209 protein-coding genes, 1 tRNA gene, 1 other RNA gene, 7 pseudogenes and 1 riboswitch (2 of these 219 cut by a window edge) are annotated in these 226615 nt (G+C 67.9%); of the genes and pseudogenes, 111 read left to right on the top strand and 107 right to left on the bottom strand.

Annotated features, from left to right (window positions below):
* From D3874_RS27350 to D3874_RS27300, 10 genes and pseudogenes are all read left to right on the top strand, one after another.
* Positions 1-1869, top strand: partial view of a toxin TcdB middle/N-terminal domain-containing protein gene (locus tag D3874_RS27350; protein ID WP_158596251.1) — the 3' portion only. The gene continues 4419 nt to the left of window position 1, outside the view; only the last 1869 of its 6288 coding nucleotides appear in the window; its start codon lies off the left edge, out of view; its stop codon occupies positions 1867-1869.
* A complete protein-coding gene (locus tag D3874_RS27345; protein ID WP_119782894.1) occupies positions 1869-2486 on the top strand; it encodes a T6SS immunity protein Tdi1 domain-containing protein in 618 nt (205 codons plus the stop codon). Before D3874_RS27350 ends, D3874_RS27345 begins: the two co-directional genes overlap by 1 nt.
* 454 nt (positions 2487-2940) lie before the next feature.
* On the top strand, positions 2941-3864 hold the full coding sequence (locus tag D3874_RS27340) for a PilN domain-containing protein (protein WP_119782853.1): 924 nt from the start codon (positions 2941-2943) through the stop codon (positions 3862-3864).
* Positions 3861-4433: a type II secretion system protein GspM gene (gspM, locus tag D3874_RS27335; RefSeq protein ID WP_119782852.1), complete on the top strand. Its 573-nt coding sequence runs from the start codon at positions 3861-3863 to the stop codon at positions 4431-4433. Before D3874_RS27340 ends, gspM begins: the two co-directional genes overlap by 4 nt.
* A 2-nt stretch (positions 4434-4435) precedes the next feature.
* Positions 4436-4945 (top strand): hypothetical protein, encoded by a 510-nt coding sequence (locus D3874_RS27330; protein WP_119782851.1) that lies wholly within the window; start codon positions 4436-4438, stop codon positions 4943-4945.
* A 96-nt stretch (positions 4946-5041) separates the two neighbouring features.
* Positions 5042-7134, top strand: a pseudogene (gspD, locus tag D3874_RS27325) (type II secretion system secretin GspD).
* Positions 7135-7496: 362 nt separating this feature from the next.
* Entirely contained in the window at positions 7497-8750 is a 1254-nt protein-coding gene (locus D3874_RS27315) for a metallophosphoesterase family protein (RefSeq protein WP_119782848.1), read from the top strand.
* A complete protein-coding gene (locus D3874_RS27310; protein WP_119782847.1) occupies positions 8750-12166 on the top strand; it encodes an ATP-binding protein in 3417 nt (1138 codons plus the stop codon). The genes D3874_RS27315 and D3874_RS27310 overlap by 1 nt, the downstream gene beginning before the upstream one ends.
* Positions 12167-12177: 11 nt before the next feature.
* On the top strand, positions 12178-18063 hold the full coding sequence (locus D3874_RS27305; RefSeq protein ID WP_199699385.1) for a DUF3320 domain-containing protein: 5886 nt from the start codon (positions 12178-12180) through the stop codon (positions 18061-18063).
* 239 nt (positions 18064-18302) lie between these two features.
* Positions 18303-18494, top strand: a complete 192-nt coding sequence (locus tag D3874_RS27300) for a hypothetical protein (protein ID WP_233560408.1) — start codon at positions 18303-18305, stop codon at positions 18492-18494.
* A 310-nt stretch (positions 18495-18804) separates the two neighbouring features.
* Here the strand turns inward: D3874_RS27300 and D3874_RS27295 are convergent, their stop codons facing one another.
* From D3874_RS27295 to D3874_RS27275, 5 genes are read right to left on the bottom strand one after another with little or no spacing between them, the layout of a single operon-like run.
* Positions 18805-19572, bottom strand: coding sequence for an SDR family NAD(P)-dependent oxidoreductase (locus D3874_RS27295; RefSeq protein ID WP_158596250.1), 768 nt, complete (start codon positions 19570-19572; stop codon positions 18805-18807).
* 48 nt (positions 19573-19620) lie between these two features.
* Positions 19621-20469 (bottom strand): CPBP family intramembrane glutamic endopeptidase, encoded by an 849-nt coding sequence (locus D3874_RS27290; RefSeq protein ID WP_119782845.1) that lies wholly within the window; start codon positions 20467-20469, stop codon positions 19621-19623.
* The gene (locus tag D3874_RS27285; RefSeq protein WP_119782844.1) at positions 20466-20846 is read right to left on the bottom strand and encodes a hypothetical protein; all 381 of its coding nucleotides are present in this window, start codon (positions 20844-20846) and stop codon (positions 20466-20468) included. The genes D3874_RS27290 and D3874_RS27285 overlap by 4 nt, the downstream gene beginning before the upstream one ends.
* On the bottom strand, positions 20843-21751 hold the full coding sequence (locus tag D3874_RS27280; RefSeq protein WP_158596249.1) for an alpha/beta hydrolase: 909 nt from the start codon (positions 21749-21751) through the stop codon (positions 20843-20845). Before D3874_RS27280 ends, D3874_RS27285 begins: the two co-directional genes overlap by 4 nt.
* A 1-nt stretch (position 21752) precedes the next feature.
* On the bottom strand, positions 21753-22817 hold the full coding sequence (locus D3874_RS27275; RefSeq protein WP_158596248.1) for a ketopantoate reductase family protein: 1065 nt from the start codon (positions 22815-22817) through the stop codon (positions 21753-21755).
* Between D3874_RS27275 and D3874_RS27270 the strand changes: the two genes are divergently transcribed.
* Positions 22816-23853 carry an AraC family transcriptional regulator gene (locus D3874_RS27270; protein WP_119782841.1) on the top strand — a complete coding sequence of 346 codons (1038 nt, stop codon included), beginning with the start codon at positions 22816-22818 and terminating at the stop codon, positions 23851-23853. The two genes, D3874_RS27275 and D3874_RS27270, sit on opposite strands and share 2 nt — an antisense overlap.
* A 117-nt stretch (positions 23854-23970) precedes the next feature.
* Here the strand turns inward: D3874_RS27270 and D3874_RS27265 are convergent, their stop codons facing one another.
* Complete coding sequence (locus D3874_RS27265) at positions 23971-24630, bottom strand: glutathione S-transferase family protein (protein ID WP_119782840.1); 660 nt, start codon at positions 24628-24630, stop codon at positions 23971-23973.
* A gap of 74 nt (positions 24631-24704) precedes the next feature.
* Positions 24705-25586 carry an amino acid ABC transporter substrate-binding protein gene (locus D3874_RS27260; protein ID WP_158596247.1) on the bottom strand — a complete coding sequence of 294 codons (882 nt, stop codon included), beginning with the start codon at positions 25584-25586 and terminating at the stop codon, positions 24705-24707.
* A gap of 186 nt (positions 25587-25772) precedes the next feature.
* Between D3874_RS27260 and D3874_RS27255 the strand changes: the two genes are divergently transcribed.
* The 3 genes from D3874_RS27255 to D3874_RS27245 are packed head-to-tail and all read left to right on the top strand — an operon-like array spanning position 25773 to position 30375.
* Entirely contained in the window at positions 25773-27302 is a 1530-nt protein-coding gene (locus tag D3874_RS27255) for a transporter substrate-binding domain-containing protein (RefSeq protein ID WP_147385885.1), read from the top strand.
* Positions 27299-28453, top strand: coding sequence for an ATP-binding protein (locus D3874_RS27250; RefSeq protein WP_119782837.1), 1155 nt, complete (start codon positions 27299-27301; stop codon positions 28451-28453). The genes D3874_RS27255 and D3874_RS27250 overlap by 4 nt, the downstream gene beginning before the upstream one ends.
* Entirely contained in the window at positions 28450-30375 is a 1926-nt protein-coding gene (locus D3874_RS27245; protein WP_119782836.1) for a PP2C family protein-serine/threonine phosphatase, read from the top strand. The genes D3874_RS27250 and D3874_RS27245 overlap by 4 nt, the downstream gene beginning before the upstream one ends.
* On the opposite strand, the gene D3874_RS27240 is transcribed toward D3874_RS27245, so the two are convergent.
* The gene (locus tag D3874_RS27240; RefSeq protein WP_119782835.1) at positions 30376-30708 is read right to left on the bottom strand and encodes an STAS domain-containing protein; all 333 of its coding nucleotides are present in this window, start codon (positions 30706-30708) and stop codon (positions 30376-30378) included.
* Between the two features lie 208 nt (positions 30709-30916).
* Here D3874_RS27240 and D3874_RS27235 point away from each other — a divergent pair, with 208 nt between their 5' ends.
* The 9 genes from D3874_RS27235 to D3874_RS27195 all read left to right on the top strand — a co-directional run bounded on the left by D3874_RS27235 (position 30917) and on the right by D3874_RS27195 (position 42433).
* Positions 30917-32671, top strand: coding sequence for a uracil-xanthine permease family protein (locus D3874_RS27235; RefSeq protein WP_119782834.1), 1755 nt, complete (start codon positions 30917-30919; stop codon positions 32669-32671).
* Between the two features lie 17 nt (positions 32672-32688).
* The gene (locus D3874_RS27230; RefSeq protein ID WP_233560406.1) at positions 32689-33378 is read left to right on the top strand and encodes a carbonic anhydrase; all 690 of its coding nucleotides are present in this window, start codon (positions 32689-32691) and stop codon (positions 33376-33378) included.
* Positions 33379-33415: 37 nt separating this feature from the next.
* Entirely contained in the window at positions 33416-35128 is a 1713-nt protein-coding gene (locus D3874_RS27225; RefSeq protein WP_119782833.1) for a solute carrier family 23 protein, read from the top strand.
* Between the two features lie 10 nt (positions 35129-35138).
* A complete protein-coding gene (locus D3874_RS27220; protein ID WP_119782832.1) occupies positions 35139-35999 on the top strand; it encodes a class I SAM-dependent methyltransferase in 861 nt (286 codons plus the stop codon).
* Between the two features lie 88 nt (positions 36000-36087).
* Positions 36088-38694 (top strand): ABC transporter transmembrane domain-containing protein, encoded by a 2607-nt coding sequence (locus tag D3874_RS27215; RefSeq protein WP_119782831.1) that lies wholly within the window; start codon positions 36088-36090, stop codon positions 38692-38694.
* 68 nt (positions 38695-38762) lie between these two features.
* Positions 38763-39191 carry a cyclic nucleotide-binding domain-containing protein gene (locus tag D3874_RS27210; RefSeq protein ID WP_119782830.1) on the top strand — a complete coding sequence of 143 codons (429 nt, stop codon included), beginning with the start codon at positions 38763-38765 and terminating at the stop codon, positions 39189-39191.
* A gap of 24 nt (positions 39192-39215) precedes the next feature.
* Positions 39216-40886 (top strand): adenylate/guanylate cyclase domain-containing protein, encoded by a 1671-nt coding sequence (locus D3874_RS27205; RefSeq protein ID WP_119782829.1) that lies wholly within the window; start codon positions 39216-39218, stop codon positions 40884-40886.
* Between the two features lie 238 nt (positions 40887-41124).
* Positions 41125-41535 carry a helix-turn-helix domain-containing protein gene (locus tag D3874_RS27200; protein WP_119775657.1) on the top strand — a complete coding sequence of 137 codons (411 nt, stop codon included), beginning with the start codon at positions 41125-41127 and terminating at the stop codon, positions 41533-41535.
* 25 nt (positions 41536-41560) lie between these two features.
* A complete protein-coding gene (locus D3874_RS27195) occupies positions 41561-42433 on the top strand; it encodes an IS3 family transposase (RefSeq protein ID WP_119775655.1) in 873 nt (290 codons plus the stop codon).
* A 36-nt stretch (positions 42434-42469) separates the two neighbouring features.
* Here D3874_RS27195 and D3874_RS27190 read toward each other — a convergent pair whose 3' ends face one another.
* Positions 42470-43309 carry a glutathione S-transferase family protein gene (locus tag D3874_RS27190; protein ID WP_119782828.1) on the bottom strand — a complete coding sequence of 280 codons (840 nt, stop codon included), beginning with the start codon at positions 43307-43309 and terminating at the stop codon, positions 42470-42472.
* Between the two features lie 281 nt (positions 43310-43590).
* Here D3874_RS27190 and D3874_RS27185 point away from each other — a divergent pair, with 281 nt between their 5' ends.
* Both D3874_RS27185 and D3874_RS28235 read left to right on the top strand, forming a co-directional pair.
* Positions 43591-44091, top strand: coding sequence for an SRPBCC family protein (locus D3874_RS27185; RefSeq protein ID WP_119782827.1), 501 nt, complete (start codon positions 43591-43593; stop codon positions 44089-44091).
* Positions 44092-44550: 459 nt separating this feature from the next.
* The gene (locus tag D3874_RS28235) at positions 44551-45357 is read left to right on the top strand and encodes an SEL1-like repeat protein (protein WP_147385884.1); all 807 of its coding nucleotides are present in this window, start codon (positions 44551-44553) and stop codon (positions 45355-45357) included.
* A 204-nt stretch (positions 45358-45561) separates the two neighbouring features.
* Here D3874_RS28235 and D3874_RS27175 read toward each other — a convergent pair whose 3' ends face one another.
* Complete coding sequence (locus D3874_RS27175) at positions 45562-46152, bottom strand: histidine phosphatase family protein (RefSeq protein WP_158596246.1); 591 nt, start codon at positions 46150-46152, stop codon at positions 45562-45564.
* Here D3874_RS27175 and D3874_RS27170 point away from each other — a divergent pair.
* Complete coding sequence (locus D3874_RS27170; RefSeq protein ID WP_233560403.1) at positions 46151-46684, top strand: class I SAM-dependent methyltransferase; 534 nt, start codon at positions 46151-46153, stop codon at positions 46682-46684. The genes D3874_RS27175 and D3874_RS27170 overlap by 2 nt on opposite strands.
* On the opposite strand, the gene D3874_RS27165 is transcribed toward D3874_RS27170, so the two are convergent.
* From D3874_RS27165 to D3874_RS27135, 9 genes are all read right to left on the bottom strand, one after another.
* A complete protein-coding gene (locus tag D3874_RS27165; protein ID WP_119782823.1) occupies positions 46681-47835 on the bottom strand; it encodes an ABC transporter permease in 1155 nt (384 codons plus the stop codon). The genes D3874_RS27170 and D3874_RS27165 overlap by 4 nt on opposite strands.
* Before the next feature lie 3 nt (positions 47836-47838).
* Positions 47839-48858: an ABC transporter permease gene (locus D3874_RS27160; protein ID WP_119782822.1), complete on the bottom strand. Its 1020-nt coding sequence runs from the start codon at positions 48856-48858 to the stop codon at positions 47839-47841.
* A gap of 9 nt (positions 48859-48867) precedes the next feature.
* Complete coding sequence (locus D3874_RS28875; protein WP_158596245.1) at positions 48868-52662, bottom strand: dipeptide ABC transporter ATP-binding protein; 3795 nt, start codon at positions 52660-52662, stop codon at positions 48868-48870.
* Between the two features lie 36 nt (positions 52663-52698).
* A complete protein-coding gene (locus tag D3874_RS27150; protein WP_199699384.1) occupies positions 52699-54447 on the bottom strand; it encodes a glycosyltransferase in 1749 nt (582 codons plus the stop codon).
* A 154-nt stretch (positions 54448-54601) separates the two neighbouring features.
* Positions 54602-55519, bottom strand: coding sequence for a glycosyltransferase family 4 protein (locus D3874_RS27145; protein ID WP_199699383.1), 918 nt, complete (start codon positions 55517-55519; stop codon positions 54602-54604).
* On the bottom strand, positions 55426-55725 hold the full coding sequence (locus D3874_RS29725; protein ID WP_199699382.1) for a hypothetical protein: 300 nt from the start codon (positions 55723-55725) through the stop codon (positions 55426-55428). Before D3874_RS29725 ends, D3874_RS27145 begins: the two co-directional genes overlap by 94 nt.
* Positions 55722-56261, bottom strand: a complete 540-nt coding sequence (locus D3874_RS30950; protein WP_233560401.1) for a glycosyltransferase family 4 protein — start codon at positions 56259-56261, stop codon at positions 55722-55724. Before D3874_RS30950 ends, D3874_RS29725 begins: the two co-directional genes overlap by 4 nt.
* Complete coding sequence (locus D3874_RS30945; protein WP_233560400.1) at positions 56258-56941, bottom strand: glycosyltransferase family protein; 684 nt, start codon at positions 56939-56941, stop codon at positions 56258-56260. The genes D3874_RS30950 and D3874_RS30945 overlap by 4 nt, the downstream gene beginning before the upstream one ends.
* A complete protein-coding gene (locus tag D3874_RS27135) occupies positions 56938-58221 on the bottom strand; it encodes a glycosyltransferase family protein (protein ID WP_119782821.1) in 1284 nt (427 codons plus the stop codon). Before D3874_RS27135 ends, D3874_RS30945 begins: the two co-directional genes overlap by 4 nt.
* A gap of 375 nt (positions 58222-58596) precedes the next feature.
* On the opposite strand from D3874_RS27135, the gene D3874_RS27130 reads away from it, so the two are divergent.
* A complete protein-coding gene (locus D3874_RS27130; protein ID WP_119782820.1) occupies positions 58597-59346 on the top strand; it encodes an SDR family oxidoreductase in 750 nt (249 codons plus the stop codon).
* Between the two features lie 52 nt (positions 59347-59398).
* Positions 59399-60019: a class I SAM-dependent methyltransferase gene (locus D3874_RS27125; protein WP_119782819.1), complete on the top strand. Its 621-nt coding sequence runs from the start codon at positions 59399-59401 to the stop codon at positions 60017-60019.
* On the opposite strand, the gene D3874_RS27120 is transcribed toward D3874_RS27125, so the two are convergent.
* Positions 59992-61041, bottom strand: coding sequence for an LLM class flavin-dependent oxidoreductase (locus D3874_RS27120; protein WP_119782818.1), 1050 nt, complete (start codon positions 61039-61041; stop codon positions 59992-59994). The genes D3874_RS27125 and D3874_RS27120 overlap by 28 nt on opposite strands.
* A gap of 184 nt (positions 61042-61225) precedes the next feature.
* Between D3874_RS27120 and D3874_RS27115 the strand changes: the two genes are divergently transcribed.
* Positions 61226-61762: a hypothetical protein gene (locus tag D3874_RS27115; RefSeq protein ID WP_119782817.1), complete on the top strand. Its 537-nt coding sequence runs from the start codon at positions 61226-61228 to the stop codon at positions 61760-61762.
* Positions 61763-61773: 11 nt separating this feature from the next.
* Complete coding sequence (zapA, locus tag D3874_RS27110; protein WP_119782816.1) at positions 61774-62148, top strand: cell division protein ZapA; 375 nt, start codon at positions 61774-61776, stop codon at positions 62146-62148.
* On the opposite strand, the gene D3874_RS27105 is transcribed toward zapA, so the two are convergent.
* Positions 62149-62709, bottom strand: coding sequence for a cytochrome b (locus D3874_RS27105; protein ID WP_119782815.1), 561 nt, complete (start codon positions 62707-62709; stop codon positions 62149-62151).
* Positions 62684-63298, bottom strand: a complete 615-nt coding sequence (locus tag D3874_RS27100; RefSeq protein ID WP_119782814.1) for a YceI family protein — start codon at positions 63296-63298, stop codon at positions 62684-62686. Before D3874_RS27100 ends, D3874_RS27105 begins: the two co-directional genes overlap by 26 nt.
* Positions 63299-63389: 91 nt before the next feature.
* On the opposite strand from D3874_RS27100, the gene D3874_RS27095 reads away from it, so the two are divergent.
* The 20 genes and pseudogenes from D3874_RS27095 to thiD all read left to right on the top strand — a co-directional run bounded on the left by D3874_RS27095 (position 63390) and on the right by thiD (position 81518).
* A complete protein-coding gene (locus D3874_RS27095; RefSeq protein ID WP_147385883.1) occupies positions 63390-63731 on the top strand; it encodes a hypothetical protein in 342 nt (113 codons plus the stop codon).
* Positions 63732-63752: 21 nt separating this feature from the next.
* A non-coding RNA gene (ssrS, locus tag D3874_RS27090) (6S RNA) lies at positions 63753-63910 on the top strand.
* 50 nt (positions 63911-63960) lie between these two features.
* A complete protein-coding gene (locus D3874_RS27085) occupies positions 63961-64536 on the top strand; it encodes a 5-formyltetrahydrofolate cyclo-ligase (protein WP_119782812.1) in 576 nt (191 codons plus the stop codon).
* Positions 64533-65347 (top strand): annotated as a pseudogene (locus D3874_RS27080) (TIGR00282 family metallophosphoesterase). Before D3874_RS27085 ends, D3874_RS27080 begins: the two are co-directional and overlap by 4 nt.
* Positions 65348-65502: 155 nt before the next feature.
* Positions 65503-66249, top strand: a complete 747-nt coding sequence (locus D3874_RS27075; protein WP_119782811.1) for a YebC/PmpR family DNA-binding transcriptional regulator — start codon at positions 65503-65505, stop codon at positions 66247-66249.
* A 150-nt stretch (positions 66250-66399) separates the two neighbouring features.
* Positions 66400-66912 carry a crossover junction endodeoxyribonuclease RuvC gene (gene ruvC, locus D3874_RS27070; protein WP_119782810.1) on the top strand — a complete coding sequence of 171 codons (513 nt, stop codon included), beginning with the start codon at positions 66400-66402 and terminating at the stop codon, positions 66910-66912.
* Positions 66909-67526 (top strand): Holliday junction branch migration protein RuvA, encoded by a 618-nt coding sequence (gene ruvA, locus D3874_RS27065; protein WP_119782809.1) that lies wholly within the window; start codon positions 66909-66911, stop codon positions 67524-67526. The genes ruvC and ruvA overlap by 4 nt, the downstream gene beginning before the upstream one ends.
* The gene (gene ruvB / locus D3874_RS27060; RefSeq protein WP_119782808.1) at positions 67523-68581 is read left to right on the top strand and encodes a Holliday junction branch migration DNA helicase RuvB; all 1059 of its coding nucleotides are present in this window, start codon (positions 67523-67525) and stop codon (positions 68579-68581) included. The genes ruvA and ruvB overlap by 4 nt, the downstream gene beginning before the upstream one ends.
* Positions 68574-69059: a tol-pal system-associated acyl-CoA thioesterase gene (gene ybgC / locus D3874_RS27055; protein ID WP_119782807.1), complete on the top strand. Its 486-nt coding sequence runs from the start codon at positions 68574-68576 to the stop codon at positions 69057-69059. Before ruvB ends, ybgC begins: the two co-directional genes overlap by 8 nt.
* Positions 69056-69817 carry a protein TolQ gene (gene tolQ / locus D3874_RS27050; protein WP_119782806.1) on the top strand — a complete coding sequence of 254 codons (762 nt, stop codon included), beginning with the start codon at positions 69056-69058 and terminating at the stop codon, positions 69815-69817. Before ybgC ends, tolQ begins: the two co-directional genes overlap by 4 nt.
* A gap of 3 nt (positions 69818-69820) precedes the next feature.
* Positions 69821-70255, top strand: a complete 435-nt coding sequence (gene tolR, locus D3874_RS27045; protein ID WP_119782805.1) for a protein TolR — start codon at positions 69821-69823, stop codon at positions 70253-70255.
* Between the two features lie 37 nt (positions 70256-70292).
* Positions 70293-71267, top strand: a complete 975-nt coding sequence (locus D3874_RS27040) for a hypothetical protein (protein ID WP_119782804.1) — start codon at positions 70293-70295, stop codon at positions 71265-71267.
* Positions 71268-71540: 273 nt separating this feature from the next.
* Positions 71541-72878 (top strand): Tol-Pal system beta propeller repeat protein TolB, encoded by a 1338-nt coding sequence (gene tolB / locus D3874_RS27035; protein ID WP_119782803.1) that lies wholly within the window; start codon positions 71541-71543, stop codon positions 72876-72878.
* Positions 72879-73066: 188 nt separating this feature from the next.
* Positions 73067-73552 carry a peptidoglycan-associated lipoprotein Pal gene (pal, locus tag D3874_RS27030; protein WP_119782802.1) on the top strand — a complete coding sequence of 162 codons (486 nt, stop codon included), beginning with the start codon at positions 73067-73069 and terminating at the stop codon, positions 73550-73552.
* A 172-nt stretch (positions 73553-73724) separates the two neighbouring features.
* A complete protein-coding gene (gene ybgF, locus D3874_RS27025; RefSeq protein ID WP_147385882.1) occupies positions 73725-74621 on the top strand; it encodes a tol-pal system protein YbgF in 897 nt (298 codons plus the stop codon).
* A gap of 197 nt (positions 74622-74818) precedes the next feature.
* A complete protein-coding gene (gene tilS / locus D3874_RS27020; protein ID WP_119782800.1) occupies positions 74819-76078 on the top strand; it encodes a tRNA lysidine(34) synthetase TilS in 1260 nt (419 codons plus the stop codon).
* Positions 76079-76189: 111 nt separating this feature from the next.
* Positions 76190-78121: an ATP-dependent zinc metalloprotease FtsH gene (ftsH, locus tag D3874_RS27015; protein WP_119782799.1), complete on the top strand. Its 1932-nt coding sequence runs from the start codon at positions 76190-76192 to the stop codon at positions 78119-78121.
* A gap of 118 nt (positions 78122-78239) precedes the next feature.
* Positions 78240-79256: a dihydropteroate synthase gene (gene folP, locus D3874_RS27010; protein WP_119782798.1), complete on the top strand. Its 1017-nt coding sequence runs from the start codon at positions 78240-78242 to the stop codon at positions 79254-79256.
* Between the two features lie 103 nt (positions 79257-79359).
* Positions 79360-80709 (top strand): phosphoglucosamine mutase, encoded by a 1350-nt coding sequence (gene glmM / locus D3874_RS27005; protein ID WP_119782797.1) that lies wholly within the window; start codon positions 79360-79362, stop codon positions 80707-80709.
* Positions 80706-81518, top strand: coding sequence for a bifunctional hydroxymethylpyrimidine kinase/phosphomethylpyrimidine kinase (thiD, locus tag D3874_RS27000; protein WP_119782796.1), 813 nt, complete (start codon positions 80706-80708; stop codon positions 81516-81518). The genes glmM and thiD overlap by 4 nt, the downstream gene beginning before the upstream one ends.
* A gap of 170 nt (positions 81519-81688) precedes the next feature.
* Here thiD and D3874_RS26995 read toward each other — a convergent pair whose 3' ends face one another.
* Positions 81689-81940, bottom strand: coding sequence for a hypothetical protein (locus D3874_RS26995; protein WP_119782795.1), 252 nt, complete (start codon positions 81938-81940; stop codon positions 81689-81691).
* Positions 81941-82175: 235 nt separating this feature from the next.
* On the opposite strand from D3874_RS26995, the gene D3874_RS26990 reads away from it, so the two are divergent.
* Positions 82176-83339 (top strand): MFS transporter, encoded by a 1164-nt coding sequence (locus D3874_RS26990; RefSeq protein ID WP_119782794.1) that lies wholly within the window; start codon positions 82176-82178, stop codon positions 83337-83339.
* Positions 83340-83474: 135 nt separating this feature from the next.
* Here the strand turns inward: D3874_RS26990 and D3874_RS26985 are convergent, their stop codons facing one another.
* The 3 genes from D3874_RS26985 to D3874_RS26975 all read right to left on the bottom strand — a co-directional run bounded on the left by D3874_RS26985 (position 83475) and on the right by D3874_RS26975 (position 87480).
* Positions 83475-84716, bottom strand: coding sequence for an NAD(P)/FAD-dependent oxidoreductase (locus D3874_RS26985; protein WP_119782793.1), 1242 nt, complete (start codon positions 84714-84716; stop codon positions 83475-83477).
* A gap of 101 nt (positions 84717-84817) precedes the next feature.
* Entirely contained in the window at positions 84818-86758 is a 1941-nt protein-coding gene (locus tag D3874_RS26980; protein ID WP_119782792.1) for a DUF2207 domain-containing protein, read from the bottom strand.
* A 158-nt stretch (positions 86759-86916) separates the two neighbouring features.
* Positions 86917-87480, bottom strand: coding sequence for a LemA family protein (locus D3874_RS26975; protein ID WP_119782791.1), 564 nt, complete (start codon positions 87478-87480; stop codon positions 86917-86919).
* A 178-nt stretch (positions 87481-87658) separates the two neighbouring features.
* Here D3874_RS26975 and D3874_RS26970 point away from each other — a divergent pair, with 178 nt between their 5' ends.
* The gene (locus tag D3874_RS26970) at positions 87659-88039 is read left to right on the top strand and encodes a DoxX family protein (protein WP_119782790.1); all 381 of its coding nucleotides are present in this window, start codon (positions 87659-87661) and stop codon (positions 88037-88039) included.
* 145 nt (positions 88040-88184) lie between these two features.
* Here the strand turns inward: D3874_RS26970 and D3874_RS26965 are convergent, their stop codons facing one another.
* Together D3874_RS26965 and D3874_RS26960 are read right to left on the bottom strand one after the other, a co-directional pair.
* Entirely contained in the window at positions 88185-89009 is an 825-nt protein-coding gene (locus tag D3874_RS26965) for an alpha/beta fold hydrolase (protein ID WP_199699381.1), read from the bottom strand.
* A gap of 80 nt (positions 89010-89089) precedes the next feature.
* On the bottom strand, positions 89090-90352 hold the full coding sequence (locus D3874_RS26960) for a PAS domain-containing sensor histidine kinase (protein ID WP_119782788.1): 1263 nt from the start codon (positions 90350-90352) through the stop codon (positions 89090-89092).
* 97 nt (positions 90353-90449) lie between these two features.
* On the opposite strand from D3874_RS26960, the gene D3874_RS26955 reads away from it, so the two are divergent.
* Together D3874_RS26955 and D3874_RS26950 are read left to right on the top strand one after the other, a co-directional pair.
* Complete coding sequence (locus D3874_RS26955; RefSeq protein ID WP_119782787.1) at positions 90450-91106, top strand: response regulator transcription factor; 657 nt, start codon at positions 90450-90452, stop codon at positions 91104-91106.
* A 100-nt stretch (positions 91107-91206) separates the two neighbouring features.
* Complete coding sequence (locus D3874_RS26950; protein ID WP_119782786.1) at positions 91207-91572, top strand: response regulator transcription factor; 366 nt, start codon at positions 91207-91209, stop codon at positions 91570-91572.
* Between the two features lie 141 nt (positions 91573-91713).
* On the opposite strand, the gene D3874_RS26945 is transcribed toward D3874_RS26950, so the two are convergent.
* Positions 91714-95190, bottom strand: a complete 3477-nt coding sequence (locus D3874_RS26945) for an LAGLIDADG family homing endonuclease (RefSeq protein WP_119782785.1) — start codon at positions 95188-95190, stop codon at positions 91714-91716.
* 319 nt (positions 95191-95509) lie between these two features.
* Here D3874_RS26945 and D3874_RS26940 point away from each other — a divergent pair, with 319 nt between their 5' ends.
* The 3 genes from D3874_RS26940 to D3874_RS26935 all read left to right on the top strand — a co-directional run bounded on the left by D3874_RS26940 (position 95510) and on the right by D3874_RS26935 (position 97226).
* Positions 95510-96448 carry an IS1595 family transposase gene (locus D3874_RS26940; RefSeq protein WP_119782784.1) on the top strand — a complete coding sequence of 313 codons (939 nt, stop codon included), beginning with the start codon at positions 95510-95512 and terminating at the stop codon, positions 96446-96448.
* A gap of 5 nt (positions 96449-96453) precedes the next feature.
* On the top strand, positions 96454-96627 hold the full coding sequence (locus D3874_RS28870; protein ID WP_158596244.1) for a hypothetical protein: 174 nt from the start codon (positions 96454-96456) through the stop codon (positions 96625-96627).
* Positions 96628-96842: 215 nt separating this feature from the next.
* On the top strand, positions 96843-97226 hold the full coding sequence (locus D3874_RS26935) for a hypothetical protein (RefSeq protein WP_119782783.1): 384 nt from the start codon (positions 96843-96845) through the stop codon (positions 97224-97226).
* Positions 97227-97245: 19 nt separating this feature from the next.
* On the opposite strand, the gene D3874_RS26930 is transcribed toward D3874_RS26935, so the two are convergent.
* From D3874_RS26930 to ftsE, 7 genes are all read right to left on the bottom strand, one after another.
* Positions 97246-98088, bottom strand: a complete 843-nt coding sequence (locus D3874_RS26930; protein ID WP_119782782.1) for a DUF3800 domain-containing protein — start codon at positions 98086-98088, stop codon at positions 97246-97248.
* Between the two features lie 176 nt (positions 98089-98264).
* Entirely contained in the window at positions 98265-99302 is a 1038-nt protein-coding gene (locus D3874_RS26925) for a glycerophosphodiester phosphodiesterase (RefSeq protein ID WP_119782781.1), read from the bottom strand.
* A 112-nt stretch (positions 99303-99414) separates the two neighbouring features.
* On the bottom strand, positions 99415-100137 hold the full coding sequence (locus D3874_RS26920; RefSeq protein WP_119782780.1) for a lysophospholipid acyltransferase family protein: 723 nt from the start codon (positions 100135-100137) through the stop codon (positions 99415-99417).
* On the bottom strand, positions 100134-100772 hold the full coding sequence (locus tag D3874_RS26915; RefSeq protein ID WP_119782779.1) for a YdcF family protein: 639 nt from the start codon (positions 100770-100772) through the stop codon (positions 100134-100136). Before D3874_RS26915 ends, D3874_RS26920 begins: the two co-directional genes overlap by 4 nt.
* Positions 100772-101341 carry a D-glycero-alpha-D-manno-heptose-1,7-bisphosphate 7-phosphatase gene (locus tag D3874_RS26910; protein WP_119782778.1) on the bottom strand — a complete coding sequence of 190 codons (570 nt, stop codon included), beginning with the start codon at positions 101339-101341 and terminating at the stop codon, positions 100772-100774. Before D3874_RS26910 ends, D3874_RS26915 begins: the two co-directional genes overlap by 1 nt.
* Entirely contained in the window at positions 101341-102222 is an 882-nt protein-coding gene (locus tag D3874_RS26905) for a cell division protein FtsX (protein WP_119782777.1), read from the bottom strand. Before D3874_RS26905 ends, D3874_RS26910 begins: the two co-directional genes overlap by 1 nt.
* 18 nt (positions 102223-102240) lie before the next feature.
* Positions 102241-102915 (bottom strand): cell division ATP-binding protein FtsE, encoded by a 675-nt coding sequence (ftsE, locus tag D3874_RS26900; RefSeq protein ID WP_119782776.1) that lies wholly within the window; start codon positions 102913-102915, stop codon positions 102241-102243.
* 366 nt (positions 102916-103281) lie between these two features.
* Here ftsE and D3874_RS26895 point away from each other — a divergent pair, with 366 nt between their 5' ends.
* The 3 genes from D3874_RS26895 to D3874_RS26885 are packed head-to-tail and all read left to right on the top strand — an operon-like array spanning position 103282 to position 104861.
* Positions 103282-103947, top strand: a complete 666-nt coding sequence (locus D3874_RS26895; RefSeq protein ID WP_119782775.1) for a DUF3426 domain-containing protein — start codon at positions 103282-103284, stop codon at positions 103945-103947.
* Positions 103944-104486: a hypoxanthine phosphoribosyltransferase gene (hpt, locus tag D3874_RS26890; protein ID WP_119782774.1), complete on the top strand. Its 543-nt coding sequence runs from the start codon at positions 103944-103946 to the stop codon at positions 104484-104486. Before D3874_RS26895 ends, hpt begins: the two co-directional genes overlap by 4 nt.
* A gap of 24 nt (positions 104487-104510) precedes the next feature.
* Entirely contained in the window at positions 104511-104861 is a 351-nt protein-coding gene (locus D3874_RS26885; RefSeq protein ID WP_199699380.1) for a response regulator, read from the top strand.
* Between the two features lie 5 nt (positions 104862-104866).
* Here the strand turns inward: D3874_RS26885 and D3874_RS26880 are convergent, their stop codons facing one another.
* Together D3874_RS26880 and D3874_RS26875 are read right to left on the bottom strand one after the other, a co-directional pair.
* Complete coding sequence (locus D3874_RS26880) at positions 104867-105304, bottom strand: hypothetical protein (RefSeq protein ID WP_119782772.1); 438 nt, start codon at positions 105302-105304, stop codon at positions 104867-104869.
* A complete protein-coding gene (locus tag D3874_RS26875) occupies positions 105301-105564 on the bottom strand; it encodes a type II toxin-antitoxin system prevent-host-death family antitoxin (RefSeq protein WP_119782771.1) in 264 nt (87 codons plus the stop codon). Before D3874_RS26875 ends, D3874_RS26880 begins: the two co-directional genes overlap by 4 nt.
* Positions 105565-105762: 198 nt before the next feature.
* On the opposite strand from D3874_RS26875, the gene D3874_RS26870 reads away from it, so the two are divergent.
* Positions 105763-106122 carry a response regulator gene (locus D3874_RS26870; protein WP_119782770.1) on the top strand — a complete coding sequence of 120 codons (360 nt, stop codon included), beginning with the start codon at positions 105763-105765 and terminating at the stop codon, positions 106120-106122.
* Between the two features lie 10 nt (positions 106123-106132).
* On the opposite strand, the gene D3874_RS26865 is transcribed toward D3874_RS26870, so the two are convergent.
* Positions 106133-106759: a glutathione S-transferase family protein gene (locus tag D3874_RS26865; protein ID WP_119782769.1), complete on the bottom strand. Its 627-nt coding sequence runs from the start codon at positions 106757-106759 to the stop codon at positions 106133-106135.
* Positions 106760-107101: 342 nt separating this feature from the next.
* Here D3874_RS26865 and D3874_RS26860 point away from each other — a divergent pair, with 342 nt between their 5' ends.
* On the top strand, positions 107102-107914 hold the full coding sequence (locus tag D3874_RS26860) for a type IV toxin-antitoxin system AbiEi family antitoxin domain-containing protein (RefSeq protein WP_119782768.1): 813 nt from the start codon (positions 107102-107104) through the stop codon (positions 107912-107914).
* Positions 107911-109362 carry a nucleotidyl transferase AbiEii/AbiGii toxin family protein gene (locus D3874_RS26855; protein ID WP_119782767.1) on the top strand — a complete coding sequence of 484 codons (1452 nt, stop codon included), beginning with the start codon at positions 107911-107913 and terminating at the stop codon, positions 109360-109362. Before D3874_RS26860 ends, D3874_RS26855 begins: the two co-directional genes overlap by 4 nt.
* Before the next feature lie 88 nt (positions 109363-109450).
* Here the strand turns inward: D3874_RS26855 and D3874_RS31420 are convergent.
* The 5 genes and pseudogenes from D3874_RS31420 to argH form a co-directional block, all read right to left on the bottom strand.
* Positions 109451-109612, bottom strand: a pseudogene (locus tag D3874_RS31420) (DUF4175 family protein); the annotation flags it as partial.
* An 11-nt stretch (positions 109613-109623) separates the two neighbouring features.
* Positions 109624-111954 carry a TIGR02302 family protein gene (locus D3874_RS26845; protein WP_119782766.1) on the bottom strand — a complete coding sequence of 777 codons (2331 nt, stop codon included), beginning with the start codon at positions 111952-111954 and terminating at the stop codon, positions 109624-109626.
* Positions 111955-111958: 4 nt separating this feature from the next.
* Positions 111959-113245: a diaminopimelate decarboxylase gene (gene lysA, locus D3874_RS26840; protein ID WP_119782765.1), complete on the bottom strand. Its 1287-nt coding sequence runs from the start codon at positions 113243-113245 to the stop codon at positions 111959-111961.
* 14 nt (positions 113246-113259) lie between these two features.
* Entirely contained in the window at positions 113260-113457 is a 198-nt protein-coding gene (locus D3874_RS26835; RefSeq protein WP_119782764.1) for a hypothetical protein, read from the bottom strand.
* An 18-nt stretch (positions 113458-113475) separates the two neighbouring features.
* The gene (gene argH / locus D3874_RS26830) at positions 113476-114891 is read right to left on the bottom strand and encodes an argininosuccinate lyase (protein ID WP_119782763.1); all 1416 of its coding nucleotides are present in this window, start codon (positions 114889-114891) and stop codon (positions 113476-113478) included.
* Positions 114892-114945: 54 nt separating this feature from the next.
* Here argH and D3874_RS26825 point away from each other — a divergent pair, with 54 nt between their 5' ends.
* On the top strand, positions 114946-115512 hold the full coding sequence (locus tag D3874_RS26825; protein ID WP_119782762.1) for a TlpA disulfide reductase family protein: 567 nt from the start codon (positions 114946-114948) through the stop codon (positions 115510-115512).
* 148 nt (positions 115513-115660) lie between these two features.
* Here D3874_RS26825 and D3874_RS26820 read toward each other — a convergent pair whose 3' ends face one another.
* The 13 genes and pseudogenes from D3874_RS26820 to D3874_RS26760 all read right to left on the bottom strand — a co-directional run bounded on the left by D3874_RS26820 (position 115661) and on the right by D3874_RS26760 (position 135706).
* Positions 115661-116251 carry an HPP family protein gene (locus tag D3874_RS26820; RefSeq protein ID WP_119782761.1) on the bottom strand — a complete coding sequence of 197 codons (591 nt, stop codon included), beginning with the start codon at positions 116249-116251 and terminating at the stop codon, positions 115661-115663.
* Positions 116252-116303: 52 nt separating this feature from the next.
* Positions 116304-117884 carry an alkaline phosphatase D family protein gene (locus D3874_RS26815; RefSeq protein ID WP_119782760.1) on the bottom strand — a complete coding sequence of 527 codons (1581 nt, stop codon included), beginning with the start codon at positions 117882-117884 and terminating at the stop codon, positions 116304-116306.
* 138 nt (positions 117885-118022) lie between these two features.
* Positions 118023-121775 (bottom strand): beta strand repeat-containing protein, encoded by a 3753-nt coding sequence (locus D3874_RS26810; protein ID WP_119782759.1) that lies wholly within the window; start codon positions 121773-121775, stop codon positions 118023-118025.
* A 90-nt stretch (positions 121776-121865) separates the two neighbouring features.
* Positions 121866-122192: pseudogene (locus tag D3874_RS32315) on the bottom strand (calcium-binding protein); the annotation flags it as partial.
* Between the two features lie 26 nt (positions 122193-122218).
* Complete coding sequence (locus D3874_RS26800; RefSeq protein WP_119782758.1) at positions 122219-124651, bottom strand: beta strand repeat-containing protein; 2433 nt, start codon at positions 124649-124651, stop codon at positions 122219-122221.
* 36 nt (positions 124652-124687) lie between these two features.
* A pseudogene (locus D3874_RS32310) lies at positions 124688-124822 on the bottom strand (hypothetical protein); the annotation flags it as partial.
* Positions 124823-124827: 5 nt separating this feature from the next.
* Entirely contained in the window at positions 124828-126477 is a 1650-nt protein-coding gene (locus D3874_RS26790) for a beta strand repeat-containing protein (RefSeq protein ID WP_274380660.1), read from the bottom strand.
* Between the two features lie 79 nt (positions 126478-126556).
* Positions 126557-126748 carry a hypothetical protein gene (locus tag D3874_RS32305; RefSeq protein WP_408900003.1) on the bottom strand — a complete coding sequence of 64 codons (192 nt, stop codon included), beginning with the start codon at positions 126746-126748 and terminating at the stop codon, positions 126557-126559.
* 159 nt (positions 126749-126907) lie between these two features.
* Positions 126908-127096: pseudogene (locus tag D3874_RS32300) on the bottom strand (calcium-binding protein); the annotation flags it as partial.
* Positions 127097-127461: 365 nt separating this feature from the next.
* Positions 127462-132687 (bottom strand): beta strand repeat-containing protein, encoded by a 5226-nt coding sequence (locus D3874_RS26775; protein ID WP_158596242.1) that lies wholly within the window; start codon positions 132685-132687, stop codon positions 127462-127464.
* A gap of 401 nt (positions 132688-133088) precedes the next feature.
* Positions 133089-133964: a 3-hydroxybutyryl-CoA dehydrogenase gene (locus tag D3874_RS26770; RefSeq protein WP_119782754.1), complete on the bottom strand. Its 876-nt coding sequence runs from the start codon at positions 133962-133964 to the stop codon at positions 133089-133091.
* Between the two features lie 54 nt (positions 133965-134018).
* Positions 134019-134954, bottom strand: coding sequence for an electron transfer flavoprotein subunit alpha/FixB family protein (locus tag D3874_RS26765; RefSeq protein WP_119782753.1), 936 nt, complete (start codon positions 134952-134954; stop codon positions 134019-134021).
* A gap of 2 nt (positions 134955-134956) precedes the next feature.
* Entirely contained in the window at positions 134957-135706 is a 750-nt protein-coding gene (locus D3874_RS26760) for an electron transfer flavoprotein subunit beta/FixA family protein (protein WP_119782752.1), read from the bottom strand.
* A 289-nt stretch (positions 135707-135995) separates the two neighbouring features.
* Here D3874_RS26760 and D3874_RS26755 point away from each other — a divergent pair, with 289 nt between their 5' ends.
* Positions 135996-137006, top strand: a complete 1011-nt coding sequence (locus D3874_RS26755; RefSeq protein WP_199699379.1) for an alpha/beta hydrolase — start codon at positions 135996-135998, stop codon at positions 137004-137006.
* A 9-nt stretch (positions 137007-137015) separates the two neighbouring features.
* Here the strand turns inward: D3874_RS26755 and D3874_RS26750 are convergent, their stop codons facing one another.
* Positions 137016-137198 carry an ATP:cob(I)alamin adenosyltransferase gene (locus D3874_RS26750; RefSeq protein WP_119782751.1) on the bottom strand — a complete coding sequence of 61 codons (183 nt, stop codon included), beginning with the start codon at positions 137196-137198 and terminating at the stop codon, positions 137016-137018.
* Positions 137199-137216: 18 nt separating this feature from the next.
* Between D3874_RS26750 and D3874_RS26745 the strand changes: the two genes are divergently transcribed.
* The gene (locus D3874_RS26745; RefSeq protein WP_119782750.1) at positions 137217-138134 is read left to right on the top strand and encodes a tetratricopeptide repeat protein; all 918 of its coding nucleotides are present in this window, start codon (positions 137217-137219) and stop codon (positions 138132-138134) included.
* Positions 138135-138187: 53 nt separating this feature from the next.
* Here the strand turns inward: D3874_RS26745 and D3874_RS26740 are convergent, their stop codons facing one another.
* The 12 genes from D3874_RS26740 to D3874_RS26690 all read right to left on the bottom strand — a co-directional run bounded on the left by D3874_RS26740 (position 138188) and on the right by D3874_RS26690 (position 147992).
* Positions 138188-138748: a cob(I)yrinic acid a,c-diamide adenosyltransferase gene (locus D3874_RS26740; protein ID WP_119782749.1), complete on the bottom strand. Its 561-nt coding sequence runs from the start codon at positions 138746-138748 to the stop codon at positions 138188-138190.
* Entirely contained in the window at positions 138748-138942 is a 195-nt protein-coding gene (locus D3874_RS26735) for a twin transmembrane helix small protein (protein WP_119782748.1), read from the bottom strand. Before D3874_RS26735 ends, D3874_RS26740 begins: the two co-directional genes overlap by 1 nt.
* Positions 138943-138987: 45 nt before the next feature.
* The gene (locus D3874_RS26730) at positions 138988-139419 is read right to left on the bottom strand and encodes a type II toxin-antitoxin system PemK/MazF family toxin (protein ID WP_119782747.1); all 432 of its coding nucleotides are present in this window, start codon (positions 139417-139419) and stop codon (positions 138988-138990) included.
* A 15-nt stretch (positions 139420-139434) separates the two neighbouring features.
* The gene (locus tag D3874_RS26725; protein ID WP_119782746.1) at positions 139435-139701 is read right to left on the bottom strand and encodes a type II toxin-antitoxin system Phd/YefM family antitoxin; all 267 of its coding nucleotides are present in this window, start codon (positions 139699-139701) and stop codon (positions 139435-139437) included.
* Positions 139617-140084 (bottom strand): YnfA family protein, encoded by a 468-nt coding sequence (locus tag D3874_RS26720; RefSeq protein WP_119782745.1) that lies wholly within the window; start codon positions 140082-140084, stop codon positions 139617-139619. Before D3874_RS26720 ends, D3874_RS26725 begins: the two co-directional genes overlap by 85 nt.
* 8 nt (positions 140085-140092) lie before the next feature.
* The gene (locus D3874_RS26715; RefSeq protein ID WP_199699378.1) at positions 140093-141115 is read right to left on the bottom strand and encodes an NAD(P)/FAD-dependent oxidoreductase; all 1023 of its coding nucleotides are present in this window, start codon (positions 141113-141115) and stop codon (positions 140093-140095) included.
* Between the two features lie 256 nt (positions 141116-141371).
* Complete coding sequence (locus tag D3874_RS26710; RefSeq protein ID WP_119782890.1) at positions 141372-142241, bottom strand: type 1 glutamine amidotransferase; 870 nt, start codon at positions 142239-142241, stop codon at positions 141372-141374.
* A gap of 4 nt (positions 142242-142245) precedes the next feature.
* Entirely contained in the window at positions 142246-143427 is a 1182-nt protein-coding gene (locus D3874_RS26705) for an iron-containing alcohol dehydrogenase (protein WP_119782743.1), read from the bottom strand.
* Between the two features lie 202 nt (positions 143428-143629).
* Complete coding sequence (locus tag D3874_RS31415; protein WP_274380652.1) at positions 143630-143971, bottom strand: aldehyde dehydrogenase family protein; 342 nt, start codon at positions 143969-143971, stop codon at positions 143630-143632.
* Positions 143965-145020: an aldehyde dehydrogenase family protein gene (locus tag D3874_RS26700; RefSeq protein ID WP_274380651.1), complete on the bottom strand. Its 1056-nt coding sequence runs from the start codon at positions 145018-145020 to the stop codon at positions 143965-143967. The genes D3874_RS31415 and D3874_RS26700 overlap by 7 nt, the downstream gene beginning before the upstream one ends.
* Positions 145020-146387 (bottom strand): glutamine synthetase family protein, encoded by a 1368-nt coding sequence (locus tag D3874_RS26695; RefSeq protein ID WP_119782742.1) that lies wholly within the window; start codon positions 146385-146387, stop codon positions 145020-145022. The genes D3874_RS26700 and D3874_RS26695 overlap by 1 nt, the downstream gene beginning before the upstream one ends.
* A gap of 75 nt (positions 146388-146462) precedes the next feature.
* Positions 146463-147992, bottom strand: coding sequence for an amino acid permease (locus tag D3874_RS26690; protein ID WP_119782889.1), 1530 nt, complete (start codon positions 147990-147992; stop codon positions 146463-146465).
* Between the two features lie 160 nt (positions 147993-148152).
* Here D3874_RS26690 and D3874_RS26685 point away from each other — a divergent pair, with 160 nt between their 5' ends.
* Positions 148153-149034 (top strand): MurR/RpiR family transcriptional regulator, encoded by an 882-nt coding sequence (locus tag D3874_RS26685; protein WP_158596241.1) that lies wholly within the window; start codon positions 148153-148155, stop codon positions 149032-149034.
* Positions 149035-149181: 147 nt separating this feature from the next.
* The gene (locus tag D3874_RS26680; RefSeq protein WP_199699377.1) at positions 149182-150093 is read left to right on the top strand and encodes a 5'-methylthioadenosine/S-adenosylhomocysteine nucleosidase; all 912 of its coding nucleotides are present in this window, start codon (positions 149182-149184) and stop codon (positions 150091-150093) included.
* Between the two features lie 4 nt (positions 150094-150097).
* On the opposite strand, the gene D3874_RS26675 is transcribed toward D3874_RS26680, so the two are convergent.
* Positions 150098-151000 carry a LysR family transcriptional regulator gene (locus D3874_RS26675; RefSeq protein ID WP_119782739.1) on the bottom strand — a complete coding sequence of 301 codons (903 nt, stop codon included), beginning with the start codon at positions 150998-151000 and terminating at the stop codon, positions 150098-150100.
* 117 nt (positions 151001-151117) lie between these two features.
* Between D3874_RS26675 and D3874_RS26670 the strand changes: the two genes are divergently transcribed.
* The 10 genes from D3874_RS26670 to msrB all read left to right on the top strand — a co-directional run bounded on the left by D3874_RS26670 (position 151118) and on the right by msrB (position 161841).
* Positions 151118-152212 carry an ABC transporter substrate-binding protein gene (locus tag D3874_RS26670; protein WP_119782738.1) on the top strand — a complete coding sequence of 365 codons (1095 nt, stop codon included), beginning with the start codon at positions 151118-151120 and terminating at the stop codon, positions 152210-152212.
* 191 nt (positions 152213-152403) lie between these two features.
* Entirely contained in the window at positions 152404-153459 is a 1056-nt protein-coding gene (locus D3874_RS26665) for an ABC transporter ATP-binding protein (RefSeq protein ID WP_119782737.1), read from the top strand.
* Positions 153456-154310, top strand: coding sequence for an ABC transporter permease (locus D3874_RS26660; protein WP_119782736.1), 855 nt, complete (start codon positions 153456-153458; stop codon positions 154308-154310). Before D3874_RS26665 ends, D3874_RS26660 begins: the two co-directional genes overlap by 4 nt.
* Positions 154307-155107, top strand: coding sequence for an ABC transporter permease (locus D3874_RS26655; RefSeq protein ID WP_119782735.1), 801 nt, complete (start codon positions 154307-154309; stop codon positions 155105-155107). The genes D3874_RS26660 and D3874_RS26655 overlap by 4 nt, the downstream gene beginning before the upstream one ends.
* A gap of 15 nt (positions 155108-155122) precedes the next feature.
* Entirely contained in the window at positions 155123-156175 is a 1053-nt protein-coding gene (speB, locus tag D3874_RS26650) for an agmatinase (RefSeq protein WP_119782734.1), read from the top strand.
* A 4-nt stretch (positions 156176-156179) separates the two neighbouring features.
* On the top strand, positions 156180-157208 hold the full coding sequence (locus D3874_RS26645; protein ID WP_119782888.1) for an alcohol dehydrogenase catalytic domain-containing protein: 1029 nt from the start codon (positions 156180-156182) through the stop codon (positions 157206-157208).
* A 10-nt stretch (positions 157209-157218) separates the two neighbouring features.
* Positions 157219-158025, top strand: a complete 807-nt coding sequence (locus D3874_RS26640; RefSeq protein ID WP_119782733.1) for a carbon-nitrogen hydrolase family protein — start codon at positions 157219-157221, stop codon at positions 158023-158025.
* A 246-nt stretch (positions 158026-158271) separates the two neighbouring features.
* Positions 158272-159708 carry a flavin monoamine oxidase family protein gene (locus D3874_RS26635; protein ID WP_338016780.1) on the top strand — a complete coding sequence of 479 codons (1437 nt, stop codon included), beginning with the start codon at positions 158272-158274 and terminating at the stop codon, positions 159706-159708.
* A gap of 126 nt (positions 159709-159834) precedes the next feature.
* Positions 159835-161406: a 5-guanidino-2-oxopentanoate decarboxylase gene (locus D3874_RS26630; RefSeq protein ID WP_199699376.1), complete on the top strand. Its 1572-nt coding sequence runs from the start codon at positions 159835-159837 to the stop codon at positions 161404-161406.
* 36 nt (positions 161407-161442) lie between these two features.
* The gene (msrB, locus tag D3874_RS26625) at positions 161443-161841 is read left to right on the top strand and encodes a peptide-methionine (R)-S-oxide reductase MsrB (protein WP_119782732.1); all 399 of its coding nucleotides are present in this window, start codon (positions 161443-161445) and stop codon (positions 161839-161841) included.
* Between the two features lie 163 nt (positions 161842-162004).
* Here msrB and D3874_RS26620 read toward each other — a convergent pair whose 3' ends face one another.
* From D3874_RS26620 to D3874_RS26610, 3 genes are all read right to left on the bottom strand, one after another.
* Positions 162005-163651, bottom strand: coding sequence for a calcium-binding protein (locus D3874_RS26620; RefSeq protein ID WP_119782731.1), 1647 nt, complete (start codon positions 163649-163651; stop codon positions 162005-162007).
* 93 nt (positions 163652-163744) lie between these two features.
* Entirely contained in the window at positions 163745-163963 is a 219-nt protein-coding gene (locus D3874_RS26615) for a hypothetical protein (protein WP_119782730.1), read from the bottom strand.
* Positions 163893-165125 carry an FAD/NAD(P)-binding protein gene (locus tag D3874_RS26610; protein WP_119782729.1) on the bottom strand — a complete coding sequence of 411 codons (1233 nt, stop codon included), beginning with the start codon at positions 165123-165125 and terminating at the stop codon, positions 163893-163895. Before D3874_RS26610 ends, D3874_RS26615 begins: the two co-directional genes overlap by 71 nt.
* Before the next feature lie 259 nt (positions 165126-165384).
* Between D3874_RS26610 and D3874_RS26605 the strand changes: the two genes are divergently transcribed.
* A complete protein-coding gene (locus D3874_RS26605) occupies positions 165385-166446 on the top strand; it encodes a hypothetical protein (RefSeq protein ID WP_119782728.1) in 1062 nt (353 codons plus the stop codon).
* Between the two features lie 39 nt (positions 166447-166485).
* Here D3874_RS26605 and D3874_RS26600 read toward each other — a convergent pair whose 3' ends face one another.
* From D3874_RS26600 to D3874_RS26590, 3 genes are all read right to left on the bottom strand, one after another.
* Complete coding sequence (locus tag D3874_RS26600; protein WP_119782727.1) at positions 166486-167571, bottom strand: fatty acid desaturase family protein; 1086 nt, start codon at positions 167569-167571, stop codon at positions 166486-166488.
* A 272-nt stretch (positions 167572-167843) separates the two neighbouring features.
* Complete coding sequence (locus D3874_RS26595; protein WP_147385881.1) at positions 167844-168185, bottom strand: hypothetical protein; 342 nt, start codon at positions 168183-168185, stop codon at positions 167844-167846.
* A 151-nt stretch (positions 168186-168336) separates the two neighbouring features.
* A complete protein-coding gene (locus tag D3874_RS26590) occupies positions 168337-169083 on the bottom strand; it encodes an SDR family oxidoreductase (protein ID WP_119782725.1) in 747 nt (248 codons plus the stop codon).
* Positions 169084-169224: 141 nt separating this feature from the next.
* Between D3874_RS26590 and D3874_RS26585 the strand changes: the two genes are divergently transcribed.
* From D3874_RS26585 to D3874_RS26575, 3 genes are all read left to right on the top strand, one after another.
* On the top strand, positions 169225-169470 hold the full coding sequence (locus tag D3874_RS26585) for a hypothetical protein (protein WP_147385880.1): 246 nt from the start codon (positions 169225-169227) through the stop codon (positions 169468-169470).
* Positions 169471-169635: 165 nt separating this feature from the next.
* Positions 169636-169779 carry an entericidin A/B family lipoprotein gene (locus D3874_RS26580; protein WP_119782723.1) on the top strand — a complete coding sequence of 48 codons (144 nt, stop codon included), beginning with the start codon at positions 169636-169638 and terminating at the stop codon, positions 169777-169779.
* 16 nt (positions 169780-169795) lie between these two features.
* Positions 169796-170473, top strand: coding sequence for an SOS response-associated peptidase (locus D3874_RS26575; RefSeq protein WP_119782722.1), 678 nt, complete (start codon positions 169796-169798; stop codon positions 170471-170473).
* 5 nt (positions 170474-170478) lie between these two features.
* Here D3874_RS26575 and D3874_RS28865 read toward each other — a convergent pair whose 3' ends face one another.
* Positions 170479-171087 (bottom strand): hypothetical protein, encoded by a 609-nt coding sequence (locus tag D3874_RS28865; RefSeq protein WP_158596240.1) that lies wholly within the window; start codon positions 171085-171087, stop codon positions 170479-170481.
* A 159-nt stretch (positions 171088-171246) separates the two neighbouring features.
* Here D3874_RS28865 and D3874_RS26570 point away from each other — a divergent pair, with 159 nt between their 5' ends.
* Together D3874_RS26570 and D3874_RS26565 are read left to right on the top strand one after the other, a co-directional pair.
* Complete coding sequence (locus D3874_RS26570) at positions 171247-172332, top strand: hypothetical protein (protein WP_119782721.1); 1086 nt, start codon at positions 171247-171249, stop codon at positions 172330-172332.
* 220 nt (positions 172333-172552) lie between these two features.
* On the top strand, positions 172553-172960 hold the full coding sequence (locus D3874_RS26565) for a hypothetical protein (protein WP_119782720.1): 408 nt from the start codon (positions 172553-172555) through the stop codon (positions 172958-172960).
* A 161-nt stretch (positions 172961-173121) separates the two neighbouring features.
* On the opposite strand, the gene D3874_RS31750 is transcribed toward D3874_RS26565, so the two are convergent.
* From D3874_RS31750 to tsaE, 14 genes are all read right to left on the bottom strand, one after another.
* Entirely contained in the window at positions 173122-174480 is a 1359-nt protein-coding gene (locus D3874_RS31750; RefSeq protein ID WP_338016776.1) for a GMC family oxidoreductase, read from the bottom strand.
* Positions 174477-174737, bottom strand: a complete 261-nt coding sequence (locus D3874_RS31745) for a hypothetical protein (RefSeq protein ID WP_338016775.1) — start codon at positions 174735-174737, stop codon at positions 174477-174479. Before D3874_RS31745 ends, D3874_RS31750 begins: the two co-directional genes overlap by 4 nt.
* Positions 174738-174807: 70 nt before the next feature.
* Complete coding sequence (locus D3874_RS26555; RefSeq protein WP_119782719.1) at positions 174808-175428, bottom strand: TetR/AcrR family transcriptional regulator; 621 nt, start codon at positions 175426-175428, stop codon at positions 174808-174810.
* Complete coding sequence (locus tag D3874_RS26550) at positions 175428-175850, bottom strand: nuclear transport factor 2 family protein (protein ID WP_119782718.1); 423 nt, start codon at positions 175848-175850, stop codon at positions 175428-175430. The genes D3874_RS26555 and D3874_RS26550 overlap by 1 nt, the downstream gene beginning before the upstream one ends.
* A gap of 144 nt (positions 175851-175994) precedes the next feature.
* Positions 175995-176069 (bottom strand) — tRNA-Gly (locus D3874_RS26545).
* Positions 176070-176406: 337 nt separating this feature from the next.
* Positions 176407-176727: a thioredoxin TrxA gene (gene trxA / locus D3874_RS26540; RefSeq protein ID WP_119782717.1), complete on the bottom strand. Its 321-nt coding sequence runs from the start codon at positions 176725-176727 to the stop codon at positions 176407-176409.
* A gap of 75 nt (positions 176728-176802) precedes the next feature.
* On the bottom strand, positions 176803-180237 hold the full coding sequence (gene addA / locus D3874_RS26535) for a double-strand break repair helicase AddA (protein ID WP_158596239.1): 3435 nt from the start codon (positions 180235-180237) through the stop codon (positions 176803-176805).
* Complete coding sequence (locus D3874_RS32570) at positions 180234-180650, bottom strand: RecB family exonuclease (RefSeq protein WP_456306457.1); 417 nt, start codon at positions 180648-180650, stop codon at positions 180234-180236. The genes addA and D3874_RS32570 overlap by 4 nt, the downstream gene beginning before the upstream one ends.
* Positions 180647-183214 carry a double-strand break repair protein AddB gene (addB, locus tag D3874_RS26530; RefSeq protein WP_274380650.1) on the bottom strand — a complete coding sequence of 856 codons (2568 nt, stop codon included), beginning with the start codon at positions 183212-183214 and terminating at the stop codon, positions 180647-180649. The genes D3874_RS32570 and addB overlap by 4 nt, the downstream gene beginning before the upstream one ends.
* On the bottom strand, positions 183198-183944 hold the full coding sequence (locus D3874_RS26525; RefSeq protein WP_119782715.1) for a nucleotidyltransferase family protein: 747 nt from the start codon (positions 183942-183944) through the stop codon (positions 183198-183200). The genes addB and D3874_RS26525 overlap by 17 nt, the downstream gene beginning before the upstream one ends.
* Positions 183941-184372 (bottom strand): hypothetical protein, encoded by a 432-nt coding sequence (locus D3874_RS30930; protein WP_233560396.1) that lies wholly within the window; start codon positions 184370-184372, stop codon positions 183941-183943. Before D3874_RS30930 ends, D3874_RS26525 begins: the two co-directional genes overlap by 4 nt.
* Complete coding sequence (locus D3874_RS31405) at positions 184279-184566, bottom strand: phosphotransferase (protein WP_274380649.1); 288 nt, start codon at positions 184564-184566, stop codon at positions 184279-184281. The genes D3874_RS30930 and D3874_RS31405 overlap by 94 nt, the downstream gene beginning before the upstream one ends.
* Positions 184563-185000: a phosphotransferase gene (locus D3874_RS31400; protein ID WP_119782714.1), complete on the bottom strand. Its 438-nt coding sequence runs from the start codon at positions 184998-185000 to the stop codon at positions 184563-184565. Before D3874_RS31400 ends, D3874_RS31405 begins: the two co-directional genes overlap by 4 nt.
* Positions 184997-185446: a tRNA (adenosine(37)-N6)-threonylcarbamoyltransferase complex ATPase subunit type 1 TsaE gene (gene tsaE, locus D3874_RS26510; protein WP_233560395.1), complete on the bottom strand. Its 450-nt coding sequence runs from the start codon at positions 185444-185446 to the stop codon at positions 184997-184999. The genes D3874_RS31400 and tsaE overlap by 4 nt, the downstream gene beginning before the upstream one ends.
* Before the next feature lie 367 nt (positions 185447-185813).
* Positions 185814-185927, top strand: a riboswitch (guanidine-I (ykkC/yxkD leader).
* A 95-nt stretch (positions 185928-186022) separates the two neighbouring features.
* Between tsaE and D3874_RS26505 the strand changes: the two genes are divergently transcribed.
* From D3874_RS26505 to D3874_RS30925, 7 genes and pseudogenes are all read left to right on the top strand, one after another.
* On the top strand, positions 186023-186844 hold the full coding sequence (locus D3874_RS26505; protein WP_119782712.1) for an ABC transporter permease: 822 nt from the start codon (positions 186023-186025) through the stop codon (positions 186842-186844).
* The gene (locus tag D3874_RS26500; protein WP_119782711.1) at positions 186841-187701 is read left to right on the top strand and encodes an ABC transporter ATP-binding protein; all 861 of its coding nucleotides are present in this window, start codon (positions 186841-186843) and stop codon (positions 187699-187701) included. The genes D3874_RS26505 and D3874_RS26500 overlap by 4 nt, the downstream gene beginning before the upstream one ends.
* Entirely contained in the window at positions 187698-188507 is an 810-nt protein-coding gene (locus tag D3874_RS26495; RefSeq protein WP_119782710.1) for an urea amidolyase associated protein UAAP1, read from the top strand. The genes D3874_RS26500 and D3874_RS26495 overlap by 4 nt, the downstream gene beginning before the upstream one ends.
* 10 nt (positions 188508-188517) lie before the next feature.
* Positions 188518-189171: an urea amidolyase associated protein UAAP2 gene (locus D3874_RS26490; protein ID WP_119782709.1), complete on the top strand. Its 654-nt coding sequence runs from the start codon at positions 188518-188520 to the stop codon at positions 189169-189171.
* Positions 189172-189178: 7 nt separating this feature from the next.
* Positions 189179-192699, top strand: a pseudogene (locus D3874_RS26485) (urea carboxylase).
* 1 nt (position 192700) lies between these two features.
* A complete protein-coding gene (atzF, locus tag D3874_RS26480) occupies positions 192701-194173 on the top strand; it encodes an allophanate hydrolase (protein WP_233560394.1) in 1473 nt (490 codons plus the stop codon).
* A complete protein-coding gene (locus D3874_RS30925) occupies positions 194122-194511 on the top strand; it encodes an allophanate hydrolase-related protein (protein WP_233560393.1) in 390 nt (129 codons plus the stop codon). The genes atzF and D3874_RS30925 overlap by 52 nt, the downstream gene beginning before the upstream one ends.
* On the opposite strand, the gene D3874_RS29715 is transcribed toward D3874_RS30925, so the two are convergent.
* Complete coding sequence (locus D3874_RS29715) at positions 194481-194909, bottom strand: PepSY-associated TM helix domain-containing protein (RefSeq protein ID WP_199699395.1); 429 nt, start codon at positions 194907-194909, stop codon at positions 194481-194483. The genes D3874_RS30925 and D3874_RS29715 overlap by 31 nt on opposite strands.
* Positions 194906-195664, bottom strand: coding sequence for a PepSY-associated TM helix domain-containing protein (locus D3874_RS28860; RefSeq protein WP_158596237.1), 759 nt, complete (start codon positions 195662-195664; stop codon positions 194906-194908). Before D3874_RS28860 ends, D3874_RS29715 begins: the two co-directional genes overlap by 4 nt.
* 283 nt (positions 195665-195947) lie before the next feature.
* On the opposite strand from D3874_RS28860, the gene D3874_RS26465 reads away from it, so the two are divergent.
* From D3874_RS26465 to D3874_RS26425, 9 genes are all read left to right on the top strand, one after another.
* Positions 195948-196907, top strand: a complete 960-nt coding sequence (locus D3874_RS26465; protein ID WP_147385879.1) for a TonB-dependent receptor — start codon at positions 195948-195950, stop codon at positions 196905-196907.
* Complete coding sequence (locus tag D3874_RS26460) at positions 196844-198388, top strand: TonB-dependent receptor (protein WP_158596236.1); 1545 nt, start codon at positions 196844-196846, stop codon at positions 198386-198388. The genes D3874_RS26465 and D3874_RS26460 overlap by 64 nt, the downstream gene beginning before the upstream one ends.
* Positions 198389-198461: 73 nt before the next feature.
* Positions 198462-199145 carry a Fe2+-dependent dioxygenase gene (locus D3874_RS26455; RefSeq protein ID WP_119782705.1) on the top strand — a complete coding sequence of 228 codons (684 nt, stop codon included), beginning with the start codon at positions 198462-198464 and terminating at the stop codon, positions 199143-199145.
* 125 nt (positions 199146-199270) lie between these two features.
* On the top strand, positions 199271-200074 hold the full coding sequence (locus D3874_RS26450; RefSeq protein ID WP_119782704.1) for a MotA/TolQ/ExbB proton channel family protein: 804 nt from the start codon (positions 199271-199273) through the stop codon (positions 200072-200074).
* A 3-nt stretch (positions 200075-200077) separates the two neighbouring features.
* Entirely contained in the window at positions 200078-200524 is a 447-nt protein-coding gene (locus tag D3874_RS26445; RefSeq protein ID WP_119782703.1) for an ExbD/TolR family protein, read from the top strand.
* A 12-nt stretch (positions 200525-200536) separates the two neighbouring features.
* Positions 200537-201319, top strand: a complete 783-nt coding sequence (locus D3874_RS26440; protein WP_119782702.1) for an energy transducer TonB — start codon at positions 200537-200539, stop codon at positions 201317-201319.
* A gap of 164 nt (positions 201320-201483) precedes the next feature.
* Entirely contained in the window at positions 201484-202743 is a 1260-nt protein-coding gene (locus tag D3874_RS26435; protein ID WP_119782701.1) for an efflux RND transporter periplasmic adaptor subunit, read from the top strand.
* A gap of 168 nt (positions 202744-202911) precedes the next feature.
* Positions 202912-204867 (top strand): MacB family efflux pump subunit, encoded by a 1956-nt coding sequence (locus D3874_RS26430; RefSeq protein ID WP_119782700.1) that lies wholly within the window; start codon positions 202912-202914, stop codon positions 204865-204867.
* A 20-nt stretch (positions 204868-204887) separates the two neighbouring features.
* The gene (locus D3874_RS26425; RefSeq protein WP_158596235.1) at positions 204888-206318 is read left to right on the top strand and encodes an efflux transporter outer membrane subunit; all 1431 of its coding nucleotides are present in this window, start codon (positions 204888-204890) and stop codon (positions 206316-206318) included.
* A 145-nt stretch (positions 206319-206463) separates the two neighbouring features.
* Here the strand turns inward: D3874_RS26425 and D3874_RS26420 are convergent, their stop codons facing one another.
* Positions 206464-206859 carry a TetR/AcrR family transcriptional regulator C-terminal domain-containing protein gene (locus D3874_RS26420; protein WP_147385878.1) on the bottom strand — a complete coding sequence of 132 codons (396 nt, stop codon included), beginning with the start codon at positions 206857-206859 and terminating at the stop codon, positions 206464-206466.
* Positions 206754-207119 carry a TetR/AcrR family transcriptional regulator gene (locus D3874_RS26415; protein WP_199699375.1) on the bottom strand — a complete coding sequence of 122 codons (366 nt, stop codon included), beginning with the start codon at positions 207117-207119 and terminating at the stop codon, positions 206754-206756. Before D3874_RS26415 ends, D3874_RS26420 begins: the two co-directional genes overlap by 106 nt.
* A gap of 169 nt (positions 207120-207288) precedes the next feature.
* Here D3874_RS26415 and D3874_RS26410 point away from each other — a divergent pair, with 169 nt between their 5' ends.
* Both D3874_RS26410 and D3874_RS26405 read left to right on the top strand, forming a co-directional pair.
* Positions 207289-208326: an efflux RND transporter periplasmic adaptor subunit gene (locus D3874_RS26410; RefSeq protein ID WP_158596234.1), complete on the top strand. Its 1038-nt coding sequence runs from the start codon at positions 207289-207291 to the stop codon at positions 208324-208326.
* Positions 208323-211448, top strand: coding sequence for an efflux RND transporter permease subunit (locus D3874_RS26405; RefSeq protein WP_119782696.1), 3126 nt, complete (start codon positions 208323-208325; stop codon positions 211446-211448). Before D3874_RS26410 ends, D3874_RS26405 begins: the two co-directional genes overlap by 4 nt.
* Here D3874_RS26405 and D3874_RS26400 read toward each other — a convergent pair.
* The 3 genes from D3874_RS26400 to D3874_RS26390 all read right to left on the bottom strand — a co-directional run bounded on the left by D3874_RS26400 (position 211429) and on the right by D3874_RS26390 (position 212588).
* Entirely contained in the window at positions 211429-211857 is a 429-nt protein-coding gene (locus D3874_RS26400; protein WP_158596233.1) for a TetR/AcrR family transcriptional regulator, read from the bottom strand. The genes D3874_RS26405 and D3874_RS26400 overlap by 20 nt on opposite strands.
* Positions 211776-212051 (bottom strand): TetR/AcrR family transcriptional regulator, encoded by a 276-nt coding sequence (locus D3874_RS26395; protein ID WP_119782694.1) that lies wholly within the window; start codon positions 212049-212051, stop codon positions 211776-211778. The genes D3874_RS26400 and D3874_RS26395 overlap by 82 nt, the downstream gene beginning before the upstream one ends.
* A gap of 72 nt (positions 212052-212123) precedes the next feature.
* On the bottom strand, positions 212124-212588 hold the full coding sequence (locus D3874_RS26390; RefSeq protein ID WP_119782693.1) for an NUDIX hydrolase: 465 nt from the start codon (positions 212586-212588) through the stop codon (positions 212124-212126).
* Positions 212589-212786: 198 nt separating this feature from the next.
* On the opposite strand from D3874_RS26390, the gene D3874_RS26385 reads away from it, so the two are divergent.
* A complete protein-coding gene (locus D3874_RS26385; protein ID WP_119782692.1) occupies positions 212787-213587 on the top strand; it encodes a DUF2066 domain-containing protein in 801 nt (266 codons plus the stop codon).
* Here the strand turns inward: D3874_RS26385 and D3874_RS26380 are convergent.
* Positions 213569-214294: an RluA family pseudouridine synthase gene (locus tag D3874_RS26380; RefSeq protein ID WP_233560392.1), complete on the bottom strand. Its 726-nt coding sequence runs from the start codon at positions 214292-214294 to the stop codon at positions 213569-213571. The two genes, D3874_RS26385 and D3874_RS26380, sit on opposite strands and share 19 nt — an antisense overlap.
* Positions 214295-214512: 218 nt before the next feature.
* On the opposite strand from D3874_RS26380, the gene D3874_RS26375 reads away from it, so the two are divergent.
* Positions 214513-215361 (top strand): toll/interleukin-1 receptor domain-containing protein, encoded by an 849-nt coding sequence (locus D3874_RS26375; RefSeq protein ID WP_158596232.1) that lies wholly within the window; start codon positions 214513-214515, stop codon positions 215359-215361.
* A 156-nt stretch (positions 215362-215517) separates the two neighbouring features.
* Here D3874_RS26375 and D3874_RS26370 read toward each other — a convergent pair whose 3' ends face one another.
* Positions 215518-216432, bottom strand: a complete 915-nt coding sequence (locus D3874_RS26370; protein ID WP_119782690.1) for a LysR family transcriptional regulator — start codon at positions 216430-216432, stop codon at positions 215518-215520.
* Between the two features lie 100 nt (positions 216433-216532).
* Here D3874_RS26370 and D3874_RS26365 point away from each other — a divergent pair, with 100 nt between their 5' ends.
* Both D3874_RS26365 and ygiD read left to right on the top strand, forming a co-directional pair.
* Complete coding sequence (locus D3874_RS26365) at positions 216533-216955, top strand: DoxX family protein (protein WP_119782689.1); 423 nt, start codon at positions 216533-216535, stop codon at positions 216953-216955.
* A 27-nt stretch (positions 216956-216982) separates the two neighbouring features.
* The gene (gene ygiD, locus D3874_RS26360; protein WP_119782688.1) at positions 216983-217762 is read left to right on the top strand and encodes a 4,5-DOPA-extradiol-dioxygenase; all 780 of its coding nucleotides are present in this window, start codon (positions 216983-216985) and stop codon (positions 217760-217762) included.
* A gap of 145 nt (positions 217763-217907) precedes the next feature.
* Here ygiD and D3874_RS26355 read toward each other — a convergent pair whose 3' ends face one another.
* Positions 217908-218879 (bottom strand): NAD-dependent epimerase/dehydratase family protein, encoded by a 972-nt coding sequence (locus tag D3874_RS26355; RefSeq protein WP_119782687.1) that lies wholly within the window; start codon positions 218877-218879, stop codon positions 217908-217910.
* Positions 218880-218897: 18 nt separating this feature from the next.
* Positions 218898-219500 (bottom strand): TetR/AcrR family transcriptional regulator, encoded by a 603-nt coding sequence (locus D3874_RS26350; RefSeq protein ID WP_119782686.1) that lies wholly within the window; start codon positions 219498-219500, stop codon positions 218898-218900.
* Between the two features lie 97 nt (positions 219501-219597).
* On the opposite strand from D3874_RS26350, the gene D3874_RS26345 reads away from it, so the two are divergent.
* From D3874_RS26345 to D3874_RS26335, 3 genes are all read left to right on the top strand, one after another.
* Positions 219598-220584, top strand: coding sequence for an aldo/keto reductase (locus tag D3874_RS26345; RefSeq protein ID WP_119782685.1), 987 nt, complete (start codon positions 219598-219600; stop codon positions 220582-220584).
* 46 nt (positions 220585-220630) lie between these two features.
* Positions 220631-222274 carry a peptide chain release factor 3 gene (locus tag D3874_RS26340; RefSeq protein WP_456306456.1) on the top strand — a complete coding sequence of 548 codons (1644 nt, stop codon included), beginning with the start codon at positions 220631-220633 and terminating at the stop codon, positions 222272-222274.
* 181 nt (positions 222275-222455) lie between these two features.
* Complete coding sequence (locus D3874_RS26335) at positions 222456-223385, top strand: alpha/beta fold hydrolase (protein ID WP_158596231.1); 930 nt, start codon at positions 222456-222458, stop codon at positions 223383-223385.
* On the opposite strand, the gene D3874_RS26330 is transcribed toward D3874_RS26335, so the two are convergent.
* Together D3874_RS26330 and D3874_RS26325 are read right to left on the bottom strand one after the other, a co-directional pair.
* The gene (locus tag D3874_RS26330; protein WP_233560390.1) at positions 223378-223881 is read right to left on the bottom strand and encodes a GNAT family N-acetyltransferase; all 504 of its coding nucleotides are present in this window, start codon (positions 223879-223881) and stop codon (positions 223378-223380) included. The two genes, D3874_RS26335 and D3874_RS26330, sit on opposite strands and share 8 nt — an antisense overlap.
* A complete protein-coding gene (locus D3874_RS26325; protein WP_147385877.1) occupies positions 223878-224159 on the bottom strand; it encodes a type II toxin-antitoxin system TacA family antitoxin in 282 nt (93 codons plus the stop codon). Before D3874_RS26325 ends, D3874_RS26330 begins: the two co-directional genes overlap by 4 nt.
* 273 nt (positions 224160-224432) lie before the next feature.
* On the opposite strand from D3874_RS26325, the gene D3874_RS26320 reads away from it, so the two are divergent.
* Positions 224433-225002 (top strand): hypothetical protein, encoded by a 570-nt coding sequence (locus tag D3874_RS26320; protein ID WP_147385876.1) that lies wholly within the window; start codon positions 224433-224435, stop codon positions 225000-225002.
* Positions 225003-225013: 11 nt separating this feature from the next.
* On the opposite strand, the gene hisN is transcribed toward D3874_RS26320, so the two are convergent.
* The gene (gene hisN / locus D3874_RS26315) at positions 225014-225814 is read right to left on the bottom strand and encodes a histidinol-phosphatase (RefSeq protein WP_119782680.1); all 801 of its coding nucleotides are present in this window, start codon (positions 225812-225814) and stop codon (positions 225014-225016) included.
* Between the two features lie 210 nt (positions 225815-226024).
* Between hisN and D3874_RS26310 the strand changes: the two genes are divergently transcribed.
* A complete protein-coding gene (locus tag D3874_RS26310; RefSeq protein WP_119782679.1) occupies positions 226025-226462 on the top strand; it encodes a hypothetical protein in 438 nt (145 codons plus the stop codon).
* Positions 226463-226532: 70 nt separating this feature from the next.
* Here D3874_RS26310 and D3874_RS26305 read toward each other — a convergent pair whose 3' ends face one another.
* A protein-coding gene (locus D3874_RS26305; RefSeq protein WP_119782678.1) for a hypothetical protein crosses the window boundary here: on the bottom strand, positions 226533-226615 show its final stretch. The gene runs 505 nt beyond the window's last position; the window shows 83 of its 588 coding nt (coding positions 506-588); its start codon lies beyond the right edge, outside the window; it ends in the stop codon at positions 226533-226535.

Here is a 226615-nt window from a genome sequence, read left to right as displayed (position 1 = left end):
ATGGCACGCGGTTCGCCCGACGGGGTCGTCATCGGCGGCTGGCTCTACGACGAGGCCGGCCGGTTGAAGACCATCCCCGGCTTCATCAACAGCCTGACCTACGACGCCGCAGGACGCACGGCGGTGGCGGCCTATGCCAACGGGGTCACTACCACCTTCACCTACAGTGCCAAGCGCGGCTGGCTGGACAAGGTGGTGACCGCCAAGGGCCCCGCCACCCTCTACGAGGCGACCTATACCCGCGACGCCGCGGGGCGGATTACCAAGATGGACACAACGGGCGGCGCCGATGATTGGACCTACACCTACGACGACCTCGACCGGCTGATCCTGGCCGACAATCCCACCGACACCTACGACCAGGCCTTCACCTACGACATCGGCGGCAACATCACCTCGGCCACCGGCGTGGGCAGCTATGCCTATCCCGCCGGCACCGCGCCCCGGCCCCATGCGCCGACTGCGATCAACGGGGTCGCCCTGACTCATGATGCCGCCGGCAACATGCTCACCGGGCGCGGCCGCGCCTTCACCTGGGACGGTGCCAACCGGCCGTCTTCGATCGCCATGGGCGGCGCGACGGTGAGCTTCGGCTATGGCCCCGACGGTGAGCGCGTGCGCAAGATCAGGACCGTCACCGACGCCGCCTGCGCCGGCAGCCAGGCGATGACCACCCTGACCCTGGGCAACGACGTGGAGGGGGTGGACAAGCCGGTGTGCATCGGCGGGACCTGGATCCGGGAACAGACCTGGACCGACTATGTCCATCCCGACGCCCGCCGGGTGACGAAGACCGTCGGGGCCACCACCACGACCGAGATCGTCTGGGCCCACCGCGACCACCTGGCCTCGATCCGCCTGGCCACCGATGCCGGCGGCGCCGTGGAGGAGCGGCCGATCTATGCGCCCTACGGCCAGCCCCGCGCCCCGCTGGGCGACGCCAAGGGCTTCATCGGCGAGCGCCACGACCCCGAGACCGGGCTGATCTACCTCCACGCCCGCTACTACGACCCGGTCATCGGCAGGTTCGTCTCGCCCGATACCCTCGACCCCACCATCCCCGGCGTCGGCACCAACCGCTACGCCTATGCCGACAACGACCCCGTCAACAAGTCGGACCCCAACGGGCATATTTTTAATTTCATAGCAGGTGGTATTGGGGCTGTTGGTGGCTTTGTCGTCGGGGCCGCTGTCGATATCGGAATTCAAGTGTGGAATGACGGCAGTGTAACAAGCTGGGGCCAGGTCGGTGCCGCGGGCGTTGGAGGAGCTGTCTCCGGCGGGATGGCCGGGCTTACCTTGGGAGGAAGTCTCGCTGTCCAAGCGGGTGTCGGAGCGGTGGCCGGCGGGGTCGCTGGCGGTGCGACTACCCGCGCATTGATGGGTGAAGAAATTACCATCGGCAACATGGCCCAGGATGCTGTGGTAGGGGCTGGATTGTTCGGGCTTTCACGAATTGCGGGGCCTGTTGTTAGAGGAGGGGAGGATGCGGCCAGTCAGGGGGCTCGCGCCGCAGAGCGAGAAGGCGTTGACCTCACACTCACCTACAAGCCAGGATGGTCAGCCGCTCAACGAGCGGAGGCTGACCTAAAAGTCCAGATATTAACGGAAGGCGATACGATAGTGAGCCAGGCAACGCGCTCAGGCACGTCCGCCGCCAGCAGGTATAGAAGTGCTGGAAATCAGATTCCTGCGGGCAACGATATCGATCACGCGATTGATTTGCAGCTCGGTGGTTTTGATACGCTATCGAATATGTGGCCCTTGAATTCCAGTGTGAACCGTAGTCTGGGCGCGCAAATACAACAGAGGATTAAGAATCTATTGCCGGGGACCGTCATTAACAAGGTTACAATTAGGAACCGATGATGTTCGAAATGTTCCAAAGAATCTTTGCCAAGGATGCGGCTCTCTCGGTCGGTCGGGGCGGAAATGCATCGCCCTCGTCGGTGGTGGGTTGGGGCAATCTGATCGATCAGCTGGGAGGTGGCTCCTTCGAGCGCGGGCTTTACCGGGTGATCCGGGCATCGGATGTGAACGCGTGGAATGCTCGAGTTGCGGTTGCCTTTCCCCACTTTGGGGGTCGGATCACCTGCTTCGGCTTTGACTGGCTAGGGCGAGTGTTCGCGGTCGATCCTGAGCGGTCTGAGGGCGGTCAACCCGGCGTTGTTATGTTGGAGCCTGGCACGGGAGAAGCATTGGAAATGCCATGCAACATCGCATCATTCCATGACGAAGAACTGATCGAATACAAAGACGCCGCGCTTGCTAGCGATTTCCATCAACGCTGGCTAGATAGCGGCGGGGTTGCTCCTCAATATGTACAATGTGTGGGGTACAAAAAGCCGTTGTTCCTTGGCGGGGCAGATGAATTAAACAACTTAGAGCTGTCTGGTATTGATGTTTATTGGCACCTTGTAGGTCAACTCATTGCGAAGTCGAAGGGGTTGCTGCCAGGCACGCCAATCAGCGTTAGCTTGTCATAGCCTGCTTGTGGATAGAATCTAACACTTGGTGCCCGCGCCTGACGGCAGCGATTATTTTGTTAGGGTCGGCGGTCCAGGTGAACGGTTTTGGGTTGTCGTTGGTCTCGGCCAGGAAGGGGAAAATAGGGGTGGAGTGACCCCCTTCATCGAGACACGAGAATAAGGGACAGTTCTCGGCGCGGAGAACGCATGACCCAAGAGACGAGGCAGCGGCTCAGCCGGGCCTTCAAGTCGACGACGCAGGCACGGGTAGAGATGGGCGATGAACGAATGCGGCCTGTCCCCCGTTTCGCTCTTGTTTCGCGCAGGCGCACGGGCGAGTTTCGCCGGGTCGCAATCGGTGTCTTGGCACCAGCAACGGCGGAATTTGTCTTGGCCCATGCGGTGACGCTTTGGCTTGCCAGCAACTGGCGGTAGTATAGTTCATATCGCATGTGTTGGGGGCACACCGCTTGTGATCCTGTTGGGGCGTCTTCTCGGATGGTTATCAGAGGCCCAGTTCACCCTGCTCCTCCTCTGGCGCTGGTGGCTTGGCGGGCTGGGTATTCATTCTCGCGATGCCCGCCGTCTCCCTGATGCCTCCGCCTGCGAAATCGACCCGGCGATGGTGTTCACGCGGCGCTTCGAACTGCCGGTCGCCGCATTCATTCGCCTGCGTAAAACCTCGGCCTTGCTCATCAACCGGCTGACGCCGTTTCGTGACGAGGACATTTATTGGGACGTCAGGGTGATCGGGCGATCACCCACATCGAGGCTGATCGAAGCGGAGCTGGCCGCCGTTCCCCGCGAGACCGTTGCCGCCCTCCTGGCATCGCGGGGCCGCCCAGCGACCTCGCTCGCGATCGCCGGTGACGCGCCGGTGGCTGGCGTGCGACGGTTCGAACTTCTGGAAGTTGCGCGGGTCAGGTCGTCGAGCGCGCTGAAGCATCGCATCGTCGCCGTCGGGCTGCTGATCGGGGCGCTTGGATGCGCGGATGCCGCATGGTCATATCGCCAGCGGCAAACGCTCCATCAACTGGAAGAGACCATCGCGGCCTTGAGGCCGCAAGCTGCCGAAGCGGCAGCGCGGCGGCGCGACCGGATGCTCGCGGATCGGCCTATGGAACTCCGGGCTGATGCGACCGCGCGCTCGAGCATCGGCCTGCTGCAGGCCCTGACCGTGACGTTGCCGGAAGATGCCCAGATCGTCGAGTTGCGCCGCAACGGTGCCGTCGTCGACCTCAGAGGCTTCACTGTCGACGCCCCGAAACTCCTGCAAGTCATAGAGCAGGCGCCCGCATTCGAGGGGGTGCGTTTCGTGGCGCCGGTGTCCCGGAATCAGGGAGACAGCCGCGACTATTTTAGCATGCAGCTCTCCTACCTCGGGGTGGCCCCATGACCAGGCCCGGGCAGGCCGCGGCAAAGCGCGTTGCGGCATTCGCCATACTGGCACTGCTGCTCCTGGTCACGACCAGCCTGGTTGCCGGTCATCTCGCCGGTCAGCAGAAAGTTTTTGCCGCGCGCGCGGCGGCCCTGGATCACGAACGCCGGATACTGGCGCGTCTGATCGCTGAAGGCGCCGGCGTCGCAGGTCCGGCAGGCAGTGAAGCAGGCGAGAACCTGCTCTACCAGGCGCCGCAGGCGGTTATTGCAGCGGCGCAAGCCCAAAGCAAGGTTACACAGGTGATCGCCGCCAGCGGCGGCACTATCGTCAGCAGCCAGCCGGCCAGCCCGTCTGAAGCCGACGGGCTGACCAGATTGCCGCTGCGGGTTACGTTCGAAGCAGATGTGGCAGCGCTGACCCGCATACTTGTCGCGGCGGAGTCCGCCCAGCCCCTGCTGGTGATCGAGCAGATGACCGTGATCGATCCGGACGGCACAGCGCCGGTCAGGACGACAGCAGCACGAGTGGAGCCCAACCGTCTGAGGGTCGAACTGGCAATCAGTGCCTACTGGCAGGCACCCTGACGATGAGGGTTACTCGTGACCGTCCGACACTCGCCATCACGGGCGCCATTCTCGTAAGCCTGGGGGCTTCGGTCGGTATCGCCCTTTGGCCTGCGCCTCCTGTTACGCCAGTCGGTCCGGGCGCTCGCACAGGAGATCGCCCGGGCATTGCCGATCAGCAGGCCGCCATCCTGGCGGTGGAAGCCTATGCGGCGGTGTTCGAGCGGCCGATCTTCAATCGCGGCCGCTTGCCCGACCCACCACCTCCGTCGCCCCCCTCGTCGGTGCCAACGTTGGCGCCGCTGCGTCCGTCCCCAGACAGCCTGCGTGATCTCCGGCTGGTCGGGATTGCCATCTCGAACGGCGACCGGCTGGCCCTGCTGCGACGGGAGAATGAAGACGTGGTGCTGCGCCTGCGTGCCGGAGACATGCTTGGGGAATGGCGTGTGGGCAGCGTGGACCAGGCCGCCGTGGTGTTTCAGGCTGATGATCAGGTTTTCCGAATAGAGTTTCCGAAGTTGCCGGCCCAGTAGCCTCGTCGAGGCCGTTGTTTGGTTGCCAGTGCGATCGGCATTCCAGTATAGATTGTTGAGGCTGGTCGTCGGCGAGGGGCTCGCCGCAGGTGGGGCATGGGCAAATTGCTTGATTTTGCGTCGCTTCGACAGGGCGTGACCTTTGTGCTGGTCCTGTCGCTGGGCGCCTGTGCCGACACGCCGCTCGTGCCGGCACCACCGCAGCCGGTCGTCATGCGGTCGCCGCAGCCTACGATCTCGCCCGTGCCGCTCCCGGTCGTGCCGCTCTCCGACACGAGCACGGCGGCACCTGCGGCACCGCGCACACGAATCTACCCCGGCGATGACGGCGCCGCGGTTCCACGCCCGGCGCGGATATCGGGCGGAACACGACCCGAGGGCGACGTCGTGCTCGACTTCGTCGATGTCGAGCTCAAAGACGTGGTGCGCGCGGTCCTCGGCGACATCCTCCATGTCTCCTTCGCGGTCGATCCATCGGTAACGGGCCGGGTCACGCTGCAGGTGACGCGGCCCATCGCGCGCGACGACGTCCTCCCGGCACTCGAAGCCGCGTTGAAGGTCAACGGCGTGGCGATCGTTCTCGCGGATGGGCTCTATTCGGTCGTGCCGCTGGGCGATGCGCAGCGCCGGGTCGAGGGGCTCAGCGATACCAGTGGCCCCGGCTATGGGGTGGAGATTGCCCCGCTGCGCTATATCGCGGCCCCGGAAATGCAGAAGCTGCTGGAGCCCTTTGCCCCCGCCGGCGGGATCCTGCGGGTGGACGCCGCCCGCAATATTTTGTTCCTGGTCGGCACGGCGCAGGATCGTCGTGCCATGCGCGATACGATCGCGACCTTCGATGTGGATTGGCTCGCGGGCATGTCTTATGCCCTGATCCGGCCCAAGAACATCGACGCGGTGTCACTCGCTACCGAGCTCAAGGGCATCTTTGCCGACGAGGGAAGTCCGATTACCGGCCTGGTACGTTTCATCCCCATCGCCCGGCTCAACACGCTGCTGGTCGCCAGCCCCAGACGGGCCTACCTCGATCAGGTCACCACCTGGGTGGATCGCCTCGATCTGCCGGTCATCGATCCCGGCCGGCAGATTCACTACTACCGTTTGCAGAATGCCAAGGCCGCAGACATCGCGGCAACATTAGGCGGATTGTTTAAAGTCGCCGGCAATGGCCCCGCGAGTGCGGCCGGCTCGGTTCTGCCCATGCCAGCCCCCTATGACAGCACCGATGCTGCAATGTCCGGCATGGCACCGTCGGCCCCAAGCATTGCCAGCCTGGGAACGCGCGACACGGCCGGAGGCAGCCAGATTGTGACGGACGACGCGAACAACGCCCTGATCATCAGGGCCGATGCGTCGGAATATCAGGCCATCGAGGCCATCATCCGGGAAATGGATGTCGAGCCCGACCAGGTGCTGATCCAGGTCACGATCGCGGAGGTCAGCCTGACAGGCGAGTTGCGCTATGGCGTTGAGTGGTTCTTCAGCAATGACCATGTTGCCGGCTCGCTGAGCCGCACGGCCGCCGTCGCACCGCAGTTTCCCGGCTTCAACTTTTCCTACCTGATCGACAGCACCAAGGTCGTCATCAGCGCGCTCGAAGTGGTGACGGATGTCAACGTCGTATCCTCACCAAAGCTCCTGACACTCGACAACAAGCCCGCGACCTTGCAGGTCGGCGACGAAGTCCCGGTTGTCACCCAAACGGCGGTCAGTGTCATCGATCCCGACGCACCCGTGGTCAACGCGGTGGAGATGCGCGATACCGGTATCTTGATGACCGTAACCCCAGGATTTCGAAGAGCGGGCTTGTCGTACTCGATATTGCCCAGGAGGTGAGTGATGCCGTCGAGACGACGACGTCGGGGATCGATTCACCGACCATTCAGCAGCGGCGCATCGAGACCACGGTAGGCGTTCACGATGGTGAAACAGTTGCCCTCGGCGGCTTGATGCGACGCGCCCAGACCGCGGGCAACCGGGGTATTCCCGTTGCCAAGGATATCCCTATCCTGGGCAACCTGTTTGGTACCACGACAGACGACACCAAGAAAACCGAGCTGCTGATATTCCTGACGCCCAGAGTGATCCGATCAGCCGCTGCGGCGCGTGAAGCAACCCTCGAACTGCGGCGCAGCCTTGACGGCCTGGAGCCGGCTATTCGGGAAGAGCTCGGGGATCGCCTGCCTTAATCCGAAGCTGGTGCGCCGGCCACAACCGAACCGGGCCTGCTCAGCGCGTATCCGATCGCAGCATCCCATCATGCCAAGTTGGGCTGATCATGCGGCATCCCGGTAGTGGGGCATTTTTGGGTGGGCGCTACATGGGGCAGAGGCGTTTGCTGACGGCGCATCACGGTGCGCCCTGGGATCTCTTTGCGCGGCGACGGCGACGGGACCCACCGTTCCGGCCTTCATCTGCTACGAGGAAACTCATGCACGCGTCATGATTGCGATCGATAAACCCGTAAAACTTTTGTTATGATTTTCCTGCGTCAACTGCTTCCTGTCTGGCAAGGTCAGGCATTGAAGCGGCACTGGTTGGGGAAGCGGCCGTGGCATTCCGGTTTGTACATACAGCAGATATCCACCTCGATTCCCCGCTAAAATCCCTGGCCCTCCGGGATCCATCCGTGTCTGACCTTGTCGGCATTGCCACCCGCCAGGCCTTTTCACGCACGATCGACCTTTGCATCGATGAAGATGCGAACGCTCTCCTGATCGTCGGCGACCTTTATGACGGGTCGCAGGTTTCAATGAAGACCGCGCGATTTCTGGCGCAGGAATTGCACCGGCTCGACGCCGCCGGCATCAGGACATTCATCGTCCGGGGCAACCACGACGCCAGTTCGCGGATTACCAGGGAACTCGATCTCCCGAAGTCCGTGACGGTCTTCGAGGGGCGTGCTTCAAGCCATGTGATCGAAACGGGCGGGCTTCCGGTGGTGATCCACGGCCTGAGCTTTGCCAAGCCCCACGTTCCGGAGAGTCTGCTGGACCGCTTTCCGGCGCCGCAGGGCGGGGCTGTGAACATCGGCATGCTGCACACCAGCCTGAACGGCAGCCCGGCGCACGATGTCTATTCGCCCTGCTCGGTCGCCGACCTGCAGGCGGCGGGGTACGACTACTGGGCCCTGGGCCACATTCATATCCGCGCCGTCCATCACGGGCGCGGCGTGGTGGTGATGCCGGGCATGCCGCAAGGCCGCAATATTGGCGAGGACGGGCCAAAAACCGTCACTCTGGTCGAGGTCGCCGATGACGGTGCCATCTCGCTCGTGGAACGCTCGGTCCGCACAGTCCGCTTCGAGCGCGCGGATGTCGACATCGAGGGGATCACCGACTGGTCCGACCTTGTCGCCGCGATCGGCCGTGCCCTCAGGTCCATCGAACGGGAGGATCCGGCAGAGCACCTGGTGCTGCGGCCCAGGCTCGTCGGTACGTCTCCCTTGGGCTGGCGCATCCTTCGCGACCTTGACCAGATCCACGCCGAGGCCACGCTGGTGGCCGAAGCCCTGGGCAGTGTCTGGATCGACAAGGTCGAGAATGCCATTGAGGCCGGCGAGCGTGCGGGTTCCGGCGGCCTGCCTGACGAATTGGCGTCTCTGATCAGGGACGAACTGGTGGATGATCCGGCCATTCGCGCGGAGGCGGACGAGGTTCTTGCCTCCTTGGTCAAGGCTTTGCCGAAGGATATCCGCGGCATGCTCGGCGATGACGAGAGCAGTGCCGCCAGGCAACGGGATGCCCTGATGAGCGAAGGGCTGCAGACGGTTCTTGCCAGGCTGGCTGGCCGGGAGAGCTCGTGATGCGGCTGTCGCGGCTGGATCTCACACGCTACGGCAAGTTCACCGATGCCTACCTGATCTTTCGGCCGCCCGCGCCGGGCGAGACGGACTTTCACATCGTCTATGGTCCGAACGAGGCCGGCAAATCCACGGCGTTTTCGGCCTGGCTCGACCTGCTGTTCGGTATTCCCCAGCGCAGCCGACACGATTTCCTGCATCCCGGGCCGACCATGCGCATCGGCGCCGCCGTCGAGTTCGGGGGGCGGACCCATGCACTGGTCCGGGTCAAGAAGAGCACAGGCTCCCTGCAGGATGAACATGGCGGTGCCCTTCCCGATGCCCTGCTGCAATCGGGCCTTGGGGGGCTCGGCCGCGAAGGCTATGAGGCCATGTTCTCGCTCGATGACGAGACCCTGGAGCGGGGCGGCGACAGCATCCTGGCGAGCAAGGGCGACCTCGGCGAAATGCTGTTCTCGGCAAGTGCCGGCCTTGCCAATCTAAGCCAACAACTGGACACCTTGCGCGTGGAGGCAGATGGCTTCCACCGGCCCGGCGGCCGGAAGGGGCCGATCACCGATGCCAAGGCGCGCCTCGATGATCTGGAGGCAAGGCGAAAGGACCTGGACGTCCAGGCGGGCGCTTATAACCGCTTGCAGGCCGAACAGCAGGCGGCGCATGACGCCTGGATGGAGGCGTCCCGCCGGCATGGCGAGAGGTCGCGGGAACTTGCGCTTGTCCGAAAGCTGCTGGCCCTGCTGCCCCTGCGTGCCCGTCTTCAGGCCCTGAAGGCCGAACTGGCGCCCCTCGCCGCGATCCCCAAGCCGCCAGCGGATGGGGAGGCAAGGTTTCAGCGGCTGCTGAAGACGCAGACCATTGCCCGCACCCGCAAGGAGGCATCGGAGGCGGCCCTTGCCCGTTTGGCCGGGACCATCGATGGCCTCGTGCCCGATCCGCAGGTTCTGGCCCTGGCGGATAGGATCGTGGCAGCGGATGCGCTGCGCTCCGCCCATGAGGAGGCGGAAAAGGATCTGCCGCGCGTGAAGGCCAAGGCCGAGGATGAACAACGCGGCATCCAGACAGCCCTTGCCCTGCTCGGCCGTTCGGGGACGAATCCCCGTGACCTGCTATTGGATTCGGCAACGGTCGCGGGGCTGCGCGACCTTATCGGCCGCCATTCCGGCATCACCGGGCAGCGTCATTCCGCGGAAGCAGAAGCGCGCAATGCGAAGGCCCTGCTGGCCCGGCGCGAGGCCCGTCTGGCCGAGGCATCGCCGGCTGGCGATACTTCGGCGCTGGTGCATCTCCTGAACCGGCTGCGCCAGCGCGACCCCGGAGAAGCCTTGCGCCGGGCCGAGCGAGAGATCCAGGCGGCGGATGACATTCTTGCCGAGAAGATGGCGACACTGCTTCCCTGGTCGGGGACCGCGGCGGAGGTGGAGCGATTGCCGGTTCCCGCCGGCTGGCAGATCGATGCCTGGACCAGCCGGCTGGAAACAGCCCGGGCCGGGCGCGTGGATGCGCGCCGTGCTGCCGACAGTCTGCGGGAGGGCATCGACCGGCAGGCCGCCTCCCTGCCGGAAGGCCCGATAGCCATGGCCATCAGCCTTGACGATGCCGCCGCCGCCCGCGCCGTCAGGGAGAGCCTGTGGTCTGCGCATCGCCGCGATCTCCGCCTTGAGACGGCCGATGCCTTCGAGACCGCGCTGCGCCGGGACGACCAGATCACCGGCCTGTTGGCACAAGCCCAGGCAGATGCGCGTCTCCAAGCGGCTGCCCGGGCCGCGCTTGACGCCCAGCGCCAGGATCTGGTTCAGGCCGAGGCGGCGTTCCGCAAAGCGGAGACGACGGAGGCAGCCGTGCTCACCGAGATCGACATGGCAACCAGCGCCTTGGGACTCTCCGGGCGAAGCCTGATCGAGCTTCGGGGCTGGCTTGAAGCCCGCCTTCTTGCCTTGGCGGCCCTTGGCGCGCTGCGCCAGGCTGCCAGGATGCGCGACACCGCTGCTCGCGACCTTGAGGAGGCGGTATCCGCGCTTCGCGCCGGCTTGGCAACGCCGGGCAATGGGCTGGACGGTCTTGGTTTCGACCTCCTGGCGGCTGAAGCCCAAGCCAGGATCGAGCGCGGCGCCACCCTGACCAGTCTTCGCGATGCCCTGCGCGAGGCTAGGGAGGCCGTGGACGACCGCCAGGAGGCACTGGACGAGGCCCGCAAGGCGGAGACCGTCTGGACCGCAGCCTGGGAAAGTCTCCTGGTGCGGACCTGGCTGGCGGCAGCGACGAGGGATGTCGCCGCGATGAACGGTCTGCTCGCCGGGCTCGACCAACTACGAACCGCCGTCACCAGCCATGACAGCCTGGCCGACCGCATCGGCAAGATGCGCGCCAACAGCGACGCCTTTCTGGGTGCGCTGGCGGCCATCGCGGCGGCTCTCGGAACCGAGGGGGCCCCGTCTTGGAAGGAGGTCGAAGGCCGGCTGCGCAGGGCAGAGAAGGTCAGGGACGGCCGCCAGAAGGCCGAGGATGACCAGGCCGAGGCGCGCCGTGCCCTTGCCGAAGCCCAGGCCGAGATTGAAGCGATCGACCGGGAGCTGGCGGCCATGGCCGGCCATTTCGGCCTGTCCGACCCCGCAGGGCTGTCCGAAACCCTGGCCATGGGCCGCGATGCGGCGCGCCTGCGCGCGGAGATTACAGCCTGCGAAAAGGATATCGCCGAGGCCGCGGCGAATGAGGATGTAACCCAAGCCATAGCGCTTGCGGAGGCTGACGGCCGTCCGGCGCTGGAGACCCGGGAGGAGCATCTCGTCATCGAGGTCGACCAGTCGAGCCAGGATTTGCAGAAGCGCTACGCGGCCGTGTCCGAATTCGATCGGCGGATCGTGGCCATCGGCGGTGACGATGCCGTGGCCCGCCTGGAGGCGGAGCGGAGCAACATCCTGCTCGCGCTGGAGGACGGGGCTCGCCAGTACCTTGCCCTGCGGCTGGGCATTCTGCTGGTCGACAAGGGACTCCGCCGCTATCGCGACAGCCACCGCAGCGAAATGCTGAACAGGGCCTCCAGGGCCTTCAGCATCTTGAGCCGGGGCGCCTATACCGGCCTTGCGGCGCAGCCCGACGACACGCGGGAAGTCCTGGTGGCGCTTGCCCGGGGTGGCGGGGCGAAGCTTGCCCCCGAATTGTCGAAGGGGACACGCTTTCAGCTTTATCTGGCGTTACGGATCGCCGGCTATCACGAATTGGCCCGCAGCCGCCCACCGGTTCCCTTTATCGCCGATGATATCATGGAAACCTTCGACGACGACCGTTCGGCCGAGGCCTTCACGCTGCTGGCCGAGATGAGTCGCACCGGCCAGGTCATCTACCTCACCCATCACCGTCACCTCTGCGGTATCGCCAGGGGCGTCTGTCCCGGTGTGCAGGTTCACGAACTCACCGTCTGATCGATACTGCAATGGACAATGAAGCCATGGACAGTGCCCCGCAAGAAGAGCAAATCGGCTCGACCACGAAACCTCGCCTGTCACTGACGGCGCAGATCAGCCAGCGGGTGAATTTCGCCTCGGCTCAAAACGGCGTCGCCATTCTGAAGGCGCTGGGCCTGCGGAACGAGGGCACGGAACAGCTGGAGAACATCTCGGTACAGCTTGCGTGTCAGCCCGCCATCCTGAAACCGAAGGAGTGGCGGATCGATCGGATCGCGGCCGGGCCGGAGGTGCCACTGCGCGACTTGGCGACACCGCTGGACATGGCGCTGCTCGATGGATTGAACGAGGCGGAGATCGCCACGCTCGAACTGGTCGTCCGGCACCGGGATGTCGAGTTGTTGCGCGAGGCGCACCGGATAGAGCTTCTGGCCCGCGATGAATGGGGCGGCCTGCCGGAGATGGATGAACTGCTCGCCGCCTTCATCTCGCCCAACGATCCCGTGGTCGCCGGCATTTTGAAGGAAGCCTCGCGCCTACTGGAGCGCGCCGGTTTGAGCGGGGCACTCGACGGCTACCAGTCGGGTGATCCCGGACGGATCTGGATGCTGGCCGGTGCGATATGGTCGGCCGTGACCGGCATGGGCCTGTCTTACGCCGTGCCACCGGCCTCGTTTGAAACCGTGGGGCAGAAAGTGCGCGATCCGGGCCGGATCGCCAGCGAAGGTCTGGGGACCTGCCTCGACATCTCCCTGCTTATGGCCGCCGCGCTCGAGGCCGCTGGCCTGAACGCCGCCGTCCTGTTTTCGCAGGGGCACGCCTGGGCCGGCGTCTGGCTGACCCGGTGTGATTTCGGCCGGATGGTCGAGCCTGACGTTGTTGCGGTGCGTAAAGCCGTGGTCGCCCGGGATTTCGTCCCGTTCGAGACCACGTTGCTGACCCGCCGGCCCGCCATCGGTTTCGACGAGGCTGTCGACGTTGGCAAGAGACATCTGGCCGAGGAGCGGGAGGCGGACTTCCTGAAGGCCGTCGACGTCAGCCGCGCCCGTGCCGCGCGCATCCGGCCCCTGGCCGCCCATCGCGTACAAAGGGTCGCCGATGCGGTCTCGCCTGAGGATCTCAAGACGCCGGCGGCGCTGCCAAGGCCCATCGACCTGGGCCTTTTGCCCGGCGACAGGATCGAGGCGGAGCCGACGACGCCGCTGGGCCGCGTCCAGCGCTGGCAACGCAAGCTGCTCGACCTTTCGCTGGGCAACCGGCTGTTGAATTTCCGGGAAACCAAGCAGACGGTGCCGCTGCTGTGTCCGGATCTGGGTGCGCTCGAGGACACTCTTGCCGACGGGCAGTCCTTCCGCCTTCTGGCCTTGGCGGACGAGGGAAGTTTCGCGAATCGGGACCTGCTGAGCGCGGAGGTGCGCGAGCACAGCATGTTGCTCGCGCACGATGCTCTGGCCAGGCACCAGATCGCCTGCCCCCTGACGGGAAAGGATATGAGCAACCGCCTGATCGAGTTGTACCGGAAGGCGAAAAGCGACACGCAGGAGGGTGGTACGAATACCTTGTTCCTGGCCGCCGGTTTCCTGCGCTGGAAACGCAGCGCGTCCGATCAGCGCGACTATCGTGCCCCTTTGCTGCTGATCCCGGTGAAGCTGGAGCGCAGTTCCGCCCGGTCGGACTTCCGGCTGCTTCATCACGAGGATGATGCCCGGGTGAATTCCACGCTGCTGGAATTTCTGAAACGGGACTTCGAACTGCGCATTCCCGAGCTTGAAGGCGAACTTCCGCGCGACCGGTCCGGCATCGACATGCCACGCATCTTTGAAACCGTCCGCCGCCACGTGCGTGATGCCGCCGGTTTCGAAGTCGTCGACAGTGCCGCGCTGTCGACCTTCTCCTTCGCCAAATACCTGATGTGGAAGGACCTCGTCGACCGAACCGACAGCCTGCGGCAAAGCCGGCTGGTCCGTCATCTGGTGGACAGCCCGACGGAGGCTTTTCCCGGGGCCGACACGCCCATGCCGTCGCCGGAGGACATCGACCGCCGCCTGGCGCCCGGCGATCTGCTGACTCCGCTTCCCGCCGACAGTTCGCAGCTGGCTGCCGTCGTTGCGGCTGGCAAGGGGCGCGACTTCGTCCTGATCGGCCCGCCTGGCACAGGCAAGAGCCAGACCATCGCCAATGTCATCGCCGATCAGTTGGGGCGCGGCAGGACCGTGCTTTTCGTGGCGGAAAAGGCGGCGGCCCTTGACGTCGTGCATCGCCGGCTCGAAGCCCATGGCCTTGGCGATGCCTGTCTCGAACTTCACTCCAGCAAGGCCGATCGTAAGGTGGTGCTGGCGCAGCTTGGCCGATCGTGGGACCGTGCCGCGAAGGGCAAGGCCGCCGAATGGGTCAAGATCGCCGACGACCTGCGCCTGACCCGGGACCAGCTCAATGCCTATGTCGAGGCCTTGCACCGCCCCGGCATCCAGGGCTTCAGCGTCTTCGACGCGATCGGGTGCGCTGTGGCCGCCGGCCCCCAGCCCTTCGCACTGCAATTCTCGAACAAGGATTGCCATGACGAATCCAGTTACCGGCGCCTGCACGACCTTGCGGGCGAGGCTGGCCGTCGCTTCGGCGTTGCTGGAATGCATGGGGATACAAGGGTCCTTGGCCTTGTCGGCGCCGAGGAATGGTCGTTCAGTTGGGAGGGCGGATTCCTGCGCGCCGCGGCGGCCCTGCATCACGATGTTGGCGCGGCAGCGGAGGCGGGCAACGCTGTCGGCAGGGCTTTGGGCCTTGCCCCCGGGGCGGCCGGGCAACCCGAGGTTCGTGCCGTTCTTGTCAGCCTCCTGGGACAAGTGCGTGATCAGGACGACCTTCATCCGGTGATCGGGAAGGATCTGGCCGCACTCAAGGCGGCGGTCGGCCCGTTCGAGGCCGCGGTTCGTGAGTATGAGGAGGCGGCACTCGCGCTCGGGGCCACTTACCCCGAACGGGACATCGCCTCGATCCCGCTCCAGCGGCTTGATCTGGAATGGCGGGAGGCACAAACCAAGATCTGGCCTTTGTCCACGCTGGCCCGGGGCCGGATCGGCAAAATGCTTCAGACCTATGCCAGCGGCGGCACAGCCGACCCCTCGACCGATATCGCCGCCCTGCAACGGATGCTCAAGGCCGAGCGGGAGGTTGCCGCATCACCCCTTGCCGTTCTCCCGCTTTTTGTGGGGAGGCAGACCGACCTGACAACGATCGGCCGCCTGCTGTCCCAGGCGATCCAATTTGCCGGAATCGAGAAGGCAGCCATTTTCGCCGGCATTCCCGAGGCGGCGTGGCGTGCGGTGTGCCCCGGCCTGATGACTGCCGGCGGTGGTCCGCTTGTCCCGGCGCTCATCCGCTATACGCAGGCCGAGGAGGCATTGGCATCGAGCCGGGCCGCCTTCCTCGCCGCCGGCGGGCGGATCGGCGAGGCATTGGACCGCGCTGGGTTGCGTCAGGCCCTTGCCGGCCTTCCCGCCGAGCGTGGCCGTTTCTCCGACTGGACCAAATGGCAGGAAAGCCGTAGCGCCGCAGATGCTTCCGGCCTTGCCCCGGTGATCGAGGTGCTGGAGGCCGGCGTGGCGATCGCCGATACGGCCAAGGCATTCGAGGCGGCTTATATGGCTTGGTGGCTGCCGCTGGCGATGGATGCGAGCCCGGAACTCCGCGGCTTCGCCCATTGGTCGCACGAGGATCTGATCGCGCGCTTCCGCCAGCTCGACGAGGCCGCGGCGTCGCTTGCGCCGCAGGAAGTGATGCGGCGGATCGCCCACAATCTGCCAGCGCGGGATGCCGTGCCCCGGAACTCCGAACTCGGCGCCTTGCGTCACCAACTGGGGCTGCAGCGGCCGTCGATGCCGATCCGGGCCCTGATCGGCCAGATGCCGAACAGCTTCAGTACGCTGGCGCCCTGTGTCTTGATGTCGCCTCTGTCGGTTGCTCAATACCTGCCGCCCGGACAGTCGCAATTCGATCTCGTGATCTTCGACGAGGCGTCCCAGATCACGACCTGGGATGCCATTGGCGCCATTGCACGAGGTCGTCAGGCCATCGTGGTCGGGGATCCGCGCCAGCTTCCACCCACCAATTTCTTCGGCCGGGTGGATGATGATGGCGATGACGTCGCGGAATACGAAAAGGACATGCCGTCGATCCTTGATGAGGTTGCCGCCGCCGGTGTGCCGACACGCCAGCTCAATTGGCACTACCGTAGCCGTGATGAAACCCTGATCGCCTTTTCGAACCATTTCTACTATGGAAATAATCTGGTTACATTTCCGGCCGCCGACGGGGCGGGAAGTGCCGTCAAGCTTCATCGTGTCGACGGGATCTATGCCCGCGGCAAGGGGCGTGTGAACGAGGTGGAGGCCAAGGCTTCGGTGGTGATGATCGTCGAAAGGCTGGCGGTCTGGCTTGCGCTGCCGGAGGCGAAGCGACCGACTCTCGGTGTCATTACTTTCAACGCGCAGCAGCAGAGCCTGATCCTGGATCTGCTGGACGAGGAACGCCGCAAGCGGCCAGAATTTGAATGGTTCTTCGCCGATGACCGGGAAGAACCGCTGATCGTGAAGAACCTCGAAAACATCCAGGGCGACGAGCGGGATGTGATGTTGTTCTCGATTACCTTCGGGCCGGATCTCGCCGGGAAGCTGCCCATGAACTTCGGCGCGATAAACGGGGACGGCGGCGAGAAGCGGCTAAACGTGGCGGTTACCCGTGCCCGCAGCGAACTGCACGTCTTCACCTCGATACGCGCCGATCAGATCGATCTTTCCCGGACTTCGGCGCGCGGGGTCGCAGACCTCAAAGCCTTCCTCGACTTCGCCGAACGTGGCCCCGTCGCGCTGCCGGCACGGGATCGGGGATCGCTCGGCCCGGTTGAAAGCCCCTTCGAGGAGGCGGTCGCCGCCGCCCTGCATGCCCGGGGCTGGGATGTTCGCTCGCAGATCGGTGTTTCGGGCTTCCGCATCGACCTGGGTATCGTCCATCCCGATTTCGCCGGCCGCTGGCTCGCCGGTATTGAATGCGATGGCGCTCAGTACCACCGCACGGCTACCGCCCGCGACCGAGACAAGCTCCGGCAAGCCGTTCTTGAACGCCTGGGCTGGACCATCCTGCGCATCTGGTCGACGGACTGGTTCCGCAGCGGTGGGATCGTGGCTGACCGGATCGACCTAGCCCTCCGCGATCTCTTGGCGAAGGATAGGGACGCGCGGGAATTGGCGATGGCCTGTACGCTGCAGGAAACGGCGGAAGTCCTCCCGGACGATAGGATCTCGGAGTCAGTCTCTGAGGAATTCGATGCGGCGCCTTCCACCGATGAAGCCACGGCAGCCGGCCATGAAGCTGCGCCGATCGCCATCGAAGACGGCTTAAGCGATGCGGGGCATGGCAACGATTTAGCGTCCGCACCTTTCGCCGGTTTGCAATTGGACCCGGATCGCTTCTATGACGAAAGCTACGATCTCATTCTGCGCCAAATGATCGTAGAGACCCTTGCAGGCTCGGGCCCGATGCCCCTGGCCGTGCTGGCCCGCCGGATCGCCCAGGCCCACGGCTGGCAGCGCACCGGGCAGCGGATTCAGGCTCGGGTGCTCGCCAACCTCGGCAACGTCGAACAGCACGACGAATTCGGCACGGCCTTCGCTTGGGTCTCTGGAAGTTACGCACGACGACTGCCCTTCAATGCTGGGACCGAACGTCTTCTGCGGGAGATTTCGCGCAGCGAAATCGCTGCCCTCTACGACCAGTATGCCGCGCGGATCGACGCCGCCGCCGACAGCACATTGGAGCTCGCGAGATTGGCCGGTGTCTTGAGGCTGAGCGCCGATGCGCGCGCTTATCTTGAACTGTGCATCGCTTGGCGGCAGGCAGACAGTCTATCGCCGAGACAATGACAGACCTCACATAGTCCCCTTAAGAAGGAAGGCAGATATGTGGCCATATCGGTCATCCGACGCAACCATGCACGGCCCTGCACACCTTTGGATCAGACGAACGCTGGGGCGACCCTGTCGAGTGCCGACAGGCTTATTAAACAGATAAAAAATGTTACAAAAAAATAAGCGCCATGCTGCGAGCGCAAAAAATATGGTTGCTTCGCCATAGACCCGAGTCGTTCCTGATTACAATGGCTATGAGAAGCCGTGCGACCAACAAACTGTTCGAACTGACCGGCACCCGTTCCATCCTGGCCGAACACAACCGGGACCGCCACTGGCGAAATGCCCGTACCCACACCCTGCACGACCCGGTACGCTGGAAATACGCGATCCTGGGCAGCTACTTCCTCAACGGCGTCACCCCGCCGTTCCATGCTTGGAGCTGACATCGTAAAATGGGCGGTTGCCTTCCCGCCAGAGAGGCAACCGCCAAATCATTCACCACGGTCAAGCTCGGACCCCCGGCGTGCCCGTGCCATCGCGACATCGATCGTGTCCGAGTCCTGATGCACTTTCTTGGCGCTTGTCAACCCGCGTGTCTGGCGCCTTCAATCGCCAGCGTCCGCGCCCCCCGACGCGCAAGGTGCTGCGGGACGATTGCAAGCACCTGTCCTCCGGATAGGCGACTTGCTCGAGCGGCAAGGCCCTGCATCGTCCGCCATGATCGCAGCGATTCGTAACCTGACGCATCTCTGATCAGCGCATGGCGGCTTTGGCGAACCGTTCGGCCGAACGGCGCTGCAGCCAGCGCGGCAAGTGCTGGCTCGCCAGGACCAGCGCGCGGGTGATGCCCCCGTTGATGTACACCGGCTTGCCGGCCATGCAGGCGGCATAGGCCTGCTGGGCGACCTTTGCCGGCGTCAAGTTCCTGACACCGGGGACCTTGAACGTCTTGGCCCCGTCCTGGGAGATCATGTCGGTTTCCGTGAAGCCCGGGCACAGGGCGGTGACCGATATCCCCTGGCCTTTCAGCTCGATGGACAGCGTTTCGGAGAACGAAAGCACATAGGCCTTGCTCGCCGCATAGGTGGCGACCCAGGGCAGCGGCTGGAACGCTGCACTGGACGCGAGGTTGAGAAGGCGGCCGCGGCCCTGCTCGATCATGGCTGGCAGAAACAGGTGCGTCAGCTCCGTCAGCACGGCGATGTTGAGTTGGAGCAAGGCCTGCTGCTCGGCCAAATCGGTTTCCCAGAAGGCGCCACGGCAAAGTAGGCCGGCATTGTTGATCAGGATGTCCACGGCCAGCCCGCGCCGGGCTACCTCCCGATGCAGCGTCGCGGCCGCCCCGGCCTGGCCCAGGTCCTGCGGGATCACCTCAACCGCGATACCGTGTTGCCGCCTCAGTTCCTGTGCCAGCGCTTCAAGCCTGTCGGCGCGCCGGGCGACCAGGATCAGGCTGTGCCCATGGCGGGCGAAGGTCCGGGCAAGCTCGGCGCCAATGCCGGCGGAGGCACCGGTGATCAAGACGGATCCGCGGTTCTGGGGACTGTCAGTGGAAATGTTCACGGCTCTTCACCATTGCTGCCAGATCACGAGGTCCATCCACACGTTGAGCAACCAGTGGACGATGACGATGGGCCAGATCGAGCGCGTCGTGAGCGCGACCGCGCTGGTGGCTGGCCCCCACACCAGTGTTCCCCACAGCTCCGGCAGCGGCTTGCCAAGGTGCCATGCCGAGTAGGCGAGCATTGGGACCAGGATCCGCCAGTCGAGGTTGGCAGGCAGCCCCGCCCTGCCCGCGCCGGCCTTGGGTGCCGGCAGCAGATACATGCCGAAGAGCAGGTAGCCGCGGAAGATGAACTCGATGGCCAGGAAGAACGGCAGGTATCCGATTTCGTAGACCACGAACTGGCCGATGCCGTCGAAATCGCGGAAAAACGGATAGGTCGCGGCCATGGCCGGGTCGTGACCGTACAGATAGAACGTGCCGAAGGAGACGGTGAGTAACCCGATCGCGCACAACAGCGCGAGCCGCCGCAGGCCGGGCGGCGGCAGGCCGAGGCCGAAGTCGCGCAGCCGGCGTTTGAACACGTAGCGGATCACGATCGCGGGGATGCCGACGACAAGCAGGGCACCCGCCCAGAAGCTGAGCCACTCCTGATCCCACGCAATCCCCGGGATGATCCTGGCGCGCGCCGCCGGGTCGCTGCCCGGCCCGGTCCATCCGTCCCACACGGCGCCCAGCAGTTCGAGCTTGCCGTGATAGCCCCAAAGCATGAGGGCGACGATGGCGCTGCCCAGCAGGATCCCCGTGGGATCTCGGAAGGGCGCAACGAAAGCGTCCCACAGCAAGCGGGCCAGGTCGTTGAGCTTGGGCGGGTCGACGCTGATCGGCCCGGGTTGTTTTCGGTCCTGGATCATGACGGTTTCAGAACGCCGACCAGCAGATTGGTCAGCACCGGATACAGGCCCCAGGCTACCCCAACGCCGACGGTCAAGGCCGCCCTGCCCTTCAGGAACCAGAGTTTGTTATTAGGAAAGTACCAGCCGTTGAGCCCGGCAAAATTCAGCGCCTCGTAGGCAATGCCGAGAAGCGCGCCGCACAGGAACTGGATCGGCAGGGAGATCCCGCTGGTCAGCCAGGCCGTCGTGCCGAACAGCAGTCCGACGGTGACGAGGACGTTGATCACCACCATGCGCCGCGGCGTGTAGATCCACAGGCGCAGCGCGCCGGCCTGTATCTCCGTGAGCACGCCCAGGAAAGCGGCGGCGGCGACAAATGTCAGCCAGGTCATCATGCGGGATTCCTCACCTGACAACCGTCCAGACGCTCGCGCAGAAACTGCCCCAGTTCTGTCAGGGACTCGTCTGCTTCCCTGAGCAAGCCGGTGTGTAGTTGGAAGTCGTGCCACAGGCCTTCGAATTCGCGTACCTGGATCTCCACACCCGCCGCGAAGGCGCGTTCGCGCAGCCGCAGGGAGTCGCTCAGAAGGATTTCCTCGCTGCCGACATGAACCAGTATCGGCGGCAATCCCCGCAGATCGGCATAGAGCGGAGAGCACAGCGGATGATCGAGCGGCAGGCCGTTGGCATAGCCCCGTGCCCATCTTGCAAGCCCGTCCGGCGACTGTGACGGATCTCGCTTCACATGGGTTTTCATGGTTTCCCCCCGGGTGGCGAGGTCCGTCCAGGGGGACATCAAGGCGAGAGCGGCCGGCCTCTGATCGCCGGCATCGCGCAGGGCAAGGGCGGTGGCGAGAACGAGCCCGCCGCCAGCCGAGTCGCCCGCCAGCGCGATATGGCGCACCCCCTGTTGCCGCAGCCAGCGGTAAGCGGAAAGGGCGTCTTCCAACGCTGCGGGATGGGGGTGCTCGGGTGCCAACCGGTAGTCCGGCGTATAGACGCAAACGCCGGCCGCCCGCGCGATGCGCCCCGTGACGACGCGGTAGCTGCGCGCCGAGCCGATGTTGTAACCGCCCCCGTGCAGATAAAGAATCGCGAGGTCCGCCGCGGGTTCGCCGAAAGTCAGGCATTCTGCCGGCAGGGCCCCCATAGGCTGCCGGTGGACTTTTGTTCCCCGCGGCGGCGGCAGCATGGCGGTCAGCCCGTTGACCCAGCGACGCTGGAAGGCAACCGAGAAGTTTGGGCGCAGGATCGGCTTGACCCCGACGCGCACGGCCCGCCCTAGGAAAGATTTCAACATGTCAGGTTCTGTTGCTCTGGGATGGCAGGGCCTGCAGCAGCTTCTGCAATGCCTGGGTTTCGAGGCCATGCTGCCGGCCGAGGCGGATATAGGTCTCCAACATCAGTCGCGTCTGCACGCCGACCTTGGAGAAGTGGTAGTGCAGGTAGGGTTCCAGCGGCAGCGGTAGCAGGCGCGCGGCGAGAGGCAGGAACAACCGCCACAGCCAGGGCACTAACAGAGGACGGAACTTGGCCGTCCGGGCGCCGGTAACTTGCCGCGCCACGGCCAGCGCTTCGCGTGCCGCATCCAGGCCGATGCGCAGCGGTGCGCTGCCTGGCACCGTGGATAGCTGCCAGTTATTGAGCTCGAGGGAGGCGATCAAGGGCTGCAAGAGCGCGGTTGCAGCCGCCGCCGCGGGCGCCACGTCCGCCACGGCACGCGCCGCCATGCCACCGGCGTTCAAGGCGTCGACCACCCCGCTCAACCGCGCTGGCGATCCGGAAAACGGTGCCGGTGTGAACGGCGGCAGGAAGTAGGCGATACCCGGCGGGTCATCCCTGCCCGGCAACGGCGACTGGTAGCTGATGAGGGTGATAAGGCCGTGGACCACCTGTTCCGGCGTCTCGACGCGGGCGCGCACATAGTCGGCATCCTCCAGGTCGGGCTGGAGACAGACGACCGTTGCCGCACCGACAGCGGCGAGCAGTTGTGCGGCGAGTTCGCCGCGCAGCGCATCCGAGGACAGCGTCAGCCACACCTGGTCCCAGCGCTCGGCCGCGACCGTGGCCAGATCGGCCACGCGCGGTGCGCTCCAATCCTCGCGCCGCGTGGCACGGTGCTCGAGGCGGTGCAACACAAGCCCCGCCGACACGGTGTCGCGGTACGCCGGCTTGACGAAGAAATGCACCTCGTGTCCCGCGCGATGCAGATGCCAGCCGTAGACCGCGCCGACCGCGCCGGCACCAACAATGAGAATTTTTTTCAACAGCGTCTCCTCCCGGGAGCACATCTGAAGGAAGCAATAGCTGGATTGCGCCCCTGCGGTATTGACGCCGGCAGACAATCTTTTGACACTGGATGACATGACTCTCTTCGTGCGCGCCAGCAGCGTAAGGGCATACGCGGCCGTCATGCGCGGCCTTGGTGCCGATCCCGCGCCGTTCCTGCGGCGATATCACATCGCGCCCAAGGCGTTTGAGGACGACGATGCCTTGGTGGACCTGCGCGCGGTGAACCTCCTGCTCGAAGCCAGCAGTGCGGAAACCGGGTGTGGAGACCTCGGCCTGCGCATTGCCGAGACCCTGGATTTCGGTTTCCTCGGCGCGCTCGGCGTCGTCATTCAGAATGCGGCAACGGCCGCGGAAGCCTTCCAGATCGCTTCGCAATATATGTTTGTTCATAGCCAGGGACTGAAACTGACGATGAACCCGCACAGCCCGCTGGTCGAAGGGGCGGTCGAAATGGTCTTCGACATTCTGCTTCCCGGGCATCCCCCGCAGCGGCAGAACATCGACATGTGCCTAGGCACTGCCCATTTCCTCGCCAAGGCCTTGCTGGGCGCGCCCTACGATCTGAAGCTCGTCACACTCCCGCACACGCCGATCGCGCCGTTGAGCCGTTATCGTCGGTTCTTCGGCGCCCCGGTCATCGCCAGCCAGGAGCGCGCATCCCTGCACGGTCCCGTCACCGCCTTCGGGGCCGAATTGCGAGGGGCAAATCCTGCGCTGCGACGGATCACGGAGGACTACCTCGCCCGGCATTTCCGCGTGCCGGGCGACGGCGTCAGCCCACGGGTGCGCCTCGCGCTGCGCCGGGTGCTCGGCACGCCACAGGCGAGCATGGAGGGCATCGCCGCCATGCTCGCCATCCATCCCCGGACCTTGCATCGCCGGCTGGAAGCGGAAGGCACCGGGTTCGAGGCCATCAAGGAAACGCTGCGCCAGGAGTTGGCGCTGCAATACCTGCGAGAGACGAACGTTCCGCTCGGCCAGATTTCAGGACTGCTCGGATTTCCCGAGCAGTCGGCTTTCTCACGATCGTGCCGACGTTGGTTCGATGAAACGCCGTCGGCCATACGCAAAAAAACCGGCAGGGCTCATCCGACAAGGGTTGAGGGATAGCCTCGGCCTGGGATGGGCAAGTGGATGCTGCGATCACGGTGAAGATCAGCGGTCGAATTGCAGCCGCCGCCTACCGGGAAACCGTGGAGGCTTGACCGAGCCCCAGGAGGCCGGGCGTCAATCCCGGTCCGGCGCGCCGAGCGGAAACAGCGGGCGAAACGGCCGCGCCTCCTCCACCGCCCGGGCGAAGGACGGGCGGGCGAGCAGCCGCGCACGGTAGGCGCGCAGCACCGGGTAGGCCTCGGCAATCGGGTGCGTCCAGTCGGCATAGAACAGCGAGGGCGCGGCCGCGCAGTCCGCCAGCGTGAAGTCCGCGCCGGCGGCCCAGGTCCTGCCGGCAAGCTGGCCTTCGGCCCAGGCATAGGCCCGCTCCAGCCTTTGCCCGGCCAGGGCCAGGCCCTCCTCACGGGTAGCCGGAATCCGCTTCAGCGCGCTGTCCACCGCGACCTGCATTGCCTCCATCACATGAAGGTCGAAGAAGCGGTCGAGGAAGCGCACCTCCAGCGCGGCCATCGGATCCTCGGGGAGCAGGCGCACCGGTCCGGGATGGGCAAGCCCCAGGTACTCGATGATGATGCTGGTCTCGGCGATGCTGCGCGCGCCGTCCACCAGCAGCGGGAACTTGGCGATCGGCCAGCGCCGCAGCCATTCGGCCGCGTGCTGCGGCGTCTCCGGCCCGATGCAGCGGAACTCGAAGGGCGTGCCGTTCTCGTAGAGCGCGATGAGCGCCTTCTGCGTGTAGGAGGAGAAAGGATGGCCATAGAGCGCGAGCGACATCGCGGGACCTCTCGATTAAACCACCGGAAGGTGACGGTAGCGGCAAACGGGCTGCCGGGCCAATCCCATCGGCGTCACTGGGCCCAGATGTTGGACTGGAGCAGGTAGTCGCGGGTCGAGCGGTCCAGCGGATAGACCATCACACCGTCGCGGCCGAACCACTTGTGGTGGATGTCCATGTAACGGCCGCGGTACTCGGCCAGGCCCTGGGTCAGGTCCATGATCGCGTGATTGACCAGGTCGCGCCAGGCGCTGTCGTCCTGCGGCAGGATGCAGGCCATGGCCTCGTTGCCCAGCGGGGCCGCGCGGGGCAGCAGGACCACGCTGCGGTTGGGCTCGAGCTTGCGCGACAGGCCGAGCAGGATCACGCCGATATTGGCAACGCCTTGCACCTCGCCCTTGATCAGGGCCGCGAAGGCATCGTCCATGGTGGGATAGTCCCGGGTCACGATGCCGGGCAGGGCATCCTCCAGGATGGTCGCGGTCGTCGTCCCCTCCGCCACCCCCACCACCATGTCCTTCAGGCTGGGCGTGGTCCGCAGCGTGTCGCGAAAGGCCAGGATGCGCGTGCCGTCCCGGAAGAAGGGCACGGAAAAGTCGATGGTCGCCTCCCGCGCCCAGGTCGGCGTGGCGATCTCGCACACCAGGTCCAGCTTGCCGTCGGCGACCAGGGGCAGGCGGTTCGCCGGGGTCACGACCGAAAGCTCCAGCTTCACCGGGCGGCCCAGCCGGGCCTCGACCGCGGCGCGGATCTCCTCCAGCAGATCGACGGAGAACCCGGCCAGTTGGCCCTGGTCGTTCAGGAAGGCAAAAGGCACGGCATCGGCCCGCGTGCCGGCCCGCAGCACCCCGCTCTGCGCGATCCGGTCGAGCGTCGCCGCCGACGCCGTCGCCGACAGCGCAAGGACAAGCGCCAGCGCCCCGGCCAAGACCCTCGACCACCCTTTGCTGTTCACGACGATCCCTTCCGCTGCGGCCATTCGCAAATTGCTACCACTTTGGATCGGATTTGTTCATAAAATAGGCGTACCGATCGGTTCTGCCCGATCCCCGGAACGGGCGTTCCGGCTGCCGGCCCCAGGTTGGAGGTTCCCTTTCCGTTGTCTTCGCCCGAGGTTCTCACGCAACGGATCGCGGCCCTTGTGCTTCTCGTCGTCCTGGGTGTCATGGCCAGCGGCCCGGCCAGGGCCGACCGGCTGGACGAGATCCGGCAGCGCGGCGAGTTGATCGCCGGCGTCAAGGTCGACTACGAACCCTTCGGGTACCGCGATGCCGCGGGCACCACCGTCGGCTTCGACGTGGACGTGGCCGCCGGCCTGGCGGAGACCCTGGGGGTGGCGCTGCACCTGGTGCCGGTGACCAGTTCCAACCGCTTGCAGAAGCTGACCGCCGGCGATGTCGACGTGCTGGTCGCCACCCTGGGCGACACGGTCGACCGCCGCCGCCTGGTCCGCATGATCGAGCCCGGCTACTACGGCGGCGGGGCCAGCGTGCTGGTCCCGGCCGGCAGCCCGATCCACGGCTGGATGGAGACGCGGGGGCAAACGCTCTGTGCCGTCCAGGGTGCCTTGTGGAACCGCCTGGCGGCGACCCGGCTGCTGGTCGATATCCGCGCCTTCGGCAACACCCGCGACGCCGAACTGGCGTTGCGCGATGGCCGCTGTGCCGGCTGGCTGTATGACGAGGCCGCCCTGCAGCATCAGATGGCCAGCGGGGCCTGGCCCGGCTACCGCCTGCTGCCGGCCGATTTCGTCGCGCCCTGGGCGGTCGCCGTCGCCGCCGACGACCGGCTGGCCGGCCTGTTCGATGAGGCCGTTGCCGGCTGGCTGCGCGACGGCCGGCTGCTGGCGCTGGAGGCGAAATGGCGACTGCCGCCGTCGGCCTACCTGGGTGAGGCGTCCGCCCGCTGGTCGGCGCGGGACGACGACGGGCAATGGCATTGCCGCCGCCAGGCCGACGGCAAATGGCCCACCGACTGCCGCGAACTGAACCTGATCCAGGCCCAGGAACTGAGCGGCCTGGTCGGCCTTGCGCTGGCCCTGCGCGATGATTTCGGCATCGACCTGACCGCCTTCTATGACGCCTATAATCGCGGGCAGTTCGCCTGGGGGCTGCTGGTGACCATCGGGCTGGCGCTGGCCGTGGTGATCGGCAGCGTGCTGGTCGGCATCGCCGGGGCGGGCCTGATCCGCCGGCGCCTGGCCGTGGTCACCCCGCTGGTGCACCTGGCCCTGGCGCTCATGCGCATGACACCGCCGCTGCTCCAGCTCTATCTGGTGTTCTTCGGAATCGGCGGTCTGCTGGCGGCGCAGGGCCTGTCGCTGAATGCCTTCCTCGCCGCCGCAGGCGTCCTCTCCTTCTACGCCGGGGCCGCCAATGCGGTCGCCCTGGCCGAGGCGGCCGACACCGTCGGGCCCGGGGCCGGACGCCTGCGGCGGGTTGCGCGCCTGGCGTTTCCCGCCGTGATGGGAAGCTGCGTCAACGTGGTCAAGGCCACCGCCATGGCCAGTGCCATCGCGGTGCCCGAACTGGTGCATGTCAGCACCTCGATCGTCGCCGACTATGGCAACGGCCCGGTGATGATGAACATCCTCCTGCTCGCCTATATCGCGATCGTGCTGGCGGTGGTGCATGGCTTCACCCTGGTCGAGCGGCGGCTCCAGCGGCGATGAAGTTCAGCGAGACCGCCGCCATGCTCTGGACCTGGACCCCGTACCTGGGGCAGGGCTTCCTGTGGAACATCCTGATCTCGGCCGTGACCATGGCGATCGGCACGCCGCTGGGGCTGGGCCTGGCGCGGCTGCGCCTGTCGGGCTCGCGCCTGGGCGCCGGCCTGACCGCCGCCGCGCGCCTGCCGCCCACCTTCGTGCTGATCTACTACCTCGCCTATGCGCTGCCGCCGCAGGTCGAGCTGGGCGATACCGTGGTGCCGCTGGACGGCTGGCTGAAGGCGTCGCTCGCCTTGTCGGTCGCGGTCGCCGGCTTCGTCTCCGACAATGCCCTGTCCGCCTTCCGCCACCACCGCCGCGGCGAGACGGTCGAGGCGCTCTACTTCATCCCGGCCTGGACCACCTATTTCCTGATCATCATGATGGCCTCGTCCACCGCCTCGGTGATCGGGGTGCCGGAAATCGTCCAGCGGGCCAATACGGTGATCGCCGCCGTGGGCGATCCCGGCGCGATCGTCTGGGTCTATCTCTATACCATGGCGTGGTTCCTGGCCTTCTGCTGGCCGCTGGCCCGGCTCATGAGCCATGCCAAGGCCAGGCTCAGCCGGCGCGCCGGCTCACGGGCCGGGGCCAGGGCAGCCCTGGCCGATCGCGGCGGCTTTGCCGAGTTCAACCTGATCATCCTGCCGGACGGGGATATGCCGATGGCCGCAGACACCATTCTCGAGCGCCGCTTCGACCTGCCCGTATCGCTCGATGCCATCGCCCCGATCCAGGCCGCGATCGAGAGTGCGGCCGACGACATTCTCGACGCCGGCGCCGTCTTCAAGCTGACCATGTCGGTCGAGGAACTGGTGACCAATGTGGTGATGCACGGCGCGGTGCCCAGCTCCACCCTGGGCGTGGCCATCCTGGTCGATCCGCGCTGCATCAGTGTCGAGCTCAGCGATGCCGGCCCCGCCTTCGATCCGTTCCGCGAGGCGCCGCCGCCGGCTCTGGACCAGCCGGTGGAAACCCGGGCGGTGGGCGGGCTCGGCGTCCATCTGGTGGGCAAGCTGGTCGACCGGGCCTATTACCACCGGGTCGGCGAGCGGAACCTGGTTCGGCTGGTCATGCTGCGCCCCGGCGCCGCCACCGATGGATATGCGCCGTGACCTTGACCCGCCGCCTTGTCCTGATGGTGGCCGGCTGCATCGCCCTGGCCGTGCTGATGATCAGCCTGGTGTTCGGCTGGCTCGGACGCCAGGCCCTGATCGCCCAGGCGGAAAACCAGGCCCACGGCGTTGCCCGCATCGTCGCCGAGAGTGCGCGCCTGACCGAGGTCTCGCTCGAGGAGATGCAGGACGTCCTGCTCGACGACCTGGCGACCCTGGCCCTTGCCGTCGCCCACCTGAGCGAACCCAGCCCGGCCGACCTCAGCGACCAGCTCGCCGAAATCGCGGCACGCAGCAATCTCGATTCGATCTGGCTGATCGATGCCGAGGGCAACGTGCTGGCCAATTCGGTGGGCAATTACGGCGCGGTCATCCGCGGCGAATCCCTGCCCGCGACCCTGTCCCGGGAGGCGCTGGACGCCCTGACCTCGGGCCGGAAATTCAGTGTCGATTTCGGCGCCCCGGTCGACGGCACCCGCTATGTCGGGGTTCGCGTGCCCGGCAACCGCGCCCTGATCGCCGGCCAGCCGGTCGCGGTCCTCGATGCGGTCCGGGCGGCGAACAGCCTGCCGGTCCTGCTCGAGGCGCTGCTCGATCGCGACGACATCCTGGCGATCCAGGTGCTCGACGATACCTTCCGCCTGCTGGCCCGGGTCGGGGAAGCGGTGCCGCCGGGTACGGTCGCCGACATGGCCGCGGCGGCGGTCTCCAACAGCCAGGCCGCCTCGACCCTGCGGGACGGCCGCCTGTGGGTGTCGGCCCCGATCAGGGATACCGCCGGGATTACCATCGGCGCGACGGTGCTGGAGATGTCCAACCGCCGCCTCGACCTGATGCTGCTCGACTACCTGCTCTACGGTGCCGCGGCGGCGGCGCTGGTCTTCGCGGTCGGGGTCAGCGTCGCCGCGGTCTTTGCCAGCCGGATCGCCCGGCCCGTCGTCGCCATGACCCGGGCGGCCGGTGAGATCGATCGCCGGGTGTTCCAGCCGCAGAGCATCGACCGGCTGGCCGCCGCCCCGGACGAATTGGGCACCCTGGCCCGGGTGTTCCAGCACATGGCGATCGAAGTGCAGACCCGCGAGCAGAACCTGGAGGCCCAGGTCCGCGCGCGCACGCTGGAACTCGAGCAGAAGAACGCGCTGCTGGAGGAATCGAAACGCCGGGTCGAGACCGAGCTGGATGCCGCGCGCAGCCTTCAGGCGGCGATCCTGCCGCAGGCGCTACCCGTCCATCCCTCCTACACCGGCAAGGCGACGATGGTGCCGGCGCGGGAGCTGGGCGGCGACTTCTATGATTTCTTCGCCCTCGACCAGCGTCACCTGGGCATCGTCATCGCCGACGTTTCGGGCAAGGGCGTGCCGGCGGCCTTCTTCATGGCGATTTCGCGCACCGTGCTGCAATCGAGCGCCAGGGAACACCGTGCGCCCGGGGCCTGCCTGGCCCGGGCCAACACGCTGCTGTGCGACCAGAACCCGATGGACCTGTTCGTCACCACCTTCTACGGCATCCTCGACACCCAAACCGGCGACCTCGCCTATGCCAACGGCGGCCACAACCCGCCGATGATGATCCGGCGGGGCGACGGCAGCGTGACCGACCTGCCGCGGACCGGCGGCATGGCCCTGGGGGTCATGCCGGGCATGGCCTATACCGAACGGACGACCCGGCTGGAGGCGGGCGACACGCTGTTCCTCTATACCGACGGCATCTCCGAGGCGATGGATGCCGGCGGCCAGGAATTCACCGAGGCCCGCCTGCGCACGGCACTGGGCACCGCCCATGCCCAGGCGGTGGATGTCGTCATCGAAAGTGTGACCCGGGCGGTCGACCGGTTCGTCGGCCAGGCCGAACAGTCCGACGATATCACCTGCCTGGTGATCCGTTATCTCGGCCCCCGGCCGGCGGTCGCGGCGGTTTCCTGATCAGAGGCGGGCCAGCGCCTCGGCGCGGCTGCCGGCAACGTCGAGAATGCTGAGGAAGCCGGCAATCTCGAACACATCCTTGATATGGGGTTGCAGGCCCGCGAGGATGAAGGTGCTCCCGGCCTGCTTCAGGCGCTTGGCGACCACCAGCACGACCCTGAGGCCGGCGCTGGAAATATAGTCGAGCCGCGAGAAATCCAGCACCAGGCCGGTCCCGCCGCCATTCATCCGGCCCAGCAGCTCCGCCTCCACCGCCGCCGAATTCGTGCTGTCCAGCCGCCCCTGCAGATTGGCGACAAGCGTGGCTTCGCCCGCTTCGAAGGTGATGCTCATCGTCTTGGATCCTCAAAAAAACACGCGATTGTGGTGCAGAGTGTCGCCGAAAAGGTAAAAATTAATACCATAATGGCAATAGATTTGGAGCGGCTGCATGATGAGACATCAGCCGAAGGCGACGGGCTGGACAGGAAGTACTCATGCAGGCAACGGCTTATCGGTATGCCGCCCCACGTAGTGATGACCGCCGGCCACGGGCTGGCCGATGAGTCGCTTCGGCCTGCCCCCATCGCGGCCCCGCCGCCGGCCCCAGGAACTGTCGCTGGCGGCGGACCAACGGCCATCCTCCTTCACCCTGCTGACCCTGGGGCTGCAGCATGCGGCCATGGCGCTCGGCCTCTCGGCCTATGTCCTGGCGGTCGCCAAGGGAGCCGGCCTCGGCCATGACGAGACCAGGGCCATGCTGGCCGCCACCATCATCACCATGGCCCTGGGCACCGCACTCCAGGCCTGGGGCGGAAAGCTGGGCGCGGGCGCGCTGATCGTCCAAATACCGTCGCCCTTCGTGTTGCCCCTGGCGATCCCCATCCTGGCGGTCACCGGGGCCGGCGGCATGGTGCTGATCAGCGTGGTCTCGGCCATCGTGGCATTGGCCGTCTCCCCCTTCGCGCCGCGCCTGCGCGGGCTGTTCCCGCCCATCGTCACCGGCCTCGTGGTCCTGATCGGCGGCCTTTCGCTGGTGCGCGTGGCCTTCTCCCATGCCCTGGGCCTGGGGCCGGACCAGGCAATGGACGGCGACAGCCTAGCGGTCTCGGGCGCCACCTTCGCGATCGTCGTGGCCCTGTCGATCTGGGGCGGCCGGCGCGTGAAACTGTTCGCGCTGCTGATCGGCATCGCCGCCGGCGTGGCCACGGCGCTGTTGATGGGCCGCCTCACAGGCGGCGACAGCCTGCTGGCGGTGCCGGCTTTCGCCCTGCCGATGCTCGCCACCCCGGTCTTCGACGTGCCCATCGGCGCGGTCATCGGCGTCGCCTTCATCGCCCTGCTGGGCCAGATCGATTCGATCGGCAGCTTCATCCTGATGGACAAGATGGACGATGCCGACTGGCGCCGGCCCGACCTGCGGCAGGCCGGCCGGGGCATGCAGGCGAACGGCCTGGGCGACCTGATCGGCAGCGCCCTGGGCGGCATGACCACCGCGACCTCGTCGGCCAATATCGGCCTGTGCCACGCCAGCCGTGCCACCACCCGCTATGCCGGGCTGGCCACCGCCGCCATCCTGGCCGTGATCGCCTTCCTGCCCCAGGTGACCATGGCCCTGACCCTGATCCCGACCCCGGTGATCGGCGCCATCGAATTCTATGCCGCGGCCTTCCTGATCGCCTCAGGGATGGACCTCGTCGCCTCGCGCCAGCTCGATACCCGCGGCGTCTTCATCATCGGCATTTCGCTGGTCTGCGGCGTCGGCATCCTGATGATGCCGGGGGTCGCGAGCCATGCGCCGGCCTCGCTGCACCCGCTTGTGGGCAGCGGCTTCATCGTCACCGGCCTGCTGGCGATCGTGCTCAACCAGATCTTCCGCTTAGGCATCCGCAAGACGCAGACCCAGGCGATCACCACGGCGCCGGCGCCCGAGATCCAGGTCACCGAGTTCATCGAGCGGATGGGCGGTGCCTGGGCGGCCCGGCGCGACGCCGTCAGCCGCGCCGCCCAGGCCGCGGTCGAGGCGGTCGAGGCGATCCGCGCCGCGGGCGGCGGGCGGATGGTCACGGCGATCACGGGCAGTTTCGACGAGTTGAGCCTCGACATCGAACTGCGCCATGCCGGCGCCCCGCTGCCCCTGGTGCCGGCGACGGCCCCCGACCTTGCCGCCCTGCTGGAGAGCGACGACGACACGGCCATCGATAGCGCCATGGCGAATGTCTCGGGCGTGCTGATCCAGCGGCTGGCGGATCGCCTGAAAGCGGGCACGGATCCGGCGACGAAAAGCGCGTTCCTGCGCCTGCATTTCAACCATTGAGCCATGGGGGACATATCTTGAGCGTCGATCGACCCGCCGGCTGCACCTGCCGCGACATCAGCCATCTGACCGAGGGCATCCGCGCCTTCAAGGCCCGGCATTACGGCGACAATCACCACCTGATGCGGTCCCTGGTCGAGGACGGCCAGGCCCCGGCGACCTTGATGATCTCCTGCTCGGACAGCCGGGTCGATCCGGCCATCCTGTCGGGCGCGGACCCCGGCGAATTGTTCACCGTGCGCAACGTCGCCAACCTGGTGCCGCCCTATCAGCCCGGCCCTTCCCTGCACGGCACGGGTGCCGCGATCGAATATGCCGTGCGCGACCTCAAGGTCGATCACATCGTGATCATGGGCCACGCCCACTGCGGCGGCATCAAGGCCCTGATCGGCAGCGCCGGCGGCCAGCGCCTGCCGCGCGACTTCATCAGCGACTGGGTCGAAATCGCCCTGGATGCCTGCAAGCTCCACGTCGACAACGGCGAGGGCGGGCGCCGGGAGATCGCCCTGGCCCAGCTCAAGGAAAATCCGTTCCTGGTCGAACGGGCGGCGATCGCCGGCTCGCTCGCCAACCTGCTGACCTATCCCTGGCTGAAGGCGCGGGTCGAGGCCGGCACCCTGCAACTGCACGGCTGGTGGTTCGATCTCGATACCGGCGACCTGTGGCAGACCCCGCCGGGCGAAACCACCCTGTTCCCCGTTATCTGACAGCGTTATCTGACAGCCCCTTTGTAACGAGTACCCGATGCGCAGACCCGACACGCTCCTCTACTGGCTCGAGGATATTCCGCCGGCCCGCTTCGCCTTCGGGCTGGCCTTGCAGCAGGTCGCCTTCCTGGGCGCCCTGCTGGCGGTGCCGGTGGTCTTCGCACGCAATGCCGGCATGGATCATGCGGCGTTCCTGAACCTGGCGGCGGCCTGCCTGATCTATTCGGCGGTCGCCCTGCTGCTGCAGGCCTGGGGCCGCTTCGGCATCGGCGCCGGCATCTTCCTGCCGGTCCAGGGCACCGCCTCGGTGCTGCCCGTCCTGGGGATCGGCCTCGCCACCTCGGGCCTCGACGGCGGCTTTGGCATGTTCGCGGTCTCGGGCCTGTCGATGATCGTGTTCAGCTTCGTCATCCAGCGCCTGAAGGCCATCTTCACGGTCGAAGTCGCGGGCCTGGCCATGCTGCTGATCGGGGCCGGCTTCGGCGTCATCGGCCTCAACCTGATCTTCTCGTCAGCGGGTGCTGCGGCGCCGTCGCCCGACAGGGTCGGCGTGGCCGCGGCGACGCTTGCCGTCATGATCGTCTGCAATGTCTGGGTGAAGAGCCGGCTTCGGCTGTTCGCCACGGTGACCGGCCTTGGTGTCGGCCTGGGACTCAGCATCGCCGCCGGGCTGCTGACCCCGGCCGATCTCGCCGCCTTCGACGGTGCCGCGCTGTTCCATGTGCCGATGCTCCAGCAATTCGGCTGGCGCTTCGAGATGGAGGCCCTGGTGCCGGCGATCATCACCGGCTTTTCCCTGTCGCTGACCTCGATGGGGGTGCAGACCGTGGCCCAGCGCTTCAACGACGCCGATTTCAAGCGGCCGGACCTGGCCGCGGTCGGCCGGGGCGTGCGGGCCGAGGGCATCGCCCAGATCTTCGCCTCGCTGATCAATGCCATGCCCATGGTTGCCAGCGGGGGTGCTGCCAGCCTGGCGCTGGCGTCCGGTTGCACCAGCCGGCACTTGGCGGTGTGGACGGCCGGCTTGCTGTTCGTCTTCGCCCTTTGCCCCAAGATCATCGTCGCTTGGATGATCGTGCCGCCCGAGGTGCTGGGCGCCCTGTTCCTGTTCCTGTCGTCCTTCGCCACCATCGGCGGGATCCAGATGATCGGCTCGCGCATGCTGGACAACCGCCGCACCTTGGCCATCGGCGTCGCCCTGCTGGTCGGCCTCACCTATGGCGATATTCACGAGCAGTTGAACCGCCTGCTGCCCAGCGCCCACTACGTCGCCTTCTCGCAATTCGCCCTGGCGCTGACCGTCGCCGTGATGCTGCAGGCCTTGTTCCGCCTGGGCATTCGCCGCAAGACGCGGCACAGCTTCCCGGTCGCCCAAACCCATTTCGAGGACATGATCGCCTTCATCGAGCAGCAGGGGCGGATCTGGGGCGCCCGCCACGAGGCGGTGAAGAAGGCGGAACTCGCTTCCTGGCAGGCCTTCGAGCTCCTGAAGGAAAGCGACCTCATTGCCGCCGACGGCGAGGCCATCGAGCTGGAAACCCAGCTCGACGAGTACAACCTGGCGATCATCATCCGCTACCGCGGCACCTTGCCGGTGCTGGCCAGCCGCCCGCCCAGCCACGAGGAAATGGTCGACGACGACCAGGCGCCCCAGCGCCTCGCCGGCTACCTGATCAATCGCCTGGCCGATTCGGTGCGTACCCGGACGGTGGGCCGCCAGGCCGAGTTGCGCCTGACCTTCAAGGATTGAGGGGGCCGCCATGTCCATCTCTTCGAGCGGTCGATCCCCTGCCGGTGTGGCGCCGCCCCCCGAGGCGGCGGGTGTTTGCGCGACACCCGTGCTGCCCGACATGGGCCGCAGCTACGACGCCTATTTTGCCTCGGGCCTCTACCTGTCCCGCTACCCGATGCCCAATCGCCGCACCCTGCGCCTGCTGCGCCAGACCCTGCCGACGGGTGGGCGATTGCTTGACTACGGCGCCGGCGAGGGGCGCTACTGCTTTGCCTTGGCGCGGGATCGCGGGGCGGAAGTGGTGGCCGCCGATATCAGCGCCGTGGCCCGCGATCATCTGGCCGGTGCCGCCCGGGGCCTGGGCCTGGCCGACAGGGTCCATGTCTGCGATCCGGGCGACGCGACCTACCGGCGGCAGGTTGGGGCGCTGGGCGGCTTCAACGTTGTCCTGCTGGGGTTCGGCGTGCTGGGCCACATCGCCGGCCATGCCGCGCGGATCGCCCTGCTGTCGGCCTTGCGCGCCAGCCTGGCGCCCGGCGGGCGGCTGGTCCTGGGCCTGCCCAACGCCGCCCGGCGGTTTCGCGCCGTGCAGGCCGCCTGCGCGCCCCTGATCGCCCGGGGCGAACTGGAGCCGGGCGACATCTGCTACGAGCGCCAGACCGGCGGCAGCGCCATCGCCCTCTATTACCATCTGTACCGGCGCGACGAGATCCGCCGCGACCTGGGCGAGGCCGGCTTCACGGTCGAGCGCCTGACGGTCGAGAGCATGCTGCCGGAATCGGCGGTCACCCATTCGGCGCTGCTCGGCCGGCTGGACGACCTGGCTTGCGGCCTGGTGCCGGTCGACTGGGGCTACGGCTACCTCGTCATGGCCCGGCCGGCCCCATAGGTGGGTTGACCGCGTCGCGGTTGTATCCCTGCGCGAGGCGGGCGACCATGCCGGCGCGGCGCAGGCCCAGCCGCCCCGGAGAGTCGATTTGGACCCAAGCCTGTTTCGATACGCGTGGCACCACAGCAAAGCGCAGCAGATCCTGCTTCTGGCCGTCATCCTCGTGTCGCTGCCCTTCTACTGGGTGTCGCTCGAGGTGCCCAAGCTGATCGTCAACAATGCGATCCAGGGAAATGCCTTCGCCGACGGTCAGGTCACCGCGGTCCTGTTCGACTGGCATGTCGAGCTGCCCGCCCTGCTGGGCGGCGGCAGCTTCAGCGTCAGCGACGGCTTGATTCTCGAGCGCCTGCCCTACCTGATCGTGCTCAGTTGCTGGTTCCTGGTCCTGGTCCTGATCAACGGTGCCTTCAAGTACTACATCAATGTCAAGAAGGGGGTGCTGGGCGAGGCCATGCTGCGCCGCATGCGCCACGACCTGTTCATCCTGCTGCTGCGCTTCCGGCCCGAGGATATCGCGGCGGTGAAGCCGGCCGAGGTCGCGAGCATGATCAAGGACGAGGTCGACCCGATCGGCGGCTTCGTGGGCGATGCCTTCATCCAGCCGGTGTTCCTGGGCACCCAGGCGGCGACGGCACTGATCTTCATCTTCTTCCAAAGCGTCTGGATGGGCCTGGCGACCTTCCTCATCGTCGCCGTCCAGGCCGTGGCGATTCCCATCCTGCGGCGCGAGCAGCTGCGCCTGGGGCGCCTGCGCCAGATCGAATCCCGGCGCCTGGCCGGGCGCATCGGCGAGGTGGTCGAATCCGCGCCGACGGTGCACACCTACGGCGCCTCGGCCTATGTCGATGCCGATATCGACCAGCGGCTGGGCACCTTGTTCGGCATCCGCACCCGGCTGTTCAAGCGCAAGTTCGCGGTCAAGTTCCTGAACAACCTGCTCTCCCAGGTCACGCCCTTCATCTTCTACGCGGCCGGCGGCTATTTCGCCCTGCGCGGCGAGATGGACATCGGCCAGCTGGTGGCGGTGATCGCCGCCTATCGCGACCTGCCGCCGCCCATCAAGGAGCTGATCGACTGGGATCAGCAGCGCCAGGATGTCGCCATCAAATACGAGCAGGTGATCAGCCAGTTCTCGCCGTCGTCGTTGCTGCCGCCCTTCGACAGCGGCGTCTCGCCGGCCTTTCCCGGGCCTGAGGCGCCGATCGAATTCCAGGCCGTCACCGTCGGCGATGGCCGCAGCGGCGCCCAGCTCGACCGGCTGTCGCTGACCTTGCCGCGGCCCGGCCATGCCGCCCTGCTGGGCAACCCGGGCAGCGCCCGCGACATCGTGGGTAAGCTGCTAGGGCGCCAGATCACCGCCTACGAGGGCCGGATCCTGGTGGGCGATGTCGATCTCGCCCATTTCTCCGAACCGGTGTTCACGCGGCATCTGATCTATTGCGGCGCAGGCCCCGACCTTCAGCCCGGGACCTTGCGCGACAACCTCCTGTTTGCCGCCCGCCGGTCGGGCGATCCAGCAGGCGACCTGGACTACGGCGCCCTGGGCATCCAAGGGCCGGACCAGGTGAACCAGTGCCTGGGCGAGGCGGTGAAGGCTGTCGGTGCCCTGGAGGAGGTCCGCCGCCTGGGCCTCAATCAGCGGCTGAAGCCGGCGATGATGCCGGACGTCGCCGACTGTTTCGTCGCCGCGCGCCGGCTGGTGCAGGAACGGATCATCGCCGCCAACCTGGGCAAGGTGGTCGAACGCTTCGACGCCGACCGCTACGGCGCCCATGCGACGATCAGCGAGAACCTGCTGTTCGGCATTCCCGTCGGGCCAAAGCTGTCCGCCGGCGGCCTGGCCAGGGACAGCTATACCCTGACCATCCTGGAAGCCGAGGGGCTGCTCCAGCCGCTGATCTCCTTCGGCCGCCAGATCGCAGAAATGGCGTTGGAGACCTTCGGCGGCCTGCCGCCGGATCACCCGGTGTTCGAACGCTATTCCTTCATCGCGCCGTCGCAGCTCGACGATCTGCGCGCGGTGATCGATGCCCTGGGCCAGGCCAGCCCCGGCCAGGGGGTTTCCGCGGCGATCCGCACCCAACTGATCGCGCTGGCCTTCGACTATGTCGAGCCGCGCCACCGCTTAGGCCTGATCACCCCGGAATTCGCTACCAGGCTGCTGCGCGCCCGGGCCAGCTTCAAACAGCACCTGCCGCAGGACTACAACGACGACATCGAATTCTACGACTACGATGCCTTCATGCGCGAGGCGCCGGTCATCGACAACTTGCTGTTCGGCCGGGTCGCCAGCGGTGTCATGGGCGCGCAGAAGAAGATTTCGCCGATCATCGCCGGCGTGATCAGCGAGATCGGCCTGGACGACGCGGTCTTCGGCCTGGGGCTGGACGTCGAGGTCGGCAAGGGCGGCCGCCTGCTGCAACCCTTGCCGCGGATCAAGTTCGGCGTCGCCCGGGCGCTCGTCGTGCGGCCCGATATCCTGGTGCTGGACGGCACCATCGGCAATCTCGCCCCGGCCGAGGCGCAGGCGCTGCTGGCGGGCGTGCGCCAGGCCATGGCGGGCAAGACCCTGGTGGTGACCACCAGCGAAGCCAAGATGGCCGAGGGTTTCGACAGCGTGTTCCAGTTCAAGGACGCCCGCCTGGTGTCCAACGGGGCCGCGGCCGAGCACAAATCGGCCGCTGCCGCCGGCTGAGTCTAGTGACAGGGCGGGCCGACAGCCTGTATTCAAGGTGATGACGACCGCGAGGGGCGGAGGATTCCATGGCGCTCGAATCCGAAATCTTGGCCTTGCAGCAAATCCCGATCTTTCAGGGCGCCGAGCCCGGCTCGATGCGGCTGATGGCCTGCCTGAGCGAGGAGGTCTTCATCGAGCAGGGGGAGTTTCTCTGTCACGGCGGCGATCCGTCGGACGCGGTCTTCGTGGTGCTGTCGGGCGAGGTCGAGTTTCTGATCGAGAACGAGAAGGGCAACCGTTCGCTGGGGCGCGAGGGGGCCGGCGCCGTGGTGGGCGAGGTCGGCATCCTGTGCGACAGCCCGCGGACGGTTTCGGTGCTGGCGCTGACCGACCTGGTGCTGCTGCGCCTCAGCCGGGAGAGCTTCTTCCGCCTGATGCAGGACAATGCCCGATTTTCCCTGGCCGTCGCGCGCGAACTGGCGCACCGGCTCCAGCGGACGGTGGCGAACAGTTGAACCTCTTTCACCCGCCGCCTCGCCATGTCTGACCTCGACGCGCCCCCGGATTCGGTGGCAAAGCCCAAGCGCTCCCTGCCCTGGGAGCGGGAATTGCGGCTGTGGTCGGGCCTCGTGCTGTTTGCCTTCGTCACCACCCACCTGATCAACCACGCGATCGGCATCGCCGGCCTGCAGTGGATGACCCTGGTGCAGGGCTGGCGGGTCGCGGTCTGGCAATCGCCGCCGGGGACGGTGCTGCTCTATGCCGCCTTTGCCTGCCACCTGGCCCTGGTGCTCAAGCGCCTGGCCCGCCGCCGCATCATCCTGATGCCGCTCGACGAGGCGGTGCAGATCGTCCTGGGCCTGGCGGTGCCCTACCTGCTGATCGGCCACGCGGTCAACACGCGCTTCGCCGCCGTCGGTTATGGCAGCGACATCTCCTACGCGGCGGTGCTGCCGCAGATCTGGAGCGGCAATGCGATCGCCCAGATCATCCTGCTGCTGTGTACCTGGACCCACGGCTGCATCGGCGTCTCCCATGTCCTGCGCACCCGGGCTTTCTATCCCCGCTGGCGCGCGGCCTGGATCGCCTTTGCCGCGCTGGTGCCGGCCCTTGCCATCGCCGGCTTCGTCGCTTCGGCGCGCGAGGCCCTCGCCCGCATAGCGCCAACCGTCGCCAACCCGTCGACCGAGGCGGCGCTCGATGGCATCGTTTTCGACGGGAGGCTGGTTTTCGCCGCGATCGTTGGGTTGGTTGTCCTGACCATGTTCGGCCGCGAAATCGCGCGCCGGCGCTCGGGCCGCATCACCATCCGCTATGTCGGCCACGGTGACGTCCGCGTCACCCGGGGCACCACCGTGCTGGAGGCCAGCCGCATCAAGGGCATCCCTCACCCCGCCATCTGCGGCGGCCGCGGCCGCTGCTCGACCTGCCGCATCGCCGTGACCGACGGGGCCGAGCATCTGCCTCCGCCCGAGGCGGTCGAACGCGCCATGCTGACCCAGCTCGCGGCGCCGGGTAATGTCCGCCTGGCCTGCCAGTTGCGGCCGGTGCAGGACATCGCGACCCAGATCCTGCTGCCGATCCCGCCGCGCAATGCCAAGCAGGAAAGCCTGGACGAGGCCTATCGCTGGGGCGCCCAGCGCGAGGTGACGGTGCTGTTCGTCGACATCCGCGCCTTCAACGGCCTGACCCGCCGGCTGCTGCCCTATGACATCACCCTGCTGATCAACGCCTTCCTGCGGGAAATGAGCCAGGCGGCCGAGGCCCACGGCGGTCGGGTCGACAGTTTCATGACCGACCGGCTGATGGCGGTGTTCGGCCTCTCGGACCGCTCGGGCGCCGGGGCCGCCCATGCCATCGCCGCCGCCCGGGCGATGCTGGCGGTCGCAACCGGGATGAACCAGCGCTTCGGCGCGGCGCTGCCCTTTCCCTTGCGCATCGGCATCGGCATCCACACCGGCCAGGCGGTGATCGCCGAGGTCGGCGACGTGGCGCGCGGGCTGCTGGTCACCGCCATGGGCGATACCGTCAGCATCGCCAGCCGGCTGGAGGCCGCGACCAAGGAACTGCTCGCCGACTGCCTGATCTCGGCGGCGACGGTCAAGGCCTCAGGCATCAGCCTCCCGCGTCACGAGGCCAAGGTCGTGCACATGCGCGACATGGACGAGGCGATCGGCATCCACCGCCTGGAGGACGCGGCGGCAGTTTAGCGTCGCCAAACATCGTCATCCCGGCCGGAGCGGAGCGCAGAGCCGGGATCTTTTGACCAGTGTTCCCGGCGCTCAAACGTCGCGAGATCCCGGCTCTTCGGCCGGGATGACGAGTTTTCACTTCATCTGAAAACCGAAATCGGGGACAGATCGTGATTGTCCCGGATTTGGCTGGGTTTGGAGTGAACCCCTAGATTGAGTCAGTTAAATTGGGGACAGTTCTCGCTGAGGAGAACGCATGACCCGAGAGACGAGGCGGCGGTTCAGCCGGGCCTTCAAGCTGGCGGTGGTTGAACGATTGGCGGCGGGCGAGAGCGGTTCGGCACTGGCCCGGGAGTTGTCGATCAAGCGAGGACTGCTGTACCGCTGGCGGGATCATTTCCGCGCGGGCGGTGAACTGGCGCTGCGCCCGGGACCGGGACGGCCGAAGCAGGCGGAGGCGCGGATCCTGGCGGCGGCGCGGGGGCCGGCGTCGAGCGCCAGCGACCTGGAGCAGGCGCGCCGGCAGATCGCCGCGCTCGAGCGCAAGGTCGGCCAGCAGCAGCTGGACCTGGATTTTTTCAAGCACGCCTTGCGGCATCTCGAGGCGTCACGGCAGGCGAGCGACGCGCCTGGCGCGACGGCGTCTTCGCCTATATCCAAGCGATGACGCGCCGGCAAGGCGAGGGGCCGGGGTGACGGCCACGGTCGAGCGGATGTGTGCCCTGGCCGATGTCAGCCGTGGCGCCTACTACCGGGGCTGGGCCGAGAACTGTCCCGGCCGTGAAGAAACGGCGCTGCGCGACGTGCTTCAGCACCTGGCGCTGACCCACCGTCACTACGGCTACCGGCGGCTCACGGCCCTGCTCCGACGTGAGGGCTGGGCGGTCAACCACAAGCGCGTGGTGCGCCTGATGCGCGAGGACAATCTGCTGTGCCTGCGCAAGGCAGCGTTCAAGCCGGCGACGACGGACTCCCGACACGACTGGCGGCTCTGGCCGAACCTGGCGCGCCGGCTGGTCCCGCTGGCGGTCAACCAGCTTTGGGTGGCCGACATCACCTATGTCCGGCTGGCCGAGGCCTTCGTCTACCTGGCGGTGGTGCTCGATGCCTTCAGCCGCAAGGTCGTGGGCTGGGCGATGGCCGACCACCTGCGGGCCGAACTGGCCCTGGCAGCCTTGCAGATGGCGCTCGACGGCCGAGAGGTGCTTCCCGGCGGGCTGGTGCACCATTCCGACCGGGGCGTCCAATATGCCTGCGGTGATTACATCGAGCGCCTGCAAGCCCACGGCATCCAGCCCAGCATGAGCCGGGCCGGCTGCCCTTACGACAATGCCATGGCCGAGAGTTTCATGAAGACGCTGAAGCAGGAAGAGGTCGACGGCGGCGACTACCGTGACCTCGGGCACGCCACGGCCGCTATCGGCGAATTCATCGAAGCGGTCTACAATCGGCAACGGCTCCACTCGGCGCTGGCCTATACCTCGCCGGTGGAGTTCGAAACCCGGTCAAGCCCTCAGGCTGCTGCGCAGCAGCCTGAGGGCTTGGTCACAACCAACTGTCCCTGATTTGACTGACTCACCGAGGGGGTGCAGTCCAGGGGTTTAGCGCCCTTGCCAGCGCTGCGAGCGTGGGCCGCTGCCGGCGAGTTCGCGGGTAAGCGCGTACAGGCGGAAGAAGATGCGGATCGACGTCGGTTCGAAGCCGACGACAGCCCGTTGAAAACTGGGGCGGCCCGCGACGGCCGCGAACCAGCGCCGCAGACCGTGCAAATCGTGCATCGGGAATCTCATCAGGTTGAAGCGATGCAGGTTCACGGACCAGGCGAGATCGGCCAGGGAAAAGGCGTCGCCGGCCAGCCACTCGCGTTCGCTCAATCGGCGGTTGAGGCGTGCGAGCGCGGCGGTCGCCTCGGCATGAGCGCCGCAAATCCGTTGCGGCGAGAGGCCTGCCGGCGAGGTGAACTCGCGCAGAAAGCCAATCAAGTGTTCGTTCTTATGAATGCGCTCGTAACGTGCGAGCTCTCGGCGGGCGTTGCCCTTCCGGACCTTGAAAAGGAACTCGTGCGACAGCGTCTTGAGGGCGGCCTGGATGGCATCCCACAACTCGATCCACGATTCCATGCGAGCGAGTTCGGCCGGATCGGAGGGCTTCAGGGGCGGCGTGGGGAAGGTCACGTCGAGGTAGTCAATGATGTCGCTCGACTCGACGACCACCTTGCCGTCATGCACCAGCGTGGGCACGACACCGTTCGGATTGATGCCAATGTATTCCGGTGTGACGTGTTCGTTCCGCGACAAGTCCAGGTGGTGGCTCGTCCACCGCTGTCCCTTCTCTTCCAGAGTCATGCGTGCCTTCTGGGAGCAGTTCGACAGTGCGTAGTGGTAGAGGTGCAAACCCCGCAGCGAGAGAACCTCGGTGTTGGTGGGCGTGACGATAGGCATTCGAAGTGGGGCCCTCCGGTCGTCAGGAACGAGGTCGCGAAGCGAGGTTCGAGAGATCGCCTCCACGCTTATATGATAATAGTATCATAGTTGAATATTTTATCAGAGTCACCTACCGGCAGACCGAAACGAACCCTTCGAAACGTCTCTCAGGCCTCGGTCAGCCTGGCCCCTAATTCCCGTCGATGGCCGCACCGGCGGCGAGGGTCGCCGCGTGATTTAGGTCAAGGCTCGAAAGGGCGCCATGAGTGAGCCTGCGGTGACAATTGCCGGAGACGCCCATGCCCTCGCCCGCCAGGAGACTCCGCCACCATCTTGCACGCACCGTTGCCGTCACCGCGCCTCCGGACGCGGTCTTCGCGCACCTGGACGACCAGACCCGGCTCGCCGAGCACATGCAGAAGCCATCCGCGATGATGGGGGGCGGTCAGATGACCTACGCGTTCGACGCCGGGCGCGGCCAAGCGGTCGGATCGCATATCCGCATGGGCGGCTCGGCCTTCGGCGTCTCGCTGTCCGTCGACGAGGTGGTGACCGAGCGCGTGCCGCCTTCGCGCAAGGCCTGGCAAACTGCGGGGCCGGTGCGCCTCCTCATCATCGGCGGCTACGCCATGGGCTTCGACATTGTCCCGTCCGGCCAAGGCTGTCGGCTCACGGTCTGGATCAACTATGACCTGCCGCCCGGCCCGTTAGGTTGGCTCGCCCTGCCGCTGGCGGCGCTCTATGGCCGATGGTGCATCGCCCGCATGGCGGGCGATGCCGTGAGCCATTTCGCGACATAACATAGCCCACGCGCTGTTACGAGAGTGGGGAATAGCGACAGACCACGATTTATCGCTGTGCGCCTGGCGCCCCTGATCAAGAGGAGATTGGCGGCGAAAAAACGTGGTCTTTCCCCAATTTAACTCCAATTTGACTGACTCACCGAAGGGGTGCAGTCCAGGAACGCTGAATTGAAAGTTGTTAGAATGCGCCGACCTCTCCCTTTCGTCGCACTCACCGCGACCATATTTTTTTTGCTTGCGTTCGTAATTTTTTCACATGCTATCGCAAGCCAGCGGACAGCATGCAAAGGGTGCGAGCGATACGGTTGCTCGTCCCTAGACTTAGCGCCAGGTTCGTTTCATATCTCTATAAGTCCTGTTCTGTACACAACCGACCTCTGGAGGAGGAATGGAAAAGATTGGGGCAAAGTAGAAGGTATACTTGATGAACGACAGGCATCCGGGGATGTAATAGCTATGTATGAATTGGGATTTAGGTTATATTATCTTCATCAAAATGCCTCTGATAAGCAGCAGGGTTTGCAGCTAGTGCATAGATCAGCTTGCAGAGGGTCTGCTGATGCAGCGGCTTTGCTAGGAAAAGTTTATTGGGAGGCTATAGCTCAGAAGGAAAGTTTACCTAGATCCTATTTTTGGTTTAATAAGGCGCACGAATGGTCAAGCGGGTTCCTTCGACACATGACTCCGCTGCGGCATATAGCTACATTTTATTTGGATGGTACCTATATCAAAAAGAATGACGAAAAATTTATCGAATTGAACATTCTTGCAGACTCAATAGAAGCCGAAGCGAGGAAAAACGACGCCGGCATGCGCCCTGTCGATTTACCTGTTCTGGCAGCGCAGCATCGAGCGGGGATAGCCTATATCTTAGGCAGCGCCTATCAGGCCGGCGGGCCTTTGGAAGCCGGTTCACCATCAGCCAGGGTGGTCTCCCTCAGGCAAGACAATACCGCTGCCTATAAGTGGCTTCAGATTAGCGCTCGCGCGGGACTCATTGATGGCATGCAAAAGCTGGCTCACCTCTTGGCCACGGACAACGGGTCACTTCGCGATCCAATTGCGGCGGCTGGGTGGGCCTATATTGCCCAAGCTAGGGCCATCAGCGGACGCGCAAAACACCTTGCTGCGATCGCTATGCAAGAGGCCGTTGAACCGCTCGACAGTCAGGACCGCGCTAAAGCATTAGCCCTGGCGGAAAGCTTCCAGCCCCAGCCGCCGAAAGCCTTTGATGTGGATCTCTCACTCGATCCGAGTCCGTAGTATTGGAGTTCGTCTGGTCCGACATCGCGAAAAAGCGGGGACCGAAAAAGCGGGGAAAGGCCACGATTTAGGGGTTCTTCGACAGGCTCAGGATGAGAATCTCTGTGGCAAAAGGACTTTCCTCATGGTGAGCCTGTCGAACCACGCAATCTGCTCGACCGGGTCACCTAACCGTAGACCGAAACGAACCCTTCGAAACGTCTCTCAAGCCTCGCCCAACTCCACCATGCCATGACGTCCGAGGTGCCAGACACTGTCCTGGGGTGCCGGCAGGGCCAGCGTCGCGGGCCGCGGCAGCCCCGCGTACAGGCCGCGGATCAGGCGGCCGGTGACGCTGTGAGAGACGGCGACGACCGGGCCGGTGAGGCCGTGCAGCCAGGCCTCGACCCGGGCCAGGGCGGCGTCATAGCCCTCGCCGCCGGGGGCGGCGAAATACCACTCGGCTTTGGGCACCCCGGCCAGCAGGGCCGGCCAGCCGGCCTTGATCTCGGCCCGGCGCAGGCCTTCCCATAGGCCCAGGTGAAGCTCGCGCAGGGCCGGCACGGGGGCAGGGGGCAGCCCGGCCAGGGTGCCGTGAATGATCGCCGCCGTCTCGACCGCCCGGGGCAGCGGGCTGGTCTGGAGGGCCGTGCGATGGCCGTCCCCCAATTCCCTGGCCAGGATCCGGGCCACAGTGCTCGCCTGGGCGCGCCCGGTAGCGGTCAAGGGCGAGTCGCGCATGCCCTGGAAGCGCTTTTCCAGGTTCCACTGGGTCTCGCCATGGCGCACAAGGTAGATGTCGGGAAAGGGTGCCATGACGGCCAAGCTAGCAGGCCGCGCCCGGCGCCGTAACCTCAAGGACTTTCCGATGAGCCGACTCGACAGCTTCATCCGGCGCATGATGGCGCAGCGCGATGTCATCGCCGCCGCCGCCTCGTTGATCGACGGCCTGCCCGGGCCGATCCTGGAACTGGGCCTGGGCAACGGCCGCACCTATCACCACCTGCGCGAGACCTTTCCCGATCGGCGCATCATCGCCTTCGACCGGGCGCTCGCCGCCCATTCCGCGTCGATCCCGCCGCCAGGCGATCTGGTCCTGGGCGAGATCGATGAAACCGCCCGGGCCTTCGCCGGCATCGGCGCCGCGCTGGTTCATGCCGATATCGCCACCGGCACCGTGGAAGGCGACCGCCGGCTGGCCGGCTGGCTGCCGGCGCTGATCCGGGACCTGCTGGCGCCGGGCGGCATTGCCGCCAGCGGCAGTCCGCTGGAGCTTCCCGACCTGCGCCCGCTGACCCTGCCGGCCGGCGTGCCCGAGGGGCGCTATTTCCTGTACCGGCGCGCCTAGTGATAGGGGTCGGCGGCGTCGCGCATGCCGTCGCCCATGAAGTTGAAGGCCAGCACCACCAGCATGACCGGAATCATCGGCACCATCAGCCAGGGATAGAGGGTGACGGCCGCCAGGTTCTGCGCCTCGTTCAGCAGCACGCCCCAACTGGTGACCGGCGGGCGCAGGCCCAGGCCCAGGAACGACAGTGCCGTCTCGCCCAGGATCATGGCCGGGATCGACAGGGTGGCGCTGGCGATCAGATGGCTCATGAAATTGGGGATCAGGTGGCGACCGATGATGCGGCTGCGCGAGGCGCCCATGACCTCGGCCGCGCGGACGTAATCCTCGGCCCGCAGGGACAGGAGCTTGGCGCGCACGGCAATCGCCAAGCCCGGCCAGTCCAGCAGGCCCAGAATGATGGTGATGCCGAAGAAGATCAGGATCGGGCTCCAGTGCGGCGGCAGCGCCGCCGACAGGGCCAGCCACAGCGGCAGTTCCGGCAGCGAGCGCAGGACCTCGATCGTGCGCTGCACGGCATAGTCGACCCAGCCGCCGAGATAGCCGGCCAGCCCGCCCAGGATCAGGCCGATGGCGAAGGAGATGGCGATGCCGACCAGGCCGACGGTGAGCGAGATGCGCGCGCCATAGGTGATGCGCGACAGCATGTCCCGGCCCATGCGGTCGGTGCCCAGCAGGAAGGCGGTGCCGCCCTGGGGCGCACACATCAGGTGGAAGTCGGCATCGATCAGGCCGAACAGCCGATAGGGCTCGCCCCGGCAGAAGAAGCGCAAGGGCTGGGGCTGGGTGTAATCGTAGATGTAGCGGCGCTGGAACCGGTCGAGATCGAATTCGAAGCGATAGGGATAGACGAAGGGGCCGACGAAGCTTCCCTGGTGAAAGAAATGCACGCTCTGGGGCGGGGCATAGATGTGGTCGCCGTGGCGCTGGCTCAGGCCGTAAGGGGCGAAAACCTCGACGAAGGGCAGCGACAGGTAAAGTATGCCCAGGAAGATCAGCGAGACCAGCGCCACCCGGTGCGCCTTGAATTTCCACCAGATCAGCCGGAACGACGAGGCGCGGTAGTAACGCTCCTCGTTCGCGGTCAGGGCCTCGCCGTCGTGCGGGTTGAACGGCGCGGGGTTGACATAGTGCTCGATCTCGCCGGCCATGACTTAAGCCCTGCCGCCGAAGCGGATGCGCGGGTCGACCAGCGCCAGCACCAGGTCCGCGATCAGCATGCCGGCCACCGTCAGCACGGCGACGAACAACAGGATGAAGCCGGCCAGGTACTGGTCCTGCATGCGCAGGGCCTGGACCAGGATCGGGCCGACGGTGGGCAGGCTCAGGACCAGCGAGACCAGGACCGAGCCCGAGATCAGCCCGGGCAGCATATTGCCGATATCGGCGATGAAGGGATTGAGCGCCATGCGGAAGGGATATTTCAGCAGGGCCCGGGTCGGCGGCAGGCCCTTGGCCTTGGCGGTTACCGTGTACTGCTTGTGCAACTCGTCGAGCAGGTTGGCCTTCATCCGGCGGATCATCGCCGCCGTGCCGGCCAGGCCGATGACCACCACCGGCACCACCATATGGCCGGCGACCGAGCCCAGCTTGGCCAGCGACCAGGGCTCGCCCTCGAAGGCGGGATCCATCATGCCGCCGATCGACAGGCCGAACCATCGGTTGAGGTAGAACAGCAGCAGCAGGGCCAGCAGGAAGCTGGGGGTGGCCAGGCCCAGATAGCCGAGCAGGGTGACCAGATGGCTGGCCGCGGTGTTCTTGTGGGTCGCGGTATAGAGGGCGATGGGGATCGCCACCAGGTGGATGAACAGCAGGGCGGCGATGTTGACCACGATGGTCATGAACAGCGAGTCGCCGACCACCTCGATCACCGGGCGTTCGTATTCGAAGGACCAGCCCCAGTCGCCCTGCAGCAGGCCCGAGAAGCCGTGCGGCCCCTGCCACAGCCCGATCCAGGTCAGGTATTGCTGCCAGCCCGGCTTGTCGAGGCCGTATTCGGCGCGCAGGAAGTCCGCCTTGGCGGCGCTGGCGGCGTCGCCTTCCGCCATCAGCTCGTCGATCCGCAGGGTGAGGAAGTCGCCGGGCGGCAGCTTGATCACGATGAAGACCAGGGCGGAGATGATCAGCAGGGTGACCGCCATGGTGGCCAGCCGGCGCAGGAAATAGCGTGTCATGAGCCCCCCTTACGAGCCCCCTTGCGCGCCATCGGCGAAATAGAATTCGTCGATGCGATAGGCCCCCAGCAGGGCCGTCGGCTCCCACGAGAAGAACGCCCGGTCGGGAATGTTGCGCAGGCGGTTGTTGACCACGATGGGCTGCAGGTCGCCCGACACCGTGCCGATGACCCATTGATTGTCGGCGTGCAGGTTCAGCATCTCGGACCAGGCGCGGGCCTTTTCCGCCTCGCTCGAACTCATGCACCACTGCTCGTAGAGTTCCATCAGGCGCTTGGCCTTGGGCGTGTCGGGTGCCTCGCCCAGCTTGCCGTTGGTCTCGAAATACTGGCCCCATTTGGGCCAGGCGGCATTGGCCTGCTGGATCGGCGCCAGCTCGCGCGGCGACATCAGGGGCGTTACCAGGGCGTTGTCGAAGCCGGTGCCGGCCACCATCACGGTCTGCCCGGCATAGGAACGCTGCCGGATATTGCCGATGTCGCCCGGCTTGATGAACAGGCGCACGCCCACATCGGCCCAGAATTCCTCGGTGATCTCGAGCGCGTCGATCAGCACGCCGGCGTTGCCGTCGACCTCGACGATGACGCGCAGCGGCCGCCCGTCGGGCAGCAGTCGCGTGCCGGCGCTGTCGCGCTGATCCAGGCCCATCTCGTCCAGCAGGCGGTTGGCCTCGGCGGGGTCGTAGTGCGCCCACTTGGTCCGGTTGTCGTCGGCGTAGAGCGCGGAATCGGGCATCAGGCCGTTGTTGCCCTCGATCCCTAAGCCGAACCACAGGGCGTTGTTCAGGGTGTGGCGATCGATGGCCAGGGACAGGGCGCGCCGGAAGCGCACGTCCCGCACCACCTTGCGCCAGACCGGGTCGCTGGTGGTCAGGTTGGGGTAGAGGGCGAAGGCCGAGCCCTGCGCCATCGGCCACAGCAGGGTGCGGTAGCCGTGCATCGCCTCGCCTTCCTTCAGGACGGGTACGTCGCTCATGGCCAGGCCCCGGGTCTGCAGGTCGACGTCGCCGGCATTGGCGCGGGCGGCGAACAGGCTGGGGGCGGTGATCGAGACGATGACGCGGTCGATATAGGGCAACTGCCGCCCGGCCGGATCGACCCGGTGGAAATAGGGGTTGCGCTCGAACACGAAACGCGACGCCGGCGGTGCCGTCTTGACCACCCAGGGGTCCAGCGTGGGCATGTCGACATTGCTGGCGTCATAGGGCTCGTTCAGCTTGTTGTGCAGGGCGGCCCAGGAACTCAGGCTGCGGCGTGACGCCTCGGCCGCCAGCGCATCCTTGTCGCCGTAGCGGGCATGGAACTGGTGCAGGTAATGCGCCGGGGCATAGATGAAGATCGGCCGCGGCAGGGCCAGGGACGGCAGGAAGCCGGGGTTCGGCTTGTCCCAGCTATAGCGGATCTGGTAGGGCCCCAGGATGTCGACCCTGGGCAATTGGCCGTCGGCGCGGAACAGCTCCGGCGGCCCGGCCTTGGACAGTTGCTTGTTGTTGGCGATGTCTTCCCAGTAATAGCGGAAATCCTCGGTGGTGAAGGGGCGCCGTCGGACCAGCGGTGGCCTTCGCGCAGGGTGAAGGTGAAGACCCGGTCGCCCTCGTTGTCGACCCGCTCCAGGATATCGGGTTTCAGGGCCAGGTTCTGGTCGTAGACCATCAGCCGGGCATAGCCGTTGACCGAGACATAGCGCAGGTCGCGTGCCTTGGCCGTCAGCATGCGGATCTCGCCGCCATAGCTGCCGAGCGTGCGGCCGAAGCTGGCGAAATCCGAGACCAGCGGCACCTTGGGCAGGCGCTCGCCGACCGGCGGCAGCTTGCCCGCGGCCACCAGCGGCGCCAGCATCGGCACCTCGGGCGGACCGTCCGCCAGGGCCGTGCCGCTCAGCGCGTGAGATACTAGAAGTAGCAGGGCGGCGAGGATGCGGCTCATGCCTCGAGCCCCCCATCGTCTCGTCGCCGATGCGCACGAAGTGCTCGGGCGCCACCTCGACCATCCGGCTTTGTGCCGGATCCCGGCCGATGCGGAACGGCGCCGGCCAGTCGGCGGGGCCGATACCGGCCTTGACGCCGGCGGAATCGAGCGGGTAGTCGATGTCGGGCTCGGGCACGGCGGCGATCAGGGCCTGAGTATAGGGATGCCGGGGCGCGCGGAACAGGCGTTCGCGCGGCGCCCGCTCCACCACCAGGCCGCGGCACAGCACGACGATGTCGTCGGCCATGTAGTCGACCACCGCCAGATTGTGGGAGACGAACAGATAGGACAGGCCGAGCTGGGCCTGCAGGTCGTGCAGCAGGTTCAGCACCTGGGCCTGGACCGAGACGTCGAGGGCCGAGGTCGGCTCGTCGCAGATGATCACCGAAGGCGACAGCGCCAGCGCCCGGGCCAGGCCGATGCGCTGGCGCTGGCCGCCCGAGAAGGAATGCGGGTAACGCTTCAGGTGGCGGCGGTGCAGGCCCACCAGTTCGACCAGGCCGGCTACCCGCTCCAGGCGCTCGGCCGGGGTGCCGATGCCGTGGATGCCCAGCGGCTCGGTCAGGATGTCCTGCACGGTCATGCGCGGGTTGAGGCTGGAATGGGGGTCCTGGAAGACGAACTGCACGGTGCGGCGGAAGGCCTTCAGGCGCGCCGCGTCCAGGGTGGCCAGGTCCAGCGGGCCGCTGCCGTCGTCGAAGCAGACGCGGCCGCTGTCGGGGTGCAGCGCGCGCATGATGATGCGGGCCAGCGTGGTCTTGCCCGAGCCGGACTCGCCCACCAGGCCCAGGGTGCAGCCGGCCTTCAGGGCGAAGCTGACATCGGTCAGGGCATGGATCGAGGTGACATAGCGCGACCACAGGCTGCCCCGGGGCATGAAGCTCTTCGAGACCCGCTCGACCGAGAGGACGTCGCGCGGGGCGGCGGACGGCCTGGCCACGGCGTTGAGTGCGTCCGCCGGCAGCTTGATTTCGCGCAACGGGATGAGGCGTTCGCCCTGTTCCATGTGGAAGCGGGGCACCGCGCGCATCAGGGCTTGCAGGTAGGGGTGGCGGGGCGCGCGGAAGATTTGTTCGCGGCTGCCGCTTTCCATCACCTCGCCGCGGTACATGACGGCTATCTCGTCGGCCATGCTGGCGACCACGCCCAGGTCATGGGTGATCAGCATCACCGCCATGCCCCGTTCCGCCTGGAGATCCTTGATCAGTTGCAGGATCTGCGCCTGGGTGGTGACGTCGAGCGCGGTCGTCGGCTCGTCGGCGATCAGCAGGGCGGGGTTGCAGATCAGGGCCATCGCGATCATTGCCCGCTGGCGCATGCCGCCCGACAGTTCGAACGGATAGGTGGTGAGCATGGCCTTGGGGTTGTGAAAACCCACCCGTTCGAACAGGGCCATGGCGGCGGCGGCGGCGTCTTTCGCCGAGACCTTGGTGTGAATGCGCAGGGCCTCGGTCACCTGGTTGCCGATGCTGTGCACCGGCGAGAAGGACGACATCGGCTCCTGGAAGATCATGGCGATGCGGTCGCCGCGGATCGCCCGCATCGCCGTCGATTCCCGCGGCAGGCGCGCCAGGTCGATCATGCCGTCGCCCGGCCCCTGTCGGAACAGCAGCGAGCCGCCGGTGATGCGGCCGTTGTGCGGCAGGATCCCCATGATCGCCTGGGCCGTCACCGACTTGCCCGAGCCGGACTCGCCGACCACGGCAAAGGTCTTGCCGGCGTGCAGGTCGAAACCGGCCCCGCGCACGGCATGGACCATGCCGGTCTCGCCCGTGAATTCGACGTTCAGGTTCTGGACGCGAAGCAGGTGGCGATCAGGTTCGAGGTGTTCAGCCATTCCGCGCCAGCGATCCCAATCGAGGTTACCCCGCCATTAAAGGTAATCAACGGCCGGGGGGCAATCTGGCTTGAACACTTGTTGCGCCGAAATGAAGCGGGTGCCGCGGCCAGATTGCACCAAAGCAACGAACCGCTCGATCCAGGCCCAGGTCCAGGCGTCCTGGACGAGATGGTGGGTCAGCAGGCCGATCGGTTCGGCCGGGGCGCTGCCGTCGACGATCGCCTCGATGTGCGCCGCCAGATCGGCGAACAAGGCCACGGGCGACACCAGGCCGCCGCCGCCCCGCCAATCGATCGGATCGACATGGCTATTGGCCTGGACCAGGCCCGGCACCGCCGCCGCCGGCTGCCGGCCATAGCTCGACAGGCCGGCGAACCCCGCCGCCGGCAGCAGCGGCACCAACTCAGGCTCGATGCGGTTCCAGGGCGGCACCAGGACGGGCAGCAGCCGATCCCCGAACAGATCCGCCAGATGCGCGCGCGCCACGGCAAGGTCTGCCGCCAGCGCGGCCGGCGGCAGATGGCCCAGTTCCTGTTTCTTGGTCCCGGGCGGGGCATTGTTGCGATGGGCGAGGCCATGGACCAGGACCGCCACCGGCAAATCGGCCAGGCGGCTGGCCAGCGCCGCCGTCGCCCCTTGCGGAATCACCGCCAGGGCCAGCGGCACGCCGTGGCGGCCGGCAAGGTCCAGCAGACGGTCCAGTTTCGGCCCGGGTTCGACCGCGTCGTCGTCCCGCCACCAGAACTCGATCACCTTGCCCGTGGCGGCGGCGCGCGCCAGGGCCCGGTCCAAGGCTGCCGCGCGGCCGGCATGATCCTCGATCACGCGGATGCTGCCCGCGATGCCGTCGAGGTTCAGCGGGCACCGTGCCGGTCGCGGCCTGGCCAGGGTCTCGGCGACCGCGCGGGCCAGGCTTTCGGGGGTGAGATCCTGTTCGGCCACGATGCCGACCAGGCCGCTGGCGGCGAAGCACTCTGCACGCAGGCGCTGTTCGGCCTCGTGGCCCTGTTCGAACGGCACGACCACCGCCGGCACCCGGGCGACGGCGATGTCGATCGCGGTGTTGTAGCCCGCCTGGCTGACCGAGAGAGCGGCGCCGGCCAGCAGGCGCGTGAAATCGGGCCGCGCCCGCTCGACCACCAGGCCCTCGCCCTGATGGGCGGCCAGGGCATCGAAATCGGCCTGGGGCACGCCCTGGCCCACCAGCAGGCGCCAGCGCTGCGGCCCCGGCCAGGTTGCCGCCGCCGCGACCGCGGCCCGGAACAGCGGCAGGCTGGCAGCACTGCCCCCGCCCGAAACCAGGATGTCATGGCCCGGCGCCGGGGCGGGGCCGTCACCCGGCGCCTGCTCGACGACATAGCCGGTGTAGTGCAGCATCCGCGCCAGGGCCGGATCGACCGGCCAGGAGGCATCCAGGGGGGCGACGGCCCGGTCGCCATGGACCAGGACGCCGTCGTAGTGGCGGCCCAGGCGTTCCTGCGCCTCGACGGCCTTGGCGGCGCTGGACGGCGGATTGAGGATATCCCGGATCGAGGCCAGGATCGCCGGCCGCCGGGGCCGGGCCTCGGCCGTCTCGAGCAGGGCCAGGAACTCCGCGGCCAGTTGCCGCCGGCCGAAGGGGAAGGTCTCCGTCACCACCACGTCGGGCGCGGCCTTCGCCAGCGCGCCCAGCATGGCCTCGATCCGGGCCGCCCGCACCCGATCGCCAATGGGCTGGCCGTCGTCGCCCAGCAGGGTGCGGAAGTCCACCCCCCGGCAGTGAACCGGGGGCAGTTGCACCACCTCGACCCCGCCAGCCGGATCAGAGTGCTGGGCCGCCCGCCGGTGACCAGGGTCACCCGGTGCCCGGCCGCGGCGAGGCCACGGCCGAGTGCGGCGGCCCGGGCCAGGTGGCCGACGCCCAGCAGATGGGTGACGGCGATCAGGACCGACAGGCTCATGCCCGGCCCTCCCATGCCGAGAGGGTCTCGGCGATGATGGCGGCAAGCCGTGCCGCCGCGACATCGAGCGTCCGCTCGCCAAGGACGAAGCGCCGGGCGGCGGCCGACAGCGGCGCCAGGCGCCCCGGTTGGGCGAGGTCGACCAGCGCGGCCGCCAGGGCCGAGGCGTCGCCCGGGGCAACGATCACCCCCGTCTCGCCCGGCCGGACAACGCCGCGCACGCCGCCGAAATCGCCCGCCAGGGCCGGACAGCCGTGCAGCGCCGCCTCGAGGAAGATCATGCCAAAGGCCTCGTTCACCGCCGGCCAGACCAGCAGGTCGGCACCGGCATAGTAACTGCCCAGCACCGCGCGGTCGGTCACCAGGCCGTGCCAGCGCACCCGGTCGCCGAGGCCTGAAAAGCGCGCCTCGACCGCGGCCCGGGCCGGGCCGTCGCCGACGATGTCCAGGGTCCAGGGCAGGTCGGCGGCCAGTTCCAGGGCCTGGGCCAGCAGATCGTAGGACGCGCGCTTGTCGCCCGCGCGCATCATGGCGACGGTCAGCAGGCGCAGCGGCCCCGCTGTCGCTTCCCGCGGGGCGGCGGGCCAGACGGCCGGATCGAGGAAGGGCGGGAACGGGACCAGGCGCTGGCTCGCCGGCTGCGCCGCCGCCAGGGCCGGGCGGTCGCGCTCGTTCAGCACCAGGATGACCCGGGCAGCATCGAGTGCTGCTTCCGCCTGGGCGTGGCCGCGCGCCCAGGGCCCCGCCGCCCGCTTGGGCGAGCGCGAGCCTTCGGCGACGAGATAGGGAATCCCCAGGCGCCGGGCGACGACGGGGCCGATCAGGTCGGGCGCCTTGTAATAGACATGATAGGTGAACCACAGGCGCGGGCGCTCGGCCGGCGGCCGGGCCAGATAGGCATCGGCCAGGGCCATCGCCGCCCCACCGCCGCGGCTTCCTGCGCCATGGCCAGGTCGGCATCGCCCCGGCCGTTGTAGAGCCGCAGCCGCGAGGCCAGCTCGGGGGCATAGCCGGCGCGGGCCAGCGCCGCAAACAGCAGGCGCGCCATCTCCCGGTCGCCCGACGGCACCGGGTCGTCCGGGCTTTTCAGCGGGGCGTAGAAGGCTATGGCGGCGGTCATGGGCGAAACTTCGCCAGCAGCGCCGCGATCCCGGCCTCGAAGGAGAAGGCGGCCCGGACCCGCGCCAGGGCACCGGCGCCCAGGCGCCGCCGTTGGGGGCCGTCCAGGATCAGGCTCTCGAGCGCCCGGGCGAGCGCGGGCGGATCGTTCGGCGGCACCAGCAGGCCCTCGATCCCCTCGCGGACGAATTCGGGCACACCGGCAAACCGGGTCGAGACGATGGGCAGGCCCTGGGTCGCCGCCTCCATGATGACATTGGGCAGGCCGTCGCGGTCGCCGTCGGCCCCCTCCTTGCACGGCAGAACGAAGATGTCGGCCTGGCGCAGGGCCGCGATCACCTCGGCCTGGGGCAGGGCGCCGGCCCAGGTCACCCGGTCGCCCAGGCCAAGCCGCACCGCCTGCTGTTCGAGGGCGGTGCGCAGGCTGCCCCCGCCGATGTGGACCAGGCGCCAGTTCAACGCGGCCGGCAACCGGCCGAGCGCCGCCAGCAGGTCGTCGAAGCCCTTCTTGGGCACGGCCCGGCCGACGGTGATCAAGTTGACGGGGTGTCCCGGCGGGGCGTCGGGCCGCTCGGGCGGCGGGGAAAGCGGCCCAGGTCCAGCCCGTGATAGACCAGCGAGACGCGCCCGGGCGGGGCCAGCGGCGCCAGGGCCTCGTGTCCCTGGCAGGTGCAGGTGACGCCCCAGGCGCTGTCGGCGATCTTCTCGCGCTTCTCCCAGGCCGGCGTGGTCCAGATATCCTTGGCATGGGCCGAGAAACTGTAGCGCCGGCCGGTGAGCAGGGCGGCATAGCGGGCGACGGAGGCCGGCGTGTGCAGGAAATGGACGTGGAGGTGCCCGACCGTCGCCGGCAGTTCGCGCGCCAGGACCAGGGCCTGGCCCAGGCGGCGCAGCCGGTTGGCCGTGGGATCGCGCCACAGGTCGCGCAGGAAGACCGCCATCAGCCGCGGCAAGCGCGCCCGGCCCAGGCCGGCGGCGAGGCCTTTGAGGACGCGTAGCGGCTCCTGGTACAGATATTCCGGCAGGTAGTGGGCCGGCGCCTGGATCTGGCGGTGGAGCTGGTGCACGTCGGGGTCGGTCGGCCGGCGCAGCGACCAGATCTCGAGGGCCAGCCCGGCCTGTTCCAGGGCCAGCAGTTCCTGGGCGATGAAGGTTTCCGACAGCCGGGGATAGCCCTTGACGATGATGGCCAGTCGCGACCCGGCCGCAGCCGTCATTCGGCCACACCGGTCCGGGCGACCCGCCGCCGGACCGTCATTTGGGGGCGGCCCAGCCAGGGCGCCGTCAGCGTGTCGATGCGGGGCAGGCCGTCCAGCATGTTGGGCAGGAAGGCGGACGAGGGCAGCGGCTGGTCGGGCAGGGCGCGAATGGCCTGGGCCATTTCCATCGGGTCGCGCACCGCGCCCGGGTGCAGGTTGGCGCCGTCGAGGTACTGGATCAGGCCCAGGCGACAGGCCTGTTCGGTGCGGATTGTCTGCTCCAGCCGGGGCGAGCGCCGGGGAATGATCAAGGCCCGCTTGTCCAGCGACAGGATCTCGCAAAAGGTGTTGTAGCCGCCCATGGAAATGACGCTGGCGGCAGCGTTCATCAGGTGCTCCATGCCTGAATCGAAGGTCAGGGCCTCCACATCCGGCAAGAGGGCGATGCGTTCGAGGAAGCGCGCCCGGCTTTCGCGGGCCAGGAACGGGCCGAAGACGATCAGGGCGGGGTTGGGCAGGTGCCGGTCGTGCTCGTAGGCCGACAGGACCCAGTCGATCATCTCGTGGCCGTCGCCGCCGCCGCCCGGCGTGACCAGGATGAAGGGCCGCCGGGTCAGCCGCGGATAGCGGGTCAGCGGCCGCCTGGTCGGCACCTCGCGGCGCAGATAGCCGGTATAGGAAATGCGCTGGCGGAAGGCCGGGGGCAGCGGCAGGGCGGCCAGCGGTTCATAGAAATCCTGCAGGCCGTAGACCCAGATGGCGTCGTAGAACTCGACCAGGGCACTGATCGCACCCTTGCGCTCCCATTCCGGGACCAGGGCTTCGGGCGCGTCCATCACGTCGCGCACGCCCAGGACGATGCGGGCGCCGTCGGCCTTCAGCTTGGCCAGGGCCGGCAGCAATTCGCCCCGGAAGCCCGTCGGCTCCTTGTCGACGATGACGAGATCCGGCGACAGGGTGCGGCAGCTTTCCAGGATGATGCCCTGGCGCATGGCCACCGCCTGGTCCAGGGCCATGTTCAGGCTGTGGGTGGTGTAGGAGCCATCCGGCAGCTTCACCACGCCGGGCACCCGGACATAGTCGACGCCATGGGCAAAGTCGAAGCTGCCGATCACCGGCGAGCCGGAAATGATCAGGATCGAGGCGTCGGGATGGCTCTGGATCAGGCGATTGGCAATGGCGCGGGAGCGGCGCAGGTGGCCCAGGCCGAAGGTGTCATGGCTGTAGATCAGGATGCGCGGGCCTCGGCCCGGCGGCGACACCAGCTCGATGTCGTGTGCTGACACAGGCGCTGACATGACTTCCTGCCCCTACTACGCTGCCCGATACGGGGTCGGCGCCTGAAAGCCATAGGCGACGAATCCCGGGCGACCGTCCGTTCCGGCAGCAGAGATCTGTGCCCAAGGGAACCTTAACATTCCGTGCCCGCCCACGCATCGCCCGGAAGCAGCCTACAGATCGGGCCGGCTTCATTCCAGACCTCGTTTTGCTCTGCGGCATCGACCGCAAAAGCCGGCCCGCCATACTGCTGAAACGGGCTTTGGGGTGGCCGAAACCATTTTCGATTGCAGGATTTTCGCTGTTCTCCCGCCGGGGGGAGCCGCATCATCGCCGGTGCTTGTCGGGGATCAGGCGGCCGGTGAAGTCTTCACGTTTGTATTGACGGAGGTTGCATGAGCGCCAAGGTCGTCGTCGTCACCGGGGCAGGCTCGGGCATCGGCCGGGCCACCGCGATCGCCTTTGCGGCCCAGGGCGACAGTGTCGTCCTGGCGGGACGGCGGGCGGACGCCCTTGCAGCGACGCAGGCCCTGTGCGCCGATCCGGCCAGGACGCTGGCGGTGCCGACCGACGTGACCGACGAGGGCGCCGTCGCGGCCCTGTTCGCGGCGGCCCTGGCGCGTTTCGGCCGCATCGACGTGCTGTTCAACAATGCCGGCAGCTTCGATGCCTCGGGCTCGGTCGAGGAGGTGCCGGCGGCGAAATGGCGGGCGCTGATCGAGGTCAACCTGACCGGCTGCTTCCTGTGCGCCCAGGCGGCGTTCAAGGCGATGAAGGCGCAGGTGCCGCAAGGCGGGCGGATCGTCAACAACGGCTCGATCTCGGCCCATGTGCCCAGGCCCCGCTCGGTCGCCTATACCGCGTCCAAGCACGCCATCACCGGCCTGACCCGGTCGATCTCGCTCGACGGCCGGCCGTTCAGCATCGCCTGCGGCCAGATCGACATCGGCAATGCCGCGACCGAGATGACCCAGGGGATGGCCACCGGCATGCTCCAGGCCGACGGGCGGATCGCGCCCGAGCCGCGGATGCAGGCGGCCAAGGCGGCCGAGGCGGTGGTGTTCATGGCCAACCTGCCGCTCGACACCAATGTCCAGTTCCTGACCATCGCCGCGACCAACATGCCCTTCATCGGGCGCGGTTGACGGCGGCGATCCGCCGCGTGCACCCTCTTGCCCAAATCCAGGGGGAAGTGTCATGGGCTTCTACGAGCGCCACGTGGTGCCGCACATCATCAATTGCGCCTGCGGCACCAAGCCGATCCGCTACCAGCGGCGCAAGGTGGTGCCCAGGGCCGAGGGGACGGTGCTGGAAATCGGCATCGGCACCGGCCTGAACCTGCCCTATTACGATGCCGCCAAGGTGACCAAAGTGATCGGCCTCGACCCGTCGGAACGCTCGTGGCGGATCGCTGGCAAGCGCGCGGCCCAGGTCGGCTTTCCGGTCGAGTTCATCGGCCTGCCGGGCGAGCGCATCCCGCTCGATGACGCCAGTGTCGATACCGTGCTGATCACCTACAGCCTGTGCACGATCCCCGATCCGGTGACGGCGCTGGAAGGCATGCGGCGGGTGCTGAAGCCCGGCGGCAAGCTCTTGTTCTGCGAGCACGGGGCGGCCCCCGACAAGGGCGTGGGGCAGTGGCAGGCCCGGGTCAACCCGGTGTGGAAAGTGCTGTTCGGCGGCTGTCACCTGACCCGTGACATCCCGGCAGTGATCCGCCAGGGCGGCTTCAGGATCGACGACCTGGAGACCATGTACCTGCCATCGACCCCGCGCATCGCCGGCTATAACTACTGGGGTACCGCCTCCGCCGCCTGACGGCCGCTGTCCGACAGCGTGTCGCTCTCGTCGGCCAGGCTTTCGGCCAATTCGGCCAGCAGGGCGTAGGAGTTCAACCGCGCCGCATGGTCGTAGATCGCCGAGGCGACCATCAATTCATCGGCGCCCGTGCGTTCGATGAAGCGGGCGAGATCGGCCCGCACAGTCTGCGGCCCGCCGACGAAGGAACAGGTCAGCATGCGCGAGGCCTGGATCCGCTCGACCGGCGACCAATAGGCCTCGATATCGTCGATGGGCGGTTGCAGCTTGCCGCGGGTGCCGCGGAACATGTTGGTGAACTGCTGCTGGACCGAGGTGAAGAGGCGCTTGGCCTCGCCGTCCGTATCGGCGGCGACGACATTCACCCCCAGCATGACATGGGGCCTGGTCAGTTGCGCCGACGGCTTGAACTCGCCGCGATAGATCTCGATCGCCTCGAGCAGGGCGTCGGGCGCGAAATGCGAGGCGAAGGCATAGGGCAGGCCCAGTTCGGCGGCCAGTTGCGCCCCGAACAGGCTGGAGCCCAGGATCCACAGGGGCACGTTGGTGCCGCCGCCGGGCACCGCCTGGACCGCCTGGCCCGGCTGCACCGGGCCCAGCAGGGCCTGGAGTTGCAGCACGTCCTGGGGGAAGCGGTCGCCGCTGGTCATCAGGTCGCGGCGCATGGCCCGTGCCGTCTGCTGGTCCGAGCCGGGCGCGCGGCCCAGGCCTAAATCGATGCGGCCGGGATAGAGCGATTCGAGGGTGCCGAACTGTTCGGCGATCACCAGGGGCGAATGGTTGGGCAGCATGATGCCGCCGGCGCCGACACGGATCGACCTGGTGCCGCCGGCGACATGGCCGATCACCACAGCGGTGGCGGCGCTGGCGATGCCGATCATGTTGTGGTGCTCGGCCAGCCAATAGCGGCGGTAACCCCAGTGTTCGACATGCTGGGCAAGGTCCAGCGTGTTGCGCAGGGCATCGGCAGGTGTGGTGCCTTCGACGACGGGGGCGAGATCGAGAACGGAAAACGAAACCATGCCGTAAACTCCAGACCTGGCCAGCGGACGGGCGTTGCGCTCACTTGGGCCGCCGCCGGCGGCATTTCAATGCACCGGCGCGGCAACCGTGCCATGCCGAGAATTGACCAGCGCCCCGCCGCGCCACATCCTATGGGGTGATTCGTGCGGCAGGGGCTGCACATATTGAGTTTAAGGGCCTGCCATGGACCGACTCGCCGCTGCCGAAGCGCGCCTTGCCGCCGTTCTCGATCGCTTCGACGCGATTGCCGATACCATTCAGCCGGCGGGCGGCACGGTCGACGGCGCCGTGCATGCCGCCCTGGTCGGCGAATACGACCGGCTGACGGCGGATCTCGACCAGCTCGCGGTGGCGCTGGAGGAGGCGCGCGGCGACAACCGGGCGCTGGAAGCGCGGCTGGGCGAATTGGCGGCGGAAAACGCCGATCTGCGGGCGTCGGCGCCGGTTGCCGCCGTGGACACCCGCCTCGCCGATGCGGAAGCCTTCGCCGAGGAAGCCCTGCGCGAATTGGACGAGGCGCGCGCGGAACTGGCCGAGGTGAAGACGGATGTCGAAGGCCTGGCGGCCGAGAATGCCGCGCTGAAGGCGTCGCTGGCCAAGGCCGAGGCCCAGGGTGCCCAGCGCCAGGCCGAGCTGTTCCGGCTCGAGAACGCCAATGAAGCCGCGGCCAAGCGCCTGGATCAGACCATCGCGCGGCTCGACCGCGCCATCGCCGAATAAGGCCGCGCCCCATGCGTCAGATCAGTGTCACGGTCAACGGCCGCGCCTACCGCGTCTCGTGCCAGCCGGGCGACGAAACCAAGATCAACGATCTCGCCGAATATCTGCAGTCGAAGGTCGAGATGCTGGGCCTGCCCGCCAACGCCCAGGTGGCCGAGGCGCAGGTTCTGCTGATGGCCGCGCTGCTGGCCGCCGACGACCTCTCGGACCGGCTGACCGAGATCGAAGCCCTGCAGAGCGAGAACGACCAGCTTCGCACCGAGGTGACGCGCCTGCACGGCGAACTCGCCGCCCGCGCCTCCAGCCTGGAAGCCCGGGCCGCCCAGGGCCTGGAAAAGGCCGCCGCCCGGGTCGAGCAACTGGTCGCCCGCTTCGAACCCGCCTGATCACCACCACATCCGGCGCAGTACGCTGAGGCCGCGGCGGTGGTGGTGGAGGGCCATCAGGCCGTGGCCGGTCGCCAGCGCCAGCAGGCCGTAGGCCGCCAGTTCGTGCAGCGGGCGCACGACGTCGTACAACTCCTTGGACGGGCCGATCAGGCTGGGCAGCTTGACCAGGCCGAACACCAGGGTCGGCACATTGATCGGTGCCGTGTCGGCGACCAGCAGCCCCAATGCTGGCACCAGCGTCAGCAGGCCGTAGAGCAGGGCATGGCCGGCGTCGGCCGCCCGGCGCTGCCACAGGGGGATCGCCGGGGGCAGGGGCGGCCTGTAGCGCGTGACGCGCAACCAGATGCGCCCGACGACCAGGGCCAGGACCAGCAGGCCGACGGTCTTGTGGGCCTGGTAGAGCCAGAAGCGCCACAACAGGGCGCGCAACTCGATATTGGTCATGACCCAGGCCAGGATCAGGGCGGCCAGGACCAGGGCCACGCCCGCCCAATGCAGGCGGCGCTGCGCGGTGCTCCAGCGGGCGGTGCGTTCAGTTGCCGGGCGGCGGCGTGGCATTGTCGGTGCTGGCCAGCTGGATATGGGCGCTGATCGTCAAGACCACGTCGTCGGAAACGAAATCCTCGTCGCTGTCCATGCCGAAGGCCGAGCGTTCCATGGTGCCGGTGACGACGAAATTGGCGACTTCGGCACCCACGGCGGGATCGAAGCGGCGTTCGGTCAGCTCGGCGTCCAGGACCTGGGGCTTGGTGATGCCGCGCACGGTCAACTCGCCGGTGATGCGCACCTTGTTGCCGTCGCGCTTTTCGACCGAGACGGCCTTGAAGCGCATCTGGGGGAATTGCCCGGGGTCGAAATAGTCGGGCGAGAGCAGCATCTGCCTGGCCTCGGCCGAATTGACCTCGACCGAGCCGGTATCGACCTTCACCTCGACCCGGCTTCGCTCGGGGTTGTCGAGGTCGAGCAGCAGCTTGCCCTCGAATTGCGCGAAATTGCCTTCCGTGGTGAACATGCCCAGGTGATCGACGGAAAAGCCGATGGTGGTGGTGCCGGGCCTGATCGTGTAGAGCGATCCGGCGGCCGCGGGCAGGGCGGAGAAGCACAGCAGGGTCAGCGTGGTCGAGATCAATCGGGAGAAATGCTTCATCGCCGTTCTTTCCTGTCGCCCTCATGGTGATGGTAGCACGACCGGCGCTAATCTGGCCTGCGGGAACGACATGCAGCAAGCGGGGTCTCCCATGCGACGGCAATTGACGATCCTGGCGATGTGTCTGGCAACCGCGGCGCCGGCCGGGGCCGAGGTGCCGGCCGACCTGCCGCCCGCCCAGGGGGTCGACCTCGGCCCGGCCTCCTACCGATGCTCCTACGCGGCGGGCTACAGTGTCATCGATCTCATCATCATCGATGCCGGCGTCTATGCCGATCGTGCCGGCAACCGCGGTGCCTATCATCGTTCCGGGCACGAGATCGTCTTCGACAGCGGCCCCTTCGCCGGCCGCCCGGCCTATGTCGAAGGCGGCAATGTCTACCTCGTCGTGCCCGGCGGCAGCCTCTACATGTCTTGCAGCCCGGGGCCGTAGCCCTTAAGTATGGAGCCGTGGCGGGTACTGCTGGGTGCGCCTAGGCACTGCAATCCCTGGGGCCAATAACCGACTCTTGGGAGCTGTCCCTGCCCGGATCCTGGTCCGATGCACACGGTGCCCACCTGCTGATGCAGGCCACAGAGGATCGGAACGCCAGCGGCTTCGGTGGTCCCGCCACACCCTCTAGTCTCCAACCGCTTCCGCTTGACCAGATTTCCCGGCCCTCATGGATATCGACGACGCGAAGGCCGGCCTGCGCAAGACCTTGCGGGAGCGGCGCAAACTGGCCCATGCCGGCGGTGCTGCCGATGCCGCCGCGGCCCTGGTCCGTCATCTCGGGGCCTTGCCCCTGCTGCCCGGGGAAACCATCGCCGGCTATGTCGCCCACGGCAGCGAGATCGACCCCTTGCCGGCCCTGCGGGCCCTGGCCGGCCGCGGCCATCCCCTGTGCCTGCCGGTGGTGGTGGCACCCGGCCGGCCTCTGGTGTTCCGCGCCTGGGAGGACGGCCTGGCGCTGGAGGCGGGGGAATTCGACATCCCCGTGCCGGTCGAGGGCGGTGAATTGCTGCCCGACGTGGTCCTGGTGCCCCTGGTCGGCTTCGACCGGCAGGGCGGCCGGCTGGGCCAGGGCGGCGGCTTTTACGACCGCACCCTGCCCGCCCTGCGTGCGGCGAGGCCCGGCTTTGTCGCTATCGGGCTTGCTTTTTGCGTCCAGGAAGTGGCATCGGTGCCCCGCGCGGTGAATGACGCGGCCCTCGACTGGGTCGTGACCGAACAAGAGGCGATCGAGATCAAGCCATGAGGCTGCTGTTTCTGGGTGACGTGGTGGGCCGGGCAGGCCGCGACGGGCTGACCCGTCACCTGCCCGAGATGCGCGCGCGCCTGAAGCCCGATTTCATCGTGGTGAACGGCGAAAACGCCGCCGGCGGCTTCGGCATCACCGGCCAGATCGCCAAGGAATTCTATGCCCTGGGCGTCGACTGCATCTCGACCGGCAATCATGTCTGGGACCAGAAGGAAACCCTGTCCTATATCGGCAGCGACCCCAGGCTGCTGCGCCCGCGCAACTTCCCCGCCTCGGCCCCGGGCCGGGGGCGGGCATCTACGAGGTGGCCGGCGGCCGCAAGGTGATGGTGGTGAACGTCATGGGGCGGATCTTCATGGACCCGCTGGACGATCCCTTCGCCGCGGTCGAGGCCGAGCTGTCGAAGGTGCGCCTGGGCCCCACGGTCAACGCCATCATCATCGACGTCCATGCCGAGGCGACCTCGGAGAAGATGGCCATGGGTCATTTCTGCGACGGCCGGGTCAGCCTGGTGGTGGGCACCCATTCCCATATTCCCACGGCCGATGCCCAGGTCCTGAACGGCGGCACCGCCTATCAGACCGACGCCGGCATGTGCGGCGACTACGACTCGGTGATCGGCATGGACAAGGTCGAGCCGGTGAACCGCTTCGTGCGCAAGATCCCCGGCGGCCGCTTCGAGCCGGCGGCGGGCGAGGCGACGGTGTGCGGCGTGGTGGTCGACACCGACGACCGCACGGGCCTCGCCACCAGGGTCGAACCGATCCGCGTCGGCGGCCGGCTGAAGCCCCAGTGGCCTCCCGACTGACCCATTCTCGCCATATTGGGTTGGTAGATCGCGAAACGGGATGTACTGACCAGCCACAACATATGGTATTTTCTGCGCCAAATCATCGGCACGATTAGTCATACCCGCGGTGCAGCACCCATCAGCCGGCGCGCGCTGCGGTCTTCGGAGGCATCATGGCAGGTCATTCCCAGTTCAAGAACATCATGCACCGCAAGGGCGCGCAGGACGCCAAGCGCTCGAAGATGTTCTCCAAGCTCGCGCGCGAAATCACCGTCGCCGCCAAGATGGGTCTGCCCGACCCCAATATGAACCCGCGCCTGCGCGCCGCGATCATCGCCGCCCGGGCCGAGAACATGCCCAAGGACAATATCGACCGCGCGATCAAGAAGGCGGCCGGGGGCGACGGCGAGAACTACGAGGAAGTGCGCTACGAGGGCTACGGCCCGGCCGGCGTCGCCCTGGTGGTCGAAGGCCTGACCGACAACCGCAACCGCACCGCCTCGGAAGTGCGCTCGATCTTCACCAAGTTCGGCGGCAACTTAGGGTCAACCGGTTCGGTCGCCCACATGTTCAACCGGGTCGGCCAGATCAGCTACAAGCTCGCCGCCGCCAGCGCCGACGCGATGCTCGAAGCCGCGATCGACGCCGGGGCCGAGGATTGCGTCTCGGGCGAGGAAGTCCACGAGATCCTGACCTCGATCGACGATCTGGGCACCGTGCGCGACGCCCTGGAAGAGACCTTCGGCCCGGCCGACGGCGCCAGGCTGGTGTTCAAGCCGATGGTCACCGCCGCGGTCGACGAGGATACGGCGCGCAGCCTGCTGAAGATGATCGACATGCTGGACGACAACGACGACGTGCAGAACGTCTACGCCAACTTCGAGGTGTCGGACGACATCATGGCGAGGCTGTCGGCGTGACGCAGTGTGTTCTCAGAGTTGTTTGAAAATTCGTCATCCCGGCCGCAGAGCCGGGATCTTGTGACACGAAGGCTTTGAGAGCACTGGTCGAAAGATCCCGGCTCAAGGCCGGGATGACGAAATAGGGTTGACGAGAGGGTAGAGGAGTCAATGCGGTTCATCGGTCTCGATCCAGGACTTCAGCGCACCGGCTGGGGCGTGATCGAGGCTGTGGGTTCGCGCCTGAGCCATGTCGCCAACGGCACCGTGGTCTCCGATCCCAAGGATGAGCTTTCGGCCCGCCTGCGCCAGATCTTCGAAGGCGTGATGGCGGTGATCGAGCGTTATCGCCCGCAGGCCGCCGCGGTCGAGGAGACCTTCGTCAACAAGAACCCGGTCTCGACCCTGAAGCTGGGCCAGGTGCGCGGCGTCGTGCTGCTGGCGCCCGCCCTCTCGGGCCTGTCGGTCGGCGAATATGCGCCCAACCACATCAAGAAATCGGTGGTCGGTGCCGGCCATGCCGAAAAGGCGCAGATCCACCATATGGTGAAGATCCTGCTGCCGGCGGTGGAGATCACCGGGGCCGATGCGGCGGACGCCCTGGCGGTCGCCATCTGTCATGCCCATCACGCGGCCAGCAACCGCGCCTATGCCCGCGCCGCGATCGCAGCGGGGGCATCATGATCGGCAAGCTTTCCGGCCTGCTGGACGAGACCGGCGACGACTGGGCCATGATCGACTGCGGCGGCGTCGGCTATGTCGCCACCTGTTCCGCCCGCACCCTGCGCCGCCTGCCGGGCCGGGGCGAGGCGGTGGCCCTGGTGGTCGAGACCCAGATGCGCGAGGATTCGATCCGCCTGTTCGGCTTCCTGGACAAGGCGGAACGCGACTGGTTCCGCATTCTGCAGACCGTGCAGGGCGTCGGCGCCAAGGTCGCGCTGGCGATCCTCGACACGCTGAGTCCGGCCGAGATCACCCGCGCGGTGACCCTGGGCGACAAGGCGGCCCTGGGCCGGGCCAGCGGTGTCGGGCCGAAGCTGGCCCTGCGCCTGGTGACGGAACTCAAAGACAAGACGCCGGCCGGCGACGGTGGCGGTTTCATCGCCGTGGCGGCTGCGGCGCCCGGTGCGACCAAGATGGCAGCCGGGCCGCTGGCCGAGGCGGTCTCGGCCCTGGTCAACCTGGGCTACAAGCCGGTCGAGGCCTCGGTCGCCGTCACCGCGGCCCTGTCGAAGCTGGGGCCCGAGCCTGAAGTGGCGGCGCTGATCCGCGGCGGGCTGAAGGAACTGGCCCGATGAGCGTACCCGCCGCCCCCGATCGCGTCGTCTCGGGTGCCCGGCGCGAGGACGACCAACTCGAGGCCAGCCTGCGCCCGGCCCGGCTGGATGAATTCGTCGGGCAGGCCAAGGCGCGCGAGAACCTGAAGGTGTTCATCGAGGCGGCCAGGGTGCGCGGCGACGCCTTGGATCACGTGCTGTTCTTCGGGCCGCCGGGCCTGGGCAAGACCACGCTGGCCCAGATCATGGCGCGGGAACTGGGCGTGGGCTTCAAGTCCACGTCAGGCCCGGTGATCGCCCGGGCCGGCGACCTGGCCGCCTTGCTCACCAACCTGGAGCCGCGCGACGTTCTGTTCATCGACGAGATCCACCGCCTCAACCCGGCGGTCGAGGAAATCCTCTATCCGGCGATGGAGGACTACCAGCTCGACCTGATGATCGGCGAGGGGCCGGCGGCGCGGTCGGTGAAGATCGACCTGCCGCCCTTCACCCTGGTGGGGGCCACCACCCGTTCCGGCCTGCTGACCACGCCCCTGCGCGACCGCTTCGGCATCCCGATCCGGCTCAATTTCTACGAGGTCGCGGAACTGGAACTGATCGTGCGCCGGGGCGCCCATATCCTGAATGTCGAGATGACGGCGGACGGCGCCCGGGAAATCGCCAGGCGGGCCCGGGGCACGCCACGCATCGCCGGCCGCCTGCTGCGCCGGGTGCGCGATTTCGCCCTGGTCGCCGGGGCCAAGGCGGTCGATGCCAAGGTGGCCGATGCCGCCCTGGTCCGCCTCGAGGTCGACGGCCGCGGGCTGGACGCGATGGATCACCGCTATCTGTCGGCAATCGCGCGCGACTACGGCGGCGGGCCGGTGGGGGTCGAGACCATGGCCGCCGCCCTGTCGGAACCGCGTGATGCGATCGAGGAAATCATCGAGCCCTACCTGATCCAGCAGGGCCTGCTCCAGCGCACGCCGCGCGGCCGCATGCTGACCCAGGCGGCGTTCAAGCATCTAGGCCTGGCGATGCCCGAGCGGGCCGATATCGCGCAGCTTCCCCTCCTGGGCGAGGTGGACGATGCCTGATTGGGCGACGCTCACGCCGCAGCAGGGCAGCCTGGCCGAGGGCGCCCATTGGCTGCCCGTGCGGGTGTTCTTCGAGGACACCGATGCCGGCGGCATCGTCTATCACGCCAATTACCTCAAATTCATGGAACGGGCGCGCAGCGATTTCGCCCGGCTGATCGGCATCGACCAGAATGCTATGATGGAGGGCGACGACCCGCTGGCCTTCGTGGTCAAGCGCATCGACATCGACTATGCCCGTCCGGCCCGGCTGGACGATGCCCTGGTGGTCGAGACCCGGCTGAAGGTGCTGAAAGGCGCCAGCATGGAGTCGGTCCAGATCGTGCGCCGGGGTGAGGAAATTATGACACAGGCGCAGGTTCGTCTCGCCTGCCTGGACCGAAACGGGCGTCCGCGCCGCTTTCCGGACCCGGTTCGCCACGCTTTCGCCCCCTTCGAGACCCAAAACATGCCTCGTGATACGGGAAAACACGGATGAACCCTGAGACCGCGACCCCCCTGACCTCGCCCGTGGGCGATATCGCCGCCACCGGCCTGGGCGGCGCCACCCCGCCGGACATGTCGATCCTGGGCCTGTTCCTGCAGGCCGACTGGATCGTCAAGATCGTGGTCGTCCTGCTCATCCTGGCCTCGTTCTGGTCCTGGGCGATCATCATCGACAAGCTGCGCCGGCTGCGCCGGGTCCAGGTCCAGGCCGACCAGTTCGAGGAAGCCTTCTGGTCCGGCAACTCGATCGACGATCTCTACGACCGCATCGCCGGCCGGCCGGAACATCCCATGGCCCTGGTCTTCGTCGCCGCCATGCGCGAATGGCGCCGGGCGACCGACCGCCTGACCCAGCCGGCGGCGAACCTCGCCACCGGCCTGGGCGAGCGCATCTCCAAGGTCATGCGCGTGGCCCTGAACCGCGAGCTCGACGGGCTGGAACGCTACTTAGGCTTCCTCGCCACGGTCGGCTCGACCGCGCCCTTCGTCGGCCTGTTCGGCACGGTGTGGGGCATCATGAATTCCTTCTCGGCCATCGCCCTGTCGAAGAACACCTCGCTCTCGGTGGTGGCGCCGGGCATCGCCGAGGCGCTGTTTGCCACCGCCTTGGGCCTGGTCGCGGCCATCCCCGCGGTCATCGCCTACAACAAGCTGTCGTCCGATGTCGGCCGTTTCGAGGGCCGGCTGGAGAGTTTCGCCGATGAATTCTCGGCCATCCTCTCCCGCCAACTCGACGAACGGAGGCCTTGAGCCATGGGTGCCTCGCTCGGCGGTGGCGGCGGCCGGCGCAGCCGGCGCAGCCGCGCCCCCATGGCCGACATCAACGTGACGCCCATGGTCGACGTCATGCTGGTGCTGCTGATCGTGTTCATGGTGGCGGCCCCGCTGCTCACCGTGGGCGTGAACGTCGACCTCCCCACCACCCAGGCCGACAGCCTGCCCCAGGACGACAAGCCGGTGATCGTCTCGGTCGACGGCCAGGGCAAGATCTTCATCGGCGACGCGGAAGTGGGCACGGCCACCCTGGTCGACCAGTTGAAGGCGGCCGCACCCGGCGGGCCCGAGACGCGCATCTATGTCCGCGGCGACCAGGCGATCAATTACGGCAAGGTGATGGAGACCATGGGCCTGATCAAGGCCGCGGGCTTCACCAAGGTGGCGCTGATCGCGCTGCCGCCGGCCCAGTAACGCGTAGCGTAATAGTCGAGGAGCCCAAGGCGGCATCATGCGTAAGGGCGCGATTGCATCCGGTATCCTGCATCTCCTGCTGATCGCCCTCCTGGTGTTCGGCCTGCCGCAACTCGCCCGGCCGCTGCCCGAGCCCGAGATCATTTCGGTCGAGATCGTCGACGTCATCACCGAACGGGCCAACCCGGCGCCCCCTAAGCGCGTGCAGACGCCGGTGCCGCCGGCCCCCACCAGCAAGCCGCTGCCGCCCAGCGAGACGGTGCGCGAGACCCCGCCGCCGCCCAGCGTGACCCCGCCCACGCCCGAACCGCCCACGCCGACCCCGCCCAAGCCGCCGACACCGCAGAGCAAGCCGGCGCCGCCCCAGGTCGCCCAGGACGTGCCGCCGCCCGATCCGGTGCAAAGCCAGGTCCCCGAGCCGACCCCGCCCAAGCCCGAAAAGCCGACGCCGGAAAAGCCCAAGGAACCGGAAAAGCCCAAGCCGCCCGAGAAACCCAAGGAGCCGGAGAAACCCAAGCCGGCCAAGCCCAAGCCGACCAAGCCGACGGAACAGAAGCCCGACGTCCTGTCGGACCTCGACGCCTTGCTCAACGACCGCTCGACGGAGAAGCCGGGGGCGCCGCCGCCCAAGGCCGAGGCCTCGGACAAGCCGAACAAGGAAACGCAGAACAACAACGATCCGAGCAAGCCGCTGAGCAGCTCGGAGGTCAGCAAAATTGTCCAGCAATTGCAGTCGTGTCGCCGGGTTGATCCAGGATCGACTGCATTTGCCGGCTCCACTGTAATCTTCAGGGTTCGCTATGACAGGACAGGGGTGATGATCGGAAATCCCGAATTCGTTAGCGGGACCGGCGCCGGTAGCGATCGGTACAGCTCCTTCTTCCGTGATGCCTACACCGCCTTTTTCAAGCCGAGCTGCAACCCACTGAAGAATCTCAATCCCGAAAAATACGCCCGCTGGCAGTATTTGGAGATTGTCTTTACCCCTGGCGATGTCGGCGTCGGCGGCTGATGCTCCCTCTCCGCCGCTTGCGGGGGAGAGGGAAGGGGCCCGTCGCGTAGCGAGGGGAAGGGTGAGGTGGTGGCTCCAACAGGCACCGCTTGGCCCGAGAACCCACCTCACCCCGGCCCTCTCCCCCCTGAAGGGCGGAGAGGGAGAAAAAGCACAGTTTTCGCGAAAGTGTTCGGGCGGACCCGATTTGGTTGCGGGTGAGGTGGTATAGCCGCCCCGCCTTTGCCATTTTTCCTGCCTAGCTTCGGCAAACTGATTCGGTGACGACCTGCGATGGATAGATCGATGACCGCGACGCATGCCCGCCCAAGATTGAAAGTGCTGGTACTGGGAGTGGCAGCAGCACTAGGGCTGGCATTTGCCGGCCCGGCCATGGCCCAGAGCCCAACGCAAATTATTGTTGGTGGCGGCAATTTTCAGCCAATCCCAATTGCCGTGCCGAGTTTCGCCGGTGGCGATCTCGGTGCCCAGGTCGCTCAGGTCATCAGCGCCGATCTGGAACGCTCGGGCCTGTTCAAGCCCCTTCCGCCCGGCACCTTTCCGCAGACCCCCGACCAGATTCAGAGCCAGCCGGCGCTGGCAAACTGGCGCAGCGCCGGTGCCGATTCCCTTGTCGCCGGCAAGGTCACCCCGCAAGGGGGCAAGACCGCCTTCGAATTCCGCCTTTGGGATGCCAACTCCGAGCAACAGCTCACCGGCACCGCCTTCACGGCCGATTCGGCCAACTGGCGCCGGGTCGCGCATATCATTGCCGACACGATCTACAAGCGCCTGACCGGCGAGGAAGGCTATTTCGATACGCGGATCGTCTATGTCTCGGAATCGGGGCCGAAGAACCGGCGGGTCAAGCGCCTCGCGATCATGGACCAGGACGGTGCCAACCATCGCTTCCTGACCTCGGGCAAGGATCTGGTGCTCACGCCGCGGTTCTCGCCGCGCGACCAGACCATCACCTACATGTCCTATTTCAACGACAAGCCGCGGGTCTATCTGTTCAACATCGACTCAGGCCAGCAGGAAGTGCTGGGCGATTTCCCGGGCATGACCTTTGCCCCGCGCTTCTCGCCCGACGGCAACCGCGTGGTCATGTCCATGGCCAAGGACGGCAATACCGACCTCTATAATGTCGACCTGCGCACCCGCAAGATCACCCGGCTGACCTCGGGCGGGGCGATCGAAACCTCGCCCAGCTATTCGCCCGACGGCGGCCAGATCGTCTACAACTCCGACGCGGGCGGTTCGCAGCAGCTCTACATCATGGGCGCGGGCGGCGGCGGGGGTAAGCGCATCTCGTTCGGCGATGGCCGCTATGCTACCCCGGTATGGTCACCCCGCGGTGATCTCATTGCTTTCACCAAGATGAAGGGTGGCCGTTTCTCGATCGGCGTGATGGCGCCGGACGGCTCGGGCGAGCGCATCCTGACCGAAAGCTTCCTGGACGAAGCCCCGACCTGGGCGCCAAACGGCCGGGTTATCGCCTTTTTCCGCCAATCGCCGGGCGCTTCGGGCTCGGTCAAGCTCTATACGGTCGACGTCACCGGGTTCAACGAGCGGCTGCTGCCGACCCCGCTCGACGGCTCAGACCCGGCCTGGTCGCCGCTGAATCCCTGACAAATAGGGCACAGTGTTGCGGATATGCACTAGAACCAAGGATAGCAGGGGTGTTAACCATGCCCCTGCGTCCTTCCGCGCTATGCGGGCTGTGGATTTCGCAAGTGCGAACTGCTAGTTTCGCAACCAAGCGAATACCACCCGCCCGGCGCGCTCGACAGCGCTGCACCTCCAGGAGTCCTATTGCTATGCGCTTCACTCATCCCGGTTACAAGATCGCCAGCCTTGTCGCCGCCCTGTTTATCGTCGCGGCCTGCTCGTCCTCCGAGCCCGCTGGTAGCGGTGCCAACACCGGCGTGACCACCCCCGGCGACCTCGGCGCCACGCAGGAAGGCCTCGCGGCTTCGGCTGGCGACAGCGTGTTCTTCGACACCGACAGCTCGACCCTGACCTCGGAAGGCCAGCGCACCCTGCAGGCCCAGGCGGCCTGGCTGGCCAAGTATCCGGCCGTCACCCTGACCGTCGAAGGTCATTGCGACGAGCGCGGCACCCGCGAGTACAACCTAGCCCTGGGCGAGCGTCGTGCCAATTCGGCCCGCGCCTACCTGATCTCGTTGGGCGTCGACGCCAACCGCCTGCAGACCGTGTCCTACGGCAAGGACCGCCCCTTCGCGGTCGGTTCGGACGAGACCTCGTGGGCCCAGAACCGTCGTGGCTTCAGCCGCGTGAACTGATCACGGCCGGCGTTCGCGCCACCGCCGATCGAGAAGGCCCGCTCCGGCATACCGGGGCGGGCTTTTTCTTTGATCGGGCCGACGCCGCGCTTTTGCCCCACTTGAACGTTATCTAAAACGAGTAGCGAGACGCGGGCCACGCGTTGTCGCGACCGATTCGAGGAAAACCCTGATGGTGAGCCGCACTCTTCGTCATGTCGTCGCCGGCGCCGCGCTGATGGCGGGCCTGGCGTGGCCGGCCCTGGCCCAGGCCCCCGCCGACCTGGGCGCCCTGCGCGAGCAACTGGCGCAGATGTCGCAAACGGTGACCGAACTGCACCTGGCCCAGAGCACCGTGGCGCCGGGCGCCGCCGCCCAGTTGGAACTGCGCCTGTCGGCCCTGGAAGAAGAGATCCGCCGGATGACCGGCAAGATCGAGGAAGCGCAGAATTCGGCCGAACAGGTCGATGCCAAGCTGAAGAACCTCCAGGAAGACACCGAATTCCGCCTGAACCGGCTCGAGCAGGCCACCGGCGTGCTGGCCGGCGGCGCCCCCGCGGCCGGGGCTGGTGCCGCTGGTGCTGGCGCGGCCCCTGCGCCCTCGAGCCCGCCGCCCGCGACGACCGCGGCGGCCACCCCGGCCGCCCCGCCGCCCGCCACCGGCGGCGGCAATCCCGGCGGGCCCAGCCCGGCCTCGTCCTCGCCGGCGGCGCTGACCGCCTATGACAAGGCCTTGGGCTCGCTGCGCCGCGGCGAATACGACCAGGCGGAAGGCGAGCTCAAGTCCTTCATCGCCGCCTTCGGCTCGGACAAGCTGGCGGGCAATGCCCAGTACTGGCTGGGCGAGACCTATTATGTCCGCGGCAACTACGATCTCGCGGCCAAGGCCTTCCTCGACGGCATCAAGACCTATCCGGGCAGCGCCAAGGCGCCCGACAGCTTCCTCAAGCTGGGCATGAGCCTGATCCAGATGAACCAGAAGGACAAAGGCTGCCAGGTCCTGGCCGAACTGCCCACCCGCTACGCCGACGCCAGCCAAACCATCAAGAGCCGGGCCGACCGCGAGCGCAAAGCCGCCGGCTGCCCCTAGGGCCGGTTCCTTGGGCGGTCTTCTTGCCGTGCTCACCCCCAAACTCGTCATGGCCGGGCGAAGTCCCGGCCATCCACGTCGGCAAGCTGCCTCTTTCTTCAACGGAAGTGGCTCGTCCCGACGTGGATGACCGGGACAAGCCCGGTCATGACGATTGAAGATGGCGCGCCATTCGGAAAAATCGGTCTAGGCCGGTGTTGAGCGACGAGGACCTCCACCTCAGGGAGATCTTCGAGCGGGTGGCCGAGACGCTCGACGGTTTCGGCCCGTTCGAGGCCAGCCCCCATCTGGCCGTCGCGGTGTCCGGCGGGGCCGACAGCCTGGGCCTGATGCTGCTGTGCGATGCCTGGGCCCAATCGCGCGGGGCCCGGCTGACGGTCTTGACCGTCGATCACGGCCTGCGCCCCGAAGCGGCCGCCGAAGCCGGCTACGTCGCCCAGGCGGCCCTGGCCCTGGGGCACGCCCATGTCACGCTGCGGGTGGGGTGGGCGCTGGGCGATGCCGACCTGGAAGCGGCTGCCCGCGCGGCCCGCTACGAATTGCTCACCGCCTGGTGCCGCCAGGCCGGGGTGCTGCACCTGCTGACCGGGCACAGCCGCGATGACCAGGCCGAGACGGTGCTCCTGCGCCTGCTGCGCGGCAGCGGCCTCGACGGGCTGGCGGCCATGGCGCCCCTGCGCCTGGTGGACGGCGTGCGGCTGCTGCGGCCCGTGCTGGAAATCGCGCGCGAAGACCTGCTGCGGCTGGTCCTGGACGCGGGCCTGGCCCCGGTGGCCGACCCGATGAACCAGGACGACCGGTTCCAGCGGGTGTCGACGCGCCGGGCCATGGCGACCCTGGAATTGACCGCTGGGCGCCTGGCCGACACGGCATCGCGCCTGCGCCGGGACCGGGAGGCTGTCGCGGTGGCGGTGCGGCACCTGGCGGTCGATGCCCTGCGCCTGTCGCCCTGGGGCGAGGGGACGATCGTCCGGGCGGCACTGGCCGGGCAGCCGGCGCCGATCGTCGAACGGGTGCTGGCGCGGCTGATCACGGCCGTGGGCGGCGGGCAATATGCCCCGCGGCGGGATCGCCTGGCCCGCCTGGCCGAAATCCTGGCCGATACGGGCGAGGCCTTTCCCGGCGGCACCCTGGGGGCGTGCCGCTTCCTGGCCGGCCGGGAGCGGGTCACCGTGCTGCGCGAGGCGCGCTGGCTCGGCCCCGATCTGCCCCTGGGCGCCGGCGAGCTGGGGCTGTGGGACGGGCGGTTCGAGGTTCAGGCAGGCCCCCGGCCCGTGACCGTGCGCGCCTTGGGGGCCCATCAGGCCCAGGGGATGCCTCGTCTTTCGCCGCCGCGGCGGGCGGTGATGCCGGCGATTTTCGACGCTGCGGGCCTGATTGCCGTCCCCGCGCTCGATTTCGGGGATCCAACGGCAGCCAATGTGCGTTATCGTGCAGCACAAGTGATTTCTGCCTGAATCCGGGCAAGGTGTTGTTTACCGGCGGCAGCACATTATTTTATGAAGACGTATGAGTTGCCGCGATCGCGCGGAACGCCGGCGGCGTGCCGGTAGGAAAGGTCCAGTCACGTGAATTTACCCGGCCGCAACCTCGCCCTGTGGGTAGTGATCGCGTTGATCCTGTTTGCGCTGTTCAATGCCTTCCAAGGCTCGACGACGCGCACGGCGGGCAAGGAACTGGGCTATTCCGAATTCATCGGCTACGTCGACAGCGGGCGGGTGACCGATGTCACCATCCAGGGCAACACCGTCTACCTCAAGCTGACCGACGGGCGCGAATTCACCACGGTGAAGCCCGACGATCCGCAACTGGTCCAGCGCCTGCTCGACAAGAACGTCAATTTCGCCAGCAAGCCGCCGGAAGCCGGCGGGGTCAGCCTGATCGACATCCTGATCAACTGGTTCCCCATGCTGCTGCTGATCGGCGTGTGGATCTTCTTCATGCGCCAGATGCAGTCGGGCGGCGGCAAGGCCATGGGTTTCGGCAAGTCCAAGGCGCGCCTGCTGACCGAACGCCACGGCCGGGTCACCTTCGATGACGTCGCCGGCATCGACGAGGCCAAGGAAGAGCTCGAGGAAATCGTCGACTTCCTGAAGGACCCGCAGAAATTCCAGCGCCTGGGCGGCCGCATCCCCAAGGGCGCCCTGCTGGTCGGCCCGCCGGGCACCGGCAAGACCCTGCTGGCCCGCGCCATCGCCGGCGAGGCGAACGTGCCCTTCTTCACGATTTCGGGTTCCGACTTCGTCGAGATGTTCGTGGGCGTCGGCGCCAGCCGCGTGCGCGACATGTTCGAACAGGCCAAGAAGAACGCGCCCTGCATCATCTTCATCGACGAAATCGACGCCGTCGGCCGCCATCGCGGTGCCGGCCTTGGCGGCGGCAACGACGAGCGCGAGCAGACCCTGAACCAGCTCCTGGTCGAGATGGACGGCTTCGAGGCCAACGAGGGCGTGATCCTGGTCGCCGCGACCAACCGCCCCGACGTGCTGGACCCTGCCCTGCTGCGCCCCGGCCGCTTCGACCGCCAGGTCGTGGTGGCCAATCCCGACATTGTCGGCCGCGAGAAGATCCTGAAGGTGCATATGCGCAAAGTGCCCGTCGGCCCGGACGTGGATGCCCGGGTCATTGCTCGTGGCACGCCGGGTTTCTCGGGCGCGGATCTGGCCAATCTGGTCAACGAGGCGGCGCTGCTTGCCGCGCGCAAGGGCCGCCGCGTCGTTACCATGGACGAGTTCGAGTCCGCCAAGGACAAGGTGATGATGGGCACCGAGCGGCGCTCGATGGTCATGTCCGAGGAAGAGAAGCGTAACACCGCCTATCATGAGGCGGGCCATGCCCTGATCATGCTTCATATTCCCAGCCATGATCCGCTGCACAAGGTCACGATCATTCCGCGTGGCCGGGCGCTGGGCTTGACCATGTTCCTGCCCGAGCGGGACCGGTACGGCTACTCGAGGAAGGAACTGGAGGCGAAACTGGCCGGCCTGTACGGCGGCCGCATGGCCGAGGAATTGATCTTCGGCGAGGAGAACGTCACCACCGGCGCGTCCAACGATATCAAGGTCGCGACCAATCTGGCTCGCCGCATGGTCACCGAATGGGGCATGTCCGACAAACTGGGCCGCCTGCGCTATTCCGAAAACGAGGAAGAGGTCTTCCTCGGTCACTCGGTTACGCAGCGCAAGAACGTTTCGGATGCCACGGCGGGCCTGATCGACGAAGAAGTGCGCCGGATCATCGACACGGCCGAGTCCACCACCCGGAACCTGCTGACCACGTACATGGACGAGCTCCACATCCTCGCCAAGGGCCTTCTCGAGTATGAAACCCTGTCGGCCGACGAAATTCGCGCCCTGCTGAAAGGCGAGAATATTCATCGCGAGGTGAGCGCCGCCGACCCGCCGGCCGACATCGGCCCCGGCTCGGCCGTGCCGCCCACCGGCAAGGCCAGCGACGACCGCGGCCCCGGCTTCCGGCCGGAGCCGCAGCCCGGCGCCTGAGCGCGAACCGCTCCCTCGCCCCGCTTGCGGGGAGAGGGCCGGGGTGAGGGGCGCAGGGCCCGGACACCCCCTCACCCTGACCCTCTCCCCCTGCGGGGGCGAGGGGATCCATCCAGCGATGATCGACGAACAGATATCGCCCCTGGGGCTCGTGCGCGGCGCCGAAGCGCAGGCGCTGATCGGCGCCGGCCTCGCCCTGGCCCTGGCCCCGGGCCTGGCCTTCACAAGGCATGCCCGCGCGCGCCGCGCCGGGGGCGCGGTCCACCGCGACATCCTGCCCCTCGATGCCGCGCCCGGTTACACCCCGCCGGCCGATCCGCTGGCCGCCCTGGGCCTGCCCGGCGAGCGGCCGCTGGTCATGGGCATCGTCAACGTGACGCCCGACAGTTTCTCGGACGGCGGGCGGTTCCAGGGGGCGGCCGGCGTCCAGCATGCCGAGCGGCTGGTCGCGGCCGGAGCCGATATCCTGGACATCGGTGGCGAGTCGACCCGCCCCGGCTCGGCCGAGGTTTCGGTCCAGGAAGAAATCGACCGGGTCTGCCCGGTGATCGCCGCGGCGGCGCCGTTCGGCGTGCCCGTGTCGGTCGATACCCGCAAGGCCGCCGTCATGCAGGCGGCGCTCGCCGCCGGGGCCACGATCGTCAACGATGTCTCGGCCCTGGCCTTCGACCCTGCGGCGGCGCCCTATCTGGCGACGATCGGCTGCCCGGTGATCCTGATGCACACCAGGGGCACGCCCCAGACCATGCAGCAGGATCCGCGCTATGGCGACGTGCTGTTCGAGGTGGTCGCGGAACTGGCGTCGAGCTGCGCCCTGGCCCAGGCGGCGGGCATCGACCGGGGGCGGCTGATCGTCGATCCCGGCATCGGCTTTGCCAAGACCGTGGCCCATAACCTGGCCCTGATCGACGGGCTGCACGCGCTCCATGCCCTGCGTCTGCCGATCCTGCTGGGGGTCAGCCGCAAGTCCTTCATCGGTCGGCTGAATGGCGACATCCCCGCCGATGGCCGACTGCCCGGCTCGCTGGCGGCCGCGATGGCGGGCCTGGACCGCGGTGCCCGGATCCTGCGCGTGCATGACGTGGCCGAGACCGTGCAGGCCGTGACAATCTGGCGTGCCCTGTCTGTCCTGTGATACCAACAACGATGATCAATGGGCCATTGCGGCCCCGCGAAGCTTCAGCGAAGCGAGCCCAGGCCGTGGATGCGGCCGCCCGGCGCTTGAGGGCCTGAGATAAATGACGCGCAAGCTGTTCGGCACCGACGGGATCCGCGGCCTCGCCAATACCGATCCGATGACGGCCGAACTGGCCCTGGCGGTGGGCCAGGCGGCCGGGCGGCTGTTCCAGAAGGGCGCGCACCGGCCGCGCGTGGTGATCGGCAAGGACACGCGCCTGTCGGGCTACATGCTCGAGGCGGCGCTGCAGGCAGGCTTCGTCGCCGTGGGCATGGATGTGATGCTGGTCGGCCCGATGCCGACGCCGGCGGTGGCCATGCTGACCCGCTCGCTGCGCGCCGACCTGGGCGTCATGATTTCCGCCTCGCACAACCAGTATCAGGACAACGGCATCAAGCTGTTCGGCCCCGACGGCTACAAGCTCTCCGACGAGGTCGAAATCGCCATCGAGCGGATGATCGAGGCGGGTGACGTGGCCCGGGCCGAGCCCAAGGCGGTGGGCCGGGCGCAGCGCCTGGACGATGCCGCCGGCCGCTACATCGAATTCGCCAAGGCGACCTTCCCGCGCGGCATGAAGCTGGACGGGCTGAAGGTCGTCATCGATTGCGCCCATGGCGCCGCCTACAAGGTGGCGCCGACGGTGCTGTGGGAACTGGGGGCCGAGGTGGTGGCGATCGGCGTCGCCCCGGACGGCTTCAACATCAACCGCGAATGCGGCTCGACCCATGTCAAGGCGCTGCGCCAGGCCGTGTTGCAGCACGATGCCCATATCGGTATCGCGCTCGACGGCGATGCCGACCGGCTGATCCTGGTCGACGAGGCCGGCCAGGTGGTCGACGGCGACCAGTTGATGGCAGTGGTGGCTGAGCACTTCCACAATACCCAGGCGCTGAAGGGCGGCGGTATCGTCGCCACCGTCATGTCCAACTTAGGGCTGGAACGCCACCTGTCCAACTTCGGCCTGGTCCTGGCGCGCACGGCGGTGGGCGATCGCTATGTCGTCGAGCACATGCGCGAGCATGGTTACAATGTCGGCGGCGAACAGTCGGGTCACATCATCCTGTCGGATTTCGCCACCACCGGCGACGGCCTGATCGCGGCCTTGCAGGTGCTGGCCATGGTGGTCGAGGCCGGGCGCCCGTCGTCGGAAGTGTGCCGGCGCTTCCAGCCCCTGCCGCAGGTCCTGCGCAATGTCCGTTTCACCGCCGCCGGCCGGCACCCGCTGGAAGACGATGGCGTCAAGGCGACCATCGCCGCGGTCGAGGCGCGCCTGAAGCGCACCGGCCGCCTGCTGATCCGCAAGTCGGGGACCGAGCCGGTGATCCGCGTGATGGCCGAGGGCGAGGACCAGAGCCTGGTCGAGAACGCAGTGGCCGAAGTGGTCCAGGCGCTGGAGCGCGTGGCGGCATGACTGTGGTTCGCGGGCGGGTGCTGATCGTCGCGGGTTCCGACTCGGGCGGCGGCGCCGGCATCCAGGCCGACATCAAGACCGTGACGGCCCTGGGCGGCTATGCCATGACCGCCATCACCGCGCTCACCATCCAGAACACCCTGGGTGTCCACGGCATCGTCGAGGTGCCGCCGGCAGCGGTAACTCAGCAGATGGCGGCGTGCCTGGACGATATCGGTGCCGACGTGATCAAGACCGGCATGCTCCACGCCGTGCCGGTGGTCGATGCGGTGCTGGCCGGGCTCGAGCGGCCCGGCGCGCCCGAGTGCCTGGTGGTCGATCCGGTGATGGTGGCCAAGGGCGGGGCGATCCTGTCGGGCGACGAGACCATCGCCGCGATCCGCCGGCGCCTGGTGCCGCGCGCCAGCATCATCACGCCCAACCTGCCCGAAGCCTCGGTCCTGCTGGGTCGCCCGGTCGTTGCGATCGGCGAGATGGACCAGGCGGCCTTCGACCTGCTGGCCCTGGGCTGTGGCGCCGTGCTGTTGAAGGGCGGGCACCTGGCGGGCGATCATGTCCGCGACGTGCTGGTCTCCGCCGACGGCCTGGTTTATTTCGACGACCCGCGGATCGACACCTGGCACACCCATGGCACGGGCTGCACCCTGGCCTCGGCGGTGGCGACCGGCCTTGCCCAGGGCCTGGACCTGGTGGCCGCGGTCACGCGGGCGCGGGCTTACGTGCGCAAGGCCATGGCGACGGCGCCGGGCCTGGGCGCTGGCCATGGCCCGCTGAACCATGGCCACACGGTGGCGCCCTTCACCGCTTGACTGTCCGTTGCAGGGCTCGGGCAAGTTCCCTCGCCCCGCTTGCGGGGAGAGGGTTAGGGTGAGGGGTGTCGAGGACCTGCGCGCGAACTGGCCCGCAATCATGGTGGCCCTGAAGGCCCCTCACCCCAGCCCTCTCCCCGCAAGCGGGGCGAGGGAGTCAGCGGGACCGCTCAGACCGTCCGGATCTGGCCGGTACGGATGGCGACCTGCGGGCGGGGCGCCTGGCGCCGGGAAGCCGGCAGCTTGCTGAGGAAATTCAGGGTCTCGCTGACCGCGATCAGGCCGAAGGCGAAGACGATCATGGTGATCGGCCCCTGCCACAGGCCCAGGGCGGTACCCAGGATGGCCCAGGCGGCGCGGGCTGCGATATTGCCGAACAGCGCCGCATCGGCGCGTCGGGCGATGGTGCGAAGCACATACATAACGTCACCTAACGCTTGTTACCTACCGCATTAGATGGCGTCGAAAGTGTTAACGGCAAGGCTTCTTTTGTCGCACTGCACAATAAAATGGCGCAATGCAGCATTCCCGCTACGGCATGGCTCCACCTTTCGGTTGAGCGTCCCGCCGGGCAGGGGCCCTGCAAGAAACACAATTCACATCACCCCCGCTGCAACGCAGCATCAAGGGGAGCCTTTTCGTTGCGTCGGAGTGCCCATGCGGCTGCCCTTGTTCGCCCTTGCCGTTGCGTCCTTCGGTATCGGCACCACCGAATTCGTCATCATGGGGCTGCTGCTCGATGTTGCCCGCGACTTCCAGGTGACCGTGCCGCAGGCCGGCATGCTGGTCTCGGGCTATGCCCTGGGCGTTACCATCGGCGCGCCGATCCTGGCCATCGCCACCGCGCGGCTGCCGCGGCGCCTGGCCCTGCTGTGGCTGATGGGCCTGTTCATCCTGGGCAACCTGTTGTGTGCCGTGGCGCCCGGCTACTGGCTGCTGATGGGCGCGCGGGTGGTTACCTCGTTCTGCCACGGCGCTTTCTTCGGCTTGGGCGCCGTGGTCGCTGCCGAGGTAGTGCCGCCGCGCCAGCGGGCGCAGGCGATCGCCTTGATGTTCGCCGGCCTGACCCTGGCCAATGTTCTGGGCGTGCCCTTCGGCACGGCGCTGGGCCAGGCCCTGGGCTGGCGCGCCACCTTCTGGGCCGTGGTCGGCATCGGTGTCGCCGCCGGCGTGGCGCTCTACCTGTGGCTGCCGCGCAACCTGGCGGTCTCCACCGGCGGCTTGCTGCGCGAGGTGCGCGCCCTGCGCCAGCCCCAGGTACTGCTGGCCATGCTGATCAGCGCGCTTGCCTCGGCCAGCCTGTTCAGCGTCTTCACCTATATCGCGCCCATCCTGGAACAGGTGACGGGGCTCGAGCCGGCCGGCGTTACCTGGGTGCTGCTGATCTTCGGGGTCGGCCTGACACTCGGCAATCTGGCCGGCGGCCGGCTGGCCGACTGGCGCCTGATGCCCACGGTGATCGCGATCTTCATCGCCCTGACCGCGGTGCTGGTCGTCTTCACCCAGACCAGTGCTGCGCTGTGGCCGGCGGTGATCACCATCTTCATCTGGGGCGTGCTGGTCTTCGCCCTGGTCTCGCCTCTGCAGATGCGGGTGGTGAACGAGGCGACGCAGGCGCCCAACCTCGCCTCCACCATCAACCAGGGGGCGTTCAACCTAGGCAATGCCACGGGTGCCTGGGTCGGCGGCCTGGCGATCACCTATGGCATCTCCTATGCCGACATGCCCTGGGTCGGCGCCGCCCTGGCGCTGGTGGCGCTGGGCTTCACCCTGCTCTCCTATTCGCTGGAACGCCGGACGGCCGTCGAAGTGCCGGCCTGACCATTTCTCCCTCTACGCCCTTCAGGGGGATAGGGAAACCCAACATCGTCATTCCGGCGCAGGCCGGAATCCATTGAGACGTCGCGCGCTGCCCCAGAATGGATCCCGGCCTTCGCCGGGATGACGGCTGGAGATTCAGAAGCGGTCGGCGCGATAGGGGGCGGGATCGGTGAAGGGTGTCTCGCCGGTCATCATCTGCGCCAGCAGGCGGCCGGTGACCGGGCCCAGGGTGAGACCGTGGTGGTTATGGCCGAAGGCGAACCACAGGCCCTTGTGGCGGGGTGCCGGGCCCAGCACCGGCTTCATGTCGGGCAGGCAGGGCCGGCGGCCCATCCAGGGGGCGGGATCGACCCGCTCGCCCAGGGGGAAGATCTCGCGTGCCTTGGCCTCCGCCCGGTCGACCTGGATCGGCGTGGGCGGGGCGTCGCGATCGGCGAATTCGACGCCGGTGGTCAGGCGCAGGCCGCGCTCCATGGGCGCCATCAGGTAACCGCCGTCGACATCCAGCATGGTGTGGTTGGCCACCGCGCCGCCCGCGGGGCGGTAATGCATGTGGTAGCCGCGCTTGACCGCCATGGGAATGGCATAGCCCAGCGACCGGTAGAGATCGTTGGCCCAGGGGCCCAGGGCGATCACGGCGTCCCTAGCCTCGACCGGGCCTGAGCCGGTCATGACGCGCCAGCCGTCGCCGTCCGCCTCGAGGCTGCGGGCATCGCCCGTCGCCAGGATGCCGCCCTGGCGCACGAACAGGTCGGCATAGGCTTTGACCACCTTGCCGGGGTCGGTCACCGTGGCCGGATCCTGCCAGTGCACGGCGCCCACCAGGCCCTGCGCCAGATGGGGTTCCAGCGCGTGGAGCGCCGCCGGGTCCAGCACGGCGTAGCGAAGCTTGTAGGCTTCCAGCGCCCGGGCCTCGGCCACCGCCTTGTCGAAGCTCCGGGGCCGGCGGAAGAATTCGATCCAGCCCCGGTCGCGGCGCAGGGCGTCGATGCCGGCCTTGGCCATCAGGGCCTTGTGCTCGCTCAGGCAATTCTCGATCAGGGGCAGCAGGTCCTTGACGATCTGCTTCAGCCGGCCGGGGCTGGAGGCGCGCCAGAACTGATACAGCCAGGGTGCCACGCGGGGCACGAACAAGGGGTCGTAGCGGGCGTCCGTCGACCGGTTCAGGGCATAGCGGAACAGGTCGGGGATTTCGCGCGGAAAGGTATAGGGGATGACGCTGGCCCGCTCGATGATGCCGGCATTGCCGAAGCTGGTCTCTTCGCCCGGCGCCTTGCGGTCGAGCAGCACGACCGAACGGCCGCGGGCCTGGAGGTGAAGGGCAACCGACACGCCGACGATCCCGGCACCCAGGACCACCACATCAGACCTGCTCATGACCCCTGCCACCCTCGATCCACGACAACCAGCACCCTTGCGCCATCATAGACAAAGGATCGGGCCGGGAAAGTGCCCCTGGTGCAATGCAGCGATGAGGCCTACCAGCCGCCCCCGCCGCCGCCCCCGCCGCCCCCGCCCGACGAGCCGCCGCCCGACGAACCCGACGACGACGGCATGGCCGAGGCGAAGCTCGAGCCCAGGGTCGAGGCGATGCCGGCGGTTGCAGCACCGATGCTCGCCGAACTCCAGGCCGAGCCGGTATAGAACGACGGGGCGTAGTCGCGGCTGCCCGCACCCGTCCTGGCCAGGTGGCTTTCCAGGGCCTCCGACCAGGGTTTTTCCACCCCCAGCGCCACGGCATAGGGCAGGAAGCGTTCGAACAGGTCGGTGGTGAAATCGGGCGCGCCCGCCATGTTCAGGCGGTCGGCCTCGGCCACCGACAGATAGAGGCGGAAGCCTTCGATCTCGTCCATCAGTTTGCGCCCCTCGATAGTCGGGGCGAACAACAGGAAACGGCCCAGGAAGAACAGGGCGATCAGGCCAAAGGCCGCGAAGATCAGGGCGAGTGTCGCCCAGGGCACCTGGTCCACGCCATCGATCAGGTTGACCCAGCGGGCCAGGCCGAACTCGCTGGCCAGCACCAGCAGGGCAAGGGGCAGGCCGATCACCCCCATGATGACGCCGACGATCTTCGAGCCGCCCGGCACGTCGCCGATCAGGCGGCGGTAACCGCCGATCAGCAGCGGAATCGAGATGACGGCGCCGACGATGGCCAGGATCAGTTGCCCCGCCTGCCCGGCGCTCAGCGGGAACAGGATGAAGGCCGCGGCCAGGAAGGCCACGGTGAGCAGGAAGCCGCCGGCGACCCAGCCGGGGTTGGTGGTGAACCAGCTTCCCTTGTTGGCCTTATCCACGACCTTGCGGAAACTGGCCAGGGTGGCCTCCAGGGTGCTGCGATAGGCCTTGGTGATGGCAAGGCTGGTGCGGCCGTCGAAGAAGCCGCCCATGATCGCCTGCTCGCCTGCCGAGAGCTTGTCGATCGGGGCGTGCAGGTCGGTCACCGTCAGGATCTTGTCGGCATTGTCGAGCCGCACCCGCTTGGCCGTGGCCAGCCCCACCAGGGCGGCGACGAAGGCCCGGGGCGCCGCGCCGATGCTCTCCCCCAGGCCGCGATAGAAGACATAGCTGACGTCGGCCGGCGGTAGCTTGCGCGGCGGCCCGAACAGCGGGATGACGATGCCGCGCGGCGGATCGATGCCATGGCGCCGCCAGGTGACGAAGTAGTAGATCGCCATCAAGGGCACGCCGGCCAGCAGGAGCAGCAGACCCAGATTGTCGAGCACGAATTGCGCCTGCCGCCCGGCCTCGCCGGGTTCCGCCACCAGGCCCTTTGGGAAGCCGACGGCGATGGTCATCCCCTCGGAGGCTTCCAGGCGGCGGGTGGTGGCATAGGCGATGGTGTTCCCGTCCTGCCGGGTTACCCGGGCATCATGGCCGGTCTGGCCCTGGGCGCCGGTATAGGCGGCTTGCTGCACGATCCTGGCCCCGGCGGGCAGGGTCACGGCTACGCTGGCGCGCTCGATCGGGAAGCTCCAGAAATTACCGGTGACGTTCCAATAGAGCTCGTCGTACTCGGCGAAGAAGCGCATCTGGCGGGCGCTGCGATAGGTGATCTCGTAGGTGTAGCGGCCCGGGTTCAGGAAGACGTCCTTGTCGCCGATATAGAGCCGCTGGCCGCCCTCGATGCCTTCCTCGTGATAGGGTTCGGGCTGGCCGTCGCGGGTCACCCGCTGGACTTCGAAGCTCGTGGTGCGCACCGTGCCGTCGACATTGCGATGGATGGTCGGAAAATCGCGGAAGATGCCCCGCCTGATCTCGTTGCCTTCCGCCGTGACCGCGATCCGTTCCGTCACCAGCAGATCGCCCGACGCCTCCACGGTGACGGTGGCGTCGAAACTGCGGACGACTTCGGCCGCGATGGCCGGCGAGGCGAGGCAGGCGAGGGCGACGGCGATGGCATGGATCAGGTGGCGCAGCATGGGCGTGCTCCCGAGGCTCAGCTATTAGTCGAAAATCCCTATACGCGTCATCCCGGACGGAGCGCAGCGCAGATCCGGGATCTCAGGACCAGTGTTCTCACCGTGTAACCTTCACGAGATCCCGGCTCTGCGGCCGGGATGACGCTTTTTGTTGGCGCTCAACTGTTCAATCGAACCTGGGGCGCTGCGCGGTCGCCCGGGTCGTCCAGTTCGAAATATTCGGCGAGCTTGAAGCCGAAGCCGTTGGCGATCAGGTTCGAGGGGAATTGCTCGATGTGGGTGTTCAACTGGCGCACCGCACCATTGTAATAGCGCCGCGAGAGCTGGAGGTGATCCTCGACCTCGATCAGGCCTTCCTGCAGTTTCAGGAAACTCTCGCTGGCCTTGAGGTCGGGATAGGCCTCGGCCACCGCCATGACCTGGAGGATGGCGCCGGAGAGGGCATTTTCGGCCACCGCCCGCTCGCCCGGCGAGGCGGCGCGCAGGGCCTGGGCTTGGTTGCGCAACTGGGTGATGCGCTCGAACACGTCTTTTTCATAGGCGACGTAGCCCTTGACCGTCTCGACCAGGCGCGGCACCAGATCGGTCCGCCGCTTGAGCTGGACATCGATGCCGGACCAGCCTTCGCCCACCATCTGCCGGCTCTTGACCAGGGTGTTGAACAGGACGACGGCATAGACCACCGCCACCAGGGCCAGCACCAGGACTATCCAGCCGATCATCCCTTGCTCCCCCGGGCGTGATGACAAGAGGAGTATTTCAGGTTCGCGCGGCGGGGTCGATGGCCGTTTCCGGGGGGCGGGCGTGATCAAGAGACCTGATCACGGCTGCGCTTGTGATTTGGCGTGGGCAGCGTTGTTATGCTGGGGCTCGACTGACGAGCCCTCTGGAGATCCCTGCATGTCGTCTCTTTCCCGGTATCAGCCTCAATTCCTCAGCATCCTGCGCATCGTCGCGGCGCTGATCTTCTTTGCCCATGGGACGCAGAAGCTGCTGGGCTTTCCAGCCTCCGACTTCCACCCCGAAGTCCTCACCCTGCCTTGGATTGCGGGTTGCCTCGAACTGGTCGGCGGCTTCCTGCTGATCATCGGCCTGTTCACCCGGCCGGTCGCCTTCGTGCTGTCGGGCCTGATGGCCGCAGCCTATTGGATCGCCCATGCCCCCCAGAGCCCGTTCCCGGCCCTGAACGGCGGCGATGCGGCGATCCTGTTCTGTTTCGTCTTCCTCTACCTCGTCTTTGCCGGCCCGGGGCCGTGGAGCATCGACGGGCAGCGCAAGTAATGCCGTGAATTCCCCCTTCCGCCCGCTTGGCAGGGGAGGGGTCGGGGGAGGTGGGTCGTAACGCCTCGAGATGCGCCGGGGGTTGCCCCCTCGACCTCCTCACCCAACCCTCTCCTCCCGTGGAGGAGAGGGCTTCGCGGGCGTGTCAGGCCTGGATGAAGGCCAGGAGGTCGGGGTTGACGATATCCGGATGGGTGGTGCACAGGCCGTGGGGCAGGCCCGGATAGACCTTGAGCGTGCCGTGCTTCAGCAGCTTGGCCGACAGGGGCGCGGAGTCGGCGATCGGCACGATCTGGTCGTCGTCGCCGTGCATCACCAGGACCGGCACCTCGATCTTCTTCAAATCCTCGGTGAAGTCGGTCTCCGAGAAGGCCTTGATGCAATCGTAATGGGCCTTGGCGCCGCCCATCATGCCCTGGCGCCACCAATTCTCGATCACGCCTTGGCTGACCTTGGCACCCGGACGGTTGAAGCCGTAGAACGGGCCGGCCGGCACATCGAGGAAGAACTGGGCGCGGTTGGCGACCAGGGCGGCGCGGAAACCGTCGAAGACCTCGAGCGGCAGGCCGCCGGGGTTCTTCTCGGACTTGACCATGATCGGCGGCACCGCCCCGATCAAGACCGCCTTGGCAACGCGGGCCGTGCCGTGACGCCCCAGGTAGCGGGCGACCTCGCCGCCGCCGGTCGAATGGCCGATATGGATGGCATCCTTCAGGTCCAGGGCATTGGTCAGGGCCGCCACGTCGTCGGCATAGGTGTCCATCTCGTTGCCGGTCGCGGTCTGGGTCGAGCGGCCGTGGCCGCGCCGGTCGTGGGCGATGACGCGGTAGCCCTTGCCCAGGAAGTACATCATCTGGGCGTCCCAATCGTCGGCGGAGAGCGGCCAGCCGTGATGGAAGACGATGGGCTGGCCCGTGCCCCAGTCCTTGTAGAAGATCTCGGTGCCGTCCTTGGTGGTGATGGTACCCATGGTGTCGTCTCCGGTGGTCTGCTGCGGCGAGGATGCGTTACGCCCGCGGCGGGCGAAAGCCCACCCGGCGTCTGGTCGGCTCATACCTGGGTATAGGCTGGGAGCAGGACGTGGAAGGTGGCGCCGCGCTCGATGCCGGGGCTGGCCCAGATCCGCCCGCCATGGGCCTCGACGATCGACTTGCAGATCGACAGGCCCATGCCCATGCCGGTCGCCTTGGTGGTGAAGAAGGCGTTGAACAATTGCCCGGCATGGTCGGGCGCGATGCCGGGGCCTGAATCCTCCAGGTCGATCTGGATCGCCGCGCCGTCGCTGCGGGCGCGGATGGCCAGGTCGCGGCGGTCGCGGGGAACCTGCGCCATGGCCTGGACGGCATTGACCAGCAGGTTGATGACGACCTGCTGGACCTGGACCCGGTCGGCCCGGATGGGCGGCAGGCCGGGCGCCAGATCGAGGCGCAGCACCACGTTATGGGTCAGCATTTCGCGGCGCACCAGCAGGGTCGATTCCTCGATCAGGGCGGCACAGTCCAGCGTGACCTGTTCCGGCGCGCTCTTGGTCGACATCGAGCGGATGCGGGCGATGATGTCCGAGGCGCGCTTGCCCTCGCCGATGATGCGCTGGATCGCCGCCTGGGCCTCGCCCAGGTCGGGGGCCTGGCGGCCCAGCCAGCGCAGGGCCGCCTCGCCGTTGGTGACGATCGCTGCCAGCGGCTGGTTCACCTCGTGGGCGATCGAGGCGGTCAACTCGCCCAGGGTGGAGACCCGCGCCGCATGGGCCAGTTCCGCCTGGATGCGGGTCACCTCGTCATGGGCGCGGATGCGGTCGGAAATGTCGACCACGCCGACCAGGACCACGGCGCCGCCCTTGCCGTTGTCGTCGCGCGGATAGCAGCAGGTGAACAGGGCGTCGATCTCGCGCCCGTCCAGGGTGGCGAATTTGGTTTCCGCCTCGAAATGCGGCGTGCCGTCGACCGCGGCATAGAGGCTGCCGGCATAGACCGGCTCGCTGGCGCGCGGCCAGAACGGCGCGACCGAGACCAGCATGTCGGCCTTGCAGGTGCCGCCGAACAGTTGGACGGTCTTCTCGTTCACGTCGATGACCCGGGTCGCTTCCATCGCCTGTCGGACGAAGCCGGGATGGGCGGCGACATAGGCCCGCAGGTCCGTGATGCCGCGCTTGCGCAAGTCCCGCAGCATGGCGCCCACCTGGGCGAAATCCAGTTCCCAGAACGACACCGCCATGGCACGGAACATGTTGCGGTAGCGGTACTCGGCATGGCGCAGGGCTTCCTGTGCCTGCGCAAGGTCGCCGGTCACCGGTGCCGTCTCGGCTCCGAACATCGATCCCCCTCGGGCCGTGCCCGCCCTTGTTGACGCGGGGCCAGGCCCCGGTCCAGCATATTGCAATGGTTCTTATTATCACAGGCTTCGCCAGACGATGACGACCGCTGCGCCGCCGATTGCCCAGGCAAAGCCGGGCCCCGTGGTCCATATCGTCGACGACGATCCCGCCCTGCGTGCCGCCCTCGACAGCCTGTTCCGCTCGGTCGGGCTGGCGACCCGCCTGTTCGGCAGCGCCCAGGAATTCCTCCAGTCGGGCCAGGCCGAGGCGTCCGGCTGCCTGGTGCTCGACATCCGCCTGCCGGGGTTAAGCGGCCTCGATTTCCAGGCCAGGCTGGCCGAGGCCAATGTCCGCATGCCGGTGATCCTGATGACTGGGCACGGCGACATCCCCATGTCGGTGCGGGGCATGAAGGCCGGCGCGGTCGATTTCCTGACCAAGCCGTTCCGCGACCAGGACATGCTGGACGCGGTGACCGTGGCGCTCGAGCGCGACGGCACCACCCGGGCACAGCACAGCGGCCTGGAGGATCTGCGTGCCCGCTACCGCGCGCTCAGCGCGCGCGAAGCCCGGGTCATGGCCATGGTCGCCACCGGCCTGATGAACAAGCAGATCGCCTTCGAGCTGGGCCTCAGCGAAATCACGGTGAAGATCCATCGCGGCAATGCCATGCGCAAGATGGCGGCCAAATCGCTGGCCGACTTCGTGAAAATGGCGGAGGCGCTGAAGCTGGAGGCCGGGCCGGCGGCCTGAGTCATAAACCTGCGTATAATATCGCCGGCGCCGATCTTGCGGTGATTATGGGGACGATGGCCCCGCACCCTGCGCGCCGTCCTCTGCCGAGGAAGAGACCTTGTCCGCATCGCCGCTCATTGCCGTCATCGACGACGATGAATCCGTTCGCGTTTCGCTCGAGGGGCTGGTGCGCTCGCTTGGGCACAGAGTGTGCAGCTTTGCCTCGGCCGAGGCTTATCTGGGTGCCCATACCGCCAGCGACTGCGTGATCAGCGACGTGCAGATGCCCGGCGGCATGGACGGGATCGAACTGATCGAGGCCCTGGCGGCGTCGGGCGACCCCGTGCCGGTGATCCTGATCACCGCCTTCGCCGACGCTCCCATCAAGGCCAGGGCCGAGAAGGCCGGCGCCGCGGGCTTCCTGAAAAAACCCTTCGACGGGGCCAAGCTGATCGACTGCCTCAACGAGGCTCTGGGGCTATAGGGCTGGAGCCGCGTGGTGCGTCCTTCGAGACGCCACCTGCGGTGGCTCCTCAGGATGAGGCAAGTCTTTGTGCCATAAAGATTTTCCTCATCCTGAGGAGGCCCGTAGGGCCGTCTCGAAGGACGCAGGCTACCGGTGCCATCACCCGCACTTGGAATAGCCGCAGGACAGGCAGGTGTCGCAGCCTTCCTGGCGCACCAGGCTGGGCTGGCTGCAGCGGGGGCAGCCGCGCAGGCCCTTCAGGCTGCCGGTGGCCTTGCCGCCACCGGCCTCGGCGCTGCCCATGTCCATCGCGCGCTGGAACTTCTCAGGCAGTTCGACTTGCGTCTTCTGGATGAAGCCGATGTCGATCAGGTGCTGTTCGATCACTTCGCCGATCGCGGCGAGCAGCGAGGGGACATAGCGCCCCTGCATCCAGTGGCCGCCGCGCGGATCGAACACGGCCTTGAGCTCGTCGACCACGAAGGAGACGTCGCCGCCGCGCCTGAACACCGCCGAGATCATGCGGGTGAGCGCCACGGTCCAGGCGTAATGCTCCATGTTCTTGGAATTGATGAAGACCTCGAACGGCCGCCGCCGGCCGTCCTGCACCACATCGTTCACGGTGATGTAGAGGGCATGCTCGGATTCGGGCCAGCGCACCTTGTAGGTCTTGCCCGGCAGGACTTCCGGCCGGTCCAGGGGCTTGGTCATGTAGACCACGCCGCCGGCCTCGTAGATATCCTCGTGGCGGGCCGTGGCGGCGGCCGATTCAAGCTGCAACTGCGGCTCGGCGGGTTTCTTCTCTTCCTTCTTGGGCGTGAGCGAAAGAACCGAACCGGTTACGTCGTTGGGACGATAGGTGGTGCAGCCCTTGCAGCCCTGCGCCCAGGCCAGCAGGTAGATGTCCTTGAAGGCCTCGAAGCCGATGTCCTCGGGGCAGTTGATGGTCTTGGAGATCGAACTGTCGACGTATTTCTGCACCACCGCCTGGACCCGCACATGGTCGGCCGGGGAAAGCACCTGGGCATCGACGAAATAGTCGGGCAGGGGCGCATCCTCGCCCTTCAGGCGGCGCCACAGGCGATAGGCGTAATCGGTGACTTCCTCCTCCCGCCTGGTGCCGTCGGGCATCAGCACCTTGCGGCTATAGGCGAAGGAGAACACAGGCTCCAGGCCGGACGAGACATTGTCGGCGAACAAGGAAATCGTGCCGGTGGGCGCGATCGAGGTGAGCAGGGCATTGCGGATGCCGTGCTTGGCGATGGCCTCGCGGATATCGGCGTCCAGCGCCTTGATCGATTCACCCGCCAGATACTTGTCGCGGTCGAACAGCGGGAACGGCCCCTTCTCGCGGGCGAGATCGACGCTGGCGAGGTAGGCCGCGCGCTGGATCGCGTGCATCCAGCCCTCGATCAGGCGCAGGGCCTGCGGCCCGCCGTAACGCGCGCCGCACATGATCAGGGCGTCGGCCAGGCCGGTGACGCCTAGGCCGATGCGCCGCTTGGTGGTCGCCTCTGCCTGCTGCTGCGGCAGCGGGAAGTTCGAGGTATCGACGACATTGTCCATCATGCGGATGGCCAGGCGCACCACCCGGTCGAGTTCGGCCATGTCGATCGCCGCATCGGCCTCGAACGGCCGCTCCACCAGCCGGGCCAGATTGACCGACCCCAACAGGCAGGCGCCATAGGGGGGCAATGGCTGCTCGCCGCAATTGTGGACATAGAGGCCGCCCGCATCGAAGGCGTTGATGCCGGGTACGCTGACGTCGAAGACATCGGCTTCGCCGGCCGGCTCGACCGCGCGCACCGTGGCGACGAAGGCCTCGCGATTGGGTGCGCGCTTGAAGGCGGCGATCTGGCCGTCCAGGCGATGCTGCTTGGCGACGTCGGTGAAACCGATCCGGTCGCGGAAACGCAGGACATTGGCCCGGGCCACGATCAGCTCGAACTGGGCCTGGGTCGGATAGTGGCGCTGGCCGCCCCTGCCGTCGGGCAGCAGGGTGCTGCCGGCCGGGCGGCGGTCATAGAGGCGGCTGATGACGCCGAAGCGCGCCAGCATGCGCTGTACCGCGACCAGCATCTCGCGGTCGCTCTGGGCCAGGCGAACGCTGATGCCCTTCTCCTGGGTGCCCTGGACGCTGCCGTCGCAATCGAACAGGGCGCGCAAAAACGCTTTCTGGAAGTCGGACGAGGCTCGCTCGATGGCGGGCGTCACGGTCTTGTTGCCGGGCGCCATGCCGAAGCGGGCGGCCAGATCGGCCAGGGCCTTCATCTTCAGGCGATATTCGCCCCGGCCGGCAATTTCCACCCAGCCGGCAAAATCGCTGCGATGGGGCAGGGCGCGGGCGGCATTCTCCGCCTCGGCCATCAGGGCCCGGGTGGCAGGGGACAGGTCGCTGCCGTTCACGGCCGCCGCCTGGGGCCAGACGCTGAGCACGCCCGCCTCCGCCTTCAACGTGCCGTCGCCGACCAGCAGGCCCAGCAACAGGCCCTCGCCCGCATTGCCTTCGCCCGGCCATTCGGCCGCCGCGCCGTGATCGTGCAGCACCACCTCGTCGCCGGGCAGCAGGGAGCCGGCCGGCGCCCAAACGGTCTCACGGCGGAACCGCGTCCTGGCCGCGATTTTCAGCACCTTGTGATCGGCGGTAAGGCGCAGGCGGAAGCCGTCGTCGGTGAGCAAGTCGACCACCGGCTTGCGCCCGGTGGGAAAGAAGCCCCGGCCATCGCTGTCGTGGCCGACGCCGTCGACCAGTGCCGCGAAAGGCCGGCCGAGGAGGTCGGCAACCTGCCGCGGGCCCCGGGTGGTCGTAACCCAGGTGTCGGCGGTGATGCAGGGGTTGGTGGCGCTGATCGTCTCGGCGTACCACAGGTTATTCAGCCGGTTGATCCGGTCGATGAAGATCACGCCGGGTTCGGCATAGGCGTAGGTGGCGCGCATGATCGTGTCCCACAGGTCGCGGGCGCGCACCGTCTTGTAGACCATGCCGTCGAAGGTCAGGTTCCAGGGCTCGTCGGCCTCGACCGCGGCCATGAACGGGTCGATGACCAGGACCGAGAGGTTGAACATGCGCAGGCGGCCGGGGTCGCGCTTGGCGGCGATGAAGGCCTCGATATCCGGGTGGTCGCAGCGCATGGTCGCCATCATGGCGCCGCGCCTATGGCCGGCCGACATGATGGTGCGGCACATGGCGTCCCACACGTCCATGAACGGCAGGGGGCCGGAGGCATCGGCGCCCACGCCCTTCACCGCGGCGCCCTTGGGCCGCAGGGTCGAGAAGTCGTAACCGATGCCGCCGCCCTGCTGCATGGTCAAGGCGGCCTCGCGCAGATGCTCGAAAATGCCCGACATGTCGTCGGGCACCGTGCCCATGACGAAGCAGTTGAACAGGGTGACGCGGCGCGCGGTGCCCGCCCCGGCGATGATGCGGCCGGCCGGCATGAAGCGGAAATCGGCCATGGCGGAGGCGAACGCGGCCTCCCAATGGGCGCGCACCTCCGGCGCCTCGACCACGGCGAGCGAACTGGCCACCCGGGCCCAGGTGTCTTCGATCGTGGCGTCCACCGATGTCCCGTCCGGGGCCTTCAAGCGGTACTTCATGTCCCAGATCTGCTGGCTGATCGGCGCGATCGACACCATGAATAGGGTCCTTGTCAGGCTGCGGCGGCTCGGGCCGTGGGCGGCTCAAGGGGTTAACATTGTGACCAAGGGTCTGTCCCGGGTCAATCTTTGTTCTCTTTATGTTTCCACCGCGTTCCCGAACACAAGATGCTGATTGGATTGCCAAATCAGACTTGTCCCCGATCTCTACAGGTCGTGGTGCCAATGTTATCCACAACCGAAATCTAGGAGTCGCGAAAAATGTTCCCGATTCGTCTGAGCCACCACATGTTGGGGATATTATACTTGACGTACCCACACATTTTGATATCCTGTTCTCATAAGGAGTCAACGGGCTATGTCACATCTTTCGGCGAATCACTTCCACGATGAAGAAGCGGCTTATGCCTTTGTCGAGGCCCGCGTTTGGCCGACTGGTCCGGTCTGCCCGCACTGTGGCGGGGTGGAGCGCATCTCGAAGATGAAGGGCACTTCGACCCGGATTGGCGCCTACAAGTGCTACCAGTGCCGCAAGCCCTTCACCGTGAAGATCGGGACCATCTTCGAGGCCAGCCACGTCAAGATGAACCTGTGGCTTCAGGCCATTTACCTGATGTCCGCCTCCAAGAAAGGCATCTCGGCCAACCAGCTTCACCGCACCTTGGACGTGACCCTCAAGACCGCTTGGTTCATGAGCCACCGTATCCGCGAGGCGATGCGCTCTAACAACCCGTCGCCCATGGGCTCGAACGGGGGCGCCGTGGAGGTTGACGAGACTTTCCTCGGCACCGACAAGACCAAGGCGCACAAGATCAAGAAGGGGCGCCGCATCGCTCACATGAACAAGGTTCTTTCCCTTGTCGACCGCGAGACCGGCGCCGCGCGCAGCGTCGTCATCAACGAGATCAGCATTGCCAGCATCGCCCCTGTGCTGGAGGCGAACATCGCCCGCGAGGCGCGCCTGATGACCGATGAAGCCGGTGTCTACAAGGCGATCGGCTGGAATTTCGCCGACCATGGCAGCGTCAACCACGGCAAGGACGAGTACGTCAGCCGCGCGGATCGCACCGTCCATACCAACACCATCGAGGGCTATTTCAGCATCTTCAAACGCGGCATGAAGGGCATCTATCAGCATTGCTCATCTAAGCACCTGCACCGCTATCTGGCAGAGTTTGATTTCCGCTACAGCAACCGTCAGGCTCTTGGCACTGACGATGCCGCCCGCGCCAACGTTGCCCTTCTGGGGGTCGTCGGCAAGCGGCTCAAGTATGCAGCAGCTAATGGCGAGGCCTGAAACCGATGCCAAAGAAGAAGGCGGACCTATCGCAGGCGGAGCAATCGGAGCGATTCCGAAAGGCCATCGACGACATGGCGGCCGCTGGCGATCTAAGTCCCAACGATGGAAACGAACACTTTGAGCGTGTGCTGAGAAAGCTCGCCACGCCCAAAAAACGTCGCATGGACGCCAAGTAAACGATCCGCTAATTTCAGCCTCGGAAAGGACAACTCCTTTCTGGGGCGTGAGAACCCCGCAGCATGCGGCGCGAGTGCTAGCCGCAAAAGCACTCCTCGACCTGTATCGGTCGGGGAGGCGTTGACGTATGTCCAGGGCGCAAGCCTAAAGGTCAACGCGAGCCCACATGCTGCGGCTTTCTCAACTCCCCGACTGACGGTGGGGAGTCAAATATATGCTGAAATTCCTGGATAGCGTGCGCGATGCGATCGGTATTGCGATCCTTTTAGCCTTCTGTGCTGCCGTCTCTATCATCCCAGCCGCCGGCGCTCTCGGAGTCGTATTGGTAATCACAGATTTCCCAGATGATATCCAGAGAGCAATCCGACGCTGTATTGTACAGGTTCGAGCATCATCGTTCATCACCGAACAGGAAGCCTATTTGATCACTCTCTGCATGGAGAATGAGGGGTATCGCCTTCGTGCCGATGCCTATCCCGAGTACATGCGAGCCATAGACTTTAACGTCTATCGTCCTGATGGTGTATGGGAGAGTCTCATTTATGACGTGAAACAGGCAATCAAGGAAAAGAGCTTTGCGCCCCTCACTCATGAGTGAGGGGCACACAATACAATAATTAAAAACTCTCGCCAAAGAAGCTGCCCGTCTGCTTAAATTGGCAAATGGCGTTCTTTAGTCCAAGATCGGCAAAGCAACCTCCTGACTGATGACCCGTCGTGGCGTTAACAAAGACGTTCCTGTATCCGCTATTAGCAAGCGTGATTGGCGGCCCATACACATGATTATCCCAATGCTTACAGACCTCGTAGGCCAGAAAGTCCGCCGTTTGTAGCGGCACCACTTTTGAAGGCGGGTAGAAGGACAGTCCTCCCAAGACATTCAGATAGCTAGGGTGGGCCTGGATCGCGGCACCAACTTCTGACATTCGCTTCTGGTATTCGTCATTCAGTGCAAAGACGGGTGCAATTTCCTCTCCGTTGCAATGACTGATCGACCAATTGCGCAGTTGCCAGACGATATGGCGGAAGCACAGATCAAACGGCTTGGGAAACTTAGACAGAAACGCCGCGTCTTTCGCCTCGTTCTCCCAATCTTCAATAACGACTGCGGACCATATCGCCCGCACCGGATGCGCTTCCAATATCTTCGAGAGACGAACGATCAGATCATGGCGCTCGGTTTCAGGGATTCCATGGTATTCCCGGTGCCCGCTGATGCAGGGGCTCATGTGAAATACAGGAGCATAGGCCGGCTGGGCCGCGCGCCATTCCGCCTCTAGTGCAGACCAAGTAGCCTGATCGGCCACATATCCCGCAATTGCCGCGATGCTCGCCGAGCCGTGGGTGCCGGACTCGTCAAAATAAGCCTGTAGCAGCGCCAGCGCCTTCCATCGAGAGGCGGCGCCGTGCACAAGATCAGCTAGCGCCGAAATGGAGATATCACGCGATAGCTTACTCATTTTTCACCTGGGTACGCAATGTATAATAGTGCCCACATGTTGGGGTGAAAGCAGCCCCTGGGCAGCAGATGTTCTCATTCCCGCGTGGCGCGGGCGGCCGGCCGAATCGGCGGGGCCAAGCGCCCGGCCCGATTCGGGCCGGGCGCCTTTCGAGGTCGGATCGTTGTGTCTTGGGCTCAGGGCTTGAAGCTGGCCCGGGCCTTCACGGCGGTGTCGGGGAAATCGGAGAAGACGCCGTCGACGCCCAGGGCGAAGAACTGGTGGTATTCGGCGATCGGGTCACCCTTGTAGTCGGGGCTGAGGTAACGGCCGTCCTCGTTGCGGAAGGTCCAGGGGTGGACGACCAGGCCCGCGGCATGGGCATCGGTGATCACCGTGTTGGCCGGCTGCAGGGTCTTGTCCGGGTTCTCGGCCACGATGTTGCGCTTGTAGGGGCCGACGCCGTCGGCATAGGTGGCGATTTCCTTGAGGCCCGCCGCCGTCAGCAGGTCGGCATAGGTGCGCTTGTCGCCGGCCGCCACGAAATCGGCCGGGGCCTTCTTGGCGTCGTCGATCAATTGCACCAGGCGCACGTCGATGACGCCGTTCAGCTCCTTCAGGTTGGCGACCTCGAAGGATTGGACGAAGACCGGGGCGTCCTTGCCCGTCCAGCCGGCTGCCTTGAGGGCGGCGACCAGCTTTTCTTCCAGCGACAGGCCGACCTGGTCGAAATAGCTGCCGTGCTTGAGTTCGGGATAGATGCCGATGGTGCGGCCGGTTGCGGCCGAGCGGGCCTTGGCCAGGGCGATCACCTCGTCGAAGGTGGGGACCAGGAACTTGCCGTCGTTGTCGTGGCTGCGGAAATCGGTGCGTTCCTTGGCGCGCAGGGTCTTGATCTCGGCCAGGGTCAGGTCCTCGGTGAACCAGCCTTCGATTTCCTTGCCGTCGATGACCTTCCGGGCCTTGCGCTCGGGGAATTTCGCCGCGACGTCGGTGGTGCCGCCGATTTCGTTCTCGTGGCGGGCGATCAGCACGCCGTCCTTGGTCGAGACCAGGTCGGGCTCGATGAAATCAGCGCCCTGCTCGATCGCCAGGGTGTAGCCCTCGATGGTGTGTTCGGGCAGGTAACCGCTGGCGCCGCGATGGCCGATGACCAGGGGGGCGGGCTGGCCGGCCGCGGCCGCCTGGGAGAGCAGGGCGGCAAGAGCCAGGGCGAGGGGGATGACCGGTTTCATGGGCTGCCTCGTTGTGTCGCGTGGGGAGCAAGCTCAATAGCACCCGTCCGTGACAGCTTGAGGATGTGGCCCAGGATCGCCCTCTCCGCCCTTCAGGGCGGAGAGGGCTTTTTCAGCGATTGACCTTGGCGAGGGCGTCGGCGGCGGCTTCGATCTGGGCTTCCAGGGTGGTCATGAAGGGCTCGCGGCGCAGGCCGGGCGGGATCGGGTTCAGGAATTCGACGACGATGGTGCCGGGGCGGCGCAGGAAGGTGCGGCGCGGCCAGACCTGCCCTGAATTGAGCGCGACCGGCACGCAGGGGCGGCCCAACTGGCCGTAGAGGGCGGCGACGCCCGGCTGGTAGGGCAGCTTGGCGCCGACGGCGACGCGGGTGCCTTGCGGGAAGATCAGCAGCGAATGGCCGCTGTCGGCCTCGCGCCTGGACAGGCGCACCATGTCCTTCAAGGCCTTGGCCCCGGCGGCGCGGTCGACCGGGATCATGTTGAGACGCAGGATGTACCAGCCGTAGAGCGGGATCCAGGTCAGCTCGCGCTTCAGCACCACGGCGGGAAAGCCGCAGATCGGCAGCAGGGCGATGGTGTCCCAGGCCGACTGGTGCTTGGCCGCGTAGAGCACGGCGCCCTGCGGCACGCGCTCGCGCCCGCGCACCTCGATGCGCACGCCGCAGATCACGCGAAGCGCCAGGTTGAGGCCGCTGATCCAGAACCCCGTCGCCCGCAGGATGGCCGCGCGCGGCATGACCAGCGTCGGCAAGGCGACGACGGTCATCGCGAAGGTCCACAGGTAGAAGAAGGCGTTGAACAGGCCGGAGCGCAGCCACAGGAGGGCGGTCATGGGGCGGGCTCCGGCGCAAGGGTCGGCGGTGCGGTCGGCAGGCGCGAGACCACGCTGCCGTCGCCGGGCGGCTCCAGCCCGCTCAGGCGCAGGCGCACCAGGGCCAGGATGTACTTGCCGAATTCCAAGGGTGCGGTGACCGGCGGCAGGGTGCCGCTGTCGAACACCCGCTCGGGGAAGACCGGGTGCGGCACCAGGTCGACCTGGGGCAGGGTGCGGCGCAGTTCGATCAGGGCGCGGGGCATGTGATAGGCGGCGGTGACCACACGCAGGGTATGCATGTCTTTGGCCGTGGCCCAGGCCGCCGCCTCGTCGGCATTGCCGATGGTGTTGCGCGCCTGGTAGCCGAGGTCGACGCAGCATTGGAACAGGTCGGGCGGCAGGCCGGGCAGGCGGCTGCGGATATCTTCAGGCAGGGTGTCGGTCGAGACGCCGGAGATCAGCAGCCGCTTGGCCCGGCCCTGGGTCAGCAGGACCGCCGCCTCGTCCAGGCGCAGGGCGCCGCCGGTCAGCACCACGATGCCGTCGGTCTCGCGGGTGGGATCGGCGACGCTGGTCGGGATCCGCCCCAGGAACCAGCCATAGGCGCCCAGCAGGAAGCTGAGGATCAGCAGGACGAAGCGCACGCTGCGCATCAGCCAGCCCCCGCGTTGCCGGCGTCCGTCCCCAGGACGAAATCGGCCGCCTGCCACAGGTCGTCGGCGATGCGCAGGGGCATCAGCTCGCGCGGGATGCCGGCCGCCTGGGTCGCCTGGCCCTTGCCGCAGCGCACCAGGATGCGGGCGACATCCGCCGCCTTGGCCGCTTCCAGGTCCGTCAGGGAATCGCCGATCATGACGCAATCATATGACGCAATGCCGAACCGGCGCATCGCCTCGTGCAGCATGCCGCTGCCTGGCTTGCGCCGGGGGCCGGGCACCCAGGGCGCCTCGGGCGCGTGGAGGAGGAGGTCGAGGCGGGCGCCCTCGCGCGCCAGGCGCGCCAACAGGTGCTCGTGGATGCGGGCCAGCATGGCCTCGTCGATGATGCCGCGGCCCACGGCCGGCTGGTTGGTCACCACCGCGACCTTGAGGCCCGCCTCGTTGAAGCGGCGCAAGCTGGCGGCAGCGCGCGGCAGGAGGGTGAGCTCGCCCGGGTTCCTGACGAAGTCCGGCCGGTCCTCGATCAGGACGCCGTCGCGCTCGAGCAGGACCAGGCGGGCCATCAGGTCAGCCGCCGCAGGCTGCGCCCGACCGTGACCCCGGCCGTCACCGTGGTCAGCACCGCGACCGCGACCGGGATGGCGCCCAGCGGCACCAGGGCGGCACCCAGGTCATTGAGGCTGGGCAGGAAGGGCGAATCGAGCGAGCCGGCGAATTGCGCCAGGCCGAACACGATCAGCCCGGCCAGGCCCACGCCGATGGCCCCGCCCACCAGGCCCAGCAGGAAGAAGTGGCGCTCGAACTCGCGGGCGATGGCGGCCTCGCGCGCGCCGATCTGGTGGACGATCTCGATGATGCCGAAATGCGCGGCGAGGCCCGAACGGGTGGCAAAGACGATCACCGCGGCCAGGCAGGCGGCGACCAGCGCCACGATGGCATAGGCGGCAAGTTCGATGACTTCCGCCAGCGAGGCGATCTCGTCCATGCTCTCGACCGCCGCCTCGACCCGCGCGCCCTTGACGATTGTCTCGATGCGGGTCGCCAGGCCTTGCGTATCCAGCGCGGTGCCCGGCGTGGCGACGATATCGATCAGGACGGGCAGGGGCAGGTCGGCCATCGCCGCCTGGCCGCCCAGCCAGGGTTGCAGCAGGCGTTCGATGGTCGGCGCCGGCACCACCTCGGCGGCGATGACGCCCTGGGTCTCGGCCAGCAGGTCGACCACCTCGGCGATCTTCTCCTCGTCGATGCCGCCGATCTCGGTCGCCGGCAGTTCGACCGTATAGCGGCCCGACAGTTCGGCCTGGAAGCTGGAGAGCGAGACGTCGATCGCCACCGCCCCGGCGGCGCCAAGCGTCAGCAGCAGGACCATGGTGGCGATGATCGCCGGGATCAGGCGGCTGGACAGGGCGCCGCGCGGCAGCAGGTGAAGGTGGTCGAACAGCATCGGCGGCCGGGTTCCGTCTCAGGCGGCCCGGCCGGGCCGGCTGACCGCCAGCTCGCCGCGGATCAGGCGCATCACCGGGGCACGATGACGCTCCATCATGGCAACATCATGGGTGGCGATCAGGATGGTGGTGCCGATCCGGTTGAGCTCAAGGAACAGGTGCATCAGGCGGTCGCCCATCTCAGGGTCGACGCTGCCCGTGGGCTCGTCGGCCAGGAGGAGGCGCGGACGGGCGATGACGGCGCGGGCGATGGCCACGCGCTGCTGCTCGCCGCCCGAGAGTTCGGGCGGGGTGGCGGCGATCTTGTCGGCGAGGCCCACCCAGCCCAGCAGTTCCTCGACATGGGCGTTGATCTCCATCGCCGGGCGGCGCGAGACGCGCATGGGCAGGGCGACATTGTCGAACACGCTCATATGGTCGATCAGGCGGAAATCCTGGTAGACGACGCCGATCTGGCGGCGCAGCTCGGGCAGTTGGGTGCGCGGCAGGCGCGACAGGTCCTTGCCGAACAGTTCGACCACCCCGCGCGACGGCCGGTGGGCCAGGAACATCAGCTTGAGCAGTGACGACTTGCCGGCCCCGCTCGCCCCCGTCAGATAGGTGAGCGAGCCGCGCGGCAACTCGAACGAAACGTCGCGCAGCACCTCGTGGCCGGTACCATAGCGCATCCCGACATTATCGAACCGAACCATCCCAAACGCCTGGCCATGAATGGCGGCACCATGGCATGAAGCGGCCCGGGCCGTAAAGTCGGGCCGGCCCGCCACCGTTAAGCCCTCTCCGCCCTCAGGGGGGAGAGGGTTGGGTGAGGTGGGTCGATGGCGTAAATCACGCTCTGTCCGACCCACCACCTCACCCTTCCCATCGCTTCGCGACGGGCCCCTTCCCTCTCCCCCGCAAGCGGCGGAGAGGGAGTCGTTAGCTTCTCTCGACATTGGCGGCCAAGCGGTTGATCCTGGCGAACCACTCCCTATCGTACCGCTGCGCCATGGCAGTGGTTGGCAGGGCGGGTCCCGCTCGCCTATAAACGCCGGAATGCCTTTCCCAGAACCTTGCGCATGATCCTTACCTGTCCTTCCTGCAGCACCCGTTACCTGCTGCCGCCGGCGGCGCTCAGCCCGGCGGGGCGTGAGGTGCGTTGCGCCAAATGCGGCAATGTCTGGTTCCAGGCGCCGCCGGCCGACATGCCGCGCACCGTCGACCTGACCGAGCCGGTGCGCCAGCACGGCGCCGCCGGGGTGAGCGGCGTGCCGGAGAAGATCGCCAACCTGCCCGGCCCCCCGCGGCCGCGCCGCCGCGCCGGCGCCGTGGGCTGGCTGCTCTTCGTCGTGATTCTGGCCGGCGCCCTGGGCGCCGCCGCCCTGTACCGCGACCGTGTGGTGGCGGCCTGGCCGCCGGCGGGCAAGCTCTACGAACTGGTCGGCCTGCGCGTTGCGGCCTATGGCCTGGTCCTGGCCGAGCCGGTGACCGAGCGCAGTAGCGAAGGCGGCTCGGAAATCCTCACCGTGTCGGGCACCGTGCGCTCCACCCTGGAGGGCGAACGGCCGGTGCCGCCCCTGTGGGTCAGCCTGCTCGACGACCAGGGCCGCGTGCTGCGCCGGGAAATGGCGATCCCCGAGCCTGCCGTGGTCGGCGCCGGGGCGCAGGTTCAATACAAGGTGCGCTTCGCGGCACCGCCCCACGAGGCGACCAAGGTTGCCGTCACCTTCGGAGAGACCCCATGACCCGGACCGTGGCCCGCGGCAAGCCTGTCCGCGTGCTGTTCGACGCGGCGACCATCGCAAGGCGCGTCGACGAGCTGGCCCAGGAAATCATCGCCAAGCTGGGCACCGATTTCGTCGCCATCCCCGTGCTGAAAGGCAGCTTCGTCTTCGCCGCCGACCTCTTGCGCGCGCTCCACGCCCATGGCGCGGAGGTCGAGGTCGACTTCGTCATGCTCTCGTCCTATGGCGACGGCAGGGTGAGCTCCGGCCAGGTGACGATCCAGCGCGACATCGGCGTCTTCGTGCGCGACAAGAAGCTGCTGCTGATCGACGACATCCTCGAATCGGGCCGCACCCTCTCCTTCGCCAAGGACCTGATGGCCGCGCGCGGCGCCAAGGTGACCTTGTGCGTCCTCCTGGACAAGCCCAAGCGGCGCGAGAATGCGCTGAGCGCTGAATACGTCGGCTTCGAATGCCCCGAGCGTTTCGTCGTCGGCTATGGCATGGACGTCGCCAACTGCTTCCGCGAACTGCCCTTCATCGGCGTCGTGGACGACTGAGCGGGCCGGGCGCGGATGGCACGGGTGCTGGTGGCTGAAGACGAACCCGCCGTCGCCCATTTCATCGCCCGCGCGCTCGATACCGCCGGCCACACCGTGGTCCTGGTCCAGGACGGTGGCGCTGCCTACGGCCTCGTCACCGCCGAACGCTTCGACCTGCTGCTCTCCGACATCCGCATGCCGGTGATGGACGGCATCGCTCTGGCCCTGGCGGTGAGCGCCGAGCAGCCCACCCTGCCGATCCTGCTGATGACCGGCTATACGGAAGAATACGAACGCGCCGGCGACCTCGAAGGCCTGGTCGCAGGCATGCTGCTGAAACCCTTCACCCTGGCGCAACTCCGCGCGGCGGTGGAAAAGGCGCTGGGGCGCTAGGCTCGCTATTCGCTCCGGCGGGTGGCTGATGCCTTACCCGATCGGGCGAGGGCGAGAAAGCGGTCCCGGACGAGGCGGAAAAAGCCCGGTGGCAGGAAGCCGTAGGCGAAACCCTGTTTGCTATCGCCGGGAACGGGGCGAATGTCGGGTCCTGGCCAGGCAAACAGATTGGCCTCGTCGACCACGACCCAGGATCTTTCGCCGTCGAGACGCAGCCGCTGCTTGACCAATCGCGGGATTTCGATGGCTGCCTGGTCGCGACCGGGTTCGGCGTGGGTCACGGGCAGGACATAAACCTGCAGTTCGCCCTCCCGGTCGCGATGGGCGATGACGACCGCGCAAGGACGATCCTTCAGCCCTTCTTCCAGGCCGGCGTCGGCCTCCCGGCCCCAGAGATAGGCATAGCGGATGACCAGGCCCGGCGTGGGAACCGGCAAGGTCACGGCTTGTCGTCGGCCAGTTCAGCGTCGAGATAATCGTATTCCGCCGGAACCTCGGCCTTGCTGATCAGGGCGATCTCTTCGTCGGTCAGCTCCCCCGCCCGGATCACCCGCCGGTCCCGGCGTTTGAGGCGGGCATATTCCTCCGCTGAAAGGACGACAAGCCGGTCGCGGCCATTCTTGGTGATGGTCAGCGGTTCGGTCAGTGCCCGGTCCGCCAAGCTGCCGTATCGTTTGATGAATTCGGCGGTGGTCACGCGCATTGTAGCGGTCCCGATCATTCGAAGAATATGAATACTCCGAATTATACAGAGTTCGGCCCATATGCAAACCCGCACGGCCATCGATCGCTGCCCTTCACCCTGGCGCAATTGCGCGCGGCGGTGGAAAGGGCGCAGGCGCGCTAGGCTGGCGCGTGGATCGGGCGTAGGCTGGCCGGGCTCATCCTTAGGAGGTTCGACATGGCCCGTGTGCTGGTGGTCGAAGACGAAACCTCGGTCGCGCAGTTCATCGCCCGCGCGCTGGACACCGCCGGCCACAATGTGGAACTGGCCGAGGATGGCGGCATCGGCTATCGCCTGGCCATGGACGAGCATTTCGACCTGCTGATTTCCGACATCCGCCTGCCGGTGGTGGACGGCATTGCGCTGGCGCTCGCGCTCAGCGGCGACCAGCCGGCCCTGCCGATCCTGCTGATGACCGGCTTCTCCGACAAGTTCGAGCACGCGACCGACCTCGACGAGTTCACCGCCGGCCTGCTGCTCAAGCCCTTCTCCCTGAACGAGTTGCTCGACGCGGTCGACGGCGCGCTCGCCCGCTGAGCGCCGGCCCTCACGCCGGCGGGATGAACGGCTGCTGGACGGCCAAGAACGCCGGCAGCGCCTCCAGCCGCGCGGCATGGGCGGCGAGGGCGGGATAATCCGCGACCCGCGCCACGTCGCCATGAACCTCGGCCAGGAACCGCAGCACCACGGCGACGGCGATATCGGCATGGCCGATGCGAGGCCCGAACCAGTACTCGCCCGCCCGCCCGGCCCGATCGGCTTCCAGCGCGCGCAGCACGCCGGTGATCTGCGCCCGGCACCGCTCGACCCAGACCGGCGACACCTGCGCATGCAGCCGCTGCTCATAGAACAGGCTCACCGCCTTGTCGGCCAGCCCGGTGGCCAGCCCCGCCACCGCCATCGCCTGGCGCCGCGCCGGCTGCGCTGCCGGGAACAGGGCCTGTTCCACGGGGACCAGGCCATCGAGGTAATCGAGGATGCCATGGCTGTCGACCAGCACCGCGCCATCGTCCAGCACCAGCGTGGGCACCCGGCCCAACGGGTTATACGCCCGCACCTTCTCCCCATCCCCGAACGCCGACCACGGCCGGTGCTCATAGGGCAGATCGTAGAGGGTGAGCGCAATGCCGACCCGGCGCACGAAGGGGGAGTCGAATTGGCCGATGAGGATCATGGGAGAAACCGCTGTTGGGAACGCTCAGCGTGTCATAACCTAAGAGGAGCCGGAAGGGCGGGAGATTGTTGTGGGAGCATTCTGTCCATTCGCTGCGAGGGGCGTGCCGATTTGCACTAAGAGCCGAAGTCGGGACGTCGGCTGTTGAAGGGAGGGTCCACCCAGCGCCAGGGGTCGGACTTGTGCCCGCAGCGATCAGCTGACATTCAGCCTAGGGTATTGTTACTATCTACGCGGAAACTCGCATTTAGTGCGAATTTCGCGAATTGGAAAAACTTGATGGGCGGTGTTTATGAGTATATTATAACTGTCTAAATTCGCAGTTTTTGATAATCCAAGCGTATGGACAAACATTTGTCTAGTTTACCGCAGGGGCGCGCCCAACTTGTCCAGGTGCTCGTTGCAGCTGGCGATGTGATCCATATCGACGACGTTGCTGCGACTCTGCATCTGACCCGTACGAGCGCCGCCCAACGCCTGTCACGATGGATGGAGCAAGGCTGGCTAAGCCGTGTCGGACGCGGCGCCTATGTGGCAGCCTCCATCGACACGCTAGGTTCCGAGCGCGTGCTTGATGATACGTGGGTACTGGTGCCGGCGCTCTTCGCGCCTGCTTACATCGGGGGCCGTACGGCCGCGGAGCATTGGGACCTCACCGAGCAGATTTTCAAAGACGTCTTGGTCATGACCGCGCAGGCCGTGCGGGAGAAGCGTCAGGAACGTCACGGCGTTCCATTCATCCTCAAGCACGTCGATGAACGGAAGATATTCGGCACCAAGCCGGTCTGGCGGCATCAAACCCGGGTTGCCGTTTCCGACGTTCACCGTACGATGATCGACATCCTCGACGATCCGTCTCTTGGCGGCGGCATTCAGCACGTTTCCGACTGTCTGAATGCCTATTTACGTCGACCTGATCGCGATGACGCGAAGCTTATCGATTACGCGATCCGTTTCGGTAATGGGGCCGTCTTTAAGCGCCTTGGTTTCCTCGCAGAGCGGCGCCTGCCAGGCACGGACGAACTCGTTCAGCTCTGCCAACACCGTCTGAGCGGAGGTCATGCCAAGCTGGACCCGGCACTCGCTTGTCCGCGCATCGTCTCGAAGTGGCGCCTGCGCATCCCTGAAAGCTGGGCGCGCGAGAACCAGCCATGATCGAAAAACGCGAACTCCTTGCCATCGCAAAGCAGACATCCCTCACGCCTCATGTCGTCGAGAAAGACTATGTGTTGGGCTGGATGCTCGCAGGCATTTACAGCCACGAGGAGCTTGTTGAGAATTGGGTGTTCAAGGGTGGCACCTGCTTGAAGAAGTGCTTCTTCGAGACCTATCGCTTCTCCGAAGACCTCGATTTCACGCTGCGCGACGAAGGTCACCTTGACAAAGAATTCTTGAAACGCGTCTTCGCCGAGATCGGTGAGTGGATTTATGACGAGACTGGCATCGAAGTGCCGGCCGCCCGCCAGGAGTTTGATATCTACCAGAACCCGCGCGGCACCATCTCCTGCCAAGGCAAGATCAGCTACAAAGGCCCTATCTCGTCGAGCCACGGCTTGCCCCGGATCAAACTCGATTTGACCGCCGACGAACGGATCGTCCTGTCGCCCATTCAGACGCAGATTTTCCACCCGTACTCGGACGCCCCCGAGGACGGGATCAGCGTGCTTGCCTATGACTATGTCGAGGCCTTCGCAGAGAAGTTCCGCGCGCTGGCCGAGCGCACGCGACCGCGTGACCTCTACGACGTCGTGAACCTCTATCGGAACACCGAGGCGCGGCCGGAGCCGCGGCGCTTCGTCGAAGTTCTGCGCCAGAAGTGTGAGCATAAGGGTATAGGCTTGCCGCAAATCGCGGACCTGGAACTACACCGCGAGGAGTTGGAGGCGGGGTGGGTTCACATGCTGGACCATCAGCTTCCCGCACTGCTTCCGGTGGCCGCCTTTTGGGATGCGCTTCCAGAAATCTTCGATTGGCTGCATGGCCAGGCGATTCCTGCGCTCGCGGCCATGCCGATTGGCGGAACCAGTATGCTAATCCGCGACCGAATCGTTGGTCTGCCTGTCGGTACTTCCGGTCAAGGCTACATTGAGGTCATAAGGTTTGCCGCCGCCAATCGGCTTCTTGTGGAAATCGACTACCGAGACCAGCAAGGGAAACGGTCAACGCGGCTCATCGAGGCCTACTCACTACGCCGAACGCAGGCCGATGACGTTCTTCTCATGGCCGTGCGCTCTGACAACGGCGAGCCGCGCAGCTACCGTGTCGATAGCATCCTTGGCGCCAAGCCAACACAGACGACCTTCACCGCGCGCTATCCGATAGAGTTGACGCCGACAGGCACAGAGTCAATCCCGCGCAAATCCAGCACGCCACGCATAACAACACAACGGGCTGGCGCTTGGCCGAGCCCGACGGCAGGTCGCTCTTCAAGTCGTGCCGGCTTGAGCACGGCGAGCGGGCCAACCTACGTTTTCAAATGCTCGGTCTGTGGGAAAACCTTCAACAAGAAGACCTACGACGGCTCCCTCAACCCGCATAAGAACCGCAAGTCCGGCTTCCAATGCTACGGTACCTTCGGCACGTATGTGACGACCAAATACTAGACTAAGGCTCGGACCCCTTCGGCCTCAGCGCGCTCCGACGGCCTGTTAAGGGTCAGGAACAGAATCCTCCTGTTCCCCCATCACCCCCTCAAAACCGCTCCAGCAGCCGGTTGATGTAATCCAGCTCGTCCTGGCTCCTGCTGCGATCCCCGGCGCGGCGCTGCAATTCCATCAGGATATCCCTCACTCGCTTGGCCTCGGCTTCGGTGGGCACCCTCACGTCGTCGCCGGTGCCGAAGTCGCGGGCGGGGCGGGGCCTCCCTAAGGGGTCGCGGTCGGTGCCGGCGCGGCCTTGGCCGCCGGGCCCTGGCCGGGGTCGGTGCCCAGTTGGCGGGCCATTTCCTCGCTCAAGGCGCCCATGCCTTCGCGCAGGGCGCTCAGGGCCTCGCCCTGGGCTTGCGCCGCGGCACCGGGGTTGTTGCCTTCCAGGGCGCCCTGGGCCTGGCCCATGGCCTGGTCGGCCCGGGCGAGCGCATCGGGCAGGGGCACGCCGGCCTCGCCCAACTGGCGCAGCAAATCGCCCAGTTGCTGGCGCAGGGCTTCCTGGTCGGCGGCCATCTGGCCCATGCCGCCGGGCTGGCCATTGCGCCCGGGTTGGCCGCCCTGGCCCGGCTGGCTGCCCTGGCCGGGGCGGGGCTGGCCCTGCTCGCCGGGCATGGCGCCGTCGCCCTGCTGGCGCTGCTGCTCGGCAAAGGCGCGGTCGCGCAACTGCTGCTGCTGGCGCAGCATCTGGCCCAGTTCGTTCAGGCCCTGGTTCATCGATTGGGCCTGGCTGCCCGGCTCCATCATCGACTGCATGGCCTGGAGGTTTTCCAGCATCTCGCGCAGGTCCGAGAGCATGCGCTGGGCTTCCTCGCGCGAGCCGCTTTCGGCGGCGCGCTGGGCCTCGTCCAGCATGCGGGCCAGGTCCTCGCTGGTGATCATCTGGCCGTTGGGCATGGCCTGGGCGGCGTCGGGGTCGATGCCGCGGCGCATCGCCTCCTCGGTCATGGCCTGGAGGTATTCGCTCATGGCGGCGCGCAGGTCGTCCATCAGGCGGGCGATCTCGGCATCCGAGGCGCCGTTCTGCAAGGCCTGCTCCAGCGCCTCCTGGGCGGCGCGCAGGGCGGCCTCGGCCCCGGCCACGCGGCCCTCCTCGAGGTCGAGCGCCAGGTCCCACAGCAGGTCGACCATGGCGGCGTCGGTCTCGGGCGCGGCATGGCGCACCAGGGTGATGGTGGCGACATCGAGGGCGAGGAACACCGCCAGACGGCCGCCATAGGCTTGGGGTTCGTCGGCGATGCCGGCCAGGGCCTGGGCCACGGCGCGGCGCTGGGTCGGGTTGGCGACCAGGCGCTTGCGCTGGGCGATCACGGCGCGGGCCACCGGATTGCGGAAATTGCGCTCGGGCAGGGCGATGGTGACGGGGGCGGATCGCGCCACCTGGCCGATGGCATCGGTCGCGGTCAATTCGGCGATCACGTCCAGCCCGGCCCAGGGGTGGGCGGTCAGGTCCTTGAACACCGTGCCCTTGGCCTCGGGCCGGCCGGTGCTGCCGCCTAGCGGCACCACCACCAGGGGCTCGACGCCGGGGCGGCCGGGGCCGCCTAAGCGCAGGCGCAGGGCGACGCTGGCGACGCCGTAATCGTCATGGGCCTCGAAGGCGATGCGTAAGGACCGCCGTTCGCTGGCGCCCAGCGGGGCGGGGAAGCCCACGGTGGGCGGCGCGTCGGCGATCACCTCGATCGGCCAGGCGGCCAGCTCGCTGCCATCGTCCAGCAGGCGCAACAGGCTGCCCGCGGTCACGGTGGTCTCGCCGGCGAAGGTGCCCGGCTCGATCTGTTCCAGGTCCCGGGCCTCGTCGTCGATCGCGATGGCGCCGGCGACGGTGCCGTAAAGCCGGGCGATGACGCTGGCACCCGCGGGCACGCGTAGCCCCAAGCCGGGTGCCGCCCCCTGGGCCCCCAGGTAGACCGGGGGCAGGCGGGTATAGCCGGGCGGGGTGATCCAGGCGGTAAAGCCGGTGGCCTCGCCGCCGCCGCCCGCCCCGCCCCGGCCGAAATGGGGCACCAGGGCTTGTCCTAAGCGCGAGGCGGCCAGCGGCCCGGCGGCCACGCCGGTCACCACCAGGGCCAGGATCACGGCGGCGCGCAGGGCATAGGGGTCGTGGCGGAACAGCTCAGGGGAAGGCGCCTTCACCCGCAGGCCGTCCACCCGGGCGGCGGCCCGGGCGCGGTGGCTGTGCCACAGGGCGTGGGTCATCGGGTCGTCGCCGTTGTCCAGGCCTAGGCTGTCGTCCAGCACCTCCAGCGCCCGGTGGGGCACCGCATTGTCGGTCTCCAGGCGGCGGCGGGCGCGCTCGCGCGCCGGCAGGGCCAGGGCCTCGGGCACCCGGCGCCAGGCCCACAGCAGCCACAGGCCGAACAGGCCCAGCGTCATGGCATGGATGGTGGCGGGCAGGCGCTCGATCACGCCGGCCCAGGCCAGGGCCACGAACAGGCCGGCGACGCCCAGGCCCGGCCACAGGGCGGGCCACAGCGCCTCCCACCACAGGGCGAGGCGGGCGGCGGCGAGACGGCGGCCGAAGCGCGCGTTGCTGGTCTCGCCCGCCATGGCCTCAGGCCCCGCTGTCGGCCGGCGTCAGCCAGCCGGGCAGGTGGTCGAGCGCGATGATCCGCTCCGCCGGGACACGCTCGCGCACCACGGCAAAGCGGTCGTCCTTCACCAGCACTTCGGGGATCAGCGCGCGGGTATTGTAGGTCGAGGCCATGACGGCGCCGTAGGCCCCGGCCGAGAGCAGGGTGACCAGGTCGCCCGCCTTGACCGGCGCCATCGGCCGGTCCAGCGCCAGGAAATCGCCGGTCTCGCACACCGGGCCGACCACGTCGACCTGGGTGGTGACGGCATCCGGGTCGGCCGCGACCACGGGCAGGACGCCGTGATAGGCCTCGTACAGGGTGGGTCGGATCAGGTCGTTCATCGCCGCATCCACGATCACGAAGGTCTTGGCGGTGGCCTTCTTGACATAAAGCACCTTGGCTACGAGCACGCCGGCATTGCCGACCAGCAGGCGCCCCGGCTCCAGGATGATAGCGCAACCCAGGTGCCCTGTCGTCCGCTTGACGATATCGGCGTAATTGGTCGGCTCGGGCGGGACCAGGCGATTCTCCTCATAGGGAATGCCAAGGCCTCCCCCTAAATCCAGGCGCTCGATCTTGTGGCCGTCACCGCGCAGCGCGGTGACCAGTTCGGCAACCTTCCTGAACGCCGCCTCGAAGGGTTCCAGCGCGGTCAACTGGCTGCCGATATGGACATCGACGCCCACCACCTTCACGCCGGGCAGGGCGGCGGCGCGGGCATAGACGGAACGCACCCGCTCCCAGGCGATGCCGAACTTGTTTTCCGCCTTGCCGGTGGAAATCTTGGCATGGGTCTTGGCATCCACGTCCGGGTTCACGCGGATGGTGATGGGGGCGACCGCGCCCTTGGCCGCGGCCACGGTCGAGAGCAGTTCCAGTTCCGGCTCGCTCTCGACATTGAACTGGTGGATGCCGGCCTCTACGCCCGCGGCCATCTCCTCGGCCGTCTTGCCGACGCCGGAGAAGACCACGCGGGCGGGCGGCACGCCGGCGGCAAGCGCCCGCTTCAGCTCGCCGCCGGAAACCACGTCGGCCCCGGCGCCCAGGCGGGCCAGGGTGGCGATCACCGCCTGGTTGGAATTGGCCTTCAGGGCATAGCAGACCAGGGCCTTCTGGCCGGCGAAGGCATCGGCGAAGACCCGGTAGTGCCGCTCCAGCGTGGCGGTCGAATAGCAGTAGAACGGCGTGCCGACTTGGGCCGCGATCGCCTCCAGCGATACGCCCTCGGCGTGGAGGCGGCCGTCGCGATACTCGAAGTGATTCATCGGCGGGCGGTCTCTTACGGCAGCGGGCGGGTGGTGGGAATCGGGAAATCCTGCTCGGGCGTCGACGGCTGGCTGGGCCGCGCCGTCTCGGGCACCGGCTGCGTGGCGGTCGAGCCGGACGGGCGCGTGGGCGCGCCGCGCTTGCCGCAGGCCGCCGGCAAGGCGGCGGCGGTGACGATCAGCAGGCAGGCAACGAGTTTCTGGAGCGTCATCGACTGAAATCCTGAACGTTACAGGCCGAGGCGGGCGCGGGCGGCGGCGATCTGGGTTTTGACCCCGCTGGGCGCCGTGCCGCCGAAGCTGACCCGGCTGGCCACCGAATTCTCGACCGACAATACCGCGAATACATCCGCCGAGATACGCGGCTCGATCCCCTGCATGTCGGCGAGGCTCAGGGCATCGAGCGTGATGCCCCGGGTCTCGGCCAGCTTGACGATGCGGCCGGTGACGTGGTGGGCCTCGCGGAAGGGCAGGTTCAAGGTCCGCACCAGCCAGTCGGCCAGGTCGGTCGCGGTCGAGAAGCCGCTGCCGGCGGCGGCGTGCAGGGCGACGTCGTTGGGGGTCAGGTCCGCGACCATGCCGGCCATGGCGGCGACCACCAGCTCGATCGCGTCGGCGGCGTCGAAGGTCGGCTCCTTGTCTTCCTGCATGTCCTTGGCATAGGCGAGCGGCAGGCCCTTCATGACGATCAGCAGGGTGTTCAGGGCGCCGATGATGCGGCCGACCTTGGCACGCGACAACTCGGCCGCGTCGGGGTTGCGCTTCTGCGGCATGATCGACGAGCCGGTGGTGAAGGCGTCGGTCAGGGTCACGAAGCGGAACTGCGCGCTGGTCCAGATCACCAGTTCCTCCGCCAGGCGCGACAGGTGGACGCCCAGGATCGAGGCGGCGGCGAGGTATTCGAGCGCGAAATCGCGCGAGGAGACCGAATCGAGCGAATTGGCCGTGGGCCGGTCGAAGCCCAGGGCCTTGGCGGTCAGGTGGCGGTCGATGGGAAACGAGGTGCCGGCCAGGGCGGCGGCGCCCAGCGGGCACTCGTTCAGGCGCACCCGTGCATCGCGCAGGCGGCCCAGGTCACGCTCCAGCATGGCGACATAGGCCATCAGGTGGTGGCCGAAGGTGATGGGCTGGGCGACCTGCAGGTGGGTGAAGCCGGGCATGATCACCTCGGCATGAGTCGCGGCCTTGTCCAGCAGGGCGGCGACGAGGCCCATGGTCAGGGCGCTGAGCCGGTCGATCGCGTCGCGCACCCACAGGCGGAAATCGGTCGCCACCTGGTCGTTGCGCGAGCGTGCCGTGTGCAGCCGGCCGGCGGCGGGGCCGATCAGCTCGGCCAGGCGCGCCTCGATATTCAGGTGGATGTCTTCCCGATCCTTGCGAAAGGCGAAGCTGCCTTGCTCGATCTCGGCCTTGACGCGGTCGAGCCCGGCCGCAATTGATGCGCCGTCCTCGTTCGTCAGGATGCCGGTCGCCACCAGCATCTGGGCGTGGGCCTTCGAGCCCTGGATGTCCTGGGCGTAGAGCTTGCGGTCGAAATCGATCGAGGCGTTGATGCGCTCCATGATTTCCGCGGGGCCGCGCTCGAAGCGGCCGCCCCACATGGTGTTGGAGGCGTTCGGGGTCTGGGTCGTCTGGTCGTCGGACATGGATGAAACTGCGCTGTTGGTCACGGCCGGCATGCCGCCCTGGGAGAGTTGAACATGAGATTGGTGCCGGTAGTCGCGATGATCGTCTTGGTGGCGGCGGTGGCCGGGGCGGTCGCCGTCTGGTGGCCCGCCGGTACGAGCACCCGTCAGGCCGCCTTGCCGGCAGGAATGCCGGACTTTATCGCGGCCGACCCGGCGAAGCCAGCGCCAGCGACGGTGTTCAAGGATGGCGCCGGCGCCGACATCACCCTGGGCGCCCTCAAGGGCGAGATCCTGGTGGTCAACCTGTGGGCGACCTGGTGCGCGCCCTGCATCGAGGAACTGCCCTCCCTGGCCAAGCTGGCCGAGGCGACCCGGGGCCAGGGCATCAAGGTGGTGGCGATCTCCGTCGACCGGGCCGACCAGGCGGTGGTGCGCAAGTTCCTGGACGCCAACCAGGCCCGGGGCCTGGAAGCCTTCCACGACGAGGGCATGGCGCTGGCCCGCGATCTAGGGGTCAAGGGCCTGCCCACCACGGTGATCATCGGCGCCGACGGCACCTGGCGGGGCAGCCTGGTCGGCCCGGCCGACTGGGCCTCGCCCGCGGCGCTCGACTTCCTGCGCGGCTTCAAGGCCGGCTAGTCAGCGCCTTGGACAAGCGCCGTGCGTCCTTCGAGACGCCGCCTTTGGCGGCTCCTCAGGATGAGGAGATTTTGTTTGCCATAAAGATTGTCCTCATCCTGAGGAGGCCCGAAGGGCCGTCTCGAAGGACGCACCATGGATCAGCCAATCAGGGTGGGGGGCGCAACGGTGCCTTGGCGGCGGCGCGGGCGCGGCGGCCGCGCCGGGTCGACCGCTCCTGCCGTTCGGCCTGGCGGCCCAGCCGGTTGAACAGCAGGCCGGCCAGCACCATCAGCAGGGCCCCGGCCATCACCGGAAAGCCCAGGAAGGCCCAGCCGGGATCGGTCATGGCGATGACGATCGGCAGGCCCGCGGCCGGCGGGTGCACGGTCTGCGACAGCATCATCAGGAACATGGCCAGCCCCACCGCCGGGATCGGCGCCCAGGGGCCGGAGCCCAGCAGGGCGCAGACGGCCAGGCCGCACAGGCCGGCGATGAGGTAGCCGCCCAGCACGTTGCGCGGCTGGGCGAAGGGGACCTGGGGAAAGCCGAAGATCAGCACCCCGGTCGGCCCGAAGGTGGCCAGCAGCAGGGGGTGTCCCGACCATTCGCCGATCGCGACGGCACCCAGAATCGCGATCATCGCCCCGATCGAGGCGACCAGGGCGAACTTCCAGCTCGCCCGCCGGACGATGATGACGCGGAACCGGGCGATCCGCCTGGGCAGGTGTCGGGGATTGAAGCGCTCCGGGAACCGCATCCCTTATTCTCTAGGGTGCGGCTCCCGGGATCGCAATGGCCTTAAGGCGCGATCAGGCTTCGGGCGTCAGGTCGGTCGACCACAGCTTGGCGCCGGCGGTGTCCATCAGGGTCACGGTCATGGCCTTGGTCTTGCCGTCGATCTTCACATGGCCGAAGAACTGATAGCCGGCCGACGGCGGCAGGTTCACCTGGCCCGCGGGCGGCGCTTTCACGAACTTCACTTCCGGGCCGAAGGTCGCGTCCAGCGCGTTGGGGCCGAAGGTGCCGGCGTTGAGCGGGCCCGAGACGAATTCCCAGAACGGCTTGAAGTCCTGGAACTGCGCCTTGTTGGGGTCGTAGTAGTGGGCCGCGGTGTAGTGGACGTCGGCGGTCAGCCAGACCACGTTCTTGATGTCCTTCTCCTTGATGTAGGCGAGGACGCGGGCGATCTCCAGCTCGCGGCCCTTGGCGGTGCCGTCCTCGCCGTTGGCGATCGCTTCCCACTGGGCGCCGTCGGGCACCTTCAGGCCGATCGGCATGTCGGCGGCGATGACCTTCCAGGTCGCCTTGGAGGCCAGGAGCTGGCGCTTCAGCCACAGGATCTGCGAGTCGCCCAGGAAGGCGGTGTCGGCGCTTTCTTCCGTTTGCAGGTTCGCGGTGTTGGGGCCGCGGAACGAGCGCATGTCGAGGAAGAACACGTCGAGCGACGGGCCATAGGGGATGTGGCGGTTGATGCGCTTCTGGCCCGCGTCGGTCACCGGCAGCATCGGCATGTAGTCGAGGAAGGCGCGCTTGGCACGGGACGCCAGCAGGGCGACGCGCTTCACCGTGTAGCGGGTGTCGCTGCCGGTGTTGGTCAGGATCTCGCTGGGATACCAGTTGTTGGTGGTCTCGTGGTCGTCCCACTGGGCGAACATGGGCACCCGGGCATTGAAGGCCTTCAGGTTGTCGTCCATCAGATTGTACTTGTAGGCGATGCGGTACTCGTCGAGCGTCTCGGCAACCTTGTGCTTGCCCTCCAGGGTCAGGTTCCGCCAGGTGGAGCCGTCGGGCAGCGCCACTTCGGCCAGGATCGGGCCGTCGGCATAGATGGTGTCGCCGGAATGGATGAAGAAGTCCGGGGACATGCGGTTCATGGTCTCGTAGATCGTCATGCCGCCGATGTCGGGGTTGATGCCCCAGCCCTGGCCGCAGGTGTCGCCCGACCAGGTGAAGGTAACGTCACGCGCGGCTTCCGGCGCCGTGCGGAAGCGGCCGATCACCGGGTTGGAGACGGCATTGACATCGTCGATGTTGGTCCAGGCGGCGCGCCAGTAGATCTGCTGGCCGGCCGGCAGGCCCTGCGCGATCACCTGGGCGGTGAAGTCGCTCTCGGGCAGGGCGTCGACGGGGGCGAGGCTGGTCGGGCTGGCGAAGTCGCTGGTGGTCGCCCATTGCACGTTCAGGCGGGCCGGACGGTCGGCCCGGGCCCACAGGGCCGCGCGGTCGCCGACGATGTCGCCGGTCTGCAGGCCGTGGGTGAAGCGGGGCCGGGCCGATGCCGCGAAGGCACGGAAGGGCTGGGCGGTTGCGATGGCGCCGGCACCGATCAGGGCGCTGCGCGCGATCAGGCCGCGCCTGGTCATGATAAAGCGGTTATCTTGGTCCGACATGAACGCCTCCGGTTACTTGGGGAACCGGGAGCGACCCTAACGGAATAAGTTTTCCTGATTGTCTCGACCGCGTTAAATTCGTGTGAAGGTTTTACGGCAAATGGGGCCGGGCGCGCCGCGCGCCCGGCCCCCTCCACCTCAGACCAGGGAGAAGTCCGAGAGGGAGAGCTCGAGAGGCTTGTCGGTCAGGACGGCGAACTGGGTGAGGGTGTCGGTGTCGCCCTCGTGGAAGTAGAGGCGGCCCGAGGTGGTCTGGTAGAAGAACACGTCGCCGGTCAGCCCGGTGGCGGCGGTGCCGTTGACCACGCTGACCACGCCCTCGATGCCGAAGCCCGCCAGGTCGACCTGGAGCAGGTCGCCGGCCTCCCAATCCTCGACACGGTCGTAGCCTTCGCCCAGGGCGTGGAACACGAAGGTGTCCTCGCCCAGGCCGCCGAACAGCCGGTCGGTGCCGGCGCCGCCGTCCAGGGTGTCGTTGCCGTCGTCGCCCTTCAGCGTGTCGTCGCCGATGAGGCCCGTCAGGATGTTGTCGATGGCATTGCCGGTGATCGTGTTGGCCAGGCCGTTGCCGTTGCCGTCCGCGGCGCTGTCCGTCAGGGCCAGGATCTCGACATTGTCGGTCAGCGTGTAGGAGACCGAGGCGGAGACGCGGTCGCTGCCCTGGCCGGCCAGTTCGGTGACCACGTCGCCCAAATCGTCGACATAGTAGCTGTCGCCGCTGCCGCCGCCCGCCATGGCGTCGGCACCCGCGCCGCCCACCAGGCGATCGGCCCCGTCGCCGCCCACCAGCGTGTCGTTGCCGTCGCCGCCGACCAGCTCGTCGGCGCCGCGGCCGCCGTCGATCGTGTCGTTGCCGGCCCGGCCTTCCAGCTTGTTGGCCGAGGCGCTGCCGATCAGCTCGTCGTCGAAGGCGGTGCCGACGATGCCCTCGATATCACGCAGCGTGTCGCCTTGCGCATCGCCACCTGAATTGGTGCGCAGGTCCAGGTTGACGAAGATGGCCTGGTTCGAGCCGGTGTAATAGGCCCGGTCGAAGCCGTCGCCGCCCTGGATGAAGTCGGCGCCCTGGCCGCCGGTCAGCAGGTCGTCGCCGGCGTTGCCCACCAGCCGGTTGTCGGCCGCATTGCCCACCAGCGAGTCGCCGAAGACCGAACCCGTCAGGTTCTCGAAGCCGCTCAACGTGTCACCCAGGGCCTCGCCGGCCGTGCCCCTGCCGGTTGCCAGGCTGACCGAGACGCCCGCCAGCGCCGAGGCATAGCTCGCGGTGTCGATGCCCAGCCCGCCGGTCAGTGCATCGGCACCGGCGCCGCCTTCCAGGCGGTTGTCGGCGCCGTCGCCGGCCAGCGTATCGTCAAAGGCGGAGCCGATCAGGCTCTCGAACCCGCTGAAGCTGTCGCCCTCGGCATCGCCGCCGCTGCCCGGCCCGCCGCCGATGGTGACGGAGACCCCGACGAGCGAGTCGCGATAGTCGAGGGTGTCGAAGCCGTCGCCGCCGGCCAGGATGTCAGCCCCGGCGCCGCCGCGCAGCGTGTCGTCGCCGTCGCCGCCGGACAGCACGTTGACCCCGCCGTCGCCGGTCAGGGCATCGGCAAAGTTCGAGCCGATCAGGTTCTCGAAGTTCAGCAGCGTGTCGTTCTGCGCCTCGCCGCCGGTCGCCATGCCGTTGACCGCGGCGGTGACGCCGGCACTCGACCCGGCGAAGCTCGCCGTGTCGATACCGTTGCCGCCGTCCAGGCTGTCTCGCCCGGCGCCGCCGACGATGAAGTCGTCACCGTCGAAGCCCTGGATGATGTCGTCGCCGTCCAGGCCCAGGAGGGTGTTGTTGACCGCGTTGCCGATGATCGAGTTGTCGAGCGCATTGCCCGTGCCGTCGGCCGCACTGCCGGTCAGTTCCAGGATCTCCAGGTTGTCGCCCAGGACATAGGAACCCGATGCATTCACCCGGTCCCGGCCTTCGCCCGCCAGTTCGTTGACCACGTCGCCGGCTTCGGTCACCTCGTAGGTGTCATCACCGGTGCCGCCGGTCATGGTGTCGATCCCGGCTTCGCCCAGCAGGCTGTCGTTACCGTCGCCGCCGGTCAGGCTGTCGTTGTCATTGCCGCCGAACAGCGTGTCGTCCCCGCCGCCGCCCGCCAGCGTGTCGATGCCGTCGCGGCCTTCCAGGCGGTTCAGCCCCGCGTCGCCGGTCAGGCTGTCGTCGAAGGACGAGCCGACAAGGTATTCGATGCTGGTCAGCACGTCGCCGTCGGCATCGCCGCCGGCGGCCGTACCGGCACCCAGGTCGACCGTCACCGCCGCGGCGGAGCCGACATAGGCCGCCCGGTCCATGCCCGCGCCGCCGGCCAGCGTATCGGCCCCGGCGCCGCCCACCAGGTTGTCGTCGCCATCGCCGCCGTCCAGGACATTGGCGCCGGCATCGCCGGTCAGGGCGTCGCCGAAGGCGGAGCCCAGCACATTCTCCATGCTGGAGAAGCTGTCCCCCGTGGTGTGGCTGCTGCCGTTGGCGGTCCCCGCCGACAGATCGACCTGCACGGCGGCATCAGCACCCTGGTAGGACAGCGTGTCGCTGCCGTTGCCGCCCTGCATGATGTCGGCGCCGGCGCCGCCCTCCAGCGTGTCGTCGCCGTCGCCGCCCGCGAGCACGTTGGCACCGGCATCGCCGGCCAATGTGTCGGCGAAGGCGGAACCGGTCAGGTTCTCGATGCCGCTGAGCACATCGCCCGCGGCATCGCCGCCCGAGCCGGCGCCGTTGACCGTGACATTCACGGCGGCGGCGGAGGTCGAATAGTCGGCCGTGTCGGTGCCATTGCCGCCGGCCAGCGTGTCGGCGCCGGCGCCGCCGCGCAGGGTGTCGTTGCCGTTGCCGCCGGTGAGCCCGTTGGCGCCCGCGCTGCCGACGATGGTGTCGTTGAAGTTCGAGCCGGTCACATTCTCGATGCCGCTGAGCGTATCGCCTGCGGCATCGCCGCCGCTGCCGGTACCGGTCAGCAGGTTGACCGCGACGCCGGCTGTGGAATTCAGATAGGAGGCCGTATCCGTGCCGTTGCCGCCGATGATCTGGTCGGCGCCGGCACCGCCGTGCATCGAGTCGTCCCCGTCGCCGCCATTGAGCACATTGACGCCCGCGCTACCCGTCAGCGTGTCGTTGAAGGCGGATCCGAGCAGGTTCTCGATGCTGGAGAACGTGTCGCCCGCGGCGTCGCCGCCCGCCGCCGCCCCGCTGTTGAGGCTGATGGACACCGCAGCGGCCGAGGCCGCGTAGCTGGCCGTGTCGCTGCCGTTGCCGCCGATCAGCGCGTCGGCGCCGGCGGCGCCGCGCAACGTGTCATCGCCGTCGCCGCCGGTCAGCACATTGGCGGCGGCATCGCCGGTCAGCGTGTCGTTGAAGGCGGACCCGACCAGGTTCTCAATGCCGGAGAGCGTGTCGCCCTGGGCATCGCCGCCCGATCCCGTACCGTTGACCGTGACGGTGACGCCGGCGGCGGAGGCCGCATAGTCGGCGGTGTCGATGCCGTTGTCGCCCGCCAGCGCGTCGGCGCCGCCCAGGCCGCGCAGGGTGTCGTTGCCGTTGCCGCCGCCCAGGCCATTGGCGGCGGCATCGCCGATGAGCGTGTCGTTGAAGGCCGACCCGGTCAGGTACTCGATGCCGCTGAGCACGTCGCCCTGGGCGTCGCCACCCGATGCCGCGCCGTTGACGGTGACATTGACCGCCGCGGCGGAGGTCGAGTAGTTGGCCATGTCGATGCCGTTGCCGCCAGCGAGAACATCGGCCCCGCCCTGGCCGATCAGCGTGTCGTTGCCGTCGCCGCCGGTCAGCGTGTTGGCACCGGCATCGCCGGTCAGAATGTCGTTGAAGGCGGAACCGGTCAGGTTCTCGATGCCGCTCAGCACGTCGCCCGCGGCATCGGCGCCCGCGGCGGCGCCGTTGACGGTGACGGCGACCGCGGTGAGGGATGCCGAATAGTCGGCCGTGTCGCTGCCGTTGCCGCCGGCGAGGGTATCGGCGCCGGTGCCGCCGCGCAGGGTGTCGTTGCCGTCGCCGCCGCTCAGGACGTTGGCCGCGGCATTGCCGACCAGCGTGTCGGCGAAGGCCGACCCGGTCAGGTTCTCGATGTTGCCCAGCGTGTCGCCCGCTGCATCGCCGCCCGCTGCGGCGCCGTTGACCGTGACAGTGACGGCCGCGGCGGAGGTCGAATAGTCGGCCGTGTCGGTGCCGTTGCCGCCCTGCAGATTGTCGGCGCCGGCACCGCCGCGCAGCGTGTCATCGCCGTCGCCGCCGCCCAGGCCGTTGGCGCCGGCATCGCCGATGAGCGTGTCGTTGAAGGCCGAGCCGGTCAGGTTCTCGATCGAGTCCAGGTTGTCGCCCTGGGCGTCGCCGCCCGACCCGTGCCGTTGACCGTGACGGTGACGCCGGCGGCCGATGTCGAGTAGCTGGCCGTGTCGATGCCGACGCCCCCGCTGAGGTAGTCAGCCCCGCCGCCGCCGCGCAGCGTGTCGTCGCCATCGGCCCCGAGCAGCTCGTTGGACCCGGCATCGCCAACGAGCGTGTCATTGAAGGCCGATCCGATCAGATCCTCGATGCCGCTCAGGACGTCGCCGGCGGCATCGCCGCCCGACGCCGCGCCATTGATGGTCACATTGACCGCCGCGGCGGATGCCAAATAGCTAACCAGATCGATGCCGTTGCCGCCTTGAAGGATGTCGGCGCCGCCCAAGCCGATCAGTGTGTCGTTGCCGTCGCCGCCGGTCAGCGTATTGGCCCCGGCATCGCCGGTCAGAATGTCGTTGAAGGCCGACCCGGTCAGATTCTCGATACCGCTGAGCACGTCACCCGCGGCATCGCTGCCCGAGGCCGCACTATTGACCGTGACGTTGACGGCCGCGGCGGCGCTCGCATAGCTGGCCGTGTCGATGCCGTTGCCGCCGGTCAGGGTGTCGGCGCCAGCGCCGCCGGTCAGGGTGTCGTTGCCGTCGCCGCCGCTGATCGCATTGGCGCCCGCGCTGCCGACGATGGTGTCGTTGAAGTTCGAGCCGGTCACGTTCTCGATGCCGCTGAGGGTGTCGCCTGCGGCATCGCCGCCGCTGCCGGTACCGGTCAACAGGTTGACCGCGACGCCGGTTGTGGAATTCACATAGGAGGCCGTATCCGTGCCGTTGCCGCCGATGATCTGGTCGGCACCGGCACCGCCGTGCATCGCGTCGTCCCCGTCGCCGCCATTGAGCACATTGACGCCTGCGCTGCCCGTCAGAATGTCGTTGAAGGCCGACCCGAGCAGGTTCTCGATGCTGGAGAACGTGTCGCCCTGGGCGTCGCCGCCCGCCGCCGACCCGCTGTTGAGGCTGACGGACACCGCGGCGGCCGAGGCCGCGTAGCTGGCCGTGTCGGCGCCGTTGCCGCCGATCAGCGCGTCGGCGCCGGCGGCACCGCGCAGCGTGTCATCGCCGTCGCCGCCGGTCAGCACGTTGGCGGCGGCATCGCCGGTCAGGGTGTCGTTCAGGGCGGATCCGAGCAGGTTCTCGATGCCGCTGAGCGTGTCGCCCTGGGCATCGCCGCCCACGCCGCCACCGTTCACGGTGACAGTGACGCCGGCGGCGGACCCCGCGTAGCTGGCCGTGTCGGTGCCGTTGCCGCCGGCGAGGACATCGGCGCCGCCCAGGCCGGTCAGCGTATCGTTGCCGTCGCCGCCGGTCAGCAGGTTGGCGACGGCATCGCCGGTGAGCGTGTCGTTGAAGGCCGAGCCGGTCAGGCTCTCGATGCCGCTGAGCACGTCGCCCGCGGCGTCGCCGCCCGATGCCGGGCCGTTGACCGTGACATTGACGGCGGCGGCGGAGGTCGAGTAGTTGGCCGTGTCGCTGCCGTTGCTGCCGATCAGCACGTCGGCGCCGGCGGCACCGCGCAGGGTGTCGTTGCCGTCGCCGCCGGCCAGGGTATTGGCGCCAGCATCGCCGGTGAGGGTGTCGTCGAAGGCGGAACCGCTCAGGTTCTCGATGCCGGAGAACGTATCGCCCTGGGCATCGCCGCCCGACGCCGACCCGCTGTTGAGGCTGACCGACACCGCGGCGGCCGAGGCCGCGTAACTGGCCGTGTCGATGCCGTTGCCGCCCTGTAGTGCGTCGGCGCCGGCAGCGCCTCGCAGCGTGTCGTCGCCGTCGCCGCCGGCCAGGGTGTTGGCGCCGGCATCGCCGGTCAGGCTGTCGTTGAAGGCGGACCCGAGCAGGTTCTCGATGGCGGTCAGCGTGTCGCCCTGGGCGCCGTTGCCCGTGTTTACATTGGTCGTCATGTTGACCGTCACGGCGCCTGCCGAGGAGGCATAGCTGGCCGTGTCGATCCCGTTGCCGCCGTTCAGCGTGTCGGCGCCGCCCAGGCCCTCCAAGGTGTCGTTGCCGTCATTGCCGGCGAGGACGTTGTCGCTCCCCGTGCCGGTCAGGAGGTCGTTGAAGTTGCTGCCGGACACGCTCTCGACGGCGTTGAACGTATCGCCTGCGGCATCGCCGCCGCTGGCGGCGCCGGTCAACAGGTTGATCGTGACGGCCGCTGTGGAATTCACATAGGACGCCGTATCCGTGCCGTTGCCGCCGATGATCTGGTCGGCACCGGCACCGCCATGCATCGCGTCGTTCCCGTCGCCGCCATTGAGCACATTGACGCTCGCGTTACCCGTCAGCGTATCGTTGAGGGCGGACCCGAGCAGATTCTCGATGCTGGAGAACGTGTCGCCCTGGGCATCGCCGCCCGACGCCGACCCGCTGTTGAGGCTGACCGACACCGCGGCGGCCGAGGCCGCATAGCTGGCCGTGTCTGTGCCGTTGCCGCCCTGCAGCGTGTCGGCGCCAGCGGCGCCTCGCAGCGTGTCATCGCCGTCGCCACCGCTCAGCGTATTGGCGCCGGCATCGCCGGTCAGGCTGTCGTTGAAGGCGGACCCGAGCAGGTTCTCGATCCCGTTCAGCGTGTCGCCCTGGGCGTCGCCGCCCGTCCCGGCGCCGTTGAGCGTGACATTGACGGCGGCAGCGGAGGCAGAGTAGTCCGCCAGGTCTGTACCGTTGCCGCCGACCAGCGCGTCGGCGCCGGCACCCCGCGCAGCGTGTCGTCGCCGTCGCCGCCGGTCAGGGTGTTGGCCGCGGCATCGCCGGTGAGCGTGTCGTTGAAGGCCGACCCGACCAGGCTCTCGATGCCGCTGAGCACGTCGCCCGCCGCATCGCCGCCCGATGCCGCGCCGTTGACCGTGACGGTGATGGCGGCGGCAGAAGTCGAATAGTTCGCCGTGTCGGCGCCGGCACCGCCGGCCAGGCTGTCGGCACCGCCGCCGCCGCGCAGCGAGTCGTTGCCGTCGCCGCCGGTCAGGGTGTTGACGCCGGCGTCGCCGATCAGCGCGTCGTTGAAGGCCGACCCGGTCAGGTTCTCGATGCCGCCGAGCACGTCGCCTGCGGCGTCGCCGGACGTTCCCGTGCCGTTAACCGTGACGGCAACGGCCGCCGCGGCGGTCGAATAGTCCGCGAGGTCGGTGCCGTTGCCGCCGGCGATGATGTCAGCGCCTGCGCCGCCGCGCAGGGTGTCGTTGCCGTCGCCGCCGGTCTGGACGTTGGCGGCGGCATCGCCGATCAGCGTGTCGTTGAAGGCGGAGCCGATCAGGCTCTCGATGCCGCTGAGCACGTCGCCCGCCGCGTCGCCGCCCGAGGCGGCGCCGTTGACCGTGACATTGACGGCGGCGGCCGAGGTCGAATAGTCCGCCGTGTCGCTGCCGTTGCCGCCGGCCAGGGTGTCGGCGCCGGCCAGCCCGCGCAGGATGTCGTTGCCGTCGCCGCCGCTGAGGAGGTTGGCGCCGGCGTCACCGGTCAGCGTGTCGGAGTTGGTCGAACCGGTCAGGTTCTCGATGCCGCTGAGCACGTCGCCCTCGGCATCGCCGCCCGATGCCGCGCCGTTAACCGTGACCACGACCGCGACGGAAGAAGTAGTGTAGCTCACCCTGTCGATGCCGGCACCGCCGTCAAGCACGTCGGCCCCGACGCCGCCCTGGAGCGCGTCGTCGCCATTGCCGCCGGTCAGTACATTTGCTCCGGCATGGCCGAACAGGATGTCGTCGAAGTTGGAACCGATCAGGTTCTCGATGGAAATGAGCGAATCGCCCTCCGCATCGCCGCCCGTGTTCACGTTGGTCAGCAGGTTGACCGACACGGCCGCGGCCGAGGCGGCGTAGGTGACCGTGTCCGCGCTGAAGCCGCCGTTCAGTACGTCGGCGGCGCCCAGGCCGGCCAGTATATCGGCGCCGCTGCCGCCGCTCAGCACATTGGCACCCGCGTCGCCGGTCAGAACGTCATTCTGGCCGCTGCCGGTCAGGTTCTCGATCGAGGTCAACGTATCGCCGTCGGCCTCACCACCGCTGGCGGCGCCGGTCGACAGATTGACCGTGACCCCTGCGGTCGATTCGGCATAGCCGGCGGTGTCGATGCCGTTGCCGCCGTTCAGCACGTCGGCCGCGTTGCCGCCTTCCAGGTAGTCGTTGCCGTCGCCGCCGTTCAGCGTGTCGGTGCCGTTGCCGCCGGTGCCGGCGAAGTTGTCGCCGAAGAGCTGGTCGTTGGCGGCGGCGCCGTTCAGCGTGTCGTTGCCGCCGCCCCGCCCAGGATGCTGTTCACGCTGGCGTTGGCGGTGAAGACGTCATTGAAGCCGGAGCCCACTACCCACTCGAAGCCGCTGAGCGTTGCGCCGCCGGTGCCGGCCCGGCTAAGGTCCCGGCCGTCAGGTTGACGGTGAGCCCGGCACCCCAGACCCGGCAGTCCAAGAGGTCGGCGCCGCCGGCGCCGCCGTCCAGCGTGTCGCTGCCGCTGCTGATCTGGATGTAATCATTGCCGTTGCCGCCCTGGATCACATTGTGGCCGCTGTCGCCGGCGAGCTGGTCTTCGAAATTGGAGCCGGTGAGGTTCTCGAAGCCGCTCATCGTGTCGCCGGCCGCCTCGCCGCTGCCGGCGAAGGCATTCAGGGCGACCTGCACGCCGGCGGTGGCGTTGGCATAGGTCAACGTGTCGATGCCGGCACCGCCGGACATGGCGTCGGCGCCGGCCCCGCCGGCGATGACGTCGTTGCCGCCCAGGCCCTGGAGCGTGTCATTGCCGGCCAGGCCGTTGAGGATGTCGATGCCGTCGGGATTGGCGGCATCACCGACATTGGTGCCGGTCAGGGTGTCGTTGCCGGCGGTGCCGTTGATCGTCTGAGTCATGATTACTGCTCCCTGAACGTAAGCCATGGCGATCGGCCGGCGTCCCTGCGGCATGGACAACGGCCAAGCCGATCCCCGGTGATCGGGCTGGGGGCAAAGTCGGCGCGCGGCGCCCATGTCTGCGGCTATGAGGCCACCGACGGGCAACCGTCTGCCTGATGCCTGGCGCTGATATTCCCCCGCCCCTGTGCGATGCAATCACCGGAAGATCGCATGATGCCAGTCTACATCGATCCAGGGAGGATTGGCGGTGCTTGGCGCCCATTTTGGGCACCAAGCACCACCCGCCGGGGGCCGGCGGAAAGCCGCCGGGGCAGAGAGGGTCAGCGGGGCCGGGCGCGCCGCAACGCCCGGCCCCCTCCACCTCAGACCAGGGAGAAGTCCGAGAGGGAGAGCTCGAGAGGCTTGTCGGTCAGGACGGCGAACTGGGTCAGCGTGTCGGTGTCGCCCTCGTGGAAGTAGAGGCGGCCCGAGGTGGTCTGGTAGAAGAACACGTCGCCCGACAGACCGGCGGACGAGGTGCCGTTGACCACCTCGACGCCGCCGTCGATGCCGAAGCCGGACTGGTCGACCTGGATGAGGTCGCCGCTCTCCCAATCCTCGATGCGGTCGGTGCCCTCGCCCAGGGCGTGGAACACGAAGCTGTCCGCGCCCAGGCCGCCGAACAGGCGATCCATCCCGGCACCGCCATCGAGGATGTCCGTGCCGTCGCCGCCCTTCAGCGTGTCGTCGCCGAGAAGCCCCGACAGGGTATTGTCGGCGGCATTGCCGGTGATCGAGTTGCCCAGGTCGTTGCCGGTACCGTCGGTGCCGCCGTCGGCCAGGGTCAGGATCTCGACATTGTCGGTCAGCGTATAGGAGACCGAGGCCGTCACGCGGTCGCTGCCCTGGCCGGCCAGTTCGGTGACCACGTCGCCCAAATCGTCGACATAGTAGCTGTCGCCGCTGTCGCCGCCCGCCATGGCATCGGCCCCTTCGCCGCCCACCAGGCGATCGGCCCCGTCGCCGCCGGTCAAGCTGTCGTTGCCCTCGCCGCCGATCAGCTCGTCGGCGCCGCGGCCGCCGTCGATCGTGTCGGCACCGGCCCGGCCTTCCAGCTTGTTGGCGGCGTCGCTGCCGATCAGCTCGTCGTCGAAGGCGGTGGCGACGATGCCCTCGACGTTGCGGATGACATCGCCTTCCGCATCCCCGCCCGAGTTGGTGCGCAGGTCGAGGTTGACGAAGATCGCCGCGTCCGAGGCGGTGTAATAGGCGCGGTCGACGCCGTCGACGCCGTTGATGTTGTCGGCCCCGGCCCCGCCGGTCAGCAGGTCGTCGCCATCGTTGCCCACCAGCCGGTTGTCGGCCCCGTCGCCCACCAGCGTGTCGCCGAAGACCGAACCCACCAGGTTCTCGACGCCGCTCAACTGGTCGCCCAGGGCCTCGCCCGCGGTGCCATTGCCGGTCGCCAGGCTGACCGAGACGCCGGCTGCCGCGGCGGCATAGCTTGCCGTGTCGATGCCGCCGCCGCCGGTGAGCGTGTCGGCCCCGGCGCCGCCTTCCAGCCGGTTGTCGGCGCCGTCGCCGGCCAGCGTGTCGTCGAAGGCGGAACCGATCAGGCTCTCGATCCCGCTCAGGCTGTCTCCTTCAGCATCGCCGCCGCTGCCGGGCCCGCCGCCGATGGCGACGGCGACCCCGACGAGCGAGTCGCGGTAGTCGATGGTGTCGAAGCCGTTGCCGCCGGCCAGGACGTCAGCCCCGGCCCCGCCGTGCAGCGTATCGTCGCCGTCGCCGCCGGACAGCGCGTTGGCGCCGGCATCGCCGGTCAGCGCGTCGTCGAAGGACGAGCCGACCAGGTTCTCGAAGTTCAGCAGGGCGTCGTTCTGGGCGTCGCCACCGCTGGCCGTGCCGTTCACCGAAACGGTGACCCCGGCGCTCGACCCGGCGAAGCTGGCCGTGTCGACGCCGTTGCCGCCGTCCAGGGAGTCGCGGCCGGCGCCGCCCACCAGGGTGTCGTCGCCGTCCATGCCCTTGAGGATGTCGTCGCCCTCCAGCCCGGTCAGCAGGTTGGCGACGGCGTTGCCGGTGATCGAATTGTCCAGGCTGTTGCCCGTGCCCTCCGCCGCCGTGCCGGACAACAGCAGGATCTCGACATTGTCGCCCAGGGTGTAGGAGATGGTCGAGGTTACCCGGTCGCTGCCCTGGCCGGCCAGTTCGGTGACGACGTCGCCGGCATCGTCGACCTCGTAGCTGTCGTCGCCGATGCCGCCCGTCATCGCGTCGGCCCCGGCATCGCCCAGCAGCTTGTCGTTGCCCTCGCCGCCGGTCAGGTTGTCGCCGCCGTTGCCGCCCAACAGCGTATCGGCCCCGCCGCCGCCGCTCAGCGTGTCGTTGCCGTCGCGGCCTTCCAGGCGGTTCACGCCGGCATCGCCGGTCAGGCTGTCGGCGAAGGACGAGCCGACCAGGTACTCGATGCCGGTCAGCATGTCGCCCGCGGCGTCGCCGCCCGACGCGGTGCCCGCGCCGAGATCGACCGCCACCGCCGCGGCGGAGCCGACATAGGACGCGCGATCCATGCCGGCGCCGCCGATGATCGTGTCCGCCCCGGCCCCGCCCAGCAGGTTGTCGTCGCCGCCACCGCCATTCAGGACATTGGCGCCCGAGGTGCCCGTCAGCGAGTCGCCGAAGCTGGAACCCAGCAGGTTCTCGATGCTGTTGAAGGTATCGCCCGCGGTGTGGCTGCCGCCGAAAGCGGTTCCCGCGGCCAGGTTGACCTGCACGGCAGCATCCGAGTTGTCGTAGGATGCCGTGTCGCTGCCGTTGCCGCCCTGCAGCGCATCGGCCCCGCCACCGCCGCGCAGCGTGTCGTCGCCGTCGCCGCCGGCCAGGACATTATTGCCGCCTTCGCCCTGCAGCGTGTCGTTGAAGGCCGACCCGATCAGGTTCTCGATGCCGGAGAGGATGTCCCCCTGGGCATCGCCGCCGGACGCGCCGACACTGATCCAGATATTGACCGCGGCGCTCGACGCCGAGTAGTCGGCGGTGTCGATGCCGTTGCCGCCCTGGATGCTGTCGCCGCCGCCCAGGCCTGCCAAGGTGTCGTTGCCGTCGTTGCCCGACAGGACGTTGCCTACTGCGCTGCCGGTCAGCGTGTCGTCGAAGGCGGAGCCCAGCACACTTTCGATGCTGTTGAAGGTGTCGCCCGCGGTGTGGCTGCCGCCGGTGGCGGTTCCCAAGGCCAGGTTGACCTGCACGGCGGCACCCGAATTGTCGTAGGATGCCGTGTCGTTGCCGTTGCCGCCCTGCAGCGCATCGGCCCCGCCGCCACCGCGCAGCGTATCGTCGCCGTCCCCGCCGGCCAGCACGTTATTGCTACCTTCGCCCTGCAGCGTATCGTTGAAGGCGGATCCGACCAGGTTCTCGATGCCGCTCAGTACGTCGCCCTCGGCATCGCCGCCGGAGGCGCTGACGCTGATCCAGATGTTGACTGCGGCGCCGGAGGCCGAATAGTCGGCGGTGTCGATGCCGTTGCCGCCCTGGAGGCTGTCGCCGCCGCCCAGGCCGGCCAGGGTATCGTTGCCGTCGCCGCCCAGCAGGCCGTTGGCCACCGCGCTGCCGGTCAGCCCGTCGGCGAAGGCGCTGCCCAGCAGGCTCTCGATCCCGGAGAGGATGTCACCCGCGGCATCGCCGCCCGAAGCGCTGACGTTGACGACGATGTTGACCCCGGCGGTGGAGGCCGTGTAGTCGGCGGTATCGATGCCGTTGCCGCCCTGGATGCTGTCGGCGCCGCCCAGGCCCGCCAGGATGTCGTTGCCGTCGTTGCCGAGCAGGCCGTTGCCTGCCGCGCTGCCGGTCAGCGTGTCGGCGAAGGCGCTGCCCAGCAGGCTCTCGATGCCGGAAAGGACGTCACCCGTGGCATCGCCGCCCGAGGCGCTGACGTTGACGACGATGTTGACCGCGGCCGAGGAGGCCGAGTAGTCGGCGGTATCGATGCCGTTACCGCCGATCATCTGATCGGCGCCGCCGCTACCGCCGAGCAGGTCGTTGCCGTCGGCGCCATCGAGCACGTTGGCGCCGGCACCGCCGGTGAGGAAGTCGTTGAAGGCGGAACCGAGCAGGTTCTCGATGCCCGACAGCGTGTCGCCCTCGGCAAAGGCACCGAACCCCAGGCCGGTTGTCAGATTGGCGTTCACGGCCGCGGTGGATAAGGCATAGGTGGCCGTGTCGATGCCGTTGCCGCCGATCATCTGATCGCTGCCGCCGCTACCGCCGAGCAGGTCGGCGCCGTCGACGCCATTGAGCACGTCGGCGCCGGCGCCGCCGGTGAGGAAGTCGTTGTAGATGGAACCGATCAGGCTCTCGATGCCCGCCAGCGTGTCGCCCTCGGCAAAGCCACCGAACCCCAGGCCGGTTGTCAGATTGGCGTTCACGGCCGCGGTGGATTGGGCATAGGTGACCGTGTCGATACCATTGCCGCCCTGCAGGCCGTCGGCCCCGGTCCAGCCGTCGATCAGGTCGTTGTCATCGCCGCCGTTGATCACGTCGTTGCCGGCACCGCCGTTGATCTGGTCGATGCCGGCACCGCCGTTGATCTGATCGTTGTCTTCGTTGCCGTTGAGCAGGTCGTCACCGCCGGCGCCGTCGAGCAGGTCGTCGCCGGCGGCGCCGGTGAGGACGTTGGCGACGGCGTTGCCGGTCAGGAAGTCATTGTAGATGTACCCTGTCAGATTCTCGATGCCGGTAAGCGTGTCGCCCTGGGCGTCACCGCCGCTGCCGGTCCCCGTGGTCAGGTTGACGTTTACCGCTGCCGACGAACCATAGTAGCCGGCCGTGTCGATGCCGTTGCCGCCGTTCAGCGCATCGCCGAGGACGCCACCCTCCATGTAGTCGTTGCCGTCGCCGCCGTTCAGCGTATCGGCGCCGCCGTTGCTGGCATCGACGACGACGTTGAGGAAGCTGTCGCCCAGCAGCGTGTCGTTGCCATTGCCGCCGTTCAGGGTGTCGGCGCCATTGATGCCCCCCATCGTATTGCCGACGTTGAGGTAGCCAGTGAGGATGTCGTTGAAGCCGGAGCCGATCACGGTTTCGAACCCGGAGAAGGTTGTGCCCAGGATGGCGCCGCCGCCGACGCCGGTCTCCAGGTTGACGGTGATCGCGCCGCCGGCGCCCCGGCCGTCGAGGAAGTCGCCGCCGTCGCCGCCGTTCAGGCTGTCGGCGCCGGCGGAGACCTGGATGATGTCGGTGCCGCCCAGGCCGTTGATCACATTGGCGCCGCCGTCGCCGGCGAGGATGTCGTTGAAGTTGGAGCCGACGAGATTCTCAAACCCGACAATCGTGTCGCCGACCGCTTCACCGCCAAGGCCGGGGCCGTTCAAGACGACCCACATGCCGCCGGCGGCATTGGCGAAGCTCAGCGTGTCGATGCCCGCGCCGCCATTCATGTTATCACCGCCCGCACCACCCTCGATGACGTCGTTCCCGCCCAGGCCGACCAGCGTGTCGTTGCCGGCGCCGCCGTTGATGATGTCGATGCCATCGGGATTGCCCGGGTTGCCGGGATCGGTGCCGGTCAGGGTGTCGTTGCCGGCGGTGCCGTTGATCGTCTGAGTCATGTTGGCTCTCCCTTTGCCATGGCGGGGCATTCGCGCAAGGCATGGCCCTGCGTGCTGTCGGAGCGTCCGCGCCGATTGTCATCGATCCGCATGGGGGGAACGGGTCGCTACCAGCCACCGCCCATTTTGGGTAGAGACAAGATGATGCAACCGCGCGTGATTTTGTAGATCCAGACCACAATGAAATTTGGGTCCAGAGGGCTTTTCATGGTGCCACGGGGCAGTTTTCCATGGTGCCAGGGCGAAATCGGGCGAGAGCCGTCTTCCGATTTATTGAGTCACGTCATCCCCGCGCAGGCGGGGATCCACCGCCGGGGCATACTGGAGCGGATCCGGCCTGCCACAGCCGTGGATCCCCGCCTGCGCGGGGATGACGTATTTCAGCTTTTAGGAAAGCCGCCTTAGCGCGTGGGGACGGGGGTCTCGCCGCGGTAGTCGTAGAAGCCGCGGTTGGTCTTGCGGCCCAGCCAGCCGGCCTCGACGTACTTCACCAGCAAGGGGCAGGGCCGGTACTTTGAGTCCGCCAGGCCCTCGTGCAGCACCTGCATGATCGACAGGCAGGTGTCGAGGCCGATGAAGTCGGCCAGTTGCAGCGGGCCCATGGGGTGGTTGGCGCCCAGGCGCATGGCGGTGTCGATGGCATCGACCGAGCCCACGCCCTCGTAGAGGGTGTAGACCGCCTCGTTGATCATGGGCAGCAGGATGCGGTTGACGATGAAGGCCGGGAAATCCTCGGCCGAGGTCGGGGTCTTGCCGATGGCGACGGCGAATTCCCGGACCGTGTTGTAGGTCGTCTCGTCGGTGGCGATGCCGCGGATCAGCTCGACGAGCTGCATCACCGGCACGGGGTTCATGAAATGCAGGCCCATGAAGCGTTCGGGCCGGTCGGTGATCGCGGCAAGCCTCGTGATCGAGATCGACGAGGTATTGGACGCCACCAGGGCGCTGTCTTTCAGCTTGGGACACAGCGCGGTGAAGATCTGCTTCTTCAGCGCCTCGTTCTCGCTGGCGGATTCGATCGCCAGGTCGACGACGCTGAACTGGTCGAGATCGTCGGTCGGCATGATGCGCTTCAGCGCGACGTCGCGATTGGCGGCGGTGACCGTGCCCTTGGTCACCTGCCGGTTCATGTTGCCGCGGATGGTCTCGAGCGCGGCCTGTGCCCGCTCGAGACTGACATCCATCAGGAACACGTCGTAACCCGCCAACGCACAGACATGGGCAATGCCGTTGCCCATCTGGCCGGCACCGATGACACCAATCGTCTTGAGCGCCATTACCTTGATCCCGTCTGTGCGTCGTGCGTGCTTGAGCCTAGCCGATTGGTTGCGTTACTTCGACAGTTCCGCTTCCAGCTCGGGCAGGATCTTGAAGAGGTCGCCCACCAGGCCATAGTCGGCGACCTGGAAGATGGGGGCTTCTTCATCCTTGTTGATGGCGACGATGACCTTGCTGTCCTTCATGCCGGCCAGGTGCTGGATGGCACCGGAAATGCCGACGGCGATGTAGAGCTCGGGCGCCACGATCTTGCCGGTCTGGCCGACCTGGTAATCGTTGGGCACGAAGCCGGCGTCGACCGCGGCGCGGCTGGCGCCGACAGCGGCACCCAGCTTGTCGGCGATGGCATCGAGCAGGTGGAAATTGTCGCCCGACTGCATGCCGCGACCGCCCGAGACGATGACGCGGGCCGCAGTCAGTTCCGGCCGTTCCGACTTCGACAGTTCGGCGCCGATGAAGGTCGACAGGCCGGGGTTGGCAACCGGGGCCACGGCCTCGATCGAAGCCGAACCGCCGTCGACCGCACCCGCCGGGAAGGCGGTGGTGCGCACGGTGATGACCTTCTTGGCATCCGACGACTGCACGGTGGCGAGCGCGTTGCCGGCATAGATCGGGCGCACGAAAGTATCGCCCGAGACGACCTTCACGATGTCCGAGATCTGTGCGACGTCGAGCAGGGCAGCGACGCGCGGGGTCACGTTCTTGCCCGAGGTGGTGGCCGGCGAGACGATGTAGTCGTAACCGGGCGCCAGGGCGACGATCAGGGCCGCCAGGGGTTCCGCCAGGCGGTTGGCATAGGCCGCGTCGTCGGCGGTCAGGACCTTCGCGACGCCGTCGATCTTGGCAGCCTCGGCGGCAACGCCGGCGATGCCTGACCCGGCGACCAGCAGGTGGATGTCACCACCGATGGCCTTGGCGGCGGAGACGGCGTTCAGGGTGGCGGGCTTGTACGACTGGGCGTCGTTTTCGGCAATGACGAGGATCGCCATGATCAGATCACTCCCGCTTCGGTCTTGAGCTTGGCGACGAGTTCGGCGACATCCTTGACCTTGATGCCGGCGGAGCGCTTGGGCGGCTCCTCGACCTTCAAGGTCTTCAGGCGCACGGCGATGTCGACGCCGTAGTCGGCCGGGGACTTGTCGGCCAGCGGCTTCTTCTTCGCCTTCATGATATTGGGCAGCGAGGCATAGCGCGGCTCGTTCAGGCGCAGGTCCGAGGTGACGATCGCCGGCAGCTTCACCGTGATGGTCTCCAGGCCGCCGTCCACTTCGCGGGTCACGTCGGCGGAGCCGTCGTTGATCACGATCTTGGAGGCGAAAGTGCCCTGGGCCCAGCCCAGCAGGGCGGCCAGCATCTGGCCGGTCTGGTTGCAGTCGTCGTCGATCGCCTGCTTGCCGACGATGACCAGGCCCGGCTGCTCCTCGGCCACCACGGCGGCCAGCAGCTTGGCGACGCCCAGCGGCTGAACCTCGTCGTCGGTCTTGATCAGGATGCCGCGGTCGGCGCCCATGGCCAGCGCGGTGCGGATGGTTTCGGAGGCACCCTGCGGGCCGATCGAAACCACGACGATTTCGGTCGCCTTGCCGGCTTCCTTGAGGCGGATCGCCTCTTCGACGGAGATTTCGTCGAAGGGGTTCATCGACATTTTTACATTGGCGAGGTCGACGCCCGAACCGTCCGCCTTGACGCGGATCTTCACGTTGTAGTCGACCACCCGCTTGACGGGTACCAGGACCTTCATTGGACTATCGCTCCGCCCTGTTCTTAAGGAACACTTGGTGACCAGGGCCGCCTGGCCCGAGGGTCAGCAATAGAGGAGGCCCGCAACAGACCTGCCCATTTGCCGCGCCGCACCATATGAAGCGGTTGCGGCCGTGTCAACGAACCGCAACCAAGCGCGCCACCCCCGAGGCCTGGTGGCCACCGTGGCGAGCAAGAATGGCAGGGAATTCCGCCTTGGCAAGGCGCCGCGACGGACAGTCGCGGGCTTGGCGCATTTATGACTACACGACTTTGGGAGGGGGATGGCTATGTCTTGCGCAGAATCTCGATATCCGGTCGGCCTGCCGGCGCACTGGCGGGCCGTGTTGAGGGTGTTCCTGCTGTCGCTGCTGGGCAGCATGGTCGGCTCCCTTTCCGCTCCCGCCCTGGCCCTGACCGAGGAAGCCGTCAGCCTCGGCCTGCTCCAGGGCACGCTGGCGTTGCCGCCTCTGGCGGCGGGGAACCGCGTGCCGGCTGTGCTCATCCTGGCCGGTTCCGGCCCGGTCGATCGCGACGGCAACCTGCCCGGCATGATCAACAACAGCCTGCGCCTGGTGGCGCACGGCCTGGCCGAACAGGGGATCGCCTCCCTCAGGGTGGACAAGCGCGGCATCGCCGAAAGTGGGCCCGCCGGCCCGCGGGAGGAGGATCTGCGCTTTCAGACCTTTGTGGACGATGCCCTGGCCTGGGCCGAAAGCCTGCGGCAGGACCCGCGAATCGGACCGATCTACCTGCTGGGGCACAGCGAAGGCGCGCTGGTCGTGACCCTGGCGGCACAGAAGGCGCCGAAGGGCAGCGTGTCCGGCCTGATCCTCCTCGCCGGCGCGGGTCAGTCGGCGGCGCAGGTGATCGAGCGCCAGCTTGCCGAAATGGGTGTTTCGGCGGCCCTGCAGGCCGCCTCGAAGCACATCACCGACGAACTGGTCCAAGGGCGCCATGTCGCCGATGTGCCGCCGGACCTGGCGGCGCTCTACCGGCCCAGCGTGCAGGACTACCTGATCTCCTGGCTGCCGCTGGATCCGGCGGCGGAACTGGCCCGCACGGACGTGCCGGTGCTGATCGTCCAAGGGACGATCGATATTCAGATCTCCGTGGCGGACGCCCGCCTGCTGCAGGCGGCGCGGCCCGATGCGAAGCTGGTCCTGATCGAGGGCATGAACCATGTGCTGAAGCGGGCCCCGGCGAACCGGTTCTTGAACCGGCAGACCTATGCGATCCCGCTCCTGCCCCTGGCCGATGGCCTCCTGCCCGCCATTACCGACTTCATCGGTGGCCGGTAGGGCGACCGCCTAGCGGTTGGCGCCATCGGCGGCCCCGTTGTCGTTGAGGTGGCGGGCCAGGACAAAGAGATGGTCGGAGAGGCGGTTGACATAGCGCAAGCCGGCCATGTTGATAGCCTCCACCTCGCTAAGCGCGCTGATCGCCCGTTCGGCGCGCCGCTCGCTGTTTGATGGCGTGCAGGTGGTCCCCATATACAATCGGCCATCTCAATGTTTGCGGCGGGTCTGATGACATTTTCCCGACGGGTTGCTCTTCTGTTCGGCATCGGTTTGGCGGTGTGGGATGTCGATCCGTCATGGCTCCTAAAGACCGAGCCGATTGAGCGCGACGACTTTGCTGCCGCCCGACGCCATCTCAAGCCCCTGGCCCGTTCCGGCAACGCGACTGCACAGGGGGCCATCGGCCTCATCTATGCGGATGGCCTGGGCGTTGGGCGAAGTCCCGCGGCGGCGTTCCGCTGGACCAAGAAGGCGGCCGACCAGGGGCATCCCGTGGCGCAGCGCCAATTGGCGCGGCTTTACTTCGAGGGCTGCGGCGTCAAGCCGGATGACGCCAAGGCGCTGTCGTGGCTGAGCAAAGCAACCGAGCAGGAGAACGCGGCAGCGCTTTGCGATCTCGGCGTCGCTCATCTCGAGGGCAGGGGGCTACCCCAGGACGACGCTCGGGCCCGGCAATATTTCGAGCAGGCCGCAGCCCTGGGCGAGGCTGAGGCGCTATGCCATATCGGTTTCATGCGTTGGCAGGGCCGCGCTTTCCCGCGCGATGCCTTCCGCGGTCGCGACCTGCTGCTGAAGGCAGTCGATATGGGATCGGTTCTCGCCGCCTACCGCATGGGGTTGATGAGCGAGGCCGGAGAGACGCCGGTGTCAGATCCGGCACAACCGCACAACTGGTTTCGCTGGGCCGCCGAGCGCGGCCATTCGGCGTCGCAGCAGCGGCTGGCGGGCCTGGCGCTGGCGGGCGAGGCGGGCCACCGGCCGAACCCGGAGAAGCCTACAAGTGGTCTAGTCTGGCCCTGCGCATGCTGCCGGCCGGCACGATGCGCGACCAAGCCCAGTCCACCCTTGAGGAAGCCCGTCGACAACTGGGCACGATCGGACGCCTCGTCGCCTGGCGCCGCGCCATGATCTGGCAGCCAATCACCAGTGCGGACCTGCGGCGCTATGCCTGAACAGGGTGATCAGCGGTTGGCGCCGGGCACCCACAGGACGTCGGCGGCGCCATCGTCGTTGAGGTGGCGGGCCAGGACGAAGAGATGGTCGGAGAGGCGGTTGACGTAGCGCAAGGCCGCCATGTTGATCGGCTCCACCTCGCCAAGCGCGCTGATCGCCCGTTCGGCGCGCCTGGCCACGGTGCGGGTCAGGTGGGCGAAGGCGGCGGCGCGGCTGCCGCCCGGCAGGATGAAGGAGCGCAGGGGCGGGATCGCCGCATTCATGGCGTCGATCTCGCCCTCAAGCCTTGTCACCTGGGCCTCGACGATGCGCAGGGCGCCGTCGATGCCGTCGGGGGTGGCGAGGTCGGCGCCCAGGTCGAACAGGTCGTTCTGGATCCGGCCCAGCATGGCGTCGACCGTCGCGAGATCGGTGGTTTCCAGGCGCAGCAGGCCGATCGTGGCATTGAGCTCGTCGACCTCGCCGTAGGCCGCGACGCGCAGGGCATGCTTGGGCACCCGGCTGCCGTCGACCAGCGAGGTCAGGCCCTTGTCGCCGCCGCGGGTATAGATGCGGTCCAGCTTCACCATCACTTGGAGCCGAAATAGAAGGCGAGCAGGATCAGGATGATCGCCACCGCCTGGGCCAGAACGCGGTACTGCATCAGCTTGTTCGACAGCCGACGGTCACCGCCGCCGCGCACCAGCACGGTGACGCCCACGGCCAGGATCACGACGACCACCACGAGGGCGAGGGGGATGAGGAAGGAGAATGCACCGGACATGTGGCTGATATAGCGCGAAGGGCCGGCGGCGGAAAGGGAGGCTGCTTAAACGTCGCGATCAGAGAGGGCGGCGGAGGGATAGCAGCGTGCTATTGCCGCCCGGATCTGGCGGATCAAGCCTCCCGGCAAGGGACCATAAAGACACGTTTCCGGTCGCTGCGGCACCGGCTGGAGATCAAACCCGGGCCAAGTGAAGACGTTCAGATCATCGACGATTACCCACGAGCGATTGCCGTCGAGGCCCAAACGTTTTTTGGTGAGGGGCCAGATTTCGACGGCGGCGGCGGGATCGGACGGAGGGGTGTGGGTGATAGGGGCGACGGTGACGATGAGGCGCCCGCCATTGTCACGTGCCGTCGCAAGCACGATGGCGCAGGGACGGTTCTTTGCGCCTTCCCGCTGACCGGCTGCGTATTCCTGCCGCCAAACATAGGCATAGGCGATGACGTGGCCCACCTTGGGCGCCGGGATTTCCATCCCCGACAGTCCCGATCAGGGCGCTTCGTCGTTGAATGCCTCGAATGCGGGATCGATGGGCGCCGTCAGTATCGCCCGGACGAATTCCTCTGGCAGTTCCTTGAGGTGGAAAGCCTCACGCTCCCGCCGCTTCAACAGGCGATAGTGTTCGTATTCGGCTGGCGACAGGAGATACACCTCGGGTACGCCGTGACTGGTCACCGCGATAGGCTCGTGCTTCGCGGCATCCTTGTATCGGCCGGGCCGGCGAATGAATTCCGTGGCAGGAACCGTGATGGCCATGGCGAGCTCCTTTCACACAAAATACGAAATCTTCGAAGTTTTCGCAATGTGTTTGGATCATGCCCCCTTGGCGCAAACAGGATGATGGCGGTGCCGGTCAGGCAGACCGCGCCGCCGATCAGGTCGAAACGGTCGGGCCGCGCGCCCTCGACCAGCCAGAGCCAGAGCAGCGAGGCGGCGATGTAGATGCCGCCATAGGCGGCATAGGCGCGGCCGGCGAAATCCGCTTCCACGCGGGTCAGAACCCAGGCGAAGAAGGCCAGGCAAAGCAGGCCGGGGACCAGCCACAGGATCGACTTGTCTTGCCGCGCCCAGGCCCAGAAGGCGAAGCAGCCGCCGATCTCGGCGACGGCCGCCAGCGCGAACAGGCCGATCGAGAGCACCGCGCCGCTTACTGCGCCGCCGTCGGCACGCCGCGCGTGGTCGAATATTCGAAGTGCAGCACCTTGTCGGGGAAGACCAGCGGGTGAATGGCATGGGCCGCCGCGGCGGCTTCCGCGAAGCCCGACAGGATCAGCTTGAGCTTGCCGGGATAGGTGGCGATGTCGCCGATGGCGAAGATGCCGGGGACACTGGTGGCGCTGTTGCGCTGTTCGACCGCGATGTGATTGTGATCGAGGCCCAGGCCCCAGTCGGCGATCGGCCCCAGCGTCATGGCCAGGCCGTAGAAGGGGAGGAGGACATCGGCCGGGATCACGCGCTTCTGCCCGTCCAGGGTCGCCACCCGCACGCCGTTCAGGATGCCGCCGTCGCCTTCCAGGCCGTCGAGCTGGTAGGGCACCACCAGGTCGACGGCGCCGGCCTTGGCCAGGTCGTCGAGCTTGCGCAGGGATTCGGGCGCCGCGCGGAATTTGGGCCGGCGGTGCACCAGGCTGACGCTCTCGGCCACCTCGACCAGGCTCAGGGCCCAGTCGACGGCGGAATCGCCGCCGCCGGCGATGACGATCTTCTTGTCGCGGTAATCCTCGCGCCGGCGCACCAGGTACTGGACCGTCTTGGCCTCTTCATAGGCCTCCAGCCCGTCGAGCGGCGGGCGATTGGGGCCGAAGGCGCCGCAGCCTGCCGCCACGATCACCGCCCGGGCCTCGACCACGGCGCCCTTGGAGGTGCGCAGGCGGAACCCGGCCTCCTGGGTGCCGAGGTGGGTCACCTGCTGGTCCAGCAGGTAGTAGGGCGCGAAGGGGGCGGCCTGGATCTCCAACTGCCCGATCAGGCCCTGGCCGTCGATCGCGGGATGGCCGGGAATGTCGTAGATCGGCTTTTCCGGGTAGAGCGCGGTGCATTGCCCGCCCAGGGCATCGAGGGCATCGATCACCACCGCCTTCATGCCCAGCATGCCCGCCTCGAACACGGCGAACAGGCCGACGGGGCCGGCGCCGATGATGGCGACATCGGTGGTGATGACTTCGGACATGCTGCTTTCCAATCCCAAGGCGCGAAGGGCGCCACCATGGCGCCACGATTGCCTCAATTCAAGCTTCGGGCACGTCGATCCAGTTGACGCCCCGTTTCAGCTTCTTCTCCCCCTCTCCGCCGCTTGCGGGGGAGAGGGAGGGGCCCGTCGCGTCAGCGATGGGAGGGTGAGGTGGTGGCGGGAACAGACGCGCCTTACGCCGACCACCCACCTCACCCAACCCTCTCCCCCGGAGGGCGGAGAGGGCTACTCCGCCCTACCGCCCGCGCCGTACCCGGGTCGGGCGCACCAGGTGCTCCAGCCAGTTGGCGAGGTCGCGGTGGCGATCGGCGGGGGCGATGGTCTGGTGGTCGACGCCCAGTTGCCAGGCCAGCGCCGTGTCCTGTGGATCGGCGTGGAGGCCATCGTAGAGGGCGATGATGCGGGCCAGTTCCGCCTCGTCGTGGACGAAACCGTTGGCGACCATCACCGGGCCATAGCGGCGCAGCACCGCGGCCATCTCGCCGAAGGAATATTCCGGGTGGTACTGCACGCCCCAGAAGGTGCCGCCGTCATGGGCGATCTCGGCCGCCTGGACCTCGCTCAACTCGTTGCCGGCGAGCACGGTCATGCCCTCCGGCCGGGTCTCGACCTCGTCGAGATGGACGCACAGCGCGTCGTAGACCGGCGGCCGGCCGGCCAGCAGCGGGTGGGCGCGGCCGGCCTCGTTGACCAGGATCTTGCGCGCGATGCCGATCTCGCGGCCCTGGGGGTTGGCGCGCACGCTGCCGCCGGCCGCCACGGTCGCCACCTGCAAGCCCCAGCACGAGCCGAACATGGGCGTGCCCGACCGGAACACATTGCGTGCCAGGTCGACCTGCGGCTCGATCTGCGGCCCGCCGTTGTAGACGTTGAGGGCAGAGCCGGTGATGGCGACACCGTCATAGGCGGCGAGTTCCGAGACACCGGGCAGGTTCGAGCCGGGATCGGCGGGATAGCAGATGTCGATCGCGGCCTCGGGTGCCAGGTCCTGGAGCACGGCGGCATAGCCCTCGCCCGATGCCGTACCGCCCGAGGCGACGGCGCGGGCGCGGCCGGCGGCGGTGTTGCCATCGACGACGAGCAGGCGAAGGGCAGGCTTGGTCATGGTCTTATCCGGCGGCGGCGGCAAGGTTGCCCAACTGGGCGGCGCGGAAGATGCGCTCCATGTCGGCGGCCTTGGCCACCCGCGGGTTGCTGCCCGTCGAGGGGTCGTGTTCCGCCATCACCCCGATCTCGGCGGCCCGGTCGGCCGGCACCTTGATCTCGGCCAGGCTGTGGGGCACGCCCAGGGCCTTGCGCAGGTCGAGCACGTAGGCCAGCACGGCGTCGAAGGTCGCTTCCTTCAGGTTCAGGGCACGGGCCAGATGGGGCATGCGGTCTTCGATCGCCGGGCGGTTGAAGACCATCACATAGGGAAGGATCACGGCATTTGCCAGGCCGTGGTGGGTGTCGTAGAGCACGCCCAGCGGATGGGCGATCGAATGGGTGGCGCCCAGGCCCTTCTGGAAGGCGGCGGCGCCCATGCTGGCGGCGGCCAGCATGTTGGCGCGGGCCTCGATATCGTCGCCACGGGCTACCGCGCGGGGCAGGTATTCCTTGATCAGGCGCATGCCTTCGACCGCGATGCCGTCGGCGATGGGGTGGAAGCCCGGCGCACTATAGGCCTCGAAGCAATGGGTGAAGGCGTCGATGCCGGTCCAGGCGGTGATGTGGGGCGGCAGGCCGACGGTCAGTTCCGGGTCCGAGATCACCACCACGGGCAGCATCTTGGGGTGGAAGATGATCTTCTTTTCCTGGGAGGCGGCATTGGTGATGACTGCGGCGCGGCCCACTTCGGATCCCGTGCCCGCCGTGGTGGGCACGGCGACGACGGGGGCGATGCCGGCGGGGTCGGCGCGGGTCCACCAGTCGCCCACGTCCTCGTAATCCCACACCGGGCGGGTCTGGCCCGACATGAAGGCGATCAGCTTGGCGATGTCGAGGGCCGAGCCGCCGCCGAAGGCGACGACGCCGTCGTGATGGCCCGCCTTGTAGACCGCGAGGCCGTCGTCGAGGTTCGCCTCCACCGGGTTGGAGCGGACATCGGCATAGAAGCCGGGATTGAGCCCGGCGGTCTTCAGCACGGCCATGGCCCGGGCGGTGATATCGGTCTGGGCCAGGCCCTTGTCGGTGACGAACAGGGGGCGCTTGATCCCGGCGGTGGCGCAGGCATCGGCCAGCTCGGCGATGCGCCCCGGGCCGGCCAGCACGCGGGTGGGGTAGTTCCAGGCGCCTTTCAGGGTGGCGGTCATGATGGGTTCTCTTTTCGTCTCACTTCGCCCTGTCGGCGAAGGGTAGCCCTCTCCGCCCTTCAGGGGGAGAGGGTGGGGTGAGGTGGGTGGTTGGCATAGGGCAATGCGGCCCGCCGACCACCTCACCCTCCCGCCGCCTTCGGCGTCGGGCCCCTCCCTCTCCCCGCACGCGGCGGAGAGGGGATGTCGACCGAGACGGTCATCAGATCACCGTGCGCAGGTGGAAGCTTTTGGGCCTTGTCAGGTACTCGTAGCCGACGCGCGACAGGGTGGCGCCGCGGCCAGTATCCTTTACCCCGGTCCAGGCCAGGGCAGGATCGAGATAGTCGCAACGGTTCATGAACACGGTGCCGGTCTCGAGGCGGTCGCCGATCGACTCGGCGGCTTGCGCATCCGAGGTCCAGATCGCGGCGGTCAGGCCGTAGGGGCTGTCGTTCATCAGGGCGATCGCTTCCTCGTCCGATTTCACCTTCATGATGCCGGCGACCGGACCGAAGGTTTCCTCGGTCATCACCCGCATGGCATGGTCCACCTCGATCAGCACCTGGGGCGCCAGGTAGGGCGTGCCCGGGCATCGCGCTCGAACGTCTTGGGATCGATCAGGGCGCGGGCGCCGCCGGCCAGCGCTTCCGCCACCTGGGCGCGGACGAAATCGGCAGCACTGGCCCGCACCATCGGCCCTAGGTTGGTCGCCGGATCGGTCGGGTCGCCCAGGCGGTATGTCCGCGCGAGGTCGACGACGCCCTCGACGAAGCTGTCGAACAGGGTTTCGTGGACATAGACCCGCTCGATGCCGCAGCAGCTTTGCCCGGAATTGAAGAAGATACCGTCGGCGATGTTCTCGATGGCGTGGGCCAGATTGGCATCGGCCCGGACATAGGCCGGGTCCTTGCCGCCCAACTCAAGGCCCGCGGTGGCGAAGCCGCCCCCCAGCGCCTCCACCACCGCATGGCCGCCGGCGACCGAGCCGGTGAAGCAGACATGGTTCACCCGGGCGTCACCGATCAGGCGCGCGGTGTCGGCATGGGACAGGTCCAGGTGCTGGAAGGTGCCGGGCGGCAGGCCGGCCGCGTCCAGCGCGGCCTGGAAACGGTCGGCGACCAGCGGCGTCTGATGGCTGTGCTTGCAGATCACCGCATTGCCGGCGGCAAGGGCAGGAATGATCGCGTTCACCGCGGTGAGATAGGGGTAGTTCCACGGCGCCACCACGGCGACGACGCCCAGCGGTACCCGCTTGACCGAGCGGATGAAACCCGTCTTGGGGCCGGGATCGAGCGGCGACAAGGCGGTCGAGGCCTGGGCCAGCATGTAGCGGGCGCGTTCTTCCAGGCCGCGCACCTCGCCCGGGGTCTGGGAGACCGGGCGGCCCATCTGCCAGGTGATCTCGGGCGCGATCTGGGCGCCGGCCGCGACCAGGTGATCGATCGCCTTGCCCAGGATCTCCAAGCGGGTCTCGAGCGGGATGGCAGCCCAGCCGGCCGCGGCTTTCGCCGCCCGTTCGAGAACGGCTTCGATCTGGCTGTGGACCGCCAGCGGCCGTTCGACATAGACGCGCCCGTCGACCGGGCTGATGGTGCGGAGCATGGTGGACATCAGATGATCTCGAAGTAACGGGCCAGTTGCCAATCGGTGATCGCGCGCTTTGCCTCGCGTTCTTCCCACAGCCTTGTGGCGGCATAATGGTCGACGAAGGCATCGCCGAAGAGGTCGCGGGCGGCTTTCGACTTGGCCAGGCGGCCGGCCGCATCGGTCAGGGTGCGCGGCAACTGCCGCCTGGTGGCATGCTTGATCGCATAGGAATTGCCGGTGATCGGGGCATCGGGCTCGATCTTGTTCTCGATCCCCCACAGGCCCGAGCCGATGGCAGCGCTGAGCGCGATATAGGGATTGATATCGGCCGCCGCCACCCGGTATTCGACCCGCTGGCTTTTCGCCGAGCCGGGAATGATGCGCAGGGCGCAGGTGCGGTTTTCCACCCCCCAGGTGGCGTCGGTCGGCGCCCAGAAGCCGGGGATCAGGCGGGTGTAGCTGTTCACCGTGCAGGCGACCATGGCGAGCAGTTCGGGCATCAGGGCCTGCTGGCCGCCGACGAACCAGCGCATGGCATCGGACATGTTGTGTGGCTTCTTGGCGTCGTGGAACACCGCCTTGCCGTCCTTGCCCTGGAGCGAGACGTGCAGGTGGCCCGACTGGCCGGGCCAGTCGTGAGACCATTTGGCCATGAAGGTCGCCATCAGCCCGCGCTTCTGCGCCAGGACCTTGGTGAAGGTCTTGAACAGGGCGCCGCGGTCGGCCGCCTCCAGGGCTTCAGAGTAATTGAGGGCTGCTTCCAGCACGCCGGCGCCGGTTTCCGTGTGCAGGCCTTCGATCGGCATGCGCATGGCCTCGCACATGGCCAGCAACTCGGCGTAAAACTCGGCATGGACGGAGGAGCGCAGGACGGAGTAGCCGAAGAAGCCGGGGGTGAGGTTCTTGAGGTTGCGGTAGTGCTTCTCGCGCACCGAATGGGGCGTTTCTTCAAACAGGAAGAATTCGAACTCGGCGGCAGCGGTCACCTTGAAGCCATGGTCGGCGGCGCGGGCCAGGACCTTGCGCAGGGTGCCGCGCGGGCACACCGCCTCCGCCCCTTCCGCAAACTCGGCCAGGAACATCACCATGTTGCCCTCGCCCGGCACTTCGCGGCAGGTTGCGGGCAGGACGCGGACCGGCGCATCGGGATAGGCGGTGTGCCAGCCGGTGTAACTGACATTGTCATAGAGCTGGTCATGGCTGTCCCAGCCCAGGACCACGTCGCAGAAGCCAAAACCGCTGTCGAGCGCCGAGAAGAACTTGTCTCGGCTCATGTACTTGCCGCGCATGATGCCGTCGACATCGAACACGCCGACCTTCACGTGGGTCAGGCCCCTGGCCTCGACGATGGCGCGTGCGTCCTTGGCCGACTTGACTTCGCCCGGCTGCATCCATTCCTCCCGACTATCGTTTTTGCTAGGCAAGAAAAGGGGGCCGCGGCGCCTGCCGCGGCCCCCTCCTATTGGTCAGGCGCGTTCGCCCACCGCCACCTCGGCCGCACGGATCTCGGCGGCACGCTTGGCGATCACGTCACCCACCGGCGGGCCTTTGAAGCGGCGCCGCTCGATACCGAACCAGCCCACCACCAGCAGCACCAGGATGCCGAGGCTGTAGTTGATCAGGATGTCGTTGGGCGGCTGCATGCCGAGATAGAACAGGCCCAGGGCAAACAGGATGCAGATCACCGCGAAGGGCTTGGACATGGCGCCCAGCTTGAACGGCCCGAAGGTCGTCCAGGTCTTGCCTTCCGCCAGCAGGCCCGCCGCGATCGGCATCGCATAGGAGAGATACAGGAACACCGCGCAGCCGGCCGCCAGGGCGGCGAAAGCCGGCGAATACAGGGTCGAGACGAAAGCCAGGACCGCGCCCACCCAGACCGCCACGGTCGGGGTGCGGAAGCGGGGGCTGACCTTGGCCAGGGCCTTGGGCAGGCCGCCGTCGCGCGCGAAGGCGAACAGCATGCGCGAGAGCGAGGTGAGGCCCGCGAGTGCACACAGGTAGTTCGCGGCGACGATGCCGATATAGAGCACATCCTTCAGCACCGCCGGCATGGCCGAGCCGTTGATGGTCCAGAAGATGACGCTGAAGCCTTGCTTGGCGCCTTCCGTCGTGTCCGGCATGGCCAGCACGAAGGAGCAGATCATGAAGTAGCCGAAGACGAAGGACCAGAACACCGAGGTCAGCATGCCACGCGGCACGCTGGTCTGGGCCGAGCGGGTTTCTTCCGAGGTGTGGGCCGAGGCATCGAAGCCGGTCACCGTATAGGCCGGCAGCAGCAGGCCCAGGGCGAAGGCCATGATCGCCGAGCCGGCCAACGGCCAGACCCCGCCGCCCGCGTCGCCGGTGTTGTTGGTGAAGGTGAACAGGCGGCCGACATCGAGCGACGGCGCCGCCACCAGCAGGGCGATGGTCAGCACGATCGCCACCGCCAGGATCAGATAGCCCGAGAAATCGGTCAGGATCGTGGTGGCGCGGATACCGACGTGGTTGAAGATCGCCTGGGTGATCACGATGATCCCCACGGCGATGATCTGCGAGGTCGCGTCGAAGCCCGAGACATCCATCCCGAAGACGCCGGCCAGGACCAGGTCCTTGAACAGCAGCCAGACGCCGACGTCGACCGAGGCGACGACGAAGACCAGGCCCAGCAGGTTGATCCAGGCGCAGGCCCAGCCCCAGCCCCGGCCGCCCAGGATCGAGGCCCAGTGATAGAGGCCGCCGGCGGTCGGATAGGCCGAGGCGATCTGGCCCATCGAGGCCGCCACGATCAGCGACAGGATGCACGACAGCGGCCAGCCCAGGCCGATGGCAGCGCCGCCGCCGGCCGAGAAGCCGAGCGCGAAGGCGGTGATGCCGCCGGCCAGGATACAGATGATCGAGAAGGAAATGGCGAAGTTGGAAAAGGCGCTCATGCGCCGGTCCAGCTCCTGGGCATAGCCCATGCTGTGCAGGACCTGGAGGTCCTTGCGATGTTCTTCGTCAACAATGCCCGACATGATTGAACTCCCCACACCCGTTGCAGAAATTGCACCGATGAAGCCGTCCCTGGCCGGACGTTGCCGCCCTTGCTTTCGAATGAGCGTTCCAAACTGTCGCAATTCTGTCAATGATGGAACGAATGATCCAACGCCGGCCGGAAGGGGGAGGGCGGAAAATATGGCGAAATCAGCAGCAGCAATGCGCCCGGCAGTGGTCGCCGGGACGGTTCTGGAGCGGACTCAAGCGGTCCTGGCCAAGCTGACGCCCCGTGAAGCCCGCGCCGCCAGCCACCTCATCGCCACCTATCCGATGGCGGGGCTGAGCTCGATCGGCGCCTTCGCCAAGGCGGCGGGGGTCAGCGCCCAGTCGATCCTGCGCTTCATCGCCAAGCTGGGCTTCGCCGGTTACGGCGCCTTCCAGGCGGCCTTGAAGCACGAGGTGGCGGTCGGCCTGCAATCGCCGCTCGACCGGCTGGCCGCGACCAGCCGGCGGCCGCGGCGGGATGATTTCCTGGGCCGCTTCGCCGCCCGCATCGTCGAGAACATGACCGCGACCTTCGCCCATGTCCCCCGGGCCGATTTCGAGCGTGCGGCCAAGTCCCTGGCCGAGCCGCGCCGCCGCGTGCAGGTGCTGGGCGGCCGCTTCACCCAGACCCTGGCGCATTACCTGGCCCTGCACCTGGACATCGTGCGCGGCAACGTGCTGCGCCCCGACCCGCAAGTCGGCGCCTGGCCCGACCGCCTGGCCGACCTGGGCCGCCAGGATGTGGTGGTGCTCTACGACATCCGCCGCTATGCGCCGGATCTTGCCCGCTTCGCGCAGGCGGCGACCGGGCAGGGGGCCGAGGTGATCCTGCTGACCGACGCTGCGCAGGCGCCCGCGGCCGCGCATGCCAAGATCACGCTCGCGGCCGAGATCGGCATGGAGGGCACCTGGGATTCCTCCGCCGCCCTGCTCGCCCTGACCGAGGCCCTGATCGCCCGGGTCAGCGAACTGGCCGGCCCGCGGTTGCAGACACGGCTGGCGACCATCGAGGCATTGCGCACGGCCATGCGCTAGCCGGATACCAACACACCGTCGTCATCCCGGCGAAGGCCGGGATCCATTCTGGGGCAGCACGCGATGTCGCAATGGATCCCGGCCTTCGCCGGGATGACGACAGGGGTTATGCTGTATCCGTGGCAGCGTGAGACGGAGCGACAGCTTATGGCGAAATGGCGTTTGATTGCGGCTGTGGTCTTCTGCCTGCTCTTCGGCGCGGCGGCCCAGGCGCGCGACGATACCTCGCGGATTGCGGTCATGTCGGCCTTCGATGCCGAACTGGCCCTGCTGCTGAAAGCGGTCGGCGATCCCCAGCAGGTCGAAATCGCCGGCATCGACTTCACCACCGGCACCATCGACGGCCGCCCGGTCGTGCTGTTCCTCAGCGGCATCAGCATGGTCAATGCCGCCATGGCGACCCAGGTGGCGCTGGATCATTTCACGGTGAATTCCATCGTCTTCAGCGGCATTGCCGGCGGTGTCGACCCTGCCCTGGAAATCGGCGACGTGGTCATTCCCGAACGCTGGGGCCAGTACCTGGAAAACGTCCTGGCGCGCGAGACGCCCGAGGGCTGGCAACTGCCCCAGGGCATGACCCGGAAATTCGCGAACTTCGGCATGATCTTTCCCCAGACCGTCCGCATCGCCGGCCAGGGTGCCGCGACCGAGGAACGCTTCTGGTTCGAGGCCGACCCCGCCATGCTGGCCGTCGCCCGCCAGGTATCGGGACAGGTCACGCTGGAGAAATGTGCGACGGCCGGCCGCTGCCTGGGCCGGCAGCCGCGCCTGACAGTGGGCGGCAACGGCGTCTCGGGGCAGAGCTTTGTCGATAACGCCGCCTTCCGCGCCTATGTTTTCGCGACCTTCCAGGCCCGGGTGCTGGACATGGAAAGCGCTGCCGTGGCCCAGGTCGCCCGGGCCAACGGCACGCCCTTCATCGTCTTCCGCAGCCTGTCGGACCTTGCCGGCGGCGGCCCGGGCGAAAACGAGATCGGCACCTTCTTCCAGTTCGCCGCCAACAATTCGGCCACCGTGGTGAAGGCCTTCCTGGCGGCCTGGGTGCCACCGAAACCTTAAGCCGTCATCCCTTCGCCTTCATTTCCTCGAGGACGATCTTGCGGAACAGGGTGAGGACGGCGTTGTCGGCGCGGTTGGCGTCGAAGGCGGCCTGGAACAGCGGCTCGCGTGAGAACAGGTCGGGGCGCAGGGCGCGCAGGCGGCCGGCGGCGACGTAGGGGGCTGCGAAATGTTCGGGCAGGTAGCCCAAAAAGGCGCCGGTCAGGATCAGGCGGGCCTCGGCCTCCATGTCGGCGACCGTGGCATGGGCGCCGGAGATGGCGAAGATCTTCAGGTCGCGGCCGCCCCAGTAGTTGCGCCCGACGATGCGGTGGCGGCGCACCTCGTCGACGTCGATTTCCTTGTCCGTGAGCTCGAACAGCGGGTGGCCCTTGCCGCAATAGAAGCGCTGCATCTCGCTGTAGAGTTCAATATAGGTCAGCCCCAGCACCACCCGCGGGAAACTGGCGATGGCGATGTGCAGGGCGCCGGTGACCACGTCGCGCAGCAACTCGTTGGGCGGCCGCGTCACGATATCCAGCCGGACTTCCGGCGCCCGCTCGACGAAACGGGCGAAGACCCGCTCCAGCGGCGCGTTGGGATCGGTGATGGTGTTGTCGGTCAGGCCGACCGCCAGGGTGCCGTGCAGCTTGTCTTTCAGCCCGCGCATGCGGGCATCGAACTGGCCCATGGAGGCGAACAGGCGGTGCGCCTCGGTATAGACCGCCTGGCCCTCGGCGGTGAGCGAGAAGCCGCCCCGGCCGCGCTTGCACAAGGTGACGCCCAGCCGCGTTTCCAGCCCGGTGATGTGGCTCGAGATGGTGGAGAGCGAGAGGTTCAGCTTGCTCTGTGCGGCGGCGAAACCGCCGGACTCGACGATCGTGACGAAGACGCGCAACAATCGCAAATCGGCCGTGTCCAGGGTCATGTCATCGCATACTTCGATCAGGATCGAAGTGAGTTTCGACTCTTTGTCATTTTTTCACAAGAGCGTCACTGTTGTTCTCTCTCGATCGGGAGACGACCAATTCCGGGGGATCAAGACATGAGCGTATTGGCAAAGCGTGGGATCAATCGCCGCGGCGTGCTGGCGGGCGGCGTTGCCGGCCTGGCGGCGGCCAGCCTGGGCCTCCCGTCGATCGTGCGGGCGGAAGAGAAGTCCCTGAAGGTCGGCGTCTATGGCGGCTTCTTCAAGGACAGCTTCGACAAGCACATCTTCCCCGAATTCACCAAGGCATCCGGCATCGCCATCGAGTCGATCGCCGAGCCGACGGGCGAGGCCTGGCTGGTCCAGCTCGAACAATCGGCCCGCGCCAAGCAGGCCCCGGCCGACGTCTCGATGATCTCGCAGACCTCAATGCTGAAGGGTGCCTCGGTCGAACTGTGGGCCCCCCTGGACGAGGCCAAGATCCCCGGCGCCAAGAATGTCTTCAGCCACCTGCAGAACCGCTATCCCGACGGCCGCCTGATGGGCGTCGGCGCGGTGTCGTGGTACATCACGCTGGTCACCAACACCAAGACCTTCCCGGAAGCGCCGACCTCCTGGGCGGAACTGTGGGATCCCAAGCACAAGGACCAGTTGGGCCTGCTGGCCCTGGTCTCCAACAGCTTCCTGCTGGAAGTCGCCTCGACGGTCTATTTCGGCGGCACCAAGGCGCTCGATACCGACGAGGGCATCGTCAAGGTGCTGGAGAAGATCGCCGAGCTGAAGCCCAACGTGAAGCTGTGGTACCGCGACGAGGCGCAGTTCGAACAGGCGCTGAAGTCGGGCGAAATCCCCATGGGCCAGTACTACCACGACGTCACCGGCCTGGCCGCGGCCGACGGCAACCCCGTGCGCTCGACCTTCCCCAAGGAAGGCGGCATCAATGATTCCGGCAGCTGGGCCGTCTCCAAGGCGTCCAAGAAGGTCGAACTGGCCCAGGTCTTCATCGACTACATGTGTCAGCCGGCTGTCCAGGCCTCGCTGTCGCGCAATGTCGGCACCTCGCCCACGATCGACCGCAAGCTGACCGACCTGACGGACGCCGAATTCGCCGCCTGCTCGTCGGACATCGCGCCGATCGTGCCGCGTTACGACCTCTACCAGTCCAAGGCCGACTGGCTCAGCCAGAAGTGGACCGAGATGATCGTCGGCTGACCCCAAAATCCCTCTCCGCCGCAGGCGGGGGAGAGGGAAGGGGCCTATTGCGCCAGCAATGGGAAGGGTGAGGTGGTGGGTCGGGAAGGAGTGCGCTCTATGCCGTCGACCCACCTCACCCAACCCTCTCCCCCCAGGGGGCGGAGAGGGCTTAATGTTGCAGGGGTATCAGTCAAGCGGGGGATTGCAGCATGTCGGGTCTGGTTCTTGATGGCCTCGTCAAGCGTTACGGCAGCGTCACCGCCGTTCACGACGCGACACTGAACATCCCGCATGGAAAATTCGTCTGCCTGCTGGGGCCGTCGGGCTGCGGCAAGACCACGCTGCTGCGCATGATCGCCGGCCTGGATGCGCCCACCCAGGGCCGCATCGTCATCGACGGCGCCAACATCACCGACGTGCCCACGCACAAGCGCGACTTCGGCATGGTGTTCCAGTCCCTGGCCCTGTTCCCGCACCTGACCGTGGGCGAGAACATCGCCTATCCCTTGCGCATCCGCGGCGCCTCCAAGGCCGACCAGAAGGCCGCGGCGGAACGCCTGCTGGGTCTCGTGCGCCTGCCGGGCGTGGCCGACCGGCCGGTCTCCAAGCTCTCGGGCGGGCAGCGCCAGCGCGTCTCGATCGCCCGGGCGCTGGCCCTGTCGCCGCGGCTGTTCCTGCTCGACGAGCCCTTGTCGGCCCTGGACGCCAAGCTGCGCGAGGCGATGCAGATAGAGTTGAAGCAACTCCAGCAGAGCCTCGGCATCACCACCATCGTCGTCACCCACGACCAGCGCGAGGCCATGACCATGGCCGATCTGGTGGTGGTGATGTCGGCCGGCCGCATCCTGCAGGCGGCGCCGCCGATCGAGATCTATCGCCGGCCGGCCGATGCCTTCGTCGCCGACTTCATCGGCATGACCAACCTGCTGCCCGGCACGGTGACGGCGCCCGGCCTCATCGCGGTCGAGGGCGGCGTCCTGGCGGCGCAGGAGACCGGCCCGGCGGGGACCAAGGTCATGGTCTCGGTCCGGCCCGAGGAGGTGAATGTCCATGCCACCCTAGGGGGTCCGCAGGGCGGCACCAACCACCTGCCCGGCACGGTGACCTTCCTGCGCGACCTGGGCGCCAGCGTCGAGATTCGCCTCGATGTCGCGGGCAAGGAGATCATCGCGGTCTCGGCCCCGCAGGACCGCCCCCTGGTCGAGGCGGGCGACACGGTGGCGGTGGAACTGCCCGCCGCCGCCTGCGTGGTGCTGCCCCAATGAGCCGGCCCGCCCCCCGCCGGCTGCTCGACTACGGGCCGATCACCTTCCCGGCGGCCATGCTGCTTTTGTTCTTCGTGCTGCCCTTCGGCATCATGATCGCGGTCTCGTTCTTTCACCGGGTCCAGGGCGGCTTCTACGAACCGGCTTTCGAATTCGACAACTATGCCCGGTTCATGAGTCTGTTCTTCGGCAATGTCCTGGGCTTCTCGCTCGGCCTGTCGGCCCTGATCGCCGCGATCAGCGTGATCCTGGCCTTCCCCTTCACCTACCTGCTGGTGCGCCAGCGCCGGCGGGTGCAGGTGGGCTGGCTGATCTTCCTGCTCTCGGTGCTGTCGCTGTCCGAGGTCATCATCGGCTTTGCCTGGTCGACCCTGTTCTCCAAGACGGCGGGCATTACCAATCTGCTGGTCGCCATCGGGCTGATGGACGAGTCGGTTTCGCTCACGCCGTCCTTCTTCGCGGTGGCGACCGGCATGGTCTACCAGGCCTTCCCCTATACGGTTCTGGTGCTCTATCCGGCGCTGTCGCGCCTCGACCCCACCCTGGTGGAAGCCGCGCGCACCCTGGGGTCTTCGCCCCTGCGCAGCTTCTTCAACGTAATCGTGCCGGGCCTGCGCAACACCATCGTCGCCACCCTGATCATGGTCTTCGTCTTTGCGCTCGGCTCCTACCTGCTGCCGCAACTGCTGGGCCGGCCGCAGCACTGGACCTTGTCGGTGCACATCACCGACCAGGCGATCTATCAATCGAACATGCCCTTCGCCTCGGCCATGGCAGTGTTCCTGGTGCTGGTGACCTTGGGGCTGGTGGGGCTGTCGCTCCTGCTCGGCCGGCGGGAGCATGCGCAATGAGCCGGTTTGCCACGCGCCTGACCTTCGCCGGCTTCGGCTTATTTCTAGCCGCCCCGCTCGCCGTCGTCGCCGGGGTGGCGGTGAACGAGAAGAAGTCGCTGACCTTCCCGCCGGAAGGCTTCTCGCTCGCCTGGTTCGGCGAGATCTTCACCAATCCTGAATGGTTCAACGCCTTGATCGCCAGCCTTGTCGTGGCGGCCACGGCCTCGATCCTGGCGGTGCTGATCGCCCTGCCCATCGCCTGGTTCCTGTGGCGCTGGCATGCGCCGTGGGTGCGCGTGGTCCAGGTGCTGGGGTTGGCCCCCTTCATCCTGCCGCCGGTGATCACGGCCCTGGGCTTCCTCGCCTTCTGGTCGGAACTGGGCGTCTACGGCGAACCCTGGACCGTGGTGATCAGCCATGGGATCTTCTTCGTCACCCTGCCGCTGGTGACCCTGACCTTGGGCTTCGATGCGATCGACCCGACCCTGGTCGAAGCCGCGTCGACCATGGGGGCCGATGATCGCACGGTGCTGGGGACCATCGTCTTCCCGCTGATCCGGCCCTACATCATCTCGGGCCTCGCCTTCGCCTTCGTGCTGTCGCTCAACGAATACATCGTCGCCTACATGGTCGTCGGCTTCACGGTGGAAACCCTGCCGATCAAGATTTTCAATGCCCTGCGCTATGGCTACACCCCCACCATGGCGGCGGTGACGGTGCTGTTCGTCGCCATCGCCGCGGTGGTCTTCGGCCTGATCGCCCGCTTCGGCGACCTGCCCAAGCTGCTGGGTGCCTGGTCGCCCAAGGACGAGTAACGAGGAGAGTATCCGATGTTCGACGCCAAGAAGCTGGAAGCCCTGCGCGCCAAATACGGCGACGGCAACGCGGCCGACATCTTCGATCCGGAATTCAAGCGCGTGGCGGACATCCAGTTTTCGGCCGGCGGCCGGCGCTCGATGCCCTTCGCCGGCGTCTCGACCTTCCTCGATGCGCCCTATCGCCCCGACGCCCAGGAACTGGCGGATTACGGCGGCCTCGACATCGCCCTGATCGGCGTGCCGATGGACTTAGGGGTTACCAACCGCACCGGTGCGCGTTTCGGCCCCCGCGCCGTGCGCACGATCGAGCGGGTGGGGCCTTACGAGCATTTCCTCAAGATGGTGCCGCTGGCGGAAGCCAAGGTGGCCGATATCGGCGACGTGCCGTTCCGCAGCCGCTTCAGCCTCGAATCCTGCCACGAGGATATCGACGCCTTCTATACCAGGCTGTGCACGGCCGGGATCGTGCCCCTGTCGGTGGGCGGCGATCATTCGGTCACCCAGTCGATCCTCAAGGGCGTCGCGGCCAAGCACGGGCCGGTGGGCCTGGTGCATTTCGATGCCCATTGCGATACCTCGGGGCCTTACGAAGGCTCCAAGTTCCAGCATGGCGGGCCGTTCCGCGTCGCCGTGCTCGACGGCAGCATCGATCCCGAACGCACGATCCAGATCGGCATCCGCGGCGCGGCCGAGTACCTATGGGAATTCTCCTATGAATCCGGCATGACCGTGATCCATGCGGAAGATGCCACCCGCATGGGCACCGATGCCATCATCGCCAAGGCCCGCGCGGTGGTCGGCGGCGGCCCGGTCTATGTCTCCTTCGATGTCGACTGCCTGGACCCGGTCTATGCGCCGGGCACCGGCACGCCCGAGATCGGCGGCATGACCAGCCGGGAATGCGTCGCCATCCTGCGCGGCCTGGCCGGCCTCGACGTGATCGGCGGCGACGTGGTCGAGGTGGCACCCCAGTACGACGCCACCACCAACACCGCCCAGGTCGCGGCCCAGCTCGTGTTCGAGATCCTGTGCCTGCAGGTCATGGCCCTCAAGAAGCGTGGGTGATCCCGTGTCGTTCAAACGTGCCGTTGCCAGGACTGCGGGCCAGCCGCTGACCTTCGAATGCGTCGAGACCCCCAAGCCCGGCCCGGGCGAGGTGCTGATTGCCGTCGTCGCCTGTGGTGTCTGCCATTCCGATATCCACGCGATCGATGGCGACTGGGATCCGCCGGCCAGCCTGCCCGTGGTGCCGGGCCATGAGGTGACCGGCCATGTCGTGGCACTGGGCGAAGGCGTTTCCCATCTGGCCGTGGGGACGCCGGTGGGCGTGCCCTGGATGGGCGGCGCCTGCGGGCGCTGTGCCCTGTGCCTGGCCGGCATGGAGACGATCTGCCCCCTGGGCGAGGCGACCGGCTATTCCCGCGACGGCGGCTATGCCACCCATGTGGTGGCGCGGGCCGATTTCGTCATTGCCCTGCCGCCGCACGCCGACCTGGTGGCGATCGCCCCCATCCTGTGCGCGGGCGTCACCACCTACCGCGCCTTGAAGCGGTCCGGCGCCAGGCCGGGCGATTTCGTCGGCATCATCGGTGCCGGCGGCCTGGGCCATGTCGCGGTCCAGTATGCCAAGGCCATGGGTTTCCGCCCGGTCGCCGTGGACCTCGCCGCCGACAAGCTGGAACTGGCCCTCAGGCTGGGGGCCGAGTTCGCCGTGAATGGGCGCGACGATGCCATCGCCAAGGTCAGCGAATTGACCGGCGGCGGCTTGCATGCCGCGGTCGTCACCGCGACGGCGCCCCAGGCCTTCGAACAGGCCATCGCCATGACCAGGCCCGCGGGCACCACGGTCTTCGTCGGCCTGCCGGGCGGCGAGGCCGACAGGATCAAGGTCTCGATCGGCGCCATCGCCAATTGGGAGCGCAGCATCCGTGGCTCCAATGTCGGCACCCGCGCCGACCTGGCCGAGGCGGTCGACTTCGCCTTGCGCGGCCTGGTGGCGGCGCAGATCGAAACGGTGGCGTTTGACGATGCCAACAGTGCGGTTGCGCGGTTGCGCCGGGGCGAGGTGAATGGTCGCCTCGTCCTGACCATGGTCTGAGGAGAACCCCATGCGTGTCGCGATCCTCCAGGGCCTTGATGCGGCCGTCGACAAGCCGGAGGCCCTGGCCCGGCTCGAGGCGGCGGCGTTCGACGCGGCGTCTCAGGGCGCCGGCCTGCTGATCGCGCCGGAAATGTTCCTGACCGGTTACAATATCGGCCCCGACGCGGTGGGGCAGATGGCGGAGGCGGTCGACGGCCCTTCGGCGCAGCAGGCGGCGGGTATCGCCCGCGCGGCCGGTATCGCGCTGATCTACGGCTATCCCGAGCGGGGTGCCGATGGCGCGGTCTACAACGCCGCGATGGTCATCGACGCCGGTGGCAAGCCGTTGCTCAATCATCGCAAATGCCACCTGTTCGGCGACCTCGACCGCAATGCCTTCTCGGCCGGCCAGGATTTGGCGCCCGTCGTCACCATCGGTGGCGTGAAGGTCGGCGTGCTGATCTGCTACGACGTCGAATTTCCCGAATCCGTGCGCCGCCTGGCCCTGGCCGGGGCCGAGCTGATCGCCGTGCCCACGGCCCTGATGCAGCCCTTCGATGTCATCGCCAAGATCGTCGTGCCGGCCCGCGCCTTCGAGAACCAGGTCTTCGTCGCCTATGCCAATCGCAGCGGCAGCGAAGCGGAACTGACCTATGTCGGCCTGTCCTGCATCGTGGCGCCCGATGGCGTGGATCTTGCCCGTGCCGGCCGGGGCGAGGAACTGATCGTCGCCGCCATCGATCCTGCCGTGGCCGATGCGGCCCGCGCCGCCAATCCCTACCTCGCCGATCGCCGGCCCGAGCTTTATGGCGCCCTGACCCGAGAGCGAGCATGACGGCCCCGCATGTCCTGGATGAGGCACCGGTGGTGCCGCCCGTCACCATGTTCGGGCCGGATTTTCCCTTTGCCTATGACGACTACCTGAAGCATCCCGCCGGTCTGGGCCAGATTCCGGCCGAGCGGCACGGCCTGCCCGTCGCCGTGATCGGCGGCGGCATTTCCGGCATCACCACGGCCTATGAGCTGATGAAGCTGGGCCTCAAGCCGGTGATCTACGAGGCCGACCGGATCCGGCGGCCGCCTGCGTTCGGAACCCTTCCGGGGTGGCGACGGTACTTTCGCGGAACTGGGCGCCATGCGCTTCCCGCCCTCGTCGACCGCCCTGTTCCATTACCTCGACCAGGTCGGGTTGAAGACCACGCCGTTCCCCAACCCGCTGTCGCCGGCAACGCCGTCGACCGTGATTGAACTGGGCGGGGAGCGGCACTTCGCCCGCCATCTGGACGACCTGCCCGCGGTTTTCGCCGAGGTGGCCAAGGCCTGGCGGGAGGCGCTGGACGAGGGGGCGGCCTTCAGCGAGATCCAGGACGCGGTGCGCGCCCGCGACGTGGCGCGGATCAAGGCGCTGTGGGATCCGCTGGTGCCGGCCTTCGACGAGACCAGCTTCTACGGCTTCATCGCGCAATCGACCGCGTTCAGCAAGCTCAGCTACAAGCACCGCGAGATCTTCGGCCAGGTCGGCTTCGGCACCGGCGGCTGGGATACCGACTTTCCCAATTCGATGCTGGAAATCCTGCGCGTGGTCTACACCAACGCCGACGAGGACCATCAGAGCGTGGTCGGTGGCGTCGAGCAACTGCCGCTGCGCCTGTGGGCGCAATCGCCGGAAAAAATGGCCCATTGGCCGGCGGGCACCTCGCTGTCCAGCCTGCACGGCGGCGTGCCCAAGCCGGGCGCTGCCCGCATCGCCCGGGGCAGCGGCGGCGGCATTGCCATCACCGACCGCTGGGGCAACACCACGGAATATGCCGCGGTGGTGGTGACCTGCCAGGTCTGGCTGCTGTCGGCCCGGATCGATTGCGAGGAGCGGCTGTTTTCGCCCGCCATGTGGATGGCGATGGAACGCACCCATTACATGCAGGCCTCGAAAACCTTCGTCATGGTCGACCGGCCGTTCTGGAAGGATCTCGACCCCGCCACGGGGCGCGATGTCATGTCCATGACCCTGTCCGACCGGTTGACCCGGGGCACCTACCTGATCGACCAGGGCGACGACCGGCCCGGCGTGATCTGCCTGTCCTACACCTGGAACGACGATGCCATGAAATGGCTGTCCCTGCCGGTGGACGAGCGGGTGCGCCTGATGCTGCATTCCCTGAAGCAGATCTATCCCGGTGTCGACATCCGCCGCCACATGATCGGCGAGCCGATCACGGTGAGCTGGGAGCAGGACCCCAATTTCATGGGCGCCTTCAAGGCCAACCTGCCCGGCCACTACCGCTACCAGCGCCGCCTGTTCAGCCATTTCCGCGCGCAGAATCTGCCGGCTGACCAGCGCGGCATCTTCCTGGCCGGCGACGATATTTCCTGGACCGCCGGCTGGACCGAAGGCGCCATCACCACCGCGCTCAATGCCGTCTCGGGCGTGGTCCGGCACCTGGGCGGCGGCAGCGCAGCCGGCAATCCAGGCCCGTTCGACGCCTGGGATGACCTGGCCCCGGTGGCGCTGGCGGATTGATCAAGTAGCCCCTCCGCCGTCGGGGGAGGGGGTTGGGGGAGGTGGGACGCACCATGTCGACACCCCGCTCCCCTCCTCACCCAACCATCTCCTCTCAAGAGGAGAGGGCTTTTGAAGGGGCAAAAAATGGCAAGCGTCGGCGAGGCCCTGGTCAAGCTGCTGGAAGGCTACGGCACGCAGGTAATCTTCGGCATTCCGGGCGTGCATAATGTCGAGCTCTACCGCGGCCTGTCCAACTCGACCATCCGGCATGTGACGCCGCGGCACGAGCAGGGCGCCGGCTTCATGGCCGACGGCTATGCAAGGGCGTCGGGCAGGCCCGGCGTGTGCTTCACCATTTCCGGCCCGGGCCTGACCAATATCCTGACCGCGATGGGCCAGGCCTATGCCGATTCCGTGCCGCTCCTGGTGATCTCCAGTGTCAATGCGACGACGGAACTGGGCACCAACGAAGGCCGGCTGCATGAACTGCCCTCGCAGCGCGACTTGGCGCGCGGGGTGAGCGCCTTCGCCCAGACCATCCACCATCCGCGCCAATTGCCCGAGGCGCTGGCGCGGGCGATGGCGATCTTTGCCGGTGCCCGGCCGCGCCCGGTCTACCTGGAAATCCCGGTCGACGTCATCGCGCTGCCGGCCGACGGCCTGGACCTGAAGCCCCGCGCCCTGCCGTCGCGCCCCGCCGCCGATCCGGCGGCGATCGCCCGGGCGGCCGAACTGCTGGACGGCGCGGCGCGGCCGCTGATCGTGGTCGGCGGCGGCGGGGCCGATGCGGCCGCTGCCCTGCGCAACCTGGCCGAGCGGCTGGACGCGCCGGTGGCGACCACCATCAATGCCAAGGGCGTGCTGCCGCCCGACCACCCCCTGCTGGCGGGCGAGAATCTCGCCGCCTCGCCGCTGTACGAAGCCTTGGAGGACGCCGATGTCATCCTCGCCGTGGGCACGGAGTTCGGCGAGACCGAGATGTATCCCGGCCCGGTCGGCCTGGTCATCGACGGCAGCCTGATCCGCATCGACCTGGATGCGGAGCAATTGATGCGCGGGCCGGTCGCGGCCCTGCCGATCCTGGCCGACAGCGAATTGGCCCTGTCGGCCCTGGCAGCGGCCCTGCCGCCGGCCAATAGCGCGCGCAACGGCGCCGCCCGGGCGGCCGCCCTGCGTGACGGCCTGATCGCGCAACTGCCCGATTACGCGGTCACCCACCAGCCGATCATGGCGGTGGTCGACCGGGTGCTGCCCGATGCGGTGATCGTGGGCGACTCGACCGAGCCGGTCTATGGCGCCAACCAGTTCTTCCACCCGCGCGGGGTGCGGCGCTTCTTCAATGCCTCGACCGGCTATGGCACCCTGGGCTACGGCCTGCCGGCCGGCATCGGCGCCAAGCTCGCGGTGGGCGACCAGCCGGTGGTGGTGCTGGCGGGCGACGGCGGCGTGCTGTTCACCATTCCTGAACTGGCCGCCGCGGTCGAGGCCCACGTGCCGGTGATCGTCCTGCTGTGGAACAATGGCGGTTATGGCGAGATCAAGAAATACATGGAGGCGCGCGCGATCACGCCCATCGCCGTCGACCTGGTGGTGCCCGACCTGGTCGCCATCGCCCGGGGTTTGGCTGCCATGCAGTCACGGTGGGTAACCTCGAGCATCTGGCCGCCGAACTCGACATTGCAAAAGGTCGAACCGTCCCCACCTTCCTGGAATTGAAGGCCGGGACGGTCTTCCGCTGAACCGGAGCCAGTCATGACCGATAAAGTGCGCAAGAGCGATGCCGAATGGCGCGCGCAGCTCACCCCGCTGCAATATGCCGTGACCCGCCAGAAGGCGACCGAACGGCCCGGCACCGGGGAATACGAACGCACCAAGACCGCCGGCACCTACCATTGCGTGGCCTGCGGCGAGGTCCTGTTCGAGTCCGATGCCAAGTTCGACAGCCATTGCGGCTGGCCCAGCTTCACCGCCCCCGCCGCGGAAGGCCATGTCGCCGAGGAGCGCGATTCGAGCCACGGCATGGTCCGCACCGAGGTGCTGTGCGCCCGCTGCGACAGCCACCTGGGCCATGTCTTCGACGATGGCCCAGGCCCCACCGGCCTGCGTTACTGCATCAATTCGGCGGCGTTGAAGCTCGACCCGAAGAAATAGAGTCGGATCGGCGAGCCCTGGGGAGACATCTTGCGTCCTTCGAGACGCCATCTTCGATGGCTCCTCAGGATGAGGAAAGTCTTTTTGCCATAAAGATTTTCCTCATCCTGAGGAGGGTGCGAAGCACCCGTCTCGAAGGACGCACAATGCCGGCGCCCCTACCTCACGCGAACAGGAAATCGCTGTCGGTCAGGCCGGTGACGCCGGCCACGGTGATGGTGGTGTCGACGTCGATCGTGATGACCGTGTTGCCGTCCGCCTCGACGATCGAGGCGAAATCGGCAGTGCTGGTGTAGCCCAGGCCCTCGACATCGATCAGGTCGCCGCTGGCGAAATCCTGGATGATGTCGTGGCCCACATCGCCGCTGACGAAGGCGAAATAGTCGTTGCCCGCGTCGCCGGAGACCACATCGTCGCCGTCGCCGCCGTAGAGGTCGTCGTCGCCGTCGCCCCCGTGCAGTTCGTCGTTGCCGGCATAGCCGCCCAGCGCGTCGCTGCCCGCCCCGCCGTAAGCCAGGTCATTGCCGTCGCCGAACGAGGCGAAGTCGTCATTGGCCGAGCCGGTGAGCGTGATCTTGCCCGGCCCGAACGCCACGACACCGATCTGTCCGCCGCCCGAGCCGACGGCGGAGGCGTCGATCGTCGTGTCCTCGGCAACGGGCGAGACCAGAACGGCGAGCTGCCCAGGCGTGGTATCGCCGTCGAAATCCGCCGTGGCGACCAGACGGCCGCCCAGCAGGACCGTGTTGCCGATACCGTCGACCGCGACCAGGTCGATCGAGGTGAACCGCCCGCCGCTCAAGTCGAAGGTGGTGTTCTCCTCGCCGTTGATGCCAAGGGCGAGCGCGTCGGTGCCGGTGCCGCCGTCGAAGACGTCGCCGATCGAGGTGGCGTTGTCGAAGTAGAAATCGTCGTCGCCGGCGCCGCCGCGCATCCGGTCGGTGCCCTCGCCGCCGATCAGCAGGTCGTGGCCCGCGCCGCCGTCCAGCCGGTCGTCGCCGATGCCGCCGTCGAGCATGTCGTCGTCGTCATTGCCGAACAGGGTGTCGTTGCCATCCTCGCCGAAGAGGAAATCCTCGCCGCCCTTGCCGGTGATGCGGTCGGCCCCGCCGGCGCCATAGAGGTCGTTGTCGTCCGCGTTGCCGGCGATGGCGTTGTCGAGGCCGTTGCCCGTGCCCTCGAAGACGCTGCCCAGCAGGATCAGGCGTTCGACATTGTCGGCCAGGACATAGCTCTCGGCCGTGGTGCGGACGGTGTCGTAGCCGCCCGCGGCGTCCTCGATCACCGTGTCGAGCAGGGCATCCGAGACGACATAGGTATCGTCGCCGGCACCGCCGGTCAGCTTGTTGGTGCCGCTGCCGCCATCGATCAGGTCGTTGCCCTCGCCGCCGTCGATGGTGTCGTCGCCGGCCCGGCCATAGAGGCGATCGTTGCCGCCCAGGCCGAAGATCTTGTCGCCGCCGCTGCTGCCATAGATGTAGTTGGCCGCTTCATTGCCGCTGCCGCCCAGGCCCAGGCTGTTGACCAGGACCAGCTTCTCGACCTCGTCGGGCAGGGTGTAGTCGATCCTGGCGCGGATCGTATCCGTGCCTTCGCCGGCCAGTTCGGTGACGATATCGCCGGTGCTGTCGACATAGTAGGTGTCGTTGCCCAGGCCGCCGCTCATCTGGTCGATGCCGCGGCCGCCATCGAGGGTATCGCCGCCTTCCAGGCCGAAAAGCCTGTCGGCGCCGCCAAAGCCCTTGATCGTGTCGGTGAGATTGGTGCCGGTCAGTTCGTTATCGGTATTGTCGCCCGGAATGTAAGCCATCGATTACCACCCGCCCTCTTAGGCTGTTGTTGGTGGCGAGCGTTTCAAAAAAGCGGCGCCTTGGACAGGAAAATGTGCTGTGACGGCAAGCGTCTAGCCGGGAAACAACCGCGCGGCGAAGGCGCGGCCCTGCTTTCTGATATCGGGCACGGCGATGATCTCCCAGAAGGCGGATCTGGTCGGAGGCCCCAGGACGAAGAGGCGCGAGGAGGTGTGCCCGCCGTCGCCGATCAGATTGAGGTTATCGGTCACGTCGAGGCCCAGGCAGAGCGGATCGGGGCGGGCGCGGCCCTCGTCCAGCAGCGCGCGCATCAGCGGATCGCCCAGGCGCTGGTAGTCGACCGAGAGGCCGGTACAGTTCACCACGTAGGCGGTCTCGATGCGCAGGGGGGGCCGCCATTGCCCTTGGGGCCAGGGTGATGGCAACCCCGGTCGGGGCGGCGGCCCAGCCGGTGATGCGCCCGGCCACGATCCTGAAGGTGCCGGCCGCGGTCAACTGCTCGATGCCCGCCGCCACCTGGGGCGCCATGCGGTGCCGATGCACATCCCACCAGGGGCGCAGGTGGCGAAGGAAACGCCGGCGTTCCACCATCGGCAGTGACCGCCACAATCCTCGCGTATGCGGCCGCAGGGCGTCGATGACGCTGCGCCAGTCGATGCCCTCGGCGGCGGCCTGCTTCACCTCCCCGCGGACCCAGCGGGCATAGGCGGTGATGGTGGGGGGCACGCTGCCCGGCTCGCGGATGAGTTTCCAGCTCCGCGTCTGTTCATGCACCCGCGACAGGAGGCCCCGGCGCGACACCGCCGTTATCTGCCCGCGATGACCGCGCTGGCCGAGCAGGGTGACGACGTCGACGGTGGTCAGGCCGGTGCCCAGGATGACGACCGGGTCGTCGGGGCCGATGCGGGCAATGGCGCTGTCGTCCCAGGGATCGGCGATCAGTCGCGCCGGCGCCACGTCCTCGATCCCGTCGGGGCCGGGCCACGCCGGCGGGTTGTTGCCGGTGGCCAGCACGGCGAGATCGGCGGCGACCTCGCCGCCTTCGGCCAGCCTCAGAAAGACCCCGTCTTCCGTCTCGTCGATATTCACGACCTGGCGCGACAGGCGCTCGACCACCACCCGTGGGTGGGCGTCGCGCTCGGCCTCGGCCAGGGCTTCGGCCAGATACTGGCCATAGATGCCGCGGGGTACGAAGGCATGGCCGGAGGGCGGGATGGAACTGGCCGGCTGCTCCGGCAGGTCGCGCGCCCACAGCCAGCGCAGGAAATGCGAGGGATCGTCTTCCAGCGCGCTCATGTTGGCGGCGCGCACGTTCAGCAGATGGCCGGCATGGACGGTCGAATAGGCCAAGCCGGGGCCGAAGACGCCCGAACGCTCGAACAGCAGGATGGTGGTGCCGCGGGGTGCCCGGCGCAGCAACTCGAGGGTCAATTGCGCGCCGGTAAAACCGGCACCGATAATGGCAATCCGCATCCCGCACCTCGAAGCATCACTCGGACATAATTACATAGCATATGAGTGGTTAGTTTATTTTAACAGACTGAATATCGCGAGAAAGCGCTCTTTGCCAGCGCGGTGGCGTGGTTGTCTTCACGGGATCGGCATGATAGGCGAAAGCCGCAGGATGTCTCAGGATCGGGCGGGTGTCGGGCAGGGCGATTGTCACCATGGGTCTGGCCGGCGCCGGCAAGAGCGCGACCCGCCTGCCGGGCAAGCCTGTGAGGCGCCTTCGGTGACGCGGCGCGCGATCGTCCATATCGGCTGGCCGCGCACCGGCACGACCAGCTTCCAGTTCCTGCTCGACCGGCTGCGTCCCACCCTGGCCGAAGCCGGGGTGCTCTACCCCGATCTGACCCCGGACAAGGCGCCGCGGCCGCATCTCAGCCACCAGCATCTGGGCGAGACGCTCGACGGGCGGCACCCGCGCACCACCCGGGAGGAATTGCTCGGCAAGCTCGACGCCGCGCTGGCGGCGACGCGCTGCGACGTGGCGCTGCTGTCCTACGAGGGGCTGGCCCAACTGCGCCGCGCGGGCCCGGTCGCCGAGATGCTGGCGGCGCTGTTTGAGCGCCGCGGCTTCAGCCTCGAGATCATGGCGACGGTGAAGCCGCAGGATGCCTTCCTGAATTCGGCCTACACTTGGCGCTGCCAGTTCCTGCGCGAGGCGCGGTCGTTCGCGCCCTATGCCCGGGCCGAACTCGGCAACCGCCGGCTCGACTACGCCGCCGTGCTGGCGCCGTGGCGGGTCGCGGCGGCGGGCCGGGTGCTGGTGGTGCCCGTGCGCGATCGCCGGTCGGACGAGTCGCTGGTCTGGCGGCTGTTCGACGCGCTGGGCCTGCTCGACCGGGTGCGTGGGTCGCTCTCGGACGGCGACCTGGCGCGCCGCGAGAACAGCAGCCCCGGCCCGGTGGCGGTGGCGGCAAGCCGCTGGCTGCACCGGCAGGGCGTGGCGAGCGTGCTGGGCGCGGATGCCCGCAGTGCCGGCCGCTACCTGGAGGTTGCCGCACAGGCGCGCGGGCGCGACGCCGCCACCTTCTGCGGCCTGACGCCGCCACTCGCCGCGCGCCTCGAAGCCCGCTTCGCCGCGGCCAACGATGCCTTCGCCGAGCAGGTCTGGGGCTGCCCCTGGGCGGCGCGCGTGGCGCCCGAACCGGCCCGCGAGGCCAACGAGATCCTGGCGGCGGATCCGGACGTGACGGCGGTGGTCGACGCGACGCTGCGGCAGTTCGGCCTGAGCCGACGCGGCGGGCCGCCGGCCTGGCTTGGCCGGCGCTGGCGCCGCGACCCGGCGTGACCTGCGCCGGCCTCGAGCCGGTCCGTCAACTACCGGGGATCAGCTGGCGGCGGGTGGGCGGTCTTGCAGCCGGGGAAAGCGGATCATGCGGTTGTTGGCCTCGTCCCACACGGCATAGCGCGAGGCGCTCAGGGCCGCGCCCAGCAGCAGGGGCGGCGGCAGCGGCGTGACCGCGGCCAGGGCGGCATGGGCGCGGGCCAGGCGGTAGTTGGGGATGCGCGAATTGAGGTGGTGCATGGCGTGAAAGCCGATATGGCCGGTGAACCAGTCGAGCAGCCAGGGCAGCTTCAGGTACGAGGTACCCTCGATCGCGGCACGGGTGGCATCCCAATCGGCCCGCCGGCTCCAATGGACGTTTTCATAGCGGTGCTGCAGCGAGAACAGCCAGACGCCGACGATGGCGGCGAAGGCCATGACCGGCACCTGGACCAGCAGCACGGCGCCCAGGCCCTGCCAGAAGGCGAGGCCGGCGACGGTCAGCAGGAGCGCCAGGTTGGTGAAGTGAACACTGAGGCGTTCCTTGATCCAGCTCCGCGGCGTGTCGAACGGCAGGCGGTAGATGACCATGAAGACCAGCGGCGGCAACAAGAGCAGCGCGATCAGCGGGTTCTGCATCAGGCGGTAGCGCCAGCGCGCCCAGGGCCGCAGGGCGCGATATTCCTCGAGGGTGATGCAGGTCGAATAGAGGTCGATGCCGCTGTCGCGGTGATCGAGGTCGTTCCACACGACATGATGGCCGGCATGCTGGCGCCGCCAATTGTCGTAGGGCGTCATGGTGACCAGGCTGCACAGCCGGCCCACCAGGGCGTTGGCCGCGGGCGTGGCCATGAACGAGCCGTGGCCGCAATCGTGCTGGATGATGAAGATGCGCACGACGAAGCCGGCCGCCGGCACCGCCAGGGCCAGGGTCAGCCAGTAGGAGAGGTCGAGGCTGGCGTAGAGCGCGACCTCGAGCAGCAGGAACGGCCCGAAGCTGGACGCGAGCTGGGCGTAGCTGCGCCAGTTCACCGAGCCCTGGAACGGGGCGATGATCGCGCGCAGGCGCCGGCCTTCGACGAGGCCGGGGCGTTCCCGGCTCGCCGTCCCCTCGCTCGATGCCGCACGACCGTCAAAGGGCGGTCCCATCTGGAGTTCCTCCGGTTGTCGCGCCCGGCGGCACGCCGACAGGAAATCAGCCGAACCCCGGCGGGGGCCGGCGCATCGTGCAGTTCTGGGGCATGGGGGCGCTTGATTGTCGACCAGATCCGGCACCGCCGGCGCACAACGCGACTGATCGAAAGTACTGCCGAAAGGCGGCAGATCTTCTCAGGCCCCACTATAGATCAAAACAAGGCGCGGTTATACGCCGATCGCCAAAATAAATTCGCGCGATCCCCGCAGATCTCAAAAAAAGCTGATCAGGGCAGCGACTTGCGGTATTTCAGCATCCCGGCGATCGACATGCCGCTTTCGCTGTGCAAGGCGGCGGACTCGTCATTCTCATCGGGCACGATCGTCAGGCCGATGCCCCGGCTGGGCAGCACGGGCAGGGAGTCGATGATGGCCGCGGCGACGCCCAGGGTATCGGGGGCGGGCGTGCCGGCAGCGAGGCGGCCGGGATCGGCGCTTTGTCCCTTGGGCACCAGGGGCGGGATGGCGAGGCCGGGCCGGGCCGGCTGCCGGCCTTCGGTCGCCGGGGCGATCTCCACCTGCTGCTCGTCGCGCAAATTGCCGGCGCTGGCGGGTTGGCTCGTTGCCATCACCGCCACGGCCCCAGCGATCAATGTTGGCCAAAATGCGCGCATGGCAGAACGCTACGCCGGCCGGCGCCGGAGTCGAGAATCACTGGCCCCGAATCGGTATCATCAGTGGTTCTTTCCGCCTGCCCCCCGGCGCGCGCTAGGGGGCGCGCTAGCCGCCGGGGCTCGACGGATCCTTCTGGCGGGCCAGGTAGCGCTCGCCGCCGTCGACCGCGATGACCTGGCCGGTGATGTGCGGGGCCTGGGCCAGGAAGGCCACGGCATCGGCGATGTCCTCAGGCCCCAGGGATGCGCCCAGCGGCAGCTTGCCCTTCTCGGCCGCGAAGCGCGCCGGATCCTGGAAGGGGCTGATCAGGGTCAGGCCGGGGGCGACGCCGTTCACCCGGATGCGGGGGGCGTAGTGGCGGGCGGCGAGGTCGGTGATGGTGGCCAGCGCCGACTTGCCCAGGGTGTAGGACAGGAAATCGGGGTGCGGCCAGGCCAGCTTGGCGTCCAGCACATTGATCACCGCGCCCTGGCCGATGGCGCGGGCAAAGGCCTGGAGAATGAGCAGGGGGGCCAGGGCATTCACCCGCATATGGGCCAGGAAGCTGGCTTCGCTGACACTGGCGAAATCGTCGGGTTCGAAGCGCGAGGCGTTGTTCACGACCAGGCTGACATCGCCATGGCGGGCGAACAGCCCCTCGAGTGACGCCGCGAGTCTCGCACCGTCGTCGAGGTCGAGCGTCACCAGATCGACATTTATGTTGCGCTGCCGCAAATGCGCAAGGAAGGCGGGATCGACCTGGGTCGCGTCGCGGGTCTGCAGCAACAGGCTGAAACCCGCGTCGCCCAAGCGTTCCGCGATCGCCGCGCCGATGCGTTTGGTGCCGCCGGTAATGAGTGCCGTGCCGGTCATCGCCCTGTACCGCCCCGTGTCCCCTTTGAGGCCATTAGCACTTTCTCATCCTCTTTCCTAATCCCCCGGCTTTGCGTTATGCTGCCGCACGGTCAAGAACGGCTTGACCACGGCAGTGCCAGTATCCCGGGGGAATTCAAGATGGCGAGTGATCTGACCATTAAGCGCGGCACCAAGACCGATCCGGCCGACGTTGCCAAGATCGACAAGAGCAAGCTGGGCATCCTGCTGGCCAAGCCGCCGCAGACCGAGACCGAGGGCCAGGCCATGTACAGCGGCTACACCCAGTGCCCGTGGTGCGGCCATGTCGGCTGGACCGTCGGCCTCGACACCAACTATTACGTCGACATCGTCTGCGGCGCTTGCGGTGGTTATTTCCGCGCCTGATCGCAGCGGCATCGGTCGAACCAGGCGGGCCCCCTTGGGGCCCGCTTTTGTTTCTGGCAAGGGTCCCCTTGGGGCCTGCTTTTGTTTGCGGATGGCTGTTGAACCGGCGGGATTTCGGGGCAATCTCGCTTATTGAAGCGCCTGTTCGCGAGAAGGATGCCCCCGATGAAGAAACTGGCCCTGATTGTTCTGTTCGGCGTGGCGGCGCTGGTCTCGGCCTGCAACACCGTCGAGGGTGTCGGCCGCGATGTGCAGGGCGCCGGCGAGGCGGTCTCGGATACCGCCCGCACGGTGAAGGACAAGCTCTGACCGGTCGCGCGCGCTCATGTGCGGCCGCTATCTGCTGAAGACCCCGGCCGACGAGCTCAAGGAGCTGTTTGCTCTGGAAGGCCCGCTGCCCAATTTCGGGCCGCGCTGGAACGTGGCGCCGACCCAGGAGATGCCGGTGGTGCGGCGTCACCCGGAAAGCGGTGCCCGTGTCCTTTCCCTGCTGCGCTGGGGCCTGGTGCCTCATTGGGCGGACGATGCCGGCATCGCCACCCGCCTGCTTCACGCCCGCGCCGAAGGCCTGGAGACGACACGGTCCTATCGCGACGCCTATGCAAGACGGCGCTGCCTGGTCCCGGCCGACGGCTTCTTCGAATGGCAGGGCGAGGGCAAGGCCAAGGTGCCCTATGCCGTGGCCCGGGCCGACGGCGGCCCCTTCGCCATGGCCGGCCTGTGGGAAGGCTGGCGTGGCCAGGACGGCACCGTGATCCGCAGCTTCACCGTGGTGACCACCGCCGCCAATGACGATCTGCGTCCCGTCCACCCGCGCATGCCGGTGATCCTGGCGCCGGCCGACTGGCCGATCTGGCTGGGCGAGGTGCCGGCCGATGCCGCCGCCATGGCCCGCCTGTTGGCCGGGGCCGGTCCGGGCGAGATGCGCTGCTGGCCGGTCTCGTCCCGGGTCGGCAATGTCCGCAACGACGACGCGGCGCTGTTCGCGCCCCTCGCCGCCTGAGTTGCTCAGAGGCCGGCGAGCTTCTTCACCTGGTCGATCTTCCAGGCCGACATCAGGGCTTTCACCGCATCGGCGGGCACCCCGTTGCTGCCTTCGGCCTGCAACAGCAGCCGGCCGGCCAGGGTGATCATGATCTGTGTCGTGTCCGATGATTTGTCGGCCTGCATCATGGCTTCCTCGCCGCCGATGCGCACCCGCTGGAAACCGGCCTGGGCCGCCATCATGGGGTTGGCGAAGAGCATGCCGAAGGATTGCAGCATCGGGCTGTCGGCGACCAGGCTCAGTTTCACTGTGCCGCCCGACGCTGTGTCGGTATAGGTACGCGAGACGGTCTGGCCCATGCCCATCATCGCCAGCGATTCAGCCGAAACCTCGTCCGCGGTCCAACCGGCCGGGGCCTCGGGGAAGGTGCCGCCGTAGGCTTCGTTGAGCTTCTGGGCGATCGCCGAATTGGCAAAGGCGATTTCCTTCTGGGCGCCGGCGAGGTCGCCCTTGGCATAGAGCTCTGCCGCCTTGGCGAGGCCGTCCGAAATATCGTCGGCCCGGGCGGCAAGGCTGCCGAACGTCAGGATGCCGGCGACAGCCGCCGCCAGCAACGCGGTCCTGGACATCATGGTGATTCCCCCTCGAGTTCCCTCACGGGCGGAACAAAGCACCAGCGGGGTTGTGAGAAAAGGCCCAAGGGGGCGAAACGTGACCGGCATCACGCCAGCCCGGGGACCGTTGCTCGCGATGCGGTTGCTCGCAGGCCCCTGCGCTGCGACCATCGCGCCATGTTCTCGCCCGCGATCCTGCTCTCCCTCGTCCTTGGCGCGCTGGCCTTCACGGCCCTGACGGCGGCGGCGCCGCTGGCGGTTTATACCGTCACCCTGGCCCTGTTCGGCCTGGCCCATGTGACCAGCGAATTTGCCTATGTCGATCGCCGCTTCGGCCGGCGCCTGGGCCGGCCGCTGGTGTGGCGCCTGGGGCTGCTGCTGGCCGGCGTGGCGGCGGCGCGGGCCGCGGGCGTGTTCGGCCTGCTGCCGGTCACCGTCGCCCTGACCGTCGAATTGGCCCTGGTGGCCGCCCTGGCGCTGGCGGTTGCCGGCGGCGAGGGGCCGCGGGGCCTGGCCTTGGGCGTTGCCCTGCCGTTGGGCCTGGCGACCGCGCTGGCCCCGTTCGAGACCGCCGTGACCCTGGCCATCACCCACAATTTCACGCCCCTGGGCTTTTTGTGGGAGGCGGCGCCGCGGCACCGGCGGGGGCCGGCGATGGCCTTGGCGCTGGCCGGGTTCATCGGCCTGCCGCTGCTGGTCGCCAGCGGCCTGCCGCGGCTGTGGCTGGGCCTGGATCTTGCCGGCGCCGACCCGATGGCGACCGGCGGCCTGATCCGTCATCTGCATGTCTATGTCCCGGCGGCGTTGCGGGACGGGCCCTGGGCGCTCGACCTGTTTGCCGCCTGCGTGGTGGCGCAGGGCGCGCATTACCTGGCGGTGATCGTCATCCTGCCGGCCTTGCAGCGGCGCCGGGCGCCGGGCATGCGCGGCTTGATCCCCTGGCCGGGGCGGGGCCTGTTCGCGCTCGCCGTGGTTGCCGGCAGCGCTGTCGCCCTCATCGGCTTCCTGGATGATTTCTCAGGCGCGCGCGGCCTCTACGGCATTCTCGCCTCGGTCCATGCCTGGGTCGAAATCCCGCTGCTGGTGCTGATCCTCGGTGGCGCCTTTCAGCCCACCGCCAGCTTGCCCGCCAGGAACGAGGCGGCATTCGCCGCCGCCGAGACAGCCAGTGCCCGCCGGGGCGTCAACCCGGCGACAACGGCGATCAGCCCGGCCTCGACCGCCACCACGATCGCCTCCAGGGCGATGACCGACGGCCAGTAGCCCCAGCGCGGATAGGCCCACAGCGCCGCCGCCCAAAGCTGCGGATGGGTCGCGGCGGTGGCGATCGCGCTGGCCAGGCCGGCGGCGACGGCACCCCGCCCGCCCAGGCGCCGCCAATGCACCAGGGCAAAGGCCACCGGCGCCTCGATGGCGATCGAGATCACAAGCGCCTGCCACGCCATCATGGCATCATCTCCGCGTGTCAATCCGAGGTGCCATCATGCACATTGCGATCAAGGCCGCACTGATCCTGGGCCTGCTGCTGCCGCAGGCGGCCCGGGCCAACATGATCCCGCCGCAACCGCCGCCCCTGTTGCCGCCGGGACCGGCGCAGGCGACGCTCCTGGGCCTGACCTTCGAACAGCTCTGGTCCTATCGCCAGGGCGGGCGCTGGGCTGTGGCCATCACCGGCTGCGCACAAGCCGAGTCGCCCGCCTGCCGGCGCGCGACCGAGGCCGGGCTGATCGGCTGCCACGTGGTGGGCGCCAACGGCAAGGCCATCGCCGCCGGTGATCTCCAGGCGATCATCGACGCCCACGCCTATCCGCCGTCGACGGCCGAGAAGCCCCTGCGCCTGACCGTCGAAGCCTGCCGCGACCAACCGACAGAGATCACGCTGGAACCGTAGTGCCACCCGGCCGCGAAAAGCCCTCTCCGCCCTTCAGGGGGGAGAGGGTTGGGTGAGGTGGGTCGACGGCATAGAGTGCACTCTGTCCCGCCGACCACCTCACCCTCCCGTCGCTCGCGCGCCGGGCCCCTCCCTCTCCCCCGCAAGCGGCGGAGAGGGGATCACCGACCGTCCTCCAGGAGCATCGCGGCGCCCTTTTCGGCGATCATGGCGGTGGGGGTGTTGGTGTTGCCCGAGGTGATGGTGGGCATGATCGAGGCATCGATCACCCGCAGGCCGTCGAGGCCGATGAAGGAAAGGCGCTCGTCGACCACGGCTTGCGGGTCCTCCGGCCTGCCCATCTTGGCGGTGCCGACGGGGTGGAAGATGGTGGTGCCGATGTCGCCCGCCGCCTTGGCCAGCGCGGCATCACCGTCGCCCACGCCGGGGCCGGGCAGGTATTCGCCGGGGTGGAAACGGGCCAGTGCCGGCTGTGTCATCAGGCGTCTCGTCACCCGGATGGCGTCGGCGGCGACGCGGCGGTCGTCGTCGGTGGTCAGGTAGTGGGGGGCGATCACAGGGGCTGCCGTGGGATCGGCGCTGCGCAGGCGGATTTCGCCGCGCGAGGTGGGGCGCAGGTTGCAGGCGCTGACGGTGATCGCCGGGAAGGGATGCAACGGATCGCCGAACTTGTCCAGCGACAGGGGCTGGACATGGAACTGGATATTGGCCCGCTCGCGGCCGGGATCGGATTTGGTGAACAGGCCCAGCTGGCTGGGCGCCATGGTCAGCGGCCCGCGCCGGCGGATGAGGTAGTCGAGGCCCATCAGCCCGCGCCCGAGCAGCGAATGATAGGTCTCGTTCAGGGTTTTTACCCCACTGACCTTGTAGATCGCCCGCTGCTGCAAATGATCCTGCAGGTTACGGCCGACGCCGGGCCGCTCGAGGATCACCTCGATGCCCTGGGGGGCCAGGAATTCGCCCGGCCCGATGCCGGACAGTTGCAGGATCTGTGGCGAGCCGACGGCGCCGGCGCACAGCACGACGCTGGCCTGGGCCCGGGCCTCCATCGCCTGGCCGCCCCGGGTGTAGCGCACGCCCACGGCGCGGCCGCCCTCGATGATCAGCTTCTCGACCAGCACGCCGGTCTCAAGCGCCAAGTTGGGCCGGTTCAGCGCGGGCTCGAGGAAGCCGCGGGCCGAGGACCAGCGCCGGCCGCGCTTCTGGTTCACATGGAAATAGCCGACGCCCTCGTTGTCGCCGGTGTTGAAGTCGTCGATCCGCGGAACACCCATCTCGACGGCGGCGTCGCGCACCGCGTCCAGCACTGCCCAGGACAGGCGCGGCGCCTCGATGCGCCAGCCGCCGCCCACGCCGTGATGCTGGCTCTCCCCCAGGAAATGATCTTCCAGCCGCTTGAAGCAGGGCAGGACATCGCCGTAACCCCAGCCGCTCAGGCCCAGTTGCCGCCAGTGATCATAGTCGGCCGCCTGGCCGCGCATCGAGATCATGGCATTGATGGCGGACGAGCCGCCGATCACCTTGCCCGGGGATAGGCCAGTGCGCGGCCGTTCAGGCCGGCTTCCGGCTCGGTCTTGAACATCCAGTCCGCGCGCGGGTTGCCGATCGCGAACAGATAGCCGACCGGGATATGGAACCAGATCCAGTTGTCGCGCCCGCCGGCCTCGAGCAGCAGGACCTTGTTGCGCGGATCGGCCGAGAGGCGGTTGGCGACGATGCAGCCGGCCGTGCCGGCGCCCACGACGATGTAGTCGAACTGCCCATCCAAGCTTGCCACGGCGCGTTTCCCAGTTGTTATGCCCCCTGGTTGCCATGGCGGCCCAGGCGACTCAACCCCTGCGAAGGTTTCATGTGCCCTGTGGCTTGCTCCGGGCCGCCTCGACCAGGGCGCGGATCGCCCAGCGTCTCACCTTCTGGGCCTGGGCGTCGTCCAGTTGCAGGACGTCGCGAAACACCACCATCGCCTCGGTGCCGACGATCAAAGCCAGGGCCGCGGTCAGGGTTTCCAGATCCGCCGGCTCGAACTCGCCCCGCGCGGGGGCCAGGGCGGCCTTGATCAGGGGGGTGCGGCGGTCCTGGCGCACCGGCAAGTCGCCGTCCTCGACGCCCTTGGCCCGCTGTTGCAGCGCATTGGCCAGCATCAGGCGCAGCGGCACCTCGTTTTGCGCGATCATGGCATGGAGCGCGCCGTCGACCTGCTCCAGCCGCTGCACCGGATCGGCGCTTTGGTTCTCGGCGAACAGCTCGTCGGGCTCGGGCACCGCCACGTCCAGCGCCGCCTCGACCAGCAGGGCCTCGACGCTGGGGAAATAGCGATAGGCCGTCGCCCGCGATACCTGGGCCGCGTCGGCGACCTCCTCCAGGCTGGGCTTGCGGCCCAGCTTCAACAACCGGGCAGTGGCGTGAAGCAGGTCCTCGCGGGTGCGCCGGCGCTGCTTCCAGCGGCCGGTCTTGACGGTATCCGGCATCACGGCTGCGGCAGTTGCCGGATGATCGCGGCGAGGTCGAGCCAGACATTCTCGCGCGCGATGTCGCCGTTGTCGGCGAATTCGACGACGTGCAGCAAGCGGAATTCGAGCGGGCGGTTGTGGCCTTCCAGGCCGAAGGGGCGACCTGGCGCGAGGCCCCGCCACAGCGACTCGTCGACCATGAAACCGGGACCGTACAGGCGCCGCAGGGTCGTGGTCCCGCCGCCGGACAGGTCGGCGAACAGGGTCTCGTAGAAGGGGCGTGTGCCCTCGCGGCCCCGCACCGGCCCGCCCGGCCAGCCGACGATGTCGTGTTCGACATCGGGCGCCAGGGTGGCCAGCACCCCCTCGACATTGTCGGCTGCCTCGAAGGCGAAATGCTCGTCCATCTTGCGGTCCATCGCCGCGGTCGTCAGTGCCATGATTGTCCTCGTAGAGGGGTGGTTGATCCGGCCTTGACGTTAATGAGATTTACATCTCATTACAAGATGGAAGTTTCGACGACGAAAAGGATGCGGAATCGCCTGCCGGGGCAGCGGGCAGCGAATCTCGACGATGGGGGAGTTTGGAGCGGGTGATGGGAATCGAACCCACGACACTCAGCTTGGGAAGCTGATGTTCTACCTCTGAACTACACCCGCTCAGGGCCTAGCCGGACCGTGTTCTTAGCAACAGGGGCGGGCGGCGTCAAACGCTGCAAGCGTATTCTCCTCACAGGCGCCACCGGATTCACACGGTCGATTCGGCGGGGCGCAAAGCCCTCTCCTCCGCGGGAGGAGAGGGTTGGGTGAGGAGGTCATGGGGTCAAAGCGCCGATACATCTCGAGGCGGCCCGACCCACCTCCCCAACCCCTCCCCCGCAAGCGGGCGGAGGGGAGTCACAACGGCGGTTGTCGAACGGAGGAGAGGCTCTTCGCGCCGGAAACGACAAAGGCCCCGGCGGGTGGTGCGCCGGGGCCTTCGTTGGTCGGGGCCGGATCAGAGCGAGGTGTTGATCCACTCGACGATCTTGCCCTTGGGCAGCGCGCCGACCTTGGTCGCCGCCACCTTGCCGTCGCGGAACAGCATCAAGGTGGGGATGCCGCGCACGCCATAGCGCGCCGGGGTGCTGGGATTCTCGTCGATGTTCAGCTTGACGACCGTGACCTGGGCGCCCAGTTCCTCGGAAATTTCCTCGAGGCTGGGGCCGATCTGCTTGCAGGGGCCGCACCACTCGGCCCAGAAATCGACGACGACCGGGCCGTTGGCGCCCAGCACGTCAGTGGCGAAGGAAGTGTCGGTCACCTTTTTGGTGGACATGTCAAAGCACCTTTCATGGTCGGCTTCAGGCGCTAGGTTCGGCCCGCCGACGGAATCCGCATTCGGCCAACAAACTTAAGAATGAGGCGGTGGTGCGTCAACCTCGGTGACGGCGCCGGGCAGGTCTGCAAGGCACGCATCGAGACGGTCGCCGGGGATGGGCATCAGGCGCGGCGTTTCGGTCCACAGCAGGGCGGCTTCGACCGGCCGGTCGGGGTAGAGCCGCTGCACCACGGTGCGGTAGAGCGCCAACTGGCGCAGGTAACCCGTTGCCACGGCTCGCCAATCCGCGGGCGAGGGGCGGTCGGTCTTGAAATCGACGATCAGCACCCGGTCGGGCAGCACCACCAGCCGGTCGATCTGGCCCAGCACTGTTTCCTCGCTAATTACAGCGGCGATCGGTACTTCCGGCCGGCTGGCTGGCCCGAAAACGGGAGCAAAATCTTTGTGGTCAATGACGGCCAGGGTCTCCGCCGCCAGTGACTCGAGGGCCTGCGGCGACAATCCCTCGCCCCGGGCGGCCAGAAAGCGGCTTGCCGCGGCCGGCCGCCGGCCGGCGGGCAGATCGGGCAACAATTCCAGCAGCCGGTGAACCAGGCGCCCGCGCAGGAAGCGCGCCGCGCCAAGGCCTGCGATCGGGCTGGCCACGCCCAGGTCGGCATCGGCGGCGCGCGACGGGCTCAACGGGTCGGACGGCCGCCGCTCGACCGGGGCGGGACGGGTCGCCCATGCGGGCAGGGGCAGGGCGGTCACGGTCTGCGCCACGCTGCGGTGGCGCTCGCCGGCCGTGCCCTGCTGCGTGCCGCTCTTGCGCCGGATCTCGAAGCCGGGTGCGACCTCGACCGTTACGGCGTCGGCCGGGAAGGCGGCGGCGACCAGGTCGTACCACGAGCCTTCGACCCAATCCTGGTCCTTGCTGCGGCCGCTGCGCCAGCCGCAGACGATCAGCCGGTCCTCGGCCCTGGTCAGCGCCACATAGAGCAGGCGGCGGTATTCCTCCAGGGCCGCCTCTTGCGCGGCCGCGCGCAGGCTGGCCACGGCCGGTGCCGCCTTGGAACCGGCGATGGCCCATACCGGCAGGCCGCCGGCCGTGCGCAGCAGGTCCTCGCGCACGCCGGGCAGGGCGGTGGTGTCGGGCAGGATCACCACCGGCGCCTCCAATCCCTTGGCGGCATGGACGGTGAGGATGCGCACCTCGTCGCGGCCGCGGTCCAGGTCGCGCTTGAGCTGGACGTCGCCGGTCTCGACCCCGTGCAGGAAGCCTTGCAGCGAGGGCGGGTGATCGGCCTCGTGGCGCAGGGCCAGCGAGAGGAATTCCTCGACCGGCTCGATCGCCTCGCTGCCCAGCCGCCCGATCAGCCGGCGCCGGCCCTGTTCCTCGTCCAGCAGGCGGGCGAAGAAGGTGAAGGGGGTGACGAAGTCGGCCCGCGCCAGCACGGCCGCCAGGCTGGCCTGGGCGGCGGCGAAATCCGCCCGTTCGGCCGCGCGCAGGTCCAGCGTGCGCCACAGCGACTGCCCCTGGGGCCGGCCGTGGGCGAGATCGAACAGCGCCTCCTCGTCCAGGCCGATGAAGGGGCCCTTCAGCACGGCGGCCAGGGTCAGGTCGTCGTCGGGCAGCAGGGCGAAGCGGCCCATGGCCATCAGGTCCATGACCCCCAGTTGCGCCGCGATGGTCATGCGGTCGCTGCCGGCGACGGGCACGCCCAGGGCCTTGCAGGCGCGGGTCAGGGCATCGACGAAGCCGGTGCGCCGGCGCACCAGGATCATGATGTCGCCCGCCTTGAGCGCCCGGCCCCGGGCCGGCAGCATCTCGCCCCGCTCCAGCCAGGTGCAGATCTGGTCGGCGATGCGCTCGGCCAGCGCCGCCTCGGCGCTCTGGCCGCGGATGGCCGTCTCGACCGGCTCCCAGCCCTCGGATTCCTCGACCGCGATGCCCTGCTCGACCGGCCACAGCTCGATCGTGCCGGCCGCCTGGGCGCGGTGGGCCTTGTGTTCCAGCCGGCCCTCGACCACCACGCCGCCGCGTGCCGCCTCGAGGGCAAAGACCGCGTCGACCAGTTCCAGCACCATGGGCGCCGAGCGGAACGAGAGGTCGAGTTCGACCGGATAGAACCGCTTGCGTGCCGCGGTGACGGCGCTCTTCACCCGCTCGCGCTCGGCGCCGAAAACGGCGGGCGCCGCCCCCTGGAAGGAATAGATCGACTGCTTCACGTCACCCACGGCAAAGACCGTGCGCCAGCGCTCCCACGCCGTGTCGTCGGCAAAGAATTCGTCGGTCAGGGCGCGCACCAGTTGCCATTGCGCCGGGCTGGTATCCTGCGCCTCGTCGATCAGCAGATGGTCGAGGCCGCCGTCCAGCTTGTAGAGCACCCAGGTCGCCGCGGCGCCCTTGGTCAGCAGGTCGCGCGCCTTCAGCACCATGTCGTCATAGTCGACGGCGCGCCGCCTGGCCTTGGCCCTTGCGTAATCATCCAGGATCGCGGTGCCCACGGTCAGCAGGGCGGCCGAGGCGGCGTGAACCTCGGCCTGGGCCGCCTGTCCTAAGCAGGCAATCAGTTCGTCGGCCTCGTCCAGCATCCACATGGCCTCACGTGAGAATCGCTCGGCCAGTCTCTTGGTCATCGGGTTCTTGCGCGGCTCGCCCTGCGCGGTCAGGAAGGCCTGGGCATAGGCCTCGAAGGTGGTCAGCGGGTCGCCTGGCCCCCGCATCGCGGCCAGCCGCCCGGCCGCCAGGGGATCGCTCTTGGTCGTCCCCTGTTTCAAGGCGGCGATCGCCGCCTCGACCGGCGTCATGTCGGCGCGTCGGGCGGCGACGAAACCGGCGATCACGCTTTCCCGCGTCTCGATCCTGCCCGGCGTGGCCCCCAGGGCCGCGGCCAGGGCATCGAGGTGCTGGCCCAGGCTGGCGCGGCTCAGGTCCTCGGGCAGGCGGGTGCGCCCGGCGACGAAGTCCTGCACCAGCTTCTCGAAGGCGGTATCGCCGGCCAGGCTGGACAGGCGCTCCACGCCCGCCACCAGGTCGGGCGCGTCGCTGGACAGGACCCGCGCCGTCGCTTCCATCAGCAATTCATTGGCCGCGGTGTCGTCCAGCGCCTCGAAGCGGGGCGGCAGGCCGACCTCGACCGGGAAGCGGCCCAGCAGCGACTGGCAGAAGGCGTGGATGGTCTGGATGCGCAGGCCGCCCGGCGCGTCCAGCACGCGGGCGAACAGGCGCCGGGCGCGGTGGAGGCCTGCCACCTCGGGCCATTCCCCGGTCAGCTCGTGTACCGCATGGCGCAGGCGCTCGTCGGGTTCCACCACCCAGGCGGCCAGGCGTTCCTGGATGCGGTTGGCCATCTCCGCCGCCGCCGCCTTGGTATAGGTCAGGCACAGGATGCGTTCCGGCAGGGCGCCGGCCAGCAGCAGGCGCAGCACCCGGTTGGTCAGCACATGGGTCTTGCCGGTGCCGGCCGAGGCCGAGACCCAGGCCGAGGCGGCGGGATCGCTGGCGCGCTTCTGCTGGGGCGTCATGACTTGTCCCCGCCGTCGGCCCATTCGCCGACCCGGGCCAGGTGATCGTAATCGCCATAGCCCGCCTGCCGCGGGTTGGGCGAGGACAGGTAGGGCTGGGCCTGGTCGGCATATTTGCCCAGCAGGCGCTTGACGCCGTCGACGGCACCGTCCGCGACCGCTGCCGCGTCCGGGATCTCCTTGATCACACCGGGCGGGTTGCCGCCCTTGAGCTGCCAGACCTCGATCAGGCCGACCGCGCGGGGGCCGACCTCGGCAAAGGCGCCGCCCGCCACCATCGCCGCCTCCAGCGGCAATTGCGGCCGATAGCCGGCGGCCATCTGGGCCTTGCTGGGGGCCTGGCCGGTCTTGTAGTCGATGACCACGGCGCGGCCGTCGGCCAGGGTGTCGACACGGTCGGCCCGGGCGGTCACCTGGTGCAGGCGGCCGGCCGCCTCGATGGCGATTTCGCCCTTGGTCTCGACCGCCAGGGGGTGGTGCCGTCCTGCCGGCGGGCGTTCTCGGTCGCCACGAACCAGCGGGCGACATCGGTGAAGCGCGGCCACCAGAAGCGTTTCACCACCGGATAGTCGTCGAAGGCGGCAAATTCCCGGCGCCCCAGGGCGATCAGCCGGGCCAGGGCATCATCGGGCAGGGGGCCGGCCAGGTGCGCGCGCACGAACTGGTCCAGCACCTCGTGGATGATGTTGCCGCGATCGGCGGCATTCGGCGCCTGGTCGATCGGATCGAGGGGCTTGAGCCCCAGCACCCGCTTGGCATAGAGCGCATAGGGGTCGCGGATCAGCAATTCCACGTCGGAGACCGAGAAGGTTACTGGCCGCGCGGTCACCGGCGGGCGCGGTTCGGGCTCGCCGCGGGGGCTGCCGGCGGGCGGGTCCAGCGACAGGGCCCAGCCCAGGGCCTGGCCCGCCTGCCAGCGGCCCTCGCCCACCAGGGCGTCGAGCCGGCGCAGCCAGCGCGAGGGCACGGTCGGCGACAGGTCGACCTTGGCGGCGCGGGTCAGCACCACGCGGGGGCTGGCGGCCAGGGTCAGGAAATCATGGGCGGATTGGCCCAGGCGCTTGTCCTGCGGCGCCAGGCCCAGGTCGGCCCGCATGGCGCGCGAGGTCCAGGGATCGGCCGGCGGCTCGGCCGGCCAGGTGCCTTCGTTCAGCCCGCCCAGGACCACAAGGTCCGCGGTCTGCAAGCGGGCTTCCAGCGGCCCCAGGATGTGCAGGCGCGGGTGCAGGCCGTAGCGCGGGCGGACCATGATGCCGCCTGCGAGTGTGTCGAACAGGCCCGGATAGTCGCCGGCCCGAACACTGCCCAGCGTGCCCGCGGCCGCGACCAGATCCTGGACCAGGCCCGCCGCCGCCTCGCCGGCCTCGCCCTTCCACAGGGCTGCTTCCCCCGACAGGCCGGGCCGCGCGGCCAGGGCTTCCGCTGTGGCGACATGGGCGGTTACCAACTGTCCGAGGTCGATTTCGCCGGGCGTCCGCAAGGCCTTGCTCAAGGGGGCACAGGCGGCAGCCACCCGGTCGACGAGATCGAGCAGGTCGTCGGCACTCTTGAGGTCGGCCAGCAGATGGCGCAAGGCGTCGAGCCCGGCCGCCGGGCGAGGGCCGCGCAGGCGCGTGATTTCGATGCGGCGCAACCGGCGCAGAAAGGCGGGACGCTCGCGCCCGGCCGCCGCCAGCGGATGCTTCAGGCAGGCGAGCAGTTCCAGGGGCGCGAAATCCGCGCTCGCCATCCTCAAGACCAGGCGCAGGAAGGCGCCGGGCACGGTGGCCGCCAGGGGCACGCCGGCGCTGTCGTCGATTTCGATCTTCCAGCGCGACAATTCGGCGGCGACCCGGCGGGCTAAGTTGCGGTCGGGCGTCACCAGCATGGCGGTGGCGGCCGGCGTCTCCAGCACCTCACGCATCACCAGGGCGATGGCGCGGGCCTCGGCCGGGCTGTCGGGCGCCTCGATCCGGGTGATGCCGGCCAGGCCTGCCTCCAGGTCCAGTTGCCGCGCCGTCTGCGACCAGCGTTCGGTGGTCTGCGCGGGGGCCAGCGCTTCCGCCAGAAGGGCGGCGCGGGGCGACGGCGGTGCTGCCGGGCCGCCAGGCCAGGCGCCGACATCGTCGCGGGTCGCCCGCAGGCGCCCCAGCAATTCGCGCAGGGTCCATTGCGGGTGGGTGGGATCGAGCTGGTCCCAGGTCGCCACGTCCATGGCCAGGTCGATGCCCGGCAACACGATGGCGCCCTGGGGCAGGCGGGCGACCACGCTCATCAGGTGGGCGGTCGCCGGTATCGAGCCGGTGGAACCGGCCACGATCACCGGCTGTTGCGGCGGGGCCGCACGCCAGGCTTCCGCCTGGAGCAGGATCAACTGGTTGCGCCGGGCGGCGGGGTCCATGGCGCCATGGGCCTCGCGCAGCGCCGGCCAGTAGTCGCGCGCGGCGAGTTTGAGGAAATCGAGCGTCGCCTGCCAGTGCTGGGCCAGGGCATCGGGCACGATGGTGTCGAGCCGGGCCCAGTCCGCCCCCTCGGTTTCCACCTCGTCGATCAGGCGGGCCAGTTCGCCGGCATGGGCCAGGGCCGCGCCCACATCCGCCGCCTCGCCCCGCGCCTGCCACCAGCCCATGACCAGGCGGGCCAGCAGGAATTTCCGCGTCAAGGGGTCGATCGCCGGGGGCAGGTCCAGCACGCCCTCGCTGGCGTTCAGCCCCAATTCCTCCTCGTCGGCATCGCCCAGCGGGCGCATGCGCGGCAGCAGCACGGCGCGCCCCCTGGACCGGCGCAGGAAGGCCTCGCGTAGCGAGCGGGCGGCGCGCCTCGTGGGCACCAGGATCAGCGTGGCGGCGAGATCCATGGGATCGCTCGCCGCCTTGTCCAGCAGGTGCTGCGCCAGGGCATCGACGAAGGAGGTGCCGGGCGGGATGGTGAACAGTCTGGGGGCGCCGGTGACCGGCGCCAGATCGCCAAGGGAGAGCGGCTCAGCCGATGTCGACAAGGGCGGCCTCGGCCTCGGCGATCGCCGGGATGGTGCCGACATGAAGGAACTGGCCGTCCAGGCGCAGGCCGTACAGGCGTTCGGCCTCGATCGCCCGGTCCCACAGCAGGTTCAGCGAGAAGGCGCCCTTGGGCACGTCGGCGAAGGCGGCCGGGGTCATGATGGCGCAGCCGGCATAGACGAAGGGCGCCACCCGCGCCTCGGGCCGGCGGGCCAGGCGGCCGTCGGCCTCCATCAGGAAGTCGCCGATGCCCTCGAGGCCGACCGCCGTCACCGTGGGCGCCAGCAGCAGCAGGGTGTCCATCTGCGCCGGATCGAAAGCGGCTATCATGGCCTTGATCGGCTCGACCATGCCCTGGCGCCACAGCGTGTCGGCATTGACGATGACGAAGGGCGCATCTCCCAGCAGCGACAGGGCGCGGGCAACACCGCCGCCGGTCTCCAGCAGGGCATCGCGCTCGTCGGACACGATCGTCGCCGGCCCCGCACCGGCGGCGCGGCGCTTTTCCAGCCGGGCCTCGATCTGGTCGGCCAGGTGATGGACGTTGACCACCGCGCGGGTGATCCCGGCCTCGTCCAGCCGGTCGAGCAGGCGGTCCAGCAGGCTGTAGCCGGCGACCTCGACCAGGGGCTTGGGCACCCGGTCGGTCAGCGGGCGCATGCGCTTGCCCAGGCCGGCGGCCAGCACCATGGCGGTATCGATCGGTTTGTCGGTGTTGGGGGGGCTCATGCCGCGAATTTCCGGATGCCGGCGCGCAGATCCTCGCCGGGCAGGTAATGATCGTACCAGGCGCGCAGATTGCCCAGCAGGGGATGGCGCAGGTCGCGTTCCAGGTGGCGCCAGACCCGCGGCAGGTAATCGAGATAGCGCGGCTTGCCGTCGCGTTTCCACAGGCGCACGAAGACGCCGGCGATGCGGCTGTTGCGCTGGGCGCCCAGGATGGCATAGGCGGCTTCGAAGGCGGCGAGGTCGAACCGCGGGTCGCGCCTGGCGGCGCCGGCGGCATAGCGGGCCTTGAGGTCGGCGCCGAAGGCGGGATCGACATCGCGCCTGGCATCTTCGATCAGGGAAACGAGGTCATAGGCGGGCGGCCCAAGGTCGCGTCCTGGAAATCGAGCAAACCCACCCGCGCCGCACCCTTGCGTTCCGGCAACCACAACAGATTGTCGGCATGATAGTCGCGCAACATGACGGTTTCGCGTTCGCGCGGCAGGCGGCGCCACAGGTCGGCCCAGATGGCGCTGAAGGCCTCTTTGGCCTCGGGCTCCAGCCCCAGCCGCAGGGCCGGCACGTGCCAGTCCATCAGGACCGACGGGCCGAAGGCGAACAGGGCGGCGCCGTAGGGTTTCACGACGTGGCTGCTGCCGTCGACGAAGCGGGTGCTGCCGGGGCGGGCGCGCCGCGCAGGTCGACCAGCACGTCGATCGCCGTCTCGTAGAGCGGGACGGGATCGGCCGTGCCGTCGCGCAACAGGCTGGTGAAACTGTCGTCGCCCAGGTCTTCCAGCAGCAGGAAGCCCAGATCCGTATCCGCGGCCAGCAGGGTGGGCGCCGACAGGCCCAGGCGGCACAGGTAACGGTCCATGCCGATGAAGGGCCGGACGTTTTCCATCGGTGGCGGTGCGTCCATCAGGACGGCGCGGCGCCCGTCGGGCTTCACCACCCGGTCATAGCGGCGGAACGAGGCATCGCCCGCCAGCAGCGAACGCCGGGCATCGCCCCAGCCGGTACGGGCCAGGAAATCTTCGATCTCGGCGGGGCGGTTTGGATGGAGCGGCAGGGTCATGGGGCAACCGTGGCAAGACGGGCGGCCCAGCCGCCATGGCCGGTCAGCACCGCCTGGCGCCCCCCGGCCGGATCAAGGGTGAGTTCGATGTCGAGACGCTCGGCCGGCAGGCGATGGCCCAGCCGGTCCGGCCATTCGACCAGCACCAGCCCCTCGTCCAGCGCCGCCTCGAAGCCGACCTCGTCGACATCGCCGGGGCCTTCCAGGCGGTAGAGGTCGAAATGGCTGATCGGCCCAAGCGCCGTCTCATAGGGCTGGACCAGGGCGAAGGTCGGGCTGGGTACCTCTTCGGTCACCCCGGCCGCGCGCAGCCAGCCCCGGGCGAATTCGGTCTTGCCGGCGCCCAGGTCGCCCCACAGGGCGACGCAATCGCCGGCCCGGCCTAGGGGCGCCAGGCGGGCGGCAAGCCGCAGGGTCCGATCGAGGTCGGGCAGGGCGATGGTCACGCGAAAAGGGTCCGAATCCGGTACCGGCGAGGGCATGCGCCATTTAGCCCAAGGCCTGGGGCCCCTGCAACACGGTAGCCCTCTCCGCCCTTCAGGGGGGAGGGGGCTGGGTGAGGTGGGTCGGCGGCGCGGGGCGCGCTTGGCCCGGCAACCACCTCACCCTCCCGCCGCTTCGCGTCGGGCCCCTCCCTCTCCCCCGCAAGCGGCGGAGAGGGGCATGCATGCTCGCTTGATGTACGCGCCTAAAAACGAGGCAATTGCCCGCGGCGGATGACGAAATTTTCAGCCACCGCGCCCGTTTATGTTGCATAGCACAAGGAAATCCCTGGCCTTGACTCTTGGCATGGCTCTTGCTGATTTAGGGACAGAGTTTGGTGGCTAGGGTTCCGGCCGGGTGATTGCCCGGTGTCTGGTCCGAGAGCTGCCGTCCCGCCGGGAGACATCCGGGGGGGATGCACGGCGGGATAAAAGCCCGGGAGGCCTCGGTGACCAGGAATTGGCGTCACTAGGGTCTCGCCAATTCCTTAAACCGGTCCGGCCGATGGTGGCTTGGGCGAGCGACAAGGGGTTGGTTCCATGCGTGCGATCAATCGACAGCCAAGCTCAGGGAACCGCGCCCTGCTGGCCGCCCTGCCCTTCGTGGTGGTGGCCATTCTCTACCTCATCGGGTCCGAGATCCGCCTGAGCGAGAATCCCAACGACAAGCTCCTGCCCAGCCTGTCGTCCTTCGGCGATGCGATCTCGCGCATGGCCTTCGAGGAAGACCAGCGCACGGGCGACGTGCTGCTGTGGCTCGATACCGGGGCGAGCCTGTTGCGCCTGGGTGCGGCGATCCTGGTCTCGACCCTGATCAGCCTCAGCGCCGGCATCGCCATCGGCCTGCTGCCCCACGTGCGGGCGCTGTTCGCTTCCTTCGTCGCGGTGGTCTCGATGGTGCCGCCGCTGGCCATCCTGCCCATCCTGTTCATCGTGCTGGGCCTGGGCGAGGTCTCGAAGATCACCCTGATCGTCATCGGCCTGGCGCCGGTGATCATCCGCGACCTGGCATTGCGCACCGAGGAATTGCCGCGCCAGCAACTGATCAAGGCGCAGACCCTGGGGGCATCCACCTTCGCCATCATCCAGCGGGTGGTGCTGCCCCAGATCCTGCCGCGCCTGATCGACAGCCTGCGCCTGTCGCTCGGCCCGGCCTGGCTGTTCCTGATCGCGGCCGAAGCCATCGCGTCGGAATCGGGCCTGGGCTACCGCATCTTCCTGGTGCGCCGCTACCTGGCGATGGACGTGATCCTGCCCTATGTCGCCTGGATCACCCTGCTCGCCTTCTGCATGGACCTGGGCCTGCGCCAGCTGCAACGCCTGTTGTTCCCCTGGTTTGCCGCGGCGAGGTCCGGGTCATGAGCGCGATCACCGTCCGCAACGTCTGGAAGGAATATGGCGACCTGGTGGTGCTGGAGCGACTGAACCTGGAGATCGCGCCGCGTTCCTTCGTTGCCCTGGTCGGCCCGTCGGGCTGCGGCAAGACCACCTTCCTGCGCATGCTGCTGTCGGAGGACATCCCCAGCCGCGGTGAGATCCTGATCGACGGCGAGCCGCTGGCGCGCGAGCCCACCGCCGAGCGCGGCGTGGTGTTCCAGCGCTATTCGGTGTTCCCGCACCTGACCGTGCTGGGCAATGTCCTCTTGGGGTTGGAGTTCGAGCGCGGCGGCATCCTGGCCCGGCTGTTCGGCGCGGCCAAGGCCAAGGCGGTGGCCGAGGCCCGCGCCCTGCTCGACGAGGTCGGCCTGATCGAGCACGAACGCAAGTACCCGGCCCAATTGTCGGGCGGCATGCAGCAGCGCCTGGCCCTGGCTCAGGCCCTGATCCGCAGACCCAAGGTGCTGCTGCTGGACGAGCCCTTCGGCGCCCTCGACCCCGGCATCAGGGGCGAGATCCATGCCCTGATGCGGCGGCTGTGGAACGAGTGTGAAATCACCGTGGTGATGGTCACCCACGACCTGCCGGAAGCCTTCGGCATGGCCACGAGGGTGATCGCGCTGGAGCGTCCGCGCGAGGACCCGGTGGACGGCTCGCGCTACGGCGCCACCATCAAGGCGGATATCGAGGTCTGGCCCCGGCGCATCGCCGGCGAGGCCAGCCCGCACAAGATGCCGCCCATCTCTTCACCTGCCCCGGCCGGGACGACCCGGCCCTCGATGCGGGGCTCGGCCGGGACGACCTGGCGCTCCAAGCGATATAGTCGGAGCACCAAGCCATGACTGACAAGGCCAGACAAATCGAGGCGTTGCGACGCCGCTATCTCGAGCTGAAGGCCGCCGGCGACCAGGCCGCGCCCAAGGCCCTGCCCGGGGCGACCGCCCTGGACGAGGCGCCCCTGACCACCAACCTGATCCGCCACCGCGAGACCGTGCCCGGCGGCTGGTACTGGACGGCCAGGCTCAAGCGCGGCGAGCGCCTGCGCATCATCAATACCAATGCCACGCCCGGCGTTGCCTTCTTCATGTGGAATGCCGACGACACGTCGGAGCGCTACAACAGCGCCGACACCATGAAGCTGCAGTGGACGGCGGCGCTGCCCAAGGGCCGGGTGCTGTTCTCCGACATGGGCCGGGTGATGACCTCGATCGTCGAGGACACCTCGGGCGCCCATGACACGGTGGTGGGTGGTTCCACCCCTGCCTCCAATGCCGCGAAGTACGGCGACGGGGCCTTGCGCAACAGCCAGGAAAACCTGCGCCTGGCCGCCTCCAAATTCGGTCTGGGCAAGCGCGATCTGGCTCCCGCGATCAGCTTCTTCTCGCCCGTGTCGGTCGATGCGGACGGCAAGTTCACCTGGCGTGAGGGCGTGACGAAGCCGGGCGATTTCGTCGAACTGCGGGCCGAGATGAACCTGCTGATCGCCTTGTCGAACTGCCCCCATCCCTTCAGCCCGGGTGCCTATGCGCCATCGGATATCGAGGCCGTGATCTGGCAGGGGGCGCCGCCCTTGGCCGACGATCTGTGCCGCACCGCGACGGCGGAAGCCGTGCGCGGGTTCGAGAATACCGATCCGCTATTCGCCTGAGGGGAATTCCATGTCCATCATCTGCACCCCGGCGGCGGATCTCGACCCGGCCGCTGCCGCCTATGACTTCACCATTCCCGCCAACCGCCCGTGGTCCCATGTGGTGAAGGCGGGCCAGACCCTGCGCATCGTCGACCTGGAGGGCTGCCAGGCAGTCGATACCCTGTTCTATGCCGCGGCCGATTTCTCGGAACGCTACAGCGCGCAGGACACCCTGCTGGCGCAGGGTTCGGCCTATGTCACCACCGGCACGAAGCTCATGTCCAACGAGGGCAATGTCATGCTGACCGTGGTGGCCGACAGTTGCGGCCGGCATGATACCTCGGCCGGGGCCTGCTCGTGCGAGGCCAACACCGTGCGCTTTGGCCATCACACACGTTACATGCATGCCTGCCGCGAGAATTTCGTGGTCGAGCTGGCCAAGCACGGGCTGACCAAGCGCGACATCGTGCCCAACATCAATTTCTTCATGAACGTGCCGATCGACCCCCATGGCGGGCTGGCGATCGTCGACGGCATTTCCGTGCCCGGCTCCCATGTCGACATGGTGGCGGCGATGGACGTGCTGTGCGTCATCTCCAACTGCCCGCAGGTGAACAATCCCTGCAATGGCTTCGATCCCACGCCGGTGCGGATTCTCATCTGGAACGGGGAGGCTGCGTGACGCCCCGATGTTCCAGAAAATCCTGATTGCCAACCGGGGCGAGATCGCCGCCCGGGTCATCCGCACGGCCAAGAAACTGGGGGTCGCGACGGTTGCCGTCTATTCGGATGCCGATCGCTTCAGCGTGCCCGTCCTGGCGGCCGACGAGGCCGTTCATATCGGCCCCGCCGCGCCTAAGGAAAGCTATCTGCGCTGGCAGGCCATCATCGAGGCCTGCCAGGCGACCGGCGCCCAGGCGGTGCATCCCGGCTATGGCTTCCTCTCCGAGAATGGGGCCTTTGCGCAGGCCTTGGCCGCCGCGGGCATCCGTTTCATCGGGCCGCGGCCTGAGCACCTGCGCGAGTTCGGCCTGAAGCACACCGCGCGCGCCCTGGCCAAGGCGTCCGGCGTGCCGTTGCTGCCGGGCAGCGACATTCTCGCCAGTGCCGGGGAAGCGGTGACGGCGGCCGAGGCGATCGGCTATCCGGTCATGCTGAAGAGCACGGCCGGCGGCGGGGGCATCGGCATGTCCCTGTGCCATGACGCGGCCGAGCTCACCGCCCGCTTCGAGGCGGTGCAGCGCATGGCCGCGTCCAGCTTCGGCGACGCCAGGGTCTATATCGAGCGCTTCGTCGCCCTGGCCCGCCATGTCGAGGTGCAGATCTTCGGCGACGGCAAGGGCCGGGTGGTGGCGCTGGGCGAGCGCGACTGCTCGCTCCAGCGGCGTAACCAGAAGGTGGTCGAGGAGACGCCGGCACCGGGCCTGTCCGACGATTTGCGTGCCCGCCTGCACCAGGCGGCGATCGCGCTGGGCCAGTCGGTCGCCTACGAATCCGCCGGCACGGTCGAGTTCATCTACGACGTGGCGCGCGACGATTTTTACTTTTTGGAGGTGAACACCCGCCTGCAGGTGGAACACCCGGTGACCGAGGCGGTGTTCGGCATCGACCTGGTCGAATGGATGATCGCCCAGGCCGCGGGCGACCTGGTTCTGCCCGCGCAGGAGAGCCTGGTGCCCCAGGGCGCCGCGGTCGAGGTGCGCCTCTATGCCGAAAACCCCCAGGCCGATTTCCGGCCCCAGACCGGGCGCCTGACGGAAGTCTCCTTCCCCGAGGGGATCCGGGTCGATACCTGGGTCGAGACGGGGACCGAGGTGACGCCGTTCTACGATCCCATGCTGGCCAAGGTGATCGCCGCCGGCGAGACCCGCGCACAGGCCATCGGCAAGCTGGGCCGGGCGCTGGCCGACACCAGGGTGTGGGGCATCGAGACCAATCTCGCCTATCTGCGGGCCATCATCGGTTCCGACCTGTTCGCCTCGGCCCAGGTTTCGACCGCCGCGCTGAAGGAGTTCAGCTACACGCCGACCACGATCGAGGTGCTGATCGCCGGGCCGCAGACCAGCGTGCAGGACTGGCCCGGGCGCCTGGGCCTGTGGGATGTGGGTGTGCCGCCGTCAGGCCCGTTCGACGACCGCTCGTTCCGCCTGGCCAACCGGATCCTGGGCAACGCGGAAGGTGCGGCCGGCCTGGAATGCACCATGGCCGGTCCCACCCTGAAATTCCATGGGCGCGCCGTGGTGGCGCTGGCCGGGGCGGTCATGCCGGCCAGCCTGGACGGCCGGCCGGTCGATTTCTATGTGCCCATCGAGATCGCCCCGGGCCAGACCCTGTCCCTGGGCACCATCGCCGGGGCGGGGCAGCGGACCTATCTGGCCGTGCGCGGCGGCATCGACGGGCCGCGCTTTCTGGGATCCCAGGCGTGCTTCTCGCTGGGCAAGTTCGGCGGCCAGGGCACCGGCGTGCTGAAGGCCGGCGAGACCCTGCACATCGGCCAAGTGCCGGCGGGCGAGGCCGAGACGGCGCCGATCATTCCCCCGATCACCCGGGAATGGAGCATCGGCGTGCTCTACGGCCCGCACGGCGCGCCGGATTTCTTTAGCGAAGCCGACATCGTCGACCTGTTCAATGCGACCTATGAGGTCCATTTCAACAGTGCGCGCACCGGCGTGCGCCTGATCGGGCCGCAACCGCGCTGGGCCCGGGCCGACGGCGGCGAGGCGGGGCTGCACCCGTCCAACATCCACGACAATGCCTATGCCGTCGGCGCCATCGACTTCACCGGCGACATGCCGATCATCTTAGGGCCAGACGGCCCTAGCCTGGGCGGCTTCGTCTGCCCGGCGGTGATCGCCCGCGACGAATTGTGGAAGGCCGGCCAGTTGAAGCCGGGCGACAAGGTCCGCTTCGTGCCCCACGACCATCCGCTGCCGGCGATCGTCACCAAGGCGACGGATGCCGGCAGCCCGATCCTGGGCCATCTCGATCATGGCCCGGTGCCGGTGGTCTATCGCCGGGCCGGCGACGACGACCTGCTGGTCGAATACGGTGCCATGGTGCTGGACATTGCGCTCCGTCTGCGCGTGCACCTGCTGATGGAGGCGGTCAAGGCGGCACGATTGCCGGCGATCATCGACCTGACGCCGGGCATCCGCTCGCTGCAGATCCATTACGACAGCCGCGCCCTGCCGACCAGGCGCCTGCTGGCGATCCTGCAGGAGATCGAGGCGGGCCTGCCCCCGGCGCAGGCGGTGACGGTGCCCAGCCGCATCGTCCACCTGCCCTTGTCGTGGAACGATCCCAGTATCCAGCTTGCCGCGCGCAAGTACCAGGAACTGGTGCGGCCCAACGCGCCCTGGTGCCCGTCCAACATCGAGTTCATCCGCCGCATCAACGGCCTCGAGACGGTCGACGCGGTGCAGAAAACGATCTTCGACGCCAGCTACCTGGTGCTGGGCCTGGGCGACGTTTACTTGGGCGCCCCGGTGGCGACCCCGGTCGACCCGCGCCACCGCCTGGTCACCACCAAGTACAACCCGGCCCGCACCTGGACGCCGGAGAATGCCGTGGGTATCGGCGGCGCCTATATGTGCATCTACGGCATGGAGGGGCCGGGCGGCTACCAGCTCTTCGGTCGCACGGTGCAGATGTGGAATGCCTGGAAAACCACGCCGGTGTTCACCCCCGGCCATCCCTGGCTGCTGCGCTTCTTCGACCAGATCCGCTTCTTCCCTGTTTCGGAAGCCGAGCTGATGGAGGCGCGCGAGGCCTCCCCCATGGCCGCTATCCGATCAGGATCGAGGAGACGCAGTTTGCCTACGGTGACCATGCCCGGTTCCTCGACGCCAACAAGGCCGAGATCGAGGCGGCCAAGCACCGCCAGCAGACCGCCTTCGAGGTCGAGCGGGCGGACTGGAAGGCCCGCGGCCTCGACAGCTTCGTGGTCGACGATGGCGCGGCGGTGGGGGGCGACGATGATATTCCCCACGGGCAGTTGCCGGTGCCGGCCCAGGTGACCGGCAATGTCTGGAAGATCCTGGTCGAAGAAGGCGACCGGATCGAGGTGGGGCAAGTGGTGGTGATCGTTGAGTCGATGAAAATGGAAATGGAAATCCGCAGTCCCGTGGCCGGCACGGTGTCAAGCCTGCGCTGCCAGCAGGGCCGGACAGTCCAGGCCGGCCAGGTGGTCGCCCTGCTCGAGGAAATCTGACATGAAACTCCCCAAGCTCCTGACCATCGAGACCCTGTCTCGGGCCTATGCCGCGGGAAGCCTGAGCCCCCTCGCGGTGATCGAGGCGGTGATCGAACGCATCGAGGCCTGGCCCGATCCGGCGGTCTGGATCAGCCGTTTCGACGACGACGCCCTGCGCGCGGCCGCCGAGGCCCTGATGGCCAAGGGGCCGTCGCCCGGGCAGCCGCTGTGGGGCATTCCCTTTGCGGTGAAGGACAATATCGACTGTGCCGGGCTCGACACCACGGCGGCCTGCCCGGCCTTTGCCTATGCCCCGGCGGCGGATTCGACGGTGGTGGCCAGGCTGCGCGCGGCCGGCGCGATCCCCGTGGGCAAGACCAACCTGGACCAGTTCGCCACCGGCCTGAACGGCACCCGCTCGCCCTATGGCGCGCCACGTTCCGTGTTTCATCCCGATTATGTCTCGGGCGGTTCCAGCTCGGGCTCGGGCGTGGCCGTGGCGGCGGGCCTGGTCGCCTTCTCGCTGGGCACCGACACCGCCGGCTCGGGCCGGGTGCCGGCGGCCTTCAACAATATCGTCGGGGTGAAGCCGACCAAGGGCATGCTGTCCACCACCGGCCTGGTGCCGGCCTGCCGCAGCCTGGACTGCATCACCGTCTTTGCCGCCACGGCAGGTGAGGGGGACCTGGTGCGTGGCATCGCCGCCGGCCTCGACCCGACCGACGCCTATTCGCGCAGCGCCGCGCCGGTGCTGCTGCCGACCGCGGCATTGAGGGTCGGCGTGCCGGTGGGGGCGGAGCGCGAGTTCTTCGAGGACGGCGCCAATGCCGGCTTGTTCCAGGCGGCGATCGATGCCCTGGAAGACCTGGGCTGCACCATCGTCGAGATCGATTTCGCACCCTTCCGCGAGGCTGCCAGCCTGCTCTATGGCGGGCCCTGGGTGGCGGAGCGCCTGGCCGCGATCGAGGGTTTCCACCAGACCAATGCGGCCGATATCGACCCCACCGTGCGCAAGATCGTCGAGGGTGCCATCGGCATCAGCGCGGTCGAGGCCTTCCGCGGCGCCTATGCCCTGGAGGCGTTCCGCCAGCGCACGGCGGCGGAATGGGCCAAGGCCGACATCCTGATGCTGCCCACGGCACCCATCCTGCCGACGGTCGCGGCCATGCAGGCCGATCCGATCGGGCTCAATGCCAAGCTCGGCCGCTATACCAATTTCGTGAACCTGCTGGACAATTGCGCCATCGCCGTGCCGGCGGGCCTGCGCAACGACGGCCTGCCCTTCGGCGTCACCCTGGTGGCGCCGGCCTTTGCCGATGCGGCGCTGGCGGTATGGGCGGACCGGCTGCACCGCATCACCGGGGCGGGTATCGGCCTCGACACCGACGCGAACCTGGCCAGGTTCGCGCCGCCGCCGGGCCGGATGTCGAGCGTATTCCGGTGGTGGTGGTGGGCGCCCATCTCTCGGGCATGCCGCTCAATCACCAACTGACCGGTTCAGGCGGCGTGCTGCTCAAGCACTGCCGCACGGCGGCCGACTACCGCCTCTATGCCCTGCCCGGCACGGTGCCGCCCAAGCCGGGCCTGATCCACGAACCGGGCTTCGAGGGGCCGGGGCTGGAGGTCGAGGTCTGGGGCCTTTCGCCCGCCGCCTTCGGCCGCTTCGTCGCCGCCATCCCGGCGCCGCTGGGGGTGGGCAAGGTCCGCCTCGACGACGGCAGCGAAGCCTCGGGTTTCCTGTGCGAGGCCCATGCCCTCCGGGGCGCGCCGGAGATCACCCACCTGGGCGGCTGGCGGGCCTATTCGGCGCCCGCCCCGGCATTGGGCTGAGGCAGCGCGCCGCGCGCCTGGTTGCGCGCACGGCGCGCCGCCATGGCCTGCTCGGTCTTGCGACGGCGCAGCCACATCATGATGCCGGTGACGGCGAACAGGGCGGGCAGCAGGCCGCCGACGAAGATCACCGCCTGCCAGACCAGGCCGGTGTTGGTGCCGACATGGAGCCAGCGCATCCAGCGGGCGATCAAGTCGCCTGAACTTGGCTGCGCTGGGGCGGGCGGCAGGCGCACGGCGCCCGTGGCATCGTCGACATTGACCGTGGCATTGACGCCGTCGCCGGTCAGCACCACGCGCCACGCGGGCGCCTGCTGCGTGGGCAGGGTGATGGTGGCCGCCACGTAACCCGCCGGGCCCTTCTCGACCGCCGCCCGCAGGGCGTCGTCGGGTGTCATCCGCGGCTGGCCCAAGGGGGTCGCGGGGCCTTGCATCCCCGGCGGGCGCGGCGCCTGGGCCGACAGGGGGCGAGGCTGCCCAGCGCCGCCCGCGCGGTCTGCGGGAACGAGATATACATCCCCGTGAGCGAGAGGATCGCCAGCGGGATCGAGATCCAGAAGCCCGCCAGGTGGTGCAGGTTGGCGGTGGTGCGCATGCCCGTGCGCCAGCCCAGCGCGCGGATGAAGGACTGCCGCCGCGGCCACCACAGATAGATCCCCGAGAGGGACAGGATCAGCATGCCCACGCCGACCCAGCCGACGATCTGCCGCCCGGACCATTGCGGCACCAGCAGGTTGCCGTGGAAATCGTGCATCAGGCGCATGAAGGCATTGTTGGTCGGCCCGATGTCCAGGACCTTGCCGGTGGGCGGGTCGATCCAGACGCTGACCGTCTCGCGCGGCGAGGCGGCCTTGGCCGGCCGGGCCACGACCGAGGCCGGCTGGCCCGCCTGCGTGGGCAGGCGGATCTGGGTGACGGTGGCGCCGGTCAGGATGTCCTGCGCGGTCTCCACCAAAGTGCTCAGCGGCACGCCCAGGGTATCGCCGGTGACGGCGTAGCGCTGCGGCTCCAGCATTTCCTCGATCGTGTCGTGCCAGACCAGGACGCTGCCGGTCAGGCTGACGGGGACCGCCAGCAGGCAGAGGCCGACGCCGATCCACAGGTGAATGTTGAGCCACAGGCGCCGCAGGCGGCCGCGGGGGGAGGCGGTCATCCGATGATTTCCAATATGCAGTCGATCCAGTCGCGAATGAAAATGCCTCGCATTCGTGAAATGTGGAAGGAGGATTAATCGGCCCCCGCAGCGCCGGCGCGACTGTGGCGGCCGGGGCACAGTTCCCGGTTCATCTGGGCGGCGGACCCTGGGGATACGAAGGAAGGCGCCGATTCCTGCGCTTTTATCCGCAGCGATCGGAAAATGCACTCGCGACTGCAATTGCGAGTCGTTTTCATTCAACTTAAGAACGCCTCGCAAACAAATATTGCTGCGGGGCAAAATGGCTGAGTTTTCGATTACCTCACCGCGTCGCCGGGTTTCCCACCTGGCCATGCTCGTCGTCCTGGGCGCTGCCCCGATGGCAGTCGCCCCGGCACTGGCCGGCGAGCGCGACAGCGCCGTCACCGCCGACGGCGCCTGGGCCGCGACCGCCGCCAGCGGCCAGACCGCCGAAACCCTGCCCACCGTCACGGTGGAAGGCGAGCGTGCGCCGGCAAACAACCAGCAGCGCTCGACCGGCCTCGACCGCCTGCCGCAATCCATCCAGGACACGCCGCAGAGCGTCCAGGTCGTCAATCAGCAGACGCTGCGCCAGCAGGGCATAACCACCCTCGACCAGGCGCTGCGCAACATTCCCGGCATCACCACGGCGATCGGTGAGGGCGGGACGATGAACGGCGACCAGTTCCGCATCCGCGGCTTCGATTCGATGAACGACATCTACACCGATGGCCTGCGCGATTTCGGCGTCTATACCCGCGACACCTTCAACACCGAGAGCGTCGAGGTCTTCCTGGGCTCGTCGGCGCAAAGCTTCGGCCGCGGCAACTTCGGCGGTTCCATCAACCAGACCACCAAGGTGCCGGTGCTTGACGATTTCATCACCCTGCGCGGCGAACTGGGGCTGGGGCCTCACCTGCGCACGACGGGCGATGCCAACTATCAGATCGGCGACACCACGGCGCTGCGCCTGAACGTCATGTATACCGACCAGGAGACGGTCGGCCGCGATGGCCCGGAATCGAAGCGCTGGGGCATCGCCCCCTCGATCGGTTTCGGCTTGGGCACCGACACCAGCCTGACGGTCGCCTACATCCACCAGGAAGACAATCGCGTCCCCGACTATGGCATCCCGGTCGTGCTGGCCCCGGGGCCAGCGTCGGCGGCCCCGCCCCGGTGGATCGCTCGAACTGGTACGGCACCCAGCTCGATCACGACGACACGGTGGCCGATATCGTGACCGTCCGCCTTTCCCACCGGGCGAACGACTGGCTGCAGATCGCCAATGATACCCGCGTGGGCTACTACACCCGCGACTTCCTGCCGACCGCGCCCAGTTGCAATTCGACCAACAACGCTGCCAACGGCGGCAGCAACTGTCTTGCCAATCTCTTCGACGGCAATCCCGCGACTGTGCCCTTTGGCGGTCTCGGCGGCCCCTCGTCGCCCTACTATCTCGACCAGTGGGGCGCGCAGAACGTCACCACCGCGACGGCCGATTTTTCCGTCGGCGGCTTCAAGAACCAGTTCATCGCAGGCCTCGACGTTTCCTATGAGTATGCCGAGCGGACGAACACGGTGAACACCGGGCTGGGCCGTCCCACCACCAGCAACCTGCTCGATCCCACGAGCCCCGACTGGTCGCCCAATTTCATCGCATCGACCGATCGCGAGACCGACTCGACCAGTTTCGCCTTGTTCGTCAGCGAGCAGTTCTGGATCACCGACGAATTGTCCATCCTCGCCGGCCTGCGCTGGGAAGATTACAAGGCCGAGTCGGACCTCACCGACAAGTTCTGCCCAACACAGCCCAACACGGTACCCGTTCCCCCGCCCCCCGTTGGATGCTCGGGCTACTCGACGGCCCCGACCCCGACCACACCGGGCAACTACATCCCACGCACCCCGGGACCGACCGTTTCGTCGTTGGAGGTCTCCGAGGACCTGCTGGACCCCAAGGCCAGCGTGATCTGGGAGCCGACGGAGAGCCAGACCTACTACGTCTCCTGGTCCAAGTCGTCGCAGCCGGCGACCGGCGCCGCGGCCGGCAATGCCAGCACCCCGATCAGCGAGACCCAGCAAGCGCTCAAGCCGACCACCGGCGAGACTTACGAAGCCGGGGCCAAGTTCGGCCTGTTCGGCGACAAGCTCGGCCTGGGCCTTTCGGTGTTCCAGATCGAGCGCGACAATGTGAAGACGCTGGAAGGCGGCGAGGTTGTCGCGGCGGGGCAGAGCATCCGCAGCCGCGGTTTCGAGGTTTCCGCCACCGGCCAGATCACCGACAAATGGGTGGTGCAGGCCAGCTACGCCTATCTCGATGCCGAGGTTCTGAACTTCGGCAACGCGAATCCCCTGATCAATGCGGCAATCGCCGGCAAGGAAGCCACCAACGCGCCCGAGAACTCGGCGAGCCTGTGGACCACCTACATGCCCTTCGACGACCTGACCCTGGGCGGCGGCGTGCAGTATCGCGACGAGGTGGTGCTCAACTACTCGGCCACCGTCGCCGGCGGCGTGGTGACCGGTGTGACCGAGAACCGTGCCCCCTATTACCTCTCGTTCGACGCCATGGCGTCCTACGAGATCGGCGACGGTGTTGTCGTCCAGGTGAACGGCTACAACCTGCTCGACCGCGACGACAACTACGCCCAGACCCAGAACAGCCGCCTCGTTCCCGCCGCTGGCCGGACGGTCATCTTCTCGACTCAGGCAACCTTCTGATCGCCTGCGTCACATCCCAGTCCAAGGGCGGGCCGCCAGCGGCCCGCCCTTCGGCGTTTGAAGAGAAAAATCCATGCTGATCGCCATTCCCGACCTGCTGAACCCCGCCGAGGTGCGCGACCTGCGCGCCAGGCTCGAAGCCTCGCCCTGGGTCGACGGCAAGGTCACGGCGGGGGAGCAGTCGGCCAAGGCCAAGTTCAATCTCCAAGTGCCGGAGACTTCGCCCGTCGCCCGCGAGTTGGCCGACCGCATCCTGCGCGCGCTGGGCACCAACCCGGAATTCATCAGCGCGGCCCAGCCGCTGCGGGTCTATCCGCCGCTGTTCAATCGCTACGACACCGGCATGAAGTTCGATGCCCATGTCGACAATGCCATCCGCGGGGTTACCGGGCACAACCTGCGTATCCGCACCGATGTCTCGGCCACCCTGTTCCTGACACCCCCTGAGGATTACGACGGCGGCGAGTTGATCATCGAGGATACTTTCGGCACCCAGCCGGTGAAGCTGCCGGCCGGGCACATGGTGCTCTATCCATCGACCAGCCTGCACAAGGTGGCGCCGGTGACCCGGGGCAGCCGCTGGGCCTCGTTCTTCTGGGTCCAGTCGATGGTGCGCGACGACGGCGAGCGCCGCCTGCTGTGGGAGCTGGACACCGCCATCCGTCGCCTGCGCGGCGAGCTGAGCGACGATCACCCCTCGGTGCGCTCGCTGACCGCGACCTATCACAACCTGCTCCGCCGCTGGGCTGAATTGTGATTTTGCAATTGCGAATGCGTCTCGATCTGACTATAGCATCGTCTCTGCAATTCATTCTCATTTAGCGGATTGTTGGTCCCCGCCGCCGCGTTCCTTCAGGGCTGGTCCGGGGCAGGAGAGTTTCGATGGAGCCGACCGCCCCCACCACCCCCGGCGCCGCCGCCGCCACGGCGATTCCGCCGGTGCCCAGCACCACGCCGCTGGATCCTGCCGTTACCGCGGCCACCCCGCTCGACCCGGCGTCCGCCCCCGACCTGGCGGCCCAGGCCCATGACCTGACCATTTCCGGCCTGTTCCTGCAGGCCGACCCGGTGGTGAAGGCGGTGATGGTCCTGCTCATCGTGGCCTCGATCATCACCTGGGGCATCGCTTTGGAGAAGGCGTTGCGCCTGCGCCGCCTGCGCCGCGAGGTCACCCGCTTCGAGGCCGCCGTGGCCGCCCGCGAGGGGGCCGCCGCCGCGGCCCGGCTGGACGGCCTGCCGCGCACGGCGGTCGACGCCGGCCTGGTCGAATGGCGCGAACTGGCCGGTGAGGAAACCGACGAGCGCCGCAACCGCGCCGAACAGGCCATGCGCCTGACCAGTGCCGAGGGCCTGCGCGGCGTCGAGCAGGGCCTGCCGTTCCTGGCCACGGTGGGCTCCGCCGCGCCCTTCATCGGCCTGTTCGGCACGGTCTGGGGCATTCTCAACAGCTTCACCTCGATCGCCAACAGCCAGGATACCAGCCTGGCCGTGGTGGCGCCCGGCATCGCCGAGGCCTTGTTCGCCACCGCCATCGGCCTGGTCGCCGCGATCCCGGCGGTAATGTTCTACAATGCCTTCGCCACCCAGTTGGGCCGCGTGGGCCAGCGCCTGTCGACCGGTATCGCCCGGTTGAGCAGCCAGTTGGGGCGCGCCAAGCCGGCCGAGCTGCGCCGCGCGGCGGAGTAGGCCATGGCCGCGTCGATGATGCCGGGCCCCGGCAGTGGTGACGAAGGCGGCAGCCTTTACAAGCCGGTGGCTGAAATCAACGTGACGCCCTTCGTCGACGTCATGCTGGTGCTGCTGATCATCTTCATGGTCGCGGCACCGCTGATGATGGTGGGCGTGCCCGTGCAATTGCCCAAGTCGGCGGCGGCCAAGCTGAATGCCCCGCAGGAACCGCTCATCGTCTCGATCGACGAGACCGGCAAGACCTTCATCGACAAGGACGGCCTGGACGACGGCGCGCTGCTGGCCCGGCTGAAGGACCTGGCCACGGCGACGCCCGACCGGGTGGTCTATGTCCGCGGCGACCGCACCATCCAGTACGGCCGCATCATGGAAGTCATGGGCATCGTCTCCACCGCCGGCTTCACCAGGCTGTCGATGATCGCCGAGACGGCCAAGGCGCCGCAGTAACAGGCCCGCGCCATGAGCAGCGACAACAAATCCGCTTCCGTTACCGTCGGCGTCTCACTGGCCGTCCATGCGACCGCGATCCTGCTGCTGGTGCTGGTATTCGACGCGCCCACCAGCGGCGCCGTGGTGCCGGCGCCGCAAACGATGGAACTGATGCTGCCGCCGATGATGACCGAGGCGCAGCCGGTCCAGGCGGTGGAATCCCCGCCGGTCGAAGAGGTCAAGCCCCAGGACGTGGTGGAGCCCGAGCCGGAGCCCGTCACCGTGCCGGTCATGGCGGAAGCGGTCGAGGTTGCCGAGGCTGAAGTCGTTGTGGTCAAGGAACCGGAACCGGAAAAGCCCAAGCCGCCCAAGCCCAAGCCCCGCCGCGAGGCCGAACGGCCCAGGCCGCCCAAGCCGGTGGAGGAGGTCGCTCCCGCCCCGCCGTCGCCGCCTGCCGCCGTTGCGGCGGTCGTCACCCCGGCCCCGGCGATCGTCTCGGGCGGCGGCGATCCCGGTGCCCGGGCCGATTATGGCGCGAAGGTCGCGGCCTGGATCAATCGCCACAAGCGCTATTCCGAGCGGGCCGAACGGCGCCAGATCGAAGGCATGCCCTGGGTGCGTTTCGTGCTCGACCGCCAGGGCAATGTCGTCAGTTGCACCCTGCACAAGTCGAGCGGCCGGCCGGAACTGGACGAGGCGGCGCTGGACACCATCGCCCGGGGCAATCCTTTCCCCGTCATGCCCGACGAAATGCCGGACGAGACCAAGGCCTTCATCGTCCCCATCGATTTCAGCATCAAGAAGCGCCGTTGAGCCGATGGCGGCGGCGCCGTGCTGTTGGGTGACTGGAAAATCCGATCATCCCCGATCGTAGGGCGGAACTGACTTGTCCGTTCAACCTTAGGATAACGGGGCTGCGGGTGTAGCCTTGGCCCCGGCGTGTGCCTTTGAAGAACCATAGAGACTTAAGCTCGATCATGACTGCCGCCAGTCCGCCCCGCCCAGCGCCCGTGCCCCGCCGCCGCTGGTGGCTGATCGCCCTTGTCGTGCTGGTGGTCGTGGCGCTGGCCGGCTGGTGGTTCTCCGGCTCCGGCAACGGCGCCGCCGTCCAGTATGTCACCGCCGAGGTCGGCCGCGGCGATATCGAGGATACGGTCTCGGCCCTGGGCAATTTGCAGCCGCGCGACTATGTCGATGTCGGCACCCAGGTCTCGGGCCAGCTCAAGACCATCCATGTCGATGTTGGCGACACGGTCAAGCAGGGCGACCTGCTGGCCGAAATCGACCCCACCGTCTATCAGACCAGGGTCGCCGCCGACCAGGCGCAGTTGCTGGCGCTGAAGGCGCAATTGGCCGATCGCGAGGCCCAGCAAGTCCTGGCGGCCCAGCAGCTCAAGCGCCAGAAGCAGATGTGGGCGCAGAAGGCGACGACCGAGGAGGCGGTGCAGACCGCGGAAGCCACCCTGAAGTCGGCCAGCGCCCTGATCGACCAGATCAAGGCCCAGATCCAGCAGACGGAATCGACCCTGAACGGCGACCAGGCCAACCTCGGCTATACCAAGATCTATGCCCCCATGGCCGGCACGGTGACCTCGCTGACCGCGCGCAAGGGCCAGACCCTGAACGCCAACCAGACCGCGCCGATCATCCTGCAAATCGCCGACCTGTCGGTGATGACGGTGCAGACGCAGGTGTCGGAGGCCGACATCTCGCGCCTGAAGGTGGGGATGGATGCCTATTTCACCACGCTGGGCGGCGGCGACAAGCGCTGGATCGGCAAGCTGAATCAGATCATGCCGACGCCCACCGTGGTCAACAATGTCGTGCTCTACAACGCCCTGTTCGATGTCGACAATGCCGACGGCCGCCTGATGACGCAGATGAGCGCCCAGGTGTTTTTCCTCGTCGCCGCGGCCAAGGACGTGGTGACGGTGCCGGTCGCCGCGCTGAAGGCGCCGGGGCCGCGGCCGGGCGCGCCGGCGGCCGCCCCGGCCCAGGGCGGCCAGGGCCGTACCGGCAAGCCCTACCGGGTCATGGTCATGGGCGAAGACGGCAAGCCGGCCGAACGCCGGGTTCGCATCGGCGTGATGAACCGCGTCTCGGCCGAGGTGCTGGAGGGCCTGGAGCCGGGCGACGTGGTCGTGGTCGGCACCCGCAGCACGACCCCCGCCGCCACCCCCGCCACCGGCGGCCCGCCCGGCATGGGCGCCACGAGGCCGCGGCTGGGAGCGCTGTAACATGGCCCGTCCGACGTGTGGCACCGGCATCCTGCGTCCTTCGAGACGGCCCTGCGGGCCTCCTCAGGATGAGGAAAATCTTTATGGCAAAAAGACTTGCCTCATCCTGAGGAGCCACTCGCAGAGTGGCGTCTCGAAGGACGCACCGCGTTTGGCCAAGGTACGGTAATGCCCGCCGCGCCCCCCGTCATCGACCTCCAGGATATCCGCAAGACCTATGTCACCGGCGGCGGCGAGGTGGTGGTCGAGGTGCTGCATGGCGTCTCGCTGACCATTCACAGCGGCGAGTTCGTCGCCATCATGGGCGCGTCGGGTTCCGGCAAGTCGACCCTGATGAATCTGATCGGCTGCCTGGACAAGCCGACCAGCGGCCGCTACCTGTTCGCCGGCCGCGATGTCTCGCAGTTCGACCGCGACGAACTGGCCTGGGCCAGGCGCGAGGCCTTCGGCTTCGTCTTCCAGAGTTACAACCTGATCGGCACGGCGACGGCGACCGAGAATGTCGAAGTGCCGGCGATCTATGCCGGCGTGACGCCGGCGGCGCGCCATGCCCGGGCGTCGGACCTGCTGCGGACGCTGGGCCTGGGCGAACGGCTGGAACATCGCCCCAGCCAGCTTTCCGGCGGCCAGCAGCAGCGGGTGTCGATCGCCCGCGCCCTGATGAACGGCGGCAAGGTGATCCTGGCCGACGAGCCGACCGGCGCGCTCGACAGCCGCAGCGGGGCCGAGGTCATGGCCCTGCTGGCCGACCTGGCGGCGCGGGGCCATACGGTCGTGCTCATCACCCACGACGCGGCGGTGGCCTCCCACGCCGACCGGGTGATCGAGATCCGCGACGGCCTGATCGTCTCCGACAGCCAGACCCGGCCCCGGCACGAGGCGGCGCCCTTCGAACTGGCCACGCCCGCCTCGGACATGGCCCGCGCGATCGAGGACCTGCGCGAGGCGGCCAAGATGGCGCTGCGCTCCCTGCGCGCCAACCTGTTCCGCACCTTCCTCACCCTGCTCGGCATCGTCATCGGCGTCGGCTCGGTCGTCGCCATGCTGGCGGTGGGCGAGGGCGCGCGGCAATCGGTGTTGGACCGCATCGGGGCCATGGGCACCAACCTGCTGCTGGTGCGCCCCGGGGCGCCGGCCCAGCGCGGCGTCGGCGGCCAGGTCGTGACCCTGGTGGCCGACGATGCGCTGGCCATGCGCGGCCTCGACAATGTGCTCTATGCCCTGCCCGAACTGCAGGGCACGGTCACCCTGCGCGTGGGCAACCGCGACTACCAGACCCAGGCCGATGCCACCACGGAAGACCTGCCGGGCACCCGCGACTGGCCGCTCGCCGCGGGCAGCTTCTTCAACGCCGACGACGCCAAGGCCTATGCCACCGTCGCCGTGCTGGGCCAGACCGTGGTGAACAACCTGTTCCCCGACGGCAGCGACCCGGTGGGCCGGTTCGTGCTGGTCAACAATGTGCCGTTCCAGGTCATCGGCGTGATGGCGGTCAAGGGCGCCTCGCCCAACGGCAGCGACCAGGACGACACCATCTTCGTGCCCCTGTCGACCGGCTCGCTGCGCCTGTTCGGGGCGCGCAACCTGCGCTCGATCACCGTTGCCGTGGCCGATGTCGAGCGCATCGACGAGACCCAGGAGGTGGTGTCGAACCTGCTGATCGAACGCCATCGCGGCCAGGAGGATTTCCAGATCCGCAACATGGCGGCGATCGTCGAGACCGCCTCGGAAACCCAGAACACGCTGACCGTGCTCCTGGGCTCGATCGCCGCCATCTCGCTGCTGGTGGGCGGCATCGGCGTCATGAACATCATGCTGGTCAGCGTGACCGAGCGCACCCGCGAAATCGGCATCCGCATGGCCACCGGGGCCCGCACCCGCGACATCCTCCAGCAATTCCTGACCGAGGCGATCGTGGTCTCGGGGCTGGGCGGGGTGATCGGCGTGCTGGGCGGGGTGGGCACGGCCCTGATCGTGCAGGCTTTCGGCATGCCCATCCAGTTTTCCGGCGGGGTCATCGCCCTGGCCTTCGGCTGTGCCGCCATGGTCGGGCTGGTGTTCGGCTTCGCCCCGGCGCGCCGGGCCGCCCGTCTCGATCCGGTCGTGGCGCTGGCCAGCGAATGACCGGCAGGATTTCCCGCAACATGTCCACCCTCCGCCCGTTCGCCGCCGCTCTCGTCGCGACGCTCGCCTTGAGCGCCTGCGGTTACAAGAAGACGCCGCCGCCCGCCGTGGTCGCGGCGCCGCCCGCCTGGGATGCCCCGGTGCCGGTGGGCACGGCCGATGTCTGGCCGGCGCTGGACTGGTGGAAGGGTTTTGGCAGCGCCGAACTCGATCGCCTGGTGGCCGATGCCAAGGCCAGCAATACCGACATGGCCGCCGCCGCCGCGCGGGTGACCCAGGCGCAGGCGCAACTGCGCATCGCCGGCGCCAGCCTGCTGCCCAGCCTGTCGTTCTCGGGCAGCGGCACCACCAGGCGTGCCGGCAGCGGTGCCAGCACCAGCGGCTCGGCCACCGGCAGCAGCAATACTGCCGGTGGCTGGAACGACACCTATGCGGCCAGCCTGAGCGCCAGTTACGAGGTCGATTTCTGGGGCGCCAATGCCGCCGGCGAGGCCGCGGCCGCCGCCTCGCTCGCCGCCAGCCGCTTCGACCAGGAGACGGTGGCCCTGACGGTGACCACCGGCGTTGCCACCACCTATCTCCAGGTACTGTCGCTGCGCGACCGGCTGGCGGTGGCGCGCAGCAATCTAGCGATTGCCGAGGATGTCATGGGCCTGGTGGAGGCCAGGGTGAATGCCGGCGCCGGCAGCGATCTCGACCTCGCCCAGCAGCGCACGGTGGTAGCCCAGCGCCGCGGCGCGATCCCACCCCTGGAACAGCAGGCCCGCGAACAGTTGACGGCGCTCGCCATCCTGCTGGGCAAGGTGCCCTCTGGTTTCCAGGTCGCCGCGACCAGCCTTGCCTCGGTCGGGGTCCCAAAGGTTACGGCCGGCCTGCCTTCGGCCCTGCTGGAGCGCCGGCCCGACATCAAGACCGCCGAGGCCCGCCTTTCAGCGGCCGATGCCAATATCGCGGTCGCCCGCGCCGCCTTCTTCCCCCAGGTGACGCTCAGCGCGTCGATGGCGCTGCAGCAGGCGGCCTTCGGCGACCTGTTCAGCCTGTCGGGGGCGGCCTATTCGCTGGCCGCCTCGCTGGTGCAGACCATTTTCGACGGCGGCCAGCGCGCGGCCCAGTACGACCTGAGCGAGGCCCAGCAGGTGGAACTGGTGCAGTCCTACCGCGCCGTCATCCTGACCGCCTTGCGCGATGTCGAGGTGGCGCTGGGCTCGGTCGACAGCCTGGAGCGCCAGCGGGTGTTCCAGGACGACCAGGTGGCTCAGGCCCGCCGGGCGCTGGAACTGGCGCAGATCCAGTACCGCGCCGGTTCGGGCGACCTGCTGTCGGTCTTGACCGCGCAGCAATCGCTCTATGCCGCGGTCGATGCCCAGGCCCAGATCAAGCTTTCAGCCCTCCAGGCCGTGGTCGGCCTCTACAAGGCCCTGGGCGGCGGCTGGCAGGCGGGGCCGCAATAGCGTTTGGGGCAGCACCGTGCGTCCTTCGAGACGCCACCTTTGGTGGCTCCTCAGGATGAGGACGATTTTTTTGCCACAAAGATTCTCCTCATCCTGAGGAGGCCCGCAGGGCCGTCTCGAAGGACGCACGACGCCGATGCCGGCCCTACCGCGGGCGCAGGCCGTTCAGGATCAGGTCCAGGTGTGCGGCCATCTGGGCTTCCAGGTCGGGGACCTCGTCCCAGTGGTTCGAGGTCAGCCGTTGCAGCGCGGCCATCACGATCGGGGCGACCAGGGCTTCCGGCATGGCCTTGAAGCGGGCCAGGGCATCGGCCGAGAATTCGCCGGTCGCCGCACCCTTCTCCAGCACGCCCAGCAGGGCCCGGTTGCCGCGGCCGGTGATTTCCTGCAGGTAGAATTTCGCCAGGTCGGGCACGCGTGAGGCTTCGCCGATCATCAGGCGCAGGAATTCCCGCGCCTTGGCCTCGCCCACCAGGCCGCGATAGGCAATGTCGAGCACCGCGCGCAGCAGGGCCTCGCCGCCGGCGGTCGATTGCGCCACCAACTGCTCGACCCCTCGAACAGGGGCACCAGCGTGGTTCGCACCATCGCCTTGAACAATTCTTCCTTGCTGGCGAAGTAAACGTAGATCGTGCCCTTGCTGACGCCGATGCGGCGCGCCACTTCCTCAAGACGGGTGGCGGCATAGCCCTTCTCGGCGAATTCCGCCAGGGCGGCCTCGATGATCTGGCCCGGCCGCGCCGCCTTCTGGCGTTTGCGGATCCCGTCGCCGCGATCGAAATTTGCGTTGTCGCTGCTCATGCCTCTTTCTTTTCATTGACCGACGAGTTAGTCAATATATCTATGTAGCGTCCGTTGCTGTTCACCGTGCAACGCTTGTGAGAGTAGGCTCCATGGCCGTGTCGACCCGCCCCATCCTGTCGCGCCTGTCGGGCGCCCTGGCCGCCGCCCCCTGGCGGTGGTTCTGGCGTTGAGCCTGGCCGGCTGCGACCAGGCCCCGTCCGCCGCGGCCGAAAAGGGCCCGACCCTGACGGTGACGACGGTGCTGGCGCAGTCCCGCGCCCTGGCCCGCCAGGTGGTGGCCTCGGGCAGCGTGGTGCCGTGGGAGGAAATCGTCGTCAGCGCCGAAGCCCAGGGCCTGGCCGTGGTCGAGATGCTGGTCGACGAAGGCGACAGCGTCACCGCGGGCCAGGTCCTGCTGCGCCTGAACGACAGTGTCATCAAGGCCCAGCGCGACCAGCAGGTGGCCAACCTGAGCGCGGCCAAGGCCGCCCTGGCCGAGGCCGAGGCGAACCTGCGCCGCACCCGCGACCTGCAGGCCCGGGGCAATGCCAGCCAGCAAGCCCTCGACGAGCGCCTGGCGGCGCAACGCACCGCCGCGGCCCAGGTCGCGGTCGCCGAGGCTGCCCGGGCCGAGATCGAGGCCCGCCTGGCCCAGGCCGTGATCGCCGCCCCGGTGGCCGGCACGGTGGCGGTCCGCAGCATCAATCTGGGCCAGGTGGTGTCGCCGGGGGTCGAACTGTTCCGCCTGATCCGCGACGGCCGCCTGGAACTCGACGCCGAGGTGCCGGAAACCGAGTTCGCCACGCTCGCCCCCGGCCTTGCGGCCAGCGTGCGGGCCGAAGGGCTCGCGGTTCCGGTCCCGGCCAGGATCCGCAGCCTGGCGCCGCGGGTCGACGCCAGGACCCGCTTAGGTGTTGCCCACATCGCCTTGCCCGCCGGCTCGGGCCTACGCCCCGGCATGTTCGCCACCGCCACCATCGATCGCGGCGAGGTCGCGGTGGTGATGGTGCCACAGACCTCGGTCATCTGGCGCGACGGGGCCGAGGGCGTGTTCATCGTCGGCACGGACGGTGTCGCCCATTTCCGCGCGGTCGAGACCGGCCTGCGCCGCGACGGCGCGGTCGAGATCCGCCAGGGCCTGGCCGCCGGCGAGCCGGTGGCGGTCCAGGGGGCGGGCTTCCTCGAAGACGGCGACCATGTCGGCGTGGTGGAGGCCCGGCGATGAAGGGCGGCCTGTCGTCCTGGTCGATCCGCAACCCGGTCCCGGTCATCGTCCTGTTCCTGATCCTGACCATCGCCGGCGTCGCCGGCTTTGTCTCGATGCGGATCAACAACACCCCGGACGTCGACCTGCCGATCGTCACGGTGACAGTGACCCAGCCCGGCGCCGCCCCGTCGGAACTGGAAACCCAGGTCACCCGCCTGGTCGAGGATTCGGTGGCCGGCCTGGGCGCGGTCAAGCACATCACCTCGAGCATCAGCGACGGCGTCTCGATCACCTCCGTCGAATTCCTGCTGGGCGTCAATTTCGATCGTGTGACCAATGACGTGCGCAATGCCGTGGCCGGCATCCGCGCCGACCTGCCGGGCGATGCCGAGGACCCGGTGGTCGAGCAGGTCGATTCGTCGGGCGGCGTGCTGTTCACCTATGCGGTGCGCGCACCGGCCATGACGCCGGCGGAACGCAGCTGGTTCATCGACAACGAGGTTGCCAAGACCCTGCTGGCGATCAAGGGCGTGGCCGAGGTGATCCGCGAAGGCGGGGTCGATCGCGAAATCCGCGTCCGCCTGGATCCCGAACGCATGGCGGCCCTGGGGCTGTCTTCCTCGGCGGTGTCCCAGCAACTGCGCCGGATCAACATCAACCTGCCCGGCGGCCGCGCCACCATCGGCACGGGCGAGCAGGCGATCCGCACGGTGGGCAGCGCCACCACGGTCGAAGCCCTGGCAGCGACCCGCATCGACCTGCCCGACGGCCGCACCGCGCGCCTGTCGGACCTGGGCACGGTCGAGGATTCCTTTGCCGAGCCGCGCACCAGGGCCCGCTACAACGGCGACGAGGTGGTCGGCTTCAGCGTCATGCGCACCCGTGGCACCAGCGAGGTTCACGTCGCCGACGCGGTGCGCCGGGCCCTGGTCGCCTTCGACGCCACGCGCGACGATGTTTCCTTCGAGGAGGTGACGGCCGGCGTCGATTTCGTGGTCGAAAGCTACGAGGCCTCGATCGAGGCGCTGGCCCTGGGCGCGGCCCTGGCGGTGGTGGTGGTGTTCTGGTTCCTGCGCGACGGGCGGGCGACCTTCATCACCTCGGTCGCCATGCCCCTGTCGCTGATCCCGACCTTCGCGGTGATGGCGCTGCTGGACCAGTCGATCAACATCGTCACCCTGCTGGCCCTGTCCCTGACCGTGGGCATCCTGGTCGACGACGCCATCGTCGAGATCGAGAACATCGTCCGTCATATCTCCCAGGGCAAGGCGCCTTACGCCGCGGCCCTCGAGGCCTCGGACGAGATCGGCCTGGCGGTGGTCGCCACCACCGCCACCATCGTCGCCGTGTTCATGCCGGTCGGCTTCATGCCGGGCGTGGTCGGGCAGTTCTTCCAGTCCTTCGCCATCGCCGCCTGCGTTTCGGTGCTGTTCTCGCTGCTGGTCGCGCGCATGCTCACCCCCTTGATGGGCGCCTATCTGCTGCGCGGCGAGGAAGCCCATCCCCACCGCGAGCCGGGCTGGATGCGGCCCTATCTGCGCTTCCTCAACTGGTCGCTCGATCACCGCCTGGTCGTGGTCGTGGCCGGCATCGGCATCTTCATCGGCTCGATCGCGCTGTCGGGCCTGCTGCCCAATGATTTCGTGCCGGTCAGCGATCGCGGCCGTTCGGTCATGTCGGTCGAACTGCCGCCGGGCTCGTCCCTGGCCGAGACGGATGCCGCGGTCAGCCAGCTCACCGCGACCCTGCAGGCCCGTTCGGAAGTCTCCTCGGTCTATGTCTCGATCGGTACCACCACCACCGTGGGCGGTCCCGGCGGCGGCGGCTCGCTGCTGGGCGAGGTGCGGCGGGCGACCGTGACGGTCAACCTGGTGCCGCGCGGCCAGCGCAAGCTGACCCAGCAGGAATTCGAAAACGAGGTGGGCGTCCTGCTGCGCCAGGTGCCGGGCGCCCGCGTGCGCTTCGGCGCCGACGGTTCGTCGGGCGCCAAATTCCAGCTCACCCTGGTGGGCGACGATCCGGAGGTGCTGTCGCGGGTCTCGCGGGCGGTCGAACGCGAGATGCGGGGCATTCCCGGCATGGCCAATGTCGCCTCGACCGCGAACCTGACCCGGCCGGAAATCCGCATCACCCCCAAGCCCGACAAGGCGGCGGAACTGGGTGTCGCGGCCGAGACCATCGCCGCGGTGGCCAGGGTCGCCACCCTGGGCGACATCGACCAGGCGCTGCCCAAATTCAACCTGCCCGACCGGCAGATCCCGATCCGCCTGATGCTGGAGGATACTTCCCGCGCCGATCCCGAAACCTTCGCCGCCCTGCGCGTGCCCACCAAGGACGGCGGTTCGGTCCCCCTGGCCGCGGTCGCCGATATCGAGCACGGCTCGGGCCTGGCGCAGATCAATCGCCTCGACCGCCGGCGCAGCGCCAGCATCGAGGGCGAGCTGATCGGCATCCCGCTGGGGATCGCGGCCGACCGGGTCCATGCCCTGCCGTCGATGCGCGACCTGCCCGACAGCGTGCACGAACTGCCCACGGGCGACGTCGAGAACCTGGCCGAGCTGATGCAGGGCTTCCTCATCGCCCTGCTGACCGGCGTGTTCCTGATGTATGTCGTGCTGGTCCTGCTGTTCAAGGGCTTCACCCACCCGGCGACCATCCTGACCGCCCTGCCGCTGTCCTTCGGCGGTGCCTTCGGCCTGCTGTTCGTAACGGGCGAGGCGCTGTCGATGCCGGCGCTGATCGGCATCCTGATGCTGATGGGGATCGCGGCCAAGAACTCGATCCTGTTGGTCGAATATGTGCTGAAACAGCAGGAGGACGGCATGAGCCGGCGCGAGGCGTTGATCGAGGCGGCGCACAAGCGGGCCCGGCCGATCATCATGACCACGGTCGCCATGGGCGCCGGCATGCTGCCGATCGCGGCGGGCATCGGCGCCGACACCGAATTCCGCTCGCCCATGGCGATCGCGGTGATCGGCGGCCTGATCACCTCGACTCTGCTCAGCCTGGTCTATGTGCCGGTGATCTTCACCGTGGTCGACGACATCCAGGCCTTCATCGCGAAGCACTTCGGCAAGCGCTTCGCCGCCCGCCGGATCGAGGCCGAAGCGCGGGAGCGGGCTAGCGGCGCGGCTCAATGATGAAGGGGCGGACCAGGGCCAGGGCGATCTCCAGCACTTCATGGACCGAGTCGCGGTCGATCTGCCGCCCCTGGGCCAGCAGGAAGGTCACCCAGCCGGTGACCACCAGCCACAGGGACCGGGCCAGGGCCTGCGGCTCGGGCGGCGGCACCGATGAATGGGCCGTGGCCGCCGCCAGCTCGATGCTGATCGCGGCGATGACATCGGTCTGCAGGCCGCGGAAGGCTGTCATCACCCGCTCGTCGCGGCGCAGGATCGCGGTCTGGTCGGGAAAGAAGAAGCGGTATTCCAGCAGAATCGCCAGTACCGCCTCGATCTGGCAGCGGATCAGCGCCAGGCCCCGCTCGGGAAGGGCGGATGGAGGAAAAAGGTCCGGACCTGTTCCTCGACCCCCTCGAACAGGAACCACAGAATGTCTTCGCGATTGCGGAAGTGATAGTAGAGGTTGCCCGGCGAGATATCGCAGGCCTGGGCGATGCGGTTGGTCGTCACCGGCGTGTAGCCCAGCCGGTTGAACAGCTCCAGGGCAACGATCGCGATACGCTCCTTGGTCACTTGCGACTTGCGGCGCGCAACCCTGGTCGGTCCTGCGGACTCTATCATTGCGCCACTCTCCCGGCCGCGTTCAGCGCCCCCGCGCCGTTTGACATTTTAGCGCAGGTTCCGGCCCTGCGCTCAACTCTTAGGCGCAAGGCCGGCGCTGGGCGGCGGCAGCAGATCGATCAGCCGGTGCTCGTTGCGCACCAGGATCGAGATCAGCCCGCCGTCGGACAGCAGCATCAGCGCTTCGAGCAGGGAGGCGCGGCGGATTTCCCGCTGGCCCTTTTCGGGAAAATCCTGCGCGTCGCCTTCGACCCGGAACGGGTAGAGGGCGACGCGCGCCAGGGTGAAATTCGGGCCCTCACCCTTTTCGGCGCCGAACGAGCCGATCGGCTTGGGCGACACGGCGCCCAGCAGGCCCGCCTCCTCGAAGGCTTCCATCTTCGCCACCTCGTGGCCGCGCATCCGCGCCTCGGGCCGGCCCTTGGGCACGATCCAGCGGCCGCTGCTTCGCGACGTAACCAAGACAATCTCCAGCCGGCCGGATCGCAGGTCGATCGGCAGGGCGGCGTATTGGCGCAGCGTCGGCTTGGTCGCCATCTCTCCCCGATACTTTATAACGCCCCAACTCGGTAACGCCCCGACTCGGCAGACGCTGTCCGATCGATTGTCTGCCCGACCCTACAGCACTGCCAAGCGCTGCCAAATCAATTCCTACCAGAATACCGTTGCAACGAGATGACTCCCCTTGGCCGCGACGGCTGGCTAGTCTTGCGGCGACGGTGAAGGATACGACGAATGAAGACCTCTCACGCCGTGGTGGCCGGCTTGCTGTTGGCGGCATCATCCGCCCTGGCGGCGCCAGTCGAAAAACTGACCTGGTGCGAGACCATGGTGACCGGCCAGGGCGAGGCGGAGCGGGCGCGCGGCCTCGCCCAATGCCTGCCCGAGGTGCTGGTCAAGGTCTCGGGCGATCCCCGGCTGGCCGCCGATCCGCGGGTCGAGCCGCTGGCTGCCCGGGCGGGCGAGTTCGTGGCCAGCCTGGAATACGAAGACCGCATGAAGGCCCTCCCGGTGGGGGACGAGCAGGGCACCCGCGACCGGCCCTTCTTCCTGCGCCCGACCTTCGACGCGGCCAAGATCGATACCCTCCTGGGCGAGCTGGGGACGACCGCCTGGGGGGCGGACCGACCGGTGGTGGCGGTCATCGCCGTGGCCCACCGGGACGGCGACACCTGGATCGTCGCCCGCGGCATCAAGGGGGTTACCCGCGGTGCCCAGGTCGAGGCGCTCGATGCCGCCGGCCGGCGCTTCGGCGTGCCGATCGCACTGCCCCAGGTGGACAGGCTCGACGCCCTGGGCCTGACCCCCGCGGCACCGCCGCCGGCCGCCATCATCAAGGCGCTGGGGGCCGATGCCCTGCTGGTCGGCGACATGACCTGGGACGAGGCAAGGCTCGGCTGGCGCACCGACTGGCGCATGGTCAACGACCAGGCCACCAAGTCGTGGTCGGTCGAGGGGGTCTCGTTCGACGATGCCTTCCGGGCCGGGGTCGGTGGTGCTGCCCGGATCCTGTCAGGTCACGGCGCGCCGATGTAACCGCAGGCGGCAAGGGCCGTCAGCATGTGCTCGGGCGGCGGGGCGACAACCTCGACCGGGTCGCGGCTGGGGTAGAGCGGCAGGCGGATCGCACGGGCCAGCAGGTGCAGCGGCTCGTCGGGCGGCGGCGCGCCTTCGGCCCGGCCATAGATCGGCTCGCCCAGGATCGGGCAGCCCAGTTCGGCGCAGTGGACGCGGATCTGGTGGGTGCGGCCGGTGCGGGGCTTGCATTCCAGCCACGACAGGCGGCCGTCGGCACTGCTGCCCATGACCTTGTAGTCGGTAACGGCATTCTGCCCGTCGGGCGAGACCACCATGCGCCAGCCCTGCTTGGGGGTAAGCTTGGTCAGGCTCAGGTCGATCGTGCCGCTCGCCTGCGCCGGGCGGCCATGGACCACCGCCCAATAGGTCTTCTCGGCCCGGCCGCCGGCAAAGATCTTGCCCAGCTTGGCCAGCGCCTTGGGATGGCGCCCCAGCACCAGGCAGCCGGTGGTATCGCGGTCCAGCCGGTGGCCCAGCGACGGCGCCCGCGGCAGGCCATAGCGCAGGTGCACGAAGGACTGTTCCAGGTTGGGCCCGCCGCCCGGGCCCTGGTGCACCGGCAGGCCCGCCGGCTTGTCGACGACGATGATCAGCGAGTCCTTGTAGAGGACCCGCGCCTCGATTTCGGCAGCGGTCAGGGTGGGCCGGTGAGCAGGGCGGGGCATGGCGGCGCACTCTTGTCGATCGCGGGCGCAATGTCAAAGCCGGTGGGGAGAGTAAAGCCCCCTCTGCCCTTTAGGGCGGAGGGGGTTGGGGGAGGGGGGCTTGCGCCGGCCGGCGGTGTTTCCCTCCTCACCCTGACCCTCTCCTCCCAGGAGGAGAGGGAACAGCCTTCCCGCCTCAGGGCCTTCCCGGCACAATGGGCCGGTTCGAGGGGAAATCGATGCCTGACGTCTTCGTGTCTTATGCGACGCCGGATCGCGAGGCGGCCTATGCCGTCGCGGGGTTCCTGGAGGGGCGGGGGATCACCTGCTGGATCGCGCCGCGCGACGTGGCGCCGGGGGCGGACTATGGCGGGGCGATCATGGAGGCGATCGGCGAGGTCAAGGCGCTGATCCTGATCCTGTCGGAAGACGCCAACGCTTCCCAATATGTCCGGCGCGAGGTCGAGCGGGCGGTGTCGCGGACCAAGCCGGTGCTGCCTGTGCGCATCCGGGAGGTGACGCCCTCGGGCTCGCTGGAATTCTTCGTCGGCGCCAACCAGTGGGTCGATGCCTTCAAGTCGCCGCTGGAGACGCAACTGCTGCCCCTGGTGCAGGCGATCGGCAACCTGGCCGGCACCGCCGGGCCCGGCCCCAAGGCGGCGCCGGTCAGGCCGCAGCGGCGGTTGTGGCCGATGCTGGCCGGCCTGGGGCTGGGCGCTGTTGCCGCGATCGCTGCCGCTGTCTGGTTCTTCGTGCTGCGCCCGCCGGCGCTGGCCCCACAGTTCCTGGCCGGGGTGTGGTGCGAGGTGGGGCAGGAAAATCATTGGCGCGAGGTGGTGGTGACCAAGGACGGCCGCTTCACCATGGCCTATCACCACCCGCAGGTGGGCGACCCCCTGACCGGCACCGGCACCATTACCGTCGCCGACGAAAGCCTGATCCTGCTGTGGGACGGCGACGGCACGGTCGAAGAGCGGACCCAGCGCCTGCTGCGCGTCGACGCCGAGACCCTGCAGCCGGTCGCGGCCAGCAGCGACGCCGACCTGGCCAACCTGCCGTTCCGCCGCTGCCCCCGCCCGGTGGGATAGGAGGAAGAACCCTAAACTCCCTCGCCCCGCTTGCGGGGAGAGGGCCGGGGTGAGGGGTCGCGGGAGCCGCGCTGACGGCCGGTTGGGCTTGGAGAGGTGTCGGCCCCCTCACCCCAGCCCTCTCCCCCGTTGGGGGCGAGGGAGCTTGGCTGCGACCTAGTTGCCGGAGGGCGTGCGTGCCAAAGCGGCCAATTCCTTGCGCAGCCAGCGGTGCAGGGGTGCCTCGTCGTCGCGCCGGTGCCAGATCATGGCCAGGCGCATGGCTGGCAGGGCCAGGGGCAGGGCGCGGGTGGCCAGGGCGAAAGCGCCCGCCAGCACCTCGCCCACCGAGCGGGGCAGGGTGACCAGCAGGTCGCTGCCGGCCACCATCACCCCGGCCGCCAGGTAATGCGAGACGACCGGGCCCAATCGGCGCGACAGGCCGCGTTCGGCCAGCACCCGGTCGACCGCGCCGATGCGGCTGGCAACCGCCGAGACCAGCAGGTGGCGATGGGCGAGATAGCCATCGAGATCGAGCGTGCCGCCGGCGGCGGGATGCTGCGGCCGCATCAGCACCACGAAATCCTCGCGCGACAGATAGAGCCTGGTCATGCGTGCCGGCGGCTCGGGCAGCACGCCCATCGCCAGGGCGACGGCGCCATCGTCGATCAGGGCGACGGCGTCCGAGCGGTCGCAATGGCGGAAGGTCACCGAAATCCCCGGCGCCGCCGTGTTGAGCCGGGCGACCAGCCTTGTGCCCAGCACCAGTTCGGCATGGTCCGAGGTGCCGATGATCACCTCGGCCGTGGCCACGGCGGGATCGAAGGGGCCGGGGCCGTCCAGGGCGCCGCGCAGGCGGGCCAGGGCATCGGCCACCGGCCCGGCCAGGTCGCGCGCCCGTGCCGTCGGCTCCACCCCGCCCGGCCGGCGCACGAACAAGGGATCGCCCAGGGCCTCGCGCAGGCGGGCCAGGCCGTTGGAGGTGGCTGATTGGGTCATCCCCAGGGCCTGCGCCGCCCGGCTGACGTTGCCCGCCAGCATGACCGCCTCGAACAGGCGCAGAAGGTTCAGGTCGATCCGGTCCGATATCATGATTAGAAATAATCTATCTTCAGATCATTGATTTCAACAATGGTTGAGGCGGCCCTATATTGGCATCCGAACCAACATCCATCCCCCTGGAGAGTCTTTGATGAACGATCAGGTCACTGCGGCGTCGCTGGGCGCCTTGATCCTGCGCCTGACCCTTGGTGTGCTGTCGCTGGCCCATGGCCTGGTCTTGAAGGTGATGACCTTCGGCCTGGCCGGGACCGCCGGCTATTTCGAGTCGATCGGTTATCCCGGCGGCCTGGCCTATCTCGTCGCCTTTGCCGAAATCGCCGCTGGCCTGGGCCTGATCCTGGGGCTCCTGCCGCGCCTGGCCGCCCTGGCCTCGATCCCGCTGCTGATCGGCGCCGCCTTGCAGCATGTCGGCAACGGCTGGGTCTTCTCGGGCACCGGCGGCGGCTGGGAATTCCCGGTGGCCTGGACCGTGCTGCTGCTGGCCTGCGCCCTGATCGGCCCCGGCGCCTATGCCCTGGGCGCCCGGCTGCCCGGCAAGTTGGCCCGGCTGTAACCTGTCGCCCCACGAGGACCAACGGCCATGACCCGCCTGCCTGCGCTCTTTGTCAGCCATGGTTCGCCCATGCTGGCCCTGGATGACGGTTTGGCCCATCGCTTCCTCGTGGGGCTGGGCCGCGTCCTGCCGCGCCCCGCGGCCATTCTCGTCGTCTCCGCCCATTGGGAGACCGAAACCCCCAAGGTCTCGGCCGTTGAGCGGCCTCGCACCATCCACGATTTCGGCGGTTTCCCCCGCGCCCTGTTCGAGATGCAGTACCCCGCCCCCGGTGCGCCGGATCTGGCGGCGCGCGTCGCCGAACTGGTGCCGGGCACGCAGGTCGATCCCGCCCGCGGGCTCGATCACGGTGCCTGGGTGCCGCTGAAGCTGGCCTATCCGCAGGCGGATGTGCCGGTGACCCAGCTTTCGGTGCAAAGCCACCTGGGGCCGGCCCATGCCTATGAGATCGGCCAGGCGCTGCGCCCCCTGCGGGACGAAGGCGTGCTGATCCTGGGTTCGGGCTCGTTCACCCACAATCTCCACGAATTCCGCTCTTCCGTGCAGGAGCAGCCGCCCGCGCCCTGGGCCGTTGCCTTTGCCGACTGGATGGCACAGCGGCTGGAACAGGGCGATACCGCGGCGGTCCTCGACTATCGCAACCAGGCCCCCTTCGGCCTGCGCAACCACCCGACGGAGGAGCACCTGCTGCCCCTGATGACGGTCATGGGCGCCGCCCACCCCGGCGAGACCCTGGCCGCCCGCCATCGCAGCTATACCTATGGCATCCTGGCCATGGACGCCTGGGGTACCGCCCAGGCGGCGTGAAACATCGAACATAACAAAGAATCGTCATGGCCGGGCTTGTCCCGGCCATCCACGTCGAGCCGCTCGCGATTACCTTTTACCAGTTTGCGTCGTCACGACGTGGATGCCCGGCACAAGGCCGGGCATGACGATTGAGGGGGTGCAGTCAGCCCTGGTTCCTCAGCGCGGCCAGGCCTTCCTCGACCGAGATCCTCGGCACGTAACCCATTTCGCGCCGGGCCTTGTCGCCGATCAGGGTACAGTCGCGCGACATCACCATGGCGGCGTGGCGGGTCAGGGGCGGGGCGCCCTTCAGGCGCAAGGTGCGCCATGTCCCCTCCAGCACGGCGCCGATGGCGTGGCCCAGCCAGCCGGGCAGGGAGCGTTCGGGCAGGGCGACGCCGACGCTGGCGGCCATGCCGGAAATCATCTCGTGCATCGAGCGTTCGCCGTCGTCGAGGATGAAATAGGCCTCGCCGCCGCGGCCGCTGTCGAGCGCCAGGACAATGGCCTCGACCAGGTTTTCGACATGGGTGGTGGAGGTCACGGCGCGGCCATGGTCGAACCACGACCATTGGCCGCTCGCCGCCATGGCCTTGATCATGGGCAGGATGGTCTGGTCGCCCGGCCCCCAGATGAAGCGTGGGCGCAGCACCACGGTCTCGAAACTGGCGGCGGGATCGTTGGCCTGCCGCACCGCCTGTTCGGCCAAGGCCTTGGTGCGGCAATAGGGGTAGGGGCTGTCGAGGGACAAGGGCACGGTTTCGTCGGCCATGTGGACATGCTGGCCGTGGACGATCGCCGCCTCGGTCCCGATGTGGACGAAGCGGCGCACCCCGGCGGCCTTGGCCGCCGCCAGCATGCGCCTGGTGCCCCCGACATTGAGCCGGTCCCAGGCGTCCTTGGGGCCCCAGGGCTCGACGAAGGCGGCGGCGTGGATCACCACGTCGGCACTGTCGAGGTGTGCCGCCGTGACATCCTCCAGGTCGCAGCGCACCGGCTGCGCGCCCAGGGCCTCGATCTTCAGGTCGCTGCCGGCAGAGCGCGACATGGCGCTGACCGAATGCCCGTCCGCGACCAGCCGCCTTGTCGCGGCGCCGCCAACGAAACCCGAAGCCCCGGTCACGAAAATCTGCATGGGTCCGCCTCCCGCGGCTTATTTTTTGTTTTCGGGCGCTATCAGAACACGATCGATCGCTCCCGCAATCACTTTGTCCGCGTCCAGCCCGGCCGGCACGCCCAGCACCCGGGGCCAGAACAGGGCTTCCTTGATCATGCCCAGGAACTGGACCGCGGCCAGTTCCGGGTCGGCCGTGGCCAGGCTCCCGCGCGCGGCCAGCGGGCGCAGATAGGCGGCCAGGGTGGCCACGGCCGGCGCCTTGCCACGCGCATAATAGGCGGCCGAGAGTTCGGGCGCCCGCGGTGCTTCGGCCATGATCAGGCGCAGCAGGGGGATGACATCGGGATGTTCCCAATGGGCGATCAGCCGTTCCACGAAGCCGCGCAAGACCGCGCGCGGGTCTTCGCCGGCAGGTATGGCGGTGCTGCCCAGGCCCGACCACACGCTGTCGATCACCGCGCCGAACAACTCTTCCTTGCCCGGGAAATACTGGTACAGCGTGCGCTTGGAGACGGGCGCCGCAGCGGCCACCGCATCCATCGAGGTGCCGGCATAGCCGCGCTCGAGGAACAGCCGCTTGGCGGCGGTCAGGACGGCGGCGGTCTTGCGGCCGGGTTTTGAGGGCGTGGTTTCAGCCATCTCTTGACAAAGTAAACGATACGGTATAGTTTACACCATGTCCGGTGCCGATACCACCGGGCATCTCCCGACATATCACCGACACCGGAGTTTGATCATGGATCGTCGCCCCCTCGGCTCGTCCGGCCTCACCGTGTCTGCCATCGGCCTCGGCTGCATGGGCATGTCTGAATTCTACGGCAAGGCGGACGACGCCGCCTCGCTGGTCACCCTGGGCGCCGCCCTCGATGCCGGCATCGACTTCTTCGATACCGCCGACATGTACGGTTCCGGCGACAACGAGCGCCTGCTCGGCCGGTTCCTGAACGGCCGCCGCGACAAGGTGACGATCGCCACCAAGTTCGGCATCGAGCGCAAGCCCGGCACCTACGAGCGGCGCATCAACAATTCGCCCGACTATATCGCCCAGGCCTGCGATGCCTCGCTCGGCCGTCTCGGCATCGAGACGATCGACCTCTACTACGCCCATCGGGTGAACCCGGCGTACCCGATCGAGGAGACGGTCGGCGCCATGGCCCGCCTGGTCGAGGCCGGCAAGGTGCGGTACTTGGGGCTATCAGAAGTCTCGGCCGCGACCCTGCGCAAGGCGGCCTTGGTGCATCCGATCACGGCGATGCAGAGCGAATATTCGCTGTGGACGCGCGAGCCCGAGGTCGACGTCCTGGCCGCCTGCCAGGCACTGGGGGCCGCCTTCGTCGCCTACAGCCCCCTGGGCCGGGCCTTCCTGACCGGCCGTTTCCGCACGGCCGACGACTTCGGGCAAGGCGATTTCCGCCAGTTCCTGCCCCGCTTCCAGGGCGAGGCCCTGGCGCGCAACCTGAAGCTGGCCGATGCCCTGGCGGCCTTTGCCGCGGCGAAGCAGGCGACGCCGGCCCAGGTCGCCCTGGCCTGGATCCTGGCCAAGCAGCCCCATGTGATCCCGATCCCGGGCACCACCAAGGCCGCCCGCGTGGCCGAGAATGCCGCGGCCGCCGCCATCCGCCTCAATACCGGCGAAATCGACGTCCTCGACACCCTGTTCGTGCCCGACGCCGTGACCGGCGAGCGCTACACGCCCGAGGGCATGAAGGGCGTGGGGACCTGATCGGCTTGAACCAAAGGGGCGGGGCCGCTAGTGTCCCGCCACTTCTTTGACAGGACCGGCCGTGACCCCGCTCGAGAGCGCTATTGCCAGCCGGCGCACCTTTGCGATCATCTCGCACCCGGACGCCGGCAAGACCACCTTGACTGAAAAGCTGCTGCTGTTCGGCGGCGCCGTGCAGACCGCCGGCGCCGTGAAGGCCCGTGGCGACCAGCGGCGCGCCCGCTCCGACTGGATGAAGGTGGAGCAGGAACGCGGCATCTCGGTCACCGCCTCGGTCATGACCTTCGAGGCCGACGGCTGCACCTTCAACCTGCTCGATACCCCCGGCCACGAGGATTTCTCGGAAGACACCTATCGCACGCTGACCGCGGTCGACAGCGCGATCATGGTGATCGACGCCGCCAAGGGCATCGAGGCGCGGACCTTGAAGCTGTTCGAGGTGTGCCGCCTGCGCGACGTGCCCATCGTCACCTTCGTCAACAAGATGGACCGCGAGGCGCGCGATCCCTTCGAGCTGATGGACGAGATCGAGAAGACGCTGGCGCTGGATGTCACGCCCGCCACCTGGCCGATCGGCCAGGGCCGCGACTTCCACGGCTGCTACGACCTGTTCCATGACGAGTTGATCCTGATCGATCGTACCGCGGGCGGCAAAATGCCCGAGATCGAGAAGTGCGAAGGCCTGGACGATCCCAAGATCGACGCTCGCCTGCCGGCCGAACTGGTGGCCAAGCTGCGCGAGGATGTCGAGATGCTGCGGGCCTTGAGCCCGCCTTTCGATGAAGAGTCCTATCGCGCCGGGCACCTGACGCCGATCTTCTTCGGCTCGGCCCTGCGCTCGTTCGGGGTGCGAGAACTGCTCCAGGGCCTGGCGGAGAAGGCGCCTTCCCCACGCCCCGCCAAGGCGGCGGCGCGCCTGGTGGAGCCGACCGAGAACAAGGTCGCCGGCTTCGTCTTCAAGATCCAGGCGAACATGGACCCCAACCACCGCGACCGGGTGGCCTTCCTGCGCCTGGTCTCGGGCCAGTTCAAGCGCGGCATGAAGCTCAAGCACGTCCGCTCCGGCCGCATGCTGGCGATCAACAATCCGGTGCAGTTCATGGCCGGCGACCGCGAGACCGCGGACCTGGCTTTCGCCGGCGATATCCTCGGCATTCCCAACCACGGCACCTTGCGCATCGGCGACACCCTGTCCGAGGGCGAGGACCTGGCCTTCTTGGGGGTTCCTTCCTTCGCCCCTGAAATGCTGCGCCGGGTGAAGCTCGAGGACCCGATGAAGGTGAAGCACCTGCGCCGGGCGCTGGACCAACTGGCCGAGGAAGGCGCCAGCCAGGTGTTCCGCCGGCGCATCGGCGGCGACTATGTCGTGGGCGTGGTCGGGCCGCTGCAGTTCGAGGTGCTGCGCAGCCGCCTGTCGGCTGAATACGGCCTCGACATCGAGTTCGAGCCGGCGCCCTTCGAACTGGCCCGCTGGGTCGATGCCGACGACAAGGCGGCGGTCGAGAAATTCGTCGACGGCAACCAGATGAACCTGGCCGAGGATCACGACGGCGCCCTGGTCTACCTCGCCCGCAACAACTGGTACCTGCAACGTGCCATGGACGACTGGCCCGGCGTCCGCTTCCTCTCGACCCGCGAGCAGATCACGGATTCAGGCGCCCGCCTGACCGCAGCCTCCCAGGCGCCGTGACCATGGCGCGGGCCCAATCCATAAGCCCTCTCCGCCCTTCAGGGGGGAGAGGGTTGGGTGAGGTGGGTCGACGGCATAAATCACGCTCCGCCCGACCCACCACCTCACCCTTCCCATCGCTGGCGCGACGGGCCCCTTCCCTCTCCCCCGCAAGCGGCGGCGAGGGAAACGGACAGGTCACGTGACTTTGCCAAGCGAAGCCCGGCGGCTGACCGCCCCGCCGGGCGGCGCGTTCCATTACCTGAAGGCCGGTGACGGCACGCGCCTGCGCACCGCCGCCTGGGCGGCACCCGGCGAGGCCCGGGGCACCGTGGCCCTGCTGACCGGCCGCAACGAATTCATCGAGAAATATTTCGAGACCATCGCCGACTTGCAAGACCGCGGCTTCAACGTCCACATGATGGACTGGCGCGGCCAGGGCCTGTCGGGCCGGCCGCTCGCCAACCGGATGAAAGGCCATGTCCGCGACTTTACCGATTACATGGACGACCTGGAACTGTTCGTGGGGGCGATCGCGGCCCCGAACCTGATCGTCGTGGCCCATTCCATGGGCGGCCATATCGTGTTGCGGGCGCTCGCCGAACGGCCGGCGCTGCGCCGAAAGGTCAGCGGCGCGGTGGTCTCCGCCGCCATGCTGGGCATCAACACCGGCCGCTTCTCGGCGACCACGGCCAGGCGCCTCGCCCGCAGCCTGTCGCGCGCCGGCCTGCGCGGTGCCCAGGCGCCGTCGCCCAAGGAATCGGGCACCGGTTTCAACGTCCTCACGTCAGACCCCGACCGCGCCGGCGACCAGGCCTGGTTCATCGCCCAGGAACCCCGATTGGCACTGGGCAGCCCCACCTTCGGCTGGCTGGACGCCGCCTTCCGCTCGGTGGCCGCGATCGACCTGCCGGGCGCCCTGGAAGCGATCGATGTCCCCGTCATGCTCGCCGTCGCCGGCGCCGACCAGGTCGTCTCGCCGGCCGCCCAGCGCCACGCCGCCACCCGCCTGCGCCGCGCCACCCTGGTCGAGATCGAGGGCAGCCGGCACGAGATCCTGAAGGAGCGGGACGAATTCAGGGGGCAGTTCTGGGCGGCGTTTGATGATTGGGTTCGTTGCGCCGTCACTTGATCGACAAGGCGAGAACCATGTGTCGTGGCGCTGCTTGCAGCTCGGCAAAGCCGAATGCCGCATAGAAGGAGGCTGCTCGGTCATCGATCGGATCGACGACGATGACAGCCACGGCGAGCGTTTCGGCGGCGGCAATTGTGCGTTTGATCGCGTCCGCCAGCACCACCTTGCCCAGGCCCTGGCCAGCTGTTGCCTGCGCGACGGCCAGCCTGCCGATCAGCGCGGCCGGAATCGGGTATCGCGGCAGCCGCCTGGCGATGGCCGGCGGGAGCTCGGCAGCGGCAACGGATGTGGCACTCAGCGTATAGTAACCCAGGATCGTCGTCGGCCGCTCGACGGTTGCGGCGACGAAGACGCGTGCAATACCGCGCCTGATATCCTGGCCAGCCTGGGTTTTGATGTATCGGTCGAGGCTTTCGACACCGCAGGCGAAGGCCTCGCGATCATGATCTTGCCGCAACGGCTCGATCACCAGCGAGGCATCGGCGAAACTCACCGTCGCACGATCCGGCTGTGTTCGGCCAAGGCGTGGATCAGCTTGTCGTTCGGGGCCGGCGGATCGAGCAACAGGCTTTGGAACCGCTGCCATTCCTGCGCGGAGAGGCTGATGACTTCCTGCTCACGAACGATCGCGTCGGCCCGCTGCATCGCCACCTCGGTGATGAAGTCGGTCAGCGACTTGTCCGCATAGGCGGCTGCCCGTTCGAGCGTGCGCTTGGCCTGGGCGCTGATGCGCAGGCTGATCCGGTCGGGGCGTTGGGCGATGCGGGGCATGGCGGTCTCCTGATTGAAATGTACGACCAATAGGCGTACGCTTCAACTGTGCCGGTATCGCTGCCGTCTTGGTCGAGATCGAGGGTCGCTGGCGCCGAGATCCTGAAGGAGCGGGACGAGTTCAGGGAGCAGCTTTGGGCGGCGTTTGATGGCCGGATGGGCGTGATGCGCCCTCGAATAGAAAACGCCGAATGCTATTCGAAACATGCACGAACTTCTGGCAACATGCTATAGTTGTTCTCAGCGTTGTAGCGTGCCGTCGAGGAGGGTAGAGTGCGCCAAATCGCGTTTCGCGTTCCGTTGCTTGGGGGCGTTCTAGCCCTGATTCTCGCGATGGGGCCGGTTGGATGTGCGCGCATGCGGGACCCAACCACCACGCCGCCCGACAATGCCTCTTACTACAAGGGTGACGCCCAGCAACTGGCAACCTGCGTGGCGTCGAATGCCGACGTGCAGGACGAATGCGGCGATCCCACCCAGACGTTGAGAGCCATGTCTGCCGACGGCGGGCAGACGCGGGTCCTGCGCTGTGCCGTCGAAGGTAGCGGCGGTGCTGGAGCTGGCGCGGCGGGTGCAGGCCTCATGGGCTTCATCATCGGCCAAGCTTTCGACGCGGCGATGGAGGGCACCAACGCGGATCTGGCGGGTTACGCGGCTTTTGTCGCGGCGTTTCGCGATGTGGCGCCGTCTGTGGTCGAGGCGCGGTTGTGGATCACCCCCGTGCCTTTGCGGGGAGATGCCCGGCAGAAATCGATCCTGGCCGCGGTCGATAGCTGCGCGAGCCATGCAAGGCTGGCGGCACCGCCGCCGTCCGCTCCGCCAGGCGGCAAATTGATCCCCTGAAGGCAATCGGATCAGCTGTTGATCAGCGCCAATATCTCCGCATGCACGCGCCTGTCGCCGGCGGCGACGACATTGCCGCCGGCTTGGGGATCGCCGCCGTCCCAGGCGGTGACCACGCCGCCGGCACCCTCGATGATCGGGATCAGGGCCTGGATGTCATAGGTCTCGAGGCTCGACTCGACCACCGCGTCGACATGGCCGGCCGCGACCATGCAGTAGGCATAGCAGTCGCCGCCGAAGCGCAGCAGTTGGGCCCGGGCGGCGACGCGCTCGAAGGCAGCCTTGGTCTGCGCCGTGCGGAACAGGTAGGGGCCGGTGGCCATCAGGCGGGCCGCGCCGAGCGAGGGGCAGGCACGGGTCCTGATCGGCTTGCCGTTGAGGAAGCTGCCGGCGGCACTGCCGGTGAAGCGCTCGCCGGTAAAGCCCTGGTCCATCACGCCCAGCACCGGCCGGGTGCCGTCGTTCAGGCCGATCAGGGTGCCCCACAGGGGCAGGCCGGTGATGAAGGCGCGGGTGCCGTCGATGGGATCGAGCACCCAGGTGAAGGGGCTGGCGCCCTTCTTAGGCCCGAATTCTTCGCCCAGGATGCCATGGTCGGGGTAATGCGCCTCGATCAGGGCGCGGATCGCGGCCTCGCCCGCCCGGTCGCCCTCGGTCACCGGGTCGTAGCCCTTGGCGCCGCCCCATTGCTCGCCCTTGTCGTCCACCGCCATGGCGGTGCGGAAATAGGGCAGGATCGCCGCCCGCGCCGCATCGGCCAGGGTGCCGGCGAAGGCGGTCAGGGTGTCGATTTCGTCGGGGGAAAGCGGCATCAGAATCTCACAGTTGTCGAGGCACGCTAGAAGTGGGCATGGCGGGAAGCAAGCACGGCAGTGATCGTTTGGGCCGTGGCCGCGCTATGAGGCATATGGGGAAGAGTGTAAATTTCATGAGGTGCTATCGGCGCCTTAGCAAGAGGGAAACCCATTCTTCTTTTGCCGAGATTGTTCTTCGTTATTGGCAACAATTTGAGGTTAGGGCGCATGCACAGGTTCGCTCAGGTGTTGGTTCTCGGATGCCTGCTGGCAGGTTGCGTCGGCGGTGGAGGATTGGAACGTGGTGGTGCTTTCGACAGCGTTCCCACCGAGGTGAGGCGCGGAGCGGGCGACAAGGCCACGGTTGCGCGCTGCCTGCGGGACGAGATTGCAGAGCGGGATTGTAATTCTTCGATCCAGGACGCCCTGATCTTAGAGGACAGAGCGGCGGGCACGCTTATGGTGATGTGCGATCTTACTAAGCACTATAGAGGCACGGGCGCTCAGTCCCGTGGCGAGTATCCGATCTATACACTTACTGTCAGACAAGTGGGGACTGGTTTGGTGGAGATAGAAAACTGGGCTGCCAATCAGATTTTCCTGAAGGAAGGCAATCTCGCGACGATGGCTGCCGCAGTCGGATCATGTCTGGGCTCTGCCCAGTGAAAGCCGGCTTGGGGATGCAAGCGAGCCTGTGACTTTTGCGCCCGCCGCGGCGGGCGCAAGGCTGGCCATGTCAGGCCGGCTTGTAGCCGGGCAGGGCGCGAAGCACCTCGTCGGCCCGCCGGATCCGCCGCGGGGCGTAGCGGCTCAGCGACC

Source organism: Oleomonas cavernae, from assembly GCF_003590945.1.
Taxonomy (GTDB): Bacteria; Pseudomonadota; Alphaproteobacteria; order Zavarziniales; family Zavarziniaceae; genus Zavarzinia; species Zavarzinia cavernae.
Note: the sequence above shows the minus strand (reverse complement) of the source record. Positions and strands in the feature narration are given on the sequence as shown.

What these genes read in the sequence shown, in the direction of transcription:
- D3874_RS27345 (WP_119782894.1), top strand. Translation starts at nt 1,869, where the DNA reads ATGTTCGAAATGTTCCAAAGAATCTTTGCCAAGGATGCGGCTCTCTCG.
- gspM (WP_119782852.1), top strand. Translation starts at nt 3,861, where the DNA reads ATGACCAGGCCCGGGCAGGCCGCGGCAAAGCGCGTTGCGGCATTCGCC.
- D3874_RS27330 (WP_119782851.1), top strand. Translation starts at nt 4,436, where the DNA reads ATGAGGGTTACTCGTGACCGTCCGACACTCGCCATCACGGGCGCCATT.
- D3874_RS27310 (WP_119782847.1), top strand. Translation starts at nt 8,750, where the DNA reads ATGCGGCTGTCGCGGCTGGATCTCACACGCTACGGCAAGTTCACCGAT.
- D3874_RS27305 (WP_199699385.1), top strand. Translation starts at nt 12,178, where the DNA reads ATGGACAATGAAGCCATGGACAGTGCCCCGCAAGAAGAGCAAATCGGC.
- D3874_RS27300 (WP_233560408.1), top strand. Translation starts at nt 18,303, where the DNA reads ATGAGAAGCCGTGCGACCAACAAACTGTTCGAACTGACCGGCACCCGT.
- D3874_RS27290 (WP_119782845.1), bottom strand. Translation starts at nt 20,469, where the DNA reads ATGATCCAGGACCGAAAACAACCCGGGCCGATCAGCGTCGACCCGCCC.
- D3874_RS27285 (WP_119782844.1), bottom strand. Translation starts at nt 20,846, where the DNA reads ATGATGACCTGGCTGACATTTGTCGCCGCCGCCGCTTTCCTGGGCGTG.
- D3874_RS27280 (WP_158596249.1), bottom strand. Translation starts at nt 21,751, where the DNA reads ATGTTGAAATCTTTCCTAGGGCGGGCCGTGCGCGTCGGGGTCAAGCCG.
- D3874_RS27270 (WP_119782841.1), top strand. Translation starts at nt 22,816, where the DNA reads ATGACTCTCTTCGTGCGCGCCAGCAGCGTAAGGGCATACGCGGCCGTC.
- D3874_RS27275 (WP_158596248.1), bottom strand. Translation starts at nt 22,817, where the DNA reads ATGTCATCCAGTGTCAAAAGATTGTCTGCCGGCGTCAATACCGCAGGG.
- D3874_RS27265 (WP_119782840.1), bottom strand. Translation starts at nt 24,630, where the DNA reads ATGTCGCTCGCGCTCTATGGCCATCCTTTCTCCTCCTACACGCAGAAG.
- D3874_RS27250 (WP_119782837.1), top strand. Translation starts at nt 27,299, where the DNA reads ATGAAGTTCAGCGAGACCGCCGCCATGCTCTGGACCTGGACCCCGTAC.
- D3874_RS27240 (WP_119782835.1), bottom strand. Translation starts at nt 30,708, where the DNA reads ATGAGCATCACCTTCGAAGCGGGCGAAGCCACGCTTGTCGCCAATCTG.
- D3874_RS27235 (WP_119782834.1), top strand. Translation starts at nt 30,917, where the DNA reads ATGAGTCGCTTCGGCCTGCCCCCATCGCGGCCCCGCCGCCGGCCCCAG.
- D3874_RS27225 (WP_119782833.1), top strand. Translation starts at nt 33,416, where the DNA reads ATGCGCAGACCCGACACGCTCCTCTACTGGCTCGAGGATATTCCGCCG.
- D3874_RS27220 (WP_119782832.1), top strand. Translation starts at nt 35,139, where the DNA reads ATGTCCATCTCTTCGAGCGGTCGATCCCCTGCCGGTGTGGCGCCGCCC.
- D3874_RS27210 (WP_119782830.1), top strand. Translation starts at nt 38,763, where the DNA reads ATGGCGCTCGAATCCGAAATCTTGGCCTTGCAGCAAATCCCGATCTTT.
- D3874_RS27205 (WP_119782829.1), top strand. Translation starts at nt 39,216, where the DNA reads ATGTCTGACCTCGACGCGCCCCCGGATTCGGTGGCAAAGCCCAAGCGC.
- D3874_RS27200 (WP_119775657.1), top strand. Translation starts at nt 41,125, where the DNA reads ATGACCCGAGAGACGAGGCGGCGGTTCAGCCGGGCCTTCAAGCTGGCG.
- D3874_RS27190 (WP_119782828.1), bottom strand. Translation starts at nt 43,309, where the DNA reads ATGCCTATCGTCACGCCCACCAACACCGAGGTTCTCTCGCTGCGGGGT.
- D3874_RS27185 (WP_119782827.1), top strand. Translation starts at nt 43,591, where the DNA reads ATGCCCTCGCCCGCCAGGAGACTCCGCCACCATCTTGCACGCACCGTT.
- D3874_RS28235 (WP_147385884.1), top strand. Translation starts at nt 44,551, where the DNA reads ATGTATGAATTGGGATTTAGGTTATATTATCTTCATCAAAATGCCTCT.
- D3874_RS27170 (WP_233560403.1), top strand. Translation starts at nt 46,151, where the DNA reads ATGACGGCCAAGCTAGCAGGCCGCGCCCGGCGCCGTAACCTCAAGGAC.
- D3874_RS27175 (WP_158596246.1), bottom strand. Translation starts at nt 46,152, where the DNA reads ATGGCACCCTTTCCCGACATCTACCTTGTGCGCCATGGCGAGACCCAG.
- D3874_RS27165 (WP_119782823.1), bottom strand. Translation starts at nt 47,835, where the DNA reads ATGGCCGGCGAGATCGAGCACTATGTCAACCCCGCGCCGTTCAACCCG.
- D3874_RS27160 (WP_119782822.1), bottom strand. Translation starts at nt 48,858, where the DNA reads ATGACACGCTATTTCCTGCGCCGGCTGGCCACCATGGCGGTCACCCTG.
- D3874_RS28875 (WP_158596245.1), bottom strand. Translation starts at nt 52,662, where the DNA reads ATGGCTGAACACCTCGAACCTGATCGCCACCTGCTTCGCGTCCAGAAC.
- D3874_RS27145 (WP_199699383.1), bottom strand. Translation starts at nt 55,519, where the DNA reads ATGGCCCTGGCCGATGCCTATCTGGCCCGGCCGCCGGCCGAGCGCCCG.
- D3874_RS29725 (WP_199699382.1), bottom strand. Translation starts at nt 55,725, where the DNA reads ATGACCGCCGCCATAGCCTTCTACGCCCCGCTGAAAAGCCCGGACGAC.
- D3874_RS30945 (WP_233560400.1), bottom strand. Translation starts at nt 56,941, where the DNA reads ATGACGGCTGCGGCCGGGTCGCGACTGGCCATCATCGTCAAGGGCTAT.
- D3874_RS27135 (WP_119782821.1), bottom strand. Translation starts at nt 58,221, where the DNA reads ATGTCAGCGCCTGTGTCAGCACACGACATCGAGCTGGTGTCGCCGCCG.
- D3874_RS27130 (WP_119782820.1), top strand. Translation starts at nt 58,597, where the DNA reads ATGAGCGCCAAGGTCGTCGTCGTCACCGGGGCAGGCTCGGGCATCGGC.
- D3874_RS27125 (WP_119782819.1), top strand. Translation starts at nt 59,399, where the DNA reads ATGGGCTTCTACGAGCGCCACGTGGTGCCGCACATCATCAATTGCGCC.
- D3874_RS27120 (WP_119782818.1), bottom strand. Translation starts at nt 61,041, where the DNA reads ATGGTTTCGTTTTCCGTTCTCGATCTCGCCCCCGTCGTCGAAGGCACC.
- D3874_RS27115 (WP_119782817.1), top strand. Translation starts at nt 61,226, where the DNA reads ATGGACCGACTCGCCGCTGCCGAAGCGCGCCTTGCCGCCGTTCTCGAT.
- zapA (WP_119782816.1), top strand. Translation starts at nt 61,774, where the DNA reads ATGCGTCAGATCAGTGTCACGGTCAACGGCCGCGCCTACCGCGTCTCG.
- D3874_RS27105 (WP_119782815.1), bottom strand. Translation starts at nt 62,709, where the DNA reads ATGCCACGCCGCCGCCCGGCAACTGAACGCACCGCCCGCTGGAGCACC.
- D3874_RS27100 (WP_119782814.1), bottom strand. Translation starts at nt 63,298, where the DNA reads ATGAAGCATTTCTCCCGATTGATCTCGACCACGCTGACCCTGCTGTGC.
- D3874_RS27095 (WP_147385883.1), top strand. Translation starts at nt 63,390, where the DNA reads ATGCGACGGCAATTGACGATCCTGGCGATGTGTCTGGCAACCGCGGCG.
- D3874_RS27085 (WP_119782812.1), top strand. Translation starts at nt 63,961, where the DNA reads ATGGATATCGACGACGCGAAGGCCGGCCTGCGCAAGACCTTGCGGGAG.
- D3874_RS27075 (WP_119782811.1), top strand. Translation starts at nt 65,503, where the DNA reads ATGGCAGGTCATTCCCAGTTCAAGAACATCATGCACCGCAAGGGCGCG.
- ruvC (WP_119782810.1), top strand. Translation starts at nt 66,400, where the DNA reads ATGCGGTTCATCGGTCTCGATCCAGGACTTCAGCGCACCGGCTGGGGC.
- ruvA (WP_119782809.1), top strand. Translation starts at nt 66,909, where the DNA reads ATGATCGGCAAGCTTTCCGGCCTGCTGGACGAGACCGGCGACGACTGG.
- ruvB (WP_119782808.1), top strand. Translation starts at nt 67,523, where the DNA reads ATGAGCGTACCCGCCGCCCCCGATCGCGTCGTCTCGGGTGCCCGGCGC.
- ybgC (WP_119782807.1), top strand. Translation starts at nt 68,574, where the DNA reads ATGCCTGATTGGGCGACGCTCACGCCGCAGCAGGGCAGCCTGGCCGAG.
- tolQ (WP_119782806.1), top strand. Translation starts at nt 69,056, where the DNA reads ATGAACCCTGAGACCGCGACCCCCCTGACCTCGCCCGTGGGCGATATC.
- tolR (WP_119782805.1), top strand. Translation starts at nt 69,821, where the DNA reads ATGGGTGCCTCGCTCGGCGGTGGCGGCGGCCGGCGCAGCCGGCGCAGC.
- D3874_RS27040 (WP_119782804.1), top strand. Translation starts at nt 70,293, where the DNA reads ATGCGTAAGGGCGCGATTGCATCCGGTATCCTGCATCTCCTGCTGATC.
- tolB (WP_119782803.1), top strand. Translation starts at nt 71,541, where the DNA reads ATGGATAGATCGATGACCGCGACGCATGCCCGCCCAAGATTGAAAGTG.
- pal (WP_119782802.1), top strand. Translation starts at nt 73,067, where the DNA reads ATGCGCTTCACTCATCCCGGTTACAAGATCGCCAGCCTTGTCGCCGCC.
- ybgF (WP_147385882.1), top strand. Translation starts at nt 73,725, where the DNA reads ATGGTGAGCCGCACTCTTCGTCATGTCGTCGCCGGCGCCGCGCTGATG.
- folP (WP_119782798.1), top strand. Translation starts at nt 78,240, where the DNA reads ATGATCGACGAACAGATATCGCCCCTGGGGCTCGTGCGCGGCGCCGAA.
- glmM (WP_119782797.1), top strand. Translation starts at nt 79,360, where the DNA reads ATGACGCGCAAGCTGTTCGGCACCGACGGGATCCGCGGCCTCGCCAAT.
- thiD (WP_119782796.1), top strand. Translation starts at nt 80,706, where the DNA reads ATGACTGTGGTTCGCGGGCGGGTGCTGATCGTCGCGGGTTCCGACTCG.
- D3874_RS26995 (WP_119782795.1), bottom strand. Translation starts at nt 81,940, where the DNA reads ATGTATGTGCTTCGCACCATCGCCCGACGCGCCGATGCGGCGCTGTTC.
- D3874_RS26990 (WP_119782794.1), top strand. Translation starts at nt 82,176, where the DNA reads ATGCGGCTGCCCTTGTTCGCCCTTGCCGTTGCGTCCTTCGGTATCGGC.
- D3874_RS26985 (WP_119782793.1), bottom strand. Translation starts at nt 84,716, where the DNA reads ATGAGCAGGTCTGATGTGGTGGTCCTGGGTGCCGGGATCGTCGGCGTG.
- D3874_RS26980 (WP_119782792.1), bottom strand. Translation starts at nt 86,758, where the DNA reads ATGCTGCGCCACCTGATCCATGCCATCGCCGTCGCCCTCGCCTGCCTC.
- D3874_RS26975 (WP_119782791.1), bottom strand. Translation starts at nt 87,480, where the DNA reads ATGATCGGCTGGATAGTCCTGGTGCTGGCCCTGGTGGCGGTGGTCTAT.
- D3874_RS26970 (WP_119782790.1), top strand. Translation starts at nt 87,659, where the DNA reads ATGTCGTCTCTTTCCCGGTATCAGCCTCAATTCCTCAGCATCCTGCGC.
- D3874_RS26965 (WP_199699381.1), bottom strand. Translation starts at nt 89,009, where the DNA reads ATGGGTACCATCACCACCAAGGACGGCACCGAGATCTTCTACAAGGAC.
- D3874_RS26960 (WP_119782788.1), bottom strand. Translation starts at nt 90,352, where the DNA reads ATGTTCGGAGCCGAGACGGCACCGGTGACCGGCGACCTTGCGCAGGCA.
- D3874_RS26955 (WP_119782787.1), top strand. Translation starts at nt 90,450, where the DNA reads ATGACGACCGCTGCGCCGCCGATTGCCCAGGCAAAGCCGGGCCCCGTG.
- D3874_RS26945 (WP_119782785.1), bottom strand. Translation starts at nt 95,190, where the DNA reads ATGGTGTCGATCGCGCCGATCAGCCAGCAGATCTGGGACATGAAGTAC.
- D3874_RS26940 (WP_119782784.1), top strand. Translation starts at nt 95,510, where the DNA reads ATGTCACATCTTTCGGCGAATCACTTCCACGATGAAGAAGCGGCTTAT.
- D3874_RS28870 (WP_158596244.1), top strand. Translation starts at nt 96,454, where the DNA reads ATGCCAAAGAAGAAGGCGGACCTATCGCAGGCGGAGCAATCGGAGCGA.
- D3874_RS26935 (WP_119782783.1), top strand. Translation starts at nt 96,843, where the DNA reads ATGCTGAAATTCCTGGATAGCGTGCGCGATGCGATCGGTATTGCGATC.
- D3874_RS26930 (WP_119782782.1), bottom strand. Translation starts at nt 98,088, where the DNA reads ATGAGTAAGCTATCGCGTGATATCTCCATTTCGGCGCTAGCTGATCTT.
- D3874_RS26925 (WP_119782781.1), bottom strand. Translation starts at nt 99,302, where the DNA reads ATGAAACCGGTCATCCCCCTCGCCCTGGCTCTTGCCGCCCTGCTCTCC.
- D3874_RS26920 (WP_119782780.1), bottom strand. Translation starts at nt 100,137, where the DNA reads ATGACCGCCCTCCTGTGGCTGCGCTCCGGCCTGTTCAACGCCTTCTTC.
- D3874_RS26915 (WP_119782779.1), bottom strand. Translation starts at nt 100,772, where the DNA reads ATGCGCAGCGTGCGCTTCGTCCTGCTGATCCTCAGCTTCCTGCTGGGC.
- D3874_RS26910 (WP_119782778.1), bottom strand. Translation starts at nt 101,341, where the DNA reads ATGGCCCGCCTGGTCCTGCTCGAGCGCGACGGCGTCCTGATCGAGGAC.
- D3874_RS26905 (WP_119782777.1), bottom strand. Translation starts at nt 102,222, where the DNA reads ATGCTGTTCGACCACCTTCACCTGCTGCCGCGCGGCGCCCTGTCCAGC.
- ftsE (WP_119782776.1), bottom strand. Translation starts at nt 102,915, where the DNA reads ATGGTTCGGTTCGATAATGTCGGGATGCGCTATGGTACCGGCCACGAG.
- D3874_RS26895 (WP_119782775.1), top strand. Translation starts at nt 103,282, where the DNA reads ATGATCCTTACCTGTCCTTCCTGCAGCACCCGTTACCTGCTGCCGCCG.
- hpt (WP_119782774.1), top strand. Translation starts at nt 103,944, where the DNA reads ATGACCCGGACCGTGGCCCGCGGCAAGCCTGTCCGCGTGCTGTTCGAC.
- D3874_RS26875 (WP_119782771.1), bottom strand. Translation starts at nt 105,564, where the DNA reads ATGCGCGTGACCACCGCCGAATTCATCAAACGATACGGCAGCTTGGCG.
- D3874_RS26870 (WP_119782770.1), top strand. Translation starts at nt 105,763, where the DNA reads ATGGCCCGTGTGCTGGTGGTCGAAGACGAAACCTCGGTCGCGCAGTTC.
- D3874_RS26865 (WP_119782769.1), bottom strand. Translation starts at nt 106,759, where the DNA reads ATGATCCTCATCGGCCAATTCGACTCCCCCTTCGTGCGCCGGGTCGGC.
- D3874_RS26860 (WP_119782768.1), top strand. Translation starts at nt 107,102, where the DNA reads ATGGACAAACATTTGTCTAGTTTACCGCAGGGGCGCGCCCAACTTGTC.
- D3874_RS26855 (WP_119782767.1), top strand. Translation starts at nt 107,911, where the DNA reads ATGATCGAAAAACGCGAACTCCTTGCCATCGCAAAGCAGACATCCCTC.
- D3874_RS26845 (WP_119782766.1), bottom strand. Translation starts at nt 111,954, where the DNA reads ATGGCGGGCGAGACCAGCAACGCGCGCTTCGGCCGCCGTCTCGCCGCC.
- lysA (WP_119782765.1), bottom strand. Translation starts at nt 113,245, where the DNA reads ATGAATCACTTCGAGTATCGCGACGGCCGCCTCCACGCCGAGGGCGTA.
- D3874_RS26835 (WP_119782764.1), bottom strand. Translation starts at nt 113,457, where the DNA reads ATGACGCTCCAGAAACTCGTTGCCTGCCTGCTGATCGTCACCGCCGCC.
- argH (WP_119782763.1), bottom strand. Translation starts at nt 114,891, where the DNA reads ATGTCCGACGACCAGACGACCCAGACCCCGAACGCCTCCAACACCATG.
- D3874_RS26825 (WP_119782762.1), top strand. Translation starts at nt 114,946, where the DNA reads ATGAGATTGGTGCCGGTAGTCGCGATGATCGTCTTGGTGGCGGCGGTG.
- D3874_RS26820 (WP_119782761.1), bottom strand. Translation starts at nt 116,251, where the DNA reads ATGCGGTTCCCGGAGCGCTTCAATCCCCGACACCTGCCCAGGCGGATC.
- D3874_RS26815 (WP_119782760.1), bottom strand. Translation starts at nt 117,884, where the DNA reads ATGTCGGACCAAGATAACCGCTTTATCATGACCAGGCGCGGCCTGATC.
- D3874_RS26775 (WP_158596242.1), bottom strand. Translation starts at nt 132,687, where the DNA reads ATGACTCAGACGATCAACGGCACCGCCGGCAACGACACCCTGACCGGC.
- D3874_RS26770 (WP_119782754.1), bottom strand. Translation starts at nt 133,964, where the DNA reads ATGGCGCTCAAGACGATTGGTGTCATCGGTGCCGGCCAGATGGGCAAC.
- D3874_RS26765 (WP_119782753.1), bottom strand. Translation starts at nt 134,954, where the DNA reads ATGGCGATCCTCGTCATTGCCGAAAACGACGCCCAGTCGTACAAGCCC.
- D3874_RS26760 (WP_119782752.1), bottom strand. Translation starts at nt 135,706, where the DNA reads ATGAAGGTCCTGGTACCCGTCAAGCGGGTGGTCGACTACAACGTGAAG.
- D3874_RS26755 (WP_199699379.1), top strand. Translation starts at nt 135,996, where the DNA reads ATGTCTTGCGCAGAATCTCGATATCCGGTCGGCCTGCCGGCGCACTGG.
- D3874_RS26750 (WP_119782751.1), bottom strand. Translation starts at nt 137,198, where the DNA reads ATGGGGACCACCTGCACGCCATCAAACAGCGAGCGGCGCGCCGAACGG.
- D3874_RS26745 (WP_119782750.1), top strand. Translation starts at nt 137,217, where the DNA reads ATGTTTGCGGCGGGTCTGATGACATTTTCCCGACGGGTTGCTCTTCTG.
- D3874_RS26740 (WP_119782749.1), bottom strand. Translation starts at nt 138,748, where the DNA reads ATGGTGAAGCTGGACCGCATCTATACCCGCGGCGGCGACAAGGGCCTG.
- D3874_RS26735 (WP_119782748.1), bottom strand. Translation starts at nt 138,942, where the DNA reads ATGTCCGGTGCATTCTCCTTCCTCATCCCCCTCGCCCTCGTGGTGGTC.
- D3874_RS26730 (WP_119782747.1), bottom strand. Translation starts at nt 139,419, where the DNA reads ATGGAAATCCCGGCGCCCAAGGTGGGCCACGTCATCGCCTATGCCTAT.
- D3874_RS26725 (WP_119782746.1), bottom strand. Translation starts at nt 139,701, where the DNA reads ATGGCCATCACGGTTCCTGCCACGGAATTCATTCGCCGGCCCGGCCGA.
- D3874_RS26715 (WP_199699378.1), bottom strand. Translation starts at nt 141,115, where the DNA reads ATGTCCGAAGTCATCACCACCGATGTCGCCATCATCGGCGCCGGCCCC.
- D3874_RS26710 (WP_119782890.1), bottom strand. Translation starts at nt 142,241, where the DNA reads ATGACCAAGCCTGCCCTTCGCCTGCTCGTCGTCGATGGCAACACCGCC.
- D3874_RS26705 (WP_119782743.1), bottom strand. Translation starts at nt 143,427, where the DNA reads ATGACCGCCACCCTGAAAGGCGCCTGGAACTACCCCACCCGCGTGCTG.
- D3874_RS26700 (WP_274380651.1), bottom strand. Translation starts at nt 145,020, where the DNA reads ATGTCCACCATGCTCCGCACCATCAGCCCGGTCGACGGGCGCGTCTAT.
- D3874_RS26695 (WP_119782742.1), bottom strand. Translation starts at nt 146,387, where the DNA reads ATGCAGCCGGGCGAAGTCAAGTCGGCCAAGGACGCACGCGCCATCGTC.
- D3874_RS26690 (WP_119782889.1), bottom strand. Translation starts at nt 147,992, where the DNA reads ATGTCGGGCATTGTTGACGAAGAACATCGCAAGGACCTCCAGGTCCTG.
- D3874_RS26685 (WP_158596241.1), top strand. Translation starts at nt 148,153, where the DNA reads ATGGCGAAATCAGCAGCAGCAATGCGCCCGGCAGTGGTCGCCGGGACG.
- D3874_RS26680 (WP_199699377.1), top strand. Translation starts at nt 149,182, where the DNA reads ATGGCGAAATGGCGTTTGATTGCGGCTGTGGTCTTCTGCCTGCTCTTC.
- D3874_RS26675 (WP_119782739.1), bottom strand. Translation starts at nt 151,000, where the DNA reads ATGACCCTGGACACGGCCGATTTGCGATTGTTGCGCGTCTTCGTCACG.
- D3874_RS26670 (WP_119782738.1), top strand. Translation starts at nt 151,118, where the DNA reads ATGAGCGTATTGGCAAAGCGTGGGATCAATCGCCGCGGCGTGCTGGCG.
- D3874_RS26665 (WP_119782737.1), top strand. Translation starts at nt 152,404, where the DNA reads ATGTCGGGTCTGGTTCTTGATGGCCTCGTCAAGCGTTACGGCAGCGTC.
- D3874_RS26660 (WP_119782736.1), top strand. Translation starts at nt 153,456, where the DNA reads ATGAGCCGGCCCGCCCCCCGCCGGCTGCTCGACTACGGGCCGATCACC.
- D3874_RS26655 (WP_119782735.1), top strand. Translation starts at nt 154,307, where the DNA reads ATGAGCCGGTTTGCCACGCGCCTGACCTTCGCCGGCTTCGGCTTATTT.
- speB (WP_119782734.1), top strand. Translation starts at nt 155,123, where the DNA reads ATGTTCGACGCCAAGAAGCTGGAAGCCCTGCGCGCCAAATACGGCGAC.
- D3874_RS26640 (WP_119782733.1), top strand. Translation starts at nt 157,219, where the DNA reads ATGCGTGTCGCGATCCTCCAGGGCCTTGATGCGGCCGTCGACAAGCCG.
- D3874_RS26630 (WP_199699376.1), top strand. Translation starts at nt 159,835, where the DNA reads ATGGCAAGCGTCGGCGAGGCCCTGGTCAAGCTGCTGGAAGGCTACGGC.
- msrB (WP_119782732.1), top strand. Translation starts at nt 161,443, where the DNA reads ATGACCGATAAAGTGCGCAAGAGCGATGCCGAATGGCGCGCGCAGCTC.
- D3874_RS26620 (WP_119782731.1), bottom strand. Translation starts at nt 163,651, where the DNA reads ATGGCTTACATTCCGGGCGACAATACCGATAACGAACTGACCGGCACC.
- D3874_RS26615 (WP_119782730.1), bottom strand. Translation starts at nt 163,963, where the DNA reads ATGCGCGCGCTGCTGGACGAGGGCCGCGCCCGCCCCGATCCGCTCTGC.
- D3874_RS26610 (WP_119782729.1), bottom strand. Translation starts at nt 165,125, where the DNA reads ATGCGGATTGCCATTATCGGTGCCGGTTTTACCGGCGCGCAATTGACC.
- D3874_RS26600 (WP_119782727.1), bottom strand. Translation starts at nt 167,571, where the DNA reads ATGGGACCGCCCTTTGACGGTCGTGCGGCATCGAGCGAGGGGACGGCG.
- D3874_RS26595 (WP_147385881.1), bottom strand. Translation starts at nt 168,185, where the DNA reads ATGGCAACGAGCCAACCCGCCAGCGCCGGCAATTTGCGCGACGAGCAG.
- D3874_RS26590 (WP_119782725.1), bottom strand. Translation starts at nt 169,083, where the DNA reads ATGACCGGCACGGCACTCATTACCGGCGGCACCAAACGCATCGGCGCG.
- D3874_RS26585 (WP_147385880.1), top strand. Translation starts at nt 169,225, where the DNA reads ATGGCGAGTGATCTGACCATTAAGCGCGGCACCAAGACCGATCCGGCC.
- D3874_RS26580 (WP_119782723.1), top strand. Translation starts at nt 169,636, where the DNA reads ATGAAGAAACTGGCCCTGATTGTTCTGTTCGGCGTGGCGGCGCTGGTC.
- D3874_RS26575 (WP_119782722.1), top strand. Translation starts at nt 169,796, where the DNA reads ATGTGCGGCCGCTATCTGCTGAAGACCCCGGCCGACGAGCTCAAGGAG.
- D3874_RS28865 (WP_158596240.1), bottom strand. Translation starts at nt 171,087, where the DNA reads ATGATGTCCAGGACCGCGTTGCTGGCGGCGGCTGTCGCCGGCATCCTG.
- D3874_RS26570 (WP_119782721.1), top strand. Translation starts at nt 171,247, where the DNA reads ATGTTCTCGCCCGCGATCCTGCTCTCCCTCGTCCTTGGCGCGCTGGCC.
- D3874_RS26565 (WP_119782720.1), top strand. Translation starts at nt 172,553, where the DNA reads ATGCACATTGCGATCAAGGCCGCACTGATCCTGGGCCTGCTGCTGCCG.
- D3874_RS26555 (WP_119782719.1), bottom strand. Translation starts at nt 175,428, where the DNA reads ATGCCGGATACCGTCAAGACCGGCCGCTGGAAGCAGCGCCGGCGCACC.
- D3874_RS26550 (WP_119782718.1), bottom strand. Translation starts at nt 175,850, where the DNA reads ATGGCACTGACGACCGCGGCGATGGACCGCAAGATGGACGAGCATTTC.
- trxA (WP_119782717.1), bottom strand. Translation starts at nt 176,727, where the DNA reads ATGTCCACCAAAAAGGTGACCGACACTTCCTTCGCCACTGACGTGCTG.
- addA (WP_158596239.1), bottom strand. Translation starts at nt 180,237, where the DNA reads ATGACGCCCCAGCAGAAGCGCGCCAGCGATCCCGCCGCCTCGGCCTGG.
- D3874_RS26525 (WP_119782715.1), bottom strand. Translation starts at nt 183,944, where the DNA reads ATGAGCCCCCCCAACACCGACAAACCGATCGATACCGCCATGGTGCTG.
- D3874_RS31400 (WP_119782714.1), bottom strand. Translation starts at nt 185,000, where the DNA reads ATGACCCTGCCGCTCCATCCAAACCGCCCCGCCGAGATCGAAGATTTC.
- D3874_RS26505 (WP_119782712.1), top strand. Translation starts at nt 186,023, where the DNA reads ATGCGTGCGATCAATCGACAGCCAAGCTCAGGGAACCGCGCCCTGCTG.
- D3874_RS26500 (WP_119782711.1), top strand. Translation starts at nt 186,841, where the DNA reads ATGAGCGCGATCACCGTCCGCAACGTCTGGAAGGAATATGGCGACCTG.
- D3874_RS26495 (WP_119782710.1), top strand. Translation starts at nt 187,698, where the DNA reads ATGACTGACAAGGCCAGACAAATCGAGGCGTTGCGACGCCGCTATCTC.
- D3874_RS26490 (WP_119782709.1), top strand. Translation starts at nt 188,518, where the DNA reads ATGTCCATCATCTGCACCCCGGCGGCGGATCTCGACCCGGCCGCTGCC.
- atzF (WP_233560394.1), top strand. Translation starts at nt 192,701, where the DNA reads ATGAAACTCCCCAAGCTCCTGACCATCGAGACCCTGTCTCGGGCCTAT.
- D3874_RS29715 (WP_199699395.1), bottom strand. Translation starts at nt 194,909, where the DNA reads ATGACACCCGACGACGCCCTGCGGGCGGCGGTCGAGAAGGGCCCGGCG.
- D3874_RS28860 (WP_158596237.1), bottom strand. Translation starts at nt 195,664, where the DNA reads ATGACCGCCTCCCCCCGCGGCCGCCTGCGGCGCCTGTGGCTCAACATT.
- D3874_RS26465 (WP_147385879.1), top strand. Translation starts at nt 195,948, where the DNA reads ATGGCTGAGTTTTCGATTACCTCACCGCGTCGCCGGGTTTCCCACCTG.
- D3874_RS26455 (WP_119782705.1), top strand. Translation starts at nt 198,462, where the DNA reads ATGCTGATCGCCATTCCCGACCTGCTGAACCCCGCCGAGGTGCGCGAC.
- D3874_RS26450 (WP_119782704.1), top strand. Translation starts at nt 199,271, where the DNA reads ATGGAGCCGACCGCCCCCACCACCCCCGGCGCCGCCGCCGCCACGGCG.
- D3874_RS26445 (WP_119782703.1), top strand. Translation starts at nt 200,078, where the DNA reads ATGGCCGCGTCGATGATGCCGGGCCCCGGCAGTGGTGACGAAGGCGGC.
- D3874_RS26440 (WP_119782702.1), top strand. Translation starts at nt 200,537, where the DNA reads ATGAGCAGCGACAACAAATCCGCTTCCGTTACCGTCGGCGTCTCACTG.
- D3874_RS26435 (WP_119782701.1), top strand. Translation starts at nt 201,484, where the DNA reads ATGACTGCCGCCAGTCCGCCCCGCCCAGCGCCCGTGCCCCGCCGCCGC.
- D3874_RS26430 (WP_119782700.1), top strand. Translation starts at nt 202,912, where the DNA reads ATGCCCGCCGCGCCCCCCGTCATCGACCTCCAGGATATCCGCAAGACC.
- D3874_RS26425 (WP_158596235.1), top strand. Translation starts at nt 204,888, where the DNA reads ATGTCCACCCTCCGCCCGTTCGCCGCCGCTCTCGTCGCGACGCTCGCC.
- D3874_RS26415 (WP_199699375.1), bottom strand. Translation starts at nt 207,119, where the DNA reads ATGAGCAGCGACAACGCAAATTTCGATCGCGGCGACGGGATCCGCAAA.
- D3874_RS26405 (WP_119782696.1), top strand. Translation starts at nt 208,323, where the DNA reads ATGAAGGGCGGCCTGTCGTCCTGGTCGATCCGCAACCCGGTCCCGGTC.
- D3874_RS26395 (WP_119782694.1), bottom strand. Translation starts at nt 212,051, where the DNA reads ATGATAGAGTCCGCAGGACCGACCAGGGTTGCGCGCCGCAAGTCGCAA.
- D3874_RS26390 (WP_119782693.1), bottom strand. Translation starts at nt 212,588, where the DNA reads ATGGCGACCAAGCCGACGCTGCGCCAATACGCCGCCCTGCCGATCGAC.
- D3874_RS26385 (WP_119782692.1), top strand. Translation starts at nt 212,787, where the DNA reads ATGAAGACCTCTCACGCCGTGGTGGCCGGCTTGCTGTTGGCGGCATCA.
- D3874_RS26380 (WP_233560392.1), bottom strand. Translation starts at nt 214,294, where the DNA reads ATGCCCCGCCCTGCTCACCGGCCCACCCTGACCGCTGCCGAAATCGAG.
- D3874_RS26375 (WP_158596232.1), top strand. Translation starts at nt 214,513, where the DNA reads ATGCCTGACGTCTTCGTGTCTTATGCGACGCCGGATCGCGAGGCGGCC.
- D3874_RS26370 (WP_119782690.1), bottom strand. Translation starts at nt 216,432, where the DNA reads ATGATATCGGACCGGATCGACCTGAACCTTCTGCGCCTGTTCGAGGCG.
- D3874_RS26365 (WP_119782689.1), top strand. Translation starts at nt 216,533, where the DNA reads ATGAACGATCAGGTCACTGCGGCGTCGCTGGGCGCCTTGATCCTGCGC.
- ygiD (WP_119782688.1), top strand. Translation starts at nt 216,983, where the DNA reads ATGACCCGCCTGCCTGCGCTCTTTGTCAGCCATGGTTCGCCCATGCTG.
- D3874_RS26355 (WP_119782687.1), bottom strand. Translation starts at nt 218,879, where the DNA reads ATGCAGATTTTCGTGACCGGGGCTTCGGGTTTCGTTGGCGGCGCCGCG.
- D3874_RS26350 (WP_119782686.1), bottom strand. Translation starts at nt 219,500, where the DNA reads ATGGCTGAAACCACGCCCTCAAAACCCGGCCGCAAGACCGCCGCCGTC.
- D3874_RS26345 (WP_119782685.1), top strand. Translation starts at nt 219,598, where the DNA reads ATGGATCGTCGCCCCCTCGGCTCGTCCGGCCTCACCGTGTCTGCCATC.
- D3874_RS26325 (WP_147385877.1), bottom strand. Translation starts at nt 224,159, where the DNA reads ATGCCCCGCATCGCCCAACGCCCCGACCGGATCAGCCTGCGCATCAGC.
- hisN (WP_119782680.1), bottom strand. Translation starts at nt 225,814, where the DNA reads ATGCCGCTTTCCCCCGACGAAATCGACACCCTGACCGCCTTCGCCGGC.
- D3874_RS26310 (WP_119782679.1), top strand. Translation starts at nt 226,025, where the DNA reads ATGCACAGGTTCGCTCAGGTGTTGGTTCTCGGATGCCTGCTGGCAGGT.